Origin of the sequence: Streptococcus sp. 29887 (genome assembly GCF_032595075.1) — a bacterium.
Classification (GTDB): Bacteria; Bacillota; Bacilli; order Lactobacillales; family Streptococcaceae; genus Streptococcus; species Streptococcus iners.
Genome location: NZ_CP118735.1, coordinates 1,128,087 through 1,358,772, shown reverse-complemented (window position 1 = coordinate 1,358,772; position 230,686 = coordinate 1,128,087). Strand labels below are relative to the sequence as shown.

General features: G+C 41.6%; 215 protein-coding genes, 3 tRNA genes, 1 pseudogene, 1 riboswitch and 1 other annotated feature (2 of these 221 only partly in view). Of the genes and pseudogenes, 144 read left to right on the top strand and 75 right to left on the bottom strand.

Translation table 11 applies throughout. The features are described 5' to 3' along the window. The 36 genes from PW252_RS06715 to PW252_RS06540 all read left to right on the top strand — a co-directional run. Positions 1–438 carry the 3' portion of a sirohydrochlorin cobaltochelatase gene (locus PW252_RS06715; RefSeq protein WP_248050897.1) on the top strand. The gene continues 330 nt to the left of window position 1, outside the view, so only the last 438 of its 768 coding nucleotides appear in the window; the start codon falls outside the window, past its left edge; it ends in the stop codon at positions 436–438. Positions 439–447: 9 nt separating this feature from the next. Further along, positions 448–1,143, top strand: a complete 696-nt coding sequence (locus tag PW252_RS06710; RefSeq protein ID WP_172023160.1) for a cobalt-factor II C(20)-methyltransferase — start codon at positions 448–450, stop codon at positions 1,141–1,143. A gap of 19 nt (positions 1,144–1,162) precedes the next feature. Next, the gene (locus tag PW252_RS06705; RefSeq protein ID WP_172023159.1) at positions 1,163–1,885 is read left to right on the top strand and encodes an energy-coupling factor ABC transporter permease; all 723 of its coding nucleotides are present in this window, start codon (positions 1,163–1,165) and stop codon (positions 1,883–1,885) included. Between the two features lies 1 nt (position 1,886). Continuing rightward, positions 1,887–2,168 (top strand): energy-coupling factor ABC transporter substrate-binding protein, encoded by a 282-nt coding sequence (locus tag PW252_RS06700; protein ID WP_024380914.1) that lies wholly within the window; start codon positions 1,887–1,889, stop codon positions 2,166–2,168. After that, positions 2,155–2,820, top strand: coding sequence for a cobalt ECF transporter T component CbiQ (gene cbiQ, locus PW252_RS06695; protein WP_172042370.1), 666 nt, complete (start codon positions 2,155–2,157; stop codon positions 2,818–2,820). The genes PW252_RS06700 and cbiQ overlap by 14 nt, the downstream gene beginning before the upstream one ends. A gap of 9 nt (positions 2,821–2,829) precedes the next feature. After that, complete coding sequence (locus PW252_RS06690; protein WP_050573088.1) at positions 2,830–3,678, top strand: energy-coupling factor ABC transporter ATP-binding protein; 849 nt, start codon at positions 2,830–2,832, stop codon at positions 3,676–3,678. Next, positions 3,632–5,119 carry a cobyric acid synthase gene (locus tag PW252_RS06685; RefSeq protein ID WP_248050894.1) on the top strand — a complete coding sequence of 496 codons (1,488 nt, stop codon included), beginning with the start codon at positions 3,632–3,634 and terminating at the stop codon, positions 5,117–5,119. The genes PW252_RS06690 and PW252_RS06685 overlap by 47 nt, the downstream gene beginning before the upstream one ends. Positions 5,120–5,139: 20 nt before the next feature. Further along, positions 5,140–5,724: a cob(I)yrinic acid a,c-diamide adenosyltransferase gene (locus PW252_RS06680; RefSeq protein ID WP_248050891.1), complete on the top strand. Its 585-nt coding sequence runs from the start codon at positions 5,140–5,142 to the stop codon at positions 5,722–5,724. Positions 5,725–5,726: 2 nt separating this feature from the next. Next, entirely contained in the window at positions 5,727–6,161 is a 435-nt protein-coding gene (locus tag PW252_RS06675; RefSeq protein ID WP_316716861.1) for a precorrin-2 dehydrogenase/sirohydrochlorin ferrochelatase family protein, read from the top strand. 16 nt (positions 6,162–6,177) lie between these two features. Further along, complete coding sequence (gene hemA, locus PW252_RS06670) at positions 6,178–7,437, top strand: glutamyl-tRNA reductase (RefSeq protein ID WP_248050884.1); 1,260 nt, start codon at positions 6,178–6,180, stop codon at positions 7,435–7,437. Then, positions 7,424–8,332, top strand: coding sequence for a hydroxymethylbilane synthase (hemC, locus tag PW252_RS06665; protein ID WP_248050882.1), 909 nt, complete (start codon positions 7,424–7,426; stop codon positions 8,330–8,332). Before hemA ends, hemC begins: the two co-directional genes overlap by 14 nt. Beyond that, positions 8,329–9,051 carry a uroporphyrinogen-III synthase gene (locus PW252_RS06660; RefSeq protein WP_248050879.1) on the top strand — a complete coding sequence of 241 codons (723 nt, stop codon included), beginning with the start codon at positions 8,329–8,331 and terminating at the stop codon, positions 9,049–9,051. Before hemC ends, PW252_RS06660 begins: the two co-directional genes overlap by 4 nt. After that, positions 9,038–10,012 carry a porphobilinogen synthase gene (gene hemB, locus PW252_RS06655; RefSeq protein WP_248050877.1) on the top strand — a complete coding sequence of 325 codons (975 nt, stop codon included), beginning with the start codon at positions 9,038–9,040 and terminating at the stop codon, positions 10,010–10,012. Before PW252_RS06660 ends, hemB begins: the two co-directional genes overlap by 14 nt. A gap of 4 nt (positions 10,013–10,016) precedes the next feature. After that, positions 10,017–11,303, top strand: a complete 1,287-nt coding sequence (gene hemL / locus PW252_RS06650) for a glutamate-1-semialdehyde 2,1-aminomutase (RefSeq protein ID WP_248050955.1) — start codon at positions 10,017–10,019, stop codon at positions 11,301–11,303. Continuing rightward, a complete protein-coding gene (cobU, locus tag PW252_RS06645) occupies positions 11,296–11,880 on the top strand; it encodes a bifunctional adenosylcobinamide kinase/adenosylcobinamide-phosphate guanylyltransferase (RefSeq protein ID WP_248050875.1) in 585 nt (194 codons plus the stop codon). The genes hemL and cobU overlap by 8 nt, the downstream gene beginning before the upstream one ends. After that, entirely contained in the window at positions 11,877–12,599 is a 723-nt protein-coding gene (cobS, locus tag PW252_RS06640; protein WP_248050873.1) for an adenosylcobinamide-GDP ribazoletransferase, read from the top strand. Before cobU ends, cobS begins: the two co-directional genes overlap by 4 nt. Continuing rightward, positions 12,596–13,201 carry a histidine phosphatase family protein gene (locus PW252_RS06635; protein WP_248050870.1) on the top strand — a complete coding sequence of 202 codons (606 nt, stop codon included), beginning with the start codon at positions 12,596–12,598 and terminating at the stop codon, positions 13,199–13,201. The genes cobS and PW252_RS06635 overlap by 4 nt, the downstream gene beginning before the upstream one ends. Beyond that, positions 13,182–14,282, top strand: a complete 1,101-nt coding sequence (locus tag PW252_RS06630) for an NADH-dependent flavin oxidoreductase (protein ID WP_248050867.1) — start codon at positions 13,182–13,184, stop codon at positions 14,280–14,282. Before PW252_RS06635 ends, PW252_RS06630 begins: the two co-directional genes overlap by 20 nt. 79 nt (positions 14,283–14,361) lie before the next feature. Further along, positions 14,362–14,943: a flavin reductase family protein gene (locus tag PW252_RS06625; protein WP_105209130.1), complete on the top strand. Its 582-nt coding sequence runs from the start codon at positions 14,362–14,364 to the stop codon at positions 14,941–14,943. A 222-nt stretch (positions 14,944–15,165) separates the two neighbouring features. Continuing rightward, positions 15,166–15,310: riboswitch (adenosylcobalamin (AdoCbl) riboswitch) on the bottom strand. Between the two features lie 459 nt (positions 15,311–15,769). Beyond that, positions 15,770–16,906 carry a 1-propanol dehydrogenase PduQ gene (locus PW252_RS06620; RefSeq protein ID WP_248050864.1) on the top strand — a complete coding sequence of 379 codons (1,137 nt, stop codon included), beginning with the start codon at positions 15,770–15,772 and terminating at the stop codon, positions 16,904–16,906. Between the two features lie 87 nt (positions 16,907–16,993). Continuing rightward, entirely contained in the window at positions 16,994–17,338 is a 345-nt protein-coding gene (gene eutS, locus PW252_RS06615) for an ethanolamine utilization microcompartment protein EutS (RefSeq protein ID WP_024380898.1), read from the top strand. 19 nt (positions 17,339–17,357) lie between these two features. After that, positions 17,358–17,933 (top strand): ANTAR domain-containing response regulator, encoded by a 576-nt coding sequence (locus tag PW252_RS06610; protein ID WP_248050862.1) that lies wholly within the window; start codon positions 17,358–17,360, stop codon positions 17,931–17,933. Between the two features lie 175 nt (positions 17,934–18,108). Beyond that, positions 18,109–19,542 (top strand): ethanolamine ammonia-lyase reactivating factor EutA, encoded by a 1,434-nt coding sequence (gene eutA / locus PW252_RS06605; protein ID WP_248050859.1) that lies wholly within the window; start codon positions 18,109–18,111, stop codon positions 19,540–19,542. A gap of 30 nt (positions 19,543–19,572) precedes the next feature. Continuing rightward, positions 19,573–20,946 (top strand): ethanolamine ammonia-lyase subunit EutB, encoded by a 1,374-nt coding sequence (locus PW252_RS06600; protein ID WP_024380895.1) that lies wholly within the window; start codon positions 19,573–19,575, stop codon positions 20,944–20,946. A gap of 12 nt (positions 20,947–20,958) precedes the next feature. Continuing rightward, positions 20,959–21,852: an ethanolamine ammonia-lyase subunit EutC gene (eutC, locus tag PW252_RS06595; RefSeq protein WP_248050856.1), complete on the top strand. Its 894-nt coding sequence runs from the start codon at positions 20,959–20,961 to the stop codon at positions 21,850–21,852. Between the two features lie 15 nt (positions 21,853–21,867). Beyond that, positions 21,868–22,521, top strand: coding sequence for an ethanolamine utilization microcompartment protein EutL (eutL, locus tag PW252_RS06590; protein ID WP_024380893.1), 654 nt, complete (start codon positions 21,868–21,870; stop codon positions 22,519–22,521). Positions 22,522–22,532: 11 nt separating this feature from the next. After that, positions 22,533–23,195, top strand: coding sequence for a BMC domain-containing protein (locus PW252_RS06585; RefSeq protein ID WP_316716646.1), 663 nt, complete (start codon positions 22,533–22,535; stop codon positions 23,193–23,195). 6 nt (positions 23,196–23,201) lie between these two features. After that, complete coding sequence (locus tag PW252_RS06580; protein WP_248050854.1) at positions 23,202–24,707, top strand: acetaldehyde dehydrogenase (acetylating); 1,506 nt, start codon at positions 23,202–23,204, stop codon at positions 24,705–24,707. A 25-nt stretch (positions 24,708–24,732) separates the two neighbouring features. Then, positions 24,733–25,026, top strand: a complete 294-nt coding sequence (gene eutM / locus PW252_RS06575) for an ethanolamine utilization microcompartment protein EutM (RefSeq protein WP_024380890.1) — start codon at positions 24,733–24,735, stop codon at positions 25,024–25,026. A gap of 19 nt (positions 25,027–25,045) precedes the next feature. Then, complete coding sequence (gene pduA, locus PW252_RS06570) at positions 25,046–25,321, top strand: propanediol utilization microcompartment protein PduA (RefSeq protein ID WP_105209125.1); 276 nt, start codon at positions 25,046–25,048, stop codon at positions 25,319–25,321. Between the two features lie 81 nt (positions 25,322–25,402). After that, entirely contained in the window at positions 25,403–26,047 is a 645-nt protein-coding gene (locus PW252_RS06565) for a hypothetical protein (RefSeq protein ID WP_248050853.1), read from the top strand. Positions 26,048–26,066: 19 nt separating this feature from the next. Then, the gene (eutD, locus tag PW252_RS06560; RefSeq protein WP_248050852.1) at positions 26,067–26,696 is read left to right on the top strand and encodes an ethanolamine utilization phosphate acetyltransferase EutD; all 630 of its coding nucleotides are present in this window, start codon (positions 26,067–26,069) and stop codon (positions 26,694–26,696) included. A 23-nt stretch (positions 26,697–26,719) separates the two neighbouring features. Then, positions 26,720–27,337: an ethanolamine utilization protein gene (locus PW252_RS06555; protein ID WP_248050850.1), complete on the top strand. Its 618-nt coding sequence runs from the start codon at positions 26,720–26,722 to the stop codon at positions 27,335–27,337. A gap of 13 nt (positions 27,338–27,350) precedes the next feature. Next, entirely contained in the window at positions 27,351–27,629 is a 279-nt protein-coding gene (locus tag PW252_RS06550; protein WP_024380885.1) for a EutN/CcmL family microcompartment protein, read from the top strand. Positions 27,630–27,656: 27 nt separating this feature from the next. After that, positions 27,657–28,754 carry an ethanolamine utilization protein EutH gene (locus tag PW252_RS06545; RefSeq protein ID WP_248050849.1) on the top strand — a complete coding sequence of 366 codons (1,098 nt, stop codon included), beginning with the start codon at positions 27,657–27,659 and terminating at the stop codon, positions 28,752–28,754. Positions 28,755–28,765: 11 nt separating this feature from the next. Next, positions 28,766–29,218 (top strand): cupin domain-containing protein, encoded by a 453-nt coding sequence (locus PW252_RS06540; RefSeq protein WP_172082457.1) that lies wholly within the window; start codon positions 28,766–28,768, stop codon positions 29,216–29,218. 40 nt (positions 29,219–29,258) lie between these two features. Here PW252_RS06540 and PW252_RS06535 read toward each other — a convergent pair whose 3' ends face one another. Further along, positions 29,259–30,515, bottom strand: a complete 1,257-nt coding sequence (locus PW252_RS06535; protein WP_316716633.1) for an ISL3 family transposase — start codon at positions 30,513–30,515, stop codon at positions 29,259–29,261. 200 nt (positions 30,516–30,715) lie between these two features. On the opposite strand from PW252_RS06535, the gene pduB reads away from it, so the two are divergent. The 10 genes from pduB (at position 30,716) to PW252_RS06485 (ending at position 40,093) form a co-directional block, all read left to right on the top strand. Then, the gene (pduB, locus tag PW252_RS06530; RefSeq protein WP_248049912.1) at positions 30,716–31,417 is read left to right on the top strand and encodes a propanediol utilization microcompartment protein PduB; all 702 of its coding nucleotides are present in this window, start codon (positions 30,716–30,718) and stop codon (positions 31,415–31,417) included. A gap of 19 nt (positions 31,418–31,436) precedes the next feature. Continuing rightward, complete coding sequence (locus tag PW252_RS06525; protein ID WP_024380881.1) at positions 31,437–33,098, top strand: propanediol/glycerol family dehydratase large subunit; 1,662 nt, start codon at positions 31,437–31,439, stop codon at positions 33,096–33,098. A gap of 12 nt (positions 33,099–33,110) precedes the next feature. Continuing rightward, positions 33,111–33,776, top strand: a complete 666-nt coding sequence (locus tag PW252_RS06520) for a propanediol/glycerol family dehydratase medium subunit (protein ID WP_248049917.1) — start codon at positions 33,111–33,113, stop codon at positions 33,774–33,776. Positions 33,777–33,845: 69 nt separating this feature from the next. Beyond that, positions 33,846–34,307, top strand: a complete 462-nt coding sequence (locus PW252_RS06515) for a diol dehydratase small subunit (protein WP_392339006.1) — start codon at positions 33,846–33,848, stop codon at positions 34,305–34,307. Positions 34,308–34,334: 27 nt separating this feature from the next. Then, entirely contained in the window at positions 34,335–36,188 is a 1,854-nt protein-coding gene (locus PW252_RS06510) for a diol dehydratase reactivase subunit alpha (RefSeq protein WP_024380878.1), read from the top strand. Further along, positions 36,169–36,549 carry a glycerol dehydratase reactivase beta/small subunit family protein gene (locus tag PW252_RS06505; RefSeq protein WP_248049919.1) on the top strand — a complete coding sequence of 127 codons (381 nt, stop codon included), beginning with the start codon at positions 36,169–36,171 and terminating at the stop codon, positions 36,547–36,549. The genes PW252_RS06510 and PW252_RS06505 overlap by 20 nt, the downstream gene beginning before the upstream one ends. A 23-nt stretch (positions 36,550–36,572) precedes the next feature. Further along, a complete protein-coding gene (locus PW252_RS06500) occupies positions 36,573–37,067 on the top strand; it encodes a GlcG/HbpS family heme-binding protein (RefSeq protein ID WP_248049921.1) in 495 nt (164 codons plus the stop codon). Between the two features lie 21 nt (positions 37,068–37,088). After that, on the top strand, positions 37,089–37,811 hold the full coding sequence (locus tag PW252_RS06495) for an MIP/aquaporin family protein (RefSeq protein WP_024380875.1): 723 nt from the start codon (positions 37,089–37,091) through the stop codon (positions 37,809–37,811). Positions 37,812–37,853: 42 nt separating this feature from the next. Next, positions 37,854–39,044, top strand: coding sequence for an acetate/propionate family kinase (locus tag PW252_RS06490; protein WP_248049922.1), 1,191 nt, complete (start codon positions 37,854–37,856; stop codon positions 39,042–39,044). Between the two features lie 239 nt (positions 39,045–39,283). Beyond that, positions 39,284–40,093 carry a transporter substrate-binding domain-containing protein gene (locus tag PW252_RS06485; protein ID WP_248049923.1) on the top strand — a complete coding sequence of 270 codons (810 nt, stop codon included), beginning with the start codon at positions 39,284–39,286 and terminating at the stop codon, positions 40,091–40,093. Positions 40,094–40,175: 82 nt separating this feature from the next. Here PW252_RS06485 and glgB read toward each other — a convergent pair whose 3' ends face one another. The 5 genes from glgB to PW252_RS06460 form a co-directional block, all read right to left on the bottom strand. Then, positions 40,176–42,014, bottom strand: a complete 1,839-nt coding sequence (gene glgB, locus PW252_RS06480) for a 1,4-alpha-glucan branching protein GlgB (RefSeq protein WP_248049924.1) — start codon at positions 42,012–42,014, stop codon at positions 40,176–40,178. Between the two features lie 68 nt (positions 42,015–42,082). Next, positions 42,083–43,528 (bottom strand): glycogen synthase, encoded by a 1,446-nt coding sequence (locus PW252_RS06475; RefSeq protein WP_248049926.1) that lies wholly within the window; start codon positions 43,526–43,528, stop codon positions 42,083–42,085. 8 nt (positions 43,529–43,536) lie between these two features. Further along, the gene (gene glgD, locus PW252_RS06470; RefSeq protein WP_248044572.1) at positions 43,537–44,652 is read right to left on the bottom strand and encodes a glucose-1-phosphate adenylyltransferase subunit GlgD; all 1,116 of its coding nucleotides are present in this window, start codon (positions 44,650–44,652) and stop codon (positions 43,537–43,539) included. A gap of 12 nt (positions 44,653–44,664) precedes the next feature. After that, positions 44,665–45,792, bottom strand: coding sequence for a glucose-1-phosphate adenylyltransferase (locus tag PW252_RS06465; RefSeq protein WP_248044571.1), 1,128 nt, complete (start codon positions 45,790–45,792; stop codon positions 44,665–44,667). Positions 45,793–45,955: 163 nt separating this feature from the next. Next, positions 45,956–46,867: a LysR family transcriptional regulator gene (locus PW252_RS06460; protein WP_248049930.1), complete on the bottom strand. Its 912-nt coding sequence runs from the start codon at positions 46,865–46,867 to the stop codon at positions 45,956–45,958. A 208-nt stretch (positions 46,868–47,075) separates the two neighbouring features. Between PW252_RS06460 and PW252_RS06455 the strand changes: the two genes are divergently transcribed. The 12 genes from PW252_RS06455 (at position 47,076) to PW252_RS06400 (ending at position 58,973) form a co-directional block, all read left to right on the top strand. Next, positions 47,076–47,849 (top strand): dihydroorotate dehydrogenase electron transfer subunit, encoded by a 774-nt coding sequence (locus PW252_RS06455; RefSeq protein ID WP_248049932.1) that lies wholly within the window; start codon positions 47,076–47,078, stop codon positions 47,847–47,849. 9 nt (positions 47,850–47,858) lie between these two features. Further along, positions 47,859–48,800, top strand: coding sequence for a dihydroorotate dehydrogenase (locus PW252_RS06450; RefSeq protein WP_248049934.1), 942 nt, complete (start codon positions 47,859–47,861; stop codon positions 48,798–48,800). 383 nt (positions 48,801–49,183) lie between these two features. Further along, positions 49,184–49,879 (top strand): orotidine-5'-phosphate decarboxylase, encoded by a 696-nt coding sequence (gene pyrF / locus PW252_RS06445; protein WP_248049936.1) that lies wholly within the window; start codon positions 49,184–49,186, stop codon positions 49,877–49,879. Next, on the top strand, positions 49,872–50,198 hold the full coding sequence (locus PW252_RS06440) for an inorganic diphosphatase (RefSeq protein WP_172049986.1): 327 nt from the start codon (positions 49,872–49,874) through the stop codon (positions 50,196–50,198). Before pyrF ends, PW252_RS06440 begins: the two co-directional genes overlap by 8 nt. Positions 50,199–50,297: 99 nt before the next feature. Beyond that, entirely contained in the window at positions 50,298–50,930 is a 633-nt protein-coding gene (pyrE, locus tag PW252_RS06435; protein ID WP_248049938.1) for an orotate phosphoribosyltransferase, read from the top strand. Positions 50,931–51,037: 107 nt separating this feature from the next. Further along, positions 51,038–51,964 (top strand): glycosyltransferase family 2 protein, encoded by a 927-nt coding sequence (locus PW252_RS06430; protein WP_248049940.1) that lies wholly within the window; start codon positions 51,038–51,040, stop codon positions 51,962–51,964. A 9-nt stretch (positions 51,965–51,973) separates the two neighbouring features. Continuing rightward, positions 51,974–52,627: a uracil-DNA glycosylase gene (locus PW252_RS06425; protein WP_248049942.1), complete on the top strand. Its 654-nt coding sequence runs from the start codon at positions 51,974–51,976 to the stop codon at positions 52,625–52,627. Positions 52,628–52,655: 28 nt separating this feature from the next. Then, positions 52,656–53,924, top strand: a complete 1,269-nt coding sequence (locus PW252_RS06420) for a dihydroorotase (RefSeq protein WP_248049944.1) — start codon at positions 52,656–52,658, stop codon at positions 53,922–53,924. Positions 53,925–54,054: 130 nt separating this feature from the next. Continuing rightward, the gene (gene nt5e / locus PW252_RS06415) at positions 54,055–56,262 is read left to right on the top strand and encodes a cell surface ecto-5'-nucleotidase Nt5e (RefSeq protein ID WP_248049946.1); all 2,208 of its coding nucleotides are present in this window, start codon (positions 54,055–54,057) and stop codon (positions 56,260–56,262) included. A 50-nt stretch (positions 56,263–56,312) separates the two neighbouring features. After that, positions 56,313–56,960, top strand: coding sequence for a Maf family protein (locus PW252_RS06410; RefSeq protein ID WP_248049948.1), 648 nt, complete (start codon positions 56,313–56,315; stop codon positions 56,958–56,960). Positions 56,961–57,011: 51 nt separating this feature from the next. Beyond that, positions 57,012–57,500 (top strand): YkgJ family cysteine cluster protein, encoded by a 489-nt coding sequence (locus tag PW252_RS06405; protein ID WP_105124893.1) that lies wholly within the window; start codon positions 57,012–57,014, stop codon positions 57,498–57,500. A gap of 192 nt (positions 57,501–57,692) precedes the next feature. Then, positions 57,693–58,973 (top strand): O-acetylhomoserine aminocarboxypropyltransferase/cysteine synthase family protein, encoded by a 1,281-nt coding sequence (locus PW252_RS06400; RefSeq protein WP_248049950.1) that lies wholly within the window; start codon positions 57,693–57,695, stop codon positions 58,971–58,973. Positions 58,974–59,053: 80 nt separating this feature from the next. On the opposite strand, the gene PW252_RS06395 is transcribed toward PW252_RS06400, so the two are convergent. Next, complete coding sequence (locus tag PW252_RS06395) at positions 59,054–60,586, bottom strand: ATP-binding cassette domain-containing protein (protein ID WP_248049952.1); 1,533 nt, start codon at positions 60,584–60,586, stop codon at positions 59,054–59,056. 390 nt (positions 60,587–60,976) lie between these two features. Here PW252_RS06395 and PW252_RS06390 point away from each other — a divergent pair, with 390 nt between their 5' ends. Both PW252_RS06390 and PW252_RS06385 read left to right on the top strand, forming a co-directional pair. Beyond that, positions 60,977–62,548 (top strand): L-lactate permease, encoded by a 1,572-nt coding sequence (locus PW252_RS06390; RefSeq protein WP_248049954.1) that lies wholly within the window; start codon positions 60,977–60,979, stop codon positions 62,546–62,548. 274 nt (positions 62,549–62,822) lie between these two features. Further along, on the top strand, positions 62,823–63,314 hold the full coding sequence (locus PW252_RS06385) for a GNAT family N-acetyltransferase (RefSeq protein ID WP_248049956.1): 492 nt from the start codon (positions 62,823–62,825) through the stop codon (positions 63,312–63,314). A gap of 56 nt (positions 63,315–63,370) precedes the next feature. Here the strand turns inward: PW252_RS06385 and PW252_RS06380 are convergent, their stop codons facing one another. After that, positions 63,371–64,111, bottom strand: coding sequence for an amino acid ABC transporter ATP-binding protein (locus PW252_RS06380; RefSeq protein ID WP_172029687.1), 741 nt, complete (start codon positions 64,109–64,111; stop codon positions 63,371–63,373). Next, entirely contained in the window at positions 64,111–66,309 is a 2,199-nt protein-coding gene (locus tag PW252_RS06375) for an ABC transporter substrate-binding protein/permease (RefSeq protein ID WP_248049959.1), read from the bottom strand. Before PW252_RS06375 ends, PW252_RS06380 begins: the two co-directional genes overlap by 1 nt. Before the next feature lie 185 nt (positions 66,310–66,494). Here PW252_RS06375 and uvrC point away from each other — a divergent pair, with 185 nt between their 5' ends. From uvrC to addA, 8 genes are all read left to right on the top strand, one after another. Further along, positions 66,495–68,279: an excinuclease ABC subunit UvrC gene (gene uvrC / locus PW252_RS06370; protein ID WP_248049962.1), complete on the top strand. Its 1,785-nt coding sequence runs from the start codon at positions 66,495–66,497 to the stop codon at positions 68,277–68,279. A gap of 55 nt (positions 68,280–68,334) precedes the next feature. Beyond that, entirely contained in the window at positions 68,335–68,463 is a 129-nt protein-coding gene (locus tag PW252_RS06365; RefSeq protein WP_044759484.1) for a DUF4044 domain-containing protein, read from the top strand. Positions 68,464–68,661: 198 nt separating this feature from the next. Then, positions 68,662–69,975, top strand: a complete 1,314-nt coding sequence (obgE, locus tag PW252_RS06360; protein WP_105117800.1) for a GTPase ObgE — start codon at positions 68,662–68,664, stop codon at positions 69,973–69,975. A 546-nt stretch (positions 69,976–70,521) separates the two neighbouring features. Next, positions 70,522–70,686: a hypothetical protein gene (locus tag PW252_RS06355; protein ID WP_105117801.1), complete on the top strand. Its 165-nt coding sequence runs from the start codon at positions 70,522–70,524 to the stop codon at positions 70,684–70,686. 154 nt (positions 70,687–70,840) lie between these two features. Next, positions 70,841–71,773 carry an Rpn family recombination-promoting nuclease/putative transposase gene (locus tag PW252_RS06350; RefSeq protein WP_248049964.1) on the top strand — a complete coding sequence of 311 codons (933 nt, stop codon included), beginning with the start codon at positions 70,841–70,843 and terminating at the stop codon, positions 71,771–71,773. Between the two features lie 1,287 nt (positions 71,774–73,060). After that, positions 73,061–81,187, top strand: coding sequence for a MucBP domain-containing protein (locus PW252_RS06345; protein WP_316716643.1), 8,127 nt, complete (start codon positions 73,061–73,063; stop codon positions 81,185–81,187). Positions 81,188–81,347: 160 nt separating this feature from the next. Then, on the top strand, positions 81,348–84,617 hold the full coding sequence (rexB, locus tag PW252_RS06340) for an ATP-dependent nuclease subunit B (protein WP_248049967.1): 3,270 nt from the start codon (positions 81,348–81,350) through the stop codon (positions 84,615–84,617). Then, positions 84,617–88,435, top strand: coding sequence for a helicase-exonuclease AddAB subunit AddA (gene addA, locus PW252_RS06335; RefSeq protein WP_248049968.1), 3,819 nt, complete (start codon positions 84,617–84,619; stop codon positions 88,433–88,435). Before rexB ends, addA begins: the two co-directional genes overlap by 1 nt. A gap of 286 nt (positions 88,436–88,721) precedes the next feature. Here the strand turns inward: addA and plsY are convergent, their stop codons facing one another. Continuing rightward, positions 88,722–89,366, bottom strand: a complete 645-nt coding sequence (gene plsY / locus PW252_RS06330) for a glycerol-3-phosphate 1-O-acyltransferase PlsY (RefSeq protein WP_248049969.1) — start codon at positions 89,364–89,366, stop codon at positions 88,722–88,724. Positions 89,367–89,508: 142 nt separating this feature from the next. Here plsY and parE point away from each other — a divergent pair, with 142 nt between their 5' ends. The 11 genes from parE (at position 89,509) to PW252_RS06275 (ending at position 102,132) form a co-directional block, all read left to right on the top strand. Then, on the top strand, positions 89,509–91,458 hold the full coding sequence (gene parE, locus PW252_RS06325; protein ID WP_029178094.1) for a DNA topoisomerase IV subunit B: 1,950 nt from the start codon (positions 89,509–89,511) through the stop codon (positions 91,456–91,458). Positions 91,459–91,482: 24 nt separating this feature from the next. Beyond that, positions 91,483–92,085 carry a protein adenylyltransferase Fic gene (gene fic / locus PW252_RS06320; RefSeq protein WP_248049971.1) on the top strand — a complete coding sequence of 201 codons (603 nt, stop codon included), beginning with the start codon at positions 91,483–91,485 and terminating at the stop codon, positions 92,083–92,085. Between the two features lie 32 nt (positions 92,086–92,117). After that, entirely contained in the window at positions 92,118–92,621 is a 504-nt protein-coding gene (locus tag PW252_RS06315) for a YkvA family protein (protein WP_248049973.1), read from the top strand. A gap of 27 nt (positions 92,622–92,648) precedes the next feature. Next, on the top strand, positions 92,649–93,209 hold the full coding sequence (locus tag PW252_RS06310; protein WP_248049975.1) for a nucleotidyltransferase family protein: 561 nt from the start codon (positions 92,649–92,651) through the stop codon (positions 93,207–93,209). Positions 93,210–93,212: 3 nt separating this feature from the next. Next, complete coding sequence (locus PW252_RS06305) at positions 93,213–95,237, top strand: HsdM family class I SAM-dependent methyltransferase (protein WP_248049976.1); 2,025 nt, start codon at positions 93,213–93,215, stop codon at positions 95,235–95,237. After that, entirely contained in the window at positions 95,180–95,863 is a 684-nt protein-coding gene (locus PW252_RS06300) for a restriction endonuclease subunit S (RefSeq protein ID WP_248049977.1), read from the top strand. Before PW252_RS06305 ends, PW252_RS06300 begins: the two co-directional genes overlap by 58 nt. Before the next feature lie 5 nt (positions 95,864–95,868). Continuing rightward, a complete protein-coding gene (locus PW252_RS06295; protein WP_316716642.1) occupies positions 95,869–96,396 on the top strand; it encodes a restriction endonuclease subunit S in 528 nt (175 codons plus the stop codon). 353 nt (positions 96,397–96,749) lie between these two features. Next, positions 96,750–99,203, top strand: coding sequence for a DNA topoisomerase IV subunit A (parC, locus tag PW252_RS06290; protein WP_248049979.1), 2,454 nt, complete (start codon positions 96,750–96,752; stop codon positions 99,201–99,203). Positions 99,204–99,442: 239 nt separating this feature from the next. Beyond that, positions 99,443–100,465, top strand: coding sequence for a branched-chain amino acid aminotransferase (locus PW252_RS06285; protein WP_248049980.1), 1,023 nt, complete (start codon positions 99,443–99,445; stop codon positions 100,463–100,465). Positions 100,466–100,629: 164 nt separating this feature from the next. Beyond that, positions 100,630–101,367 carry a YveK family protein gene (locus tag PW252_RS06280; protein WP_248049982.1) on the top strand — a complete coding sequence of 246 codons (738 nt, stop codon included), beginning with the start codon at positions 100,630–100,632 and terminating at the stop codon, positions 101,365–101,367. 21 nt (positions 101,368–101,388) lie between these two features. After that, on the top strand, positions 101,389–102,132 hold the full coding sequence (locus PW252_RS06275) for a CpsD/CapB family tyrosine-protein kinase (RefSeq protein ID WP_248049983.1): 744 nt from the start codon (positions 101,389–101,391) through the stop codon (positions 102,130–102,132). Between the two features lie 56 nt (positions 102,133–102,188). On the opposite strand, the gene PW252_RS06270 is transcribed toward PW252_RS06275, so the two are convergent. Further along, a complete protein-coding gene (locus PW252_RS06270) occupies positions 102,189–103,127 on the bottom strand; it encodes a glycosyltransferase family 2 protein (RefSeq protein WP_316716640.1) in 939 nt (312 codons plus the stop codon). A gap of 233 nt (positions 103,128–103,360) precedes the next feature. On the opposite strand from PW252_RS06270, the gene PW252_RS06265 reads away from it, so the two are divergent. Beyond that, positions 103,361–104,554 (top strand): hypothetical protein, encoded by a 1,194-nt coding sequence (locus PW252_RS06265; protein ID WP_316716639.1) that lies wholly within the window; start codon positions 103,361–103,363, stop codon positions 104,552–104,554. A gap of 57 nt (positions 104,555–104,611) precedes the next feature. Here PW252_RS06265 and PW252_RS06260 read toward each other — a convergent pair whose 3' ends face one another. Beyond that, the gene (locus PW252_RS06260; protein ID WP_248049991.1) at positions 104,612–106,087 is read right to left on the bottom strand and encodes a lipopolysaccharide biosynthesis protein; all 1,476 of its coding nucleotides are present in this window, start codon (positions 106,085–106,087) and stop codon (positions 104,612–104,614) included. Between the two features lie 107 nt (positions 106,088–106,194). After that, entirely contained in the window at positions 106,195–107,097 is a 903-nt protein-coding gene (locus PW252_RS06255; RefSeq protein ID WP_248049994.1) for a glycosyltransferase family 2 protein, read from the bottom strand. A 159-nt stretch (positions 107,098–107,256) separates the two neighbouring features. On the opposite strand from PW252_RS06255, the gene PW252_RS06250 reads away from it, so the two are divergent. The 9 genes and pseudogenes from PW252_RS06250 to PW252_RS06210 all read left to right on the top strand — a co-directional run bounded on the left by PW252_RS06250 (position 107,257) and on the right by PW252_RS06210 (position 112,644). Then, on the top strand, positions 107,257–108,030 hold the full coding sequence (locus tag PW252_RS06250; protein ID WP_248049996.1) for a glycosyltransferase family 2 protein: 774 nt from the start codon (positions 107,257–107,259) through the stop codon (positions 108,028–108,030). Positions 108,031–108,039: 9 nt separating this feature from the next. Then, positions 108,040–108,828: a glycosyltransferase gene (locus tag PW252_RS06245; protein ID WP_248049999.1), complete on the top strand. Its 789-nt coding sequence runs from the start codon at positions 108,040–108,042 to the stop codon at positions 108,826–108,828. A 95-nt stretch (positions 108,829–108,923) separates the two neighbouring features. After that, positions 108,924–109,193, top strand: a pseudogene (locus PW252_RS06240) (sugar transferase); the annotation flags it as partial. A 65-nt stretch (positions 109,194–109,258) separates the two neighbouring features. Beyond that, positions 109,259–110,545: a nucleotide sugar dehydrogenase gene (locus PW252_RS06235; protein ID WP_316716638.1), complete on the top strand. Its 1,287-nt coding sequence runs from the start codon at positions 109,259–109,261 to the stop codon at positions 110,543–110,545. A gap of 84 nt (positions 110,546–110,629) precedes the next feature. Then, positions 110,630–110,863 carry a DUF2969 domain-containing protein gene (locus PW252_RS06230; RefSeq protein ID WP_248046131.1) on the top strand — a complete coding sequence of 78 codons (234 nt, stop codon included), beginning with the start codon at positions 110,630–110,632 and terminating at the stop codon, positions 110,861–110,863. A gap of 52 nt (positions 110,864–110,915) precedes the next feature. Further along, a tRNA-Tyr gene (locus PW252_RS06225) sits at positions 110,916–110,996 on the top strand. A gap of 138 nt (positions 110,997–111,134) precedes the next feature. Then, positions 111,135–111,206 (top strand) — tRNA-Gln (locus PW252_RS06220). Positions 111,207–111,329: 123 nt separating this feature from the next. Then, entirely contained in the window at positions 111,330–112,535 is a 1,206-nt protein-coding gene (gene rpsA, locus PW252_RS06215) for a 30S ribosomal protein S1 (RefSeq protein WP_172050303.1), read from the top strand. A gap of 37 nt (positions 112,536–112,572) precedes the next feature. Then, positions 112,573–112,644, top strand: a tRNA-Arg gene (locus PW252_RS06210). Between the two features lie 565 nt (positions 112,645–113,209). Here PW252_RS06210 and PW252_RS06205 read toward each other — a convergent pair. The 4 genes from PW252_RS06205 to PW252_RS06190 form a co-directional block, all read right to left on the bottom strand. Beyond that, positions 113,210–113,554: a type II toxin-antitoxin system PemK/MazF family toxin gene (locus tag PW252_RS06205; RefSeq protein WP_398582941.1), complete on the bottom strand. Its 345-nt coding sequence runs from the start codon at positions 113,552–113,554 to the stop codon at positions 113,210–113,212. Further along, on the bottom strand, positions 113,544–113,759 hold the full coding sequence (mazE, locus tag PW252_RS06200; protein WP_172091700.1) for a type II toxin-antitoxin system PemI/MazE family antitoxin: 216 nt from the start codon (positions 113,757–113,759) through the stop codon (positions 113,544–113,546). Before mazE ends, PW252_RS06205 begins: the two co-directional genes overlap by 11 nt. 880 nt (positions 113,760–114,639) lie before the next feature. Continuing rightward, a complete protein-coding gene (locus PW252_RS06195) occupies positions 114,640–115,035 on the bottom strand; it encodes a hypothetical protein (RefSeq protein WP_248050002.1) in 396 nt (131 codons plus the stop codon). 65 nt (positions 115,036–115,100) lie between these two features. Continuing rightward, entirely contained in the window at positions 115,101–115,508 is a 408-nt protein-coding gene (locus PW252_RS06190) for a DUF6556 family protein (RefSeq protein WP_248050004.1), read from the bottom strand. Between the two features lie 112 nt (positions 115,509–115,620). Between PW252_RS06190 and PW252_RS06185 the strand changes: the two genes are divergently transcribed. The 44 genes from PW252_RS06185 to PW252_RS05970 all read left to right on the top strand — a co-directional run bounded on the left by PW252_RS06185 (position 115,621) and on the right by PW252_RS05970 (position 152,165). Continuing rightward, the gene (locus PW252_RS06185; protein WP_248050006.1) at positions 115,621–116,763 is read left to right on the top strand and encodes a cysteine desulfurase family protein; all 1,143 of its coding nucleotides are present in this window, start codon (positions 115,621–115,623) and stop codon (positions 116,761–116,763) included. A gap of 1 nt (position 116,764) precedes the next feature. Further along, positions 116,765–117,982, top strand: a complete 1,218-nt coding sequence (gene thiI / locus PW252_RS06180) for a tRNA uracil 4-sulfurtransferase ThiI (protein WP_248050008.1) — start codon at positions 116,765–116,767, stop codon at positions 117,980–117,982. Between the two features lie 133 nt (positions 117,983–118,115). Beyond that, positions 118,116–119,441 (top strand): branched-chain amino acid transport system II carrier protein, encoded by a 1,326-nt coding sequence (brnQ, locus tag PW252_RS06175; RefSeq protein ID WP_248050010.1) that lies wholly within the window; start codon positions 118,116–118,118, stop codon positions 119,439–119,441. 64 nt (positions 119,442–119,505) lie between these two features. Continuing rightward, positions 119,506–119,576, top strand: a sequence feature (ribosomal protein L21 leader region). Positions 119,577–119,611: 35 nt separating this feature from the next. Further along, positions 119,612–119,926 carry a 50S ribosomal protein L21 gene (gene rplU, locus PW252_RS06170; RefSeq protein WP_002941330.1) on the top strand — a complete coding sequence of 105 codons (315 nt, stop codon included), beginning with the start codon at positions 119,612–119,614 and terminating at the stop codon, positions 119,924–119,926. A gap of 45 nt (positions 119,927–119,971) precedes the next feature. Continuing rightward, positions 119,972–120,265, top strand: coding sequence for a 50S ribosomal protein L27 (rpmA, locus tag PW252_RS06165; RefSeq protein WP_009909754.1), 294 nt, complete (start codon positions 119,972–119,974; stop codon positions 120,263–120,265). Positions 120,266–120,514: 249 nt separating this feature from the next. Beyond that, positions 120,515–121,420, top strand: coding sequence for a LysR family transcriptional regulator (locus PW252_RS06160; RefSeq protein ID WP_248050012.1), 906 nt, complete (start codon positions 120,515–120,517; stop codon positions 121,418–121,420). A 1-nt stretch (position 121,421) separates the two neighbouring features. Beyond that, positions 121,422–121,886 carry a signal peptidase II gene (gene lspA, locus PW252_RS06155; RefSeq protein WP_248050013.1) on the top strand — a complete coding sequence of 155 codons (465 nt, stop codon included), beginning with the start codon at positions 121,422–121,424 and terminating at the stop codon, positions 121,884–121,886. After that, positions 121,870–122,766: an RluA family pseudouridine synthase gene (locus tag PW252_RS06150; RefSeq protein WP_248050015.1), complete on the top strand. Its 897-nt coding sequence runs from the start codon at positions 121,870–121,872 to the stop codon at positions 122,764–122,766. The genes lspA and PW252_RS06150 overlap by 17 nt, the downstream gene beginning before the upstream one ends. A gap of 80 nt (positions 122,767–122,846) precedes the next feature. Continuing rightward, the gene (locus PW252_RS06145) at positions 122,847–123,185 is read left to right on the top strand and encodes a zinc ribbon domain-containing protein YjdM (protein WP_012775074.1); all 339 of its coding nucleotides are present in this window, start codon (positions 122,847–122,849) and stop codon (positions 123,183–123,185) included. A 48-nt stretch (positions 123,186–123,233) separates the two neighbouring features. Continuing rightward, entirely contained in the window at positions 123,234–123,869 is a 636-nt protein-coding gene (locus tag PW252_RS06140; RefSeq protein ID WP_248050017.1) for a Pr6Pr family membrane protein, read from the top strand. Between the two features lie 216 nt (positions 123,870–124,085). Further along, positions 124,086–124,607 (top strand): bifunctional pyr operon transcriptional regulator/uracil phosphoribosyltransferase PyrR, encoded by a 522-nt coding sequence (gene pyrR / locus PW252_RS06135; RefSeq protein WP_105117833.1) that lies wholly within the window; start codon positions 124,086–124,088, stop codon positions 124,605–124,607. Between the two features lie 55 nt (positions 124,608–124,662). After that, entirely contained in the window at positions 124,663–125,586 is a 924-nt protein-coding gene (locus PW252_RS06130; RefSeq protein ID WP_248050019.1) for an aspartate carbamoyltransferase catalytic subunit, read from the top strand. Positions 125,587–126,223: 637 nt separating this feature from the next. Further along, complete coding sequence (locus PW252_RS06125) at positions 126,224–127,303, top strand: carbamoyl phosphate synthase small subunit (RefSeq protein WP_248050021.1); 1,080 nt, start codon at positions 126,224–126,226, stop codon at positions 127,301–127,303. A 667-nt stretch (positions 127,304–127,970) separates the two neighbouring features. After that, positions 127,971–131,150, top strand: a complete 3,180-nt coding sequence (carB, locus tag PW252_RS06120) for a carbamoyl-phosphate synthase large subunit (RefSeq protein ID WP_248050024.1) — start codon at positions 127,971–127,973, stop codon at positions 131,148–131,150. A gap of 108 nt (positions 131,151–131,258) precedes the next feature. Next, entirely contained in the window at positions 131,259–131,708 is a 450-nt protein-coding gene (locus PW252_RS06115) for a hypothetical protein (RefSeq protein ID WP_248050027.1), read from the top strand. Next, positions 131,705–132,019: a hypothetical protein gene (locus tag PW252_RS06110; protein ID WP_248050030.1), complete on the top strand. Its 315-nt coding sequence runs from the start codon at positions 131,705–131,707 to the stop codon at positions 132,017–132,019. Before PW252_RS06115 ends, PW252_RS06110 begins: the two co-directional genes overlap by 4 nt. Before the next feature lie 81 nt (positions 132,020–132,100). Further along, complete coding sequence (locus tag PW252_RS06105) at positions 132,101–132,874, top strand: hypothetical protein (RefSeq protein ID WP_248050034.1); 774 nt, start codon at positions 132,101–132,103, stop codon at positions 132,872–132,874. Positions 132,875–132,903: 29 nt separating this feature from the next. Further along, positions 132,904–133,647, top strand: a complete 744-nt coding sequence (locus tag PW252_RS06100) for a DUF6572 domain-containing protein (protein ID WP_248050037.1) — start codon at positions 132,904–132,906, stop codon at positions 133,645–133,647. A gap of 226 nt (positions 133,648–133,873) precedes the next feature. Then, a complete protein-coding gene (locus PW252_RS06095; RefSeq protein ID WP_105208996.1) occupies positions 133,874–134,059 on the top strand; it encodes a hypothetical protein in 186 nt (61 codons plus the stop codon). 168 nt (positions 134,060–134,227) lie between these two features. Then, on the top strand, positions 134,228–134,710 hold the full coding sequence (locus tag PW252_RS06090; RefSeq protein WP_248050038.1) for a hypothetical protein: 483 nt from the start codon (positions 134,228–134,230) through the stop codon (positions 134,708–134,710). Between the two features lie 22 nt (positions 134,711–134,732). Continuing rightward, positions 134,733–135,032 carry an ABC transporter gene (locus PW252_RS06085; protein ID WP_105208997.1) on the top strand — a complete coding sequence of 100 codons (300 nt, stop codon included), beginning with the start codon at positions 134,733–134,735 and terminating at the stop codon, positions 135,030–135,032. A 98-nt stretch (positions 135,033–135,130) separates the two neighbouring features. Next, positions 135,131–135,370 (top strand): hypothetical protein, encoded by a 240-nt coding sequence (locus tag PW252_RS06080; RefSeq protein WP_238138933.1) that lies wholly within the window; start codon positions 135,131–135,133, stop codon positions 135,368–135,370. A 2-nt stretch (positions 135,371–135,372) separates the two neighbouring features. Beyond that, positions 135,373–135,939, top strand: a complete 567-nt coding sequence (locus PW252_RS06075; protein ID WP_248032690.1) for a DUF6572 domain-containing protein — start codon at positions 135,373–135,375, stop codon at positions 135,937–135,939. A gap of 125 nt (positions 135,940–136,064) precedes the next feature. Continuing rightward, on the top strand, positions 136,065–136,436 hold the full coding sequence (locus PW252_RS06070; protein ID WP_172050448.1) for a hypothetical protein: 372 nt from the start codon (positions 136,065–136,067) through the stop codon (positions 136,434–136,436). Further along, positions 136,436–137,305 carry an NAD glycohydrolase toxin immunity factor gene (ifs, locus tag PW252_RS06065; RefSeq protein ID WP_248050039.1) on the top strand — a complete coding sequence of 290 codons (870 nt, stop codon included), beginning with the start codon at positions 136,436–136,438 and terminating at the stop codon, positions 137,303–137,305. Before PW252_RS06070 ends, ifs begins: the two co-directional genes overlap by 1 nt. Positions 137,306–137,360: 55 nt before the next feature. Continuing rightward, the gene (locus tag PW252_RS06060; RefSeq protein ID WP_248050040.1) at positions 137,361–138,149 is read left to right on the top strand and encodes a class I SAM-dependent methyltransferase; all 789 of its coding nucleotides are present in this window, start codon (positions 137,361–137,363) and stop codon (positions 138,147–138,149) included. Continuing rightward, positions 138,124–138,771, top strand: a complete 648-nt coding sequence (gene pcp, locus PW252_RS06055; protein ID WP_248050041.1) for a pyroglutamyl-peptidase I — start codon at positions 138,124–138,126, stop codon at positions 138,769–138,771. Before PW252_RS06060 ends, pcp begins: the two co-directional genes overlap by 26 nt. Continuing rightward, on the top strand, positions 138,771–139,079 hold the full coding sequence (locus tag PW252_RS06050; protein ID WP_248050042.1) for a DUF4298 domain-containing protein: 309 nt from the start codon (positions 138,771–138,773) through the stop codon (positions 139,077–139,079). Before pcp ends, PW252_RS06050 begins: the two co-directional genes overlap by 1 nt. Before the next feature lie 12 nt (positions 139,080–139,091). After that, positions 139,092–139,463 carry a YybH family protein gene (locus PW252_RS06045; protein WP_248050043.1) on the top strand — a complete coding sequence of 124 codons (372 nt, stop codon included), beginning with the start codon at positions 139,092–139,094 and terminating at the stop codon, positions 139,461–139,463. A 188-nt stretch (positions 139,464–139,651) separates the two neighbouring features. Beyond that, positions 139,652–140,986 carry a methylenetetrahydrofolate--tRNA-(uracil(54)-C(5))-methyltransferase (FADH(2)-oxidizing) TrmFO gene (gene trmFO, locus PW252_RS06040; RefSeq protein WP_105158363.1) on the top strand — a complete coding sequence of 445 codons (1,335 nt, stop codon included), beginning with the start codon at positions 139,652–139,654 and terminating at the stop codon, positions 140,984–140,986. A gap of 182 nt (positions 140,987–141,168) precedes the next feature. After that, positions 141,169–141,993 carry an alpha/beta hydrolase gene (locus PW252_RS06035; RefSeq protein ID WP_248050044.1) on the top strand — a complete coding sequence of 275 codons (825 nt, stop codon included), beginning with the start codon at positions 141,169–141,171 and terminating at the stop codon, positions 141,991–141,993. Between the two features lie 27 nt (positions 141,994–142,020). Then, positions 142,021–142,767 carry an esterase family protein gene (locus PW252_RS06030; RefSeq protein ID WP_105144605.1) on the top strand — a complete coding sequence of 249 codons (747 nt, stop codon included), beginning with the start codon at positions 142,021–142,023 and terminating at the stop codon, positions 142,765–142,767. A gap of 17 nt (positions 142,768–142,784) precedes the next feature. After that, positions 142,785–143,951 (top strand): ATP-grasp domain-containing protein, encoded by a 1,167-nt coding sequence (locus PW252_RS06025; RefSeq protein WP_248050046.1) that lies wholly within the window; start codon positions 142,785–142,787, stop codon positions 143,949–143,951. 139 nt (positions 143,952–144,090) lie between these two features. Beyond that, positions 144,091–144,228 (top strand): hypothetical protein, encoded by a 138-nt coding sequence (locus tag PW252_RS06020; protein ID WP_248050049.1) that lies wholly within the window; start codon positions 144,091–144,093, stop codon positions 144,226–144,228. 12 nt (positions 144,229–144,240) lie between these two features. Next, positions 144,241–144,975 carry a TraX family protein gene (locus PW252_RS06015; protein WP_248050052.1) on the top strand — a complete coding sequence of 245 codons (735 nt, stop codon included), beginning with the start codon at positions 144,241–144,243 and terminating at the stop codon, positions 144,973–144,975. 98 nt (positions 144,976–145,073) lie between these two features. Beyond that, positions 145,074–145,214 carry a hypothetical protein gene (locus PW252_RS06010; protein ID WP_044688597.1) on the top strand — a complete coding sequence of 47 codons (141 nt, stop codon included), beginning with the start codon at positions 145,074–145,076 and terminating at the stop codon, positions 145,212–145,214. 12 nt (positions 145,215–145,226) lie between these two features. Continuing rightward, positions 145,227–145,616 carry a NisI/SpaI family lantibiotic immunity lipoprotein gene (locus PW252_RS06005; protein ID WP_248050055.1) on the top strand — a complete coding sequence of 130 codons (390 nt, stop codon included), beginning with the start codon at positions 145,227–145,229 and terminating at the stop codon, positions 145,614–145,616. Positions 145,617–145,624: 8 nt separating this feature from the next. Then, on the top strand, positions 145,625–146,377 hold the full coding sequence (locus PW252_RS06000; protein WP_248050057.1) for an ABC transporter ATP-binding protein: 753 nt from the start codon (positions 145,625–145,627) through the stop codon (positions 146,375–146,377). Next, complete coding sequence (locus tag PW252_RS05995) at positions 146,378–148,348, top strand: ABC transporter permease (RefSeq protein WP_248050059.1); 1,971 nt, start codon at positions 146,378–146,380, stop codon at positions 148,346–148,348. It abuts the gene before it with no gap. A 92-nt stretch (positions 148,349–148,440) separates the two neighbouring features. After that, entirely contained in the window at positions 148,441–148,680 is a 240-nt protein-coding gene (gene relB, locus PW252_RS05990; RefSeq protein ID WP_015646833.1) for a type II toxin-antitoxin system RelB family antitoxin, read from the top strand. Then, positions 148,670–148,936 (top strand): type II toxin-antitoxin system RelE family toxin, encoded by a 267-nt coding sequence (locus tag PW252_RS05985; RefSeq protein ID WP_024418294.1) that lies wholly within the window; start codon positions 148,670–148,672, stop codon positions 148,934–148,936. The genes relB and PW252_RS05985 overlap by 11 nt, the downstream gene beginning before the upstream one ends. A gap of 41 nt (positions 148,937–148,977) precedes the next feature. Next, a complete protein-coding gene (locus PW252_RS05980; protein ID WP_248050062.1) occupies positions 148,978–149,643 on the top strand; it encodes a response regulator transcription factor in 666 nt (221 codons plus the stop codon). Next, positions 149,640–150,581, top strand: a complete 942-nt coding sequence (locus PW252_RS05975; protein ID WP_248050064.1) for a sensor histidine kinase — start codon at positions 149,640–149,642, stop codon at positions 150,579–150,581. The genes PW252_RS05980 and PW252_RS05975 overlap by 4 nt, the downstream gene beginning before the upstream one ends. 75 nt (positions 150,582–150,656) lie before the next feature. Beyond that, entirely contained in the window at positions 150,657–152,165 is a 1,509-nt protein-coding gene (locus tag PW252_RS05970; RefSeq protein WP_248050066.1) for a phosphohexomutase domain-containing protein, read from the top strand. Positions 152,166–152,227: 62 nt separating this feature from the next. Here the strand turns inward: PW252_RS05970 and xerS are convergent, their stop codons facing one another. From xerS to PW252_RS05955, 3 genes are all read right to left on the bottom strand, one after another. Further along, complete coding sequence (xerS, locus tag PW252_RS05965; protein WP_248050068.1) at positions 152,228–153,298, bottom strand: tyrosine recombinase XerS; 1,071 nt, start codon at positions 153,296–153,298, stop codon at positions 152,228–152,230. Between the two features lie 600 nt (positions 153,299–153,898). Next, on the bottom strand, positions 153,899–154,117 hold the full coding sequence (locus tag PW252_RS05960) for a hypothetical protein (RefSeq protein WP_248050070.1): 219 nt from the start codon (positions 154,115–154,117) through the stop codon (positions 153,899–153,901). Beyond that, positions 154,114–155,154, bottom strand: coding sequence for a hypothetical protein (locus PW252_RS05955; protein ID WP_248050072.1), 1,041 nt, complete (start codon positions 155,152–155,154; stop codon positions 154,114–154,116). The genes PW252_RS05960 and PW252_RS05955 overlap by 4 nt, the downstream gene beginning before the upstream one ends. 581 nt (positions 155,155–155,735) lie before the next feature. On the opposite strand from PW252_RS05955, the gene PW252_RS05950 reads away from it, so the two are divergent. Next, positions 155,736–156,170: a GNAT family N-acetyltransferase gene (locus PW252_RS05950; protein ID WP_248050073.1), complete on the top strand. Its 435-nt coding sequence runs from the start codon at positions 155,736–155,738 to the stop codon at positions 156,168–156,170. A gap of 34 nt (positions 156,171–156,204) precedes the next feature. Here the strand turns inward: PW252_RS05950 and PW252_RS05945 are convergent, their stop codons facing one another. The 4 genes from PW252_RS05945 to PW252_RS05930 form a co-directional block, all read right to left on the bottom strand. Further along, entirely contained in the window at positions 156,205–156,870 is a 666-nt protein-coding gene (locus PW252_RS05945) for a SatD family protein (RefSeq protein ID WP_248050074.1), read from the bottom strand. 194 nt (positions 156,871–157,064) lie between these two features. Continuing rightward, on the bottom strand, positions 157,065–158,639 hold the full coding sequence (gene ffh, locus PW252_RS05940) for a signal recognition particle protein (RefSeq protein WP_248050075.1): 1,575 nt from the start codon (positions 158,637–158,639) through the stop codon (positions 157,065–157,067). A 12-nt stretch (positions 158,640–158,651) separates the two neighbouring features. Then, a complete protein-coding gene (locus tag PW252_RS05935; RefSeq protein ID WP_024378637.1) occupies positions 158,652–158,984 on the bottom strand; it encodes a putative DNA-binding protein in 333 nt (110 codons plus the stop codon). A gap of 117 nt (positions 158,985–159,101) precedes the next feature. Then, positions 159,102–159,800 (bottom strand): GntR family transcriptional regulator, encoded by a 699-nt coding sequence (locus PW252_RS05930; RefSeq protein WP_105114737.1) that lies wholly within the window; start codon positions 159,798–159,800, stop codon positions 159,102–159,104. Between the two features lie 273 nt (positions 159,801–160,073). On the opposite strand from PW252_RS05930, the gene guaA reads away from it, so the two are divergent. The 5 genes from guaA (at position 160,074) to PW252_RS05905 (ending at position 165,783) form a co-directional block, all read left to right on the top strand. Next, positions 160,074–161,624, top strand: coding sequence for a glutamine-hydrolyzing GMP synthase (guaA, locus tag PW252_RS05925; protein ID WP_248050076.1), 1,551 nt, complete (start codon positions 160,074–160,076; stop codon positions 161,622–161,624). A 289-nt stretch (positions 161,625–161,913) separates the two neighbouring features. Further along, on the top strand, positions 161,914–162,687 hold the full coding sequence (locus tag PW252_RS05920; RefSeq protein ID WP_248050077.1) for a hypothetical protein: 774 nt from the start codon (positions 161,914–161,916) through the stop codon (positions 162,685–162,687). A 63-nt stretch (positions 162,688–162,750) separates the two neighbouring features. Next, positions 162,751–163,980 (top strand): MFS transporter, encoded by a 1,230-nt coding sequence (locus PW252_RS05915; RefSeq protein WP_248050079.1) that lies wholly within the window; start codon positions 162,751–162,753, stop codon positions 163,978–163,980. Between the two features lie 6 nt (positions 163,981–163,986). After that, positions 163,987–164,814 (top strand): glycerophosphodiester phosphodiesterase family protein, encoded by an 828-nt coding sequence (locus tag PW252_RS05910; protein WP_248050081.1) that lies wholly within the window; start codon positions 163,987–163,989, stop codon positions 164,812–164,814. 111 nt (positions 164,815–164,925) lie between these two features. Beyond that, complete coding sequence (locus tag PW252_RS05905; protein ID WP_248050083.1) at positions 164,926–165,783, top strand: hypothetical protein; 858 nt, start codon at positions 164,926–164,928, stop codon at positions 165,781–165,783. Between the two features lie 50 nt (positions 165,784–165,833). On the opposite strand, the gene PW252_RS05900 is transcribed toward PW252_RS05905, so the two are convergent. The 11 genes from PW252_RS05900 to PW252_RS05850 form a co-directional block, all read right to left on the bottom strand. Then, positions 165,834–166,604 carry a DUF6287 domain-containing protein gene (locus PW252_RS05900; RefSeq protein WP_248050085.1) on the bottom strand — a complete coding sequence of 257 codons (771 nt, stop codon included), beginning with the start codon at positions 166,602–166,604 and terminating at the stop codon, positions 165,834–165,836. Between the two features lie 9 nt (positions 166,605–166,613). Continuing rightward, on the bottom strand, positions 166,614–167,369 hold the full coding sequence (locus PW252_RS05895; protein WP_398582922.1) for an SDR family NAD(P)-dependent oxidoreductase: 756 nt from the start codon (positions 167,367–167,369) through the stop codon (positions 166,614–166,616). 85 nt (positions 167,370–167,454) lie between these two features. Further along, positions 167,455–168,054, bottom strand: coding sequence for a lysozyme family protein (locus PW252_RS05890; protein ID WP_105117040.1), 600 nt, complete (start codon positions 168,052–168,054; stop codon positions 167,455–167,457). Next, positions 168,055–169,029: a nucleoid-associated protein gene (locus PW252_RS05885; RefSeq protein WP_172081037.1), complete on the bottom strand. Its 975-nt coding sequence runs from the start codon at positions 169,027–169,029 to the stop codon at positions 168,055–168,057. Further along, positions 169,029–170,288: a serine hydroxymethyltransferase gene (glyA, locus tag PW252_RS05880; RefSeq protein ID WP_248050089.1), complete on the bottom strand. Its 1,260-nt coding sequence runs from the start codon at positions 170,286–170,288 to the stop codon at positions 169,029–169,031. The genes PW252_RS05885 and glyA overlap by 1 nt, the downstream gene beginning before the upstream one ends. Positions 170,289–170,311: 23 nt before the next feature. Next, entirely contained in the window at positions 170,312–170,743 is a 432-nt protein-coding gene (locus PW252_RS05875; protein WP_248050092.1) for a GNAT family N-acetyltransferase, read from the bottom strand. Then, positions 170,740–171,348, bottom strand: coding sequence for an L-threonylcarbamoyladenylate synthase (locus PW252_RS05870; RefSeq protein WP_248050095.1), 609 nt, complete (start codon positions 171,346–171,348; stop codon positions 170,740–170,742). The genes PW252_RS05875 and PW252_RS05870 overlap by 4 nt, the downstream gene beginning before the upstream one ends. Then, positions 171,335–172,168 (bottom strand): peptide chain release factor N(5)-glutamine methyltransferase, encoded by an 834-nt coding sequence (gene prmC, locus PW252_RS05865; protein WP_248050097.1) that lies wholly within the window; start codon positions 172,166–172,168, stop codon positions 171,335–171,337. Before prmC ends, PW252_RS05870 begins: the two co-directional genes overlap by 14 nt. Then, positions 172,168–173,247 carry a peptide chain release factor 1 gene (gene prfA, locus PW252_RS05860; protein ID WP_029998270.1) on the bottom strand — a complete coding sequence of 360 codons (1,080 nt, stop codon included), beginning with the start codon at positions 173,245–173,247 and terminating at the stop codon, positions 172,168–172,170. The genes prmC and prfA overlap by 1 nt, the downstream gene beginning before the upstream one ends. A 428-nt stretch (positions 173,248–173,675) precedes the next feature. Continuing rightward, on the bottom strand, positions 173,676–174,251 hold the full coding sequence (locus tag PW252_RS05855; RefSeq protein WP_248050099.1) for a thymidine kinase: 576 nt from the start codon (positions 174,249–174,251) through the stop codon (positions 173,676–173,678). Between the two features lie 98 nt (positions 174,252–174,349). Then, positions 174,350–174,574, bottom strand: coding sequence for a hypothetical protein (locus tag PW252_RS05850; RefSeq protein WP_248050101.1), 225 nt, complete (start codon positions 174,572–174,574; stop codon positions 174,350–174,352). A gap of 122 nt (positions 174,575–174,696) precedes the next feature. Between PW252_RS05850 and PW252_RS05845 the strand changes: the two genes are divergently transcribed. Next, on the top strand, positions 174,697–174,879 hold the full coding sequence (locus PW252_RS05845) for a 4-oxalocrotonate tautomerase (RefSeq protein WP_024413156.1): 183 nt from the start codon (positions 174,697–174,699) through the stop codon (positions 174,877–174,879). An 87-nt stretch (positions 174,880–174,966) separates the two neighbouring features. Here the strand turns inward: PW252_RS05845 and PW252_RS11320 are convergent, their stop codons facing one another. From PW252_RS11320 to PW252_RS05800, 10 genes are all read right to left on the bottom strand, one after another. Then, positions 174,967–175,110, bottom strand: a complete 144-nt coding sequence (locus tag PW252_RS11320; protein WP_330847369.1) for an IS3 family transposase — start codon at positions 175,108–175,110, stop codon at positions 174,967–174,969. 185 nt (positions 175,111–175,295) lie between these two features. Then, a complete protein-coding gene (locus tag PW252_RS05840) occupies positions 175,296–175,580 on the bottom strand; it encodes a hypothetical protein (RefSeq protein ID WP_105124579.1) in 285 nt (94 codons plus the stop codon). 53 nt (positions 175,581–175,633) lie between these two features. Further along, positions 175,634–177,466 (bottom strand): translation elongation factor 4, encoded by a 1,833-nt coding sequence (gene lepA / locus PW252_RS05835; protein ID WP_105117046.1) that lies wholly within the window; start codon positions 177,464–177,466, stop codon positions 175,634–175,636. A 94-nt stretch (positions 177,467–177,560) separates the two neighbouring features. Further along, positions 177,561–177,974 (bottom strand): nucleoside-diphosphate kinase, encoded by a 414-nt coding sequence (gene ndk, locus PW252_RS05830; protein WP_100881362.1) that lies wholly within the window; start codon positions 177,972–177,974, stop codon positions 177,561–177,563. 9 nt (positions 177,975–177,983) lie between these two features. Beyond that, positions 177,984–178,571 carry a ribosome biogenesis GTP-binding protein YihA/YsxC gene (gene yihA / locus PW252_RS05825; RefSeq protein ID WP_100881361.1) on the bottom strand — a complete coding sequence of 196 codons (588 nt, stop codon included), beginning with the start codon at positions 178,569–178,571 and terminating at the stop codon, positions 177,984–177,986. Positions 178,572–178,632: 61 nt separating this feature from the next. After that, positions 178,633–179,859, bottom strand: a complete 1,227-nt coding sequence (clpX, locus tag PW252_RS05820; protein ID WP_248050103.1) for an ATP-dependent Clp protease ATP-binding subunit ClpX — start codon at positions 179,857–179,859, stop codon at positions 178,633–178,635. 197 nt (positions 179,860–180,056) lie between these two features. Beyond that, positions 180,057–180,569 (bottom strand): dihydrofolate reductase, encoded by a 513-nt coding sequence (locus tag PW252_RS05815; protein ID WP_248050106.1) that lies wholly within the window; start codon positions 180,567–180,569, stop codon positions 180,057–180,059. A 284-nt stretch (positions 180,570–180,853) separates the two neighbouring features. Continuing rightward, positions 180,854–181,693, bottom strand: a complete 840-nt coding sequence (locus PW252_RS05810) for a thymidylate synthase (protein WP_248050108.1) — start codon at positions 181,691–181,693, stop codon at positions 180,854–180,856. A gap of 52 nt (positions 181,694–181,745) precedes the next feature. Beyond that, the gene (locus tag PW252_RS05805; protein ID WP_248050110.1) at positions 181,746–182,048 is read right to left on the bottom strand and encodes a hypothetical protein; all 303 of its coding nucleotides are present in this window, start codon (positions 182,046–182,048) and stop codon (positions 181,746–181,748) included. 12 nt (positions 182,049–182,060) lie between these two features. Further along, entirely contained in the window at positions 182,061–182,339 is a 279-nt protein-coding gene (locus PW252_RS05800) for a hypothetical protein (RefSeq protein WP_172073537.1), read from the bottom strand. 245 nt (positions 182,340–182,584) lie between these two features. On the opposite strand from PW252_RS05800, the gene PW252_RS05795 reads away from it, so the two are divergent. Next, entirely contained in the window at positions 182,585–183,841 is a 1,257-nt protein-coding gene (locus tag PW252_RS05795; RefSeq protein ID WP_316716633.1) for an ISL3 family transposase, read from the top strand. 46 nt (positions 183,842–183,887) lie between these two features. Here the strand turns inward: PW252_RS05795 and PW252_RS05790 are convergent, their stop codons facing one another. The 10 genes from PW252_RS05790 to PW252_RS05745 all read right to left on the bottom strand — a co-directional run bounded on the left by PW252_RS05790 (position 183,888) and on the right by PW252_RS05745 (position 202,778). Continuing rightward, a complete protein-coding gene (locus tag PW252_RS05790; protein ID WP_248051580.1) occupies positions 183,888–185,276 on the bottom strand; it encodes a glycosyltransferase in 1,389 nt (462 codons plus the stop codon). A gap of 23 nt (positions 185,277–185,299) precedes the next feature. Beyond that, entirely contained in the window at positions 185,300–189,238 is a 3,939-nt protein-coding gene (locus tag PW252_RS05785; protein WP_248051579.1) for a MucBP domain-containing protein, read from the bottom strand. A 234-nt stretch (positions 189,239–189,472) separates the two neighbouring features. Continuing rightward, the gene (locus PW252_RS05780; protein WP_248051577.1) at positions 189,473–190,432 is read right to left on the bottom strand and encodes an ROK family glucokinase; all 960 of its coding nucleotides are present in this window, start codon (positions 190,430–190,432) and stop codon (positions 189,473–189,475) included. Between the two features lie 95 nt (positions 190,433–190,527). After that, positions 190,528–190,863, bottom strand: coding sequence for a hypothetical protein (locus tag PW252_RS05775; protein ID WP_248051575.1), 336 nt, complete (start codon positions 190,861–190,863; stop codon positions 190,528–190,530). Continuing rightward, a complete protein-coding gene (locus PW252_RS05770; protein ID WP_248051573.1) occupies positions 190,864–192,732 on the bottom strand; it encodes an ABC-F family ATP-binding cassette domain-containing protein in 1,869 nt (622 codons plus the stop codon). Next, complete coding sequence (locus PW252_RS05765; protein WP_248051570.1) at positions 192,725–193,936, bottom strand: CCA tRNA nucleotidyltransferase; 1,212 nt, start codon at positions 193,934–193,936, stop codon at positions 192,725–192,727. Before PW252_RS05765 ends, PW252_RS05770 begins: the two co-directional genes overlap by 8 nt. Continuing rightward, entirely contained in the window at positions 193,933–194,700 is a 768-nt protein-coding gene (gene dapB / locus PW252_RS05760) for a 4-hydroxy-tetrahydrodipicolinate reductase (protein WP_248051567.1), read from the bottom strand. The genes PW252_RS05765 and dapB overlap by 4 nt, the downstream gene beginning before the upstream one ends. 8 nt (positions 194,701–194,708) lie before the next feature. Next, positions 194,709–195,551 (bottom strand): DegV family protein, encoded by an 843-nt coding sequence (locus PW252_RS05755; RefSeq protein ID WP_248051565.1) that lies wholly within the window; start codon positions 195,549–195,551, stop codon positions 194,709–194,711. 1 nt (position 195,552) lies between these two features. Beyond that, entirely contained in the window at positions 195,553–195,927 is a 375-nt protein-coding gene (locus tag PW252_RS05750; protein WP_105117059.1) for a DUF1149 family protein, read from the bottom strand. Between the two features lie 134 nt (positions 195,928–196,061). Next, the gene (locus PW252_RS05745) at positions 196,062–202,778 is read right to left on the bottom strand and encodes a ZmpA/ZmpB/ZmpC family metallo-endopeptidase (protein WP_248051563.1); all 6,717 of its coding nucleotides are present in this window, start codon (positions 202,776–202,778) and stop codon (positions 196,062–196,064) included. A 310-nt stretch (positions 202,779–203,088) separates the two neighbouring features. On the opposite strand from PW252_RS05745, the gene PW252_RS05740 reads away from it, so the two are divergent. Beyond that, positions 203,089–204,345: an ISL3 family transposase gene (locus tag PW252_RS05740; protein ID WP_316716633.1), complete on the top strand. Its 1,257-nt coding sequence runs from the start codon at positions 203,089–203,091 to the stop codon at positions 204,343–204,345. 42 nt (positions 204,346–204,387) lie between these two features. On the opposite strand, the gene PW252_RS05735 is transcribed toward PW252_RS05740, so the two are convergent. The 10 genes from PW252_RS05735 to nth form a co-directional block, all read right to left on the bottom strand. Further along, positions 204,388–206,343 carry a PTS fructose transporter subunit IIABC gene (locus PW252_RS05735; RefSeq protein ID WP_248050267.1) on the bottom strand — a complete coding sequence of 652 codons (1,956 nt, stop codon included), beginning with the start codon at positions 206,341–206,343 and terminating at the stop codon, positions 204,388–204,390. Further along, on the bottom strand, positions 206,340–207,251 hold the full coding sequence (gene pfkB, locus PW252_RS05730; protein WP_105124562.1) for a 1-phosphofructokinase: 912 nt from the start codon (positions 207,249–207,251) through the stop codon (positions 206,340–206,342). Before pfkB ends, PW252_RS05735 begins: the two co-directional genes overlap by 4 nt. Then, a complete protein-coding gene (locus tag PW252_RS05725) occupies positions 207,248–207,997 on the bottom strand; it encodes a DeoR/GlpR family DNA-binding transcription regulator (protein WP_248050269.1) in 750 nt (249 codons plus the stop codon). The genes pfkB and PW252_RS05725 overlap by 4 nt, the downstream gene beginning before the upstream one ends. 113 nt (positions 207,998–208,110) lie before the next feature. After that, positions 208,111–209,178, bottom strand: coding sequence for a pyridoxal phosphate-dependent aminotransferase (locus PW252_RS05720; protein ID WP_248050271.1), 1,068 nt, complete (start codon positions 209,176–209,178; stop codon positions 208,111–208,113). A gap of 30 nt (positions 209,179–209,208) precedes the next feature. Beyond that, complete coding sequence (gene trmD, locus PW252_RS05715) at positions 209,209–209,934, bottom strand: tRNA (guanosine(37)-N1)-methyltransferase TrmD (RefSeq protein ID WP_024390342.1); 726 nt, start codon at positions 209,932–209,934, stop codon at positions 209,209–209,211. Beyond that, entirely contained in the window at positions 209,924–210,442 is a 519-nt protein-coding gene (rimM, locus tag PW252_RS05710; RefSeq protein WP_023370422.1) for a ribosome maturation factor RimM, read from the bottom strand. Before rimM ends, trmD begins: the two co-directional genes overlap by 11 nt. Positions 210,443–210,533: 91 nt before the next feature. Further along, on the bottom strand, positions 210,534–210,899 hold the full coding sequence (locus PW252_RS05705) for a DUF5301 domain-containing protein (RefSeq protein ID WP_316716858.1): 366 nt from the start codon (positions 210,897–210,899) through the stop codon (positions 210,534–210,536). 84 nt (positions 210,900–210,983) lie between these two features. Further along, the gene (locus PW252_RS05700) at positions 210,984–212,321 is read right to left on the bottom strand and encodes an MATE family efflux transporter (RefSeq protein WP_248050276.1); all 1,338 of its coding nucleotides are present in this window, start codon (positions 212,319–212,321) and stop codon (positions 210,984–210,986) included. A gap of 69 nt (positions 212,322–212,390) precedes the next feature. Then, positions 212,391–213,374, bottom strand: a complete 984-nt coding sequence (guaC, locus tag PW252_RS05695; RefSeq protein ID WP_105124557.1) for a GMP reductase — start codon at positions 213,372–213,374, stop codon at positions 212,391–212,393. Between the two features lie 292 nt (positions 213,375–213,666). After that, on the bottom strand, positions 213,667–214,290 hold the full coding sequence (nth, locus tag PW252_RS05690; RefSeq protein ID WP_105114782.1) for an endonuclease III: 624 nt from the start codon (positions 214,288–214,290) through the stop codon (positions 213,667–213,669). Positions 214,291–214,390: 100 nt separating this feature from the next. On the opposite strand from nth, the gene PW252_RS05685 reads away from it, so the two are divergent. Then, on the top strand, positions 214,391–215,233 hold the full coding sequence (locus PW252_RS05685; protein WP_248050279.1) for an NAD(P)H-hydrate dehydratase: 843 nt from the start codon (positions 214,391–214,393) through the stop codon (positions 215,231–215,233). 36 nt (positions 215,234–215,269) lie between these two features. On the opposite strand, the gene PW252_RS05680 is transcribed toward PW252_RS05685, so the two are convergent. The 8 genes from PW252_RS05680 to PW252_RS05645 all read right to left on the bottom strand — a co-directional run bounded on the left by PW252_RS05680 (position 215,270) and on the right by PW252_RS05645 (position 227,380). Next, a complete protein-coding gene (locus PW252_RS05680) occupies positions 215,270–220,216 on the bottom strand; it encodes a S8 family serine peptidase (RefSeq protein ID WP_248050281.1) in 4,947 nt (1,648 codons plus the stop codon). A gap of 162 nt (positions 220,217–220,378) precedes the next feature. After that, positions 220,379–221,449: an ABC transporter substrate-binding protein gene (locus tag PW252_RS05675; RefSeq protein ID WP_172091387.1), complete on the bottom strand. Its 1,071-nt coding sequence runs from the start codon at positions 221,447–221,449 to the stop codon at positions 220,379–220,381. Further along, the gene (locus PW252_RS05670) at positions 221,449–222,219 is read right to left on the bottom strand and encodes an ABC transporter permease (protein ID WP_172097613.1); all 771 of its coding nucleotides are present in this window, start codon (positions 222,217–222,219) and stop codon (positions 221,449–221,451) included. The genes PW252_RS05675 and PW252_RS05670 overlap by 1 nt, the downstream gene beginning before the upstream one ends. Beyond that, a complete protein-coding gene (locus tag PW252_RS05665) occupies positions 222,219–223,019 on the bottom strand; it encodes an ABC transporter permease (RefSeq protein WP_105124552.1) in 801 nt (266 codons plus the stop codon). Before PW252_RS05665 ends, PW252_RS05670 begins: the two co-directional genes overlap by 1 nt. Then, the gene (locus PW252_RS05660; protein WP_248050282.1) at positions 223,003–224,157 is read right to left on the bottom strand and encodes an ABC transporter ATP-binding protein; all 1,155 of its coding nucleotides are present in this window, start codon (positions 224,155–224,157) and stop codon (positions 223,003–223,005) included. The genes PW252_RS05665 and PW252_RS05660 overlap by 17 nt, the downstream gene beginning before the upstream one ends. Before the next feature lie 37 nt (positions 224,158–224,194). Then, the gene (gene murB / locus PW252_RS05655) at positions 224,195–225,103 is read right to left on the bottom strand and encodes a UDP-N-acetylmuramate dehydrogenase (RefSeq protein WP_172050018.1); all 909 of its coding nucleotides are present in this window, start codon (positions 225,101–225,103) and stop codon (positions 224,195–224,197) included. 126 nt (positions 225,104–225,229) lie between these two features. Next, positions 225,230–226,090, bottom strand: a complete 861-nt coding sequence (gene thrB / locus PW252_RS05650; protein ID WP_248050284.1) for a homoserine kinase — start codon at positions 226,088–226,090, stop codon at positions 225,230–225,232. A gap of 3 nt (positions 226,091–226,093) precedes the next feature. Beyond that, complete coding sequence (locus tag PW252_RS05645; RefSeq protein ID WP_248050286.1) at positions 226,094–227,380, bottom strand: homoserine dehydrogenase; 1,287 nt, start codon at positions 227,378–227,380, stop codon at positions 226,094–226,096. Between the two features lie 105 nt (positions 227,381–227,485). Here PW252_RS05645 and PW252_RS05640 point away from each other — a divergent pair, with 105 nt between their 5' ends. Beyond that, positions 227,486–228,424, top strand: a complete 939-nt coding sequence (locus tag PW252_RS05640; protein ID WP_248050288.1) for a polysaccharide deacetylase family protein — start codon at positions 227,486–227,488, stop codon at positions 228,422–228,424. Positions 228,425–228,640: 216 nt separating this feature from the next. On the opposite strand, the gene PW252_RS05635 is transcribed toward PW252_RS05640, so the two are convergent. Next, on the bottom strand, positions 228,641–230,449 hold the full coding sequence (locus PW252_RS05635) for an ABC transporter ATP-binding protein (protein WP_248050290.1): 1,809 nt from the start codon (positions 230,447–230,449) through the stop codon (positions 228,641–228,643). 8 nt (positions 230,450–230,457) lie between these two features. Further along, positions 230,458–230,686 carry the end of an ABC transporter ATP-binding protein gene (locus PW252_RS05630; RefSeq protein ID WP_248050292.1) on the bottom strand. 1,508 nt of this gene lie beyond the right edge of the window, so only the last 229 of its 1,737 coding nucleotides appear in the window; its start codon lies beyond the right edge, outside the window; the stop codon is at positions 230,458–230,460.

Sequence of the window (230,686 nt, the reverse complement as noted above, 5' to 3'; positions counted from 1 at the left end):
CAGCCCTTGCTCCACAGTGAAGATGACTATCAGCAAGTCAAGCAAGTTCTGATGGACCAGTACGGCCATTTTGGTGAAAAAGCAGCTACTGTTTTAATGGGCCATGGAAGCCAACACAATGCCTTTGTGGCCTATGCGGCATTAGATCATATGTTGACTGGTAGTCAGGTGCACATTGGTTGTGTGGAAAGCTATCCTCCTATTGAGCAGATTGAGGAGAAATTAAAATCTAAGGGAATCAAAGAAGTTCATTTGGCACCCTTCATGCTGGTAGCTGGTGAACATGCGACCAATGATATGGTGTCAGATGATGAAGATTCTTGGAATACCTATTTCAATCAACGGGGTTATCAAGTGATTCCACATTTGATTGGTCTAGGAGAGTATCCAGCCATTCAAGATATGTATATCCAACATCTACACAAAATCATTGACTAGGAGTAGCTTATGGCACGATTTTATGGAATTGGGATTGGTCCTGGTGATAGTGAGTTGGTAACAGTAAAAGCTAGTCGTATTCTTGGTGAGCTTGATATTCTCTATACTCCAGAAGCCAAAAAAGGAGCGAAAAGTTTAGCGCTTGAGATTGCTGGACCCTATCTAAGTGAAGAATTGATGATCAAGCAACGGCATTTTCCAATGGTAAGGGATAAGTCGCATAAAGAAGGGCAATGGCTGGATATCGCTGAAGAAATTGTTGCAGATGTCCAAGCAGGTAAGAATGTTGGTTTCATCACTCTTGGGGATCCAATGGTATTCAGTACCTATAGCTATCTATTAGACATTATCGGGCATCGTATTGAAACCAAGACCATACCGGGGATAACGTCATATAACAGTATTGCAGCTGAAGTCGGTTTACCCCTGGTCATGGATGAGGAATCATTTGCAGTTGTTCCAGCAACTGCGGGTGTCCAGCACTTGGAGGCTGTATTAAGGACACATGAAACTGTTGTTATTATGAAGGTGGCTAATCATCTTGCTGAAGTACTTCCCTTGTTAAAGCAGTTTGATTTGCTTGATAAAACGGTTCTTGTTAGTCGTTCTAGTACCGATCAACAAGAGATTCGACATGGGGTAGCAGATCTCTCTCCTGAAGAAAAGCTATCTTATTTCTCAACTATGTTAGTCAAAAAACATTAAAAAAATAAAGGAGAATAACATGAAAAAGTTATTGAATCTTTTAGCACTTGTTGCTTTGCTGACCCTAGTTACAGCTACACCAGTAGCAGCCATGCACATTATGGAAGGCTATTTACCTCCTGCTCATGCCCTGCTCTGGTTTGGAATATTTGCACCATTTTTCCTGTATGGTTTGTTCCAATTGAAAAAGTCGATCCAGAAAAATCCTGAAAGCAAGGTGGGATTGGCTCTATCAGGTGCCTTTGTCTTTATCCTTTCAGCCCTAAAAATTCCATCTGTAACAGGTTCAACATCTCATCCAACAGGTGTCGGCTTTGGTACAGCTATGTTTGGTCCGAGTGTCATGGTTGTTTTAGGAACGATCTGTTTGCTCTTCCAAGCTCTCTTCTTGGCCCATGGTGGTTTGACAACCTTGGGAGCAAATGGATTTTCAATGGCAGTCGTAGGCCCATTTGTTGGTTACTTTGTTTATAAATTAGCTCTTTCTATGAAAGTCAATCAGCGCGTGGCTATTTTCCTCTGTGCTTTTATAGCTGATTTAGCAACTTATTTAACTACTTCGCTACAATTATCATTGGCCTTTCCAGATGCACAAGCAGGTGTCTTTGGTGCTGCAATGAAATTTATGGGGGTCTTCATGGTTACACAAATCCCAATTGCCATCATTGAAGGTCTTTTGTCAGTAGTCCTGTATAACTTAGTTGTAGCCAATGCTAAAAAAGAAGAAGTGGGAGTGTTCTAAGATGAAAAAGCAAAATATTCTCTTATTGTTGACTTGTGTTCTGATTGCTGTTGGTGCCTTCTTCTTAGCGCCTAAAGACGCCGAGTTTGGGGGTTCGGATGGCGGTGCTGAAGTAGCCATTACAGAGGTTAATCCAGATTATGAACCATGGTTCGCTTCAATTTATGAACCAGCTAGTGGTGAGATTGAGAGCTTACTCTTCACTCTCCAAGGCAGCATTGGTGTGGGTATTATTACCTATGTATTGGGTTATCACAAGGGAAAGAAATATGTTAATCATTGATCAGTACGCCTACCAGAATCGATTGGTAGGGCTATCTCCCAAAGTAAAATTAGGGATTTACCTATTGTTGCTAGGAATTTCTTTTACAGGAATTCCTAGCCTGCAATGGGCTATTATAGTGGCCTTATTCCCAGTGACTTGTTACCTAGCAAAGTTACATTGGAAAACATATGCAAAATGGCTATTGTTAACCCTGCCTTTTGTTTTTATCAGTTTAGTAACCATGGCCGTGAGTTTTCAAGAATCTCCATCAAAGAATCTTATTCTAGCCTTACCTTTGTGGAAGGGCTATGCAGTTATCACTCGTGCTAGTCTAGATCAAACCATTGCTGTGTTTGTGAGAAGTTATGCTTGTTTGATGTCTACCTACTTTTTTGTTCTCACTGTACCATTTAGACAGTTGATTGACTTGTTAAGAAGTTTTCGCATTCCAAATGAATTATTAGAAGTTATTGTCTTTATGTATCGCTTTATCTTCATGTTTTTGGAAGAATTTCTTGTCATGCGAGATACACTTGATTTGAAATTTGGTTTTGGAACAGTCAAGCAGAGCTATCAAACTATGGGTTTGTTGGCTAGTCAATTATTTACTAGATTGATGAGAGCAAATCGACAGATCAATGATATGTTAGAATTTCGCTTTGATCCTTAGGAGGTTATCATGCTAAGTGTGGAGAATATCAGTTACACCTATAATCTAGACTTTGGAAAGGTCCTCGAAGATGTAACTATGGACTTTGATAAGGGGCAAATCGTCGGTGTTTTAGGAGCAAATGGCTCTGGTAAGTCTACCTTGATGAAGGTCATCATGGGCCTCTACCAACCACAAGATGGAAGGGTGTATTACCAACAGAAATCGCTTGTCTATTCTAAAAAAGCACTGTATGCCTATCGCCAAGAGGTCGGAATTGTTTTTCAAGACCCTGAACAACAGTTGTTTTACTCAGTGGTGGAAGATGATGTGGCCCTGGCCCTTCGTAACCTCTCCTATCCAGAGCCAGAAATAAAGGAGCGTGTGGATAAGGCGTTAAAAGATATGCATATCGAACATTTGCGAAATCGCCCTGTTCACTATTTGAGTTTTGGTCAGAAGAAAAAGGTGGCGATTGCAGGTGTTTTAGCCTTACAACCTAAGTATTTACTTCTGGATGAACCGACTGCAGGTTTAGATCCGCGTGGTCGGAATCATATGATGTTTCTGATGAAAAAATTGGCCAAGCAAGGAACAAAAATTATCTTGACCAGTCATGATATGGATTTGATGTATGATTGCTGCGACTACGTTTACCTACTTGATAAGGGGAAATTAGTCTTGGAAGGCGAAGTAGGCAGTGTCTTTTTAGAAGAGGAAATCTTAGAGAAGGCACGCTTATCTTTACCTTGGCTAGTAAAATTACATCTAGCAATGGGGCTCCCATTGGCAGAAAATGAACAGGAATTTTTTGAAAGGTTAGGAAAAGACTATGGCAAAATCATTGATGATTCAAGGAACAGCTTCGGATGCCGGTAAGAGTATTATCGTAGCAGGTTTGTGTCGTATTTTTAAGCAGGATGGCCTGCGGGTTGTGCCCTTCAAATCACAGAATATGGCCCTTAATTCTTATATCACCAAAACAGGTCAAGAAATGGGACGGGCCCAGGTCTTTCAAGCGGAGGCTGCTCAGGTTGAACCAGATGTTCGGATGAACCCTGTTCTTCTCAAACCGACCTCAGACCGAAAATCTCAGGTTGTTTTCATGGGCCAGGTCCTAACGGATATGGATGCGGTCGAGTACCACGAATTTAAGCAGGAGCTACTTCCCAAGATCAAAGAAGTTTATGAGGAACTGAGTGCTGAAAATGATATAATATTGCTTGAGGGGGCAGGTAGCCCAGCTGAAATCAATTTGAACGACCGAGATATTGTTAATATGGGTATGGCTAGATTGGTTGATGCACCGGTTATCTTGGTAGCGGATATTGATAAGGGTGGTGTCTTTGCTTCGATTTATGGGACAATCATGCTCATGCCAGAAGAAGATCGCCAACGAATCAAGGGAGTAATTATCAATAAATTCCGAGGTGACGTTGCCCTGCTTCAGTCAGGAATCGACATGATTGAGGACTTGACTAAGGTTCCTGTTTTGGGTGTGGTCCCCTATGCCCAGATCAACATTGATAGTGAAGATAGTGTTGCCCTAGTTCAAAAAAGCCGGAAATATAATCCTCAAAAAGACTTGGATATTGCCATTATCAATCTGAATAGGATGTCCAATTTTACAGATTTTAATAGTCTAGAAATGCAGCCTGACGTGTCTGTTCGCTATGTCAGACCAGGTGATGAGCTTGGTCACCCAGATCTCGTGATTTTACCAGGAAGTAAGAATACCATTGAAGATATGGTCTATTTGGTCGAGTCGGGCTTGGATAAAGAAATTCATCGTTGTTTCCAAGAAGGAAGTGCTATTTTTGGTATTTGTGGTGGCTACCAGTTACTTGGTCAACACTTGTCGGATCCCTTAGGGGTTGAGTCCAGCATTCAGGACATACCTGCTCTTGGGCTTTTAGACACAACCACTATCTTCCAAGCCAATAAGTGTACCACTCAGGTCCAAGCTCGACAAGGTGACTACTGCTTAGAAGGTTATGAAATCCATATGGGAGAAACCTGTTTGGCTGATGGTGTTCAAGCATTTTCAACTATTGTTTTGCAAAATGGAGAGGCGATGGAGCGTCAGGATGGAGCCATTGGACATGATGGTCAGGTTCAAGGGACCTATCTACATGGTATTTTCGACAATCTGGCATGGACCCGTGATTACCTAAATCAATTAAGAATTAGAAAAGGCTTGCCAGCTCTTGACCAGCAAGTAGAAGCCATTCAGACCATAAAGGATAGAGAGTACGATAAGTTAGCAACTATTTTGAGAGAATCCTTGGACATGGCAGCTATCTATGACATCTTAGCTTGACCGTTAGGAAGGGAAAATGTATGCGAATTTATACAGGATATGGAGATAGTGGGAAAACCCGCCTTTATGGTGGTGACCGAGTTTCCAAGACCCATGAGCGCGTGGAAGCTTACGGGACTATGGATGAGCTGTGTTCACTGCTAGGAAGAATAGTTGCGGAGATGAGGGAATACCCAGAATTGGACGATCTTCGACTGGAGTGCGAGCAAATCCAGCAGCAGCTCTTTGATTGTGGCAGTGACCTAGCTACACCAAGGGAATTGCGGCCCTACAAGCAGGAAGAAGCTACTGTAAATTGGCTGGAAGAACGTATGGATGCCTATATGCACCAGCCACCGCAGTTGGAAAAGTTCATCATACCAGGTGGGCATTTGATTGCTAGTTCTCTCCACATGGCAAGAACACTTACCAGAAGGCTTGAACGCCGCATGGTAGCTTTAATAGAAATCGAAGAGAAGGTGAATTCAGTCGGTATGGTCTATATCAACCGTTTATCAGACTACTTTTTTGTCCTAGCTCGCCTGGTTAATTTTAGACTAGGGGTAGCTGATACGGTCTATGAACGCAGCTCTAAGATTTTTCGAAGTCGGAAAAAGGAGGCATGACCATGTACCCAGTTATGATTAACATAAAGGGAAAAAAGGTAGTTGTGGTAGGCGGAGGCAAGGTTGCTTCCAGAAAAATCAAGGGCTTGCTAGATGAGGGTGCTTTGGTGACTGTTATCAGCCCAGACCTGCATTCAAGTATTGATGCTACACAAGTGACCTGGCTTGCTAGACCCTATCAAAAAGGAGATTTAGAGGGTGCAACATTAGCCTTTGCCTGTACCAGCCAAGCCAGTGTCAATCTGCAAGTGATGGAGGATGCCGATCCTAGTCAGCTGGTCAACAATACTGGTGACAAGAACTATTCAGATTTTTATAATGTAGCAATGGCCAAGGGAAAAAATTTTTCTGTCATGATTTCAACAAATGGTGCTTCTGCTGCCTATTCAAAAGCCATACGTCAGAAAATTGAAGCACTGTTAGAAGAGTTAGAATGAAAAAGGTTAGTATGTTATGGACCTATTATATGTTGGATTGACCCATCAAAATACACCGTTTAGTTTGTTGGAGAGGGCACACTTTTCCGACGAGGAAGTGGACCAGGCCTTACGGGCCCTCAACCAAGAGAAAAGTATTTTTGAAACGGTCATTGTATCGACCTGTAATCGAACAGAGCTGTATCTAGTGGTGGACCAGCTCCATACAGGACGCTATTATGCCAAACGATTTTTACTGAACTGGTTTCAGCTGGAAGCGAAAGAAGTAGAGCCCTGTCTGATTTTCAAAGAAGCCGATCAGGTATTGGAACACCTACTGAGAGTGTCCATTGGCCTGGAATCGAAGATTTTAGGAGAAACTCAAATTCTAGGTCAGTTGAAACGGGCCTTTGCCAGAGCTCAGACAGTTGGGACGACTGGAGTTATCTTAAACCAAGTCTTCAAGCAGGTCATGACCTTTGCCAAACGAATGCATGAAGAATACCGCATCAATGCTCGACCGATTTCCATAGGCTTAACAGCGGTGCAAATGCTAGAGCAGACGGATTTTGACTATTCTGGAAAAACGGTAGCGGTTATCGGCCTGGGTGAAATCGGCCAACTGGTGACCAAATACTTGCTGAAAAAACCTTTTGAACAAATCCGCTTGGTCAATCGGACAGTTTCAAAGGCCCAGTATTTTCTACAGGACCAACGTGTGCAGGCTTTTAGCTGGGACCAGCTAGAAGCAGCGGTTGCGGATGCGGATGTTGTATTCTCGGCTGTAAAAGTAGGTGGCTACATTCTCTTTCCAACTATGCTAAAAGAAAGTGTTATCGCCTTTGACCTTTGTCTACCTAGGACCGTTCATCCCACTGAACAGATGACCCTCTATACCATCGAGAATCTCAGCAATCAACTGGAAGTCTATCATGAAGAAAGAAGAGAAATTGCCAATCAGATTGTTTTGGAAATAGAGGATGAGTTGGTCAAATACCAAGAGTGGCAAGCTCAGCTGGGGATTGTTCCTCTCATTCGTGAATTGAGGGAAAAAGCCTTGCAGATTCATGCAACATCTTTAGAAAGTATCAATCGAAAGATACCTGATTTGACCGAAAGGGAACAGAAACAAATTTCCAAACACATGAAGGGAATTGTCAATCAGTTGATTCGAGAGCCCATTTTACAACTCAAGGAGATGTCTGTCGGGGAAAGGTCTGACTACGATATTGCCTTGGTCTGTAAACTTTTTGGCTTACAAGCAGACAGATTAGGAGAAGATTATGACAATAATTAGAGTGGGAACTCGGCAAAGTCAGCTAGCACTTACTCAGACCAATATGGTTGTAGATGCCCTTAAGACCTTACACCCCGATGTTGAGTTTGAACTGGTTCCTTATAAGACGACAGGTGACAAGCTGGTCCATGTCAGTCTTCAGAAAATCGGTGGAAAAGGTGTTTTTGTTAAAGATATTGAGAAGGCACTGGTGGAAAAAGAGATTGATATTGCAGTCCATAGCTTGAAAGATGTACCTGGACTACTAGCTGAGGGATGTGTGATTGGTGCCAGTCCTGAGCGTGAGGATGTGCGTGATTGTTTAATTTTCAAAGAAGCTGGTATGACCTTGGCTAGCTTGCCAGCTGGATCAGTAGTAGGAACTAGCAGTCTCCGCCGTCAAGTTCAGCTTGAGGCTGTTCGACCTGACCTGGTCTACAAGTCCTTGCGTGGAAATATCGATAGCCGTATCCAAAAGGTCCGAGACGGGCAGTACGATGCCATTGTCTTAGCAGTCGCGGGGATCAATCGGCTCGGCTGGACCAGCCAGGCTGACTTGGATATTGAATATTTGGACGAATCCATTTGTCTTCCTGCCATTGCTCAGGCAGCTCTGGGAATCGAATGCCGGGCGGATGACCAGCAAGTATTGGATATCTTATCTGGCATAAACCATCCTGAAACAGCCATCTGTGCAGGCATTGAGCGGGAATTTTTACGAGGAATGGGTGCCGATTGCACCTTCCCAATTGCTGCCTTGGCCAAGCAGGTTGGAGCTGACTATCAGTTAGAAGTCATGCTGGCAGACCGTGAGAAAAACTGCCACCGCATCAGACTCTCTGGTCCAGACGGTTTCCAGTTGGCCAAAGAGGCCGTGGAGGAACTCAATCAACTAGGGGTTGAGCCAGCAAGATGACAGCGACGATTGTAGTAACAAGAGATGGGGCTATAGATGTGGACCTGCAAGCAGTTTTGGAAAATGCTGGCTTCCAGCTAGTAATTGTTCCCCTGATAGCTTTTCAGGCCCATCCCCTACCTCAACAAGTCCAGCAGGAGTTGGAAAAGGCTGATTGGCTGTTCTGCACTAGTGCGACAGCTTTTGAGTACTTCCTGCCCTATCTTCCAACTTCCCTACAGATTGCCAGTATTGGCGAGCAGACCAGTCGTTCCATCAGGGAAGCAGGACGGTCAGTGACTTTTGAGTCCACTAGTCAGTATGGAAAAGATTTTGTAGAGGAGTGGCTGGCCCTTGGCTTAGAAAGGCAAACGATCTTGCTGCCTCAGAGTCATTTGGCCAATCCTCGCATCGCCGAGCGTTTGAGGCAAGAAGGGCATTCTGTGCTGGCTTGGGAGATGTATGACACGGTTGCCCATCAGGCAGGTCAGGCTCAGCTGGCTACTTATCTGAACATAGATAGGGTTATCTGGACCTTTGCTAGTCCATCTGCCTGGCACAGTTTTACAGAGGTAGTAAAAAGCCTGCCTACCAGCCATAAGATTGCAGTCATTGGAAGGACAACAGCTCAGGCAGTGATGGACTCTGGTTATGAGGTAGACCTAATGCCAGACAGGCCTTCTATCACTGCCATGCTAGAAACCATAATGGATAAGGAGAAACGATATGGTATTTTTTAGACACAGACGTCTGAGAAGGACAGAAGGGATTCGCGATTTAGTCAGGGAAACCCAACTACTGACCTCAGACTTGATTTATCCTATTTTTGTGAAAGAAGGTCTTGAAGACAAGCAGGAAGTAGCTTCCATGCCAGGAGTCTATCAATTCCCCTTGCATCAGTTAGTAGACGAAGTAGCAGAAGTAGAAAAATTAGGGCTAAAGAGTATCATTCTATTTGGCATTCCTAAGGAAAAAGATGAGATTGGTAGCCAGGCCTCTTATGAAACAGGCATTGTTCAGGAAGCGATTCGCCTAATCAAAGAACACTTCCCTCAGCTTGTCGTGATCGCAGATACCTGCTTGTGTGAATTTACCAGTCATGGACATTGTGGTTTGTTAAAAGGTCAGGAGGTTGACAATGATACTTCCTTGACACGCTTGGCAGAAGTTGCTATTAGTCAAGCCAGAGCTGGTGTGGATATCATTGCTCCCTCCAACGCCATGGATGGCTATGTTGAGGCTATTCGTCATGGACTGGATCAGGCAGGTTTTGAAGATATTCCCATCATGTCCTACGCCATTAAGTTTGCCTCTAGCTTTTACGGACCGTTTCGCGATGCTGGTGAGAGTGCTCCAAAGTTCGGCAATCGGAAGACCTACCAAATGGATCCAGCCAATCGTTTAGAAGCATTGAGAGAGGCACTGAGCGATGAGAAAGAAGGTGCTGACTTTCTCATGGTCAAGCCAGGCCTAGCCTTCTTGGATATTCTGCGGGAGTTACGGCAGGAAACAAAACTTCCCTTAGTTGCCTATAATGTCAGCGGAGAATATGCCATGATTAAAGCTGCAGCTCAAAATGGCTGGATTGATGAGAAGGCGGTTGTTCTTGAAACCTTGACAGGATTTAAGCGGGCAGGTGCAGACTTGATTATCACCTACTTTGCCAAAGACGTAGCCTACTATTTGAAAGAGGAAGGATAAGATGATGCAGACTCAACAATCTAAGTTCGAATTCGAACAAGCCCAAGCCGTTTTTCCAGGCGGAGTCAATAGTCCTGTCAGAGCCTTTAAGGCAGTTGAAGGAAATCCAGTATTTATCGATAGGGCCAAGGGTGCCTATCTCTATGATGTGGATGGCAATCGCTATATCGACTATGTCCTGTCCTGGGGACCAATGATTCTCGGTCATGCAGAAGATAGGGTTATTGAAGCGGTCAAGTCAGCCGTGGAATGCGGCACCAGTTTTGGAGCACCAAGTCCCTTGGAAACTCGTTTGGGCCAGCACCTGCAGGAGCGAATTCCTTATTTGGAACGGCTGAGAATGGTCAGTTCGGGGACGGAAGCTACCATGAGTGCTATTCGCTTGGCACGGGGAGTAACACAGAGGGATAAAATCGTTAAATTTGTTGGCTGTTACCATGGTCACAGTGATTCCTTCCTCGTTCAAGCCGGGTCTGGGGTTGCCACCTTTGGCTTGCCAAATTCCCCTGGCGTGACAGAAGCAACTGCTCAAGATACTATTACGCTACCTTATAATGATAAGGCCAGCCTTCAGGCCTGTTTTGAAGAAATGGGTTCAGACATCGCCTGTGTCATTATCGAAGCTGTGGCGGGAAATATGGGGCTGATTCAGGCGGACCATGACTTTATCCATGTTATTCGAGAGCTCACCAGTCAATACGGTGCCTTGTTTATCATCGACGAAGTGATGACAGGTTTTAGGGCTAGTTATACTGGAGCTACGGGCTTGTACGGTGTGGAGCCAGACTTGTTGTGCTTTGGTAAGGTTGTTGGTGGAGGTTTCCCAATGGCACTCTTTGGAGGTAAGAAGAAGTACATGGACTATATCGCTCCCATGGGAGCAGTCTATCAGGCAGGTACCTTGTCAGGAAATCCCATCGCTATGACAGCTGGCTATGAAACCTTGGTGTCCTTGACACCAGAAATCTTCAAGGACATGGAAGAACGAACTAGTCAGCTTTGCCAAGGCTTGAAAGAGTTAGCTGTCAAGTATCAGATTCCCTTACAGGTCGTACAAGTTGGTACCATGTTTGGATTTTTCTTTAACGAGCGACCTGTTCGGAATTTTGAAGATTCCAAAGCCAGCGACCAGGAAGTCTTTGCTCGTGTCCATGCAGGCTTACTCAAACAGGGGATTTACCTAGCACCTTCCCAGTATGAATCAAATTTCATGTCCGCAGCTCATACCAAGGAAGATATTGATCAGACCTTGCAGGCCTTTGATACTGTTTTTGGAGAAATATATGGGTAAAATTGTCTTGGTAACTGGAGGAGCTCGAAGTGGCAAATCGCAGTTCACTGAAGAGCAAATCTGGGAGAAAGAACGTGTTTGTTATATAGCGACAGGAATGAGTTCAGGCACCGACAGTGAATGGCAGGAGCGAGTCCGACTTCACCAAGAACGCCGGCCAGCCTCTTGGACAACCCATGAGCAGTTTGCTGATCTTGGATCCTGGTTGAAAGACCAAAACTACGATTATTACTTGCTGGACTGTGCCACCATGTTGACCACCAATCTCCTCTTTCAGCTGGTTGAAACCTATTTCCCTGAGAAAATAGCCCTAGAGGGTGATAACTTTCTCAGTAAGGAAGAACAGGCTTTTATCAGCCAACAAATCCATGCTCAATGGCAGGACATCATAAGTGCTCAGCGGTTGACAGATGGTCAGCTCTATATTGTTACCAACGAAATTGGACTGGGCATCGTTCCAGATACCAAGTTGGGACGGTATTTCCGCGATCTGCTTGGACAGGTAAATCAGTTTTTAGCGAAGGAGGCGAGTGAGGTTTATCTGGTGATTTGTGGCCTTGCTCAACGCTTAAAATGATAGATGCACTGATTATTTACACACAATTTTTTAGTCGGATTCCCATCAACAAGGAAGTGGACATTGCCCATATCCAGAAAGGAGTTCCCTACCTGACCCTATTTGGTCTCTTGCTAGGGAGTATTACAGGACTGTTTTATTTTCTAGCTCAGCTAGTTTTACCAGGGATAGTCGCGTGGTGCCTCAGTTTTCTCTTTGATGTCTTACTGACAGGTGGGTTTCACTTAGATGGCTTGGCAGATACTGCAGATGGACTTTTTTCCTCACGAAAAAAGGAGAGAATGCTGGAAATCATGAAGGATAGTCGTATCGGTAGCAATGGTGTCCTGGCCTTGATTCTTTACTATGCTCTGATGCTGGTGGCCTATCCTTATCTTCCTGAGCCGACCTGGTTTATAGTGGCAGCCTTGGCGATGATTGGGAAGGTTGGACTAGCTCTGCAACTTTACCACATGCGCTATGCACGGGCTGAAGGTGGTACGGGCAATTTTTTCTCAGGCACGACAAGTGGTCAAATTTTCCTCTCTCAGCTCTTGCCACTAGCCAGCTTGGTTTATGTCTTTAGTTATAAAGGTTTGCTTGCCTACGGCCTTGTCTTGCTCGGTTCACAGGTCTATCGGCGGTTTGTCTACCAAAAAATTGACGGCCATACAGGTGACACCTTAGGAGCCTTTGTCGAAGTGGCTCAACTCCTATTTATTATTGGGTTAATCATATGAAAATCTACCTCATGCGTCACGGTGAAACCGATTTGAATAAAAAACGATGTTTTTATGGAAGCTTGGATGTTTCCATCAATCAAAGAGGAAAAGAACAGGCTCTAGTCTTGGAAAATCAGATGCGAGATATTCCTATTGACAGGGTCTATGTCAGCTCTTTAAGACGTAGCCAGGAAACAGCCCAGCTTGTCTTTCCTATACATCATCCAATCCCCTTAAAGAACATGGATGAAAAAGGTTTTGGACTGTGGGAAGGCCTGACTGCCGATCAGATTCAGGAACAATTTCCGCTGGAATGGGAGGCCTGGTTAGCAGCACCATTTACCTACAGACCACCGGAAGCGGAAGCCTTTAGAGACTTTCAAGACCGGGTTTGGACTGAAACGGACAGATTGGTCAAAGTACATCCAGGTCAATCACTGGCCCTTGTTGCTCACTTGGGTGTTTTAAGGTTGATTTATCAACGTTTGGTAGATCCATCGGCCCTATTTTGGGATATTGATTTCCCCCAAGGAACTATGACAGTGGTAGAAAAAGAAGGAACAGATGTTACTGCATATCTTTTAGGAAAAGAGGTTGTAGATGATAAAAACAATTCATGATTCTGTACAGCTGACGGATCAGCTGTACACTAGAAATCGAGTGGTGTTGGCTCCCATGACTCTGAGTGTTTGTCAACCGGGAGGCTATGTATCGCAAGATGATATTGACTTTTATTCTCGTCGTGCTGGCCAAGTGGGCATGGTCATTACTGGCAGTGCCTATGTGCATACGCAAGGGCAGGCATTCAGAGATAGTTTCAGCGTAGCAGAAGATGACAAAATAGAAGGTCTGGCTCGCCTGGCTCAAGCCATCAAGGACCAAGGGGCTTTAGCAGTCTTACAAATCTATCATGGAGGCCGCATGGTTCCCCCAGTTTTGATTGAAGGAAAACCAGTAGCTCCTAGTGCTATTATTGGCTCTCATGGTAATGTGGTAGAACCTCGTTCGCTTAAGCATTTGGAAGTAGATGAGATATTACAGGCTTTTCTTGATGCAACTCGAAGGGCCATAAAAGCAGGTTTTGATGGAGTGGAGTTACATGGGGCCAATACTTACTTAATCCAGCAATTCCTTTCTCCCCATTCCAATCGACGACAGGATAAGTGGGGAGGCAGTCTGAATAACCGTATGCGGTTTGCCAAGACCTTGGTTAAGCAGGTGAAAAAACTAGTCAAGGAAGAAGCAGATAGACCATTTTTGGTTGGATACCGTTTTTCCCCAGAAGAGATTGAAGACCCAGGGATTGAATTATGGGATAGTTTACAGCTGATAGAGCAGCTGATTGCAATGGGGGTAGACTATCTTCATCTCTCATTAAGTCATGTTTTCCGACCTTCCCTACGAAATCCTGATGCACCAGAACCGATCATTCACTCCGTCATAAAAAAAATCAATGGACGAGTGCCCCTGATTGCAGTTGGTGGGATTCAGACCTGTCAAGATGTGGAAGAGATTCTAGCAGAAGACATCCCACTCTTCTCTGTTGGTAAGGCCATGTTACTAGATCCCGACTGGCCAATCAAGGTTTCTCAAGGACGGGAGTATGACATCATTACCCGCTATCGAGATGAACTGCAAGAAGAGTTGAAACTCCCGACAGCATTTGTCAATTCCTTGCGGGATTATTTAGAGGGAAAATAGTGATGTTTAAGAATGAGGTATCATGTGTGATGGAAATGCTGAACAGTAGATACCTATTCTTACAATAAAGGAGTAAAAGGTGAAAAAAACATTTGAGACACGTAAGCTATATTTTGGCTTTCCGGTATTCTTTTTGGGTTACAAAGATGATATTCATGGATACAATATAACAACCTCAAGTTCTGCTTATTCTTTGGGCAGTATGATGGTGATTGGCATGAGGACAAAGGGAAATGCAGTGACTGAAATCAGCAAACATGGTCACTTTACTGTCAATATTCCAAGAGAAGAGCTGATTGAGGAAGTGGAACTTGCTGGTTTTAATAGCCGTAAAGATAAATTTTCCTTAACTGGTTTGACTTACACAGTTGGTGAAACAGTCGATGCTCCTTTGGTAAATGAATGCCCAATTTCTATTGAGTGCGAAGTTGTTGAACTGGTAGAATGTGGTAAGTTGACCAACATTATCGGAAAAGTAACGCGCAGAGTAGTAGAAGAAGACTTGCTTGATGAACATGGTGATTTTAAGGGCAGTGAATTTTCACCTATCAGCTATATCGGTGATGGTTCAGGTCGACACTATCGTTACTATAATGAAAAATCCTTACGAATGGGAACTCTGATCAAAAAACGAAGAGAAGCGGAAGGGAAGTCGGATTAGAAAAAATAAACCACCTTTGAAAAATCAAGGGTGGTTTGTAGTTTATGTTAAGAAAGCATTTATACATCTTTGTATAGTCTGTTAAGCATCATTGATTAACTGTGGCTTTCCCGATTATCGGCCCTGCTCCGTTGCAGTAAGGTAGTTTTTCTACCTTTAGAAAATGAAAGGTACTTCACGTAGAGCCAATAATGGAAAATACCGCAGTAGATGCGCTATCCAAACTGACATCACACCTTACATCGAGGCGTGAGATCTACTAAAATTTGAAACCAAAGACCTGACTTAAAGCAAAGCTTATCACAGTGGCGGGACCGCGTTGGATTTGCACCAAACTTCCATGTTTTCAAAAGTACTAAAATCAATTCCTAGCATCATCATTATAACCTATCTTCGCCAGTTTGACAACTAATTTGTATCAAAATGATGGAAATTGAGAAGCTCTCTCCATCCATAACTCGCTTTGCTATAGGAGAGCATTTTGTCATTCATCAAGGCAGATTTTGATGGAAATATAAAAAAGAAGATGAATGCTGGGTAGCTTGAAAACTAGTCATAGATAGAAGTACTGAACGAGGGGCACAGGTTCATAGGTAGTCATTTAGGTAAGGGTGCAAGGAGCAAAAAAAGTTAATAAAAATATCAAGAAAAATCATTATTTCTGTTGATATGTTAATGGCTTTATGTTATAATTTTTTCGTGGTACAAAGGCGTACTAATCAATAAGCAATGTAGCTATATGAAACGACTATGACTTAATGGAGAGTTCTAGTCTGGTTTTCATATGGCTTATTTTTATGGAAAAGTTACATAGAAAGGAGAAGAAATGTACAAGATTTTCTATAAAACAGAATTGTGCATAGGTGAGGGTGCTCTAGAACAGCTAAGAAGTTATAAGAATGAGCACATCTTGGTTGTTGCAGATCCCTTCCTAAAACAAACTGGTCAGTTGGACAGTGTATTAAGTTATCTGGATTCAAGCAATCAGTGTCATGTTTTTGATGATATTGTACCAGATCCACCGATTGAAACCATAATTGCTGGTATTCAGTCCGTGGGTGGTCAACAAATCAGTATCATCCTTGCGATTGGCGGTGGTTCAGCTCTTGATGCAGCCAAGGCAATTTACTACTTTGGTAAAAAAATGGCTGTGTTTACAGATGTGACTTTAATTGCTATCCCAACAACCAGCGGTACTGGTTCGGAAGTGACGGAATTTGCCGTCATTACTGACAGGCAAAAAGAAATCAAGTATCCTTTGGTTTCAAGAGAAATACTACCCGATGTAGCCATTTTAGATTCCTGTTTAGTATCATCTCTACCAGGAAACATTACAGCAGATACGGGGATGGATGTCCTGACCCATGCTATTGAAGCCTATGTTTCGACCAAGGCAACAGATTTTTCAGATGCTCTAGCAGAAAAAGCCATTAAATTAGTTTTCGAATACCTACCTAAAGCCTACAAAAACGGAAACGATTCAGTGGCTCGTGAAAAAATGCATGTTGCGTCAACTCTGGCAGGCATGGCCTTCAATACAGCATCCTTGGGGATCAACCATGGCTTAGCCCATGCTACAGGAGCAAAATTCCATATCCCTCATGGACGAGTAAACAGTATTCTAATGCCATATGTCATCCAGTATAATGCCAATATCAGTGCTCGTGGCCTAGGTGACGGTGATAGAGCAACAGCTATCCGATACCAAGAAATTGCAAAACTGATTGGTTGCAGTGCTACAAGTCCTGTTTTGGGTGTTCGACAGCTGATTGACGCTGTGAAAAAATTGCAACGAAAACTGGATTTGCCGATGACCTTACGGGAGTATGGTGTGTCTGTTAGTGATTTTAATCAGTACAAGGAAGAAATTGCAGCAGCAGCGGTAGTAGACAAGTGTACGGCGACAAATCCACGACAACCGAGCACGGAAGAAGCTTTGGTAGTTTTGGAAAATGCTTTCTAGATTTATGTTGATAATTACCCTACTTCGTGTTATAATATACTAACTAGGACGTTATCGGAACTTCTACTTTGAAAGAAGGTGGACGAACTGGAAGAAAAACAGAGAATGATACAAGAGTATGTTCCAGGGAAGCAGATAACCTTGGCCCATCTCATTGCGAATCCTGATGAAGTCATCTATGAAAAACTAGGATTGCTAGTCGATAAAAAAGGAGCCATTGGCATACTGACAATTACTCCGAGCGAAGCTTCTATCATTGCAGTGGATCTTGCGACCAAAGCAGCGGATGTACAGATAGGTTTTGTCGATCGATTTAGTGGCTCTGTTGTTATGACAGGAGATGTTTCTTCTGTGGAGGCAGCCCTAGTAGCTGTGTTACAAGGCTTGGAGGAGATTCTTCATTTTTCAAGTACAGTTGTAACACGGACATAAGTTGTCAGAAGAGGTGGGTATGAAAGGTAGAATACTAATAGCAGACAATGATCCAATGGTTAGACGTGATGTCAGACAAATATTGGAAAAGGCTGATTTTGAAGTTGTTGCAGAGGCTAGCGACGGTTTCGAGGCAATTGAATTAAGTCAAAAATACCGTTCGGATTTAGTTGTGATGTCTATCCAGCTACCTCTATTAGATGGTTTGACAGCCTGTAAAAAAATATTGGATGATAATCTGGCCTATAGTGTTCTCTTGTTAACTACCCAAAGTGATGAACAGTATATCGAGAAAGCCAAAAGATATGGTGTTAGTGGTTACTTAGTAAAACCTCTTGATGCTAAATCATTGATTCCTATGGTGGAAGTATGTATTGCAAGAGGTAGACAATTTCAGCACTTGACCAGTGAAATGGCTAAATTGACGAAGAAAATCAATGACCGTATCATCATTGAAAAAGCAAAAGGCTTATTGATGTCCCGTGATCATCTATCAGAATCAGCAGCCTTTAAGCATATTCGAACCATCAGTATGCAAAAGCGAGTTCCCATGGTGGAAATTGCTAAATTGTTGGTTATGCATGATGAGTTTTAATAATAGATATACAATACAGTGAACCAAGTCCTGTGATAGTAAGCAGTATTACAGGATGCTAATCGAATAGAAGAGGCTGACAATGATGTAAGCCTAAAAGCAATGACGCTTGAAGAGTGATAATAGACGAGTTCTATTAGCATTTCTTTAAGTGTCTTTTTTTGGAGGTAAGGTGATGTCCGATAAGATTTTAAGTGTTGGCATTGATATTGGTACTGCTACTACCCAACTGGTGTTATCTGAATTGACTGTGGAGAATATTGCCTCCGTTTTCACTATTCCACGTGTCTATATAACAGATAAGAAGGTTCTATATAGGAGTGAAATTATCTTTACTCCCATCTTTGAAAATCTTTTGATAGATGTTGAGTCTATAAAAGAATTTGTCCGCTTGGAATACCAAAAAGCAGGTATTTCTAAAGATATGATTCAGATGGGGGCTGTCATCATAACGGGTGAAACAGCTAGAAAGGATAATGCTAGTCAAGTCTTAGAGGCTTTGAGTGGCTATGCTGGTGATTTTGTTGTTGCTACTGCCGGTCCAGACTTAGAGAGTATTATCTCTGGAAAGGGAGCTGGTAGCTATCAGTACTCTCAGGAACATCACACTTCTGTAGCAAATATTGATATTGGTGGTGGAACATCCAATATCTCTGTTTACCGAGAGGGTGATTTGATTGATACAGCGTGCTTTGATATTGGTGGCAGGCTTGTAAAAATTGAACCTAATAGTCACAAAATTACCTATATTGCTCCAAAACTTCAAGAAATTATTAGCCAAGAAAAATTACAATTGGCAGTAGGGGCTCAACTTAATGGTCCAGATTTAAAACGCTTAATAGATATTTTGGCATCTGTACTGGAGCAAAGTTTGGGTCTAGATACAAATAGTCCATACTATGAGTTACTTCAGACTAATCATGGTTTGAAACTAGATTATCCTGTCAAGTGTGTTTCGTTCTCGGGAGGAGTAGCTGATGCTATTTTCCAAGCAGATCCTTCTGTTAGTGATTTTCACTATGGTGATATAGGGATACTACTTGGAAAAGCGCTAGCACAATCGAAAATATTTTCAGACAAGCAGGTAATTGAGTCAGTTGAAACCATTAGGGCTACAGTAGTTGGTGCTGGTAGTCATACGACAGAGGTAAGTGGGAGCACGATTACCTACATTTCGAAAATTTTGCCAATCAAGAATATCCCAGTTTTAAAATTATCTAGTCAAGATGAGATGGGGTCAAAGCAAATGCTGGCAGAGGCCATTAAGGAAAAAAGCCGATGGTTCATGCTTGAAAATGAAGTTCAGGAATTAGCGCTGGCCTTAGATGGTATCAAAAGCCCAAGTTTTGTCAGGGTACAAGAATATGCTCAGGCTATTCTGGAAGGGATGAAAGATAGTATTGACCGAGGAATTCCTTTGTTGGTTGTTGTCAAGGAAGACATGGCAAAGGTACTTGGTCAAAGCTTGTTTGCATTGTTGCCTAAAGATTATCCCTTTGTTTGTATCGATTCAGTTGATGTGCAAAATGGAGATTACATTGATATTGGCAATCCGCTAATCGAAGGGTCGGTTTTACCAGTCGTTGTAAAAACCCTTGTATTTAGTTAAGTAGTCAATATCAAAAGGAGGATAAATTTAATGATATTAAAAACGAAGTTATTTGGTCGAGTCTATGAATTTCATTCTGTTAAAGAAGTCTTGGCCAAGGCTAATGAATTCAAATCAGGAGATCATTTGGCTGGCGTTGCTGCAGAGTCTGCAGAAGAACGTGTAGCAGCTAAGGTTGTTTTGGCTCAGCTCAAACTTTCTGATTTGTTTAATAACCCAGTTGTTCCTTATGAAGAGGATGAAGTAACGCGCATTATCATTGACGATGTTAATCTTCGGACCTATGAAAAAATCAAAAACTGGACGGTTGAAGAACTGCGTGAGTGGATTCTTGATAATAAAACAACAAATATTGATATTCAATGGTTGTCACGTGGTTTAACTTCAGAAATGGTTGCTGCAGTAGCTAAGCTCATGACCAACTTAGACTTGATTGTAGCAGCGCAAAAGATTGTCATTACTAAGACTGCAAATACTACCATTGGTGTTCCAGGTACCTTCTCATCTCGCTTGCAGCCTAACCACACGACGGATGATCCTGATGGAATCATGGCTTCAACCATGGAAGGCTTTGCTTATGGATGTGGAGATGCCTTGCTTGGTTTGAACCCAGTTGATGATTCAGTAGAAAGTACCAAACGGATTTTGCATAAGTTCAATGACTTTATTGAAGAATATAAAATTCCAACTCAGCATTGCGTGCTGGCCCATGTAACGACACAGATTGAGGCCATGAATCAGGGAGCTCCGACAGGATTGGTCTTCCAGTCTATTGCTGGATCTGAGAAAGGAAATACAGCATTTGGTTTTGATGCTAAAATCATCCAAGAGGCTCGTGACACAGCCTTGAAAGTAGGTACAGCAGCAGGTCCAAACGTTATGTACTTTGAAACAGGTCAGGGATCAGAATTGTCCTCAGATGCCCATCATGGAGCTGACCAAGTAACTATGGAAGCACGTTGTTATGGTTTTGCAAAACGTTTCGATCCATTCCTTGTTAATACTGTAGTTGGTTTCATTGGTCCAGAGTACCTCTACGATTCCAAACAAGTTATCCGTGCAGGTTTGGAAGACCACTTCATGGGTAAATTGACAGGTATTTCAATGGGATGTGATATCTGTTACACCAACCACATGAAAGCTGATCAAAACGATGCTGAAAACCTACTTGTTCTCCTCGGTGCTGCAGGTGTCAACTATATCATGGCTATTCCACATGGTGATGACATCATGTTGAACTACCAAACAACTGGCTATCATGAAACCGCTACCATGCGTGACTTGTTAGGCAAGCGTCCAATCAAAGAATTTGAAATTTGGATGGAAAATATGGGCTTGATGAAAGATGGTCATCTGACTGAAATTGGTGGTGATGGCTCTGTCTTTATGAAGTCAAAAATATAGGAGGAAGTTACTGTGAATGAACTAGAATTAAAAGAAATGATTCGTTCCATTTTGAATGAAATAACTGAAACGCCAGTTGTACCAGAAAAAATGGACACGCCTTCCTCTTCACATCAACCGAAGCAAGAAGATAGCCAAATTGAAGATGGAATCATTCCTGATATTACCGAGGTGGATATTCAGAAACAATTCCTTATTCCAAACGCGATCAATGAAGAGGCTTATCGCAAGATTAAACAATTTACGCCAGCTCGTTTAGGTTTGTGGAGAGCAGGAAATCGCTATAAAACACAAACAATTCTGCGCTTTAGAGCAGACCATGCTGCAGCTCAAGATGCAGTATTCTCCTATGTATCAGAAGATTTTGTCAAAGAGATGGGCTTTATTCCTGTCCATACCAAGGCTTCTTCTAAGGACGAATACCTAACTCGACCTGATTTGGGAAGAATTTTCCCAGAAGATCAGCAGGAAATTATCAAAAACAGCTGTAAGAAGAATGCCAAAGTTCAAATTGTTGTCGGTGATGGATTGAGCTCGTCAGCCATTGAAGCAAACGTAAGAGATTTCCTTCCAGCTTTGAAGCAAGGTTTGAAAATGTTTGGTCTAGAATTCGACGAAGTACTCTTTATCAAACACTCTCGTGTTGGAGCTATGGATCACATTGCAGAATTGACAGGTGCAGAAGTTGTTTGTATCTTGATTGGCGAACGTCCAGGATTGGTAACAGCAGAATCTATGAGTGCCTACTTGGCCTATAGACCAACGATGGGGATGCCCGAATCACGTCGGACTGTTGTATCCAATATTCACAAAGGTGGAACTCCTGCGGTAGAGGCAGGGGCATATGTTGCGGAAATCATTAAAAAGATTTTGGACAATAAAAAATCAGGTGTTGATTTGAAATAAAAAGGAGGTCCTATTGTGATAAACGAACGTTTGGGAGCATCTGTTCTTAGTGCTCTACTTATTTCCAATGTTGATGCCAGTCTGGCTGCTTCTTTGGAGTTAAAACCTCATCATCGAAGTTTGGGAATTATTACTTCAGATTGTGATGATGTAACCTATGTTGCACTGGATGAAGCAACCAAGTCTGCAGATGTTGAAGTGGTTTACGCTAGAAGTATGTACGCGGGTGCTGGGAATGCATCAACTAAATTGGCTGGTGAAGTCATTGGTATCTTAGCAGGTCCAACTCCCGAAGAAGTTCGGAGTGGCTTGGATGTTGCCATTTATGAAATTGAAAATGGCGCAAGCTTCTATAGTGCTAATGATGACAATACTATCCCATATTTTGCCCATTGTGTTTCCCGTGCAGGTTCTTATCTTTCCCAAGGTGCAAATGCAGATGAAGGAACCGCCATTGCCTACTTGATTGCACCGCCAGCCGAAGCCATGGTTGGTCTAGATGCGGCTCTAAAAGCTTCCGATGTAACCATTGGTGCCTTCTATGGTCCACCAAGTGAAACAAACTTTGCTGGAGGTCTTCTCGTAGGTTCGCAATCAGCTTGTAGAGCTGCCTGTGATGCCTTTGCTAGAACAGTCATCTCTATTGCAAGCAACCCGAAGAATTATTAAAGGGGGATTAGATGGCTAAAAGAGCACTAGGACTAATTGAAGTAAAAGGGTATCTAGGTGCTGTTGTAGCTGCCGACCTAGCTGTAAAAGCAGCCAATGTCTCCATTATCAATATTGAGAAAATCAAATCTGGTTTGAATACCGTACATATTACAGGAGATGTTGGCGCTGTAAAAGCAGCAGTAGCTGCTGCAGTCGCAGAACTCGAAAATAAATCTTTTTATCGTGGTAGCCATGTCATTGCTAGCATGGATGAGCAGACTGAAAAATTGATTAGGGCTGAGAAGAAACTCAAAAAAGAAGAGCCTCTTCCAGTCGAAGAGCGAGCTATTGCCGTAGAGCAAGCTGTGCCTCTCGCACAATCGAAGGAAGAGGTTGCTGTTTCTGCAAATCTTGTAGCTAGCCCTGAGCCATCAGAAAGGACAGAGCTAGTTAATGAAGAAGCTACTGAAACAACGGAAGTAGCGGAAATGCCTACAAGCATAGAAGAGGAAGCGGTCGAAACACCTTTTGTTCCTAAGTTTTCACAAACAGAGCTGGAAAAATTAAAAGTTGTCAAACTCAGAAGCATTGCCTACCGTGAAAAAGATATTCAATTAAGCAAAAAAGAAATAAAATTTGCTAACAAGCGTCAGCTTGTCCAAGCCTTGATGGAACTCTCTAGAAAGGAGTAATACTGAATGTACTTAGAAGATAAGGATTTAGTATCAATACAGGAAGTTCGCAACCTTGTTCGCCAAGCAAAAAATGCTCAACGTGAACTAGCGCAGATGTCCCAAGAACAGATTGATACGATTGTCAAAGTCGTTGCAAAAGCTTGTTACGATGAGCGTGAACGACTGGCTAAGATGGCTGTTGAAGAAACTGGATTTGGTCGCTGGCAGGATAAAGTTATCAAAAATACAGTGGCTTCAAAGGTGCTTCTGGAGCATATCAAGAATATGAGGACTGTAGGTATCTTGCGCGAAGATACAGAGAAAAAGATTATCGAAGTTGGTGTACCAGTTGGTGTGATTGCTGGTCTGATTCCTTCGACAAACCCGACCTCTACTGTCATGTATAAAGCCCTCATCTCCTTGAAGGCTGGAAACAGTATTGTATTTTCTCCACACCCAAGCGCCTTGAAGTGTATTGTTGAAACAGTGGAAATTATTAAACGCGCTGCTAAAACAGCTGGCTGTCCAGATGGAGCCATCAGTGTTATCGAAAAGACTTCCATTGCAGCAACTAATGAGCTCATGCGCCACAAAGATACAAATCTTATTTTGGCAACGGGTGGTACAGCTATGGTAAAAGCAGCTTATTCATCTGGAACTCCTGCGATTGGTGTAGGACCTGGTAATGGACCAGCCTTTATCGAACGGAGTGCGGATATTCCAACAGCTGTTCGTCATATTATTGAGTCTAAAACCTTTGATAATGGTGTGATTTGTGCCTCTGAGCAATCTGTCATTGTTGAAGAGGACATGAAAGATATTGTTATCGCAGAATTTAAAAAGCAAGGTGCTTACTTCTTACCACCTGCTGATGCTAAAAAATTGGGAGAGTTTATCATTCTTCCAAGCGGTGCAATGAACCCGAAAATGGTTGGTAAGACACCACAAATCGTTGCTGAACGAGCAGGTATCTCGGTACCAGCAGACGCAAGGGTCTTGATTGCAGAAGAAACACGAGTTGGAAAAGATGCACCATATTCAATGGAAAAACTAGCTCCAATTCTTGGTTTCTATACTGTTAAAACCTGGGAAGAGGCTTGTGATTTAAGTATTAAAATTCTGCATCATGAAGGGGTTGGACATACCCTGTCCATCCACTCTAAGAATGATGAGATTATTCGTGAGTTCGCCCTGAAAAAACCAGTTTCCCGTCTATTAGTCAACACCCCTGCAGCTCTTGGTGGTGTTGGTGGCACAACAGGTTTGTTCCCAGCCTTCACCTTAGGATGTGGAGCAGTCGGAGGAAGTGCAACATCTGATAACGTTAGTCCACACAACCTTTACAATATCCGTCGAGTTGCTTACGGAACATCTGAATACACAGATTTCTTAAAAGCAGAAAATTTGATGGATAGTTATAAGGGAACAGTTGCGGAAGCAACAAGGGAAACGCTCTCATCTTCAAGTCTTAAAGAAGATGAACTGGTTGAACTACTTGTAAAACAAGTATTAGCTAAATTAAGTCAATAAAAAATAATTTTTGGAGGTCATAACAATGGCAAGTGCAAACGCATTAGGAATGGTAGAAACACGCGGCTTGGTTGGTGCAATCGAGGCAGCAGATGCAATGGTCAAAGCAGCAAACGTTACCCTTGTTGGTAAAGAACAAGTTGGTGGCGGCTTGGTGACTGTATTGGTACGTGGAGATGTTGGCGCTGTTAAAGCTGCAACAGATGCAGGTGCAGCGGCAGCAGAAAATGTAGGTGAGTTGGTATCTGTACACGTCATCCCACGTCCACATTCAGAAGTAGAAGTTATTTTACCACAAGCTAAAAAAGAAGAAGAATAAAAAATCGGAGGACATAACAATGGCAAGTGCAAACGCATTAGGAATGGTAGAAACACGCGGCTTGGTTGGCGCAATCGAGGCAGCAGATGCAATGGTCAAAGCAGCAAACGTTACCCTTGTTGGTAAAGAACAAGTTGGTGGCGGCTTGGTGACTGTATTGGTACGTGGAGATGTTGGCGCTGTTAAAGCTGCAACAGATGCAGGTGCAGCGGCAGCAGAAAACGTAGGCGAATTAGTATCTGTACACGTCATCCCACGTCCACATTCAGAAGTAGAAGTCATTTTACCAAAATAGCGAGTAAGTGTACTGGCTACCTAGATGTGTAAAAGGATTTGGGTAGCCAGTTGATTAAAAATCGTTAAAGGATGTGAGTGTATGTCGGTTTTTACAGAAGTAAAGATTAGAAAGCTACTCAAGGAGCTTTCTATTGCTGACGGAGGAGTTTTCCAGTTAGGTGAACATGAAAAACTGACTCCATCAGCAAGAAGTTACTTGAATGACCATCATATTCGAGTGGTCCAAACGCGTTCCAATAATCAGCAACTTACGACATCTCCACAAGCGATACATCAAAAAGTAACTACTTTAGAAGATTCAGCAATCTATCCACTATTATTTCGTCTAACGACACTGTATCCACATTTTCTTAAAAGTAAACGTGAACTCTATCTTTCATTCGAACAATCAAAATTTGAGAAAGTCAGCAAAGTATTGACAACGATTGAAAGTATGGTATCTGGTCAGATACTGGATGAACTTCACGATTATGATGACCTACTACCGTCGGTGACAGAACTGGATGAATATAGTCAGCAAAGGGAACTGGATTTTAAAAAGCTTTCCTTAACCTGTGCTGTAACGAACTGGAAACTAGCTCTGTACGAAACTTACATAGCCTTAGCTACGCTTGAACAGGAGCTATCGCTGATAGGTTCTCGAGAAAATGATGTATATTTGGCTAAGCTAACTCATTTATTGCATTCTACTCAGATTTTCCTATGGATGACAATGGATGAGTGAAAGGTAAGGTGTGATTAGAATGGAAATAAAAGAGCTAATTGATAAGATTGCTACAAGAGTTCAGGATGAATTAGAAGGAAGTTTTGAAATTGAGGCGAGTGGACGCCATATCCACCTTTCTCAAGAAGATTTAGAAACCTTATTTGGAAAAGATTATTCTCTAACCAAAGCCAAAGATTTATCCCAACCTGGACAATTTGCTTGTAAAGAACGTTTGACAATTTTAGGTCCAAAAGGTTCCTTCCAAAATGTGGTGATACTCGGTCCTGTTCGTGGTGCGACACAAGTTGAAGTATCGTTGACAGATTGCTTGAAGCTAGGTGTCAATGCTCCTATTCGTGAGAGCGGACAGATTGAGGATACTCCAGGGATTGTCTTGATAAATGGAAGTAAGGTAGTATCTCTGGATAAGGGATTGATTGTTGCTAAACGTCATATTCATATGACACCAGAAGATGCCGCGAAAGCAAATGTAGTGAATAAGGAAATTGTGCAAGTAAAAGTAGGTGGAGAACGAGGACTAATTTTTGATGATGTAGTCATTCGAGTTCACCCTAAGTTTGCGACCTTTATGCACATTGACTATGATGAAGCCAATGCTTGCGGATTTAAAAAAGGAATGCGTGGTCGCATTATAAAAAAAGGATAGAGATGGGGTAGAAAGGGTTAAAAATGGATAATTTAGAATTTTTAGTTCAAGAGATTACCAATCGCCTTCTAGACCGCCTTAATGGTAGTTCCCATCACATCAAACTGTATCTTATTGGCGATAAGACAGTGAGCGGGTTTTCAGAAGAATACCGTATTGTGCAGGGTATTGATGAGGCAGAGCATATTATTGCAAATGGTTTGCCCTTAGATTCCCTCTTGCGAATTGCTCAGCTTTGTCCCAATAGTTCAGAAGAAACGGAAGTTGTTAATAGTCTATTAGCTGGTAGAAAGGTTCTGGTTTCAAATGAATCTTTTGACCTAGAGTGCTACAGACAGTCAGCCAAGAAGTTGCTTTACCAAGAACTACTTCAGAGAAAATTGAAACTGGAGCAATATGGTGTGCAGTTTTACTCACAGAAAGACTTGCCAGCCTTATTGAAACAAGAACATATTGAGGTTCAATCCACTCATCACACTACTGAGAATAAAGGTTCTAAAAAACCAAAACTCATCACAGAATCTAGGCTGCGTGCCTTAGATTTGGAAGATGATGGAATGTTTCATATTGAAAAGGGAACCATTATAACAGCCTTGGCGCGCGACTATCTAAATCGTCGTAGAATAACAATCATAGAATAAAAGGAGAGAGAGTATGTTTGTTGGAACAGTAAAAGGGAGTCTTTGGGCTACTAGAAAAGATGAGAACTTAAATGGATTGAAGTTTTTAGTGGTCGAGCGCCAACTAAATGAACAACAAACAGATCCATCTTTGGTTGTTGTCGCAGATTGCATCGGTGCTGGGGAAGGTGATCAGGTAATGGTGACTACAGGCAGTGCAGCTAGAGTTAGCTTGAATAGAGAAAATGTTCCTGTTGATATGGTCGTTGTCGCAATTATCGACAAAGTTGAGTACACAGCTGATGCAGAATAAATTCACTAGAAAGTGAGAAGGGGAATTATGAGTATAAATGAAATCATCATCTACATCATGGTCCTATTTATGTTGGTCGGTGCAGTTGATAAATGTATCGGAGGGAAATTAGGACTTAGTGAAAAATTTGAGGAAGGTATCATGGCCATGGGGGCTTTGGCACTTTCGATGGCCGGTATTATGGTTGTTGCACCATTATTAGCGGATATTCTCAAACCAATTATTGTCCCACTATATGGCATGGTTGGAGCAGACCCATCTATTTTTGCTACAACATTCATTGCTAACGATATGGGCGGAGCACCATTAGCTCTTAGTCTAGCTGATGATCCTGTAGTTGGAAACTTTGCTGCCTATGTATTAGGTTCTATGATGGGGCCAACTATCGTATTTACTATCCCAGTTGCCTTGGGAATCATCGAGAAAGATGATCGTCCACTATTGGCTAGAGGTATTTTATACGGCTTAGTGACAGTTCCGGTGGGTTGTTTAGTTGGAGGATTCTTGGTTCCAGGCTTATCTGCAGGAACATTGATGATTAACCTCATTCCAATAGTGATTGTTTCTGCATTGATTTTTGTTGGTCTATTATTAGCACCAAATGGAATGATAAAAGGATTTGAGATTTTTGGTCATATCATTGTAGTGATTGCAACTCTCGGTTTGGCCTTTGGTGCAGCACAGCTATTGACAGGTAATGAATGGTTAAATAGCCTCTATCCGAGTGGAGCTGAAACTCTTATGGAAGCCTTTGGTGTAGTTGGTTCCATTGCAGTGACCTTAGCAGGAGCCTTTGGTTTAGTAGCTATCTTTACAAAGGTTGCCAACAAACCACTCTCAGCAATTGGTAAATCTCTTGGTATGAATGAAGTCGGTGCAGCAGGCCTAGTTGCATCTTTGGCCAACAATATTGCCATGTTCCAAATGATGAAAGACATGGACAAACGAGGTAAGATTATTAACGTTGCCTTTGCTGTATCAGCATCATTTGTTATCGGCGATCACTTGGGCTTCACTGCTGGTCAAAATCCAGATATGATTCTTCCGATGATGGTCGGAAAATTGGTTGGTGGTGTAACAGCAGTCCTACTTGCTTTTGTGCTCACTAAAAAAGAAGCTGAGTAGAGGAGGACTTTATGAGTGACATCAATCGTAGCCAGATAGAAGAACTGGTTAGAAAAATTTTATTAGAAAGTTTTGTAGCTGGAGATGCCTTTAAAAAGTCTAGTTCGACAGGTATCATTTCACTAAGCCTGCCTCATATTGAGGTTAGACCTGAGGATCGTTTAGACACAGGCAATAGCAAGGATGTAGTCTATACCCGTGACCTCCTAACTTTGGAAGAAAGTCCTCGTCTGGGACTTGGCTTAATGACAATGGAAAAAACAACCTTCCCATGGCATCTTGACTATGATGAAGTGGATTATGTCATTGAAGGACAATTGGATATTATCACTGGCAATGAGGTGATGACCGCTGGTCCTGGTGAAATTCTCTTTATTCCTAAGGGAAGTGATATTCAATTTTCTGTCAAAGATAAGGCAAGGTTTATCTATGTAACCTATCCTGCGGATTGGCAAAATCAATAAAAATTTGGCTCTTTGTCAACTGTAGTGGGTAGATGAAAAGCTAACACCTAGAGAGGACGAAGTTCGTTCTCTCTTTCTTTATGTTCAAAGCAATCAAAATACGTTTTTTAAAATTTTCAAAGTTCCTGAAACCAAAGGCATTTCTTTTAATGACTTTGATGAGATTGTTGGTAGCTTCCAGTTTGGCGTTCGAATAAGGCAATTCCATGGCGTTTAAAACCTTTTCTTTATCCTTTAGAAATGTCTTAAATACCGTCTGGAAAATAGGATTAACATTGGCTATTTCCTGTTCGATAAGGTCAAAGAAATGATCTGAGTTTTTCTCTTGGAAATGGAACAAGAGAAGCTGATAGAGTTCATAGTGCTGTCGTAGTTCCTCTGAAAAAGACAGTAGTTTTTCTAGGATTTCCTTGTTAGTCAAGTGCATGCGAAACATAGGGCGATAAAATCGTTTATCGCTGAGTTTACGGCTATCTTGTTGTATCAATTTCCAGTAGCGTTTCAAGGACCGGTATTCCTGCGATTTTCTGTCGAATTGATTCATAATTAGAATACGAACGCGGTTCATAGCACGGCTAAGGTGCTGCACAATGTGAAAGCGGTCCAGAACAATCTTGGTGTTTGGAAATAGCTGTCTAGCCAATTTGTAGTAAGGACTAAACATATCCATGGTAATGACTTTGACTTGATTTCTAACCTTTCTAGGATAGCGTAGAAAGTGGTTTCGGATGGTTGCTTGTGTTCTTCCGTCTAGAATAGTTATGACATTTAGGGAGTTGAAATCTTGAGCGATAAAGCTCATTTTCCCCTTTTTGAAGGCATACTCATCCCAGCTCATCACCTCAGGTAAGGTATTCCAATCTGTTTCAAACTTGAACTCATTAAGCTTTCTCATAACTGATGAGGTTGAGATAGATAGCCTGTGTGCAATATGTGTCATTGCTTGATTTTCGATGAGTAATTGAGCAATCTTCTGGTTAACAGCGACGGAGATTTGGTGGTTCTTCTTGACAAGAGGAGTTTCAGCGACCGCTATTTTTCTGCAATCTTTACACTTGAAGCGACGCTTTCTAAGTCGGATAAGCAAGGGATAACCAGCAGTTTCTAGGTAGGGAATTTTGGAGGGTTTTTGGAAGTCGTATTTTGCCATTTGTCCCTTGCAGGAGGGACATTTAGGGGCTGTATAATCCAAATGACCATGAAGTTCTAAGTGAGTTCCCATATCATATTCATTAGAGATAGTGATATTTTTGTCTTTAATTCTGAGAAGATTTGTGATAAGATTTAGTTGTTCCATATGAGTCTTTCTAATGTGAGTTTGGTTGCTTTTCATTATAGGCCATATGGGACTTTTTTTCTACAATCAAAAAGACTCCATAATATCCATAGAGGATTTACCCACTACAGATATTATAGAGCCAAAAATTTTTAAAACAAAATGTAAGCGTTATCGCAAAAAGCGATATGATTGAAAACAAAAAATAGAGGAAGATTATTATGACAAACAAATGTAATGTTACCGAATTTATTGGTTCAAACCCTATTGGTGATACTATTGGATTGGTGATTGCAAATGTCGATCAACAGGTACTTAGTGCGATGAAGTTGGAAAAATCTTACCGCTCACTTGGTGTGGTAGGTGCTCGTACTGGTGCTGGTCCTCACATTATGGCGGCAGATGAAGCAGTAAAAGCAACCAACACAGAAATTGTAAAAATTGAATTACCTCGTGATACCAAAGGTGGTGCTGGTCATGGTAGCTTGATCATCTTTGGTGGTGACGATGTTTCAGACGTGAAACGGGCAGTAGAAGTAACCCTTGGAGATATCGCCCGTACCTTCGGTGATGTCTATGCCAATGAAGCAGGGCATATCGAATTGCAATATACTGCTCGTGCTAGCCATGCTTGTCAAGCGGCTTTCGGTGCAGAAGTTGGTCGTGCCTTTGGTCTCATTGTAGGTGCACCAGCAGCAATTGGTGTTGTAATGGCTGATACAGCTGTAAAAGCTGCAGATGTTGATGTAATCGGATATGCTTCTCCAGGAAATGGAACAAGTAATTCAAACGAAACCATTCTCTTCATCAGTGGTGATTCTGGTGCTGTTCGTCAAGCTGTGATTTCTGCACGTGAAATCGGTAAAGAATTATTAGGTACGCTTGGTGATACTCCAGTTAACTCTCAACCTTCATACATCTGATAGATAGGGAGAAAGAAATATGAAATCAAAACGTTTTGAGGCATTAAGTAACCGCCCAATCAACCAAGACGGATTTGTAACAGAGTGGGTTGAAGAAGGTCTTATTGCAATGGAAAGCCCCAACGATCCAAAACCAAGTATCAAAATTGTCAATGGTAAAGTGGTTGAATTGGATGGCAAACCAAAAGAAGAATTTGACCTGATTGACCAGTTTATTGCAAACTACGGTATTGATTTGGCCCATGCAGAAGAAGTCGTGAAGATGGACTCGAAAGAAATTGCTAATATGATTTTGACTCCTTCTGTACCTCGTTCTGAAATTGTTAAATTGACCAAGGCTATGACTCCAGCTAAAATTGTTGAAGTCGTGAGCCACATGAACGTAGTTGAAATTATGATGGCTGTTCAAAAAATGCGTACCCGCAAACAAACAGCTACTCAATCACACGTTACCAACGTAAATGATAACCCTGTTCAAATTGCAGCGGATGCGGCAGAAGGTGCCCTTCGTGGATTTGCAGAGCAAGAAACAACAGTTGCGGTTGCTCGCTACGCCCCATTCAACGCCCTAGGGATTATGATTGGTTCTCAAGTTGGTCGTCCAGGCGTATTGACCCAATGTGCCTTGGAAGAAGCAACCGAGCTGGACCTTGGTATGAGAGGATTCACAGCTTACGCTGAAACCATTTCTGTTTATGGTACTGAAGATGTCTTTACAGATGGTGATGATACCCCTTGGTCTAAAGCCTTCTTGGCATCTGCCTATGCTTCTCGTGGTCTGAAGATGCGTTTCACATCAGGTACTGGTGCAGAAGTGCAGATGGGACAAGCAGAAGGCAAATCCATGCTCTATCTTGAAGCTCGTTGCTTGTATATCACAAAAGCAGCTGGTGTACAAGGTACCCAAAACGGTTCTGTATCTTGTATCGGTATTCCTGCGGCCGTTCCAAGTGGTATCCGTGCAGTCATTGCTGAAAACTTGATTGCTACCATGCTTGACTTGGAATGTGCTTCTTCAAATGACCAAACCTTTACTCACTCAGACCTTCGTCGCTCTGTCCGCACCTTGATGCAATTGGCACCAGGTACAGACTTTATTAACTCAGGTTACTCTTCTACACCAAACTACGACAACATGTTTGCTGGCTCTAACTGGGATGCAGAAGACTACGATGATTATAATATCTTGCAACGTGACTTGCGTGTTGATGGTGGTTTGCGTCCAGCTCGCGAAGAGGAAGTTGTTCAAGTTCGCCGTAAAGCAGCCAAAGTTATGCAAGCCCTCTTCAAAGGTCTTGGTTTGCCAGCTATTACAGATGAGGAAGTTGAAGCAGCTACCTACGCCCATGGTTCAAAAGATATGCCAGAGCGTGACAAGGTTGAAGACATCAAGGCAGCTGTTAATCTCTTAGAACGCGGTGTACAAGGCGTAGACCTCATTAAAGCCCTTGCCAATAATGGTTTCCCAGATGTTGCCAATGAGCTTGTAAATCTCTTCAAACAACGTGTTGCTGGAGATTTCTTGCAAACATCTGCTATCTTTGACCGCAATTGGAATGTTATCTCTGCAATCAACTCACCAAATGACTATGTCGGTGTCGGCACAGGTCACCGTCTGGTTGGAGAAGAGTGGGAAAAAGTGAAGAACATTCCAAATGCCATTGATCCACGTGATATTTAGGAGGTAATCATTATGACAACCATCAATGAGGACGTACTACGTTCCATTATTGCAGAAGTAATCAAGGAAGTTGGCCTGACAAATCCTACTCCTGCAACTCAAACTACTACAACTACCAAGAAAGAAGTCCTGCCAGAAAAGGCTGTTGTTCGCACCATTGGCGTTGCCAAACCAAGCCAATCTGTTGATGAAGTGGTTATTGCAGTTGGTCCTGCTTTTGGCACACAACAAACCAAGACCATGGTTGATATCCCTCATACCGAAGTGTTACGACAAGTGATTGCAGGTATTGAAGAAGAAGGCTTGAAAGCGCGTGTTGTCAAGGTTTATCGTTCATCAGACGTTGCCTTTGTGGCAGTAGAAGGCGATCACCTATCTGGTTCAGGTATTTCAATCGGTATTCAGTCTAAAGGAACAACTGTTATTCACCAAAGAGCTTTACCACCATTGAGTAACTTAGAACTCTTCCCACAAGCACCACTGCTGACAGCAGATACCTATCGTTTAATTGGTAAAAATGCTGCTAAATATGCCAAAGGTGAAACACCAAACCCTGTTCCAACCTTGAATGACCAAATGGCTCGTCCTAAGTACCAAGCCTATTCAGCCTTGCTTCATATCAAAGAAACCAAGCTTGTTGAAAAAGGTCGTCCAGCTGATGAAATTGAATTGATTTAAGAAAATCTTCAAGGAGAAATCGAAATGAGTGAATCAGTAGAACTATTAGTAAGAAAAATCTTAGAAGAGATGAATGGACACGACAAACCTGTAACCAGTGGTCTACCAAAAGGTACAGAAGCTACTGCAGCAGACTATCCGATTGCCCAAAAACACCCAGACTGGATTGTTGTTGGTGATAACAAGAAATTTGAAGACATTACTTTGGAAAATATTGTCAATGGTAGTATCACTTCAAAAGACTTGCGGATTAAGCCAGAAATCCTCTTAAAACAAGGTGAAATCGCGCGTAATGCTGGTCGTGAAGCTATCGAATACAATTTCTCACGCGCGGCAGAATTGACCAAGGTACCAGATGAACGTGTATTGGAAATCTATAATGCCCTTCGTCCTTACCGTTCTTCTAAGCAAGAACTATTGGACATCGCAAATGAACTTGAAAATGTTTATGGAGCGAAAATCTGTTCAGGATTTGTCCGTGAAGCAGCAGAACACTATGAACGCCGTAAGAAACTAAAAGGTGATAACTAATCTGAAAATCGAAAGGAGGAAGAAGGAATGAAGTATATTATCGGTATTGACATTGGAAATTCATCAACTGAGTCTGCCTTAGCTCAGCTATACGATAATGGAACCGTCCAGTTTCTGTCCTCTGCGATTGCAGATACAACTGGTATCAAGGGAACAAAAGAAAATGTTCATGGCATATATCAGTCCCTGAAATTACTCTTAGAACCAACCAATCTTAGTATCAAAGATATTTCTTTGATCCGTATCAATGAAGCAACTCCCGTAATTGGAGATGTTGCTATGGAAACCATTACGGAAACTGTCATTACAGAATCTACCATGATTGGCCACAACCCAAGGACACCAGGTGGACTTGGGTTGGGGGTTGGTTATACCGTTGACATCTTGGACTTGATCAATAAGCCAATGACAGATAGCTATATCGTTGTGGCTTCTAAGCAAGTCGATTTCGATGCGGTGGCCCAACTTATCAATGCCTATGTTTCAAGAGGATATAAGATTGTCGGTGCAGTCTTGCAGGCTGATGACGGTGTCTTAGTTAATAATCGCTTAGAGAAAAAGATACCGATTGTAGATGAAATTTCCTATATAGATAAGGTGCCTTTAGGAATGTTGGCGGCGGTTGAGGTTGCAGAAGTTGGTAAAGTCATTTCCCAACTCTCCAATCCTTATGGTATTGCGACGGTCTTTCAGCTTGATGCACAAGATACCAAGCAGGTCGTTCCGATTGCCCGTGCCCTGATTGGAAATCGTTCAGCCGTTGTTATAAAAACACCAAAAGGAGATGTTCAAGCAAGGACAATTCCAGCAGGAACTATCAAGATTATTGGTCAGCAACAGAACACCAGCGTTGATATTTCAAAAGGTGCAGAAGCCATTATGGACCATGTTTCCCGTATTCAACATATCGAAAATGTTCTGGGGGAAGCGGGAACCAATGTGGGTGGTATGCTTGAGAAAGTCCGGCTTACCATGGCAAATTTAACTGAGAAACAACTGGATCAGATTAAGATTCAGGATATTCTGGCAGTGGATACTTTTGCTCCTATCACCGTAAAAGGTGGTCTTGCCGGAGAATTTTCAATGGAGCAGGCCGTTGGAATTGCCTCCATGGTTAACTCTGACAGATTACAGATGTCCCTTATTGCTCAGGAAGTTGAAAAGGAATTGGGTGTACCTGTTGAAATCGGGGGAGCTGAGGCCCACTCAGCTATTCTTGGAGCTTTAACAACACCAGGTACTAGTCAACCAATGGCTATTCTAGACCTTGGGGCTGGTTCCACAGATGCCTCCATTATTAACCAAAAAGGGGACATCCAAGCTGTTCACCTAGCTGGTGCTGGTGATATGGTCACCATGCTCATCAATACGGAGTTAGGTCTTGAAGATAGGCATTTGGCAGAGGATATTAAGAAATACCCCCTTGCCAAGGTAGAAAGTATTTTCCATATTCGCCATGAGGATGGCAGTGTCCAATTCTTTGACAAGCCTCTGAGCGGAGATTTATTTGCCCGAGTAGTCATCGTCAAAGACACTGGAGAATTAGTACCGCTTGACACAGACTATTCTATCGAAAAAATCAAGATTGTTCGCCAGACAGCCAAAGAAAGAGTCTTTGTGACCAACGCCATTCGGGCCTTAAAGACAGTCAGTCCGACGCAGGACATCAGGGACATTCCATTTGTGGTTATAGTAGGTGGTTCAGCCTTAGACTTTGAAGTACCGCAGTTGATAACCGATGCCCTATCTCAGAGCAATATCGTGGCAGGTCGAGGAAATATCCGAGGAACTTCTGGACCAAGAAATGCAGTAGCAACAGGTTTGGTACTTTCATACTGTAAAGAAGAGTGGGGTGATGCTTATGTTCTATCAAGCAACTAAGCCAGTTATTCTAATTTACAAGTTGGGAAAGGTACCTGAAGAAAAGTTGACTCAGTTAGAGCTTGGTATGGAGGAAGAAGGAATTCCATTTTTAAAAGAAACTATAGAGCTTTCTTCGGAAAGTATCGTTTCTCTGGCCCATCAAGCTGCTCAGTCCTCACCACTCTCGGTTGGTTTAGCTATCAATGAAAGAGAAATTGTTCTCCATTATCGAAATTTACAAACGGAACAGTTTTTCTATCGTTTAAGTAACTATCCAAACCAGTCTAATCGTGTCTTAAGGATTTTAGGGACTAATGCAGCTAAACTTGTTAAAGGAACTCCATTGATACAGGATTCTGCCTTGGAAACATCCTTTTAGAAATAGGTAATCGGAGAGAAAAGATGACACAAAATCAAATCGATGAAATCCTGATTCAAAGAATCATTCAAAAATGTCAAGAGCTCTTAGAAAAAAAAGATGATTTACACAGCATAAATCTCTATGACCTAGCTTTTGATATTGTAAATCGTGCCAGAGAAAAAGCACAGGAATTGAAAGTACCTGTTGTGATTACCCTGGTGGATGCAGGTGCTCATGTAATCCTATCCTATCGCATGGAAGATTCCCTTTTGGTTAGCTACGATATGGCCTATAAAAAAGCCTACACAGCTGTTGGCATGAAAATGCAGTCAAAAGACCTAGCTCTATTAACAAAACCCAACCATTGGCTCTTTCAACTAGAAACAATGTCAGAAGGTCAGATTGTTAGTTTAGCAGGTGGAATTCCTATTTATTCCAAGGGACGGATTATCGGAGCAATTGGTATCAGTGGCGGCAACGCTATAGAAGATCAAACAATTGCCGAGTATGCAATTGAAGAAATAAATCTAAAATAATATTAGAAGGAGATTCTCACGATGGAGAAATACATTGGTGAATTTTTAGGCACAATGGTTCTGATAGCCTTTGGTACAGGCTTCGGATCCTCAATTAGTTTAAAACACGCCCTATCCAAAAATATGTCCCCTAGTTTTCTAACTGTAATCTTTGCCTGGGGCTTTGCCGTAATGTGCGGTGTTTATGTTGCTGGTTTCTTTGAAACAGGTGGGCACCTAAATCCCGCAGTCACAATCGCTTTTGCCTTAGGCGGCTTGTTTGATTGGAGTATGGTGGCAGGTTACATCATTGCACAAATTCTCGGCGCCTTTACTGGTGCAGCAATCGTTGTTTTGCATTACTATCCACATTTCCAAGCAACAACAGCTGAGGAAGGGAATTCAGTCGGTATTTTTGCCACTGGTCCAGCTATTCCCAACACAACCTTTAACTTCTTGAGTGAAGTAATCGCGACCTTCTTCTTCATTTTCGTTTTGTTATTGATGAATACTGCAGGTTTTGCAGTAGGTCTTGCTCCTGTTGTAGTTGCTTTCCTAGTTATGGCCATCGGCTTGTCATTCGGTTCAACAACGGGTTATGCCATCAACCCTGCGCGTGATTTCGGTCCTCGTTTGGCCTATGCCCTCTTACCTATTCCAAATAAGGGCGGAGCGAATTGGGGCTATGCTTGGATTCCAATTGTTGCACCAACTGTTGGTGCAACTCTAGCTGTATTCGTATTTAAAGCCTTGGGAATGGGCTAATCCCTCTCTCATTGCAGAATGTGTTTGAAGAAAGGACGAGTAATGAGGAAAATTTTTGCAATCAATGCTGGTAGTTCATCTTTAAAATTTCAATTATTAGCCATGCCTGATGAGGAAATCATCGCTAAAGGTATATTTGAAAGAATTGGAGAACCGGAATCGGCATTTACTTTGGTTTACAAAGGACAAAAGGAGACAGAAAAACTAGTTCTTTCAAGTTATAAAGAGGCAGTAAACTATCTACTAAAAAGATTAGATGAAAAAGGGATTATACAATCCTTAGCAGATATTGCTGGAATTGGGCATCGTGTGGCCCATGGTGGTGATTATTTTAAGGCATCGGCTTTGGTTGACGAAAGTGTCTTGACAAAGATTGATGAATTGTCCTTCTTAGCTCCAAGTCATAATCCAGCAAACTTAGAGGTTATTAAAGCCTTCAAGGAGCTTTTGCCAAATACTCCAAATGTGGCAGTTTTTGATACAGCCTTTCATCAAACCTTAAGCGAGGAATACTACCTTTACCCTCTACCTAGAAAGTATTATGACAAATACCGTTTACGCAAATACGGTTTCCATGGCACCAGCCATAAATACATTTCTTTAATTACCAAGGAAGTATATAGACAGCAAGCTCTTGATACGGATCAGTTGAAGGTCATCAGTTGTCATCTTGGCAATGGAGCAAGTATCTGTGCCATTAAGGGGCAACAATCCATCAATACTTCCATGGGCTTCACTCCTTTAGCAGGGCTGATGATGGGATCCAGAAGTGGTGATATTGACCCAGCCATTCTTCCTTTCCTAATGGAAGAAGAAGGCTTGACCCCTAGTCAAATCACAGCCATTCTGAATAAAGAGTCTGGCCTATTAGCTGTTTCCGAAATTAGTAATGATTTGCGTGATATTGAAGAAGCCTATCATAAAGGCTATTCTCAAGCCATCACAGCAATTGAAATGTTTACCAATCGAATTGCTCATACCATTGCGACCTATATGGTAGATTTAGGTGGAGCAGATGCCATTGTTTTCACAGCAGGAATAGGTGAAAATTCCAGATTGATACGTGAGAAAGTCGCAGAAAAACTTTCTGTTTTCGGTGTGAAACTTGATCATGAAGCAAATGAAAGTAGTAAAAAACTGATTAGTAAAGATGATTCCAGTATCAAGTTATTTGTGCTTCCAACCAATGAAGAACTAATGATTGCAAGAGATACAATGGAATTGATCTCATAAAATTACATATTTCCTCCATTCTAGCCCTAATGAAAGGGCTAGAATTTTTTTGTTTGAATAAAAAATAAAAAAATCGCATAAAAATACAAAATAATTGTTGACAAGTGTATAAAATTACTATATACTAGACATATCTTTTGAAAAGAGGAAGAAAATATGGAGAAAATTACTTTCAAGGTCCGATGATTCATTAGGAAAAATGACATCGTTTCAATAAAGAAGGAAAAAGAGGGTAAAAAATGAAAAAACTATTTACTTTAGCAGCTACCTTGTTAGCTGGATTTACACTAGCAGCTTGTTCTTCAACTAGCTCATCTTCAAGCCAATCAACACTCGAGAAAATTAAAGAAAAAGGAACCTTGGTTGTAGCGACAAGTCCTGACTATGCACCATTTGAATTCCAAACGCTTGTTGATGGCAAAAACGAAGTTGTTGGAGCAGATATTATGCTGGCACAAAAAATTGCGGATGAGCTCGGTGTGAAGTTGGAAGTATCAGCCATGAGCTTTGACAACGTTTTGAACAGTGTCCAATCTGGCAAGGCTGACATTGCAATCGCTGGTCTATCTTACTCTGAAGAACGTGCAAAAGTTTTTGACTTCTCAGAAAGCTATTACCAAATCGCTGACGTTCTACTTGTTAAGAAAGAAAATGCTGAAACCATCTCAAGTGTTGATGCACTTGCAGGAAAATCCTTGGCTGTTCAAAAAGGTTCAACTCAGGAAACATATGCAAAAGAAAATATGGCAGATGCCAAAATTGTTTCATTGACACAAATGGGTGAAGCGGTAAATGAATTGAAAACTGGCAAGGTAGAAGCAGTCTTGATGGATTCTCCAGTTGCGGCAGGTTATGTTTCACAAAATAGTGATCTTGCTATTGCATCAGCACAGTTTCCCACCATTGATGAGAACTCAAAAGTTATCGCCCTTCCAAAAGGAAGCACAGACCTAAAAACTGAGATTGACAAGGTCATCGCAGAAGTGAAAGCAAGTGGCGAATTTGATACCTTCCTTGAAAAAGCAGCAACTTATACAGCTGTTGAATAAGTCAGACAAACAATCATCGGAAACGGTGGTTGTTTTTGCATACAAAAAAGAATGAAGTTTTGAACTCCATTCTTACATGCTCTTATTTTACCCGCTCTAGATAGAAACTTGTCAAGCGTGGAACAGTAATTGTCGCGCCATTTTCATCTGGATAGAGGCTAAATGTTTCCATTGGAATAGCATTAGAAGAGAAGACCAGTTTGTACTCGCTGTCAGCTGGCAAATCCAAGTGGACGTCAAACAATTCTTGATCGTTAAAATTATGAATGGTCAAGATTTCTTGGTCATCACTCATTCGCGTAAAGGCATATAGACTAGCTTCGCTATCAATTTTCACCCACTTAAATCCTTTATCGTAGGCCTGGTAATCATATTTCCAAAATGCATCGTGCTCACGATAGAAAGTAGACAGGGTCTTCATCATTTGGTAGAAAGAATCATGGATTGGATATAGTTTAAGTCCCCAGTCCATTTCAGTGTATTCATGCCATTCACGGATGTGGCCCCATTCATTGCCCATAAAGAGTAATTTCTTACCTGGATGAGCAAAATAGAAGCTGTAGTAAACACGTGCCAAATGAAACTTGTCTTCGTAATCTCCATTCATTTTATCAATGATAGATAGTTTTCCATGAACCACTTCATCATGGGACAATGGCAAGAGAAATTGTTCATTCTGGTTGTAGTACATGCCGAAAGTGATTTCATTTGAATGGTATTTACGATAGACGGACGGACGTTCAACAAATTTCAAGGTATCATTCATCCAGCCCAAATCCCATTTCATATCAAAACCGATACCACCGTCTTCGAGAGGATGGGTTACCTTAGGGAAACTTGAAGAATCTTCTGCAATCATCATAACACCCTTATAGTCGGTGTGAACCATGGCGTTGACACGTTTGATAAAATCAATCGCTCCATGGTTAATCTTGTCATCTTCCGTTTCCCCACGCCAGTAGAGCAGGTAGGACAGGGCATCCACCCGGATTCCGTCAAAATGGAAGTTTTCCAACCAGTATTTGAGATTAGACAGAAGGAAAGAACGCGTCAAGCCCTTACCTAAATCAAAGTTAGCTGTTCCCCACTGGTGATTTTCGCGGTCTTGTTCGTGCGGGTATTCGTAGAGCCAACTACCGTCAAATTGATAGAGGCCATGGGCATCCTTACAAAAATGAAGTGGAACCCAATCCAGAATGACCCCAATTCCAGCCTGGTGACATTGATCAACCAAATACTTGAGTTCATCTGGCTTGCCATAGCGACTGGTAGGGCTGTAATAACCTGTAACCTGGTAGCCCCAAGATGCATCTAGAGGATGCTCAGTGATTGGCAAAAGTTCAATGTGAGTGTAGTTATTTTCCTTGACGTGTTCAATGAGAAGCGGAGCAATTTCCTTATAGTTATAAAAGGCTTCTAGTGGTGCACCACCCTCATTTTTGTTGGCAAACTTCTGTTTCCAGGAACCCAGGTGAACTTCGTAGATAGAAACAGGTTGATCCTTGAAATCGTAATTGACGCGATGGTACATCCAAAGATCGTCTTTAAATTTGTATCGCGGATTGTAGGTTGTAGAAGCAGTGTTGGGACGTTCTTGGCTGAAAAAGGCATAAGGGTCAGCCTTGTAAATTTCCCGACCATCGTGGGTGATAATCACATACTTGTAGTCCTCGAAAGATTTCAAACCTTCAACATAAAGCTGATATACACCGTCAATTTCATGCTGTAAGGGATGGGTTCGTTGCCAGTCATTAAAGTTTCCAACCAAGAAAACTTCTCTAGCATTTGGAGCATAGACACGGAATTGAGTGCCAAGGATTTTATTGCGCTCCTTCACCAAATGAGCACCCATTTTTTCATAAAGAGTGGTATGCTCACCGGAATTCATATAGTATAAATCCAAATCAGTAAATTCTGTCATAGCAATCTCCCTTGTGGAAAAGGAGTGGACGTTGGTCACACTCCTTTCCAGTTTGTTACAAATCTTATCTAGCCACTGATTTCACGGTAGAGCCAGATGTATTTCTCAGCAGAAGCAGTCCAACTGAAATCACGTTCCATAGCCTGTTTGACCATAGCGTACCAGTCTTCTGGACGGTCATAGTAGGTCTGAAGTGCCAAATCATATACTTGACGCATATTGTAGGCATCACGACCACCAAATGTAAAGCCAGTACCTTCTTTGCTGTCAATATGATACGGTGTAACTGTATCGACTAAGCCACCTGTTTCACGCACCAATGGAAGTGTTCCATAGTGCATAGAGATCAACTGGCTGATACCACATGGTTCAAACATAGATGGCATGAGGAAGAGGTCACTTGCTGCATAAATTTGGTGGGCAAGCGGTTCATTGTAGCCACGGTAGAAGGCAAATTTTTCAGGATAGGCATGTTTGAAATGGTTAAAGGCATTTTCAACATCCGCTTCACCATTCCCCAAGATAACAAATTGGACATGGGCTTGAAGAAGATGGCTGAGCACCTCAGTTAAGAGATAGAATCCTTTTTGCCAGGTCAAACGAGAAACGATACCAATCATCAGGACATGTTCATCCTGTGGGAGGCCAAACTGCGCTTGTAAAGCCAATTTATTGGCTTTCTTATCAGCGATCGTTTCTAGTCCATAGTTTTTCACAAGATAGTGGTCTGTTTGACTGTCCCAGCTATCGTAATCGATACCATTGACAATACCGACCAAGTCATGCTTGCGAAGTTCGAGGACGTGTTGCATATTTTCACCGAATTCTTCGGTCAAAATTTCACGCGCATAGGTATCTGAAACGGTTGTTACCTTGTCAGCATACAAGATACCCAATTTCATAAAGGAAATGCACTCGTCATGGAAACGAGCAATTCCATCTAAGTAGTAGCTATAGTCCATGCCAAGAGCAGACCAAAGGGCTTGCTTATGGAAAATGCCTTGGAAAGCTAGATTATGGATGGTGAAGACATGCTTGATAGCACGGAATTCCTCACGGTAGCTGTAGAAAGTACGGCAGAGGAATGGAAGTGCAGCAGTATGCCAGTCATGTGTGTGAATGACGTCTGGGAAGTAGTTGAGTGCCTCTAATAGACGACAGGTAGCGTGTTGGAAATAACCAAAGCGCATAGCATCATCGTCATAGCCATACAGTTCATCACGTTCAAAGAAGTCACGGTGTTCAATGAAATAGAAGGTAACACCATCGATTACTTGACTGTAAACATTAGCCATGGACTGAATGTCGCCTGCACGAACATCAAAACTAGACACATAGTCAAAATCAGCATGGTTATTGATAGCAATTTTCTTATAGAGTGGTAGAACCACACGGACATCCAACCCCTGTTTTACCAATTCTTTTGGCAAGGATCCGATAACATCGGCCAAACCACCAGTCTTGATGAATGGAAGTCCTTCAGATGCAACAAAGAGAACAGATTTTCTTGTCATGATTTCTCCTAGATGATTTGATGTGCTTTGATGTAGGCTGGATTTGCTTCACTGCCCTTAATATCTGTAGAATGAACAATCTTTGTCGACTTGTCAATGATGGCATTTTCAATGGTAGTACCGTTCTTGATAGTTACACCATTGAGAATGATAGAGTTTTTAACGACAACTCCTTCTTCAATAATCACATCACGGTCAATGACGGAGTTTTCTACCTGACCATTGATGTTGGCACCATTGGCAATTAAACTACGTTTGACTTCTGCCAGTGGACCATAGAGAGTAGGTGAAGAATCGCTTGTTTGCGTATGAATTGGCCAATCATTCTTGAAAAGAAGTTTACGAGTATCACGGTCAATCAAATCAATCTGTGTCTTAAAGAAAGATTCCACATTGTTGATACAAGCTACAAAGTCACGGTGTGCATAGCCCATGATTTTGTATTGATCCACTGTATCACGAAGAATGTCTTTCAACCAATAGAGTGATGAAACCTTGTTGGCACGTTTGATCAACTCGATAAAAGTTGTGCGTTTCATGATGTAAGCTTCTAATGAAACAGGACGGTTTTTATACTTGCCGTGGTTTTCTTCAAAAGCAACGACACGTTTGTTATCGTCAAACTTCAGGGTTTGGCAACCGATGAAGTTTTCTTTTGCATCGGTGATATTCTTGTAGAGAACTGTAATATCCGCCCCTGTTTTCTCATGCTCTTCCATGACGTTGGTAAAATCTTGGCTGTAGATGAAGTAAGAAGGTGCAATCAACACATATTCTTTGGTTGAATTTTCAATGAAATGAAGGTTGTCAGAAAAGGCATTGATATCATGTTGATAAACAGAGTTTGGATCGGTCACGCTGTTGAGCAAACGAAGAGAGCCACGTTTACTGTTGATGTTGTAGTGTTTACCTGTACCAACGTGCTGGATAGTTGAGCGCATACGAACAGGCATATAAACTTGGAACTCTGTAATACCTGAGTTTGACATATTTGATAGAACGAAGTCAATTAGTCGATAGCGTCCCAAAAAACCAAAGGCTTGTACGCCACGATGTTCCATTACGTCACCAAAGTGTACATTGTTTCCTTCAATATTTACAATTCCTAGAGTATTTCTTAACATAGCAATCCTTTCTTACTTGGTTACATTCTTATCAATCAAGAGGATATTATCAGCGTCACCAGAGAGTTTGGTTCCATCCGCAATCTTAATGTTTTCAGCAACGATGACATAGTCTAGCTCAACTCCCTCACCGATGACAGCACCAGGAAGAAGGACGGAATTTTTAACGACAGCTTCTTTGCTTACTTGAACATCAGTCGAAATGACAGAGTGCTCTACATAACCATCGATGACAGCACCTTTATCAATGTAGGCTGACTTAACAGTTGCGGTAGCACCGATTACTTGAGCTGGAGAGCCCTTGTCTTCTGAGTAAATTCTCCATGAACGGTCTGAAAGATCCAAGTCACCTGCGTGGTCAATCAAGTCCATATTTGATTCCCAAAGGCTGTTCACAGTACCAACGTCCTTCCAGTAGCCACGGAATGGATGGGCGATAAGGGTACGACCGTCTTCCAAGTATTTAGGGATGATGTCATGACCAAAGTCGTGTGAAGATGTTTCAGATTTATCATCCTCTTGGAGATACTTTTTCAAGGTCTTCCAAGTGAAGATATAGATACCCATGGATGCCAAGTTGCTCTTAGGATTTGCAGGTTTTTCTTCGAATTCTTCGATACGATAGTCTTCGTCGGTGTTCATGATACCAAAGCGAGAAGCCTCTTTGATTGGCACTTCGATAACAGCGATGGTTGCATCTGCTTTTTTCTGAATGTGGGTATCAAGGAGCTTGTCGTAGTTCATCTTGTAGATGTGGTCACCTGACAAGATCAAGACATATTCAGGATCGTTCAAATCAATGAAATCGATGTTTTGGGTAATTGCATCCGCAGTACCTTTGTACAAACCAAAGCCTTCAATCTTCTCACTTGGAGGAAGGACAAAGACACCAGAACCTTGCACATCCAAGCCCCAACGTTGTGATTGAGCAACGTAAGAGTTCAAGAGGACAGGTTCGTACTGGGTTAAAACTCCGACAATATCGATACCTGAGTTGGCACAGTTACTGAGAGGGAAATCGATAATACGATATTTTCCTCCAAATGCGACCGCTGGTTTAGCGACTTTCTTGGTCAAACCTTCTAGACGTGTTCCACGTCCACCAGCAAGAATCATAGCTAACATTTTATTTTGAGCCATCTAACCACTCCTTAATATATATTATAAGCAAATTATAACATAGATATAAAAAAAATGAAAGCGTTTCCTTAAAGAAAAGAGAAAAACTTTCAAATTTCTTTCTGGATACTTTCATAAGATTATTATAACATATTGTTTTTTGTATGTCTATATATGATTGTAATTATTTTTTATCAAATTTTACTTCTTCCAGAAGGTGGTTGATAAATTTTTCGCCCATGTCTGATAGCATAGCTTTTTCATGCTGGATATAGACCAATTCGATTTCATCATCAAATTCTAAAGGAATTGAAACAATGTTATCTCCATTGAGATTAGAATTGAGGATACCGGTTGCAATGGTATAGCCATCTAGACCAATCAGTAGATTAAAAAGGGTAGCACGGTCAGAAACGACAATCGATTTCTTGTGGTGCTCTTGTGCTAATATTTCTTCAGCAAAATAGAAGGAGTTGTGGATACCTTGCTCGTAGCTAAGATAAGGGAAATCAGATAATTCGTCCAAAGTTATCGATTTCTTCTGTGCCAGTGGATTTGTCTTGCTGACAAAAACGTGGGGCTTGGCAGTAAAAAGATGGGTATAGGATAAGCGATTGTCGTCCAAGAGTTTTAGCAAAACATCTCGGTTGAAATGGTTGAGGAAAAGCACGCCTATCTCTGAACGGAAGTTTTTGACGTCATCGATGATTTCCCAGGTCCGCGTTTCCCTTAGAAAGAGTTCATAATCTTCCAAGTCCGTATCTTTTAAGAGGGAAACGAAAGCATTGACAACAAAAGCATAGTGTTGGGAAGATACGCTGAAGAGTTGGCGTTTAGCATTTGGATTTTTGTAACGATCCTCAAGGAGTTCAGTCTGTTCAACGATCTGGCGGGCGTAGGAAAGAAATTCAATACCATCCTTGGTCAAGGTAATCCCCTTGGAATTGCGGAAGAAAATCTTGATGCTAAGTTCCTTTTCCAAGTCGCGTACGGCATTGGAAAGACTGGGCTGGGTGATGAAGAGTTGTTTGGCAGCCTCATTCATACTGCCGGTTTCTGCGATTTTGATAATATAGTATAATTGTTGAATTCTCATACCTCTATTGTATCATGATTTGACAAATAATTCTAAAAAATGTATAATGCTGAAAATATATCCTTTAACTGAGTCCAGAGAGGCGAAGAAGGGAACGTGATAAATAGGGCAGATACTGCCTTCTTTTCGTGTAACCTTGCTAGCCAGCAAGGTTTTTCTCTTATATCGACTTTCTTGTTTTCTGCATTTGCATAGAATAGGAGAAAAGATGATTTTAAAAGAACAAATGTTGCTTGTTGAACAAGTCCAACTTGCCCCACGTATTTTTGCTATGACCTTACAGGGTGAGATGGTTCAGGATATGAAGATGGGGCAATTTATCCATATTCGTGTTCCTGATGATTCCATGCTTTTGAGAAGACCAATTTCTATTTCCGAGATTGATAAGGTCAACTCTCAATGCAGGCTCATTTATCGAGTGGAAGGTCAAGGGACGGAAGTCTTTTCTAAGATGACTGTCGGACAACATTTAGATGTCATGGGACCGCTTGGGAAAGGGTTTGAAGTGGACTTTCTTACAGCAGGTGACAATATTCTCATTATTGGAGGGGGCATCGGTGTTCCTCCCTTGGTCGAGGTGGCCAAACAGGCTGCGCTCCGTGGTGTTAATGTCACGTCAGTCATTGGCTTTGCCACACAAGAGGCAGTCATTTTGGAAGAAGAATTGGCGTCTTATGGACAGGTCTTCGTCACAACGGATGATGGTTCCTACGGGCGTAAGGGGAATGTCGCAACAGTTGTCGAACAGCTGACAAACGACTTTGCAGCCATTTATTCCTGTGGAGCACCTGCTATGATGAACTATGTTGATCAACGCTTTCAGGATCATCCTCATGCCTACATCTCCCTTGAGGCGCGCATGGCTTGCGGAATGGGGGCTTGCTATGCCTGTGTTGTCAAACCAAAGCAGGGACAAGAATATGAGAATAAGCGTGTCTGCAAAGAAGGTCCTGTCTTTGCAACTGGCAGTCTGATGTTATAGGAGGGTAAGATGAAAGAACGATTAGCCATATCCTTGCCAGGCTTGGACTTGAAAAATCCCATCATTCCAGCCTCAGGTTGTTTCGGTTTTGGTCAGGAGTATGCGGGCTACTATGACCTCAACCAGCTTGGCTCCATTATGATTAAGGCTACTACTCGGTATCCTCGTTATGGCAATGCGACTCCCCGTGTGGCCGAGACACCGGCAGGTATGCTCAATGCCATTGGACTTCAAAATCCAGGTGTTGAGGCGGTCTTATCCGAAAAATTACCTTGGCTAGCGCAGCATTTTCCAGACTTGCCAATTATTGCCAATGTGGCAGGTTTTTCCAATGAAGAATATGCCTATGTGTCAGGGAACATTTCAAAAGCTCCAAATGTAAAAGCCATCGAACTCAATATTTCCTGTCCCAACGTGGATCATGGCAACAATGGATTGCTGATTGGTCAGGTGCCAGAATTGGCCTACGATGCTGTAAAGGCTGCGGTAGAAGCTTCCTCTGTGCCTGTCTATGTCAAATTAACACCGAGCGTGGCGGATATTACCCTCTTGGCTAAGGCTGCTGAGGATGCTGGAGCCAGCGGTTTGACCATGATTAACACCTTGGTTGGTATGCGTTTCAATCTTAAAAATCGCCAGCCAATCTTGGCAAATGGGACAGGAGGTATGTCAGGTCCAGCGGTCTTTCCAGTAGCCCTAAAGCTTATTCGTCAGGTGGCACAGATGACCAAGCTTCCAATCATTGGCATGGGGGGTGTGGATTCAGCAGATAAAGCACTTGAAATGATGATTGCCGGTGCTTCAGCCATTGGGGTTGGAACAGCCAACTTTACAGACCCATTTGCCTGTCCAACCATTATCAAGGATTTACCAAAACGTATGGATGTTTATGGGATTGACACCTTAGAAAATTTACGCCAAGAAGTTAGAGAAAGCTTGGGTAAGCGTTGACAAAAATAAAATAAAAGAGTATGATTATACTCAATAAAAATCAAAAATCAGACTAGCTCCAACAGTCTGGGAATAGACTGTTGGAGGTCGGAAATTAGACGAACTTGGTTCGTGACCGTAAGATGCAGATAGAACACTGTTCCTTATTATATTTCAAGGGAACAGGCTGAAAAGATCCACTGGACCTTTTCACTCATCAAATCAAGTCAACAACGTCTGAGTTTGATTTTTGACGAGTATAAGAAGTAACATCGTCCTTTAACCACGTCCAGAGAGGCTGAAAAGGTAGCATAATATAGCTTGAAAGTTGATTTTCAGGCTGATTTCGTCTACCTCCCTGTCCAGTCTGGCAGGGTTTTTGTGTCGATTTGGAAAGGAATTATATGAAAGAGAAACGTCCAATTATCGCCTTAGACTTTGCGAGTAAAGGGGAAGTTCAGTCCTTCCTGGAACAATTCCCAGCCCATGAAAAACTGTATGTGAAAGTGGGAATGGAACTCTACTATGCGGAAGGTCCGAGTATTATTTCTTATTTAAAAGACTGCGGTCACAGCATTTTCCTTGACCTAAAATTGCACGACATTCCCAATACAGTCGAATCTGCCATGCGGGTTCTGGCAAACCTAGGTGTGGATATGACTAACGTCCATGCGGCTGGTGGAGTTGAGATGATGAAGGCTGCCCGCAGAGGATTGGGGGCGGATGCTGTCTTAATCGCAGTCACTCAGCTGACTTCTACTTCCGAAGAGCAAATGCGAAGCGACCAGAATATCCAGACTAGTTTGCAGGATGCGGTTGTTCACTATGCTCAAAAGGCGACACAAGCTGGTCTTGACGGAGTCGTTTGTTCTGCCCATGAAGTGGCGTTGATTAAAGGGGCGACCAGTTCTGACTTTGTTTGTCTGACACCCGGAATTCGTCCAGCAGGTGGTGAGGTCGGCGATCAAAAACGAGTTATGACACCGGTTGAGGCAGCCAGAATTGGAAGTGACTATATCGTGGTTGGTCGTCCCATTACAAGAGCCGACCATCCTTACCAGGCCTACTTGGCTATAAAAGAGGAGTGGAATCGTGGATAAGGTTTATCAGGTTCTAATCGATAGACCTATCGGGTATATTGATAAATTTGGCAACCAGTATCCAATCAATTACGGCTATGTTCCAAATCTATTGGCTGGAGATGGTGAAGAGCAAGATGTTTACATCATTTCCAAAGTTGTTCGGCAGCCCTTGACATCTTTCGAGGGGAAATTGGTCGCGATTATACATCGCAGAGATGATGTTGAGGATAAATGGGTTCTGACAGGTCTTGATGAAAAACTTACCGTGACAGAAATAAAAGAGAAAACCAATTTCATTGAACAGTATTTTGATTCATGGATTGAAATGGTGGACTAGAGGTTTTGAATTTTAAAGCAACATTTTAGGAATAGCTTGACTATCCGGCGGGATGGTCTTGCTCATCAGTACGCGTTTAAACATATTAGGAGGTCTATTATGACACTAGCAACAGAAATCGCATCACACTTGTTGGACATTAAGGCAGTTCACCTGCGTCCAGAAAAGCCATTTACATGGGCATCAGGTATTAAATCTCCGATTTATACAGACAACCGCATTACCCTGTCTTATCCTGAAACACGGAACTTGATTGAAGATGGCTTTGTTCAGCGTATCGAAGAAGAATTTCCAGAAGTCGAAGTTATTGCAGGTACTGCGACAGCAGGTATCCCACACGGAGCTATCATTGCTGACCGTATGAATTTGCCCTTTGCCTATATTCGTAGCAAACCAAAAGAACATGGGGTTGGTAATCAGTTGGAAGGTCGCATTTTCAAGGGACAAAAAATGGTGGTCATCGAAGATTTGATTTCAACAGGTGGTTCTGTATTGGATGCTGTTGCAGCGGCAGAGCGTGAAGGTGCAGACGTTATCGGTGTGGTGGCCATTTTCACTTACGAATTGCCAAAAGCAGAGCGTAATTTTGACAATGCTGGCGTCAAATTGGTAACGCTCAGCAATTATTCAGAACTCATCAAGGTCGCAAAAGTACAGGGCTATATCAATGCTGATGGCTTGACCTTGCTCAAGAAGTTTCGCCAAAACCAAGAAACGTGGTTAGAAGATTAAGTAGTCATGTTCAAACGCACGATTTCTGGGAACTTATCTTCTAAAATGGTATAATGGAACCTACAGTATGTTTGACATACAATTTTTGACCGTATGAGGAGAAATACATGATTTCAGTTATCGTGCCTTGTTTTAATGAAGAAGAGGCAATTCCCTATTTTTACGAGGCTATGGAAAAGGTTTGTAAGGAAATGGGGGAAAATTTTGAATATATTTTTGTTAATGATGGTTCCAAGGATGGCACCTTAAAAGTCTTGCGTCACTTGTCTGGTCGAGATCAAACTGTTCGCTACCTTTCGTTTTCAAGAAATTTTGGTAAAGAAGCAGCCCTTTATGCTGGCTTGCAGGCAGCTCAAGGTGACTTGGTTACTGTTATGGATGTCGATTTACAGGATCCACCTGAGATGTTGATAGAAATGAAGGCTATGCTTGAAGCCAATGCAGATTTAGACTGTGTAGGAACCCGTCGTGTTAGTCGTGAGGGTGAACCTCCTATTCGTAGTTTTTTTGCTAAATTATTCTATAAATTGATGAATAAGATTAGCCAAGTTGAAGTAGTTGACGGTGCGCGTGATTTCCGACTTATGCGTCGTCACATGGTCGATGCCATTCTCTCTGTGTCTGAATACAATCGTTTTTCAAAAGGTATTTTTGCCTGGGTTGGTTTTGAAACGGAATATCTGCCCTACAAAAATGTTGAGCGAGTGGCTGGTGAAACCAGTTGGTCATTCTGGAAGTTGCTTTCCTACTCGATTGAAGGGATAATCAACTTTTCAGATACACCGCTTAATATTGCTTCCTATACAGGATTTTTCACCTTCTTGTTGTCCTTGGTCTTGATGGTGATTGTAGTGGTTAAAACCTTGGTATTTGGTGATCCAACAATCGGTTGGCCATCAACTATCTGTATCATCCTATTTTTAGGTGGTTTGCAGTTGATGACTATCGGTATTCTTGGTAAATATTTGGCCAAAGTCTTCTTAGAAACCAAGAAACGCCCTGTTTATATTGTCAAAGAAAAAAGTTCAAACTAGGAGTTGTGTATGGAACATTCAGCCTGGCATGAATTGATTAAGGAACAGTTGCCCGAACATTATTTCGGTAAAATCAATCAATTTTTGGACCAAGTTTATACAAGTGGGACCGTTTACCCGCCTCGTGAGAAGGTATTTGCAGCCATTCAGACGACGGCATTAGAAAAGGTCAAGGTGGTTATTTTGGGACAGGATCCTTATCATGGACCTGGTCAGGCTCAAGGCTTGTCCTTCTCTGTACCCAATTCGGTACCAGCTCCGCCATCGCTCCAAAATATCCTAAAGGAATTGGCAGATGATATCGGGGTCAAGCAGGAACATGATTTGACAGGTTGGGCGGAAGAGGGTGTTCTCTTGCTAAATGCTTGTTTGACTGTGCCAGCTGGTCAGGCCAATGGGCATGCAGGGCAAATCTGGGAGCCTTTTACAGATGCTGTTATTAAGGTGGTCAATGGCTTAGACCAGCCTGTCGTCTACATTCTTTGGGGAGCTTATGCTCGCAAAAAAAAGGCACTGATTACCAATCCCAACCATTTGATTGTCGAATCAGCTCACCCAAGCCCTCTATCAGCCTACCGAGGATTTTTCGGAAGTAAGCCATTTTCAAAAGCAAATGCCTTTTTACATTCAAAAGGAAGTTCAGAAATTGACTGGCTGCGTTAAAAGCAGTTGGCAACCAAAGGAGATGTGAATGTTATTAGTAAAAAATGGTCGTGTAATTGATCCTCAATCGGGATTAGACAAAATTTGTGATATCTTAATTGACGGAAAGAAAATCGTCAAGATTGCTGAATCGATTTCGGAAGATGTGGAGCAGGTTATTGATGCGACAGGTTTGGTGGTTGCACCAGGCTTGGTCGATGTTCATGTGCATTTTCGTGAGCCAGGTCAGACCCACAAGGAAGATATTCATACCGGGGCTCTTTCTGCGGCTGCAGGCGGCTTTACCTCTGTGGTCATGATGGCCAACACCAGTCCGACGATTTCGACTGTCGAAACACTGAAGGAAGTATTAGAATCTGCCAAAAAAGAAGCTATTCACATTTACAGTGTAGCAACCATCACCAATCAATTTGATGGGCAAAACCTGACAGATTTTCCTGCCTTACTAGAGGCTGGTGCGGTAGCCTTCTCGGATGATGGTATTCCTTTGACAAATGCTGGCGTGGTGAGAAAGGCTATGAAATTAGCCAAAGCTCACGACTGCCTCATCAGTCTGCATGAAGAAGATCCTGATTTGAATGGTATTTTGGGGCTTAACGAGCAAGTGGCTGAAAAGCATTTCCATGTCTGTGGAGCAACTGGCGTGGCAGAATACAGTATGGTTGCGCGTGATGTCATGATTGCCTATGAAACAGGTGCCCGTGTCCATATCCAGCACTTGTCTAAAGCGGAGTCAGTCAAGGTTGTCGAATTTGTTCAAGGCCTAGGAGCTAAGGTAACAGCAGAAGTAGCACCCCAGCATTTTTCACGGACTGAGGACTTACTTTTGACAAAAGGTGCCAACGCTAAGATGAACCCGCCGTTACGCTTGGAGAGCGATCGGTTGGCAGTGATTGAAGGATTGAAATCTGGTGTTATCTCTGTTATTGCAACGGATCATGCTCCTCATCACGCGGATGAAAAAAATGTAGAGGATGTTACCCAAGCTCCGTCAGGAATGACAGGTTTAGAAACTTCACTGTCACTTGGTCTAACTCATTTGGTAGAAGATGGACACCTCACTCTCTTGCAATTGCTGGAGAAGATGACTATTAACCCAGCTAAACTCTATGGCCTTGATGCTGGTTATCTTGCTGCACATGGTCCGGCAGACCTCGTTATATTTGATCCGCATACAGACCGTTTGGTCACAGCAGATTTTGCTTCTAAGTCAGCCAATTCTCCATTTGTTGGAGATAGCTTGAAGGGCGAGGTTCGTTTTACAATATCGGATGGTAAAATTGTGTTTGAGAAATAAGAAGTAAGCGGATTGGGCAACTAATTCGCTTTTCTCGAACATTTTTTCTATAAAAACGATTTCAATGTTTCTATTTATGTTGAAAAAGTGTATAATAGTCTTGTGAATTATGCACAAGAAAGGTTTGTTTATGAAAAAGAAAGATTTCTTATTACCAGTCATGTCCACTCTCTTGTTGGCTCCATTCGTCTTGGCTCAACAAGTGCAAGCAGCTGAAACGACTTCATCAGCTACCACGACAAGTTCTACAGCAAGTAGTCAAGAGGTAGCTCCAAGTACTCAAGCGACTGCAGAACCAGCTAGCACAGCTACTACAGAGGCTGTAGAAACAGTTACAAGCAACGAAATTGCTGATACAACAACAGTAACTGAACCAACTGAAACTGTTGAAGCGGTCATTATTCATACTAATGATGTTCATGGTCGTATTCTTGAAGATACCCGTTCTGGTGTTATCGGTGATGCCAAGGCTGCAGCTGTCATTGAAGAAGAGCGTGCAAAAGTTGAAAATACCATCGTTGTAGACGCTGGCGATGCCTTCCAAGGTTTGCCAATTTCTAACTCGACCAAGGGTGAAGATCGTGCCAATATCATGAATGAGGTTGGATACGATGCTATGGCTGTTGGTAACCATGAATTTGACTTTGGTATGGAACAGGCTATCAAGTACAAAGAAACCTTGAATTTCCCACTCCTTAGTGCCAATACCTATGTTGATGGCGCGCGTGTCTTTGAAGCTTCAACCATTGTTGATAAAACTCCAACAGTTGTTGGTGATGAGTTTGTTGTGATTGGTGTGACAACGCCTGAAACAGCGACTAAAACCCATCCTAAAAACGTTGAAGGCGTTATTTTTGCGGACCCAATCACTGAAGTCAACAAAGTTGTTGACGAAGTAGAAGCGCGTGCCTTAGCTGATAACAGAGTTTATAACAACTACATCATCCTAGCTCACTTGGGTGTTGATACAACAACTCCTGTTGAGTGGAGAGGTTCTACCTTGGCACAGGCTCTTTCTGAAAACAGCAAGTTGGCTGGCAAACGTGTCATTGTGATTGACGGACATTCTCATACAGTCGAATCAACAACCTATGGCAACAACGTAACCTACAACCAAACAGGTTCATACTTGAACAACATCGGTAAGGTAACCTTGAAATCTAACCAATTGCTAGCTGAAGCAGGTCTGATTTCTGCAGCCGATGCTAAGAATGTGACACCAAATGCCAAAATTGAGGCGCTTGTGGCTGAAATCAAAGCTAAGTACGAAGCTGAAAATGCTCAAGTTGTTATTGCCAACAATCCAGTGGAATTGAATGGTGAACGTTCAAACGTCCGTGTCCGTGAAACAAACTTGGGGAATGCGGTGACAGATGCCATTTACGCTTATGGTCAAACAGGTTTCTCTAATAAAACTAGCCTTGCTGTGACAAACGGCGGTGGTCTTCGTGCAACTATTGCTAAAGATCAACCTGTCACAAAAGGTGATATTATTGCTGTCTTGCCATTTGGTAATATCGTTTCTCAAATCACTGTAACTGGTCAGCAAATTGCCGATATGTTTGCCAAGTCTTTGTCTGCAACCTTGCAGGCTGATAAGGAAACTGGTGCTCCTGTATTGGATGAAAATGGTCTTCCACTTTTGGAAGCTAGCGGTGGTTTCTTGCACATTTCAGGTGCCCAAGTATTCTACGATACAACCCTACCAGCTGACCAACGCGTTCTCTTGATTGGTATCCTCAATCCTGAAACAGGCCTCTACGAAGAATTAGATCTAGCAAAAACATACTACTTAGCAACCAATGACTTCTTGGCAGCTGGTGGTGATGGCTACACTATGCTTGGTGGCGCTCGTGAAGAAGGTCCTTCAATGGACAGTGTCTTCGCTGAGTATTTGAAATCCGCTGACTTAACCGTCTATGAAGTTGTTAATCCAAACTCTCGTCTAGTTTCAGTTAACTCGACTTTGGATACAGATGGTGATAATTTCCCTGACTACATTGAAGTATTGGCAGAAACTGACCCAACTGATGCTAATTCAAATCCAGAAACACTTGTTAAACCAGTGGAAAAACCAACGGCTCCATCTACACAAAAAGATGCACAAACTGGTGGTCAAACACAGACACCTGTGACAGAAGGACAGCAAGCATCTGTTGCTAAAACAGCTGTTAAACCAGCCTTGGCTGCTAGTACTCCAGTTGCTACTTCTAAAACAGCTACTAGCTCAGCAGCTAGCCTGCCAAATACCGGTGACCAATCAAGCCTAGCACTTAGTCTATTTGGCCTTGGTCTTGCTGGACTTGCAGTGTCTGTTCGTCGCCGTAAAACAAACTAATAGAATGGCAGAAACAGGGTCTTAGGGCTCTGTTTTTGACTGGAGGAAATATGCAAACTGTATTTGACTATCAAAAAGAAGGAAGTCTACCAATCCTTACTTCCTATGTTTTGCTCAGTAATTCGCCTAGACGCAAGCAATTATTGGAGTTTCTAGCCCCTCATATCCAATCCGTTGAAGTCGATGAACGGGGGATTGAAGAGCGCTTTATGAAAGAATTTGCATCCGATGATTTTTTAACTCGAGCTGCAAAAACCTGTTGTGAGATTTCCAAGGCTAAGTCGGATATTGAATTATTGCCTGGTCATATCTATATTTCTGCAGATACCATTGTCGTGTCAGATGGACAGATTTTTAACAAGCCTCAAGATTTGATGGAAGCTGAAACCATGCTACGTTCCTATTTTGGTAAGAGCCATCAGGTTGTGACCTCTGTCTGCCTGCGCACAGATCATTCACTGGATGTGTTTTACACATTGGCACAGATTGATTTTGTGGACCACTATCCAGCACTAGAGGAGGTCATTCAGTCCTACATTCACGAAAAACAGCCACTTGACAAGGCAGGTGCTTACGGTATTCAAGAGCTAGATCCGCGCTTTGTGGCTGGCATTTCAGGGGATATTCACACCATCATCGGCCTGCCCGTAGCCGAAGTTTCCCGCAGGATTTTCGCCCATCAGTCTTTTGAAAAATAGCAGAGCTGAAAAGTTTGTTTGTGGTATAATAGAGGTCGAAAAGGAGAGTTTATGACAGTAGATATCGAAAAATACAAGCAACTCGCCCAGCAGAAACAGGGAGAACATCGAAAATTTCTAGCTAACCTCAAGAAGAAAGCACCCAAAAATCTGGACAGAATTGTTCAAGATATCCATGCGGAAGTTTTTTCGGAAATTGACTGCACAGAGTGTGCCAATTGCTGCAAGACCTTGGGCCCGCTTTTTACAGAAGCTGACATTACTCGAATTGCCAAGCATTTGCGCATGAAATTACCTGTTTTTGAGGATATGTATTTGCGCGTGGATGAGGATGGCGATAAGGTTTTTCAATCCATGCCCTGTCCCTTCCTTGGAGGTGATAATCTCTGTAGCATCTATGATGCTCGTCCTAAAGCCTGCCGAGAATTTCCACATACTGATCGGAAGAAAATATACCAAATTAACAATCTAACCATAAAAAATACTCTTATCTGCCCAGCAGCCTACCTCTTTGTTGAAAAGTTGCGCGAACGAATGTAAGTTTTATAGCGGTTGGTATCATCTTAAAGCAGTTGGTGGTAATATAGAGTGTTATTTCTGTTTATCAGACGAAAGTTATTCATAAGTGGTAACAGATATAGCTAATAACTATATCTTTTTGCATAGAAAAAGTATTAGTCAAGATGGAAAAAATAGTGTAGAATACAGAAAAAGTCCAAAGGAGCTATCACTATGACTAGAGAATTTTCATTTGAAACCCTTCAATTGCATGCAGGACAAGAGGTTGATCCTGCTTCAAAATCACGTGCTGTACCAATTTACCAAACTACTTCTTATGTTTTTGATGATGCACAAGAAGCAGAGGACTTATTTGCTTTACGTAAACTAGGAAATATCTATACTCGTATCACCAACCCTACAGTTGCTACTTTTGAGAATCGTGTAGCAGCTTTAGAAGGAGGAATCGGTGCTTTAGCGACTTCTTCAGGGATGGCAGCTATCACCTATACTATTCTAGCGCTGGCACATGCTGGAGATCATATTGTGGCGGCAACGACACTCTATGGTGGAACTTTTAACCTATTCAAAGAAACTCTTCCACGTTATGGAATAACAACAAGTTTTGTCGATATTGATGATTTTGAAGCAGTAGAAGCTGCCATTCAAGACAATACAAAGCTTGTATTTATTGAAACCCTTGGGAATCCTGTTATCAATATTCCTGATCTTGAAAAATTGGCAGAAATTGCACACAATCACCACATCCCGCTTGTTTCAGATAATACCTTTGCAACTCCATATTTGATTAATGTATTTTCTCATGGTGTTGATATCGCAGTTCATTCTGCAACCAAGTTTATTGGTGGACATGGTACGACCATTGGTGGTGTGATTGTCGATGGCGGCAAGTTTGACTGGGCGGCATCTGGTAAGTTTCCTCAATTTGTTGAAGAAGATCCAAGCTATCACAACATTAGTTACACTCGTGATATTGGTGAAGCAGCATTTATTGTAGCAGTTCGTGTACAATTACTTCGTGATACAGGTGCAGCCCTTGCTCCATTTAATGCCTTCTTACTTTTACAAGGATTGGAGACCTTGTCTCTCCGTGTAGAGCGTCATGTATCAAATGCTGAAAAGATTGTTGATTTTTTGTTGAATCACCCTAATGTTGAGTCGGTCAATTATCCATCGCTTCCAGATAGCCCTTATAAGGCTTTGGCGGATAAATACCTGCCAAAAGGTGTAGGCTCTATCTTCTCTTTCCAAGTAAAAGGCGGAGCAGAAGAAGCTCGTAAGGTTATTGATAGTTTGGAAATATTTTCTAATTTAGCAAACGTTGCTGATGCTAAATCATTGGTAGTTCATCCAGCTACAACCACGCACGCTCAGTTAGCTCCAAAAGATTTGCTTGCTGCTGGTGTCACACCAAATCAAATTCGCCTATCCATCGGACTTGAAAACGTCGATGATTTGATTGTAGATTTGCAACTTGCACTTGATAAATTATAAGCTATGTGTTAATTTGCTTGACTTCATTCTTTATGAATAAATAATAAAAGGAAATATGGCGTGTGAACCATTTTCCTTTTTTATATTTGTTCTAGTTCTTCCAGTCCACTATCAGTTAGTCGGTAGATTCTTTGACAAACTTCTTTCAAGAAACGTCTGTCGTGTGATACGCATACCAAGCCACCTGGATAATCGGCGAATAGTTGACGAATATATGGCTGAGAAGTAGGAGAGAAGTTTCGACTGGGTTCATCTAATAAGAGAAAATTGGCTTGATCAAGAACCATTTTTAACAAGAGTAACTTGGCTTTTTGTCCCCCTGAAAGTTCACAGATCCTGTGATGAACTTCTTGTCGTGTAAACTGCAGACTGGCTAGATGTGTCAAGATAAGTTGTTCCTGCTCACGATTGCCATTTTCTAATAAAAAATCAAGTGGAGTTTTAGACTCATCAAGGACTTCTGAATAGTGCTGAGGCATGTAGCCCAATTTTATATCTGCTCGTTGCCTGAGTTCTTGATAGATTATCTTTAGAAAACTAGATTTACCAATTCCATTCAGGCCAATGATACCAATCTTATCTTGCCCATTTATGTTGAAATGGATGTTTTGAACGAGTAGTTGCTCGTCAATCTTTAATTGAAAGTTTTCTAAGTGGAGTACTTGTTTTCTAGCTGGTAATGGTGAAATGTCTGAGAAGAAGAGGGAAATGGCATCTTCATGAAAAGGAACTTGTGTGAGATTTTCCTTCATTCTTTCATAGCGTTTTTCACGCGATAAGACATTCTTCATTTTCTTGGCAATGAGGCGTCCCATAGTAGCATCATGTGTATTGAGCAAGGTATTGCGCACCTGTGATTTTTGTCGTAGGTGCTTATTCATGGCCTTGTCAAATTCTTTTTTGTTATTCCGTGCCTGTTGGACTTGTTTCTGATAGGCTTGTTGGCGTCTCAATGCGTAATCCTGGTAATCTAGTTCTTCAACCTTGGTCTGAGCAAGTGTTTTCTTTTTAACCGATTCTAGGTGAATGATTTTTGTGGCTGTTTTGCTGAGGAAGTCTTCATCGTGAGAAACAAATAGGATGGTCTTTGGGCTCGTGATGATATAGTTTTCAAGCCAAAGTAAGGTATCTAAATCCAAGTCATTGGACGGCTCATCCAGAAAAATAATATCAGATGGAGTTGCTAGAGATTTGATCAACTGAATTTTTAATTTTTCTCCGCCAGACAGGCTTCCAATCAATTGCTGGCTGGAAAACCGTACGCTGTCAAACTGGAGCTGGTCAGCATAGAGGTAGAGTAGACCGTAATCAATATCACTGTCCATATCTCCAAAGAAGTAGTCGTTCAAGGTTAGCTCTGCTATTTCCAGTGGAAGACTTTGGGGAATATAGACTGGCGAGTGAAAATATCGGTGAATATTGCCTGATAGGAGTAGGTAGTCTGTGACAAGAGCTGCATCCATTAAGGTTAGTAGTAGACTGGATTTGCCATTTCCTTCTTCGCCGATGATGGCTATTTTATCGCCAGGGTTGACAATGAGGTTTAGGTCCTGAGCCAAGGTTCTTAAATCTTTTTGATGGTCGAGAGATAAATGTTGAGTGCTTAGTAGCATAAGGCCTCCTTTACAAGAAAAAAACACACTACCTATTTAGTAGTGTGTCGAAATCTGCTCAAAAAGACCCTATTCAAGGAATAGAGGGAACAGAAAAATGGACGCAAGAAAACTACTAAATAAGTATAGAACTTAAATTGAGTTTACTTGTTATTGTCCATTTCTCCCTACCTCGCTTGCTACATTTGTTTTAGTATAGCATATCGATAAAAACTTGTCAATATACTGTTTTTGTACAGAAATCTTGTCGAAGAATGAAGAAAAAATGAATTTTCTTTCATCAGGAGAGTAAACAAACGTATTTTTCGCTAGGCTTAGGTTATAATAAGAGAAGCTGTGTTTAGACAGGACTCTAAAGCAATAGCTAAAAAATAAGGAAATGAAAATGTTATGGATATTTTATTAAGTGTTTTTCCAATTATTCTCTTGATATTTTTGATGATCAAGATGCGTTTGGCAGCCAGTTATGCCTTGCCAGCGATTGCAGGCTTGGTTTATTTGATTTTGTTGGTGTATTTTAAGACGGATTTTGCCTTGTTAAATTCAGGCTTGGTCACAGGTTTTTGGGCTACCCTAACGCCGATAACAGTGATTATGGGAGCGGTGCTATTTAATAATTTTCAACGAAAAACAGGAAACCAAGCTATCATCAACAGATGGATGTCTAGTTTGACACCCAATCCTGTTGCTCAGATGATGATTATCGGTTATGCTTTCGCCTTCATGATTGAAGGGGCATCTGGTTTTGGAACTCCCGCAGCAATTGCAGCCCCCATCTTAATTGCTTTGGGATTTGAACCCATCAAGGTTGTGCTAGCAGTATTGATTTTTAATTCGATTCCTGTATCTTTTGGTGCTGTCGGAACGCCGACTTGGTTTGGATTTGGTTCTTTAGGTTTGACCAGTCAGCAGATTGGAGAGCTGGGCTTAAAGGCAGCTCTAATTCATTTAACCGCAGGCTTGCTCATTCCCTTGATTGCCCTTCGTTATGTCTTTTCTTGGTCACAAATCAAGGCCAATCTCCTCTATATTTATTTGACTGTCTTTGCTTGTGCCCTGCCCATGACCCTTTTGGCCACTATCAACTATGAATTCCCATCTCTTTTGGGAGGAGCAATCGGTTTTCTTATTTCAATCTGGTTAGCCAAAAAACAGATTGGCTTGAATTCGGTCGAAAACAAGAAAAATTTTGTGGAACAAGTTACAGCAAAAGAACTCTTTATGGCTACTCTTCCCTTGATTTGCTTGGTTTTGATACTGGTGATAACCCGTGTTCCTCAGCTAGGGATTAAAGGCCTGATGAGAACGGATGCCCTGCTTTTAAGTACAGATATTGGCTTTGCTAAGCTAGAAATTACAAAGGCTCTGAAATTCACATTAGCCAATGTATTTGGTACTAGCTCGACAGAGTCTTATGAATTGCTTTACGCACCAGCATTCATTCCTTTCTTCCTCATTGTGTTGACCCTATCGAGCCTCTATCCGAGTATGAAAGGTCAAGCATGGAAGATGATTGGACAAACCGCCAAACAGGTGTCGGAACCCTTCTTTGCCCTTCTAGGTGGTGTGACTATGGTAAAATTCATGCTACTTAATGGTGAACAGTCTATGGTATCCATTATCGGGATGTCCTTGGCAGCAGCAACTGGTCCATATTGGGGTCTCTTCGCCTCCTATCTAGGTGCCATTGGAGCCTTTTTCTCAGGTTCTGCGACAATTTCCAATCTCATTTTTGGAGGCGTTCAACAATCCATCGCCACGCAAACAGGTCTGAACATGACCAGCATTTTGGCCATGCAGTCTGTCGGAGGAGCAATGGGGAATATGACCTGTGTCAACAATATCATTGCGGCCTCATCCGTTTCCGGAGTGCGTCGTCAAGAAGGATTTATCATGCAGAAAACAGCCGTGCCTATGTTTATCTACGGAATCATTACGGCTTTAGTTGGATTGTTTTTATAAAACAGGGAGCGGGAAAGAACTCGACTGGTCAAAAAAAGAGTTCGTCTTCCCGCCCCCGCACAGTTGATTAGGTCAGATTTGGAGTGTAAAACACGAACAAATCTGCCAATCAACCACTGCGCTGAGATGTTTACACGAACCCTGAGAAGCGAGGTTGGGCTTGAGCCCAGCCTTTTTGATGTTTGCCTTACTAGATGAATAGGAATGGCTATTCTCATCTATTCAGATTTGTGATAAAATTGACCTACCGAGATGAACTAGTAAGGAGATATTCATGGCGATCGAAGGAGTAGAGCAGGCGGCAGTATTAGAAATTGACAATCAGATTCGGCTTCGTAGATATGATGGAATTCATGATTTTGCTTTGATATGGCATCAAGATTTGGAATTGGTCTGGCTGATTGATGGTGATCAAGAACGCTATAGTCAGGACTTGCTCGATCGTATGTATGATTATTTGTCTAAAAATGGCGAATGTTACTTTATTGAAATTTTTGAAGACGATCAGTTTATCCCAATTGGTGATGTGACGCTGTTTGCAGATGATTTTGCCATTGCCATTGGAGATAAGCGGTATTGGAAAAAGGGAATAGGAACCAAGGTATTGCAGCGAATGATTGATCGAGCAAGGGAGCTGGGCTTTGTGGAAATACTTGTCGAAGAAATTTATGATTGGAATACGGGCTCCCGTAAACTATTTGAGAAATGTGGCTTTGAAGCTGTTGAAAAGACAAAGAAAGGTTGGTCCTATAAAAAGAATTTATAAATCATTGTGAGATGCAAAAAAAGCCTTGACTGTTAGTCAAAGGCTTTTTGTTTAGCTTAGACGTTCAAGACCTTATCAAGGAAGTCTTTCAAACGTGGGTGTTGTGGGTTATCAAAGATTTGTTCTGGAGTACCATCTTCAAGGAACTCACCGCCATCTGTAAAGATAACGCGGTTGGCAACCTTGCGGGCGAAGCCCATCTCGTGGGTTACAATCAACATGGTCATACCTTGTTCTGCCAAGTCCTTCATAACATTTAGTACATCACCAACCATCTCAGGGTCAAGGGCAGAAGTAGGTTCATCAAAGAGCATGATGTCTGGGTTCATAGCCAAGGCACGAGCGATGGCGACACGTTGTTTTTGACCACCAGATAGGCTATCAGGCATGGCGTCACGCTTGTCTGCCAAACCAACTTTTTCCAGCAATTCCATACCAACTTTTTCAGCTTCTGCCCTATCCATCAACTTATGTTCGATAGGTGCAAAAGTAATATTATCAAGGACAGTCATGTGTGGGAAGAGGTTGAAGTGCTGGAATACCATGCCGACATTGGCACGGAAGGCATCAACATCTGTCTTAGGATCTGTCAAATCATATCCATCCACTGTCACCTGACCACTTGTGATGGTTTCAAGCAAGTTCATGGTACGAAGGAAGGTTGATTTACCAGAACCAGAAGGACCGATGATACAAACGACATCGCCTTCATAGAACTTAGCAGTAATACCTTTCAATACTTCGTTTTTTCCATAATACTTGTGCAAGTCATGGACGTTAATTTTCAATTGAGCCATTATTTGCCTCCTTTTTCAAGATTACGAGCCAAGCGCGTCAAGAGAGTGATAACTACCAAGTAGATAATGGCAAGGATTGCGTACATACGGAAGGACTGATAGTTACGAGCGATAATAATTTTACCTGCTTGGAAGAGCTCCACCAAACCAATCGCAGAGATGATAGTTGTATCTTTCAACGTGATAACGAATTGGTTAATGAAGTTTGGCAACATGATTTTACCAGCCTGTGGCAAGATAATCTTACGCATGGTTGTTCCGTAGGAAATACCCAAACTGCGTGAGGCTTCCATTTGACCAGCAGGAACGGCTTGAATACCACCGCGAACAATCTCAGCGATATAAGCACCAGAGTTGAGGGACAGGGCAATGGTACCAGCGACGAAGTCGTTGATTGGAGATTGCTGACCTGTGATAGATTCGATTAAGTTAGGAATACCCCAGAAGATGAAGGCAGCTACAATCATCAAAGGAATTCCACGAACCACATCAACAAACACAGATGCAGTTACACGGAGGGCTTTGATTGGACTAACCGCGAACATACCGAAGATAATACCAATAACAATAGCGATAGCAAATGAGAGTAGTGCAAGACCAATTGTGATACCAAGACCAGAGAGTAACTGACCGTAGTTGTTTTTCAAAAGACCCGCAATGGTTGTTTCATCAACAGTAGATGTAGTAGAGCTTGTTTCCTCAGTAGAATTGAAGTACTTGTTCAAAATTTCATCGTACTTACCAGATTGGACGAGAGCAGCCATACCGTTGTTGAACATTTCAATCAACTCTGGGTTTGTCCCTTTTTTAACAGCGAAACCGTACTCGCCAGATTTTTCACCAGGGATTGGAGTTGCAAAGTCGCGACCTTGTTGGATGGCGTAGAGAAGCACAGCTTCGTCATCCATTAGGGCATCAATAGAACCAGAATTCAAGCTGTCATACATACCAGAAGCTTCATCAAAGGCTTTGAGAGTGTAACCGTACTTGTCTTTGTTGCTCTCTAAGAATGTGTATGAAGCAGTACCGTTTTTAGCACCGACAGTTTTGCCTTTCAAGCCTTCGTAGGAAGTAATATCGCTGCCATTTTTAACAGCAAGAAGAATATTTGATGAATAATAGGCATCTGAGAAATCAAAAATCTCTTTACGAGCATCAGTGATAGACATACCAGCGATAACCGCATCAGCTTGTCCAGCTTGAACAGCGTTCAAGGCAGCATCGAAGCCAGGGTTTTGGATGGTAATGGTAAAGCCTTGGTTTTCTGCAATAGCCTTAATCAATTCCATATCAATACCGACATATTTACCAGTTTCATCTTGGTATTCAAATGGGGCAAATGAGGAATCCGCTACAATGGTGTAGCTTGCTTTTACAGGCGTTGCTTTTGCAGTGGCACTACCAGTCAAGCTAAGGCGTGAAGAGTAGTCAGTTGTTTCAGCAGAAGCAGTTGTTGTTCCCAACCACTTGTTCATGATTGTTTCATATGTGCCATCTTCTTTCATGGCTGCAAGTGCCTTGTTAAAATCTTCTACAAGGTACTCATATTGGCTGCCTTTTTTAACAGAGAAACCAAAGGAACCAATGGCTTCACCAGCGATGTCGATGCTCAGGTCTTGACCTTGTTGGATAGCATATTGGATAACTGCTTCATCGTCCATAACTGCATCAACAGCACCAGCTGAAAGGCTGTTGTACATCAAATCGCCTGTATCAAAGGTTTTAAGAGTATAGCCGTACTTTTCCTTGTTTTCCTCCAGAAAGGCTTGGGCAGCGGTACCGTTTTTTACACCGACAGTTTTACCTTTGAGGTCTTCGTATTTAGAAATCGTGTTTGACTTGGTTGTAGCAATAACGATTTTTGTATCGAAGTAGGGATCTGAGAAAGTAAAGACTTTCTTGCGAGCCTCTGTAATGGTTGTACCTGCCATAAGGGCATCGGCAGAACCGGCTTGAACAGCGTTAACGGCAGCATCGAAGCCTGGGAAAGATTGGTTAACTTTCCAGCCAGAGCGCTTGATAACTTCGTTGATGATATCAACATCTAATCCTTTGTAAACTTGGTCTGAGTCTTTAAACTCGAATGGTGCGTAGGCATTATCGAAAACAATATCAATAGTATCGTCAGCCTTAACGCCTGTAAAAATAAAGAATATCGGCAGTATGCTTGCCAATAACATGAATAGTTTTTTCTTCATTTTCATACTCCTTCTATATAAAATAACTGTCCTAGTATACCATATTCTGAAAATTTTTGCAAAATCTATCAATTCCTTATGTTAGAAAATATAACATTCCAAGTCATTAAATTGTGAGAAAATTTAATGTTTTTTTGAGAAGATGTCTAGTGTTCCATTGATTAAACTTGTGTTACAATAGTTTTATGAACGATTTAATCAAGCACAAGTTGGAGTTACTGCCGGACAGTCCGGGTTGTTACCTCCACAAAAACAAGTACGGTAAGATTATCTATGTGGGCAAGGCCAAAAACCTGCGAAATCGGGTTCGGTCTTATTTTCGTGGTGCCCATGATACCAAGACAGAGGCCTTAGTATCTGAAATTGCCGATTTTGAATTTATCGTGACAGATTCCAATATCGAGGCTCTCTTGTTGGAAATCAATCTCATTCAGGAAAACAAACCACGCTACAATATCATGCTCAAGGACGACAAGTCCTATCCTTTCATCAAGATTACAAAGGAACGTCATCCAAGGCTAATCATTACACGGCAGATTAAGAAGGATGGCGGGCAGTATTTTGGTCCCTATCCCGATGTGGGTGCGGCCAATCAAACCCTCAAACTGCTAGAACGGCTCTATCCTTTCCGTAAGTGTAAAATCCCTGAGAACAAGTACTGTCTTTATTATCATTTGGGGCAATGTTTGGCTCATGGGGAAAACCTGCCTAGCCTGTCTGACTATGATAAGATGGCCAAAGAAGTTGCTCAATTCCTGACTGGTCATGATGATAAGATTGTCAAGGAAGTCCAGGACAAGATGAAAGTAGCAGCTGGCAATCTGGAATTTGAAAAGGCTGCGGAATACCGAGATGTCCTCCAATCCATTTCAACCCTGCGGACCAAGCAGCGTGTGATGGCCCATGACTTGCAGAATCGAGATGTCTTTGGCTACTATGTAGATAAGGGCTGGATGTGTGTGCAGGTTTTCTTTGTTCGTCAGGGAAAACTAATTGAGCGGAATGTCAATCTCTTTCCCTACTATAATGATGCGGACGAAGACTTTTTGACCTACATCGGTCAGTTTTACAGGGACCAGCAGCATTTAATTCCATCTGAAGTGTTGATACCGCAGGATATTGACCAAGAAGCCGTAGAAGCTCTGGTGGCGACCAAGGTGCTTAAACCCCAGCGTGGTGAGAAGAAGCAACTCATAGCTCTGGCCACCAAGAATGCCCGTGTCAGTCTGGAGCAGAAGTTTAATCTCCTGGAGAAAAATCTGAAGAAGACCTATGGTGCAGTCGAGAATATCGGTCAGCTTTTGGGAATTCCGACGCCTGTGCGGATTGAGGCCTTTGACAACTCCAACATCATGGGGACCAGTCCTGTGTCGGCCATGGTGGTTTTTGAAAATGGGGTACCTAATAAAAAAGAATACCGCAAGTACAAGATTAAGACGGTTGAGGGGCCGGATGATTACGCCTCTATGCGTGAAGTGTTGCAACGCCGTTATAGTCGGGTCTTGCGAGATGGTTTGACAGCACCTGATTTGATTATCATTGACGGTGGTCAAGGTCAGGTAAATGTCGCCAAACAGGTCATCGAGCAGGAGCTAGGCATGTCCATTCCTATTGCAGGTTTGCAGAAGAATGACAAGCACCAGACCCACGAGTTGCTTTTTGGAAATCCCTTAGAGGTGGTTGAACTGCCCCGTAATTCTCAGGAATTTTTCCTTCTTCATCGAATTCAAGATGAAGTGCACCGCTTTGCCATTGAGTTTCATCGTCAGGTTCGGTCAAAAAATTCCTTCTCATCTAAATTGGATAGCATAGAGGGTCTGGGACCAAAACGCAAACAGGCTTTGATGAAGCATTTCAAGTCCATTGGCAATATCCAGTCAGCCAGTCTGCAGGAAATCGCAGAAGCTGGTCTACCTTATAAGGTGGCGGAGAAGGTGAAGGAAACTTTATCAGATAGAGATGAGAATTGAAAAAATGGTTCAATTATGGTAAAATAAAACGATATTGCAAAATAAGGAGAAAGCCATGGCTTTTGGAGAAGTAAAACATAAGAAAACATTTTTTGAAAAGGTGACAATTATCATCGTTATTGTGATGGTGCTAGTAACCTTGGCTGGTTTGATTTTACCAGCTATCAATGCATTGATGAATTAAGAACCTGTACACACTTCAGCACTTCTATAGTAAGGTTAGCTTTCAGTTCCTCATTGTTAGTTTTTTTCAAAATACAACTGTATTTCCCTAAAAACTGCTTTGTTTAACTTGAAAAGAATTCTTATATTTGAATTTTGCTTGTGATACAGATTATAAAACGCTTCTAAGCGTTTTTTTCTAGGAAAGAATAGGTAAATTATGAGTATGTTTTTAGATACAGCCAAGATTACGGTCAAGGCTGGTAAGGGTGGCGATGGCATGGTGGCCTTCCGCCGTGAGAAGTATGTACCCAATGGCGGTCCTTGGGGTGGTGACGGTGGTCGTGGTGGTAATGTGGTCTTTGTCGTGGATGAGGGCTTGCGCACCTTGATGGACTTCCGTTACAACCGTCGTTTTAAGGCTGACGATGGCGAAAAAGGCATGACCAAGGGAATGCATGGGCGTGGCGCAGAAGATATGTTGGTCCGTGTTCCTCAGGGAACTACTGTACGCGATGCGGAAACTGGTAAGGTTATTACTGACTTGGTGGAGCATGGCCAAGAATTTATCATTGCCCATGGCGGACGTGGTGGTCGTGGAAATATCCGTTTTGCGACACCTAAAAATCCTGCACCAGAAATTTCTGAAAATGGGGAGCCAGGTGAAGAACGCCAATTGGAATTAGAATTGAAAGTTCTTGCTGATGTTGGGCTTGTTGGTTTTCCATCGGTTGGTAAATCAACCCTGCTCAGCGTGATTACGGCAGCCAAGCCAAAAATTGGTGCCTATCACTTTACAACTATTGTTCCAAACTTGGGAATGGTTCGGACTAAATCTGGAGAATCTTTTGCAGTTGCAGACTTGCCAGGTTTGATTGAAGGAGCTAGCCAAGGTGTTGGACTTGGAACCCAATTCCTTCGTCACATCGAGCGGACACGGGTTATCTTGCATGTCTTAGATATGTCAGCAAGTGAAGGGCGCGATCCTTATGAGGATTATGTAGCCATTAACAATGAATTGGAAACCTATAATCTTCGACTAATGGAACGTCCGCAGATTATCGTTGCTAACAAGATGGATATGCCAGAAGCAGCTGAAAATCTGAAGGAATTCAAGAAAAAATTAGCAGCTAACTATGATGAATTTGATGAACTGCCACAGATTTTCCCAATTTCTGGTATTGCCCACCAAGGTTTGGAAAATCTCTTAGAAGCGACAGCCGAATTGCTTGAGAAAACACCAGAATTCTTGCTCTATGATGAATCTGATTTCCAAGAAGAAGAGGCTTACTATGGCTTCAACCCAGATGAACCAGAATTTGATATCAGCCGTTCAGATGATGCCAGCTGGATTCTATCTGGTGATAAGCTAGAAAAACTCTTTACTATGACCAACTTTGACCGTGACGAATCAGTTATGAAATTTGCCCGCCAGTTGCGTGGCATGGGTGTCGATGAAGCCCTCCGCGCACGTGGAGCAAAAGACGGCGACACCGTTCGCATCGGCAAGTTCGAATTCGAGTTTGTGGATTAGTGAAAAAGTCCAGTGGACTTTTTCAGCTGGTCGCCTTGAAATACGAAAGCGACCATGTCCGGGGGATAGTTTTAACCCGAGCCAAGAAATTCAAAAGCGAGGTAACCAACCTTACTAATTCCGTACAGGCAGTAACATCGACTGCCTGTACTCCATGTCGTAACGTTGGAACTACCTCTAAGTTCTAAAGGACTTGATGTAGTACGGTAGCCGCTATGGCGGTCTACTTACCAACCTTACTAATTCCGTTCAGGGAGTAATAACGACTGCCTGTACTCCATGTCGTAACGTTGGAACTACCTCTAAGTCCTAAAGGACTTGATGTAGTACGGTAGCCGCTATGGCGGACTACCTACCAACCTTACTAATTCCGTACAGGCAGTAGTATCGACTGCCTGTACTCCATGTCGTAACACTTCCGATAAGTTGGCATGGATTTAACTGGGGAACTCGAAGGCGAGGTAGTCTTGGAATAGGGTGTTTCAGCTGCTTGCTTTAAACTTGGACGAGTAAAAAATAAGTAATGATAGAAATTTGGAGGTGTCTATGGGTGATAAACCGATATCCTTCAAGGATAAGGATGGAAATTTCGTTTCTGCAGCAGATGTTTGGAATGCTGAGAAATTGGAAGAACTTTTTAACACGCTCAATCCCAATCGTAAATTGCGCTTGGAAAGAGAGCGTATAGCTAAAGAGAAAGAAAATGAGTAAACTTGACCTGTTAGTTTTCAAATAACTAGCAGGTTTTTGGTATTGAATTTTAAAAATGTTAGTGAATGTGCTATAATATAATTAGGGAAAATGCTCTGTTTTTCGAATATATCATACGAGGTTATATCTCAATCAATAGAATATGGAGAAAAATATGAGCAAAAAAAGACATCCTATCAACCCAATGATGGACATTGCAGCTAAAAAAGTGTTTAGCGATCCAGAGGTAACCACAGATTTCATTGAGGCATTTCTAGGTTTCAGACCAAAAGAGGTCAAAATTATGAATGGAACCCTAGCTGATTTGAAGAAAGAGCAAGATGGCTACTTCACTACGACCGTTGATGTGCTTGCTTCCTTAGAAGATGATACTCAAGTGGTGATTGAAATCCAAGTCGCCTACCAAAGAGGCTTTTTGAAACGATTGTGGACCTATATTTGCCAACACCTGGTCGCAAACCTGCCCAATGTTCGACAAAAAGTTGCCAAAACCCATAAGATGTATGATAAAATTCAACCTGTCTATGCTATCGCCGTAGTTGCAACCAACTACTTTAAAGATGAAAAACCAGTCCGTTCATTTATTATTACGGATTCAGAAACAGGTCAGGTCTTGCAGTTTCCATTTGGTAAACAAGAACAAGCGAGAAAGCCCTTCGAGATGGTCATTGTAGAACTGAAGAAACTAAAATTAGGAGAAATGGATAGGAAACAACAGCTTTGGATGGAATTCTTCTCTAACAAAGAATTTAGCTTAAAACAAACCAGTGCTATCCAAAGGGCAGAGTATCTTTTGGATGTGAATAATTGGACACAGGAGGAAAGAACAATGATTGACACATGGAACCGAAATGCCGCTAGTTATTACGAAACTATGCAGGAACGCTTTGAAGAAGGCTATGAGGAGGGTGTTGAAGATGGTTTTGAGAAAGGTGCGGAGCAAAAAACGCAAGAAGTTTTGACTTCTCTTTTTCAAGTTGGCATGTCTGATGATGATATTTCCCTAGTTCTGAAAATCCCTATTGAGCAAGTGAGGCTGTTGCGGAAAGATATTGTCACAGAAGAAGGTCCTGAACAAGGCAACTAATCTTGAAATACTCCACATGCATCACGCCGCTAGTTATTACGAAACCATGTAGGAACGCTTTGAAGAAGGCTATGAGGGGGTGTTGAAGATGGTTTTGAGAAAGGAATAGAGAAAGGCATAGATACCGAAAAAACTAGACACCATCAAACGGATGTAAAAAGCAAATATGTCTGATGACATGATTGCTATTGCAACGGAGTTTACAGTTGAGCAGGTAGCAACTTACCGCAGTCAATTCTAATTAGAGGAAAGTCCTGAACAAAGCTCTAATCTGAATTGATAACCTTAAATAGATAGAGAAATATATGCAACAAAACTTTTTAAGGTATGTACTGACCTTAAAAAGTTAGAAAACAGTATTCGTGAAAGGATTTAGTTGGCTACTGAACGGGAGTAAGAAAGAACTCTATATTTCAAAGATGAGTTCGTCAACAAGTCCTTATTTCCAGTTGTTGAGCTGAAACAGTCTATCCCCAGACTATTTCACTCCACTGGACTGTTAAAGCCAATCAACCACTGCGCTGAGATGTTGACACGAACTCTGAGAAGCGAGGTTGGTCTTGAGCCCAGCCTCTTTTTTTGATGAAAATTGAGTTGCCTTTTGATGCACATGCCGATTGAGAATATCAGGGGATTACGAGAAAATGTAATTTTAGAAGAGGGGACGGAGTAGCATAATCGATTTTCACTGGATTGTAAACGGTTAGGCAAGCATTCAGATCTTGTTGCAGGCTTTTGAGGACAGCATTATACTATATAGTAGAACTCTGTAGATAACAGGGTTCTTATTTTTTCTCCCAAGCATTTAGGTGAAAAATATCAAAAGCATGATAAGAATTTGTGAACAATAGCCCCCATAGTAAGACAAATTCTACCCTTCTTTCCAGTTTCTTACTGTTGATAACCTAGACAATCACTTATCAATTTTTCTCCAAATCATTCAACTACTCTAGCAGTTGGATATGCTCATCCCGTGGAAATGAGCAATTATCTTCATATATAAATGCCACATTCGGGCGCGCCATTTTCCCCTCTTCAGACTTTACACAAAAACATATCAAACAAGCCTGCTAGATGTAATTCTAAATTTCAAATAATTTGGTAACGTTAACAAATTTATTGATGAAAAAAATGTTGAAAAAATTTTATATTTCAAAACTTTTTTCTTGATTTAAAGCAGTTATTATTGTAAAATACAAAAGTTGTTACCGAAGTTTCCATGTTTTCTTACAGAAAATTTGAAAACTTAAGTAATCAATATAATAAAAAAGGGGGAAGTTTTTTCGAATGCAAAAAGCAAAGAAAAAATCATTTGATTGGTACGGAATGAAACAACACTTTTCAATCCGTAAATATCATTTTGGTGCGGCCAGCGTATTGCTTGGTATGTCACTAGCAATGGGTGCTGGTGCGCAAACCGCTAAAGCAGAAACAACCGCTGCATCATCAGAAACGACGACAGCGACTACAACGCTTGTTTCTTCAACAGAAGCAAGTGCAGAAGTAGCACCGTCAACTACAACTGAAACGTCAGCGACAGTTGCGTCAACAGAAGCATCAGCAACGGTAGCTTCAACTGCCACTGAAACATCAGCGACAGAAGCTGCAACGACAACAGAACCATCTACAGAAGTAGCGACAGCAACTGAGCGTACAGCTACTATCAATTACATCGTTAAGTATGTTCTTGAAGATGGCACACTTGTAAATGCAGTAGTGAAATCAACTACAGTTACAACAACAGATGCAAGTGCAAAAACGACTGTTGAAGTAGTAGCAGAATTGCCAGCAGGTTACGAATTGGCGAATGGTCAAGCATCTACAGTATCACAAGAAGTGACTGAAGGGGCTGAAAACCTTGTAGCAGTGAAAGTTGTTAAGAAAGCAACTGCAACAACTTCAACAACGCAAGCACCAGCAACAACTTCAACAACTACTAAAACTGCAGCAGCGCAAACACCTGTTGCTGAAGCTAAAGTAGTTCTTGAGCAAAACATCTCAGAAGCTGAAGTTTTGTCTGATGAAGCTGACCGCCTTGTTGCTACATCTGATAGCGATAATACTGCATTGAAAACAGCGGCTAACGCAACAAAATTAGCAGCGAGTGAAGCAACTAAAGTCTTGAAAGACTCAGTAACAACTCTTGAAAATGTTAATGAACAAATCAATGCAGTTCGTACTAATGTTGAAGCCTTGGCTTTGGAATTGCGTAAATTCTTGGGAACTGAAGATATCCAAGTATCACTTGAAGTTGCAGCAGGTGCATCTATTGGTTCAGGAACAGGGGTATTAGTAGAAGCACAATCAACTAAACCTTCTATGGATGATCCAAACGGAGCAAGTGTTGCCTCAAAAACAGATGGCACAATGACAGGAACGAAGGTTGCAAATTACTACACATTCCACTATGCAGCCCTATCAAGCTGGTATGATGCAGTGCGCCCAGGATTTTATCCATATGGCTTTACACCAGATAAAAAGCCGACACCAGATGAAACTAAGGCAAATCCTTTAAAATATGGTAGGACTGACAGTGCCTATTTCCGTGCTTCAGCAACTGCTGATCCAGCTACCTCACCAATCTTGGTAGAATTAGTTACTAAAGACGGAACGGTCCTAGAATCTAATTATTTGAATGTTGGAGAGTCTGCAAACTTTACGACTTTCCAAGCAACTTCTGGTGTTGATTTGCCTATTGTTGTAAGTTTTGTAGGAGAAACGAAAACGGACTCGACAGCTGGTACTCTATCCTTCCAGTTTGACAATAACACTGTTCAATCAAACGTTCTTGTACCTAGGTTAGTAGAACATCCTACATACTATAGCGTAAAAGATTCTGGCAAGGATCTGGCGACTTATACAATGGTTTCACAGCCTGGACTTGTAAATACTCCATCTGGTGTACGTGAGATTCCAGGTTACAAATTTGTCGAAACGACGACAACAACAAAATCTTATCCAAAATATGCTGCAACAAGTTATGTTGACCAGACGCGTGAGCCATTTGGTTCACCAATTGGTTCGAAGCTAGTTGCCACTCCTGTAGATAAAGATGGTACAGTTACAAAAGACCTTTACTTAATCGATCCAACGTCAACTGCTACTCCAAGTTATACTTTGTTAAGCTCAGATGGTTTCATGAAGTTGATGGAATCTTCAGTCATAGCTCCAGGTGCTACCAATACAAACTTAGTTTTGAATCCAGAGCTTTTGACTAAGTTCAAGGTAATGCAGATTCCAGCTAATACAATTGGTAATCTTGCAGATGATGCAGTTAATACGGGCACAGTCGTAACAGATCCTGCACAGTTTACGCTAGCAAACGGGAACATCTTTGAAATTTTGATGAATCCAAATGCAAAAGAAGGCGAATTGTATGTCTTCCGTGTTCGTGCGTTAGATGCAGCTGGAAGTAGACTTCAAACTCACTGGATTAGAAAGGCTAATTCAGGAGAAAGAGTAGTTGTTCCTCAAAAATTGGAAGAAATAAAAATAAAAGATTGGGATAGGGTGTTACAAGGTCAAGCAGGTGATGCAAATGTAACTCCTTATACTGCAGCAGACGGTAAGACTTACTATCCTATTCTTGATGAATTTGGAAATCCACAAGGTATTCAATTGACCTATGCCGGCTACTTCCAGAACTACACATTAGGTAACTCGCCTGGTACAGTTACTGATACCATTACAACTCATTGGTACACACCAGTTCCACAAGAAGCTATCATCCGCTACCAAGTTCAAGGTGCGACAGACTTCTTGGAAGATTCAGGTACCTTGACAGGTAACCCAGGTACAGATATCACTTACTCAACTGAAGATACCATTAACAAGTATAAGAAATTGGGTTATGACCTTGTATCTGACAACTTCACTACTAAAGCTGGTCAAGATTATGACTACGATGAAACTGTGAAGCAAGAATTCCTTGTTGTCATCAAACCTCGTATCGTTGATATTCCTAAGACTGCTGTACCAGGTGAGCCAGTAGATCCAACAGATCCAAACTCACCAGTATGGCCAGACACTCTTAAAAACTTGGAAGCAACTCAAGAAGTTACTCGTACAGTTGAGTACAAGTATGAAGATGGTACACCAGTTCTTGTAGATGCTGCAGGTAATGTATTGCCAAAAGGTTCAACAGAAGGTACACCACTTGTTAAGACTGAAACTGTAACCTTCACTCGTCCAGCTCAAGTAAACCTTGTAACTGGTGAGATTACTTACGGTGACTGGGTAGCAGATACAACAGATACACTTAAAGGAAATGTTCTTCCAGAAGTTTCAGGCTATACAGCAAGCCGTACAACTCTTGAAGGTGCTGATGCGCCAATGACAGAAACAGTCAAGGATAAGACTGTAACTGCAACTGACGCAGACATCAACGAAGTAGTTTACTACAAAGAAAATCCTAAGTATGGCGATGTTGTTGTGAACTATGTAAACACAGACGGTAAAGTGATTGCCTCTCCTGTTGTTGATACAAACGATGCTCTTGTAGGTACAGAGTACTCTACTGCTGACCGTGTACCAGAGAAAATCGTTGAAGATGGTACTGGCGATGTTTACTACTACAAGGAAATCAAGCCAGAAGATGCAGCTAAAGAAACCGGCACAGTCGTAGAAGGTACTACAGAAGTAACTTACGTCTACGAAAAAGCAGGTAATGTTGTCGTGAACTATACACTTGCTGACGGTACAGTTATTAAGGCACCAGTTAACGATGAAACAAATCAAAAACCAGGTAGTCCATACGATACAAAAGATAACAAACCAGAAACGATTACTACTACAGATGGCAAAGTTTACAAACTTGTTCCAACTGCGACTAAAGGTAACGAAACGGGTGATGTTGAAGCTGGTAAGACACTTGAAGTAACCTACATCTACGAAGAAGTTAAGTCTGACGTCGTTGTAGAATACTACAACACAGCTGGTGAAGTGATTGCAGCAACTGTTGTCGATGAAGATGACAAGTCTGTTGGTACTGTCTACAACACAGATGAAGACAACCGTCCAGAAACTATCACAACAGCAGATGGCACAGTTTACTACTACAAAGAAGTGAAAGACACTTCTGCACCAACAACTGGTAAAGTAGCAGAAACAACAACAACTGTTCAATACGTTTTTGAACAAGCTGGTAACGTTGTTGTTAACTACAAACTCGAAGACGGTACAGTTATCAAGGCACCAGTGAATGATGAAACAAACGCTAAGCCAGGTACTGAGTACAACACAACTGATAACAAACCAACTACTATCACAACAGAAGACGGTAAGACTTATGAGTTGATCCCAACTGCAACAATCGGTAACGAAACTGGTAACGTTGAAGCTGGTAAGACAACAGAAGTAACGTACGTCTACAAAGAAGTGAAAGGTAACGTTATTGTTAACTATGTGGATGAAAATGGTAACCCAATTTCAGGTGTAACTGATGCTGGCAAAGAAACAGCAAGCACAGTAGAAGACACTCCAGAAACATCTACAGGTACTAAGTACGATACAACTGACCTCCGTCCAAACACAATCACTACTGCAGACGGTAAAATCTACAAACTTGTTCCATCTGCAATTCCTTCAAATGAAACAGGTACTGTTACACCAGGTACAACAGAAGTGACCTATGTATACGAATTGGTACAAGGTGATGTCATCGTTCATTACGAAGATAAAGAAGGCAACAAGATTGCGGCGGACGTGACAGATACTCAGATTTCTGATACAGGTACACCATACGACACAACAGATAACAAACCAGAGAAAATCGTCAACGCTACAACTGGTGAAGTTTACTACATCTTGCCTAAGGATGAAGTAAAAGCTGGTTCAGCATCTGAAACTGGTAAGGTTGTAGAAGGTACGACTGAAGTTACTTACGTTTACGAGCCAGCAGGTTCAGTAACCGTTAACTATGTCACAACTGATGGTACAGTGATCAAGTCTCCAGTTAAGGATGAAGAAAACGCTGAACCAGGTAAGACATACTCAACAGAAGACAACAAGCCAGAAACTATTACAACAGAAGATGGTAAGACATACAAACTTGTTCCAAACGCAACTAAAGGCGAAGAGAACGGTACAGTAACTTCTGGTGAAGATAAGCAAGTCACTTACGTTTACGAAGAAGTGAAAGGTAACGTTGTTGTTGAGTACTACAACACTGCAGGTGAGAAGATTGCCGAAGATGTTGAAGATACTCCTGCATCATCAACAGGTACAGCCTACACAACTCTTGATAACAAACCAGCTAAGATCACAGCAGCTGACGGTACAGTTTACTACTACAAAGAAGTGAAAGCTGACTCAGCAGCTGAAACTGGTGACGTTGTTGAAGGTACGACAACAGTTAAGTATGTTTACGAGCCAGCAGGTTCTGTAACAGTTAACTATGTAACAACTGACGGTACAGTAATCAAATCTCCAGTTAAGGATGAAGAGAACGCTGAACCAGGTAAGACATACTCAACTGAAGACAACAAACCTGAAACAATCACAACAGAAGATGGTAAGACATACAAGCTTGTTCCAAACGCAACTACAGGCGAAGAAAACGGAACAATCACTTCTGGTGAAGATAAGCAAGTCACTTACGTTTACGAAGAAGTGAAAGGTTCAGTTGTTGTTAACTACATCGATACAGAAGGTAACGTTATCAAAGCACCTGTAACAGATACTCCATCTAGCTCAACAGGTACAGCTTACGATACAACTGATAACAAACCAACTACTATCACTACAGAAGATGGTACTACTTACGAGCTTGTTCCAGTTCTTACAAAAGGTTCAGAAACAGGTAAGGTTGTAGAAGGTGAAACGGTTGTAACTTATGTTTACCGTAAGGTTGTTGCTCCAACTCCAGACGTGAAGACAGGTTCAGTTGTTATCCGTTATGTTGAAGCAGGTAACGAATCAAACGTTCTGAAAGACCCAGTTCTTGACGAGAACGCAGTTGTAACAGGTACTAAGTACGATACGACTGACGAAGGCGACAAGCCAGCTGAAATCGTGAAAGACGGCGTTCGTTATGTATTGGTTCCATCTAAGACAACTGCTGTAGATCCAAATGGTAACCCAGTTACTGAAACAGGTGAAGTTGCTGAAGGTACAACTGTAGTAACCTACAAGTACCAGAAAGTCGCTAACTGGATCCCACAAATTCCTGCAACACCAGAGAATCCAACTCCAGTTAACCCAGTAATCCCTTATCCATTCGATCCAACTAACCCAGATAAGCCAATTGATCCAACAAGACCTTACCCAGGTGGTGAAGTTCCATCAATTCCACATGTTCCAGGCTTCACACCAGTAGATCCTAAGACAAACGAGCCATTGAAACCGGTTGATCCAACAGATCCAAGCAAGGGTTATGTGCCACCAACTCCAGACGAGTCAGGTATCGACACACCAATCCCTTACGTTCAAAATGGTAACGTTGTGGTGAACTATGTGACAGAAGATGGTACAGTCATTAAGGCACCAGTTCAAGACGAAACAAACGCTCCAGCAGGCAAGTCTTATGACACAACTGATAACAAGCCAACTGAGATTGTTACAGAAGATGGTTCACGTTATGTCTTGATCCCATCTAAGACAGTTGGTTCTGAAACAGGTACAGTTGAAGGTGGTAAGACAACTGAGATCACTTATGTGTATAAGAAAGTCGCTAACTGGATCCCACAAATTCCTGCAACACCAGAGAATCCAACTCCAGTTAACCCAGTAATCCCTTACCCATTCGATCCAACTAACCCAGATAAGCCAATTGATCCAACAACACCTTACCCAGATGGTGAAGTTCCATCAATTCCACATGTTCCAGGCTTCACACCAGTAGATCCTAAGACCAACGAGCCATTGAAACCGGTTGATCCAACAGATCCAAGCAAGGGTTATGTGCCACCAACTCCAGACGAGTCAGGTATCGACACACCAATCCCTTACGTTCAAAATGGTAACGTTGTGGTGAACTATGTGACTGAAGATGGTACAGTCATTAAGGCACCTGTTCAAGATGAAACAAACGCTCCAGCAGGTAAGTCTTATGACACAACTGACAACAAGCCAAACACTATCACTACAGAAGATGGTACAACTTATGAGCTTGTTCGTGTGGAAGGTTCAGAAACTGGTACTGTTGAAGGTGGTAAGACTACTGAAGTAACTTATGTTTACCGTAAAGTAGAAACACCTGCTAAGAAGGTTGTAACAAACCACGTTGACGAAGACGGTAACCCAATTGCACCGCAAGAAGAGGGTACAACACCTAACAAGTCAATCCCAGGATACGAGTTCACAGGTAAGACTGTAACAGATCCAGATGGTAACACAACACACATCTACCGCAAAGTAGAAACACCTGCTAAGAAGGTTGTAACAAACCACGTTGACGAAGACGGTAACCCAATTGCACCGCAAGAAGAAGGTACAACACCTAACAAGTCAATCCCAGGATATGAGTTCACAGGTAAGACTGTAACAGATCCAGACGGTAACACAACTCACATCTACCGTAAAGTAGAAACACCTGCTAAGAAGGTTGTAACAAACCACGTTGACGAAGATGGTAACCCAATTGCACCGCAAGAAGAAGGTACAACACCTAACAAGTCAATCCCAGGATACGAGTTCACAGGTAAGACTGTAACAGATCCAGACGGTAACACAACTCACATCTACCGTAAAGTAGAAACACCTGCTAAGAAGGTTGTAACAAACCACGTTGACGAAGATGGTAACCCAATTGCACCGCAAGAAGAAGGTACAACACCTAACAAGTCAATCCCAGGATACGAGTTCACAGGTAAGACTGTAACAGATCCAGACGGTAACACAACTCATATCTACCGTAAGGTAACTAAGGTTGTGACAAACCACGTTGACGAAGACGGTAACCCAATTGCACCGCAAGAAGAAGGTACAACACCTAACAAGTCAATCCCAGGATACGAGTTCACAGGTAAGACTGTAACGGATGCCGACGGTAACACAACTCATATCTACCGTAAGGTAACTAAGGTTGTGACAAACCACGTTGACGAAGACGGTAACCCAATTGCACCGCAAGAAGAAGGTACAACACCTAACAAGTCAATCCCAGGATACGAGTTCACAGGTAAGACATATACTGATGGTGATGGTAATACATATCATGTTTACCGTAAGGTAAGCAACCCTGTTGCACCAAAACCAGAAACTCCTGCAAGTCCAGCGCCTCAAGCGCCTGCGACACCAAAACCACAGGCTCCTGCAGCTCCAGCTACACCATCAGCTCCAGCAACAACTGCTAAAGCTGGTGCGGCTCAATTGCCAAACACTGGTGAAGCTTCATCATCAGCAGCAGTACTTGGTGCAGGTATGCTTATCGCAGCTCTTGCTCTTGCAGGTAAACGTCGTCGCAACGAAGACTAATAGTTTTAGTAGTAGAAGGATTCCCCCTTTACTATATAAAATGAAGAAATAAGAAAAGTTTGGCTTTTCGGAAAAATGGTCCTTTGGACCATTTTTTTTTTTATTATCCTAAATTTTGCTATACTAGACATAGAATATTTTAAGAAAGTGTGGTGGCCGAATGAAATTAGTCTATACAGATATTCGTAATCCTCTGACACAGTATCTGACAGAGCAGGCGGCAGTATTTGCCAAACAAGGGAAGCGTGTTTTTTATATTGCTCCTAACTCCCTATCATTTGAAATGGAACGCAAGGTTTTGGAATACTTGCCAGAGCAAGCTACTTTTGACATTATCGTGACACGTTTCGGTCAATTAGGACGCTATTTGTTGATTGATAAGGTAGAGAAAGGGCTGTCGCTTGATGATGTAGGCTTGGCCATGGTTTTTTTCCGTGTCTTATCACAGTTTAAAGATGGTGATTTGAAAGTTTACGGGCGTCTAAAGACAGATTTTGGTTTTATCAATCAACTAGTAGCACTATATAAAGAGTTGCAAGGGGCCAATATGTCTGTCTTAGACTTGGAAGCCATGGGTTCTCCAGACAAACAGGCTGATTTGACCAAGATAATTCTGGCAGTAACTGATGTTTTGGTCAAAGAAGGCTTTGAGCACCGGTCCAAGTTAGCACAGCTGATTAGTATGATTGAAACAGGTCAGTTAGATCAGCAGTTAAAAGATATAGTCCTTGTTATAGATGGCTTTTCTCGTTTCTCAGCAGAAGAGGAGGCCTTGGTAAGCGCCTTAAATGAACGGGTATCGGAGATTTTGATAGGTGTTTATGCTAGTAAAAAGGCTGTAAAGGCTGCTTATATTGAAGGAAATGTTTACCAGGCCAATGTTGATTTTTTGCGTCACTTATCCGCCCAGTTTAGCAGCAAAATTGACTACATTGGTCAGGAGCCTGTTTTGGATAGTCTAGGTAAAATTTCCAAGAATATGGAATGTCATTACGATTATAGTGGTTCTCAGCTTGCCCTAACGGAGGCAGATCAAAGTAAGCTTGAGATTTGGAAAGCTATCAATCAAAAAGCTGAAGTGGAGCAGGTTGCAATCGCCATTCGTCAGCTACTTAGCCAGGGTGTTCGTTACAAGGATATTCTTTTGTTGGTTGGCGATGTTGATAGCTATCATTTACAAATTGGCAAGGTGTTTGATAGATTTGACATCCCCTACTATTTGGGGAAGGCAGAAGAGATGAGTCACCATCCCCTCGTGCATTTTGTTGAATCACTCCAACGCTTGCGTCGCAATCGTTTCAGACCAGAGGACCTGCTCAACCTTCTCAAATCAGGCTTGTACGCCAGTATTTCTCCAAAGGAACTGGATCTTTTTGAATCTTATGTGCAATTTGCAGATATGAAGGGCCAGGCTGCTTTTTCACGGTCCTTTTCGGTCAATAGCAGAGCAGACTATGATGAGGAGGTAGTTAAGGAGAAGGGGCTTATCTATGATTTGAATGTCTTAGAACCTCTGCGGGCCAGGATTATGGAGCCTTTGCTGACCTTGTTTAAGGCTGGTCCGCAAAAGGCTAGTAGTCTACTAGAGAAATTTATGGTCTTTTTAGAGGCTGTTCAGCTAACTCAAAATATGGAAGTGCTCACTAAAGAGCTAGGTGAAGCAGAGCAGGATAAGGCGGAACAAGTCTGGAATAGCTTTATCCATACTCTTCATTCTCTTCGTCAGATTTTTGGTCATGAAAAGATGAAGTTGGATGATTTTCTGGCTATTTTACAAGCTGGAATGCAGGCCAGTCAGTATAGGACTGTTCCAGCAACAGTCGATGTGGTCAATGTAAAATCCTATGATTTGATTATGCCTCATACTGCCAAGTACGTTTTTGCTATCGGTATGGGCCAGGCTAATTTCCCAAAAGTTGCTAAGAATACCAGTCTTTTGACCGAAGAAGAGATGGCCAAGGTCAATCTGGTATCAGCTAGCTCCTCTCGTTTTGACTTGGTCAGTCGTGACAATATTAAGAAAAACCACGCTACCATGATATCCTTACTAAATGCGGCTACGGAACACTTGGTTCTTTCTGCACCTCAGATATACAATGAAGGTGAAGATCCTCAATCCCCTTATATAGGCCTTCTCGTCGAGCTGATGAAGTTTCAAGTGATACCGCATGGTCGAACACTCAGGCCAAATCTTCAAGATGTCGGCTACTATAAAGGCTTGCTCTCTCAGTTAAAAGAGCCAGCCCTCTCAAGCCTTGAACAAGACTGGCAAGGTCAATCAGCTTTTTGGACTAGTCTGGTGTCCGAACTAAAAGAAAAATTTGCAGCAAAAGATCTTTCTATTCCTGAAATCAAGGATGATATCAGTCCAATCGCCTTAAGTGAAGATACTCGAGCAGTTCTCTATCCAGCAGATAAGCCTTTAAAACTATCGGCCTCTAGTTTGACCAATTTTTACAATAACCAGTATCTCTACTTTATTCGCAACGTCCTACGCTTGCGGGAGCAGGAAACCATTCATCCGACAGTGACCCAGCACGGGCTATTTCTGCATCGTGTCATGGAACGCTTTGCTATGGACAAATCTAGTGATAGTTTTGAGCAGAAGTTGGATAAGGCTATTTCTGACACTCAAAATGAAGCGGAGTTTAAGATGTTTTATAGTCAGGATGCCGAAGCGGAGTTCACGGGGCAAGTTTTAGATACGATTGCTCGCTCTACAGCGACTGTTCTAAGGGATAATGATTTGGTCGCTATTGATGGTCAGGAAAAGAGTTTCCGTGAGGAACAAGCTATTAAAATCCTAGATACTCAGGGCAATCGGCCAATTCATATCAATGGTACTATTGACCGCTTGGATACTTTATTGATAAATAATGCTGTAGGTATCGTAGATTACAAGTCCAGTGATCAGACCTTCTCATTGGCTGATTTTTACAATGGTTTGAAACCACAATTGGTCACTTATTTGGAAGCTGTGCGCCATCTGAAAGAAACAAAAGAAAAGGCTGCTTTTGGAGCTATGTATCTACATTTACAAAATCCTCTTATCCGATTAAAGGATACGAAGAATATGGAAGACCTAGAGCAGCTTGCCAATACCAGTTTAGTCTACAAGGGTTTATTTATTAAAGGGGAAAGTCAAGGTCTTTCATCCCTTTATAAGACAGAGAAGCAGACCTATGAGAAAGAGGAATGTGATATTCTACTGGAGCATAATCGACATCTCTATCAGAAGGCTGCTGAGGAAATTCTCAATGGTCGCTTTGCTATTAACCCTTATACAAAAGATGGACGTTCGGTTGCTGGTGAGCAACTTAAGGCCATCACTGGTTTTGAGGCCGATCGACATATGGGAATGGCTCGTCGTTTAGTCAAGGAAACAAAACGAGAGAATTGGCTAGAGAGAATGAAAGGAGAAGAGGACTAATGGCTTTTGAACCATTTTTAAGTGCAGAAGAAATTCGTGCTATTCAGTTGGAGGAGGCTGCTTCTGCAAAGAAGCCCAAGCGGACACCTGAGCAGATTGAAGCTATTTATAGTCATAGTCAGAACATACTTGTTTCAGCGTCAGCTGGTTCTGGCAAGACCTTTGTCATGGTGGAGAGGATACTGGACAAGCTACAACGTGGTGTGGGGATTGAAGAGCTTTTTATCTCTACTTTTACAGTTAAGGCAGCAGGTCAGCTAAAGGACCGGATTGAGGACAATCTTAATAAAACCATTGCTGCGACTAGCGATATGGACTTGAGGCGGCACCTATCAGCTCAGTTGGCTGATTTGACCAAGGCTGATATCGGGACCATGGACTCTTTCACGCAGAAATTAGTCACGACCTATGGCTATAGTCTGGGTATTTCGCCTCAGTTTCGTATCCTACAAGATGAGGTTGAGAAATCTAGTTTCAAAAAAGAAATTTTTAGTCAGATTTTTGCAAACTATTTAGAAAATGACAAATCAGGGGACTTTCGTAAACTGGTCGGCAATTTTTCAGGTAGTCGGAAAGACAATAGCGGTTTTCGTGCAGTCGTCTACCAGATTTACGATTTTAGCCAATCAACTAGCAATCCGACCCAATGGCTAAAAGAAAAGGCTGTTCAGTCAGAACTTTATAGCCAGGAAAAAATTGACCAGATGCTTGAGCAAGACTATAAGCAAACTGTTTTGGACCAGCTTTATGATGCTGCAGATTTTTTCCATTACCATGTGGAGTGGGGGAAAAAAGATTTTGGCTCTGCTCCATATTTTGCTAATGTTGAAGAGGTTGTGGGTCTTTTGACAGATTTAGATGGCTTGGGTCTAAAGGACTTGATGGAACGGGTTGAAAAAATTCTACTCATCAATAAACAATCAAATGGCAGGGGGTTGACAAATGCTAAGCGTCCTAAGGATGAGCATTTACTAGCTTTTAAGGAAGAATATAATGCTGGTAAAAAACAAATTATTGAAGGCTTGCGGGAGTTAGGGCAGGAAGTCTATGAATTGAACTTGCTTAAAGACTACCAGCTTCAAGCTCTGCCTTTGTTGGAGCTTCTGCGTGATTTTGTTTTGGATTTTTCACAAGCCTATTTGGAGTTGAAAATCAGGGAAGCTGCCTTTGAATTTTCGGATATTGGGCATTTTGCCATTCGGATTTTAGAGGAAAACGAGGACATTCGCCAGTATTTCCAAGACAAGTACCATGAGGTAATGGTGGACGAGTACCAAGACAATAACCACAGTCAAGAGCGAATGTTGGATTTGCTGTCTAATGGGCACAATCGCTTCATGGTAGGGGATATCAAACAATCAATCTATCGCTTCCGTCAGGCTGATCCGATGATTTTCCAAGAGAAATTTGAACTTTATCAGTCTAATCCAGAGGCAGGAAAATTGATATTACTCAAGGAGAATTTCCGCAGCAGTATCGAGGTTGTAGAAGCTACTAATGCGATTTTTACTCGCCTTATGGATAAACAGGTGGGTGAAATTAACTATGATGGCAGCCACCGCCTAGTCTTTGGTAATAGTGAAAACCCTACTTATAAGCCAGAAAATCAGATGGAGTACTGGCTCTATAGTCAGAAGGAAGATAAGACTGATACAGAGGATAGGGAAGAGGAGGTGGCCATATCAGCTGGCGAAGTTGAAATGGTGGCTAAGGAAATCTTACGTCTGCATAAGGAGAAGGACGTAAAATTTGAAGACATTACGCTATTAGTCCAAAAACGAACTCACAATCATCTGATTACAAGCATTTTTGACCGGTATGGTATTCCCTTAGTGGCTGATGGTGGGTTAACATCCTATCTGAAATCCTTGGAAGTCATGGTCATGCTAGATACCTTGCGGGTAATTAACAATCCGCTCAATGATTATGCCCTAGTAGCCCTTCTCAAATCTCCTATGTTTCGATTTGATGAGGATGAATTGACCCGCATTTCCCTACAGGCTAATACAGGATTTTTCTATCAAAAGATGGAAGAAGCAAAACAAATAGAAGGTATCAAAGATGATACGGACCAAGAGAATTGTGCTAGGAAAAACTTGATTACAAAAGGTTTGCAAACTAAGATTAGTCATTTCTTGTCAGTATTGGATAGCTGGCGTTCTTTTGCCAAGCTACATTCTATCCATGATTTGATTTGGAAGATTTTCAATGAAAAATTCTACTACGACTATGTGGGGACTTTGCCAAATGCCAGCAAGCGACAGGCTAATCTTTACGCCCTGGGTTTGCGTGCTCATCAATTTGAAAAGACTGGTTACAAGGGATTATCTCGCTTTATTGCCATGATTGATCGTGCCTTGGCCAACGACAAAGACCTGGCAGATGTTCAAGAATTTGTTCCGGAAAACGCAGTGCAACTCATGACTATTCATAAGTCAAAGGGGTTGGAGTTCAAGTATGTATTTCTTATGAATATTGATAAGAAATTTAACTTAGAGGACCATTACCAGTCTGTTATTATCAGTCGAAAAAATGGACTTGGGGTTCAGTATCTGGCAGATATGAAAAATCGGGTAAGGAGTTCATTACCCCAGGTGCGCGTGCTGATGAATACTCTTCCCTATCGTCGTAATTTGCAAGAGCTGAAAATTGCCAATCTATCTGAACAAATGCGCTTGCTCTATGTAGCCCTGACCCGAGCCGAGATAAAACTCTACTTGGTTGGAAAAGGGGACAAAGAAAAACTAGCAGATCGGTACGACGGCAAACAAGAAAATGGTGTCTTGTCTAAATCAACAAGAGAAAATATGGTCAGCTTTCAAGATTGGATACTAGCTATTGACGCTGCCTTTGCTGGTCAAGACCTTCACTTCAAGAAAAGATTTGTGACGGATGAGGACATGGAAGAAGACAGTGAACAAGGGGGAGGCCACCAAGAACAGACAGAGCAAGAAACTGTGGAAGAAGGTGCAAAAGAAGCAACTGAAACCGTAGAGGTTACTGTGTCTGAACAGTTACTACTAGAGCAAGCTGACCAAACTGATCAAGCCAAAGAGGTGAAGTCGGATCAAATAGAAAAAATCCAGTTAAAAGACATTGAGATTGGTTTGAAATTATTGTCTTCTGTCCAAGAACTGAATGCCAAATACAAGTCAGCTATAGAATTACCAAGTTTACGCACTCCAAGTCAAATCAAGAAACTCTATGAGCCTATTTTGGAACAAGAAGGAATGGAAATCATGGATAAGTCCGATACAAGGCAGGACTTGGCAAAATCCAAAACAAAACGGACCTTCAACTTGCCAGATTTCTCCAAGAAACCAAAAATAACTGGTGCCCAAGTCGGTTCAGCAGTCCATGAACTTATGCAACGCTTGGACTTGTCTTGGTTGGTAACAGAAGATACGGTAAGAGAAGCTCTAGAAGCTGTTCATGCAGATCAGGCTGTTAAGGACAAGATTGATATTCAAAAGATCTTGGATTTCTTTGATACAGATTTGGGTCAGGAAATTCTAGCCAATACCGACAAACTACACCGAGAAGCTCCATTTGCAAGTTTGCAGATAGATCCTGTATCACAGGAAGATTTTGTCCTTCGCGGGATTATCGATGGCTACCTACTCTATGATGATCACATTGTCCTCTTTGATTACAAGACAGACAAGTATGACCAACCAAGCCAACTCAGCCAACGTTACCAAGCTCAAATGCAACTCTACGCAGAAGCATTGAAAAAAGCCTACAAGATAAATCGTGTAGACTGCCATTTGATTTTGCTTGGTGGGGAGAGGATTGAAGTGGTTGAAGTTAAAATATAGTCATTTAGTTTTTCTTTTATTACTTCGACGCAAGAGGAAACTCCGTTTCCTTATTTCCAACTTCAAACATTCCACTGGATTGTTTGAACTCGCTTTGCAGTACTCTGCAGGGGTAACTTGCTCCGCAAGTGCTATCTCCAACCTTGCACAGTCACTCGACTGTATAAGCTGTCTGCAGCTATTGAGGCGAACTTTGTTCGCTATATCTCCAACCTCCAAAGGTTCCCCGAACCTTTGGAGCGAGTACTAAAAGTAAACTAAAAGACTATAAACTAAAAGCGAGTGATTAAACTCGCTTTTTCTGTTTGGTTAGATTGAGGCCGAATGGGACAAGATTTTCTTCTTTTTTCAAAATCCGCTGGATATTTTCCTTGTGTCGAACGATGACAAAGAGCCCCAAAAAGACGATGATAATGGTAAAGAGCCAGTCGTAGCTAGGTAGGATAAATTTTAGTGCTGGAAATAGCAGAGCTCCTAAGATTGCTAAAGCGGCAGCCAATACGCTGGAGAAGGAAACCATGGATGTCAAATATAGTGAGCTGGCAAAGATTAGAATGAGATAAAGACAGAAAGCAGGTGCGATGCCCAGAAGCATACCAGCAGATGTTGCAACCGCCTTACCACCTTTGAATTGGGCAAAGATAGGGAAAGTATGTCCTAAGACAGCCATCAATCCAAAGACAATCGGAGAAATTCCTTGGGCATGAAAGATGACGGGAAGCAAGGCTGCCAAGGTTCCCTTGAGGAAATCAATGACAAATACAATGGTCCCGGCCTTCGGACCTAAAATACGGAATGTGTTGGTTGTTCCAGTATTTCCCGAACCATGTTCACGAATGTTGATATTGAAAAAAGTTTGACCTATCCAAAGTCCTGACGGGATAGATCCCAATAAATATGCAATAAATAGTAAAATAAGATTGACTAACATGTTTTCATTATAGCATATTTTCATCTGATTTAGTCCAAAATCTTATTTTGTAAGCTGTCTCAGCCGATAGGAAACAGAAAAATTTTGCAAAAATGCCCAAAAACTTGTAATATAGAAAGGATGATAAGTATGGAGGTCAGTTTTGGCTAAGAAAGAGATTAACATAAATAATTATAATGACGATGCCATTCAGGTACTGGAAGGGCTAGATGCCGTCCGCAAACGCCCTGGCATGTACATCGGCTCGACAGATGGGAATGGGCTTCACCACATGGTCTGGGAGATTGTCGATAACGCTGTCGATGAGGCTCTCTCCGGTTTCGGTGACCGAATTGACGTGACCATTAACAAGGACGGTAGCCTGTCCGTTTCCGACCGTGGACGCGGAATGCCTGTCGGTATGCACGCTACAGGTAAGCCAACCGTTGAAGTTATCTTCACCGTTCTCCACGCAGGTGGTAAGTTCGGTCAAGGTGGCTACAAGACCTCTGGTGGTCTGCACGGGGTTGGTTCTTCGGTGGTCAATGCCCTGTCCAGCTGGTTGGAAGTTGAGATTACCCGTGACGGTGCTGTTTACAAGCAACGGTTTGAGCAGGGCGGCAAACCAGTCACGACTTTGGAGAAGATTGGTACCGCTCCAAAATCAAAAACAGGTACAAAGGTTACCTTTATGCCTGATGATACCATCTTCTCAACGACGGATTTCAAGTTCAACACTATTGCCGAACGCTTGAAAGAATCAGCCTTCTTGCTCAAACAAGTCACCATGACCCTGACAGATGAGCGGACGGGTGAGCAGGAGGAGTACCACTACGAAAATGGTGTCCAGGACTTTGTATCCTACCTCAACGAAGACAAGGAAACCCTGACTCCAGTCCTCTATTTTGAAGGAGAAGATGCAGGATTCCAGGTCCAAGTGGCCATGCAGTACAACGATGGTTATTCAGATAACATCCTGTCCTTCGTTAACAACGTTCGGACCAAGGACGGCGGTACCCACGAAACAGGTCTTAAACTAGCCATTACCAAGGCCATGAACGACTATGCTCGTAAGACCAACTTGCTCAAGGAAAAGGACAAGAACTTGGAAGGCTCTGACTACCGTGAAGGTTTGTCTGCGGTCCTTTCTATCCTTGTGCCAGAAGAGCATTTGCAGTTTGAAGGACAGACCAAGGACAAGCTGGGCAGCCCGCTTGCTCGTCCTGTGGTGGACGGCATTGTATCGGACAAGCTAACCTTCTTCCTTTTGGAAAATGGGGAATTAGCTTCAAATCTAGTCCGCAAGGCCATTAAGGCGCGTGACGCCCGCGAGGCCGCTCGTAAGGCGCGTGACGAATCCCGAAACGGTAAGAAAAACAAGAAGGACAAGGGGCTTTTATCAGGAAAATTAACCCCAGCCCAGTCCAAAAATCCAGCCAAAAACGAACTCTATCTGGTCGAGGGAGATTCGGCCGGAGGCTCTGCCAAACAAGGCCGTGACCGCAAGTTCCAAGCCATTCTACCTTTGCGTGGTAAGGTTATCAACACTGCCAAGGCTAAAATGGCGGACATCCTCAAAAACGAAGAAATCAACACCATGATTTACACCATTGGTGCAGGTGTTGGTTCAGACTTTACGCTGGAAGATGTCAACTATGACAAGATAATTATCATGACCGATGCGGATACGGACGGTGCCCACATTCAGACTCTCTTGCTGACCTTCTTCTATCGCTATATGCGACCGCTAGTAGAAGCTGGTCGGGTTTACATCGCCCTTCCACCCCTCTACAAGATGTCCAAAGGCAAGGGTAAGACTGAGAAGATTGCTTATGCTTGGTCTGATGGGGAATTAGAAGATCTCCGCAAGGATTTTGGCAAGGGCTTCATCCTCCAACGCTACAAGGGTCTTGGTGAGATGAATGCCGATCAGCTCTGGGAAACAACCATGAACCCTGAAACCCGTACCCTTATCCGTGTCACCATTGAAGACCTAGCCCGTGCTGAACGCCGTGTATCCGTCCTCATGGGTGACAAGGTTGAGCCACGCCGTAAGTGGATTGAAGACAATGTGAAGTTTACCTTGGAGGAAGCGACAGCTTTTACCAAATAATCTCAGGGAAATTTGAGGTGCAGTATGGTTTTAGAAAATAAATTGGGGATTGAAAATTCGGCTGAATTAGCTCGGCTTGAAGAACAAATCAGCAAGAAAAAAGCAGCTCAACTGTTCGAAACTGGCCAACTGTTCCAGATAGAAGTTGGGACTTTTGCAGGTTTGGCACACATTCATCAGGCTTTATTTGAGGATATTTATGATTTTGCAGGTAAAATTCGTGATGTCAACATTGCCAAGGATAATTTTCAATTCGCTCCACGAATCTTTCTTGAGCAGTCTTTGGCCTATATTGACAAGCTACCTCATACAACCTTTGACGAAATCGTTGAAAAATATGCGGATATGAACATTGCACATCCATTCCGTGAAGGAAATGGTCGCAGTATGCGTATCTGGTTGGATTGTATGCTCCGAGTTAGTCTAGGTAAGGTAGTTGATTGGAATAGCATTGATAAAGATGAGTATTTTAATGCCATGGTTAGAAGTCATGTATCAACAGGAGAGCTTAAATATCTGTTATTGCAAGCCTTAACGGAAGATCTTGGTCAGGCTACTTATTTCAAGGGTATTGACCATTCTTATTACTATGAAGGATACAATCTTTATCGCACTGCGGATTTGTAATTCTAGCACAAGCAAACTATGTGAGGTCTTTTATGCCACAAAGAGTAAAATTAACTGACCGTTTTCAAAAACGGTTGTCTGAATGGGCTCAAAAGCGTAAGCCATTTAAAAACAAACAGGAATTAGAAGATAAATTTGACCAGGCGCTTGAAACTTGGAAATCGTCCAAGACTAGAGAACGTGCAGAGGCCTTGTTGTCTGATCAAGGGAAATTGGAACATTTTCTACAAGATACCGAGAAGAAATTGGCGCGACTTCCATTTGGCGGGGACAAGTTTTCAGCCATTCCAGGAATGATTTCCATGGTTAGAAGCTATGTTAAGCGAGAATATACGACCTTACCAAAAGGAGCTATTTTAGCTACAATCGGTGCCTTAATCTACTTTTTCAGCCCTTTGGATGCCCTGCCTGATTTCCTATTCGGACCAGGTTTGCTGGATGATGCCTTTGTACTTAATGCCTGCCTCAAATTAGTTAAGTCAGATGTGGATGATTTCAGAAACTGGCAAGCAAGTCAGCGGAAGGTGGAAGAGTAGCTCTGCTATTTTACGAGGAGAAAGAAGATGTTAGAGAAAGTTGAACGATTAATAAGTGAAATTAACCGTATTCATCTTGAGTATTCACAGGATTATTTTGAAACAGGAAAAGTTGAGAAAATCAATCTCAAGCATACATTTGCCAAGGTGCCTACCCAGCCTATTCTGACCTATCGGCTTAACTTACACGAGGCTATCAATGACTATTTGATGCGTGCTGATGTCAAGGATATTGCTTATTTTTATCGTGTCAAAACATCGGAATCCATTTTGGATAAGATTGAGCGTTTTAAGGAGAGAAATGAGGGATATCCTGTCAACTCCATTCTCAATGATATTTTCGGTGCTCGTATGATTTTGACTTCTGAGGAAATCGCGGAGGTCATGGAGCGTCTGGATGACTGGCAGGAAAAATATGGACTGAAAAACTGGTACCTGCGAGATAAGGACGACTATGTCGGTATTCATATCTATTTCAAAAATAAGAGTAATTTCTACTACCCATGGGAATTGCAACTCTGGGATGAGAAGGATGTAGAAGGCAATATTGCCAGTCATATCAAGTATAAAAGGAAGTTTGTGGGGTAAAAAATGGAGTGGAAATTAGAGTCAGATGTTAATGACTGGGTAAAAGGTCAGTTAGACCGTATTGGTTTACGAAAGTTGCAAGACTACAATGAAGAATCAGGTATGAGCTCCTATATGAAAGAGGCTCTGAGAGGGTCTGCGAAAACGGAGTCTAAAGCTAATTTTGGTAAACCAGACTTTCATGTAGAAAAATATAGTCGCCCTGTTATCTTTGAAAATAAATTCTCAGCAAAAAAATTACTTGCTGAAAATAAAGAGGGTGTTAAATACGATGACAAGTCAATTGGCACTTATGCAGTTAATGGTGCTCTGTATTATGCCCGAAATATGATTGCTTCTGGTAAATACAGCGAGGTCTTTGCGATTGGTGTGGCTGGTGACAACGAAGAAAATGTTTCTCTCAAAGTTTACTATGTCTTCGGTTCTGCTCTGAATGCCTATAAAGAATTAACAACCGTTCAAACTCTTGATTTTCTTGAAAATGAGAAGAGTTTTGAAACGTTCTACAAGAACGCTGTTCTGACAGAAGAAGAAAAACACCAGATTTTAATTGATAGTCAAGCGGCCTTGCAAAGTTATGCCAAGAAACTCAATCGCCTGATGCACAATCATAATATCACTGCTCCACAGAGAGTTCTCTATGTATCTGGTATGCTTTTGGCCATGCAAGATATTGAAATGCTTACTCCAAATGGTGACAAAATTAAGTTAGACGACGGTCTACTTCCTGACAATTTATTAGGGAAACAAGTCAAAGATAAGCATGATGGCGAATTGATTGTAACGCATATTTCAAATTTTCTAGAAAACAGAGGGATTGAGAAAACCAAGCGTGACTTGATGATTTCTTCTTTCAAGGAAATCTCAAAAGATGCTCAGCGTGACGAAAAGACAGACCTTGATAAAGAAGTTGCCAAGTTGATTGATGGTCAGGCAAGTGTGACCAAACAAATTTTCACCTTTATCTATGAATACATTTTCAAAGCTATTGACGGTTTAGGTGGCCATATTGACATTATGGGGGAAATGTATTCTGAGTTTCTCAAGTATGCCCTTGGAGATGGTAAGGAAATTGGCATTGTCTTAACGCCGCCTTATGTGACCAAGATGATGTCACAGATTTTAGCGATTAAAAAAGATAACAAAGTCATGGACTTGGCGACAGGTTCAGCAGGGTTCTTGATTTCTGCAATGGAATTGATGATAGAAGATGCCAATGCTATCTTTGGTAAGGCGACCACGGCCGCAAATGAAGCTATTGACGCACTTAAGAAAAACAATCTTCTCGGTGTTGAGCTAAACGCAGAGATGTTTACCTTGGCGGCGACCAATATGATTTTACGTGGTGATGGTTCAAGTCGTATTGAGAAAGGTTCAGCCTTTAACCGCCCAGAAAGTCTCTTTGAAAACTTCAAGGCTGACCGTCTGTTGTTAAACCCACCTTTTTCTTATGATGAAAATGGACTGCCTTTCTTAGAACATGGTCTTGATAAGATGGAAAAAGGAGGCTTAGGTGCGATTATCATCCAAGATTCAGCAGGTTCTGGTAAAGCTACCAAGACAGCCCAATCTATTCTTAAAAAGCATACCATGCTTGCCTCAATCAAGATGCCGGTTGACCTTTTCGTGCCAATGGCAGGGGTGCAGACGTCAATTTATATTTTTGAAGCTAAGACCCCTCACGATGTAGAACGCCCTGTCAAATTCATTGACTTCCGAAATGATGGCTACAAGCGAGCCAAACGTGGGATTTCAGAAGTGGATAGCCCTGTTCAACGTTATCAAGACATCATCAAGATTTACAAGGCAGGCAGTCGAGCTAAAGTAGAGGCAGATTGGGATTTGGATGCTGTCCATATAGAGGATTTTATCAGTCTGAATGGTAATGATTGGAATTTTGAGCAACACCAAGTCATTGATACTAAGCCAACCTTAGAGGATTTCAAAAAGACCGTTGCTGATTACCTTTCTTGGGAAGTGACCCAACTCCTCCAGCAAAAAGGAGAAGACGTCACAAAAAAGCCCTAAGCCCTCGCCTAGCCAAACTAGACAAAGAGTTTGAAGAGGCAGGGGGAGAATGGCGGGAGTATCCTGTTTCTAAGTTGTTTAAAATTAAAAGTACCCTTAGTTTTAATAAAGATATGCTTACAGTAGGTGACGGATATGATTATGTTACAAGAACTTCTCAAAATCAAGGTATTTTACAGTCAACAGGATTTGTCAATCAAGAAAATGTTAATGATGCAGGTGTATGGAGCTTAGGTTTGTTACAAATGGATTTTTTCTATCGCAATAAACCTTGGTATGCAGGCCAGTTTGTTCGGAAGGTAATCCCTTTGATATCCATGACAAGACATTATGTTCTTTACTTCCAAACTTTACTAAATAAATTAAAACCAAAATTGTTATCAGGGCTTGTACGAGATGTTGATGAAACCTTTTTATCATCGCACTTCATACTACCAATGAAAAATGGTGAAATTGATTTTCTGTATATTGAAAATTACATAAAGACGCTCGAGGCTGAACGCATCGAGACGCTCGAGGCTTACCTAACAGTAACTGGACTTAAAGATTATCATCTTACAAAAAATGATGAGAAAATACTTGACACATTTACAAGACTGACCGATACTGAGAGTAGAGTAGAGTAGAGTATTTGGGTATATTGTCGTTATCTCCAGTTTCAATGAGAGAACTTTTTCCGTCAATCCATCAAGGGCGACGCTTAAAGAAAGATGATCAAATTCGAGGTGATTTACCATTTGTTATGGCTGGTACAACCAATACAGGCATAGTTGGTAAGATTGGCAATGATGTAAGAAAGTTTCCAAAATATTCAATTACAATTGATATTTTTGGAAATACATTTTATCGTGGGTATGAATTTGGAGCTGGTGACGATACTGGTGTATTTTGGAACACAGAAAATACTAAACCGAAATCTTTATTGTATTTGAAAACAATTATTGAAAAACAGTTGCTTGGTAAGTATGATTTTGGACATAAACTTAGGGCATCGCAAACATACGATATGGAATTTCAAATTCCTACCCAAAACAATCAATCTGATTATACCTTCATGTCCGATTTCATTAAAGTTATCGAAAAATTGGTGATTAAAGACTTGGTTGAATGGACAGACAAGAAAATCCAAGCAACGAAAGAGGTTGTTGCTCAGCATTAACAATTTGCTATGGCAGACAGGCGAGCGTGAGCGAGCCCAAAATGGATAATCGCCGCCGTAGTGAAAGAAGCTAATAACCTTGTTATTAGCTTCAGGGAAGTTGGAAGACTTTGGCGTCCAACTTAGGAATGGAACTCCAAAGGAGGTCGCTTCCGTCCCCACTACCTAAGGCGATTATCAAAAAAAATAAAAAAATTTTTTCGACAAGAAACAAAGAAAGGAATGTTTGGTTGCTAGAAACAACTGAACACGCCCTAAAGACTGTGTCAAAAAGATAAATCGTCTAGAAAATCAGGATTTTCTGCCGATTTCCTATTTTGACTTTGTCTTTTACGGGCTTTGTATCTTAATTTATGTCTAACATTCAAAACATGTCCCTTGAGGACATCATGGGGGAGCGTTTTGGTCGCTACTCCAAATACATTATTCAGGAGCGGGCCTTGCCGGACATTCGTGACGGTCTCAAGCCCGTACAACGTCGGATTCTTTATTCTATGAATAAGGACGGTAACACCTTTGACAAGGGCTACCGCAAGTCCGCCAAGTCAGTCGGGAATATCATGGGGAATTTCCACCCGCACGGTGATTCCTCTATTTATGATGCTATGGTCCGCATGAGTCAGGACTGGAAGAACCGTGAGATTTTGGTGGAGATGCACGGGAACAACGGTTCCATGGACGGCGATCCGCCAGCGGCTATGCGTTACACTGAGGCTCGCCTATCGGAAATGGCTGGCTATCTGTTGGCCGACATCGAGAAAAAGACCGTGCCTTTTGCCTGGAACTTTGACGATACGGAAAAAGAACCTACGGTGCTACCAGCTGCCTTCCCTAATCTCTTGGTCAATGGAGCGACAGGAATTTCAGCAGGGTATGCGACTGACATCCCGCCGCATAATCTGGCGGAGGTCATCGATGCTGTTGTTTACATGATTGATCATCCGACAGCTAAATTAGAAAAGTTGATGGAGTTCTTGCCTGGACCAGACTTCCCAACAGGTGCCATTATCCAAGGGGCTGACGAAATCAAGAAGGCCTATGAAACAGGTAAGGGCCGTGTCGTAGTCCGTAGCCGTTGTGAAATCGAGCAACTTAAGGCTGGTAAGAAACAGATTGTCATTACTGAAATTCCTTACGAGGTCAACAAGGCTGTTCTGGTTAAGAAGATTGATGATGTCCGTGTCAATAACAAGGTGCCAGGTATTGCCGAGGTGCGTGATGAGTCAGACCGTACAGGTCTGCGGATTGCCATTGAGCTGAAAAAAGACAGCGATGAGCAAACCATTCTCAACTATCTTTACAAGTACACCGACCTGCAAATCAATTACAACTTTAACATGGTGGCGATTGACAATTTCACACCGCGTCAGGTCGGATTGCAGAAGATTCTGTCCAGCTACATAGCCCACCGCCGTGAGATTATCATTGCCCGGTCTAAGTTTGACAAGGAAAAGGCAGAGAAACGCCTCCATATCGTAGAAGGCTTGATCCGTGTTATTTCTATTTTGGACGAGGTCATTGCCCTTATCCGTGCCTCTGAAAACAAGGCGGATGCTAAGGAAAACTTGAAAGTCAGCTATGAGTTTAGCGAGGAACAGGCAGAAGCAATCGTGACCTTGCAACTCTACCGCTTGACCAATACCGACATTGTGACCTTGGAAAATGAAGAAGCAGCCCTACGCGAGCAGATTCAGACCTTGGCAGCCATTATCGGTGATGAGCGGACCATGTTCAATCTCATGAAGAAGGAACTGCGTGAGGTTAAGAAGCAGTTTGGCAATCCTCGTTTGAGTGAATTGCAGGATCAGGCAGAAACGATTGAGATTGACACCGCCAGCTTGATTGTCGAAGAAGAAACCTTTGTCAGCGTGACCAAGGCAGGTTATATCAAACGGACAAGTCCTCGTTCATTCAATGCCTCAACCCTTGAAGAAATGGGCAAGCGAGAGGATGATCAGCTGATATTCTTGCAAAATGCTAAGACAACTCAGCACCTCTTGCTCTTTACCAATCTTGGAAATGTCATTTACCGACCTGTCCATGAACTGACAGATATTCGTTGGAAGGACATCGGTGAACACCTGAGCCAGACCCTGATGAACTTTGATACCAATGAAGAGATTATCTTCGCTGAACTGGTTGAGAATTTTGAAGAGGGAACTTATTTTGCGGTGACCAAATACGGTCAAATCAAGCGTGTAGAGCGGAAGGAGTTCACGCCATGGCGGACTTACAAGTCTAAGTCAACCAAGTATGCCAAACTCAAAGATGCCGAAGATGTGGTTATTACTGTATCGCCTGTGGTCTTGGACGACATCATGCTCATGACAGAAAAGGGCTACGCTCTACGATTTAACATCGAAGAAGTGCCGATCATCGGTGCCAAGGCGGCCGGTGTCAAGGCGGTCAACCTCAAGGACGAGGATGTGGTGGCTGCGGCCTTTATCAGCAATACAAGCTCCGTCTATCTCCTTACTCAGCGGGGTAGTTTGAAGCGGATGGCGACGGAGGAAATCCCTGTGACCAGTCGTGCCAAGCGTGGTCTGCAGGTCCTTCGTGAACTCAAGGCTAAGCCTCACCGTGTCTTTGCGGCGGGTCCAGTCTTGACGGACCAGGGGGATTTTGACCTCTTTAGCACGGCAAATGAAGATGAAACGACTAGTCAAGTTCTTCATGTCCAGTCTAAAACTGGCAAACTTTATGAAGTCGATGTGACCCAGCTCAGCCTGTCTGAGCGCACTAGCAACGGCAGTTTTATTTCAGACACCATTTCTGATGAGGAAGTGCTTAAGGCTTGGATTGATTAAGTATTTAGAATGAAAAAGAAATTCCTTATTTTGTTCACTATCTTAGTACTGATAGTCCTTGCCATGAAAGTCTTTCCTACCTTTGAGGAAGGGCTTCACCAGCTGATTGGTTGGTACTAATGGATATAGAACGAACCCGCTCCGGCGGGTTTTTCTAATGTTGCAAAATATTCTGAATTTTTCTTGTAAATCACTTTCAAAAGTAGTAAAATAATAAAAAATACCTTTGGAGAAACTATATGACAGTAAACATCGACTGGGAAAACCTTGGTTTTGCCTATATGAAGCTACCTTACCGCTTCATCGCTCATTTCAAAAACGGCCAGTGGTCTGAGGGGCAGCTGACTGAAGATGCAGAACTTCACATTTCAGAAAGCTCACCAGCTCTTCACTACGGCCAGCAGGCCTTTGAAGGCCTCAAGGCCTATCGCACCAAGGAGGGAAAACTCCAGCTCTTCCGTCCAGACCAGAATGCCGAGCGCCTACAACGCACAGCTGACCGCTTGCTCATGGAGCCTGTTCCGACAGAGCTCTTCATCAAGGCTTGTAAAGAAGTGGTCAAAGCCAATGCAGACTACGTCCCTCCCTATGGAACTGGTGGCACCCTCTATCTTCGCCCTCTCCTCATCGGTGTCGGAGACATCATCGGTGTGAAACCTGCGGAAGAGTACATTTTCACTGTTTTTGCTATGCCCGTTGGTAACTACTTCAAGGGTGGTCTGGCTCCGACCAACTTCCTCATTCAAGACAAGTACGACCGTGCAGCACCTAACGGAACAGGGGCAGCCAAGGTTGGCGGTAACTATGCAGCATCGCTCTTACCGGGCCAATATGCCAAAAAGCAGGGCTTCTCAGACGTGATTTACCTGGACCCAGCTACCCACACCAAGATTGAAGAAGTCGGCTCAGCAAACTTTTTTGGGATTACAGCTGATAACGAGTTTGTCACACCGATTTCACCGTCAATCTTGCCGTCTATTACCAAGTATTCTCTCTTGTATCTAGCAGAGCATCGTCTGGGGATGGAGGCAGTGGAGCGAGAAGTGCTTGTCGAAGAATTAGACCAGTTTGTCGAAGCAGGAGCCTGTGGAACGGCAGCTGTTATTTCACCAATTGGTGGTGTCCAAATTGCAGACAAACTCCATGTTTTCCATAGCGAAACAGAAGTAGGTCCAGTGACCCGTAAACTCTATGAAGAATTAACAGGCATCCAGTTTGGTGATATTGAAGCACCAGCAGGATGGATTGTCGAAGTGGAATAAAATTTTCTCCTATTCAGTTAGAGCTGGGTAGGAGTATTTTTATGCAATGCATCACAAGGAATAATTTTTAGATCTACTACTCTTTTGCACACTTTTTAGCAATAAATTTGTTATAATGGTAGGGATTAAGATATATTCCTTACACTTAGAAAGGTAAAAGATGTATGAATAAGAAATCAGATGACATTATGAATATTTTTGATTTGATCAAGCTATTTAAAAAGAATGCACTTATGATTGTCATTTGTGCCCTATTTGGTGGTCTTCTTATGGGCTTGTATGCAAATTTTGCAGTGAAACCTCAGTATGATTCAAGTGCTCAACTCTTAGTTGCCCAGGATCCGATTGATATTGGTAGTGGTAATACTTATGTACAGGCAGCCAACTCTATCCGAACAAATTTGGAAATGATTCCCACCTATCGTGATATTCTCTATGGAGTGCCAGTCCTTGGAAAGGTATCGGAAACGTTTGATGGTAAATATTCGGCAGCAGAATTGAAAGAGCGTTTAAGCTTTACTCAATCAGAAAACTCCCAGGCTTTTGTTGTTAAGCTCAGGATGGATGACGCAAAGGAAGCGCAAGCTGTTCTTGAAGAAATTACAACAGTTTTCAGTCAAACCTTGCAGGAAATCTATAGCAAAGGATTCGGTAAAGTGGTAGTCCTCTCACCTGCTTCTTATAATGGTAATAAGGTATCTCCGAATATCGTTAAAAATATCATTTCAGGTGTGCTAGCAGGTGTTTTTCTCTCATTTGGATTCATTCTTACTAGAAATCTTTTTGACCGAACTGTAAAAAATGATGCCTTGTTACAAAATCGTAACCTGACACTCTTGACTGAATTATACGATATGACTTCAAAAGAGATTAGTGACGCAAATTACAAATCAAATTTATAATACTAGAAAGTGATTCTACAAATGTTTTTCGGAAGAAGAAAGAAACAAAAAGAATTTAATAAGCAGCAATTGCAAGGGGCTCCGCTTTATTCAGCGACCCAGCCAACCAGTTTGAATGCAGAGCAGATTCGAGTTCTTCGGACTAACTTAGAGTATGCACAGTTGGATGGTAAAATCAAATCAATCGGTATTACCTCTTCTATACCGGGTGAAGGAAAATCTACTGTTTCAGCTAACTTAGCGCATAGTCTTGCTGCCACAGGTAAAAGAGTTTTGATAGTAGATGCTGATTTGCGAAAACCAACTGTTCATCGAACTTTTAAGGTTACTAATCAACGAGGTTTGACGGATATTGTTATCGGAAGAGAAGAGCTGTATACTCAAAATTTGCATTACCTTACAGATTTAGACTTGTATGTGCTACCTTCAGGCCCTATTCCACCAAATCCATCCGAACTCTTGCAATCTGAAAATATGAGCAAATTGATGACAGATTTGGCCAACTACTTTGATTTTGTTATCTATGATTTACCCCCTGTAAATAGTGTGACGGATGCACAAATCATTTCTAGAAAAGTAGATGGCATGATTTTAGTAGTTCGTCAAGGCTATGTCTTAAAGACTGAGCTTGAAAAAAGTTTACGGAATTTGAATAATGTTGAAGCAAAACTGATTGGTTATGTCATGAATGATGTTGCAAAAGAACAGAAGGATTCTTACTATGCCTATTATGGAAATGATGATGTCTTAGGTGATTCGAAATAAATGTTCGGTAGTCATAATAAAAAGAGTTGAGTGTGAAACTCAGCTCTTTTGACTAGTTATTTAGTTAAAATAGTGGTTAGAAAGCGTCCAATGGAATAGCTTGTTGGCAATACATAGACTTTAATAAAATAGCGGTGAAGAGGCAGTTCTGATTTGTAAAAAGTTGATAAATAAGGATTTTTAATGTACTCAAGCTTAGCTAGTTCCTGTCTAGCCTCTTGATAGGCATTCTTATCTTCAGCTTTCACCGCATTAGCAACCATTTGGAGTAAATCTTCAATCATTTTGAAGGTAAAATAGTCCTTATAGTCTGGATTTCTTTCCCCCATAATGCGATTGTTTTCCATAGATTTCCAATTGTTTTGAGGATTTGGAGTAGTGCTAAGCGAACCCTCTCTAGATCGATAGATATACAGTTTTTCCGGAACAGTAGTGATGTGGCGGGCGTGAACCATCAGTTCAAAATAAATACCTTCTCCCATTCCTTTTAAAAATCGGAACTGAATTCTATCTATCAATTCTCTTGAAACAATCCGTGCAGTTGGTTGGGTATTATGAAAGATGTCCTTGAGTTCTGCTTTGCCATAAATGGCCTTATGCCAAACAGACTTTGTCTTACCGTCAGAGGAAAAGGTGCCAGTATCGCAAAGAATTAGATCTGCCTGGTCCTTGATTGCCTGTAGATAGAGTTTTTCAAACATATCCTCCTTGACAAAGTCGTCCGAGTCAACAAATGCTATATATTCTCCTGTGGCTAGATCGATTCCTTTATTCCTTGCTTCACCAACCCCAGTATTTACAGCTGACTCAACAAGGGTAATACGTTGGTCTTTATCAGCATAGTTTTTTAGTATTGCCAATGATTGGTCGGTAGAGCAATCATCAATCAAAATCAATTCGATATCGCTTAAGGTTTGTTTTAGAATGGATTCAATACATTGACCAATGTATTGTTCGGTATTATAAACCGGGATAATAATAGATACTTTTGGCAAAACATTCTTCCTTTCTTTGTTTTTCATTATACCATATCGCGAAAAATAGTTTTATTTTTTAATGGACTGTTTCCAATATTTTCATTTTTTTAAACGAGATGGTATAATACTGTGTTAGAAATTTTTAGCCGAAAAGCAAGTGCGTAGTATTGTAGTTTTTTCCAGAAAGGATAGCGATGAAATGAAAAAGTTTTTTAGATATCACTCAAGAATGTTAGGGACGGTAGGTTTGTATGGACAACACACTATTTAATAAATGGGGAATATATTTTTTCTATTTTTCGATAGCTATTTATCCCCTCAGTATGATGATGAATATCGTTTTTCAACAGATAAACATTGACTTCCTAACAGGAAGAAGTATTTATATCGGATACGGTCTAGTCTATCTCTTTGCAATTATCGTACTTGTTAAATTTGGTTTTTCACTGAAAAGATTAGTGGCACTGTATTGCATATATATTTTATATTTCATTTTGTATTTGACCAGTCCTCAATCAGTTAAGTCGGTGTATACTAGCACAGTCATGATGATGATTTACGTCTATTACCTACCCTATTCAGTGCTTATTTTAACTAGAATAGGTGACTTTAGTCAGCTATTCTCTAGTAAATTGATTGAATACACGAATTATGTTATTATAGTCAGCTCATTTATTGCCAAGTATTTCTTTCAGAATCAGACCAATTATATGACCTTTTCTTATCAGCTGTTACCAATTTGGATGCTATTTACCTTTAGTTTCATTCGCCGACCGACACTGCTTAAGGCGGGAGTTGCCCTAGTTATGTTGCTAGAGGGAGTTATATATGGTGCTCGCGGCCCATTGATCTGGTTGGTTATCGGAGCAGTGGTCTATTTCATCTTTCTGGCGTTTGAAAACAAGTTCATCAGCAACCTATCCTTGAAGAAAATATCGCAAATCGTTCTATGGCTGGGGCTTTTCATAGGAATTTTCTCAGTTGCAAGAAAATCATTGCCTGCACTCAACATTGAAAATTCTTATATTTTAAATCGTTTGGAACAAGGGAACATCGGAGTGAGTACAGGTAGAAATGAGATGATTGACATAGCCATCAACTATTTAAAACAGATGGGCGGTGAAATCAATGGTTTGTTTTTCGACCGTACCCTCATGCCGGATAATATTTACGTTCATAATTTTATATTAGAAACCTATCTATCGTTTGGTTGGTTTATAGGTACACTAATTTTGATTTCATTAGTTTATTTTATTGGAAAAACCTTCCTTTACGCTAACAAAAGAAATAAAATGGTTCTGATTTTTGCCGTTCCAGCCTTCTTCTTAAAATATTTTTTAACCGGAAGTATGTATGAAGGAGATAGTTTTATCATTATGATGGCCCTTGTTTGTGCTATCTATAGTCATGCAAAACAAGAAAGAAAAATGTCTGATATTGACTAATCAAAAAAACTCTATTGTCCCATGCTATTGGTAGCTACGGAGCAATAGAGTTTTTGATTACTTGATCATTGAGAGAATATTTTTTTGAAGTATAAAGCGATTGAGGAGATAAGAAATTCCACTAGTAAGGATGACACTACATAGACCAAATAGTCCCCAGCTCATAAAATTAGTAATCCATTTTGTCAATGGAAGGAAAATCAGACAGGAAGTAGATACAGTTAGCATATCAACCAATAGTTGCCATTTTAGATGGTGTAACTGTGCCTGTAGGATATGCCGATAGCAGTACCAAATATAGTAAAAGAGGCTAAATAATAGTGATATACTTGTTCCGATAGCTACCCCAATGAGCTGCCAATGAAAGACTAGGCCAATAGAGATGGCTAGATTAAGGAAGGCTTCCGAATAGGTTCCAACTTGTGTCTCCTTAAAACTTCCTGCTGAAAAAACCAGTGTACGATAGGGCAAGCGCAGGGCGTAGATAAAGATAGCCAAGGTCATCAGATAACCAAACAAGGGCTGGTTATAATTCGTATCCGTTATGCGTCGGGTATATAGGATGACAAATGGCGTAATCAATTGGAAGGTAGTGCTTAACAAAATTGTGGCAGCGGTATGGATGGTCCATTCAATTTTCTTAAACTGTTCATGTAAAATGCTTGTATCTCCTAGATGGAGTGCTCGTCCCAAGAATGGTCGTAAACCGCTAGTTGCCGCGTTCAGAAAGGTCTTTATCCCCTGGAAAACCGTATTGTAGACAGCATAGACAGAAACCTGAGAAAGACTAGCAAAGAGTGATAGGATGACCACATCTGTACTTTCTTGAATGGTATAGGCGATATGCTGACCAATACCGTACCACTGTTGTTTGATTTTGTAGTTTTTGTCAATATGCTTTTTTGAGATTTTGTAGTGCTTATGGACGTAGTAACTAATGCAGATGGGTGGAAGTATGAACACGAGGGACGAAACAAATTTCACTAGGTAGATACTGTGACCACTGTTAATTAAGAAAATAGAAAGGGCTAAGTTAATGATATTAGCAGTTCCTTGCAATACTTCCTTGATATAAGCTCGTTGGTCGGAACCTAAAATAATTTGACTGGTAATACCTACAAAGAATTGCAGCAAGTGGGAGAGGGATAGTATCAAAGTTAACCCTATAATTTGAATATTGGAAACATTGCCAGTTAAGGTTTGAGGTAGGATTAAGCACAAGCAACCAATATAGACCAACAAGGCCAGACCAATCCGGCTGAAAAAAACTTTAGATTTATAGTAAATGGTTGATAATTGGTTAAAGTCCCCATCTAAAATTGGTTTATATAAACTCGCTTGAATAACGGTAGCCATTCCAAGATCGAGGAGACTGATTAAGTTGAGGTATTGGGAAATACTTGACATCAATCCGTTAATTTCTGAACCATAGGCAGTGATAAATAATCTTGGTAATATTAGACTGCAAATGATGGAGATACATTTATTGAGTAAGGAAATTAGTCCATTGAGTTTTAGTGATTTTGTATTCATAGAGCTTGCAACTTTCTAACAAAGGACAAATATTGTAATTACGTTTTTTTGATAAAGAGAACGAAATTTGATAAAATAGTAACAAATAATATCTTTGAATAGTAATATTATCTAGAAATAAGATTTTGTTTCACTTGTAATAGTTTTTTTAGTGCAGAATAGCCGAATAGGGAGCAGGTCCAATATAGAAATGGAACAAATCTAGGTTTGATTTGAATCGATTTCCATAATTGTTGACGAGTTTCTTTTACCTGGCCTAGTTTGAAGTAGCGCATAGCAAGATAATACTCCTGATAGGCCAGTAAGTCCTTTTCTGGAAGCGCCTGTAATGTTTGGTTGATGGCGCGTGCTTTTTTAGATACAATTTGGTAACCCTGAATGACCTTGGTAGAGTTTTTGGAAATACTGTCTTCTTGCACCTCATAGGCAACTAAATCTTCTGCCAGTTTGTAGCCCTGACTGACTTGGAGGAGTTTTAGAAACAAGTCCCAGTCCTGACAGCTGAGTAGATTACTATCTAATCCACCGACCTGTTGAAATAGCTCCTTCCTTACCATTAGGGTAGAGAATCCACCTAGGTTATTTTGCTTAATTGTTTCTTTTAGTGGAATAATTCCTTCTGGAAGGGTGTGGACCGCTTTTGCGCCGAAACCAGTCACAACAAAACCAACTTCCGGTCGGTCTTGTAAAATACGAACTTGTTTTTCAAGTTTTGTTGGTAGAAAATAATCATCAGAATCGAGGAAGGCGAGGTATTCTCCTTTAGCCTGTTCTACCCCTAAACTTCGACAAGCATTGGCACCACTATTTTCTTTTACAACAAAGAGTGAAAGATTGTCCTGTTGCTTTTGTAAGTCTTGAATGATCGAAACAGATTGGTCAGTTGATTGATCGTCAACAACGATGATTTCTACATGTGAATAATGTTGTTGATTGACGCTTTCAATAGCTCTTTGGATTAAATGTTGGCGATTAAAGTTCGGAATAATGACTGAGATAAGTGGTTTCATGAAAATATCCTTCTACGTTTCTACATTTAATATTACAACAGGATAGACTTTTTTTCAAATCTCGTCAATTGGTTTGAGTGATTTTCAGGACGCGCGTGAATGTTTTAAAATACTAGATTGAAATGTGAATTTAAAAGATTGATAAAGGATACATGATATATGACGAACCAAGCATATGACACTCCACTGGTTAGTGTCGTTATTCCAGTTTATAATGCCTCGCAGTTTATTGAAGAAACCATTCAGTCTGTCCTTAAACAGACTTATCAGCATTTTGAAATCATCCTTGTAGATGATGTTTCAACGGACGCATCGGTATCTATCATTAGAAAAATGATGGTGACAGATAAGCGCATTTCCTTGCTTGAGAACGATGTCAATACCGGCGTTGCTATTGCACGAAATAGGGGTGTTGCGGCTTCGACAGGTCGATTTATTTGTTTCTTAGATGCCGATGATTTTTGGACTCCGACGAAACTGGAAAAGCAGGTGGCCTTTGCCTTGAACAATGGCTATGCATTCACTTTTACTTCTTATCAATTTGCTGATGAGAGCGGGATAGCCCTAAAGGCACCACTCCATGTACCAGGCAAGATTTCTTATCAACAAGCGCTTGGTAATCATACGATTTTTACATCGACGGTCATGCTAGATCTCAATCAGCTTACCAAGAAAGATATTGAAATGCCGGATGTTCGTAGGGGGCAGGATATGGCTACTTGGTGGAAGATTCTCAAAATGACCGACTATGCTTATAGTATCGACGAGCCTCTCTCAATATATAGAAGAACATCGACATCACTGTCAGCTAATAAGTTTGTCGCTATAAGACGTACCTGGCATTTATTTAGAAATGTTGAAGGTCTGTCTTTGTGGCAAACTATTCCATTCTTTTTTAGCTATGCCATTAATGCTGTCAGAAGAAGATTATAAGGAGAAACGATGGTTGTACTAGTAGCAACATTAAATACGGAGAATGTACCTAAACTGATTGAAGAAATGAATTTAAAAGCAGTAGATACTATCGTGATCAACCAATCTAGTACTGGTAGAGAAAGGATCAACATTGACCAGTGTCAACAAGCAACCATTGTTTATAGTGAGCGACTTGGTTTGAGTGCTAGTCGTAATGAAGCTATATCTTATGCTCAGAGTGAGGATATCTGTCAGATTGCTGATGATGATATGATTTTTGTTGACAATTATAAGGAAATTGTTTGGGATGCGTATCAGGAATTTCCAGATGCAGATGTTATCGTTTTTTATGTCGATTTTGAAAACCATGCCGTCGCAAGAAGTAATATTCCCAAAGGTAGAATGTATTATCTTGATGCCATGCGCACCTCATCCGTCCAAATCAGTTTTAAAAAGTCTAGCTTAGAGAGTGTAGGTCTCAAATTTGATGAACGGTTTGGTATTGGGGCAACATATGGTTCGGGTGAAGAGAATATTCTCTTATTTGACGCGTTGAGAAAAGGATTAAAACTTTATAGCTATCCCATAAAGATAGCTTCCTTACGAGAAAGAGATTCTCACTGGGACAGGTCTCACACACCTGAAAATTGTCGAAAACGAGGTGCTATTTATAGGCGGATGACAAACTATTGGTACTGGATATTGATTGTCCAGTTTGCTATCCGAAAACGAAAGCAAATGTTACCAGAAATTTCCTTATTTGACAATATGTGCTATATGTTCCAAGGAGCTAGAGAGTTTGCTAAGTCAGAATAACAATTTATGAGAAAATTGCTTTCATAAACCTTATTTTTAAAATTTTGGATAAATCACCAAAATAAGTGGAACTTTTGTTGAGTTGTTTACCTACAGAAAATGGTTATTATTCACTTCGCCACAATGTGCGTGCAGGCATCACTGGTTACGCGCAAGTATATGGAAAATACACATCTGATTTCCAGAGTAAATTGAAATTTGATTTGCTATACATCAAGCAATATTCTATCCTGCTAGATGTTAAGTTATTACTAAAAACCTTTGTCATACTTCTCGATAAGACAAGTTCTCGCGGGAAATCACAGGAAGATGATAATGAAATAAATCTGGAGAAACTTGCTAAAACTATTAAAATCCTGACCTAGTTTTCAAAATTTGTAACTGCAGGTATTAGAGAATGCTCTATTGATTGAGAAATGAGGAAGTGTTTATGAACAAAGCATTAGAACAAAATAATGACAGTAGAAATCAGATAACTGATATAGCAAAGCCTGCAAATACCATCGCAGTTGTTGGTTTGGGCTATGTAGGAATGTCCATTGCAGTTCTGTTAGCGCAAAATAATAAGGTTTACGCTGTTGATATCCAAGAAGAACGAGTTGAGCAGGTTCGGTCTAAAAAATCTCCAATCCAGGATGATTATATCGAACGATTTTTAAAAGAGGAAAACTTATTCTTAGAAGCTACAACAGATGCTGAATCAGCCTATAAAGTAGCTGATTTTGTGGTGATTGCTACTCCGACCAATTATGACGATAAGACAAATTACTTTGATACAAGCTATGTTGAAAGTGTTATAAAAGAAGTCTTGGCAGTGAATCCTGATGCCCTCATGATTGTGAAGTCAACAGTTCCAGTAGGTTTTACATTGAGTGTGCGTCAAAAATACCAAACCGAGAACATTGTCTTTAGCCCAGAATTTCTTAGAGAATCGAAAGCACTCTACGATAATCTCTTTCCATCTCGTATCATCGTTTCCACAGAAATGACAGACTCTCCTAAGACGAAAATGGCTGCTCAATTATTTGGTGATTTACTGGCACAGGCTGCCCAGAAAACTGATATCCCAATATTGATAATGGGTGCCACGGAAGCAGAGGCCGTTAAGCTTTTTTCCAATACCTATTTAGCCTTACGAGTTTCTTACTTCAATGAATTGGATACTTATGCAGAACTGAATAATTTACGGGCAGAAGACATTATTAAGGGTGTTGGTTTAGATACGCGAATTGGTCAGCACTATAACAACCCTTCGTTTGGTTATGGCGGCTATTGTTTGCCTAAGGATACCAAACAATTACTTGCCAATTATCAGCAAGTTCCACAAAACATGATTTCAGCTATTGTTGAAGCCAATAGGACCCGAAAAGATTTTATTGCGGAACAAGTGATTAAATTTGCTGAGAAAAATCATGCTACTGCCAGTGATAAACCAGTAACTGTGGGTGTTTACCGTCTGACGATGAAAACAAACTCGGATAATTTTAGGCAAAGTTCCATTCAGGGCGTGATGAAACGTCTTCAGAAAAAGGGAGTAGATTTAATTATCTATGAACCAACTCTTCCCGATAACTCATTTTTTGAAGGGTGGAAAGTGGTGAATGACATCAAGCGTTTTAAGCAACAATCAACGGTCATAATTGCCAATCGCTTTGAAGAATGTTTGCAGGATGTTGAAAATAAAGTCTATTCTAGAGATATTTTCAGAAGAGATTGATGTGTATCATTTCAATCTACATGAAGGGCTAGCACTTGCAAGCTCTTCTATTTTTTTGTAGAATAGTAAAAGTGAGGTTTGAAAATGAGTAAAAAAGATAAAAAAATTGAAATTCAAATTGAAGATAGTAAAGTCTTGGTCAACAAGGAAGAATTTGCTGGTTACCGCCTTGTAATTGGAAAAAAGGTTATCGGTGAAATTGCGGAATTGGAAGAAAATAATTTTGCTGTTGTAAAAAATGGCAATACTGAAAGCTTTTATAAAAAACTAGAAAAAGCAGTCGGAAATATTATTGAAAATTATAATTTAAGTCACTAAAGGGCTTGAAATAGTCACTATTTTATGATAGAATAGTGACTGTTGGTGCTATGGAAAGATAGCGAAGAGGCTAAACGCGGCGGACTGTAAATCCGCTCCTTCGGGTTCGGGGGTTCGAATCCCTCTCTTTCCATGTCTAAGATACTAAGGGCGTCAAACGCACAGTAAAAATAGGAAGTTGACAGCAAATCCTGATTTGCTAGGCGACTTATCTTTTTTACACAGCGTTTAGCCCGAGTTCATTTCAGAATACTATCTTAGAAAAATATTTTGGGGTATCGCCAAGCGGTAAGGCAAGGGACTTTGACTCCCTCATGCGTTGGTTCGAATCCAGCTACCCCAGTCAAGGTACTAGATTTAATCTAGTTCGTCAAAGATGTCTAATTGTTGTTGTCCTTGCGTGTGCCTTAAATAAAATATATTTTATGTTGGGTCGAGAGACCTGATTGTCGGAGGTTTTTTTATAATGAACGAATTTGAAGATTTGTTGAACAGTGTAAGTGAAGTTACACCTGGTGATGTGGTAACTGCAGAAGTATTGACAGTTGATGCTGGTCAAGCGAATGTAGCTATTTCAGGTACTGGTGTAGAAGGCGTATTAACTCTTCGTGAGTTGACAAACGACCGTGATGCTGACATCAACGACCTTGTTAAAGTTGGTGAAACACTTGAGTTGCTTGTACTTCGCCAAGTTGTTGGTAAAGATACAGACACTGTTACATATCTCGTATCTAAAAAACGTTTGGAAGCACGTAAGGCATGGGACAAACTTGTTGGTCGTGAAGAAGAAGTTGTTACAGTTAAAGTAACTCGCGCTGTTAAAGGCGGTCTTGCAGTTGAATTTGAAGGTCTTCGTGGTTTCATCCCAGCTTCAATGATCGACAGCCGTTTCACTCGCAACACTGAGCGTTTCGTTGGTCAAGAATTCGATGCGAAAATCAAAGAAGTTGATCCAGCTGAGAACCGTTTCATCTTGTCACGTCGTGAAGTTGTTGAAGCAGAAGCTGCAGCAGCACGTGCTGAAGTATTCGGTAAATTGGCAGTTGGTGAAGTTGTAACTGGTAAAGTTGCACGTATCACTAGCTTCGGTGCCTTCATCGACCTCGGTGGTGTAGATGGTTTGGTACACTTGACTGAATTGTCACATGAGCGTAACGTATCTCCTAAGTCAGCTGTAACAGTTGGTGAAGAAGTTGAAGTTAAAGTTCTTGCAATCGACGAAGTAGAAGGTCGCGTATCATTGTCATTGAAAGCTACACAGCCTGGTCCATGGGATGGCGTTGAGCAAAAATTGGCAGCTGGCGATGTCATCGAAGGTAAAGTGAAACGTTTGACTGACTTCGGTGCTTTCGTTGAAGTATTGCCAGGTATTGATGGTTTGGTACACATCTCACAAATTTCACACAAACGTGTTGAAAATCCAAAAGATGCTTTGTCAGTAGGTCAAGAAGTAACTGTTAAAGTTCTTGAAGTAAACGCTGCTGATGAGCGTGTATCACTTTCTATCAAAGCTTTGGAAGAGCGTCCAGCAGCTGCTGAAGGCGAAGAAAAAGCTGAAAAACGTGCTCCACGTCCACGTCGTCAAAAACGTGAAGAAAAACGTGATTACGAATTGCCAGAAACTCAATCTGGTTTCTCAATGGCTGACCTTTTTGGTGACATTGAATTGTAATTCCAATAAAAACTTGCCTTGCGCAAGTTTTTCCTTTCCACCCTTAGTGTAATGGATATCACGTAAGATTCCGGTTCTTGAGATGGGGGTTCGATTCCCTCAGGGTGGATAAAAATACGCTTAAAACCCTTGATACACAAGGGTTTTTGTTATGTTTGCCCCAAATCTGCCCCAAATTTTTCAAAAAGATTTAGAATAGTTGCCTGATTTTCTCAAAGTCATTTTTTTCTGTTCTTGGAAAAGGTGAGTACAGGTCTTATCTTTATGTCCGGTCAGTTTAGAGAAGGTCATGATGTCAATTGCTTTTTGTTTTAGATAGCCGATATAGGTATGTCTGATGCTATTTGGAGTTGCTAGTTGATTGTGGCTATCTTCCTAATACCCTTCTTACTGGTTATATCTGAGGCTCTGATGAACAGTCTTTTCCTTAGATTGCCTCCGTAGCCTGTATTGAGATATCTTGGGTATGCTTTCCAGACATCACAATCATTTGGAAGGAAATTTGATTTATCTTAAAACAATAGCACGAATTTGAAATTATTATAAACATAGTGAAGAAGGAAAAGTCTATTCAGAGTTTATGCGATACTTGGAAAAAGTGTGAAAGATTAAGGGGCCTGTGATGATTATCATGATTTGTGAACGTGGAGCGATAAAAAAAGAGCCGTTTGGCTCTAGTCGAAAATGTAGTTATAAAGTTGGACGACTTTTTGAAAAGTCCATGTGTCTAGTTGGCTGATTTTGCTGGCGTTTCGTGCCCTAAAATCAAAGGTGTAAAGTTGCATTGGATTGACCGCCCCGTCTACCTTATCAGAAAGGATAGGGACAGCCAAGCCACGGCTTTCTAGTGCTTTTGCACCGTGAGTGATAGGGCAGACGGCAACAAATCCTGTCATCTGGCTGTACTTGTGACTAGAAACGACAAGTGCTGGTCTGCGCTTTTGGATTTCTTTTCCAAGTGATGGGTCAAAGTCAATCCAGATGATGTCTTGTTTTTGAGGTATATAATTATCCTTCATTGTCAAGTAATACCACACCTTCAAAGTTGTTGTCCATGACGAACGGTTCCATGTCATCAAATGGATTTGGGATTTTAGGTGCAAGTACGATGACACCATCAATGCCCTTATAGACGATAAATTCTTTGCCTTCATCTACATTTAATTCTTTTGGAATGGTGATTGCAAGTGAGTTACCAACTTTACGCGTTTTAACAGTATTCATAATATATCCTCCTATTTGTATATACTAAGTATATACAAAATAAAGAGGGAAGTCAAATGGAAAGAGGCATAAAATGACCGAAAAACTAGACAGCTACTAGTCGATGTAGCAGAAATGAGATATTTGGATGTCACAGATGATGACTGCCAGTTTTAGGAGAGAATCAGACCGAACACAAGAAAGGCCTTAGCTTTGGTTAAGTAGAGTTGATTGGGGCACCCAAGGTTTTTTTTGAGAAAAATAGGAGGGAGTATGTATCAACTAAGAAAATTAAAAAAATGGTTTGTCAGGACTTTTATATGTGTTCGTGATTGGTTGTTTAAAGATTTAGGACATTATAAAGTTGATTTTTATTGTAAAAAGTGTGATAAGGTCACTAAGAGATTATAAATTTTAGAAAGGCGGTGGCTATGAATAAGCGTATCAAGAAAGAATTACAAGAAAAACATATTAGAAAACTAAAAAGAGGCTGGTATAAAAAACTCAACCACGCTTCTTAGGGTTCGTGTCAACATCTCAGCGCAGTGGTTGATTGGCAGATTTGTTCGTGTTTTACACTCCAAATCTGACCATTACGACTGTTGCGAACAAAGTTCGCTCTATTTCCAACCTCAAAAGGTTCACTGAACCTTTTGAGCTGTGCGGGGGCGGGAGTGAAACAGTCTGGGGATAGACTGTTTCAGCTCAACAACATGAAATAATGACTTGTTGACGAACTCTTTTTTTGACCAGTCGAGTTCTTTCCCGCTCCCACTAGTTTTTTCTAAATAGTTAAACTTGATGCAGTGGTTGAGTGAGCTCTAATTCGCTGATGTTATCAGCTTTTATAGCCCTACTCAACTGTGCGGAGCTGGGCTAACGGCTCATCGAACCCTTCGGGTTACCGATTTTTGTCCCGCTCTCTTTTCGTCTGTAAATAGTGGTAGCGATAGACGGTATAGCGTTCAATAAGGCGGTAGCCTATTCCACCTAAAATAGCTTTGATGATAAAGACAAGGTGTTTTGATAGGGGTGCCTGGACAGTCAATCCGAAAAGGATACCCAAGATAATCCAAGCAAGTACCGCCCACCATAACTCTTTGAATGGAGTGTATTGTCCATCTCTTTCTTTGACTTCATTCGATACTCTAACTGCACAGCTAGATAAGATAACTATGGGAAGAAGAGAATTGGTGTTAAACGGTTCTGGTAAAAATGATGCTAGCAGGAAGATTTCAATGAATGAAAATAACAATAACCAAACTAAAATAGGTATTCTAAGAATAAAATACTTCATACAGCACCTCCTAGATTTAGTATATCAAACCAAGAGCAGTTGTGCAAATATTTATCTGGTTATTCTTAGGAAGAACTTGTGGATGCTTCAGTAGAGCTCTCTGTTCTACTCGTTGTTTCTGTCGTACTTGTTTGGATTTCTTGACTAGATGAAGTTTCTGTAGTTGTTGACGAACTGCTGTAATCTACTGTAGAGCTAGTTTCGGTTTGGTTAGGAGCTGTCGTTTCAGTACTAGAACTTGTTGGTGCTTGTATATTGATGGTTGGGCTAACTGCTGAAGATGTATTAGTGTTAGTAGAACTGGATGAGCTTATCGAACTACTAGGGTTAGTATGGGCAACAGTTGATTTTGCAGTGAAGGTATAAATGGTAATACAAGCAGTAATAATTCCTAAAATCGAACCGATGAAGGTTAAAAACTTTTGTAGTTTTGTTAAGGCAGAACCATGTTCTTTTCTATTTGTTGATTTCATGTGCTATCCTCCAAGTCCATCATAAAAAACCAAGTTTAAAACTATCTTAAAGATTGGCGAAAGGCATGAAAACGTGATAAAATAGGACTATTGCAAAAAAAGGAATGAAGACATGATTTATTTTGACAACGCAGCAACCACCCAGGTCTATCCAGAAGTTCTCAAGACCTATACGGAAGTGGCAACCAAAATCTGGGGCAACCCCTCCAGCCTCCACAACCTGGGTAGCCAGGCGACACGGATTTTAGAGGCATCTCGCAAGCAAATAGGAGAGCTTCTCGGCAAGGACAGCAAGGAAATCTTTTTCACCTCAGGTGGTACGGAAGGTGACAACTGGGTCATCAAGGGCGTGGCTTTTGAAAAGGCACATCTGGGCAAGCACATCATCGTGTCAGCTATTGAGCATCCAGCGGTAAAAGAGTCAGCTCTATGGCTCAAAACCCAAGGTTTTGAGGTGGATTTGGCTCCGGTCAATGTCCAAGGTTTTGTGGATGTTTCAGCCTTAGAAAGCTTGATTCGTCCAGATACTACGCTGGTTTCTGTCATGGCCGTCAACAATGAAATTGGTGCTATTCAGCCCATTCAGGAAATCTCCCAACTCTTAGCTGATAAGCCGACTATCTCCTTCCACGTGGATGCGGTGCAGGCCATCGGCAAGGTGCCAATAGAACAGTATCTGACAGACCGAGTTGATTTTGCTAGTTTTTCAGGTCACAAATTCCACTCTGTCAGAGGAGTAGGATTCGTCTATGTCAAAGCTGGCAAGAAAATCGCTCCGCTATTGACAGGAGGGGGACAGGAAAGCGACAAACGCTCAACCACGGAAAATGTGGCTGGTATCGCAGCTACAGCTAAGGCGCTCCGCTTGACATTAGACAAGGCAGCAGACAGCCAGAAACGCCTGGCAGCCACGAAGCAAATTCTGGTGGATGAATTGGGCAAGTATGCTGATGTAACAGTCTTTTCTGGGCTAGAGGACTTCGTGCCCAACATTGTGACTTTCGGGATTAAGAACATTCGTGGCGAAGTCATCGTCCATGCTTTTGAAGAACACCAGATTTACATTTCGACCACTTCAGCCTGCTCGTCTAAGGCAGGTAAACCTGCAGGTACTCTGATTGCCATGGGAGTACCGCAGAAGTTGGCTCAAACTGCCGTCCGTATCAGCTTAGACGATGATAACGACATGGGGCAAATCGAGCAATTTCTCACTATTTTCAAACAAATTTATCACAATACACAGAAAGTAAGGTAGTATGAACTATTCAGAAATTATGATTCGCTATGGCGAATTGTCAACTAAAGGGAAAAACAAGATGCGGTTTGTCAACAAACTCCGCAATAATATCAAGCACGTCCTTTCAGTCTATCCAGAAGTGACCGTTTATTTTGACCGTGACCGTGGTCATGTCTATTTGAATGGGGCGGATTATCAGGAAGTTTCAGCTTCTTTGAAGAAGATTTTTGGGATCCAAAATTTCGCACCATCTTATAAGATCGAAAAATCGGTTCCAGCTTTGAAAGAAGCGGTTGTGGAGATTATGCAGTCCATTTACAAGGAAGGGATGACCTTCAAGATTGCTGCGCGTCGTAGTGACCACAATTTTGAATTGGACAGCCGTGACCTTAACCAAGTCCTTGGAGATGCGGTTTTTACAGCCATTCCAAATGTACAGGTGCAGATGAAGTCGCCAGATATTACGCTGCGAGTGGAAATTCGTCCTGATGCAGCCTATATTTCCCATGAAGAAATCAAGGGGGCAGGCGGTCTTCCAGTTGGTACATCTGGCAAGGGTACGCTGATGTTATCAGGTGGTATTGATTCGCCTGTTGCGGGCTATTTAGCACTGAAACGTGGGGTTGAAATTGAAGCCCTGCACTTTGCAAGTCCGCCTTATACTAGCCCGGGTGCACTAAAAAAAGCCCATGATTTGACTCGTAAATTGACTGCCTTTGGTGGTAATATCACCTTTATCGAAGTACCGTTTACAGAAATTCAGGAAGAAATCAAGGAAAAAGCGCCTGAAGCTTATTTGATGACCTTGACACGTCGCTTCATGATGCGGATTACAGACCGAGTACGGGAAGAGCGTGGTGCCATGGTTATTATCAATGGTGAAAGTCTAGGACAAGTGGCAAGTCAGACCTTGGAATCCATGCAGGCTATCAATGCGGTGACAAATACACCTGTTATCCGTCCAGTCGTTACCATGGACAAGTTGGAAATCATTGATATTGCTCAAGAAATCGATACCTTTGATATTTCCATCCAGCCATTTGAGGATTGCTGTACCATCTTTGCACCAGACCGTCCAAAGACTAATCCTAAGATTAAAAATGTGGAGCAATACGAAGCCCGCATGGATGTAGAAGGTTTGGTAGAACGAGCTGTGGCAGGGATTATTGTAACTGAAATCACACCGAAAGAAGAAGTGCAGGATGAAGTGGATGGTTTGATTGCTGATTTATTGTAAGTAAACCAAAATATTTTTCAGAAATATAATGAAAATCTAGCGAAAGCTAGATTTTTTGCAACTTGCTCGGAAAAGCAAGATTTGTATGGTATAATAGTTTTTCACAAATATTTTTTCTAACAAAGGAGGAGTTATGAAAAAAGGAGCCTTAACAGGTCTACTCCTGTTTGGTATGTTTTTTGGTGCAGGAAACTTGATTTTTCCGCCTGCACTTGGTGTCTTATCTGGTGAGAATTTCTGGCCAGCTATTTTAGGATTTGTTGTATCGGGTGTCGGTATTGCCGTCATTGCCTTGATTGTCGGAACATTGAACCCCAAAGGCTATGCACATGAGATTTCACGCAAGATTTCGCCTGCCTTTGCAACGGTTTATCTTGTTGCCTTGTATTTGTCCATCGGTCCTTTCTTTGCCATTCCGCGTACGGCTACAACGTCCTTTGAAATTGGTATTGCGCCATTGTTGGGCGAAGCAAACCTTGGAATTTGGTTATTTGGTTTTACGGCTCTCTACTTTGTGGCAGCCTACCTGATTGCCCTCAATCCATCTCAGATTTTGAATAGTATTGGACGGATTTTAACTCCAGTATTCGCTATTTTGATTGTTATTTTGGTTGTTCTAGGAGCTATCAAGTATGGTTCGACCAGTCCTCTGCCAGCAGCAGAAGCTTACTCAGCTGGACAGGCTTTTGGTACAGGATTTATTGAAGGATATAACACTTTGGATGCTCTTGCGGCGGTTGCCTTTAGTGTGGTAGCTGTCAATACCTTGAAACAACTTGGTTTTTCAAGTAAAAAGGAATACATATCTACCATTTGGTCAGTAGGCCTTATTGTAGCCTTGGCTTTCTCAGCGCTTTATGTTGGTTTGGCCTTCCTTGGAAATCACTTCCCAGTCCCAGCAGATGTTTTGGCATCAGATACGAACAAGGGTGTCTATGTTTTATCTCAAGCAACTCAAGCTATTTTTGGACCAAGTGCTCAAATTTTCTTAGCCGCTATGGTTATCGTAACCTGCTTCACTACAACAGCTGGTTTGATTGTGTCTTCTGGTGAATTTTTCGCTGAGCGTTTTCCACGTTTTAGCTACAAAGTATATGCGACTGCCTTTACCTTGATTGGTTTTGGGATTGCCAATCTTGGTTTGAGTAAGATTATTGCCTTCTCTATTCCAGTTCTTTTGATTCTCTATCCAATTACCATCTGTATCGTTTTAATTACCATTGTCAACAAATTTGTACCGCTTTCAAAATATGGTATGCAGTTGACAGTTGGCCTAGTAACAGCTTTGTCATTGGTAGAAGTTTTGGCAGGTCAATTTGGTTGGACAGCTGTTTCAACAATCATTTCAGCTCTACCATTAGCCGGACAATCACTAGCATGGTTATTGCCTGCTCTTGTCGGAATCGTTCTTTCACTTTTCTTGCCAAACAAGCAGGAGAGCGAAGTTTTCGAAATGTAAAAAAATGATACAAAACACTTGCATTTGCAGGTGTTTTTGTTATAATAGGAGTGTTGACTATGCACACCCTGTGCAACCGCACGACTACCGTTTAAGTGGTTCGTCCCACGGTACTAGGCGAGTCTTCACATAAAATTCGGGCAAGGCCCAAAAATCATAGGAGGTGCATAATGAGCACATACGCAATCATTAAAACTGGCGGCAAACAAGTTAAAGTTGAAGTCGGTCAAGCTATCTACGTTGAAAAATTGAACGTTGAAGCAGGTCAAGAAGTTACTTTCGAAGAAGTAGTTCTTGTTGGTGGTGAGAAAACTGTTGTGGGTACTCCACTTGTAGCAGGCGCTACTGTTGTTGGTACTGTTGAAAAACAAGGTAAACAGAAAAAAGTTGTTACCTTCAAGTACAAACCTAAAAAAGGTAGCCACCGCAAACAAGGTCACCGTCAACCTTACACAAAAGTTGTTATCAACGCTATCAACGCTTAAGGCGTAGCTTGAAGCAATCATTACAGAAATTCGGAGGAATAACATATGTTAAACTTGAATCTTGCTAACTTGCAATTTATGGCCCACAAAAAAGGTGGAGGTTCAACGTCAAACGGTCGTGATTCACAAGCGAAACGCCTTGGTGCGAAAGCTGCTGACGGCCAAACTGTATCAGGTGGTTCAATCCTTTACCGCCAACGTGGTACAAAAATCTATCCAGGAGCTAACGTAGGTCGTGGTGGAGATGACACTCTTTACGCTAAAGTAGAAGGCGTTGTACGCTTCGAACGTAAAGGTCGCGATAAGAAACAAGTATCTGTTTACCCAATCGCAAAGTAAAAAGGTTCGGGGAACCTTTTTAGCAACTCTCCTTGAAATAAAAGAGAGAGTTGAGCTAGAAATAGCAAACAATAGGCTTTCCGAGATTTCGGAAGGCCTGTTTTTTTGTTTTGGTACCTAAGAACATTATAGTAGACGTATTGACCAGTAAATTGACCTTAGGAACGGTGAGACTAATGGAATTTACTCATCGTGTTGCATCTAATCTGTGTTATAATAGAAAGATAAGAATTGAGAAAGGACATGACAATGAATATTCAACAATTACGGTACGTTGTTGCCATTGCCAACAGTGGTACATTTCGAGAGGCAGCAGAGAAAATGTATGTGTCCCAGCCTAGTCTGTCCATTTCCATTCGTGACTTGGAAAAAGAGATTGGTTTTCAAATTTTTAACCGAACAAGTTCGGGAACCTTTCTGACCAAAGAGGGCATGGATTTTTACGAAAAAGCTCAAGCTTTGGTTAAGGGCTTTGACCACTTTGAAAATCGTTATTTGCAACCTGAAGAAGGGGAAAAGATTTTTTCCATTTCCAGTCAGCACTATGACTTTTTACCACCGTTGATAACAGAATTCTCAAAGGAACATCCTCAGTACAAAAATCTCCGAATTTTTGAATCAACAACAGTTCAAATTTTAGATGAAGTGGCCCAAGGATATAGCGAACTAGGGATTATTTATCTGAATGGTCGCAATACAAAAGGCATTATGCAGAAATTGGAAAAGCTCAAGTTAGAAGTGGAGGACCTGATTGCCTTTCAGACCCATATCTATGTCCGTAAAGACCATCCTTTGACAAGCAAGTCTGAGGTTGAGTTAAATGATTTAGTTGGTCTTCCGACAGTGCGATTTACTCAGGAAAAAGAAGCCTATCTTTATTACTCTGAAAATCTAATTGATACGTCAGACTCGTCTGTTACTTTTGATGTAACTGACCGAGCAACTTTGAATGGCATTTTGGAGCGGACCGATGCCTATGCGACAGGCTCTGGTTTCCTAGATAGTGAAAGTGTGAACGGGATTACGGTCATTCCAATTAAAGATCAAATTGATAATCGTATGGTCTATGTCAAACGAGCTGATGGGGACTTGAGCCAATGTGCTTTAGATTTTATTGAAATGATGCATCGATATTTTGATGCGAAGAAAGGTTAGTATGAGAAAGTTTGGATTTCCAATTCTGGCAGTTGTTTTGATATGTCTTGATCAGATTGTCAAGGCTTGGACAGTTGCCAATATTGAATTAGATACGGTTGAGCCATTTCTTCCAGGATTTATGAGTTTAGCCTATTTACGCAATTATGGAGCGGCTTGGTCCATCTTACAAAATCAGCAGTGGTTTTTCACGATTGTAACAATTGCAGCTGTGATCGGTTTGATTTGGTATTATGTGAAGCAAATTAAGGGTAGCTTGTGGACCTTGTTTAGCCTGGCTTTGATGATTGCTGGGGCCTTGGGGAATTTTATTGATCGAATTCGTCTTGGTTATGTAGTGGATATGTTCCACTTGGACTTTATCAGTTTCCCAGTATTTAATGTGGCGGACATGTGTCTGTCTATTGGTGTTGGAATTTTGTTTATTTGTATCATGAAAGAAGAGAGTAATGGAAGTAAGAGTTGAGATTGGTGGCATTCGTTTGGACAAGGCCTTGGCGGATTTGACAGATTTGTCCCGTTCAGTTGCCAATGAACAGATTAAAAATGGTCAGGTTTTGGTTAATGGCCAGCCTAAAAAAGCAAAATACAGTGTGCAAGCTGGTGACATCCTAACCTATCAGATGCCAGAAGTTGAAGAAATTGACTATGTAGCGGAAGATATTCCTCTGGAAATTGTCTATCAGGATGCGGATGTAGCAGTGGTCAATAAACCTCAAGGGATGGTGGTTCACCCATCTGCGGGGCACACATCTGGTACACTGGTCAATGCGCTTTTGTATCATGTCAAGGATTTGTCAGGTATCAATGGTGTTCTTAGACCTGGAATTGTCCATCGGATTGACAAGGATACATCTGGCTTGCTCATGATTGCAAAAAATGATGAGGCTCATACCAAGCTGGCTGCTGAATTAAAAGACAAAAAGTCGCTTCGTAAATACTGGGCGATTGTTCATGGGAACCTGCCAAATGATCGTGGAATGATTGAGGCACCGATTGGGCGTTCTGAGAAAGACCGCAAGAAACAGGCTGTGACAGCCAAAGGGAAAGAAGCTGTGACACGTTTTCAGGTTTTGGAACGTTTCGGAGATTATACCTTGCTAGAATTGACCTTGGAAACCGGTCGGACACATCAAATCCGTGTTCACATGGCTTATATCGGTCATCCTGTGGCTGGTGATGAGGCCTACGGCCCTAAAAAGACACTCAAGGGACATGGTCAATTTCTTCATGCCAGAACGCTTGGATTTACCCATCCGAGAACTGGGGAAGTAGTGGAGTTTACGGCAGAAGCGCCAGCTATTTTCCAAGAAACGCTTGAAAAACTGCGTCAGTCAAATGGCTGATGAAAACCTGTTCATCTTGCCCATTTTCCCAACAAATGCTATACTAGTAGACGATAAAAATGTAAGGAGTATGAAAAAATATGGAAACTTTACCAAATTGTCCAAAATGTAATTCTGAGTATGTCTATGAAGACGGCGCCCTTTTGGTTTGCCCTGAGTGTGCTTATGAGTGGAACCCAGCTGATGTGGCTGAGGAAGAAAGTGGACCTGTTGCAATTGATGCGAACGGTAATCGTTTGGCAGATGGAGATACGGTAACTCTGATTAAGGATTTGAAAGTCAAGGGTGCGCCTAAGGATTTGAAACAAGGTACACGAGTTAAAGGGATCCGTATCGTTGAGGGTGACCACAATATCGACTGTAAAATCGATGGTTTTGGTGCCATGAAGTTAAAATCAGAATTTGTGAAAAAAATCTAAGAGAAAGGACTGGTCAATCCAGTCTTTTGTCGTCTTTGAAAGGATAATATGAAGAATCAAACTATTTTATTCTATAGTCGGTGCTTGTTGGCAGTTTTGGCTATTACAGGAACGGTCTTGGAGATTTTAAAGTACGGTATCGGTATGCTTATGTACTATACGGTGCTTTCAAACCTCTTGGTATCTGTCTTTGCGGTTTATATGGTGCTTGCCATGAAGAAGGGTGAGGATTTACAGGCTCCTCGTTTTCTTCGTATAAAGGCTGCGGTAACCATGTCCATCATGATTACCTGTGTAGTCTATCACTTGATGTTGGCACCTCTCGCAGATGATTTTTGGCGAGTGGAAAACATGCTCTGCCACTATATTGTTCCGATTTATTTCTTGTTAGATACCCTACTTGTCGACCGTCAGCAACAGTACAAGTGGTTTGACCCGATTTGGTGGACACTTTTGCCAGTTCTCTACATGATTTTTGGGCTTGTTAATGGTCTTTTTATTAAAATTCCTATCCCTGATGCTAAGGACAGTCCCTTTGCCTATTTCTTCCTCAATGTTCCCAAATATGGCTGGCCTTATGTACTGACCTATGCAGGTACGATTTTCGTGGCCTATCTGGTTTTTGGCTTTGTTTTGACTGGTGTAAAATCCCTAAATGTCCGTCGCAGTCTGCTAAACAGGTAAGATTCTCAACAAAATCCGAAGATTTTTGGATTTTTTGCAGTAAGCATTTGTCCACGTAGGAAATTTGTGCTATACTTCTCTTAATCAATCCTTTAAAACCTGTCCAGAGAGGCAGACAAGGAGCAATGTGTTAAGAAGGTTAGTCTGTATGCTAGCCCATATTTTCATGGTCTCCTTGTATAAAGGGGACTTTTTCTATATTTTTTGGAGGTCTTTATGAAGACAAAGGAAATCGTTGACGATATGACCATGAAGCGGGCCATCACCCGTATCACTTATGAAATTATCGAGCGGAACAAAAATTTGGATAATATTGTTCTGGCAGGTATAAAAACCCGCGGGGTGTTCATTGCTAAACGCATTCAGGAAAGGCTGAAACAGTTAGAGGGGATTGATGTTCCACTGGGGGAACTGGATACCAAGCCTTTCCGTGATGATGTAAAAGTCGAAGAAGATACGACAAACATGACTGCTGATGTGAATGATCGTGATGTTATTTTGGTAGATGATGTGCTTTATACTGGGCGAACCATTCGTGCGGCTATTGACAACGTAGTTTCCTTGGGGCGACCAGCTCGTGTTAGTCTGGCTGTTCTAGTTGACCGTGGTCACAGAGAACTACCTATTCGAGCGGACTATGTTGGAAAGAACATTCCGACTAGCCGTTCGGAAGAAATCATCGTTCACATGGCTGAAATCGATGGCCAGGATTCTGTCCTCCTAGTCGAGGGAGCTTAGTCGTTTATTTTTCAACTCAATATTCTACATCTATATCATAAAGGCAGGTATCGTCATGACAATTACAAATGGTAAAGTTTCACTCAAACACTTGGTTACTATGGAAACTCTTTCAAATGAGGAAGTGCTCGGGCTTATTCAGAGAGGAATTACTTTCAAAAATGGGGAGCGGGTAGAGTTGGATAGGAAGTATTATGCTTCCAATCTATTCTTTGAGGATTCGACTAGGACCCATAAGTCTTTTGAAATGGCAGAGCTTCGTTTGGATATGGGCATGATTGACTTTGATGCGCGTACCAGTTCGGTCAATAAGGGTGAAACCTTGTATGATACGATTTTGACTATGTCAGCCTTGGGGGTCGACATCTGTGTCATTCGTCACTCTGAAGTAGATTACTACAAGCAGTTGATTGATAGCCCTACCATTCAGACTTCTATTGTCAATGGTGGTGACGGTTCTGGGCAACACCCAAGCCAGTCCTTGCTAGATTTGATGACCATTTATGAGGAATTTGGAACCTTTGAAGGTTTGAAGATTGCCATTGCTGGTGATATTACGCATTCACGAGTGGCTAAGTCAAATATGCAAATCTTGAAGCGTTTGGGTGCGGAAATTTACTTTGCTGGACCAGAAGAGTGGTATGCAGAGGAATTTGATGTTTATGGTCAACATTTGAATATTGATGATATTGTTGAGAAAGTAGATGTCTTGATGTTGCTCCGTGTGCAACACGAGCGCCATGATGGTGATGGTGGCTTTTCAAAAGAAACCTATAATCGCTTGCATGGCTTGACTGAGGAACGCTACAAGCGCTTAAAAGACAGGGCTATTGTCATGCATCCAGCTCCTGTCAATCGTGATGTAGAAATCGATGACCACTTGGTAGAGGCGCCAAAATCACGCATTGTCCGCCAAATGCAAAATGGTGTCTTTGTTCGGATGGCGATTTTGGAAGCCATTGTTAATGGCAAGGCTTAAGCTTTAACTGTTTAGGAATTTGTTAGACTTATCTTATTTAATGTCAACCTGTGAGTTGACGAATAGAAAGGCAAGTGCCAGGTCAATGGTTGCAAGCAACTCATTTCCCTACGCCTGGGAGTGGGAAAGAACTCGAAAATAAAAAAGAGTTCGTCAACAAGTCTTTAATTTAAGTTGTTGAGCTGAAACAGTCTATTCCCAGACTGTTTCACTCCCACCTCCGCATAGTTCCAACTGTCTGGGAGACAGTTGGGAGTTGGAAATAGAGCGAACACAGTTCGCATCAGTCGTAGAGGTTAAATTTGGAGTATAGAATACGAACAAATTTATCATTCAACCACTGCGCTGAGATGTTGACACCTGCTCTTAGAAATGGTGATATACTTTAATGCTATCCCTTGCACTAGTTTGTACAGTCAATTATGATCGAATTGATTGTACAAACGTCGGACTATTATTTAATTCTATCCGGAGAGATAGGAAATAGAAAGGAGAAGGGGTGTTTTTTGCTCGGATTTTGTAATTGAATTCGGGCTACGGACTGGGTCAAAAAGATAGTTTTTCCTCGAACGCAAGCGTTCTTGGTCAAACTCCTATTTTGCCTGTGTCCGCTTAACGCCCTTAATATCTTATTATTATGTCAAAAAGACGTTTAATTTTGGAAGATGGCACTATTTTTGAAGGGGAGGCCTTCGGTGCTGATATGGATGTGACTGGTGAGTTGGTGTTCTCAACGGGGATGACTGGTTATCAGGAATCTATCACAGACCAGTCTTATAATGGTCAGATTTTAACCTTTACCTATCCCTTGGTGGGAAATTACGGGATTAACCGTGATGATTACGAGTCGATCAAGCCGACTTGTAAGGGTATTGTGGTTAGCGAGTGGTCTCGTCGAGCAAGCAACTGGCGTAATCAGATGACCTTGGATGAATTTTTGAAGGCTAAGAAAATCCCAGCTATCTCTGGCATTGATACGCGCGCTTTAACAAAAATTATTCGACAACATGGTACCATGAAGGCGACTCTTGCAAATGTCGGTGATTCTGTGGAGCATTTGACAGACCAGTTGAGAGCGACTGTTTTGCCAACCAATAACATCCAGCAAGTATCTACTAAAACAGCTTATCCTGCGCCTGGAGTTGGGCGTAGTGTCGTTCTGGTTGATTTTGGCTTGAAGCATTCTATTCTTAGAGAGTTAGCCAAGCGTGATTGCAATGTGACAGTTGTCCCTTATGATACGACTGCTGAAGAAATTCTTGCCCTCCATCCTGATGGTGTTATGTTGTCAAATGGTCCTGGTAACCCAGATGATGTTCCAGAAGCTTTGGACATGATTCGGGGCATTCTTGGAAAAATTCCAATTTTTGGTATCTGTATGGGGCACCAACTCTTCGCCAAGGCCAATGGTGCTACAACTTACAAGATGAAGTTCGGACATCGTGGTTTTAACCATGCTGTTCGTGAAATTGCGACTGGTCGAGTGGATTTTACCAGTCAGAACCACGGTTACGCTGTGGCTCGTGAAGATTTGCCAGATTGTTTGATGATTACCCATGAGGAAATCAACGACAAATCAGTTGAGGGAGTGCGCCACAAGTACCATCCAGGTTTCTCTGTTCAATTCCACCCAGATGCAGCACCTGGTCCACACGATGCTAGCTATCTCTTTGATGAATTTATGGATTTGATGGATGGCTTCCAGAAGCGGCTGTAAATCGGTTGTTCATGATTGAGAAAATACATTATTGCCGAATGTCAGTTCGCCCATAGAGGCAACGAATAGAAAGGCGAGGGACAGGTCAATGGTTGCACGCAACTCATTTCCCTACGCCTGCCTCTATGTAGGTAAGGCTATCCCTTGCACTAGCAGTGAGGTTTAACTAATATCGAGCTAAACCTTACTGCGTCGGACTTATCTTATTTAATGTCGCCCATAGAGGCAACGAATAGAAAGGCAAGGGACAGGTCAATGGTTGCACGCAACCCATTTCCCTATGCCTGCCTCTATGTAGGTCAGGCAATTCCTTGCACTAGCTCGAAAATGGATTAATGTCGAATCCATTTTCTCACGTCGGTCAGAGCAAGTCGGACTACATGCAAGGCATGTGTCCTTCTACGCAAAGTCAAATGGGACCTTTGCTAACTCTGACACTAGCAGTAAGGTTTAACTAATATCGAGCTAAACCTTACTGTGTCGGACTATTATTTAATTCTATCCGGAGAGATAGAAAATAGAAAGGAGAGATACAGGTTCGAGTTTCCTATTCGAACACGCCCTAAGGACTGTGCGAAAAAGATAAACGTCGTCTTGATGCTTGAAGTATCAGCGTCGCGTTTCCTATTTTCGCTTTGTCCTCTTAGCGGGCTTTGTATCATACATTATGCCAAAACGTACGGATATTAAGAAAATTATGGTGATTGGGTCTGGTCCGATTATTATCGGTCAGGCTGCGGAGTTTGATTATGCTGGAACTCAGGCTTGTTTGGCCTTGAAGGAGGAAGGTTATAGCGTTGTCCTGGTCAATTCAAACCCTGCGACCATCATGACAGACAAGGAAATTGCGGATAAGGTTTATATTGAGCCAATCACGCTTGAATTTGTCACACGGATTTTACGGAAGGAGCGTCCAGATGCTCTATTGCCAACACTTGGCGGTCAGACAGGTCTTAATATGGCCATGGAATTGTCCAAGGCTGGTATTTTAGATGAACTTGGGGTTGAGTTGTTGGGAACTAAACTGTCTGCAATTGATCAGGCAGAGGACCGCGACCTCTTTAAACAACTCATGGAAGACCTCAAACAACCAATTCCTGAATCAACCATTGTGACGACAGTTGAAGAAGCTTTGGAATTTGCTACTGAAATTGGCTATCCTGTCATCGTTCGTCCAGCCTTCACGCTGGGTGGTACTGGCGGTGGTATGTGTGCCAATGAAGAAGAACTGCGTGAAATTGCGGAAAATGGTCTGAAATTATCACCAGTGACCCAGTGTTTGATTGAGCGTTCGATTGCGGGCTTCAAGGAAATCGAATACGAAGTCATGCGTGATGCGGCTGACAATGCCTTGGTCGTATGTAACATGGAAAACTTTGATCCTGTGGGAATTCATACAGGGGATTCTATCGTATTTGCCCCAACACAAACACTTTCTGATATCGAAAACCAGATGTTGCGCGATGCCAGCCTGAGCATTATCCGTGCCCTCAAAATCGAAGGTGGCTGTAATGTGCAGTTGGCGCTGGATCCACATAGTTTCAAATACTATGTCATTGAAGTAAACCCACGTGTGTCCCGTTCGTCTGCCTTGGCATCAAAAGCAACGGGCTATCCTATCGCCAAATTAGCCGCAAAAATTGCGGTTGGCTTGACCTTAGATGAAATGGTCAACCCTGTTACTGGAACAACCTATGCCATGTTTGAACCTGCACTTGACTACGTTGTGGCAAAAATTCCACGTTTCCCATTTGACAAGTTTGAAAAAGGGGAGCGTCGCCTCGGCACACAGATGAAGGCAACTGGCGAGGTCATGGCCATCGGTCGTAACATTGAAGAAAGCCTACTCAAGGCCTGCCGTTCTTTGGAAATCGGGGTTTATCACAATGAAATGTCTGAACTCAGCCAAGTGACAGATGACCAATTGGTTGAAAAGATTGTCAAGGCTCAAGATGACCGACTCTTCTATCTTTCAGAAGCCCTTCGCCGTGGCTATACAGTAGAAGAATTGGCTCAGTTGACCAAGATTGATGTCTTCTTCCTTGATAAGCTGCTCCATATCTTAGAAATCGAGCAGGAATTGGCAATCAATCACGATAATATCAACTTATTGAAAAAAGCCAAGAAATACGGTTTTGCAGACCGCAAGATTGCAGAACTCTGGGGCAGAACTGAATCTTACATCCGTCAACTGAGAACAGACCACAAGATTGTACCCGTTTACAAGATGGTGGACACTTGTGCGGCTGAGTTCGAAAGTTCAACGCCATATTTCTATTCAACTTATGAGTGGGAAAATGAGTCCATCCGTTCGGAGAAAGAATCTGTTTTGGTGCTTGGTTCTGGCCCAATTCGTATCGGTCAGGGTGTGGAGTTTGACTATGCGACGGTGCATTCGGTCAAGGCTATTCAGGCCGCTGGCTACGAAGCTATCATTATGAACTCAAACCCTGAAACGGTGTCAACAGACTTCTCGGTTTCGGACAAGCTATACTTCGAGCCGTTAACCTTGGAAGATGTTTTGAATGTGATTGACCTTGAGAAACCAAAAGGGGTTATCGTTCAGTTCGGTGGCCAGACGGCCATCAATTTGGCAGAGCCATTGGCCAAAGCAGGCATTCCAATCTTAGGGACACAAGTGGAAGACTTGGACCGAGCAGAAGACAGAGATTTGTTTGAAAAAGCCCTGAAAGACCTAGGGATTCCACAGCCACCAGGCCAAACCGCAACCAATGAAGAGGAAGCTCTAGAAGCGGCCCGCAAAATTGGGTTCCCGGTGCTTGTTCGTCCCTCTTATGTCTTGGGCGGTCGTGCTATGGAAATTGTCGAAAATGAAGCAGACTTACGTTCCTATATGAGGACGGCAGTTAAGGCTTCGCCAGAACATCCTGTCTTGGTGGATTCTTACATCGTCGGTCGTGAGTGTGAGGTTGATGCTATTTCAGATGGTAAGGATGTCTTGATTCCAGGGATTATGGAGCATATCGAGCGCGCTGGGGTTCACTCAGGTGACTCTATGGCAGTTTATCCCCCACAAACATTGTCTAAAGAGGTACAGGCGACCATTGCAGACTACACCAAACGCTTGGCAATCGGTCTTAACTGCATCGGTATGATGAATATCCAGTTTGTTATTAAGGATGAAACGGTCTATGTCATTGAGGTCAATCCTCGTGCCAGTCGTACGGTGCCATTCTTGTCCAAAGTCACAGACATTCCAATGGCTCAGGTTGCAACCAAATTGATTTTGGGACAAAGCCTTGCGGAACTTGGCTACCAAGACGGTCTTTATCCTGAGAGCAAGCAAGTGCACGTTAAAGCACCAGTATTCTCATTTACAAAATTGGCTAAAGTTGATAGTTTGTTAGGACCAGAGATGAAGTCAACCGGTGAGATTATGGGGTCAGACTTGACGTTGGAAAAAGCACTGTATAAGGCTTTTGAAGCAAGCTATCAACACCTGTCTGAGTTTGGTAATGTAGTCTTTACCATTGCGGATGAAGACAAGGAAGAAGCTCTTGGACTTGCCCAACGCTTCCATGAACTAGGCTATGGTCTGCTGGCTACGGCAGGTACAGCTACCTATCTGGCTGATAATGGACTATCCGTGACAACTGTTGGCAAATTGGGCGATGCTGCTTATCAAGATATTCCAAGTCTTGTTCGAGCAGGTAAGGTTCAGGCGATTATCAATACGGTTGGTAAAAAACGTGTAGCTGATGGCGACGGTCAGGTCATTCGAAGCTCTGCTATTGAAGGTGGAATCCCACTCTTTACAGCCCTTGATACAGCAGAAGCTATGATCAAGGTGTTGGAAAGCCGTAGCTTTATGACACAGGCAATATAGTATAATTAGAAAATAGCAATATAGACGACTTCGCAAGAGGCCGTCTTTTTGATATAATAGAGTTGTAATTATAACTAGTAGGATCGGCAAGGTAAATAAGGGAATAAAATGAAAATAGAAAAAATGACAGTAGAAGAGTTTTTACAACTGAAGAAGGATGCTCAGGTATCCTTGCTTCTATTTATTGTTTTTGGAGTTTTCTTGTTTTCAAGTATGTTTTATATTACAGCGATTGGGGCGAGAACACAAATGTACAATTCACTTGTGACGATGGTGTTTCTATCTGTATTGATGAGTGTAGTCAGACCCTATGTTTTTTCCAAAAATATATTAGAGAAAAAACAACCTGAGCTGAAGCAGTATTCGACAGAGGGCTACTCAGTTTCTAGTGCCTTTCTAAAAAGGGTTTTTCTAGTTTATTCGGTTGCGATAATTGTGGCTATTTTCGGTTTTGCCTCTGCCTACGCAACTCGGGTTGAGACCATCCTTCCCGATGATACTTTACCAAGTCTGGAACAGAAGTCTATTATTGAATTAGAGCTTGAGGAAGATCAATGACAAAGCAAGAATTACTGAATTTTGTGGAAGCTCACCAATCTGAAATAGGGGCATTTACAATTATGCCAGGAAGAAAATTTGGTGGGCAATTTACTCTCGGCTATTATTTTGATGAGGAGTCACAAAAGTATAAATTTTATGAAGTAAGTGAGCGTCAAGATTTTAAAATAAGGGCTGAATTTAATACGGAATCTGAAGCAATAGATAGACTATATCGAAAAATAGTTTTTCGTTTTAATTTAACTGCTCCATCTATTTATATTAACATGGAATCTATCGACTCTATCGAAATTATAGAGGCCTCTGTTTAGGGACTTCAAAGCCAACTTTCTCACATTGAAGTCTCAAGCCCAAGCCAAATTCAGCTCAACGCCCGTCAGGGTCAGGACTTTGTGGACTTGCAAACGGTCGAGTTTGGTAAAATCGCCAGCAAGGTCGAGAATAACATTACTATCAAGATGACGGTTGATGGTGTTGAGCAGAAGATACGAGTTGATGCGATTGGCTTTGATGAGGCAGGCAACATCCGCATCCAGGAATATACAACTGCCCAGAATGGTTTGAAAATCAGTCGTCAGAACCTCTTGGAAGACCTGTCCAAGTACGGCGGCACCATTGTCGGCGCAGGCAAGGGCGACTTTGTCGGCGGTGTTGAGATACCCAAGGGCACCCGGATTGATGTCGTGTCGCAGAAGACGGGGAATGTGACGATTGGTCCCGCACAAGTATCAGATATATACCTACCAACAGATTCTCGCTATGACCAACAGTTAATTGTGGACTATACAGAAACAATGGGAACAACATATACACAGACAGACATTAATAAATTAACAGAGCTAACAACCCATAATGCTGATTCCGATATAGCATTATTAGGATATTTTGAATTTGAAAGTGTTACCTCTTATGAGCAAATTGCACACGCAAACGGATATACCTATTTTGATGCCGGTAATCAAGGATGGGAGGCGATTACAAAGGTAGACCCTGAATTACCTTATAAGGTTAATGATGAGTTTCTTCTGAAACAGATTCAGGAAGGTAAAGATTTTGTGTTGACTTCTGATCCGTTTCTCGCAAGAGAATTGGCAGATACAAAGAAAATTGGAATTTCTTATGCAAATGAAATAGAGTTACTTGACAGACACGGTTATAAAATTTAGAAGTTCGGAAATTTTTGGAGGGCATATAAATGAGTGAAGACTATTTACCAATTAAAGAGAGTTTGGGTTACCAAAATGTTAAAAAAGCACTATGGAATGTATTTGCGGCAGATTTAGATGATATGTCCATTGATGAAAAGCCATTTGAAAGTTTTAGTTTCCTATTTCATTACAAAGATTATGAGATGACTATGCTTATTTCTGATACTGAGAAACATGTTCAATTTCAAGCAGGAGAAGGAGGGCTTTTTAGTATATCACTTCCCAATCCTAGATATCCAACAGCTTCATTTCAAAAAAAAGTTTCATTATCTTATCTGATTTCTGATAAACATATTAGTGATAAGTTAAGATGGTGTCTTGGTCAGGATAAGGAAGCCGTTGAGTATGCTATGAAAGTTCTTAAAGACTATCTAGATTCCAATGACACAAAGATTCTATTGGAGAGTCAAGAATTTTATTTGAATACAGCAACCATCGACTCTATCGGCATCGTAGACGGTCACCTAGAACTGTTATTGGCAGATGGAAACGCATGGCTTCCTGACACCGAACAAGACCACCTTCTCAAACTCCAAGAAAAGTTGAATAACTACATCCACTTTATTGAAAGCAAGCAGTATGTGGACAGCTACGGGGATGACTTTACAGAAAAGGTTATCAACCTGACTTTTCAGTATGCCCCATCAGACAATGGCCTTGCTTTCCTTGTGCAAGTTCAAAAAGTTCTACAGCCGACAGATATTCGTTTGAAGGTTGTTGTGCCAGAGTAGAGTTTTAAGTCCAGACAGGATTACCTTGTCTGGATTTTTTGGTATAATGGGAGGGTAGAAATATTCTTCATTGATACATAAGAAGCTAGGCTAGACTTGGTTTAAAGCGGAGCCTAGGAGTGGGAATGAAATTGGAGTTGTTATCTCTCACATCCATTTTGAAACAAGTTGAGCCGCTCTGCTATTACCACAAATTCAGCTCAACGCTCGTCAGGGTCAGGACTTTGTGGACTTACAAACGGTTGAGTTTGGTAAAATCGCCAGCAAGGTCGAGAATAACATCACGATCAAGATGACGGTTGATGGCGTTGAGCAGAAAATCCGAGTGGATGCGATTGGTTTTGACGAGGCAGGTGACATCCGCATTCAGGAATACACAACTGCCCAGAATGGTTTGAAAATCAGTCGTTAGAACCTCTTGGAGGACCTGTCCAAGTACGGCGGCACCATTGTCGGCTCAGGCAAGGGCGACTTTGTCGGCAGTGTTGAGATACCCAAGGGCACACGGATTGATGTCGTGTCGCAGAAGACGGGGATACAAACTCTAAAGGTTGCATCGGTTGCAGATGAATTGACTGTAATGGATATGGTATCAAAGTATGATGATATATACACTTACGAATTTAATGGGACAACAAATCCAGGGCCACTAACGGAACTTAGTTCAAGACCAAATCGTAATTTTTATGGTGGACGTTACAACACCATAGAGTTAGATGATGATATAGTGTTGTATAGAGCTGGTAGGGGGGATAATCCTATGGGGCAGTGGTTTGCAGCTGAACCACCATTTTCAAGGGCACAAGTTAGAATCGATACTGCTGTTAAAGATATTTGGACTACTCCAGATGGCGTGTATACAGGACAATCACCTATTGATAAAGTATACAAAATTAAAATACCTAAGGGTACTACAATATATGATGGACCAGTAGCTAGTCAAGGGGGGATTTATCAAGGAGGTCTTGATAAAATTCAAATTTTATTGACTCGCCATGGAATATTGAAGGGGTTGAAGTTTTGGATTCATTGTATATCAATCAATAGTATTCTCAAGGTTTAATGTATTAAGAGGTACAAATTTTATGATAGAAGAAGTAATTGATGCAATTAATGGACTTATTTATTTAATTGAAAAGTTTAAAATAAATGGTTTACAAGTTCAAGTAGATTATTTAAAACATCTAGAGCAGGAATTAATAGAAAATTCTGTTCCTAACCTGACTAAAAGACAAAGAATGACTATCTATAATCAATTGTTTCCGCCAAGAGGAGGTCTTTCTGATATAAATTATTGGACAAATGATTTTGAGTCAAGAAAACAGATTAATGAACAACTTAATACTTTGAAAACGGTGATTTCGGACTATCTACTATTGGATTAGTATCAAATAATAACTTGGGGCTGGATGTCGCAAAAGATATTGCTAAAAGTCGAGGTGGTGTTACACTGGAGTCAACAATTAAAGATACCAGTATTATTATGAAAGATTGGAATATAGAAGATACATCTACCATTGATGCTTGGGAAAGAGCATCAGATGTTTATGCAGAGCAAGTAACTGGGGAAGTTAGAGCCGTTGTGGGTAGTGAGTTACGAGAAGGAAATATTTGGGAAAATATTGAGTTGCCACGATTAAAAAACAATCCAAAGGTAACTAAAATTACAACAATTGATCCTAAGACTGGTTTAGAAACAGTAATATTTGAAAGAGGTCAATAAAAATGGAAATTACAGGAACAAATTCAAAAATTAAATTTGTATTAGATGATGGGATGATAGTTACTGCTGATGGAGAATTATTAACAGGTAGGAAATTCTATGTTTATACCTCTACAATGGTTTATGAGAGTAATAATCAAAAACTCACCAATGTTGAGAAAAGAAAGATTATTGTCGAAGCCCAACAAAGAACGTCGGAATCAGCTATGACGCTTGTGTTTGATGAAATCACACCCGAAAAAAATAATTTCTATGATTTGGATACAACAACCATCGACTCTCTCGGCGTTGTAGACGGTCATCTTGAATTATTACTAGCAGATGGGAACGAATGGCTTCCTGACACTGAACAAGACCACCTCCTCAAACTCCAGAAGAAGCTGAACAACTACATTCACTTTATCGAAAGCAAGCAGTATGTGGAAGGTTACGGTGATGACTTTACAGAAAAAGTTATCAATCTTACTTTCCAGTATGCTCCGTCGGATAACGGTCTTGCTTTCCTTGTGCAAGTTCAAAAAGTTCTACAGCCAACAGATATTCATTTGAAGGTTGTTGTGCCAGAGTAGAGTTTTAAGTCCAGACAGGGTCACTTTGTCTGGATTTTTTGGTATAATAGGAGGGTAGAAATATTCTTCATTGATACATAAGAAGCTGGGCTAGGATTGGTTTAAAGCGGAGCCTAGGAGTGGGAATGAGATTGGAGTTGTTTTCTCTCGCATCCATTTTGAAACAAGTTAAATATACACCCGAATGGGTTCAAAATGTTATAGATAACGACTTGGTATCATTTGTCAATGGTGATACACCAGGTTCGAATCCACTTAATATTCCAGGGGCTAAAACTTGGTCAGGGGCTGATATGACAAATTCTGAGAGTGAGCTACTTATGCCTACTATTGATATGCGAGGGCATTCATATGAAGACTTCCAAGCTTCAATTGCAGAAAAGGGATATTATGAAATAAAAAATCCTAATGTTTTTATTCCTAATGTTACTACAAGTCAGACTTATCCAACAGAGGGGATTGTCCGGATAAACCAATGGGTAGGAGGTAATAATTAATGAAAGACTATCAGCCAGTTAAAACAGGTTGGGAACTTGAGAAATATAAGCAAGCCATAAAAGAAGGTAAAGAGGATGAAGTGTTTCTTGGTGATGGCGAATTTATGATTCGTCATCGAGAATCTTTCTTTGAAGGTATTACAGATATGGAGGTTTTGATAAGATACTGTTTGTTTCCTTTGTATGAAGAGGGAGATAGAGATATCGTTCGTCGCACAGAAAATATTCTAAAAGATTTTGTAGCAAGTGGTGAGATAAATAAATTGTATCAGGTCTCTCAATATTTTAAAATTCAGAAATGGTTATTAAGTAGCTACAATAACCTTCCTTTTATTATTGAACTTGAACAATTTGTTCCGATTTTTTTTGAAAAAGTTGTCAAGATGCCTTTGGAAACAGAATCGGTTCGATATGGAGCGGTTTGTGCTTGGATGAGTGAAACACCAGAATTTCTTGAGTATGACAAAACAACAATTGATAGGATTATGAATAAGCTTAAGGAATTAGCCAACAAACCCCAAGTAGTCCCATCTCTTGAAGAAATTTTTCCGATTGAACTTGATCCAACCAAAATTGATTCTATAGGAGTTATAGAAAATCATTTGGAAATGTTATTGCTAGATAGCAACAAATGGCGAAAACCACTAGAAAAACAACACCTCCTCAAACTCCAAGAAAAGCTGAACAACTACATTCACTTTATCGAAAGCAAGCAATATGTGGAAAGTTACGGGGATGACTTTACAGAAAAAGTTATCAACCTGACTTTTCAGTATGCCCCATCAGACAATGGTCTTGCTTTCCTTGTGCAAGTTCAAAAAGTACTGCAACCGACAGATATTCGTTTGAAGGTTGTAGTGCCAGAGTAGAGTTATTTCTACAAAATGAAGACTACATTTTCAGTATTTCTGGTACAATAGACTTATGAAAATAATCGTCACAACCAGTCTTCGTATGAACCAAAACCTGATTTTACAGGCTCGGGAAATAGCAGCGCAGCTCAATCTAGACTATCAAGACCGTCGTAAGAGGTCAGTCCAGTCCATTCTAGCAGAAACAGAAGCTGACGCGGTGCTTGTGGTCTATCAGGACCAGCTAGTTTTGGAAGAAAAAAATGGACAACGCTTCTTTTTCCACCCTGACACAGCTATCTTGCGTATCAAGTCTGGAAGGGATCCGCTTTTGGAATTGCTAGGACCTGATAAACATACCGTCCTTGACTGTACCATGGGGCTGGCTTCTGATAGTATTGTCCTAGCTAGTGCGGGACATCAGGTGACAGCCTTGGAAAGTTCACAGCTTATTCATTTTATGGTGAGCCGCGGCCTGAAAGAGTTTGATAGTGGCAATGAAGCGGTTAATCAAGCCATGCGCTCTATTCAGACGATTTGGACGGACAGTCTGACTTACTTACTGACACAAGCAGACCAGTCAGTCGATGTGATTTATGTTGATCCCATGTTTTCGCAGGAGATAAAGGAATCGGATAATCTTGATGGTCTGAAACCATTTGCCAATTATTCGGCCCTGTCTGAAGATTTTTTGAAAGAATGCAGGCGTGTGGCCAGAAGAAAAATCATTATCAAGGCTCATTTTAGAGATGAAGTTTTTGAAGAATTCGGCTTTGAACGTCATGTCAGACCAAATCAAAAATTTCATTATGGAGAAATCATTTTGGAGGAAATTGATGAAAATTTTAGTAACAGGTTTTGATCCCTTTGGTGGTGAGTCTATCAATCCAGCTTTAGAAACCATCAAGTCCTTACCCCCTACCATAGCAGGTGCAGAGATTATAATTGTCGAAGTTCCGACTGTTTTTGATAAGGCTGCTCGTGTTCTGGAAGAAAAAATGGCAGAATTTCAACCTGATGTAGTGCTTTGCATTGGACAAGCAGGGGGACGTGTAGATTTGACACCCGAGCGCGTGGCCATTAACCAGGATGACGCTCGCATTCCAGACAATGAGGGACAGCAGCCAATTGACAGAACCATCCGTCCAGATGGCCCAGCAGCATATTTTTCAACCCTGCCAATCAAGGCCATGGTCGAAGCCATTCGTTCTGCTGGCATTCCAGCTTCTGTTTCCAATACTGCCGGCACTTTTGTTTGCAACCATCTCATGTATCAGGCCCTATATCTGGCTGAAAAATCTTTTCCTAATACTAAGGCAGGCTTCCTCCATATTCCCTATCTTCCTGAACAGGTATTGGACAAGCCAGGTGTTCCGTCCATGTCCCTTGAGGTGATTGTCAAAGGGATAGAAGCGGCCATTTCAGCCATTGTAGCCTATGCGGACAAGGAAGACATCAAAACTGTTGGAGGGGCGACGCATTGATGGATGTAAAATGGCAGAGCAGGCAACGTGTTGAGCAGATGGAAAGCATATTTCATTCCCAATTCCAGCTCGTTTCAGCATTGCAATCCCTTCTAGAACAGGTCGAAACAAGCCAGCAAGCATATCTGAAATTACTGGACTATTACCAAAGTCCGACCTTCCTAGAAGATATGGACTTGGCTGATAGAGGGGAATTTAAACATCTTACCTGCGGTGTCTTGAGTGAAGATGGTGTCTATAATCTGCTTATAGATAGAAAAGAATTAGCAGCCAAGCTAAGAGAATGTGCAAATTTTCTGGATGCGTAAGATTGGAGAGAAATGGTAAATAGGATTGAGAAAGTATTGGAATTATATAAGCAAGCTGTCTTGGAAAAGGATTTGGATCTCATGTTGTCCCTGTATTGTGACGATGTTTTGATTTACGATGTGGCTAGGCAGTGGTCTTTGTCTGGTAAGAAGGACTTGGCAGATATGGTGACTTCTTGGTTTCAAGAAATTGCGACGGATAGGGTAGAAGTGAGCTATTCAAATCTGGAAATTCAGTCTTCCCAGACCTGTGCCTTTGCCTATTTTGATACCAGCTTTTCAAAAATTGGAAAAGAGCAGTCTGTCACAGACCGTTTCACACTAGGCTTTATTTATGACCAAGGTTGGAAAATCAAGCACCAACACGCTAGTCACCCTTTATAAACCAAATAGCATTTGTTTGCATAAAAAACATTATGTAAACTCCATCAAACTACTTTCATACTATGAGAGTAGTTTTTGTCTTTTCTAGCCATTTTCTGATATACTGGATAGGTATTAAAATTTAGAAAGGTTCTGTTTTGGGTCATTCCCAAACGGTAGCCAGTCTTCTGGCTAGAGGTATTAGTTTCATGTCTCAAACCCACATTAACGTTATCGGAGCTGGTTTGGCCGGCTCAGAAGCTGCTTATCAGATTGCCAAGCGTGGCATTCCTGTCAAACTCTACGAGATGCGAGGTGTCAAGCCGACGCCCCAGCACAAGACCGACAAGTTTGCCGAGCTTGTTTGTTCCAACTCCTTCCGCGGTGATAGTTTGACCAATGCTGTCGGTCTTCTCAAGGAAGAAATGCGTCGCTTGGATTCCATCATCATGCGTGCTGGAGAGGCTCACCGTGTTCCTGCCGGTGGTGCTATGGCCATGGACCGTGAGAATTTCTCCCAAGCGGTCACAGATGAGATTCACAATCATCCATTGATTGAGGTCATTCGCGGTGAGATTACAGAAATCCCTGAAGATGCTATCACAGTCATCGCGACGGGACCTTTGACATCTGACGCCTTGGCGGAGAAGATTCACGCGCTCAATGGTGGCGACGGTTTTTACTTCTACGATGCGGCAGCACCAATTGTGGATAGCTCGACCATTAACATGGATTTGGTTTATCTCAAGTCCCGGTATGACAAGGGAGAGGCTGCCTATCTCAATGCTCCGATGAACAAGGAGCAATTCACCGCTTTCTATGAGGCCTTGATTTCTGCAGAGGAAGCACCGCTCAACTCCTTTGAAAAAGAAAAATACTTTGAGGGCTGTATGCCTATTGAGGTCATGGCCAAACGTGGTATCAAAACCATGTTGTATGGTCCGATGAAGCCAGTTGGTTTGGAATATCCAGAAGACTACAAGGGACCTCGTGATGGCGAATACAAGACACCTTACGCCGTTGTTCAACTCCGTCAGGACAACGCAGCTGGCAGCCTCTACAATATCGTAGGCTTCCAAACCCATCTCAAATGGGGTGAGCAGAAGCGGGTCTTCCAGATGATTCCAGGACTTGAAAATGCTGAATTTGTCCGTTATGGTGTTATGCACCGCAATTCCTACATGGATTCACCAAATCTATTGGAACAGACCTTTGCCACCAAGAAAAATCCAAATCTTTTCTTTGCAGGTCAAATGACAGGAGTAGAAGGCTATGTCGAGTCTGCCGCTTCTGGCTTAGTGGCCGGTATCAATGCTGTTCGTCGCTTCCGTGGCGAAGAACCCGTCATCTTCCCACAGACCACAGCTATCGGAGCTCTGCCATTCTACATCACCCACACGGAAAGCAAGCACTTCCAGCCTATGAATGTCAACTTTGGCATCATCAAGGAGCTGGACGGTCCGCGGATCCGCGATAAGAAGGAGCGTTATGAGGCAATAGCAGAGCGTTCTCTCAAGGACTTGGAAGAGTTTTTGACTTACTAAGATAATCAGCTATCCCCAGACACCTCCGGGTGTCTTTTTCCTATGTTAAAATCAAAAAATACTCAAACAAAAAACGAGTTTGTTCGGAAAATCCGAAAAATGACGTAATATAACTAAATTTTCTGAATATTTCAGAAAATCTATGGTATAATACTAAAAACACTGTTTAGAAAGAGATATCAATGAATAAGTCCTACTTTTATTTGGATATGAAAACGCATGAATTGGAAGTGCCATTTACTACTAGAAAACGCCGTGTCCGTGTTTTATTGCCAAAAGGATATGAGGAAGATACGGATAAAACCTACCCTGTTGTCTATTTCCATGACGGGCAAAATGTCCTGTACAGTAAAGAAGCCTTTTCAGGACATTCTTGGAAAGTCATTCCGACCATCAAGCGAAATCCTGATATTGCAAAAATGATTATCGTGGCCATTGACAATGATGGTGCCGAACGTATGCACGAATACGCTGCCTGGAAGTTTAGCGAGATGGGTATTCCAGGTGTCCAGTTTGGTGGCAAGGGTACTTTATATGCCGAATTTGTTATGGATGTGGTCAAACCTTTTATTGACCAAACCTATCGCACCAAGTCTGACAAGAGCCACACAGCCATGATTGGCTCATCACTTGGTGGCAACATCACTCAATTTATGGGACTGGCCTACCAGGACCAAATCGGTTGTCTGGGAGTATTTTCATCAGCTAACTGGCTCCATCAAGAAGCTTTTGACCGTTACATTGAGCGACAAGCACTGGATAAGGACCAACGAGTTTATATCTACGTCGGAACAGAAGAAGCGGATGATACAGATAAAACCCTGATGGCAGGTAATATCAAGCAATCTTATATCAATTCCTCGCTAACTTACTACCGTCAATTGATAGCAGGTGGAATTGATTTGGATAATATCGCCTTGGAAGTTGTTTCCGGTGCCGTCCACAACGAAGAAGCTTGGGCAGCTTATCTGCCAGATTGCTTGCGCTTTTTAAGCGAAAAGTGGTAATGTAACGAAATAGTTAGGAGAATGAATATGCATGTAGAATTTTTAAGTCATTGGTCAGGAAACCTTGGTCGTGAAATGAACGTCAATCGTTATGGTCACGCAGGTATTCCTGTGGTAGTGTTTGCTTCTTCAGGTGGTTCTTACAATGAGTATGCGGATTTTGGGATGATTGAAGCTTGTCGTGGCTCTATCGAGGCAGGTCATGTTCAATTTTTCACCCTAACCAGTTATGATAAGGAAAGCTGGTTGGCGGACTGGAAATCCATTCATGATAAGGCAGAGGCTCACCGTGCTTATGAGCGCTATGTGATTGAAGAAGCTATTCCATTTATCAAACATAAAACTGGTTGGTTCGACGGTATGATGACGACTGGTTGCTCTATGGGTGCCTACCACGCGCTGAATTTCTTCCTCCAGCATCCAGATGTTTTCACAAAAGTCATCGCGCTTTCAGGTGTCTATGATGCTCGTTTCTTCAACAACAATCAAGACTATGGCAATGACGATGCTGTTTATCAAAACTCACCATCTGACTATATCTGGAACCAAAACGACGGCTGGTTTATTGATAAGTACCGTCAGGCTGATATCATCGTCTGCACAGGTTTGGGCGATTGGGAACAAGACGGCTTGGACTCATTCTATAACCTCAAACGTGCCTTTGAAGAGAAGAATATCCCAGCTTGGTTCGATACCTGGGGCACGGATGTGGCGCACGACTGGGTTTGGTGGAGAAAACAAATGCCATTCTTCCTCCACTCAATCGGACTATAAGCTAGAAAGGACTACCTATGAATTATCTCGTTATTTCCCCTTTTTATCCAGAAAATTTTCAACCTTTCACCATTGAATTGGCTAAAAAAGAAGGCGTTACAGTTCTAGGTATCGGGCAAGAACCCTACGACCAACTGCCTGAGGAGCTCCGCCATGCCCTTACAGAATACTTCCGTGTGGAAGATTTGGAAAATATTGATGAAGTCAAGCGTGCAGCTGCCTTCTTGATATACAAGCATGGTCCGATTGACCGTGTGGAATCCCACAACGAGCATTGGTTGGAAATCGATGCGGCTCTCCGTGAACAATTTAATATCTTTGGAGCTAAGCCAAAACACCTGAAAAAGACTAAATTTAAGTCTGAGATGAAAAAATATTTCAAAAAAGCAGGTGTTCCAGTCGTTCCTGGTGTTGTTGTCAAAACAGAACGTGATTTTGGTAGAGCCTTGAAGAATGTTGGATTCCCCATGATTGCTAAGCCAGATAACGGTGTTGGTGCATCTGGTACCTTCAAAATCGAAAATAAAGAAGATTTTGATCGATTTATTGAAAACTGGGATAGAACCACTGTCTATTTCTTTGAAAAATTCGTCAATTCAAGTATTATCACTACTTATGATGGTTTGTTAGACCATGACGGCAATGTTATTTTTGAAACAGGCTTGACCTATACTCACACACCGTTTGAATTGATGCAAACCAAGAAGGACAATGCCTACTTTATCGAGAAGGAATTAGATCCAAAGTTGGTGGAATATGGCAGATCTATTATCAAGGCATTTGGTATGAGAGAACGTTTCTTCCATATTGAATTTTTCAAGGATGGGGACGACTACATTGCCATTGAATACAATAACCGTATGGCGGGTGGTTTCACAGTTGAAGCTTACAACTATGCCCATTCTATCGACCTTTTCCGTGATTACGCAAACATTGTAACAGGTGGTGATGTTGAAGAAAGACGATTCGATTCACAATACTGCTTGGTGGCAACTCGTCGTGATACAACAGATTATGTCCACTCAGCAGATGATATTCATCAGAAATTTGCTGATAAGATTAAGACTGTTAAACGCATGCCAGACGCCTTTGCGGAATTGCAAGGAAATGATGCCTACCTCCTTGTGACAGAGAGCAAGGAAGTGTTGGATGACATGATTGCCTATATTGGTTTAACAAAATAGAATGAATTGAAAGATGCCTAAAATGGTGTCTTTTTTTCTTTCCTTACAAAGCTGTAAGTTTACATGTCAGAACTGTAAGTGAGTACAGAAAGAATATTTTCTATAATAGACTTATAAGAAACAGAAAGAAGGAAATCTCATGTCATTCAAATTTTTACAAGCCAAACATATTTTTGGTAAAACACGAGAGAGCAAACGACTAGAAAAACAGGAAAAACAAGCTGAATTTCTATTCGAATTAGAACACGAACTCTTTCAACGCAACTGGATGTACTAGGAGGTTTAGGTGGTGAAATCGTATAATGCATATCAACTGAAACTCGCTATGGCTTGCTTAATGGTTTTGGATCATCTAAAAATCATACCAGATTTTATCCCAGACCAACTTAGCATGGTCTTTCACATGGTCACTCGATGTGTTGCAGTCTTTTTTGCCTACATGTTGGTGGAAGGGTTTCTTCATACGAGAAATATCAAAGCCTATCTTTTGCGACTATATGGTGCAGCAGGACTGATGGCCGCTGGAAATACTTTGATAAACAGTCTTTACCAATCAAAAGATATTTACATCGGTAACAATATCTTTCTAACATTGGCTGTTGGATTAACCATGCTTATTTGTTTGAAGGAGTTTAAAAATAATAGTAGACCTCGACAAGTGATTCAAGTTGTCCTAGCTGGTTTGTGCTTGATAGTCGGGGCAGCATTCACAGAAGGAGGGGCAGTTGTCTTACCATTTATTCTCATCACTTACTTAGGTCGTAAGACGCCGTTCAAAAGAAATCTCGCCTACATATTGTTTGCCTTTCTCTTGCTAGTATCTTCCTATCATCCCTATGAAACCATTGAAATGACCGTACAAATGATGCTCTACAATGCAGACTGGCTGTTTATTTTGGTCCTACCAATTCTTGGTCTATATAATGGACAAGCAGGGCCCCGCACAGCGTTTTCACGTTATTTCTTTTACATCTTCTATCCGCTTCATTTGTGGCTACTGGCAACGATCGCCTATTTTCTATAAACTTACAATCTTGTAAGTTTTAACGTCAGAACTGTAAGAGAATAGGTTGACTAAATCATCTATAATAAACTCATTAGAAACAGAAAGAAGGAAATTATATGTCATTCAAATTTTTACAAGCAAAGAGAATAGAAGAAAAGGTATTCTCTGAAAAAGAGAAGATTGAACTCATGGAACAAGCTGCATTCTTGGAAGAGCTTGCCCATGATTTGCAAAGTATGCGATTTATGGCATACTAGAGGGAGGAAACGATGAAAAAGAAAGTATTTAGCTTGCTGGCTTTGGGCAGTATAATGCTAACCGCTTGTTCTTCCTCTTCAGCAAGCCTTAGCTTTGATGAGGGTTATCAAACCTTTCATTACAAGAGAAAAGACTATGCCGTTAGCAAACAGGAAGTTGCCGAAGATAGTATTCAAGGAACAGAAGTTCAGTTTATGGAATGGCCCGTTGTCAAAGAAGAAGGGGCAGTGAAAAAGACAGTATCCTTGAATAATCTCTATGTAACCACTAGCAATGACTGGGCCATCGGTGTCCAGGATGGTTATTATAAGGTGGATTTAGAAGATAATATTGCTGAATCAGACCGAATCGACTATCAAGCATTACTTGATACAGTTGATTTATCCAAAGAAAACAATTAGGAGTTTATATGTTATTAGAAATCAATCATTTAGAAAAAGTTTACCGCACGCGCTTTTCAAAAGAGGAAACTCGTGCCTTGCAAGATGTGGATTTTAAGGTAGAAGAGGGCGAGTTTATCGCTATTATGGGGGAAAGTGGTTCTGGTAAGACGACTTTGCTCAACATTCTAGCAACCCTGGACAAGCCGACGAGGGGCTCTGTTATCTTAAGCAATCAAGACATCACCAAAATCAAGGAAAGCAAGCTGGCAGATTTCCGTTTGCGTAACCTAGGCTTTGTCTTCCAAGATTTTAATCTCTTGGACACCCTGTCCATCCAAGACAATATCTTTTTACCTCTGGTATTGGCCCGTACCAGCCATGAGGAAATGGAAAAACGTTTGAAAGTTTTGGCGCCAAAACTGCGGATTCAAGATTTGCTGAAAAAACGTCCTTTTGAACTATCTGGTGGACAGAAGCAGCGCGTGGCCATTGCCCGTAGTTTGATTACCCAGCCACAGATTGTCCTAGCAGACGAACCGACGGCGGCTCTAGATTATCGCAATTCAGAGGACTTGCTGAATTTGTTTGAAGAGATTAACCGTGACGGCCAAACCATTCTCATGGTGACCCACTCAGCCAACGCAGCCAGTCATGCCAAACGGGTTCTCTTTATCAAGGACGGTCGCATTTTCCATCAACTATACAAGGCAGGCAAGAGCAATCAAGACTTTGCCAAGGAAATTTCGCTCAATATGTCTGCACTTTTAGGGGGTGAGTAGATGTTTTACCTCAAACTTGCTGGGCAAAATATCCGAAAATCCATGGGTGTGTTTGCTCCTTTTGTTTTAGCCAGTCTGGTCCTCTTTACCTTGATTTGTTCTATGTTCTTACTCATGCTCAGTCCAGTAATGAAGACCATGGGCTCAGGTGCCATTTCTATCGGTCTTGGCGTGATTGTTCTGACCATTTTCTCGGTCATTATGGAAATATATAGCTTTAATTTCCTCATGCAGCAACGGACTAGGGAGTTCGGGCTTTACAATATGCTGGGGATGAACAAGAAAAAAGTAGCCTTGATAGCCAGCCTAGAATTGATGATGATATTCTTACTGGTTGTGGTTCTTGGTTCTGTCTTAGCTGGTGTGTTTGCAAATGTTCTCTACTTGATTTTTGTCAATATAACACATTATAGTGATTTGCATTTTGGAATAGCCCCTTTGGCCTTTGTCATGACCGCCTTTCTCTTTGCTGGTATCTTCTTTCTCTTGGAATTGCTAGCCATTCGGACCATTGGTAAGACCAGTCCGCTGATTTTGTTCCGAGCTAGTGAGAAAGGGGAGAAGGAGCCAAAAGGCAATGTCCTTCTAGCTGCTCTTGGTGTAGTGGGACTGGGTATTGGATACTACCTATCACTTTCATCTAAAGCAGAAGGTGTAGCTCTTATCTTTCGGTTCTTTATCGCTGTGCTCTTTGTTATTGCGGGGACCTATCTGTTCTACATCAGCTTTATGACTTGGTATTTGAAGGCTCGTCGAAAAAACAAGCGGTATTTCTATACGCCAGAGCATTTCATTACGACTTCGCAGATGATTTTTCGGATGAAGCAGCACGCAACGGGTTTGGCCAATATTACGTTACTTGTAGTCATGGCCTTTGTGACCATTGCAACAACGACTTCACTTTATACTGGCATGTCAAGCATGACAAGTGGTCTTTATCCAAAGGAAACATCTATTACCTACAAAGTTGCGGATAGAAGTCAGGGTGAAAGTGCCTATCAGCAATCGGTGCTCAGCCATTTTCCAGAAAAAGCGGAAGATAGTCTGTCCTACCTGACCTACCAAGCTGGTCTGGTCTATGACGGTGGGAAGGAGATTGTCATTAGTCCAGAAACCATTGCCAATCCAGACTTTAGCAAAATAGCCTTTACCTACTTCGTCACCCAAGATGATTTCCGGAAGTTGGGCAATGACCTGCCAGAGCTGGCTGCCAATCAAGTTGCCTTTATGCGTCCGAGCGAAAAACCATCGCTGAAGAAGCTTGTTTTGGGCGATCAAACCTTTGAGAATGTAGCCAATCTTGACCAGGCTATTTTCCCAGACATCACCAATACGCTAAATGCCGCCGTTATGGTAGTCAGTGATGACACTGTATTGAATACTGTTCGTGAGTATTATGAGTCCAATAATCCGCAAGGCTATCAGGTTAGTCTGGACTACCGTGTCTTTACTGATATGACCAATGAGGAAGTGGCCACTCTTGGTGAGCAGGCAGGCGATGCCTATAATATCAGTGATGCTAATGGAGAATCTTTAGGATACGTCATGCAGAAAACAGATTTCAATAATATGCTCATGGGCCTCAGAGGCGGTTTCCTCTTCACAGGCTTCTTGTTGGGTATTAGTTTCTTGCTAGGTGCTGCCTTGATTATTTACTACAAGCAGTACTCGGAAGGGCATGAAGACAAGAAATCCTACAAGATTCTACAAGAAGTGGGCATGAGTGCAGCAGCGGTCAAAAAGACCATTAACTCGCAAACACTTACGGTCTTCTTTATGCCACTAGCTATGGCGACCTTGCATTTCGTGATTTCTCTTGTTATGCTTAAGCAAATGCTATTGACCCTTGGTGTCACCTCTTCGCTTATGATTTATACCGTCAGCGGAATTACCCTACTGGCAGTCGCTCCGATTTACTTTGTCATTTACAAGTGGACCAGTCGCACCTATTACCGCATTATTGAACGGTAGAAGAAGTCTCGCCTTGTGCGAGATTTCTTGCATTTTCAGGGAAATGGTGTTACAATGGTAATACCAAAGGAATACTATAAGAGGTAAGAAAAATGGCAGCTATCACATTGAAAGTTTCTGAGCAGGACAAGCTCTTTATGCAGGCTATGGCAAAGTTTGAAGGTGTCAGCTTGTCAGAACTCATTCGGACTAAAACCCTTGAAGCCCTTGAAGATGAGTACGACGCCCGTGTGGCAGATATTGCTTGGGCAGAATACCAAGAAGACTTGGCGAATGGAATTGAGCCGATAACATTAGAACAAATGGCTGAGGAGTTGGGCATTGAGTTATAAGGTTATTTTGTCTGCTAAGGCCCAAAAGCAAATTCGAAAGTTGGATAAAACTGCTGCAAGTTTGATTTTGCGGTATCTTTATAAGCATATTGACGGGTGTGACAACCCCAGACAATACGGAAAAGCCTTGACGGCCAATCGTTCTGGCCAATGGCGGTACCGTATTGGCAATTATCGGGTCATCGTCAGCATTGAGGATGATAAATTGATCGTAACAGCCCTTGAAGTCGGGCATCGAAAAGAAGTATATAAATAAAAAGCCAAGACCTGTGTCCTGGCTTTTGCAGAATGAAGAAGATGAAAAAAGAGAAGATTTATATTGTTGAAGATGATGAGATGATTGTCCAGCTCTTGAAGCAGCATCTGGGCAAATCTTATCAGGTAGAAAGCGTGCAGAATTTCCGAGCTGTCAGTCAGGAAGTGACTGAAATCAAGCCTGATTTAGTCTTGATGGACATTAGTCTACCCTATTACAACGGCTTTTACTGGACGACAGAAATCCGTAAAACCATGACCATACCCATTATCTTTATCTCCTCTAGCGATGATGAGATGAATGCGGTCATGGCCATGAACATGGGTGGGGATGATTTTGTGTCCAAGCCTTTTTCACTAGGGATTTTGGATGCCAAAATCGGTGCCTTCTTGCGTAAGGTCAATCAATTCAGCAAATCAACTGACTTGTCTATCGACCAATTCCAGCTTAGTTTGGACGGGCGTTTTTCAAGCGAATCGGAACAGGTTCAGCTTTCGCCTACAGAAACCAAGATTTTATCCACCTTACTAGAAAGACAAGGGCAGATTGTCAGCAAGGAAGAACTCTTGGAAAAACTCTGGGAAAATGAAGAATTTATCGACCAGAATACCCTCAATGTCAACATGACTCGTCTGCGAAAGAAGGTGAGTGAAGTGGGATTTGACCGTATTCATACTGTTCGTGGCGTGGGGTACCTGGTCAAATGATAGCAAAATTTATCCGAGAATACCGTAGTTTTTACTTCACCTATCTGGTCTTGGCTGGTAGTTTTATCTTGCTCTTTTATCTTTACAAACTGCCCTCCGAATTTCTGCAAAAAGCTCTGCTATTGTCCCTAACCCTCTTGATCCTTCTGACTGCAGGGCTTTTCTGGAAGTTTCGCAACCGCATGAGAGCCTTGGAAGACTATGTTCATGAAGAAGCTCTGCCCCTGCTGAATAAGCCTGTGGACCTTGCCTATCTCAACTTGATTGAAGCGGAGAAGGAGGCGACGCGGGAGCAGCTTTTGGTCTATAAGTCACGAGAAGAAGACCTGCAAGCTATGGTTAAAATGTGGTCTCACCAAATGAAAGTGCCTCTGGCTGCCCTGTCTTTGATGAGCCAGACTGACAATCTCAACCAGCAGGATGTCGATCACCAGCTCTTACGCTTGGATAATTACATGGCAAATCTCCTCAACTACCTCAAACTGACCAACCATGCCAGTGATTTTCGCTTTGAGCAGGTAGAGGTGAGAGAAGTAGTTGTGGACTTGGTCAAAAAATACCGTAATCAGTTCTTGCAAAAAGACATTTCAGTGACCATCGATGGAAATTGGTTACTGAAAACCGACAGAAAGTGGCTCAGTTTTGCCCTATCACAGATCATCGACAACGCCCTCAAGTACAATAAGACAGGTGGTAAGGTAGCCATTGAACTGAATGAGGGAATTTCTATTTCCGATACGGGAATTGGGATTCTAGCCGAAGACATTCCACGCCTGTTTGACGAGGGATTTACAGGTTTTAATGGCCGTGAACACCAAAAAGCGACAGGTTTTGGGCTTTATTTGACAAAGCGTGTTTTAAGTCAATTAGATTTAGGCATTACAGTGGAAAGCCGAGTAGACGTCGGCACCACTGTAACCATCACCAAAGTACAGTAGGAGCTGTACTTTTTCCTTTTGAAAGCGTTTTGATTTTGTGATATACTGAAACTACTAGAAAATCAGGAGGTTACTATGTCACACCATCATGTTTTGCAAAACGGATCGGATATTCGTGGAATTGCTATCGCTACAGACGAATATGCTGTCAATCTCACTCCACAGGCCACCAAGGAAGTGGTTCGCGGACTTATTCATTGGCTGACCCAGAAGCCTGAACTTGCTCAAGCCTATCAAAAAGGACAACTCAAGATCGGTATCGGTCGAGATAGCCGCCTCAGCGGTCCAGACCTGGTTGCCGCCTTCACAGAAGAAGCGGTGCGTTTGGGCGTTCAGCTGTTCGACTTCGGTATGGCCACTACGCCAGCCCTCTTCATGAGCACCCAGTATCCGCAGTTCAAGTGCCACGCTGGTGTCATGATCACTGCCAGCCACCTGCCTTATTACTTCAACGGCATTAAGATTTTTTCGGAAAATGGCGGAGCAGAGCATGAAGATATTGACTTCATCCTCTCACATAGTGAAGACTTGCCGGCTTCTGACCTTGGAAGTGTGACCCAAGCAGACTTGATTACGCCTTATGCCCAAGACTTAGTTGGCAAAATTCGTACCGCTTGTGGCGGACAAGAAAAACCACTTGCCAATCTCAACATTATCGTCGACGCTGGAAATGGTGCAGGCGGATTTTTTGCTGAGAAAGTGTTGGCAGAGCTAGGGGCAGATACCACAGGTTCACAATTCCTAGACCCAGACGGAGCCTTCCCAAATCACGTTCCAAACCCTGATAACAAGGAAGCTATGGAAAGTATTCGTCAGGCTGTCTTGAAGCAAGGTGCAGATCTTGGTATTATCTTTGATACCGACGTTGACCGTGCAGCACTAGTGACCAAGTCAGGTCAAATTCTCAACAGAAATAACCTGATTGCTGTGCTTAGCCAGATTATCCTAGCTGAACATCCAGGTACCAGCATTGTGACCAATTCTCCAACCTCTGAACACCTTAAAGTCTTTATCGAAAGCCTGGGCGGCAAACAAATTCGCTATATTTCAGGCTACCGTAATGTCATCAACCGTGCTATTTTAGTCAATCAAGAAGGAGTTGATTGCCAGTTGGCTATCGAAACCTCTGGACATGCTGCCTTTAAGGAAAATTACTTCCTCGATGACGGGACCTATGTGGCGGCTAAGATTCTCATGCTCTTACCAAAACTGCAAGCGGAAGGCAAGTCCTTGGACGACTTGATCGCCCAGCTTAAACAACCGCTGGAAACCCAAGAAGTGCGGTTCAAGCTGGACGCCACAGACTATCGAGCACTGGGTGAACAGGTAATTGCTGATCTCAGAAATACCAACCTCGAAGGCTTTGCTTTTAACCCAGAAAACGAAGAAGGAGTGCGATTTGACCTGACTGAGCCTTATGGTGACGGCTGGCTCTTGCTCCGTATGAGCCTCCACGAGCCACTTTTAGTCTTGCAGGTTGAAAACGACCAGACTGGCTATATTCCTGCCGTTTTACGAACACTCTCAACCTTTTTGGACCAGTACCCAGCAGTTAATCAGGAAAAATTGAAAGAATTGCTATAATTGGAAACACGAGTAAGTTTGAGCTTACTCGTGTTGTTTTACATAATTTATATTACATAAAGTTATAATTTATCCAGAGCATTTTTTTGCTCATCGTTGACGATATGGGTATAGAGGTCGGTGACCTGGGTATTGGCATGGCCCAGTTGGTGACTGACCAGAACTTGCGACTTGGTGGCGTCGTAGAGGCGAGTTGCCAATGTATGACGGAGTTTGTGGGGGGTTACGCGTATCTTGAAGTCCGCAGAATACTTAGCCACCATTTTCTCAATGGAAGAAGCGTCGATGCGGTTAGGTAGACCACGGTACTCAGACAGGAAAAAAGCCGTATCCGTTTTTTCAGCCTTGTAGCGTTGCTGGCGAATGCCCATGTAGGCTTCTAAGTAAGGCTTAGCAAATCCTGCCACATTGACCGAGTCCCGCTTGCCACCTTTACGCGTTACCTCAATCATCATCATCTTGAGGTTGACATCACGGAGGTCCAAATTGACTGCCTCAGACAGACGAACGCCAGATGCCAAGAGAAGTGCCAAGATCGCCAAATCCCGCTCCTTATTTTTCTGGAAGGATGATAGGGCACGTTTGGACAGCTTAACCTGGTATTCCTTGTCCACATAGTCCAAAAACTCCGTGGTTTCATCGCCCAAAAAGAGCTTCTGCTTGATGTTCTCCGCCCGCGCCGCCAAGGTTTCCTTCTTCTTCTTGGTGGACACCTTCTTCATGACATTGCGGTAGAAGTAGGGCTCGCCTTGTTCGTTTTCCACTTCTTCGGTTAAATACTTGAAGAGACTAGAAAGTGCCGATAGGGTACGGTTAATGGTGGTCTGCGACACCCCATTCTGCGTGGTATTGGCGTTCAGCAGGGGACGCTCCCGCAGATAAAGAATAAAGGCTTCCATATCTTTTTTGGTCAAATGTTCCAGAATATCCAAGGGAATGTCAGCAATCCGTTCCACAGATACCAAATCCGAATCCTGTAACCATTCAAAAAAACGACGGTATTCTTTCAAGTATTCATACAAGGTTGTAAAACTGTAAGGCACAGATAACTTTGATTGGTAATATTCCAAGACATACCAAGGCATGATTTCTTTTAGCTGTTCAATTTTTTCCAGTAATAACTCACGACGCATGTATTTCTCCTGATTTTAGTTATATGAGTAGTATAGCATAACCTTATATAAGTTTCAAGAAAATTATAGTTTTTCGGAAAGATGTATGGGAGTATAGTTCGGGTCATAACCAAAAAAAATTTTTTAGGAAAAATCAGCTAAAAATGTACTTAATTCAAGGCTAAACTGGAAATTATAGATACCCTCATTTTTCCATAAAAATGTACTTTATTAACTAGAAAACTGGAAATTTTTTCAAAAGTACATTTTTCTAGTTAATTTGATACCTAAAACTATGTTTTCGGACATTGAGATACCCCCCAATTTTTATATAAATTTAAAACAGATCTATACTTTAGACCTGTTTTATTATTTCTTAAATTGAACAAAATGAGCTCGTTTTCCCCAAATTTCAAGTTGAAATTAGCCACCCATAGGAAATTCACTCGATACCCTCCCATTATACCAAACCAATCCAGACAAGGTAATCTTGTCTGGATTGGTTTATGGCAACATCTGATAGGATGAGCTCTTAGTTATATCTCTTTTTCTTAATTCCTTTCCGTTCACCAGACTTTCCTCGATGGAATTGGCAATCGACTGGTCTGCTTGACGAAAGGCTTATGCCACCGTGTTCAAGTAGTTATCCAGCTGCTCAACTGTCGAAACAATCTCTTGACTCACTGACTTAAGCTGACTAGTAGTGGAAGCTACCTTTTCTTTCGAAGCATCATCAGAGTCGAAAAAGTCTGCGCTATCTGCGATCATCCCAGACATATCCACATAGCTGGCTTCGATGCTTGTAAGCTGTTCGGGGTTAATTCTCTTTTGACTACTCATTCTGAAACCTCCTCAGTTTGTTTGAAATAGCGAAGAAAGTCTTCACGACTATTGACTTCATGTGCTTGACCGTCAATGGAGTACTCTACAGGAATAGTCACCCCTTGATAAAGATCTTCTGGCTGGGGATAAAAGAGTTCCAAATTATCCAAAATGGTCGCAATAGACTCGGAATCCTCCAATAGATAGATAGACTCTTTCTCGAGCAGGGCTTGATAGATTTCTGACTCCGTCTGTGCCAAGACCGACCGATCTATGGTACTTGTCTCCGGAATCACAATCTCACCCTCTTCATTGGTAGTCAAGCTAATAGTATTGTCCAGACCGTAAATTGCAATACCTTGGGAATTCAAATTAGTTTCTAGAACAGTGCTTAAGCCCCAGATATCAACAGGAAATTCTGTTGGTTCTTCCACATTCTCAAAAACCTCCCCTGTTTTAATATCTAAATAAACTGATCGTTTGGATTCACGGCCTTCCCCCACCTTACGGATAACTAGTCGGAGAACTATCTGAATGCCTAGCTGAGATATTTTTCGCCCTCTACTATCATAAATATAGTCTTTATCAAAGTTCTGGATCGCTTGATGGATATCAATCTCTTTTTGACGAATATCACCCTCTTCAGAAGTGTATACGATAAGTTTAAGATACTCTCCATCCTCCAGTTGATGCCTATCAAACGCTACTTCTCCCAAAAATCCTTGTTTCACAGAGCTCGATTCAGGAATCTCTTTCAAGCGAAAAGAAAGATAGGTGATATAGCCATTCAATGATTCAGGCCATTCTTCTTGATTGACATAGGGAGAGTATGCCAGACGTTTGTCAACTTCTTCCTTGGGAGTAGCTTCCCAGGTGATGAGGGCTGATGAACGCCCTTTCAAAAACTGGTAATCCTCTATGTAACTATCCCAGCTGGTATAGTCATAGTCCTTATTTATCTTACTGTCCTTGTAGAAATAGTAGCCCAGTCCAGAGACTAGGATAAAAACAGCACCCATGACGAGTAGAATAAGTTGTCGCTTACTAATTCTCATCCTACTGACCTCCTTCCTCCTCAAGAATATCGTACTTATTCTCAAGATAGTCCAATATTTATTATCCTTATTTCTATAAAATTATACCATTTGTTAATAACAAAATACAATATATGATAAAAATTTGTGTAGAGAATTTACCAATTAGAGGAAACATCAAAATATATTGGAGATTTTAATAAATAATAACTGAGGGTGGATGAAATACCACTTATTTCACGCTATGTTGGTATGTCTTCAAATACCTACTATCTCATAGAAAAAAATAGCATTACCCCAAAAAAATCCTTTATAATAATATAATGCGACCGAAAAAAATGTACTTTTGAAAGTGCAGAACTTTATCAAATTGTGGATGATAAATGTACTTTTCAAAAGAGATATCAAGAATAAGATAAACTAATCATTATGTACAATAAATAACCCTATTCAAAAGTACAAAATAAAAATAAAGTACATTTTTCAATCAATGTACTTTATGCTTCTATCCCAGTATTATCAAGGGTTTAGACCATGTAAGGTCAATTGTTCATAAATTTTTAGTTTTTGCTATAATACAAACAAATACGAAAGTATGTTTTATGCTTGATTTTGTTCCTATTAACCCTGATAATTGGCGAGTTCCGTTATCTGTTTCTCTTGACCAAGCGGAGTTTGTCGCCGATAAGGTAACGACCTTGGCACGTGCCTTTGCTTATCGAATGTTTGATAGTCAGGCTTATTTGATTTACCAGCAAGATTGTCCTGTTGGCCTGATTTTATATCATGATTTTCCTGAACGACAAGCCTATCTCATCTCTGAATTCTTTATTGATTCCAATTATCAGCGACAAGGTTTGGGTCGTCAGGCTATGACACAGTTGCTGGAAAAATTCCGCTCAGAAAGAAAATTTTCAGCTATTCAGCTCTGCATTTTATCCCAAAACACCCCAGCCAAAGCCTTGTATCAATCGCTTGGCTTTGTTGAAACTGGCGAATACGATGAAGACGAGATTGTATTGCGACTAGAATTCTAAAAAAATTTACACAATATAAATTATGTAAACATTATTAACTTCTGTGACTGAGTTGCAGGATTAAATCCATAGCTGTTTTTCGATTTCGGAAATAAAGTTTTATTCCACTGGACTTCAAGCGTTTGGTAAAGGCACTTTGGCTCAGTTTCATCTTCTCGGCAATTGGCTTTTGCTTAAATTCTTCCTGATAGACTTTATTGCTGATTAAGAATTCAAACAAGTCTGTTTGTGAACTATTCCAAGTAGCTTTGATAAAATCACTTGAAGTAAGTAAAGGATTGATAACACGGTCGATTTGCTTGTATTCAGAAGAAAAAGCAACTAGGCTACTACCATAATCATCCTTATCTTGAATGACCTTTATCGCTTTCTGTGCTTCCCAATAAGCAGGTCCATCCACTCCAATGCTTTGTTTTGGGTCGATGACTGTCAAAATTTTCCCCAGACCAATTCCAAATTTAATTTCTAGCTGATCACGAAAAGCCAGTTGAATTTGGTCAATCATTAAAAATATATGAGGGTTAGGCTTGCATAGGGCTTGAAATTCATCTCCCTTTGTAAGGGTAAATGGCGATGCCAAGTTCTGAGCGAAGGAATAGTTGATACTATTCATCTGCTGTTTTAGACCTTCTATAGTGTTCGAACGCTGGGAAACCTGTTTTGAATGGATAATATTTCCTATTATTGCGATATAATTCATGACTTGTCCTTTGTTTATCGTTATTTTTCTATTGTAACGGACATCACGAAAAATGTCGAGTATGAAGGACTTTTTTAAAACTTTCCTTTATAACGGAAATTATGAATGCGAAATAGCGCTCTTTTCTACCATCCTACTCCTATTTTCTATTGCTAAAACTTAACCACTTTGAACAAAAAAGTAAAAAGAAGAGATTATTTTCTCTTCTTTTTGGCTTTCTTGATTTTATTGGCTTGGCGTTTCATAGCTTGTTTCATTGCAAATTCACCGATTTTACCTTTCAAACCGCCTCCAAACATTTGGGACATATCTGGCATGCCAGCTCCTCCCATTAGTTGGCTCATATCAGGCATTCCTGCACCGCCCATCATATCTTCAAGAGCAGACATATCCATACCGTTCATATTTGGCATATTTTTAGGAAGATTATTTGGATTGATGCCCATTTGCTTCATCATTTTGCTCATATCGCCAGACATGACACCCTGCATCATGGTTTTAGCCTGATTGAAATCCTTGATAAATTTATTGACTTCGACAAAGCTATTTCCAGAACCGTTAGCAATACGACGGCGACGACTAGGCGTCAACAAATCTGGATTTTCTCGTTCGGCTGGTGTCATAGAGGATACGATAGCTCGTTTTCGTGCAATTTCACGCTCATCAACTTTCAAGTTGGCAAGGGCCGGGTTACCAGCCATACCTGGAATCATCTTCAACAAGTCTTCCATTGGTCCCATGTTTTGAACCTGGTCCAGCTGATCGATGAAATCGTTGAAATCAAAGGTATTTTCACGCATTTTTTCAGCGAGTTCTAATGATTTCTTCTCATCGTATTCTTTGCTGGCTTTTTCAATCAAGGTCAGCATGTCACCCATGCCCAGAATACGTGAGGACATACGGTCTGGGTGGAAGGTTTCGATGTCGGTGATTTTTTCACCAGTACCGGTAAATTTGATTGGCTGACCAGTAATGTGACGGACAGACAAGGCTGCACCACCACGTGTATCACCGTCAATCTTGGTCAAAATCACACCAGTAATAGCCAGCTGATCATTGAATTCACGCGCAACGTTGGCAGCTTCCTGACCAATCATGGCATCGACGACCAAGAGGATTTCATTTGGCTGAGCAAACTCTTTGATTTCTCTCAATTCGGCCATAAGGGCTTGGTCAATCTGCAAACGACCGGCCGTATCAATCAAGACATAGTCATTATGATTAGCTTTGGCTTGTTCTAAACCTTGACGTACAATCTCCAGGGCAGGGACTTGATTACCCAACTCGAATACAGGTACATCAATTTGTTGACCAAGGGTCTTTAACTGGTCAATGGCAGCTGGACGATAAATATCGGCCGCAATCAAGAGAGGACGAGCATTCTCTTCCTGCTTGAGTTTGTTGGCCAACTTACCTGTAAAGGTTGTTTTACCCGCACCCTGCAAACCAGCCATCATGATAATGGTAGGAATTTTTGGTGACTTGATAATGTCAGACGTTTCAGACCCCAATACAGCCGTCAATTCTTCATCAACGATTTTAATGATCTGTTGAGCGGGGTTCAGGGTTTCAATGACTTCGTGACCAATGGCACGTTCACGCACCTTCTTGATAAAATCTTTTACAACAGGAAGAGCAACGTCGGCTTCTAGTAAGGCCAGACGGATTTCCTTGGTTGCTTCTTGGATATCACTTTCAGAAATTTTCCCCTTACGACGTAGGTTTTTAAAAACACTCTGCAAACGTTCTGTTAAGCTTTCAAAAGCCATATACTTCCCCTCTTACTCTCTATTATCAATGCTGGTTAAAATGGCGATTTTCTCCTTCAAATAAGCATCTTCTGGATACTTAGTGAGTATTTCGTCGAAAATCTGACTACGCACCACATAGTCAGAATACATATGCAGCTTCATCTCATAATCTTCCAGCAATTTTTCTGTTCGTTTAATGTTATCATAGACCGCTTGACGGCTAACTTGAAATTCCTCAGCAATCTCAGCCAAGCTATAATCATCTGCATAATATAGCTCAATGTAGTTCATTTGCTTATCTGTCAGCAAGGCTGCATAGAATTCAAACAAGGCGTTCATTCGGTTGGTTTTTTCAATTTCCATAAGCTTTATTATATCAAAAATTCCGTCTTAAATAAATAGAAACATCTGCTTCCGTACCTAGAAAACAGATGTTGTTTACATAATTTATGTTATGTTGCAAAAATAGGAAAACATATACTAATTATTCTCCAGATAAAACTCGAATCGTTCACCAACATACTGGCTATTGACATACTCAAAGGCTTGACCGTCTTCCAGATAAGAAACCTGTCTTAAAGCTAGAATAGCTTGATTTTTCGAAATCTCTAAATATTTGGCAACCTTTTCATTAGCCAGTCGGGCAAAAATGGTTTGTTTACTTGTTCCGATCCGATAGCCATTATCAATAAGGGTTTTGAAGAAATGGTTAGTCACATCTTCCTTGGGAACGTTCTTAATCAAGCGTTCGGGAATGCTGGCTACCTCATAGACCACAGGGACATTATCAGCATAGCGAACCCGCTCCATCCGAATAACGTATTCTCCCTTGCCTAAAGCAAGTTGCTCAACTTCTTTCTCATTTGGTTTGGTACGAGTATAAGACAACAACTGACTGCTCGGCATTTTCCCTTGGAGTTGTACCAATTCAGTAAAAGAGGTTGTTCCACGCATCTTTTCTTGGACCCGTGTGCTGGCTACATAGGTGCCAGACCCCACCTTACGTTGAAGAACCCCTTCTTCGACCAGCAGGGTAATGCCCTGGCGCAAGGTCATCCGTGAAACGCCAAACTCGTCAGCCAAATCGCGCTCGCTTGGCAAACGCTGTCCAACCGCCCAAACTCCCTTGTCAATCTGTTCTTTTAATTTATCATGAATGGTAATGTATGCTGCTTTCATCTGTCTAGCCTTTCTTGCTTCTAGTTTACCAAAATATCAAGATTTTGACCAATATAGACCGATTTTTATCTGTAAAAATCTCGCAGACAAACAATCAAGCCCCTTTCCCTATAACAAAATCAGTAAAATCCATAAAAAAACGAACGCTTGTTTTCGAAAAATCTTCCATAGTTTGCAAAACAGATATTTAACAATTATAGTTTGGAAAATGTTCGTTTTTATGATAAAATAAGGAACAGTATTTGAATTATTTTCAAAATGAAAGGGAAAAACATGACAAAACAAGATGTCCAAAAAATTATTGTATTGGATTATGGAAGTCAATACAATCAGCTCATCTCACGTCGCATTCGTGAATTTGGTGTCTTTTCTGAATTGAAAAATCACAAGATTACTGCTGAAGAAGTTCGTACTATCAATCCGATTGGTATCGTTCTTTCAGGTGGTCCAAACTCTGTCTACGCTGAAAATGCCTTTGATATTGATCCAGAAATCTTTGAATTAGGAATTCCTGTCTTGGGGATTTGCTACGGTATGCAGTTGATCACGCATAAATTAGGTGGTAAGGTACTACCTGCTGGCGAGGCTGGAAACCGTGAATATGGTCAATCAAACTTGCAATTGAAAGCTGAATCAGCCTTATTTGCAAACACACCTGAAGAGCAATTGGTTCTTATGAGCCATGGTGATGCCGTAACGGAAATTCCTGAAGGTTTCCACTTGGTTGGTCTATCTGCTGATTGTCCTTTTGCAGCTATTGAAAACACTGAACGCCGTATCTACGGTATCCAATTCCACCCAGAAGTTCGTCATTCGGTATATGGCAATGACATTTTGAAAAACTTTGCTTTTGGTATCTGTGGAGCCAAGGGTGACTGGACCATGGAAAACTTCATTGAAACTGAGATCGAAAAAATCCGCCAGACTGTTGGGGACAAGAAAGTTCTACTTGGTCTTTCAGGCGGTGTTGACTCATCTGTTGTCGGTGTCCTTCTTCAACGCGCTATCGGTGACCAATTGACCTGTATTTTCGTTGACCACGGTCTTCTTCGTAAAAACGAAGGCGATCAGGTAATGGAGATGTTGGGTGGCAAGTTCGGTCTCAATATCATTCGCGTTGATGCTGCCAAACGTTTCCTAGACCTTCTTGCTGGCGTATCTGACCCTGAAAAGAAACGTAAAATCATCGGTAATGAATTCGTTTACGTATTTGACGACGAAGCAAGCAAGTTGACGGATGTTGAGTTCTTGGCGCAAGGTACTCTTTATACTGATATCATCGAGTCTGGTACCGATACGGCTGAAACAATCAAATCTCACCACAACGTTGGCGGTCTTCCTGAAGATATGCAGTTTAAGTTGATTGAACCGCTCAACACTCTCTTCAAAGATGAGGTACGCGCTCTTGGTACTGCTCTTGGGATGCCTGAGGAAGTTGTATGGCGTCAGCCATTCCCAGGACCAGGTCTTGCCATTCGTGTCATGGGTGAAATTACCGAAGAAAAACTTCAAACTGTTCGTGAATCAGACGCTATCTTGCGCGAGGAAATCGCCAAAGCAGGTCTTGACCGCGATGTGTGGCAATATTTCACAGTCAATACTGGCGTTCGCTCCGTAGGTGTCATGGGTGATGGTCGTACATATGACTACACCATCGCCATCCGCGCTATCACTTCTGTTGATGGAATGACTGCTGATTTCGCAAAACTACCATGGGAAGTCCTTCAAAAAATCTCTGTCCGCATCGTAAACGAAGTTGACCACGTCAACCGTATCGTCTACGATATCACAAGCAAACCACCAGCAACAGTTGAGTGGGAGTAAAACAGTCTGAGTATAGACTGTTTTACCCGTCGCCTAAAAATAAAAGAGCGTCGCTAGTCCAGTGGACTAATTTACCCGATGCCTAAAAACGAAAGAGCATCGTTGCCTGGGGATAGGCTCTATCAGCCAGTCCATCAAGACTAATTTACCCGACGCTATAGAAGAAAGAATAACTACAACCCGTAGAAAGCTAATTTCTACGGGTTTCTTGTAACTAAATTTTCCCTATTTCTACTTGCTTCCATTGTTTTTAAATGATACTATATAGACATAGAAAGGAGAGCTTTTTATGCAGAAAAAATGGAAATTTCTAGTTATTGGATTCTTTTTCATTATAGGAGTAACTGGTCTTGGTCTTCACTGGTTTGGTCAGGAGCAACAGCGCTTGCTAAATGAGCAGTTTAAGCCCTTGAATTTGCAAATCAATGCTGATACTGGAACCAAGATTGATGCTATTGGTGGTCCGCAAAAACCGAGGATTATTGGATTTTTTCAGAAAGACCAGACCACTGCTATCAGCCAGCGGATTACAGCTACTTCTGAAGAGGTAGCGAAAACAGCCAGTCCAGATGGTTTGACCCAGAAAGAATGGATTGTTCTCTATCCTCAAACTCGTACCAGTCCTTTTACGAATGCATCTGCCTACGCTCTTATGAAAACCACTATTACGGCAGATTGGTTACAAGTTCGGACTAGCCAGGAGGAAGAACTGGAAGTCTTTTATGAAAAAAACAATGAGAGTCTACTTACCTTACAAGATTTGATTGCGGATAAAGAAAAGTTTCGTGAACAGCTAGAGCAGGTCTTGGCTAGCTCTCCTGCACAAACGGAAGATGCCAAAAAAGTCCATGAAGAACTCCTCAAAACATTTGCTGTAGAAGATTGGTCGGATATTTCATTTGCCTACGAGCAGGAGAGTTTGGTATTGCCACAAGCCATCATTTCCATGTCTGTCTTTGTGGAGAGTTTGAACGACACCTACTTTTCAGACCAGACCTTGACAGCATTTCGAGCTCAAGTACAAGCGGATACCTCTTCTGCTACCACAATCTATTATCCCTGATTTGTCCCCCCTAGCCCAGCCTTCCAGTCCTTAGTCGGTTGGGCTTTTTAGAAAGGAACTGACATGAAGCTTGACTACAAACGTACCATTTATATCGGTATGGCATTTTTGGGTATTTCTGCTTTTTGGCAGCTATATGATGTGATTATCCCCTTGATTTTGGAAAACCAGTTCGCTCTGGATAAGACCTGGACGGGTCTGGTCATGTCCCTGGACAATATCCTCTCCCTCTTTCTCCTTCCCTTCTTTGGAGCCATTTCAGATCGGCTGAATTGTAAGTACGGTCGTCGGCTTCCCTTTGTCTTTGTTGGGACTGTCTTGTCCGTCATCGGTCTGCTACTGCTACCCTATGCAACTAATCAGCACTCCTTCTGGCTCTTTAATCTGGGCTTGGGAATTGTCTTGCTGGCCATGTCCATTTCCCGCGCACCTGCTGTGGCCCTCATGCCTGACCTAACACCAAAAGAATTGCGGAGCAAGGCCAATGCTGTTATCAATCTCATGGGGGCGGTCGGGGCCATTTTTGCCCTCTTGGCTATTCGCTTTCTGGTCGGCAAGTCTGACCAACCTGACTATACTGCTGTTTTCTTGGCTGTCGCATGCATCTTGTTGGTCAGCTTTGCTATTTTAGGTTGGAAAATCAATGAAAGGACCATGAGTGTGGATGAGATTTCTGAGACAATAGCAGAGCAGGCTAGTCAGAAACTTCCAAGGGAAGTCAAACGATCCTTTCTCTTCTTGCTGACCTCTATTTTCCTCTGGTTTATGGCCTATAATGGCATTACAACAGCCTTCTCTCGTTATGCTATCGCGGTCTGGGATATGTCTGCTGGTGAGGTAGCCACTTCGCTAATTGTCGCTACCATTGTTGCCATTGTCAGCTACATTCCATCAGGTTTTGTAGGAACTGCTTTGGGAAGAAAAAAGGCTATTCTGATTGGCATTTGTTTGGTTACTACAACCTATGGACTGGGGATTGTCTTTACCAGTTTTTCCCCTCTTGTCTATCTGTCCTTTGCTATTATGGGTATGGGCTGGGCTTTTATCAATGTTAATTCATTACCCATGCTGGTGGAGATGAGCCATCACTCGGATGTTGGCAAATACACTGGCATGTATTACACTGCTTCTATGGCTGCTCAGATTGTGACACCTATTTTGTCTGGTTTTCTTATGCAGTCACTTGGTTTTAAGATACTCTTTCCCTATGCTCTTATCTTCTCTCTTCTTTCCTTCGGAACAATGACTGTAGTTCGGCATGGTGATAGCAAGCTTGAAAAAGAAAGGCTGTAATGGATTATGATGTATTGGTTACTGAGCATTCTTGTATTTTTGCTTGGTTTGTTCTTCTACCTACTAGCTCCACGGAGGAAGGTGGTGGATTTTGAGCCTTTTCTAAACTGGGATTATGCCCACCGTGGTTTTCATGACAATGCAGGATCAGCACCTGAAAACAGCCTGCTGGCTATTCAGTTAGCGGTCGAGAAGGGCTACGGGATTGAGTTTGATATTCGACTGACCAAAGACGGTCAACTGGTCGTCTTTCATGATGAAACCCTCAAGCGAACCTCTGGGATTGACCAAAACATCGAGGAATTGACCTATGAGGAGCTACTATCTTTCAGCTTGTTCGCCAGTAAGGAGAGAATACCCTTGCTATCGCAAATCCTGTCGACAGTGGCTGGGCGCGTGCCTTTGATTGTGGAGCTCAAGTCGGAGTCCATGGAGGTGGCGGATTTGTGTCGGCGGACCATAGCAGAGCTGGATACTTATGAGGGATTGTTTATGGTAGAGTCCTTTAATCCCTTGGTGGTGGCCTATTTCAGAAAGCACCGTCCCAACTACTTCCGCGGACAACTATCAGGTAATCTCGAAGGCAAAAAAGGTGTTTCTTATACAGTCGTACGGCATTTGCTGTCCAATGTAATAGCTAGACCAGACTTTGTCTCCTATGATCATCTTTACCAAAATAATCTTAGTCTGCGACTAATGAAGGTTATTTTCGGTATTCCTTTGATTTGTTACACAGTCAAAAATCCACAAGAGTATGAAAAGAACAGATCCATGTTTGACCTGCAAATCTTTGAAGGTTTTGATCCAAGGCAACTTAATAAAAAACAGGAATAATATACAAGTCATCCCCTATTGTTCTTTAAACAGGGGATATCTTCTATATAACTGTTTAACAAATTAAACTTTTGTCTGGATTTGAAATATATTTTTTGCTATACTAATCATATGAAAACTATGACACTTGGAAAATTACTGGCATTACCCCATTTTCATCATTTTTATAACCTGCCTATTAGTGAAAATTGGGAAGGACTCGAAAATTATATAGTTGTTTTTGAACAGAATGGTCAAGCTGTATTTGTTGATTTGAATAGTGAAGTTGGTCACACTTACGAGGCACGTTTTGCTAGTCATTTTCATAAAGACAATCTTTTAGTTGGTTTGGGGGCTGTTCCTGTCAGCACCTGGCCTACTTGCCAAATCCTTACCATAGAGAAAAATAGCAATCAGAGGGGGATTGCCCTTGCTAACTTAGTTGAACATTACGGACACCTATCTGTTTTTAAGGAAATAGCAGAGCAGTATCGACTACGTGAACGTTCAACGATTTATGACCCCTACCGCTATTCCTATACCATTGATGAGAAGAAAATTGACAAGACCAGTCAATTAAATCTGGTACCCCGTAAAGAATACGAAAAAATTAGAGATTTTCATCCATTTTTACAGACAAATAGGGGAAATGTTTATGCTGTACCTTGTTACTACAAGGACAATAAAAGAAATCGAGAAACAAAAATCTATATCATGGGCTGGTATTTTTACGAGAAACAGTTAAAAATATCCTGGAAACCATCTCATTCCAGAAAAAGTCGATGGCGTTCCTCGATAGTTTCGGTAGATAAGCTGTCTGAACGCTACTTTTTCCAGGGAGAACTTTATAAGAAAGGCTCCTTTCCCATTTTCTTGGATAATCTCATCATACAAAATAAAACCTACCAAAAGCGGTTAGACACAGAATTCGCCGCCTTCATCAGTATCATTGAAAAACAAAAGCAAGCAGCCAAATTGCGCATAAAATAAGGCTGAGCTTAATGAGCCCAGCCTTATGATGCCAAGATGTGTATCTATCCCTAGGGTTGATAGACAATCTGATAATTTGCATTAAGAATCACACCGTTTTGATAGACAGAATAGTGAGTGTTGTCATTGCCTTCTAAGACATTATATGGAATGGTTTCCGTCCGTGTATAATTCCCCTCGATTACTCGCCAATTATTCTCGCCAAGAATAGAATTAGCATATTCGATGGTCTTTGGACCACTTTCTAGTTGAATACCAGTTTCTGTATTCTTGAGAGGATCTATACCCTCGCTAGACGGATTGCTGACACGGTAAAAGGCATCTACATCCAGTTCTGCCTCTCCAACCTTAGTCAAAATACGATCCCGTGTTGTATCGGTTGGATCAGCCCCAGCTGAATAAAGGGACTGGCTAAGAATAGTATCCTTAGGGATCATCATTAGACTAACTTCACCGATATTATTATCAATGTAGCCCGTTTCAAAAATTCCCTCAGTGATTTTTCCACGTCCTAATAAATTTTGACTGTCTGCAACCAAGCCCTTGATATTGAATATCAAGCTTTCTCCACGACTATTCTGCCATTTTCCAATGATACTATCATAGTTCCCTTGCATAAGTGAATCAATGTCCATGGAAAGAATGGTGGCAACTTCTGCCGAGCTTGAAGGAGCGGTCACACTACTGCTCGAAGAACTGGATACACTTGTCGTTGAACTGGTAGAAGAACTAGAACTTGCTTGATTTTTATTAGGACTACATGCAAAAAGAGTTGACAAAGTCAAAATACTTACTAAAATTAGGCTATAATTCTTTTTCATGTTGTTCTCCTATTCTCTATGAATGGTAAAACCAGTGGCCTGTTTAGTAGCCATAATGGTCATATCTGAGATTTGTACATGCTGAGGCTGATTGGCTACAAATAGGGTACAATTTGCAATATCTTCAGCCTGTAAAGCATCAATCCCTTGATAAACTCCTGCTGCCCTTCCCTTGTCACCATGGAAACGAACCTGACTAAAGTCAGTTTCAACAATACCAGGTTGCAGGGTTGTGACCTTAATATTTTTATCGATTGTATCAATCCTAATACCATCAGATAGGACCTTAACCGCTGATTTTGTAGCAGCATAGACCGCTGCGCCAGCATAGGCATAAATCCCAGCAGTAGAGCCAATATTGATAATATGCCCTTCGTTGTGTGCAACCATCTGGGGCAATATCTGACGTGTAACAGTTAACAAGCCCTTTATATTGGTATCGATCATGGTCATCATATCGGTTAAGTCATAGTCTTGAAATTTATCCAAGCCCAAGGCTAGACCTGCATTGTTCACCAAGATATGAACTTGTCCCACTTCTTGCAGTATCTGTTGGCAAGAATCAATAACTTGCTCACTATTTGTCACATCAAATGAATAGATGTAAACCTGAACATCATAATTATTCTCAAGATCACATTTTATTTCATTTAATTTATCTTTTCTGCGGCCAGTAATAATGACATTATCACCGTTCTTAGCGAAAGCGTAGGCGATGGCTTTCCCAATACCACTGGTTGCACCAGTAACCATACAATTTCTCATATTGATCATTCCTCATTCTGTCTATACAATCATTATATCATTTTTTAGCAGGAAAATAAAAACAACCAAGAAATTTTCTCGATTGTTAAAAGATGTTCATCAAACGCATCAGGTGCATATTAAAACGAACCTGTCTGGCGTAGTAAATATTTCCACCATTTACATAGAGTTTGCCACCGTGGAGGAGGGCAATTGGATGATAATAGGTATAGGTTTCTCCACTTGTATTTCCAAGACTAGGAGCTACTACTGTTTTTGAATACTCTTCAGCTAGAGCTAGGGTATGCTCGCCGCCGTTTTCAGCCACAAAATCAATATAAGCAGGTCCGAAATTGTAGGCTTGGACAGCAGTCCAGACCTCAACTCCTTTTTCCTCTGCTAAGCGTAAATTTTCTGATAAATAGACTATTCCTTGGCGGATACTTTCCTTACTATCTGTAATGGTATTTGTATAGCCTGTTGCAGATTCACTGGACTGCATAACATCTGCTTCTCTCCCCTTGGTTTCTGTGTAAATCATTGCCAAGACAAGTTCTTCATTGGCCCTGGTATCGTTCTCTGCTAGAACTTCTTGAACCATAGCCTGATAGGTCATTACTTGCTTGACATCCTGATAGGTCTGGAAGGTTTTTACTAGTAGAAAAGCAAGGGCGATAAGGCTAATCGCTCTTATTAGTTTTTTCATTTATTTGCTCTTTATGTCTTCGATATTTTTGATTAGAATGGAATAAGTTCCATTATCATTTTGGATAAACTCTACAGATTCAGCATCTTGATAGACGGCATTTGGAACAATCAACTCAATGCCATTTGAGAGCGAAAGTTTCTGGTTCTCAAACTTTTTCAGTTGACGACTGTTGTCAATCTCATCGAAGGAAATCTTATCTGGAATGACTTCTTTTAATTGATCAACAAAATTCAAACGAGCAGTCAAATTGTTATCAAAAAGCTGATCTGCCAATTTTTCAGGAGAAAGTTCATTATCTTCTTCTAAATTGTTGAAAATAGCAGACTTGACCTTGGACTGAAATTGGAAATCTCCTTGGTGAAAATTGTCCGCAATCTTTTGTGCGGTCTGTTCAACTGCTTTGATGGATTTCTTGGCAGAAATGGCTGGCGTGACCTGCAAGAGATTATCTGAAAAGTAATGAAGAAAGGCACCGTTGTGCTTAATCCTCTTTTCAATCAAATAATACTTACGTGTCTGTAGATTGATGATTAAGGCTTCATCTGGCGTAGAACCTGCTCCTGGTAGATTGTTTTGAGTGATTTTTAGCGGGCTATCACTTTCTGAACCAACGTGGGCCAGGTTTTCACGCAGGGCAATTCTTAGAAAGGCGAAATGCTCCACACCATTTCTCTCAAACTCAATGAAGATTAAATCATTGGTCTTGAGATTTTCTGAAATGGAAAATTCTTCTTTCCAGAGGCCAGCAATCTTGACAGAATTGGTCAGTAAATCCTCTTTTAAGTAATCAAGAAAAGGACTATCTGGCTCAAACTGTCCGGTTTTGGCTTCATCAGAAAACACACGCTCGATTTTCTTGCGCAAGTATTCTTCAATTTTGGGACTGACAGTCAAAAGCTGGTCGGCAAGGACCAGCTCTGTGTCATCAGGACTAAATTGATGTATAATCGCTTTTTTTACAAATATATCCATTATAAACCTTCGTAAAGTGGGAATTGTTCTGTCAAAGCACGGACTTCTTGACGAACTTCTTCAAGAACTGCTTCGTTTTCAGCATTTTCAAGTGCTTTGATTGTTAACTCAGCAACCTTGCGAGCTTCTTCTACTCCAAAACCACGGGCAGTAATGGCTGCAGAACCGATACGGATACCGCTGGTCTTAAATGGTGAGAGTTTTTCGTAAGGGATTGAGTTTTTATTTAGGGTGATATTTACTTCATCTAGGAGATGTTGAGCAACCTTTCCGTTTTCAACGACTTTGGTCACATCAACCAAGAAGAGATGGTTATCTGTTCCACCTGTGATGACCTTGAAATTAGGGTTGGCAAGGAAGACTTCTGCCATTGCCTTGCTGTTATCAATAATTTTCTGAGCGTAATCTTTAAAGGCTGGGTCTAAGACTTCTTTGAAGGACACAGCTTTCGCAGCGATAACATGCTCAAGCGGACCACCTTGGATACCAGGGAAGATGGCTGAGTTAATTTTCTTAATGAGCGCTTCATCGTTGGTCAAAATCAAACCACCACGAGGTCCACGGAGGGTTTTGTGGGTTGTAGTCGTTGTGATATGAGCATGAGGAACTGGGTTTGGATGGAGGCCAGCTGCTACAAGACCAGCGATATGGGCCATATCCACCATCAATTTAGCACCAACTGCGTCTGCGATTTCACGGAATTTTGCAAAATCAATGGTACGGGCATAGGCTGAAGCACCTGCTACAATCAGTTTAGGCTGCACTTCTTTTGCCTGCTCTAAAATAGCATCATAGTCAAGCAAACCAGTTTCTTCGTCAACGTTGTAAGCCACAAAGTTATAGGTTTGTCCTGAGAAGCTTACTGCAGCACCGTGGGTTAAGTGACCACCGGCTGACAGGTCCATACCCATGACAGTGTCACCTGGCTCGATTAAGGCCATGTAAGCCGCGCAGTTGGCTTGGCTACCTGAGTGTGGCTGAACGTTAGCATATTGAGCACCGAAGATTTCTTTTGCACGTTCAATAGCAAGACTTTCGATGACGTCAACGCACTCTGTACCGCCATAGTAGCGACGACCTGGGTAACCTTCTGCGTATTTATTGGTCAAAATAGAACCTTGAGCTGCCATAACAGCTTTAGAAACAACGTTTTCAGACGCAATCAATTCGATATTGTTTTGCTGACGTGCTTCTTCTGCTTTAATAGCCTCCCAAACTTCTGTATCAAATTCTTTGTAGTCTACTTTGTCAAAAATCATTTACGGTACTCCTTTGTATTGGGCTAAATGTGCTTGATAAAACGCTTCTGCATTTTATCGGAGTGATAGCCATTCTTTTCGTAGAAAAGATGGGCTTGGAGACGACTTTCAGCAGAATTGAGGCGAATAAAATGGTAGCCCTCTTTCTGTGCAATTTGCTCAACGGCTTTCAGCAGACTTGCTCCAATTCCTTGTCCTTGATGAATAGGCAAAACAGCTAGTCCGAGAATATTGAGGCCTGTATCCGAATAGAGACTTTCATAGACTTGTGCGTGAATGTAACTTTGCACTGCGCCACTTATGTCATCTATATAGACCAACAAGATATGCCCCAATGTGCTCGTGCATCTTAAAAACTGTCGCTCAGTTTGTTCCAATGAACAATCATACCCTAAGGATTGAGCATTGATTTCTCGGATGACTACCAAGTCACCTTTCTCAATGGGACGAATCATGAAACTACCTCAAATTCTATTTCGGGAATGGCTTTCTGAATCTCTTCGCGACTGATAGCACCTTGGCGCAAAATCCGCGCTTTCTGTCCAGAAAGGTCCAAAATCGTTGAATCAATGCCTGTCAGAGCTTGGTCATCCTCAATGCCAGGCAAATCAACTGAAAATTGTGCCTGGATGTCCGAAAACTTCTTGCCACTTTCGTTTCCTGAAAAATTGGCGGACGGTCCAATGAGTGGGCCAGTCTCTGAAATCAAACGTAAGGTTTGTTCGTGATTGGGAAGACGAAATCCAACAGTATCCAGTCCAGAATTAACCCAAAAAGGAACATTTTTGTTCGCTTTTAGGATAATTGTTAGGGGGCCTGGCATGAATCTATTATACAGTTTTTCCAGAAAATAGGGTGGATTTTGACTGAAAAAATAAATATCGTTCAGGTTTGATACATTTAAGTTCATGGCCTTATCTCTCGGACGCTGTTTCAACTGATAGACACGATTGACTGCATCTTCATTCAAGGCTTGCGCAAAGAGACCATAGACCGTTTCAGTCGGCAAAACAACAGCCCCACCACTTTCGAGGATTGTTCGGAGTTTATCCAATGTCATCTGCCACAACCTTTCTATCCTGACCGAATTGGTCTTTTATAACGCGAACACGCTTTTCGGGAAAATGCAGGGCCAGTAAGTCTGTTAAAGCCTGCCCTTGCTTGTAGCCAATTTCAAAGTAGAGTTTTCCATTTCCCTTCAAAAATGTCCCTGCCTGCTCCGCAATTTGTCGATAGATGGCCAGCCCATCTTCTTCTGCGAACAGGGCTAAATGTGGTTCCGATGTTAAAACATTGGCTCCAACTTCGTCCTTGTCGTCTGGTGAGATATAAGGTGGATTGGAAACAATGATATCAAATTGACCTGTCACAGCTTGCAAGACATCCGACTGTATGAATTGAACAGAAACCTGATTGCTTCTTGCATTTTCCTGAGCCACTGCCAAGGCATCTTCTGAGATATCTACTGCTACCACTTCCCAATCAGGTCTAGCTTTTGCAAGGGAAATAGCTATGGCACCGCTTCCTGTACCGATATCTAAGATACGCAAACCTGCTCTGCTATTTTCCTGCAAAATCAAATCGACCAATTCTTCCGTTTCAGGTCTTGGAATCAAGACTCGCTCATCCACCGCAAACTCTAAGCCATGAAAATCAGCCTTGCCGATAATGTACTGGGCAGGTCGGTGTTGGGAAAGTTGCTGAAAAATATGGTTCAGTAGCTCTTGGTCAGCTGTACTAACTTCCTGTCGGAGCAAGAGGAGAAATTCCGTAAAATTCAGTCCTTTTAAGCCTCGAAAGGTGAAGGACAGGGACTCTGCCTCTTCACCTATTGCTACTAATTCTTCTTCGTATGCTGCAAATAATTGAGCGTAATTCATTATTTATTAAGCTCTTCCAGTTTTTGTGTTTGGTCGTAGAGTACAAGGGCATCAACAACTTCGTCCATCTTACCAGACAAGATGGTATCGAGCTTCTGCAAAGTCAAGCCAATACGGTGGTCTGTCACACGGTTTTGTGGGAAGTTGTAAGTACGGATACGCTCTGAACGGTCACCAGTACCGATGGTAGATTTACGCTCTGCATCCTGCTCATCTTGGGCAATTTGTGCAAAGTGGTCAGCTACACGGGCACGGATAATCTTCATAGCTTTTTCACGGTTTTTCTGCTGGGTCCGTTCTTCCTGCATTTCCACCTTGATGTTGGTTGGCAAGTGAACGATACGTACGGCAGTCGCAACCTTGTTGACGTTCTGTCCACCAGCACCAGACGCGTGGTAGATATCAACACGGAGGTCTTTTGGATCGATGTCATACTCCACTTCTTCGACTTCTGGCATGATGAGGACAGTCGCTGTTGAGGTGTGGACCCGACCTTGGCTTTCTGTCACAGGGACACGTTGGACACGGTGAGCTCCTGACTCATACTTGAGTTTTGAATAAACGGATTGGCCAGATACCATGGCAACCACTTCCTTGATACCACCGACACCATTGTAAGAAGCCTCCATGACTTCAAAACGCCAACCTTGGCCTTCTGCATATTTTTGGTACATGGTCAAAAGGTCACCAGCAAAAAGGGCAGCCTCATCTCCACCTGCAGCACCACGGATTTCCAAGATGATGTTTTTGTCATCGTTAGGGTCTTTGGGCAAGAGAAGGATTTTCAACTTTTCTTCGTAAGCCTCTTTATCAGCTTTTGCTTGTTTAAGCTCTTCCTTAGCCATTTCTTCCAAGTCAGCGTCACCAGAAGATTCCTTGATCATTTCCTCGGCATCAATGATATTTTGAAGAACCACTTTGTATTCACGGTAGGCTGTTACTGTATCACGAGTCGCCGCTTCTTCTTTGGACAACTCCATAAAACGCTTGGTATCGCTGACCACATCAGGGTCAGACAACAATTCACCAAGTTCCTCGTAGCGGTCTTCCACCGCCTGTAATTGATCGTAGATGTTCATAAGATTAAGATACAAAGCCCGTTAAACAAGCACAGTCAAAATAGGAATTTTGACCAAGTGTTACAAACACTTGGAGAAATTATCTTTTTGACACAGCTTGTAGGGCGTGTTCAATTCCTTTCTATAATATATAGGTCATGAAATAGGCACAGTTCGTAGCCCGAATTCAGTTCCTTTCTAAAAATTTGGAAAGAACACACTTCTAGTTAGCTTGTAGGGCGTGTTCAATTCCATTAAGATATTAACGCCGTTAAGCGACTCAAAGGAAATTAGGAATTCTGACGTGGAAACTTCGGTTTCTAGGAAGAGTTATCTATTTCCACAGAGTCGTAGGCGTATTCAGTTCTGTTCGTATTGTCACAGGACTCAGCTAGAATAGGCACAGTTTCTAGCATGTGTTCATTCTTTCGATAGATGGTTTACTTGCGCTACATCTCAATTTCCGGCGAAAAATAATGTTTGCGGCAAACTGGGATGTAGGTTTCATTTCCACCGATTTGAATTTGAGCGCCTTCATAGGTTGGCTTACCATCTTGCGTTCGCAAAACCATAGTGGCTTTCTTGGAACAATATTGGCAGATTGTTTTAATCTCATCCAATTTATCGGCCAACAGCAACAAGTGTTTGGAGCCTTCAAAGAGCTCATTGCGGAAATCATTTTTTAGACCAAAGGCCATAACTGGAACATCCAATTCATCTACCACTCGTGCCAAGTCATAGACATGGTGGCGACGAAGGAATTGGGCTTCATCAATCAAAACACAGTAAGGACGAGGTTCCATTTTCTGAATGAAACCAAAGATGTCCATCTCATCATCAATTGCTACTGCTTCACGTCGCATACCAATACGACTTGAAACAACACCAAAGGCATCGCGGGTATCCAAGGCAGAAGTCATAATGACGACAGGCTTACCCTGCTCTTCATAGTTATGGGCAACTTTAAGAATTTCAATGGTTTTGCCAGAATTCATCGTCCCATATTTATAGTATAATTGAGCCACTTTTCTCTTTCCAATCTTAAAATTTCACTCTTTCCATTTTATCATAAATTGACCATTTAGGAAATAGAAAAACAAGCCCGATTTGAGCTTGTTTGTTATTAGAACCAAGGTAATGATAAGAAATTTCCGACACACTCAAAAATAATTTTAGCAGCTTTTGGTTTCCACTTGTACAACATGACACATCCATAGATTAAGCTGAAGAAGGAGAATGTGATCAATAATGGGCCTTGCCATATACTTTTGGCAAAAACAGTTGCCACTAGATACAAAAACAGACCGGCAAGCATGAATGAAATCATCATACGATAAACATAGTTCATAAGCCAACACCTCCTATGTACGTGTAGAATAGCACAAAATGTAAGCGTTGTCAATTATTTGCTTATAGAAAGCAAGTGAAATTTATGCTATACTGAAACTAGCAAAATAAAGGAGAAACCATATGCCATTTGTACGTATTGATTTGTTTGAAGGACGCACAGAGGAACAAAAAATCGCTCTTGCCCGTGAAGTAACTGAGGTGGTATCACGCAATACCAATGCACCAAAAGAAGCCATTCATGTCTTTATCAACGATATGAAAGAAGGAACTTACTTCCCACACGGCGAAATGAAACGAAAATAAGCAGAAACCCACTCTTGCACAGTGATATACTCTCCCTATAGTGGACATTGAAATAATAAAAGATTAAACAATGGCCTTGTCCCTCGTTCAAAGAGGGGCAAGGCCATTGTTGTGTTCTTGAAAATGTTCATTATTGTAAAAATAGATGTAGCCATCAATATCTGAAACCAACTCCTCAAAGGTCCCTTTATAGTTTCTAGTGAAAATTTTTGTTTTTTCACTGTCCACTATAAGGGGAGTATATCAGGATAGTCGAGAGGTTTTTTGCATAAAAATAATGTTCATTTTCGAAAACTTTTTATATAGAATAGACAAATAACAGAAGACTAAAAAGAGTGGAAAGATTTTGCAAATCAAAAAAGGAAGCTCGTCCAAAATCAGTCGGTTGGAAGTGAGCGCTCCCTTCTCAAAACAGTTTATCTTTTCTTTAGCCGTCCAAATGCCAATTCATAGCTCAAATTTGATTTAGCTTCTTGATAAAGAAAGAGAAAACACGCTTCCTCACTATCAAAAGAACTAGTATGAGGATAACTGCTACGTTCTATGGTCTCATCAACTTTCCATACGCCTTCGTCTTGGTAAACACCCTTCATAAAATATCCGCAATCTCCACCTAATGGAGTTTGATGAATACTAAATCCTGGGCCCTCATATCGACGAAAACACTTCTCATAAATCCACCAAAACTCGTCTGCTTTCATTAGTTTCTACCTCCTAAGTGCAAGCTCATGATAAAAAGGTACACTGGACCTTTTTATTTCTTATCATCTTCATCCATGCTGAGTACGCTGAGGAAGGCTTCCTGAGGGACTTCGACGGATCCAATGGCTTTCATCCGTTTTTTACCGGCTTTTTGTTTTTCTAAGAGTTTGCGTTTACGGGAAACGTCACCGCCATAACACTTGGCCAAAACGTTCTTGCGAAGAGCCTTGATGTCGCTCCGAGCCACGATTTTTTGACCGATAGCTGCCTGGATTGGCACTTCAAACTGCTGACGAGGGATAATTTTCTTGAGCTTATCCACGATAATTTTCCCACGTTCATAGGCAAATTCCTTGTGGACGATAAAGCTGAGGGCATCGACCTTGTCACCATTAAGGAGAATGTCCATTTTCACCAACTTGGATGAACGGTATTCAGAAATCTCATAGTCAAAGCTTGCGTAGCCACGAGTTGAGGACTTGAGTTTGTCAAAGAAATCAAAGACAATCTCAGCCAGCGGAATTTGGTAGATGACATTGACACGATTATCATCGATATAATCCATGGTTACAAAGTCACCACGCTTGCGTTGAGCCAATTCCATAACTGCACCGACATATTCCTGTGGTACCATGATTTGTGCTTTAACGTAAGGTTCTTCAATATTGGCAATCTTGGTTGGGTCTGGGAACTCTGACGGGTTGGCTACATCAATCATTTCTCCGTCTGTCATATTTACATGGTAAACTACCGACGGAGCTGTCATGATCAGGTCAATGTTAAACTCACGCTCAATTCGTTCTTGGATAACATCCATGTGCAAGAGCCCCAAGAAGCCACAACGGAAACCAAATCCTAGTGCTTGCGATGTTTCAGGTTCGAACTGCAAGCTGGCATCGTTAAGCTGGAGCTTTTCTAAAGCTTCACGCAAGTCATTATACTTATTGGAATCAATCGGATAGATACCGGCAAAGACCATTGGGTTCATCTGCTTGTAGCCCGCTAGTGGCTCACTGGCAGGATTTTCAGCCAAGGTCACCGTATCACCGACACGGGTATCTGCAACTGTCTTGATAGAGGCTGCAATGTAACCAACATCACCAGTCGCCAAGTAATCACGACCAATTGCTTTGGGTGTGAAAATCCCCACTTCCGTCACATCGAAAGTCTTACCATTGCTCATCATCTGAATGGTATCACCAGGTTTTACCACACCATTGACGATACGAACTTGCAAGATAACGCCACGGTAAGGATCATAAACCGAGTCAAAAATCAAGGCTTGAAGCGGTGCAGCGACATCACCAGTCGGTGCTGGAACTTTCTCTACGATTTGCTCCAAGATTTCCTCGATACCAATACCTGCCTTAGCCGATGTTGGTACAGCTTCTGAGGCATCCAAACCAATCACATCTTCAATTTCCTGACGGACACGTTCTGGGTCTGCTGCTGGCAGGTCAATCTTGTTGATGATTGGTAGGATTTCCAAGTCATTATCCAAGGCCAGATAAACGTTAGCCAAGGTCTGTGCTTCAATCCCTTGAGCTGCATCCACCACCAAGATTGCTCCTTCACAAGCTGCAAGAGAACGAGATACTTCATAGGTAAAGTCCACGTGTCCCGGCGTGTCAATCAAGTGGAAAATGTAGGTTTCCCCATCTTTAGCCTTGTAATTAAGCTGAACAGCGTTCAATTTGATGGTAATCCCTCGCTCACGCTCCAAGTCCATACTGTCGAGCAACTGGGCCTGCATTTCTCGGCTAGATACTGTTTCTGTTTTTTCAAGAATGCGGTCAGCCAAGGTTGATTTTCCATGGTCAATATGGGCAATAATGGAGAAATTACGGATTTTCTCCTGTCGTTTTTTCAATTCTTCTAAATTCATGTTTCTTCCTCTACAAGAGTATTACTCCTCATTATATCAGATTTAGTGATAATTTTCCATAAGAAAAACACCTAGAAACTAGGTGTCTGCTCTGCTATTTCCCCAACCATAAGGCGATTTCACGGTGAGCGGCTTCTATGCTGTCAGATCCGTGAACAACATTTGCCACAATACCATCAATTGGTGCAGTGGCGAAATCTCCTCGAATGGTTCCAGGCAAGGCATTGACTGGATTGGTAGCCCCCATCATATCTCGCCAAGATTTGACGACTTCAGGTCCTTCTAAAATCCCAGCAATGACTGGTCCGCTGGTCATGTAGTCAACCAAGAGCGGAAAGAAAGGTTTGTCTGTTAAATGCTCATAATGTTGAGCGACCAAGTCCTCCGTCGCTGTCATCATATTTAGGTCACGAATGACAAATCCACGACGTTCCACTCTGCTGAGAATTTGCCCAACCAGCCCACGTTTGATAGCGTCAGGTTTGATAATGAAAAATGTTTGTTCCATAAAAACCTCCTAAATCTCACTCAGGATAGCATCCCAAGCCTGGTCATAACCATGGCGGGTTTCGGATGAAAAGACGACAAATTGGTCATTTTTATCGAAATCCAATTTCTTTTTGATAATGGATTCATGCTTGTTCCATTTACCACGTGGAATTTTATCTGCCTTGGTCGCAACGATGATGACTGGAATTTCATAGTATTTTAAAAACTCATACATTTGGACATCGTCAGCCGATGGCTCATGGCGCATATCAACCAAGCTAACTACCACACGCAAATTATCGCGACTGGTCAAGTATTCTTCAATCATTTTGCCCCATTTTGCTCGCTCAGCCTTAGAAACCTTGGCATAACCATAGCCTGGCACATCGACGAAACGAATTTTGTCATCGATATTGTAAAAGTTTAACTGTTGGGTCTTACCTGGTTTTCCTGAAGTGCGGGCCAGATTTTTTCTTCCGAGCAAGGTATTGATGAAGGAAGATTTTCCGACATTTGATCGGCCAGCCAGGGCGATTTCAGGAATATCGTCATCAGGGTATTGGGCCTTTGAAACTGCACTAAGCAGAATTTCAGCATTGTGTGTATTGATTTCCATTCTTTACCTCTCATAAATAAGGGGGAGAAAGCCAGTTGCTTATCACCCCTAATGATCATTTTTAGGCAGTTTCTAGCAATGGTTTTTCCTTGCCATCTACTGCTGCTTTTGTAACACGAACACGTTTGACGTCATCTTGACTTGGAACTTCAAACATGACATCCAACATGGTTTCTTCGATAATAGAACGAAGTCCACGCGCTCCTGTTTTCCGCTCAATCGCCTTCTCAGCAATGGCCAACAAGGCATCCTCATCAAAATCCAACTCTACATCATCGTAAGACAAGAGGGTTTGGTATTGTTTAACCAGAGCATTCTTAGGTTCCGTCAAAATACGCACCAAGTCCTCGGTTGTTAACTGGTCTAAAGCCGCAAATACAGGCAAGCGACCAATCAATTCTGGAATGATACCAAACTTTTGAATATCATCAGCAATGATGTGTTGCATGTAAGAATCTTTTTCATCAATAGCACGATTGTTTTGACCGAAACCGATGATTTTCTCACCTAGACGTTGCTTGACAATTTCCTCAATCCCGTCAAAAGCACCACCTACGATGAATAGAATGTTTTTTGTATCCACATGGATCATTTCTTGGTTAGGATGCTTGCGTCCGCCTTGTGGTGGCACGCTGGCAACTGTTCCCTCAATGATTTTCAAGAGAGCCTGTTGGACACCTTCACCCGAAACATCGCGGGTAATGGACACATTTTCACCTTTTTTGGCAATTTTATCAATTTCATCCACATAGATAATCCCTCGTTCTGCGCGGTCAATGTTAAAATCTGCCGCCTGCAAGAGTTTAAGAAGGATATTTTCCACGTCTTCACCAACATAACCCGCCTCAGTAAGAGCGGTCGCATCAGCAATAGCAAACGGGACATTCAAACTTTTAGCCAAGGTCTGAGCTAGGAAGGTTTTTCCTGAACCAGTCGGACCAATCATCAGGATGTTTGATTTTTGCAGATCAACATCATTCTCATCACGGCTATCCTGGAAATTTATCCGCTTGTAGTGGTTGTAGACTGCTACTGCCAAGGCGCGTTTAGCACGGTCCTGTCCGATAACATAATTGTTTAAAATATTGAGTAATTCCTGTGGCTTTGGAGTGTCAGCCAGGTCAGTCAATACTTCTTCTGCCAATTCTTCGCGAATAATTTCCTGAGCCAGCTCCACACATTCATTACAGATGAACACATTGTTTCCAGCGATAATTTTTTTTACTTCTTCTTGATTTTTTCCGCAAAATGAGCAATAAATTAACTCATGGTTATGCTTAACAGCCATTTATCTCCTCTTTCATATCTCTTATCTAAACAAAAATCCATATACAGCATGGATGCTATTGACTAAATTGGTAAAAGCGTTCAATAGAAACAAAATCGCTAAACCAAATCTTTTCTTTTTAAAGGCTTGAATTGCACAAAGAACACAGATTCCACATAGAAATGCTGTAAACAAACCGAATAAACTTCTCTCCATGCCTATTTCTCTCTTCTTTTATAGTTTTTAATGATGAAATCAACTGGATTGGCTTCATCTTTTGGACGAAATTGTTCACTTTGTAACTGGAAATCTTCCATTGGAAAAACTTCTGGAAAGAAAATATCACCGTCAAATTGCCCGTGAATATGTGTTACAATCAATTCTTCGATGTAGGGTGCAAAAGCAGTGAAAATTTGACCACCACCAATTACAAATAGAGTTCCTTCTTGTTGATGGTACCAGTCTAGAACAGCTTCTACATTGTGCAAGACTGTGACTCGGTCATTCTCAACTTGATAGGTTTCATCACTTGTCAGTACTAAGGAATGACGATTTGGAAGAGCACGTTTTCCCATACCATCAAAAGTCACACGCCCCATCACCATTGCATGACCAGTAGTCGTTTCTTTAAAATGTTCTAGGTCAGCTGGCAAAGACCAGGGCAATTTATCCCCTTTTCCAATCAAACCATTTTCATCTTGAGCCCAAATTGCCACAATCTTTTTTGTCATTTTCTCTCACTTTCCGTCCTATCATTCTATCAAAAATTCATAAAAAATGCACTTACCAAGTAGGCCAAGCGCAAATTTTATAACTAGAACCAATCCCTCAATTTTAGACAGTGTAGATAGACGAAACTCTACTGATTGCTGTCCCACATCTTAAATTGCTAAATCGAATGTAAGTTGTTCAAACTGTCTGAGTGAGTGAAACAGTCTGGGAATTGACTGTTTCAGCCCGAGCCTAAAAATAAAGAAGCGAGGTAAAAGAACGAAGTTCTTCACTGCTAATCCAGTTAAATCGCCAAGTCAAATTTAAGTTGCGGTTTAACTGGATTGTAGTCCACCAACTCAAAATCTTCTGCCTTAATATCAAAGAAATTGGTGCCATCTGGGACGTTGAGAACTAAACGCGGTTCGACTTCCGACGGGGTACGTCGGAGCAATTCCTCTGCCTGTTCAAACTGGTTGTCGTAGATGTGAAGGTTGTTGATAAAATAGAAAAATTTTCCAACTTTCCAACCAAAATGCTTGGCAATCATCATCTGAAGGGCTACATACTGCATAGCGTTGATATGATGGGCTACCAACATATCATTTGAGCGCTGGGTCAAGGTTGCATCCAGATATATACCCCCATCCACTCGTCGAACATCAAACATGGTCTGAAAGGCACATGGCAAGAGACCTGCAGATTGGTCAAAGGCTTCATAATCCCAGAGGGAAATCACATTGCGACGGTTCCAAGGATTTTCCTCCAGCTGTTTGAGGATTTTTGAAATGATGTCATGCTTTTTCACGATAGCCCCATAGCGTTCGCCAATGGTTCCAGTTCCATCCACTTCCCAGTCATTCCAATACTGGACACCGTATTTTTCCTGCAAGACAGATAAATCATTGGTCTGGTCTTGGTAAATCCAGAGAATTTCTTTTATAGCTGACTTGATTGGGATAGGTCTTAATGTAGTAATAGGGAACTCGCCCTTTGCCAAGTCATACTCTGCAAAGGCACCTGTAATGTACTTGGAATTGGCAATATTTCCATCCTTGTACCGTGGGCGAGCATTTTCTGAAAAAACGCCCTCTTCCATAATCTTACGAATGTTTTCTTTAAAAATACTATCTGCTTTTGTCATGGTTTTAGTATAGCAAATTCTAGCAAAAAACTCCAGTTTTGAACTGGAGTTCTCATTTATAGAGCAAGGGGTAAAGGTTGAGCTGGAATAAACCAGCTAGGGCAGTTACTAGGCTAAACAGTATAAAATACAAAGCAACCAAGACAATACTCAACAATATCTGACGAATATTTTTCATATAAATAGCCGTTGGTAAGCTAGCTAGACCGAAAAAGGGAATGATGAAAAAAGCTAGTTTGAAATTCGCATTTACAAGATTGAACCATTGCCCTATTGGTAAAAATAGCATGATTACGAGAAAAGCAGCAATACTATAGAGGACAATATTTAGCCGTCTTAATAGGGTCATATTCATAAATAACTCCTTCTATGGACCGAAGAGAACATAGCCCAAGCCAAAGAACAAGGGGAAAGAAATGATCAATAGAATACTGATGATACCCGTCCACAATTTTTTATAGTAAATCGACAACATGAGAATGAGTGCCCCAAATATTGGCAAAATCATCATGGTCGCTACGTTGCCCCAACTCGATGGGAAAAACCAGTCACGAATCCAATTATCAAGGAAAAAGGCAGACAGTAAAATCAAAAGCCCGACTATAGTTAGATAGTCAATTAATTTAGATATGTTTACTTGTTTCATACACCAACACTCCTTTCTCTTTTCACTATTATTGTACCCTTTTATTAACCAACTTTCAATATATGTATATAAAGAAAGTGTGACAGCGGAATTGAAAAAGCAGGGGGATGCCCTGCTTTTTTGGCTCTATAATATCTGTAGTGGGTAAATCCTCTATGGATATTATGGAGTCTTTTTGATTGTAGAAAAAAAGTCCCATATGGCCTATAATGAAAAGCAACCAAACTCACATTAGAAAGACTCATATGGAACAACTAAATCTTATCACAAATCTTCTCAGAATTAAAGACAAAAATATCACTATCTCTAATGAATATGATATGGGAACTCACTTAGAACTTCATGGTCATTTGGATTATACAGCCCCTAAATGTCCCTCCTGCAAGGGACAAATGGCAAAATACGACTTCCAAAAACCCTCCAAAATTCCCTACCTAGAAACTGCTGGTTATCCCTTGCTTATCCGACTTAGAAAGCGTCGCTTCAAGTGTAAAGATTGCAGAAAAATAGCGGTCGCTGAAACTCCTCTTGTCAAGAAGAACCACCAAATCTCCGTCGCTGTTAACCAGAAGATTGCTCAATTACTCATCGAAAATCAAGCAATGACACATATTGCACACAGGCTATCTATCTCAACCTCATCAGTTATGAGAAAGCTTAATGAGTTCAAGTTTGAAACAGATTGGAATACCTTACCTGAGGTGATGAGCTGGGATGAGTATGCCTTCAAAAAGGGGAAAATGAGCTTTATCGCTCAAGATTTCAACTCCCTAAATGTCATAACTATTCTAGACGGAAGAACACAAGCAACCATCCGAAACCACTTTCTACGCTATCCTAGAAAGGTTAGAAATCAAGTCAAAGTCATTACCATGGATATGTTTAGTCCTTACTACAAATTGGCTAGACAGCTATTTCCAAACACCAAGATTGTTCTGGACCGCTTTCACATTGTGCAGCACCTTAGCCGTGCTATGAACCGCGTTCGTATTCTAATTATGAATCAATTCGACAGAAAATCGCAGGAATACCGGTCCTTGAAACGCTACTGGAAATTGATACAACAAGATAGCCGTAAACTCAGCGATAAACGATTTTATCGCCCTATGTTTCGCATGCACTTGACTAACAAGGAAATCCTAGAAAAACTACTGTCTTTTTCAGAGGAACTACGACAGCACTATGAACTCTATCAGCTTCTCTTGTTCCATTTCCAAGAGAAAAACTCAGATCATTTCTTTGACCTTATCGAACAGGAAATAGCCAATGTTAATCCTATTTTCCAGACGGTATTTAAGACATTTCTAAAGGATAAAGAAAAGGTTTTAAACGCCATGGAATTGCCTTATTCGAACGCCAAACTGGAAGCTACCAACAATCTCATCAAAGTCATTAAAAGAAATGCCTTTGGTTTCAGGAACTTTGAAAATTTTAAAAAACGTATTTTGATTGCTTTGAACATAAAGAAAGAGAGAACGAACTTCGTCCTCTCTAGGTGTTAGCTTTTCATCTACCCACTACAGTTGACAAAGAGCCGCTTTTTTCAATTTAGTTATAACCTAAAGCAAGCTTATACTGCTTTTGTGCTTCGGCATAACTGAATTTTTGTGAATAATGTAAGATTTTGTTTGATAACTGCTGCCGGTCTTCAATAGGTAAACTTGCTAGATTTTTCAAGACTTTCACAAGATCTTCAACACTATCAAAACCACATTGTTGGTAAATATCCAATTCTTCTAAAACTTGATTATGTCCAAAATCAACCCTGGAAAGTATAGGTATCAAGCCAAGTCCAAGACATTCTACCATTGCGTTAGCAAACATTTCACTAAGAGAACAGGATAGATAAGCACAATATTCTGACCGTGGTATTTGACTACTAGGGACAAAGCCTTTGAAAATCACGTTGTCTGGAATCGTGTGCTGTTCTTTTAATGCTTGAATTGCTTCAACCCGACCTCCATAAATATGAAGCTCTAAGTCAGGAACTTCTCTCATAGCCTGGATTGCCATAGCCACTCGTTTGTGATCATAAATATTACCAACCAGAAGTAGCTTATTGCTCTTCAAGCCTCTAGGCGGCTGCTGAGCTACTTGAATGGCAATTGGAGGCAGGAACTCTGCTTGAATGCCATCTTTAGCCAGTGGCTCAATAATGTAGGGACTTGCAACAAAAATTTCTTTCCCAAGTTTAACATTGTAGTCTTCGACATTTTTTTGTGAAAAGTAATGGTTGTAATGAAGGATAAAGCGATAGGTAATGCCTTGATCTTGACAAAATGTTTCTAGCGTCTGGCTAATAAACTGGTCATTTAAGACTATATCTTGATCAGGAACTATTCTGTCTGACAGAAAGTTCACAAATAGATCGATCATGGTCCATTTTTGACCTTGGTAAAAATAGTAACACTCCTTATCTTCAATTCTCCCTTGTAGGACAATATTGCCATTTCTATCATAATAACAGAAGCTGTCATCCGAAAAATTGGTAAAAAACGGCTTTTCAAAAACTGAAGTTACTGCTTTTAATTCTAAATTTTTACTCCGTTCGATGATGGATAAAATATTTCCTTCAGCTGTTAAGTTCAGGTCAAAGTAACCCTCGTCAGTTGTGTACATAGCTGTCGTTGGAGAGAAAATTTGCTTATCCTTCCATATGATGTGCTTTTTTGTTAAATCAGCTTCAAAGTCATCTAATTGATAGGTGCGCAGGCAAGTGTCAATATCCGAATAAAGGTGAGGTAAGATAATGACATGATCCAGTTTATAGCCTTGTGCTTGAAGCTGTTCCTTCCAAAATGGTGTTGAATAAGGAGTTCCGAGCAAAAGGTAGTTGGCAATACCCAAGTCATTTAATACGTTTTGTCGAAAAACTTGTGTGGTTTCATAGCCAAACGTTTTGTCCGACATCCAACTTCTCAAGGTATATAGTGTCACATGTGTTCTCCCTTTTGGATATTCTAAGCTTTCACGGTTGTATGTGAAAAGTAGATATTTATCGAATTTGACCGCGGAGCTACAGAGAGACTAACTCGTTTGTAATAGTAAGTTACTACAGTTACGCCTTCCGCAACTGTACCAGTTTCAGCTGTATCAACCCTGGTGAATTCATACGGTACAGGGTTTTCTTCAAGATCAACTGGTTTGGTATAAACATAGTGCTGGACATAATAGACTTGACCATTAGCAATCTCTAGCTCAGGAGTAACAACACCTTCTTGGGTCACTATGTTAGGGATAAGAAGGGCTTTTTGCGCAGTTGAGCTTAAATCCATTGTGACAGCTTCGGATTCAACTAGTTGAGCAGTTGAACTATCAAAGCCTCTCTCACTTGCATAGCGGTCGCTTAGGAATTTACCATCCAACTGAGAACCGGTCAGCGGAATATACACATCTAAGGTTTCTGCCGCAACTGTTGCTTTTCCGTTTTCAATCGGACTTGTTAGGCCTGTCAGGGTGTTAAGAGCTTCTAGTGGCGCAACCCTCATAGTGGCTATCCGTGCATTGTTTAAAACCTTATCAGCAGTAGTATCGTATTGAAGATTCGTAGACTCTGTAGTCACCTGTGTATCTATTACATTGCCTTTGTAGTCCTTGGTTGTGGTGGTTGTTTCGATTGCTACAACCCCTTCAGCAACAGTTGAACCTGTCAAAATTTCTTGACCAGTACTTTCATCTACATAGCGTGTTATGACTTTACCAGTAATCTCTCGCTTGCTCTCTTCTACGGTATTGGCAGGTTTGACGGATTCTACTGGTAGTACTTCTGGTTCAATTTTTTGGATAATTGGTTTAACTTCTACAACTTTTGGCCTGTAATAATAGGTGATGGTCTGTACTTCTTGATTACTAGATCCCACTTCTTCTCCAACCACACGACTGAATTCATATTCAGCTTCAGGTACGATAGCTCTAGATGGTCTTGTATAGGAATATCTATAATCTGTATAATCCCTCGTACCATATATGGTAGTATTATTACCTCTTCCAATTTCTTCAATATTTTGAGAAGATTCATCAAATCCTTCCTTGCGAACGTGATCCAGTGTTTCAGCAATATTGTCAGGATCCCCTGGATTGCTTGGAGAATAGATACGAACACGGCTAGTCACACTATCTAATAAACCTTGAGCTGCATTATTTTCAACAAGGCCAGTTTGCATGTTCTCAGGGTCAGGGTTAATCCAATGTGTTGCAACAGTCCGCTTCTTAGCAATCTCTACCTCTTTGACAATCTTATCTGCTTCAGTACTGTAGTCAAAGCTAGCAGGAGTACTCGAAATTTGGGTGTCTACAGTATTGCCCAAGGCATCCTTAGTTACCGTCGTCTTCTCAAGGGCAATAACCCCTTCTTTTACAATGGTTTCAGGAAGAATTTCTTGACCTGTCACTTCATCGATATAGCGAGTAATAACTTTACCCTTGATTTCTCGTGTTGTTACTACAGTCGTATTCGGTACTTTGCGATAGATGTACGTTACATGGTTTTCACCCGGTAAGACCTTACCAGATACCGCTCCATTGACAGAAGTATATTCGTATAATGCACCTTCAAACTCGATACGATCTGGTCTTAGATTGCTTGCATCGTAGCTTGCATTGGTTTCACGCTTGGTTTCTTCAATATTTGAGATTCCATCAGTAATTGTTTCGGTCCGTTCAGTGAAGCTTACAATCGTGTTTACTAGAACTTTTGATGGTGCCAGAACCTTACCTTCCTCATCAGAAAAGTGTACATTTACTGTACCAGTTTCAAGAAGGGGCTCGAGTTCTTTACGGGTTACAACAGGTTGACTCACTTTGCGGTAAACATAGGTAACCACCGTTTCACCTGCCACAACTTTGCCTGTTTCGGTACCTTGAACAGCCACATATTCATAGGTTTCACCATTGTATTCCAAGCTAGTTGCCTTAACTGAGGCTGCGTTGTACGTAGCATCGCTAGCTACTGTATTTTCTTTAATTTCTTCAACACCGTCAGTGGTTACCTTGGTACGGAAGGTTGTTGAAATGATGGCATTTACCAATTCTTTCGAATCTGCAAGCTTATTGCCAGCCTCATCGACATAATGAACTGTTACCTTACCAGTTTCTTGGATTGGATCAAGCTCTTCACGCGTTACAACAGGTTGAGCCACTTTACGGTAAACATAGGTTACATTTGTTTCTCCAGCAACGACTTTACCAGTTTCATTTCCTTCAACTGACACAAACTCATAGGTTTCACCATTGAACTCCAAAACAGCTGCCTTTACTGCTACCGCATTGTAAGTTGCATCACTGACTACCTTATTTTCTACAATTTCTTCGACACCATCAGTGGTTACCTTGGTACGGAAGGTTGTAGAAAGAACAGCATTTACCAATTCTTTCGAATCTGCAAGTTTATTGCCAGCCTCATCAACATAATGAACTGTTACCTTCCCAATTTCTTGGATTGGATCAAGCTCTTCACGAGTTACGACAGGTTGAGTTACTTTACGGTAAACATAGGTAACTTCTGTTTCACCTGCCACTACTTTGCCTGTTTCACTACCTTGAACAGTCACAAACTCGTAGGTTTCATCATTAAACAAAATAATATCGACTTTAAGTGCAGTAGTATCATAGTCAACCTCAGTAGGTACAGTGTTTTCTATGACTTTCTCTACACCATTGATTGTCACTTTAGTACGATAAGTGGTGGAAACAACTGAATTTACTAGCTCTTTGGAATCAGCTATTGTGTTTCCGTTTTCGTCAACATAGTAAACTGTTACCTTCCCTTTGTTCTCCTGTGACTCAGCTTTCAAATCTGCTGAGGTTAGAGTATTTGGACTTGTAGGTGTTTCTGCAGGTACAGATGCGATTTCTGGGTAGTATCCAACATATTCCCAACAAGTATCTGTTGCTGGTTTATAAGTGAAGCGAGAATTAAGTTGAAGGGTTACATTTTCAACCAAGTCAAGGAAGGTAGTTGAATTGGCAAGAACCGGACTAGAAACTCCTACACCTCCTGCAACTAATAGTGCAATCGCAACATGTTTACCTGTTTTACGGTTCTTAAACAATAAGTATCCGCCTAATGTTAACAATCCTAATCCAGCAATGGCAATAGTTTTCGAGCCTACAGAACCTGTCTTTGGCAAAATAGACTGAACAGATTTTGCAGGAATTCCAGTTATCTTCGATACTGTTTGCGCAACAGTTGACGGTGTTTGAGGTTTTGGTGTGACCGTTACCTTTGGAGGAACTGGAACTTGGGTTTCAACTTGAGGTGTGATTGGAACACTCGGAACTTGTGGCTCAACTTGTGGTGTGATTGGAACACTCGGAACTTGTGGCTCAACTTGTGGTGTGTTTGGAACACTCGGAACTTGTGGCTCAACTTGTGGTGTATTTGGAACACTTGGGATTTGTGGCTCAACTTGTGGTGTATTTGGAACACTTGGGATTTGTGGCTCAACTTGTGGTGTGATTGGAACACTTGGGATTTGTGGACTAGGTGTCGGAGTATTAGGGCTAGGAAGATTAGGAACTAAGGATGGTGAAGTTGGAATAAGCGGTTGTTCCGGCTCTGGATCTACAGGAACAACTTGGCAACTACCAGAATGTTTATATACAGCAACAAAACCTGTGATCCATTCAAAGTTTCCTGTATCAGGATTGATCCAAGAAACTTGTTCATCAATCTTTCCTGATTTAATTCGCGCTTTTTGTTCTGCTGTTAAATCATTGTAATCCACTCGGCTAATCGTGGCATCTACTGTACGATTGGTTTGAACCGCTTCAGAAATACTGGTTTCGTTTGCAGAGATCAATGATGATCCAGCAAGTACACCAACTGTACCCAATAGAGCAACACCTAGACCTTTGACGGCCTTGTGTTTACGAAAACCGTACCTATGTTTCTTTTCCATGATTCTTCCTCCTATTAAGGTTTGAAATACTGATACCGTTTACATCGCCATTATATCACTTAATAATAATATATACAAATAATATTAGAATAATCTATTAAAAAAAACCTATCCTCTATATCTGTATGTTCTTGATAGTATCACTGTATTTTCAAACCGATAAGTTCGATATTATTGTTCTGGAAACGAAAAATAGCAAGGACAAAAAAAGCAGGGAATCCCTGCTTTTAACGATTATTTCAGTACTAGTGATGCGGCACCAAGGACACCAGCATCATTGCCACGTGTTGCCAAGACAATCTGCGTGCTTTCCTTGATTTGTGGGAAGCTATTTTCAGCAAAGACCTTGCGAACACCGTCTAACAAGAAGTCACCTGCTGCAGATACACCACCACCCAGGACAATGTAGGCTGGATTGAGCACAGCCGCAATATTGGCACAAGCCACACCTAAATACTCAGAGAAATGGCGGTAGACAATCAAAGCCAAATCATCGCCTTCTTTCGCCAAGTCAAAGACATCTTTAGCCGTCACATCCTGACCGTCATCAATCATCTGTTTGAGTTTTGCCTCACCGGCGTATTGGTCTGCATAGCGACGGCTGAGGTTGACAATACCTGTCGCCGAAGCAACGGTTTCCAAACAACCTTTTTTACCACAGGTACATGCAAATGGAGCTTCAAAGTCAACTGTGATGTGTCCTAACTCACCTCCTGCTCCCTTTACGCCACGAATGAGGTTTCCAGCTGCAATGACACCACCACCAACACCAGTTCCAAGGGTCATAAAGACAACGTTGGGATTGTTGTTCCCAGCACCAACCCACTGCTCACCGAGGGCTGCTACGTTGGCATCATTGTCGATAAAGAATGGCAAACCAAGGGCAGTTTCAAACTGTTCTTTGACCAGCTGCAAGGTCTTCCAGTTGAGGTTATAGGCACCGATAACAGTACCAGCTTCACTATCCACTACACCAGGTGAGCCCATGCCAATTCCTAGGAAATCGTCCTTGGTTAAACCATGAGTTTCAAACCGCTGCTTGATACTGTCAATAATATCAGGAACAATGTGACTTCCCTCATCCAAAATATTTGTCTTGATAGACCATTTTTCTTGAATTTCTCCCTCAGTAGTCAAAATGGCCAATTTAACAGAAGTCCCACCAAGGTCAATACCGATAATTTTTTTAGACATAATCATCACCTCAAATGTATTTTCTTTATTATAACACAATGCAAAGGTTTGCGTAAAGCCTTTTCATGAACTTGTACGAACAAAAAAATTTTGCCCTATCTGAACAGATAGAGCAAAATCAAAAATTGAATATGTAAAATAAAACGACCAATGGAAAAGAGCATAACTGTCGTAAAATTGCTACCTTCCTTGGTTCCATTATAGAGAAAAAGAGTGGAGATGAAGGTAAAGCCCGTAGCAAAGCCCACCATTTGTACATCGTGATAGGCCTGACTGTAAAAATAGAGTGAAACAGCTAGCAAGAGCATGGATAAAACCGTCAAGATTAAGCGCAAAGCATTCATTTTTTTGGTCATAAAATAGCTATAGAGGGCTGCACCCAAGGTCACCAAGAGATAGATGACCATATAAGACATGACAAGAACTTTCATCTAGCCCTCCAGTTCGCTCAGATACTCATACCGCTCATATTTTTCCAAGAGCAGGTCGTTCTTCTCATCCAATTCCTTCTGCAAATCGGACAATTTTGTAAAGTCACTGCCACAGGTCAACATTTCCGCCTCGATTTCCGCAATCCGCTCCTCCAAGCCAGCAATATCCTCTTCGATGGTCGCCCATTCCTGCTTCTCAAAGTAAGACATCCGCTTCTTGGTTTCTTTTACTTTCTCGGATTTCTCCTTTGGTTTTTCCAAGGAAATGGCAGAGCTGGAAGTCAGAAAGGCCTTCTCATCCAGATAGTCTGTGTAGTTGCCAAAGAAGGTCTGAATGCCGTCGTCTTCAAAAGCCAAGATTTTGTTAGCCACCTTGTCCAAGAAATAACGGTCGTGACTGACGGTAATGACCGGACCAGCAAAGCCCTGTAAGAAATGTTCCAAGACTGTCAATGTCGCTATGTCCAAGTCGTTAGTCGGTTCGTCCAGCAAGAGAACATTGGGCCTTTGTAAAAGAATTTTCAGCAAGTAAAGTCGCTTCTTCTCCCCGCCTGATAACTTTTCAATCAAGGTCCCGTGGGTATTGCGAGGAAAGAGGAATTGCTCCAAGAGTTCTGCGATAGAAACCATACCAGAAGTCGTTTTTGCTTCTTCTGCCACTTCCTGCAAGAAATTGATGACCCGCTTGCTTTCATCTAAACCTTTAATGGTCTGAGAAAAATAACCGATACGGATGGTTTCCCCAATATCTACCTTACCGCTGTCTGCCTGTAAGTCGCCTGCAATCAGATTGAGTAAGGTTGATTTTCCTTTTCCGTTATCACCAACAATGCCAATACGATCCTTGTTTTGAATGAGCAGGTTAAAGTCTTTTAAAATGGGCTTGTCAGGATAGGAAAAGCTGACATTTTCAAAGTTAATGACTTTTTTACCGATACGAGAGGTTTCAAAATTGATTTCCAGTTCGCTATCGTCTATCTTGTTGGCTAAATCACCTTTGAGGTCATGGAAACGATTGATACGAGCCTGTTGCTTGGTAGCACGGGCTTGAGGTTGTCTACGCATCCAAGCCAACTCTTGTTTGTATAGTTGTTCCTTCTTATGTCGAAGGGCGGCATCTCGCTCGTCCTGCTCTGCCTTTAAGCGAACGTAGTCCTGATAATTTCCCTGATACTCAGTTAAGCTGGCGCGGTCTAGTTCGAAAATCCGTGTTGCCACATTATCCAAAAAATAGCGATCGTGGGTGATAAAGAGGACAGATTTCTTGGTATTTTTCAAGAAAGTGGTCAACCACTCAATAGTATCAATATCCAGGTGGTTTGTCGGTTCATCCAGCAAGAGCAAATCCGCATTGCCAAGGAGGACTTGAGCCAATTGCACTCGTCTGCGCAGACCGCCTGACAATTCGGCAACGGTCTTGTTAAGCTCTGTTAAGCCAAGTTTGGACAGAACGGTCTTGACCTGGCTTTCAATCTCCCAAGCGTTGAGAGCATCCATTTCTGCCATAACCTTTTCTAGTCTGGCTTGACTGCTTTCATCATAGTTTGACAAGAGCCGTTCATACTCACGGATTAACTGGGTTTCCCGTAAATCCGAAGACAGAACAGTATCTAAGACAGTTTGGCTTTCATCAAAATCAGGCTCTTGGGTTAGGTAAGAAATTTTATAGGCATTCTTAGTCTGGAAAGGGGACACATCGCCATCAAAACCAATGCGGCCTGACAAAACATCCAGAAGAGTAGTCTTTCCAGTACCATTGACACCAATAATTCCGATACGGTCGCCTTGGTGAATGATAAACGAAAGGTCTGCAAAAACCGTCTTATCTCCAACAGACTTGGTCAGGTGTTCAACGATAAAATCACTCATTATCTAATCTCCCTTTTACAAATGCCATAATGGCTTCGACTTCATTTGGTAATATTCCTTCTACGATTTCGTACTCGACCTCTTTGAGCAAATTTCCCAAGACAGGACCAGGTTTGAGGTCAAATGCCTTCATCAGATGACCACCATTGACAACAATTTCATGCTTGTCGTGGATGGTCAATGCTTGATCAATTTGGTCAATTGCTTCAAAATCAGTAACAAAACCTTGTGCCTGACGGAGTTCCTCTACCAAGTACAAGAAGTCTTTGCCATACTTGAAACAGATTTGTTTAGTGACAGGTCCTGCTTGGCGGAGCTGGTAAATCTCTACCAGCTTGACCACTGTACGTTGGAAATCATTGCTGGTTTTCCATTTTTTCAGGAAGGACTTGATGTTCTCGATACCTAGGCAGACAAAGAGCAGGGCCCAGGCTTGTTCAGAAGTTGAAAATTGGAAATCTTCTGCCAGACTGGTCAACATGCTTTCAAGCTTTTCTCCCTTGTCTGCTAGGTCAGGCAAGAAATTGTAGGCCTTGGAATCAATCAGAGCACGCAAGCCTTTTCGCCAATAATCTGACATCAAAAGCTTGTCAAACTCGATAAAACTTCGCTCCACGGAGATTTTTTCCAAGAGCGGTGCGGTTTCCACCATAGCTGTAAATGTCGTCGGCTCAATCTCAAAGTCCAAGGTCGCTGCAAAGCGAAATCCACGCATGATACGGAGAGCATCTTCGTTAAAACGCTCAGCCGGGATGCCTACAGCCCGTAGGGTGCGGTTTTCTAAGTCAGTCATCCCATCAAAGAGATCAACGATTTGGGCTTCTTCATCAAGAGCAAAGGCATTAACAGTAAAGTCTCGGCGTTTGAGGTCCTCTTCCAAGGAACGCACAAAAGAAACCTGACTGGGACGACGATAGTCCACATACTCTTCCTCTGTCCGAAAAGTCGTGATTTCATACTCTTTTCCGCCTTCCAAGACTAGGACAGTTCCATGCTCAATCCCCACATCAATAGTCCGCGGGAAGATTTGCTTGGTTTCTTGCGGATAGCTGGAAGTGGCAATATCAACATCATGAATAGGTCTGCCGAGAATGGCATCACGAACGGAACCACCAACAAAGTAGGCCTCAAAGCCAGCTGCTTTAATTTTCTCTAAAATCGGCAAAGCCTCCTGAAATTCAGAAGGCAGATTGGTTAATTTCATAGTAAATGTTCCAAACCATATACAAGTTGTGAGCGTTTAACCACCTCTTTAATGCCGAGGTTGACACCGCCCATAAAGGAAATACGATCATAAGAGTCATGACGGACGGTCAAGCCTTCACCCTGTGCCCCAAAAATCACTTCTTGGTGGGCAACAAGGCCTGGCAAGCGTACTGAGTGGATACGGAAGCCGTCAAATTCTGCACCGCGCGCACCGGCAATCAGTTCTTCTTCATCTGCTGCACCTTGTGCTTGTGACTGACGGACTTGGGAAATGAGTTCGGCCGTTTTGACAGCTGTTCCGCTCGGCGCATCCTTCTTCTTGTCATGGTGTAATTCGATGATTTCAAGATTTGGGAAATACTTAGCTGCCTGAGCTGCAAATTGCATAAGCAAGATTGCTCCAATCGCAAAGTTAGGAGCAATCAAGCCCCCCAAGCCTTTCTCAGCAGACAAGGCAGTCAATTCTTCAATTTCATCTTGGGTAAATCCCGTTGTTCCAACCACAGGAGCAAAGCCGTTTTCCAAGGCAAAACGAGTGTTTTCATAGGCAAATTTTGGCGTTGTAAAATCCACCCAGACATGAGCGTCTAGGCCAACCACTTCTTCTTTTTTCTTGAAAACAGGAACACCATCCACTTCTGTTTCTGTCGCAAATGGGTCTACCAAGGCAGCCAGAGTCAGTTCTGCATCACCCTTGACCATCTCAACAGCGGTTGAGCCCATTTTCCCTTTAAATCCTGCGATAATTACCTTAATTGTCATGCAAACTCCTATTCAATGATGGGAGAAATACCAAAGGCCACTGCCCCTTCTCCCAAATGCGTACCAATGACTGAACCAAATGATACGATTGGCAAATCACTACCCACTCCTGCTTCTTCCAATTGCTGTTTAAAGTTTTCAGCCTTTTCAGGTGCGTTGGCATGAATGATAGCAATCTGAAATTGTCCATCTTTAGTTTGTTCTTGGAGAATTTCGATTAAACGCTTAATGGCTTTCTTCTCCGTCCGAACTTTTTCATAGACTTCAATCTTACCCTCACCTGTAAAATACAGAATAGGCTTGATGCTCAAGAGATTGCCCAGCAAGGCTACGCCATTGGACAGGCGGCCACCTTTCACCAGGTGATTGAGGTCATCAACCATGATAAAGGCAGTTGTCTTGCCAATTTCTTGGTTCAATTTGCCAATAATTTCTTCAAAGCTCTGACCTTCATCGGCCCATTTGAGTACATTTTCAACCATCATACCTAAAGGTGCTGAAGTTATTTTTGTATCTGGGAAGGCAACCGTCAGGCCTTCATATTCTTCTGCCAGATACTGGATATTTTGATAAAAACCTGAAATGCCTGATGATAAAAACAAACCTAGCGCATGCGTATAGCCTTTTTCTTTCAAACTTGTCAAAATGTCGTCCAACTCCATCAAACTTGGTTGGCTGGTCTTTGGCAAATCCTTTGATGAGGCCATTTTTTGATAAAATTCCTCAACGGTCAAATTTTGCCCTTCGATATAATTGACGCCATCAATGTTGACTGGAATATTTAAGACAAACAAGTCCTCGCGTTCTATCCCTAAAACAGCCGATGAGTCCGTAATAACTGCTAATTTCATATTAAAACTCCAAATTTACACCTGGTGCATCAAAAGCAATTTCTGTAACATCATAGGTCATGCGTTTCAACATATCCAATAGTGGCTCAACTAATGTCCGTTTTTCTTCCTCTGTAAATTCTGTCGGTTCATTGACGTAACGACCTTGTAGATGAACCGCCTGGCTCATAGCACCAGAAATAACAAAATGGTTCAAAACAATGATGAAACGCAAAATAGTAATCATTGATGTTTTATTTTCTTCTTCATTGCGTTCAAGTAGTTGGAAATCAACATTTAATTTCGTTTCTGGAACCCCATTTTCCTTTTCCCAAGCATGATTGCGGGCATCAAAGTGATACTGATTGACAAATTCTTTTTCGCGAATGATTTCCATGTCTAATTTCTCCTATAAACAATACTATGCTTATTATATCACAGTTCAAGGGAGAATTGGGAAAAAATAAAAGGAAGAAGGCGAAAATACTATCTTTCAACTTCTTCCCAAAAGGTAATGAAAATTGACCTCGGTCAATCTGTAAATATGGAGGAGGTAAAACTATCCGTTAATCCGACATAGGCTTTCAAAATAGCATCTTTCAAACCTTGGCGATTAAATCCTGCTTGCTTATTCTTAGCGGCCTGATAATCTTTATCAACTGCCTCCGCCATCAGCCTACTCAGCGTTTCAATATTATCTATTGTTTCAGTCTGACCATTGAAGCTAATCGTGATGGCTTTCAGTCTATCCTTCTTATCCCAGCGTTCTTTATACATAGCTTTTTTGAAGCTTGCATAATCCGTAAATTGTCCAGCAAATATTTTTTCAAAAATAAACTGATCAGATAGTAGACGACCTGCCGCCTCTGCTTCCGCTTTTAGCTTGTCTGTTGCATAAGGAATAAAGCCTTCTTCCCAACCTTTTGCTGCTAATAGCTCCAAGGCCGTTTTACGGAATTGTAAACCACCAACAGTACCACTATTATTTTGCAAGCCTGCATAAATCGGATAATAGAGCGGTACGAAATAATAGTTCTTCAAATTTTCACGCAAATAGTCTTGTTCCAGCAAAAGTGAGGATTTGGCAACTAGTGCATGGTCAATCGCATCGTTGATAGTGGTAATGTTCAAGTTAGCCAGTTCCTCATTACTCAATTTCCTAATACGATCATGGGTGTTTTGGTAGTTTAAAGACTGGCTGACAGTTGCTTCATTGGCTGGGACCAACTCTATCTTGTTAAAGAAGTAAGGATAAGCCTCTTTCCCCTTAGTGGCAATGGCTTGGATTTCAACTGCATCCAAGAGGTAGGTCACATCAAAGACTCCTTTTAGATAGGTTTGTAAATCCTCTTTTGTTTTGAAGCGACTACTTGAAACATTGTGTGGGGTATTTGGACTATGTTCATTCATGAAATTAAAGCCATAGTAATAAATACCTCCACCAGCTGATGACTGCAACAAGCCCATAGCATAGGATTCTGCATCTTGACCAGGACGACGCTTATGACCATCCAACATGATGGTTTCATCATAGTTATGGACCAATTCATGACTCATAGTTGAATCCCCTAGATCAGATAACATGTCCCGATTTGAAAATTTCACAAAGGTTTCTGTATCTGAAAAGGCACTATCTCTTGATTGTCTATGCCATTCATTCAAGGCACCTGCCAACTCCTGAACATAGCGGTATTCCTGATCATATTTACCAGCCCACCGCCGTTTATCAGCATGGTCTTCAAATGCATTTGAATCCTTGATCCAGTAACCATCCCAAATTTCAGTTGAGCGTTGGATAAACTTATCTCTCAGATTAGAATCTGCCATTTGATACCACATATCCAAAAAGTCACCTAATCGTTTCCCGTGTTTCGGTATCAGACTTGTCTGTACTGTCTTAACTGCTTGGTAATATTGTTCTGGATTGGTCTTTTTCAAAGCCGTATCCACATATCTTCCGTAACCACCGAAGGCTACTGTTGCCATTGAGCTCATTACGAAAATATCATCCTTCTCCTTGATATTAAGCAATGGCAAGTAGTATTTTTCATAACGTGGAATACGTCCCAAATGACTATATAGACTGGTGTCAATGCTAGAGTTTGCATTGGATGGAATTTCATAAACAAAGGCATTGGTCGCTTCTTTAAACCACTTCCTTGAATCAGTTTCTCCCAAGAACAATTTCTTATTGTATTCCAAGAAATCACGAACTGTTCCAAGTTGACTAGAGAGTGCTCCAAAACGTTCCTTATGAATAGCTGCATTATTGGCAAGTGTTAATCTGTCAAAATACATATCTTCGTAGCCATTTTGCGAAACATAGAACTGATCATCATGCTTGGTGAGTTTATCCGTAAATGACCTCAACCAGCCTAGAGTATCTAATTGACGCTTATAGAAATCCGCATGATGGAGCACAATATTCTTGATATTGGTATCTCCATATTTAATGCCATATAGCCTATTGAGGTAGGCAAGAGCGAACATAATTTTTTCTTTATCTGCCAAGAATTCTTTTTTAATGACATCCCTGACAGCCTTGCTTGTGGTATCAACTACCTGTCTATTGGCCAGCAAACCTTTGATATGGACTTCGAGATTGTCTTTAACTTCTGCAAAGGATTCATCTAAATACAAGTCTTTTAGTTTAGCGGTCTTGTCTGCAGTTTGGATATGTAAGATGTCAGCCATCTCTTGGCTGTCAAGATCAACCTGAGAAAATGCTGTCACTAGTTCATCAATGAAACTGGTTTCCAGAGATAGTAATTGTTCTGGTGTATAGAGGAGTTGTTCACCTAAGCGGTATTCAACAACTTTGGTATTGCCGTACTCTCCCTTAAATACCAAAGGTAGAGTTTCTGAAGTTCCATCTTCATAATGGATCAGTAATTTGGTCAAGGAAGCGTGTTGGTCATAGATATTTGTTGCTACTCCATCCTCATTCAAGGTCAGAACTGACTGGATAGGCTTGCTATAGAGATTACTTGCTTCATCAATCAAGTTACCATATTTAACAATCGTATTCCGGTCATAGAATGGCAACAACTTAGACGTGTTTTCATAGGCAGTTCTTCGTTTAGCCTGAGCATTTTGAACCTGGTTATAATCGATGGTCTGCACTGAATTCGACTGACTGTCGCTATTTTCCTGTCCTGTTGTGGTTGGTGTTGTTGGAATTCCCCATGCCTTGATTTTCTCTAGCACGGCTTCTTGAGAAAGGCTTGTAGACTGAATGGTAGGATTTGGTTGGCCTGTTGCATGACCTTCAACACTATAGAGATTGCTTATGGTGGACCATACTGTAGCAGATTGAGTTTGACCCGAAGCGATGATGCCGCCATTTGTGACAGATACACCTGTCGCTATATTATTCAAGAAAGACATTCTAGCTAAGCCAACCACACCACCTGTGTCAGCAGTTTCTGTCGCATGGATATTTCCAGTGACATAGGAATTTTTTATCACAGCACCTTGCGCGTTTGCTACAATTCCTCCAATTCCTTGTCCACGTCCACTTGCAGTTTTAGCACCAATCGCAACAGTAGCCCGCACCTTATCAATGGTTGAACTATTTAAAATCCCTGTAACACCACCCATATGATAAGTTTCGTGACTTGCTGTATTGCTCAGGTTGACATTAACAATGGAATTACTAATAGTCGTGCCGTTTGTGGCGTTATAGACAATGCCAGCAATATTTTGTTTGGCAGTAATATTTCCCGAAATAGAAACCTTATCGATTGTCGACTTGTCTGATTTCTTAGCTAGAGCAGCTACTTCCGTTCGCTCATTTGAAATCGCCACATCTTTTAAAGAGATATTTTCTACCCTTGCATTCTTGAGCGTGCTGAAAAGCGGTCTATCCAACTGCAAAATAGAATAAGTCTTATGGTCACCTAGACTCTTCAGACTACCAGTAAATTCTTTGGTAATGTAGGTGTCAGTTGAAACCGACTTATCAACTACCATATCCGCTGCTAAATAGTAGGTTCCGCTAGGATTAGTATTGATGGCTTCTACTAATTCACTAAATTTACTGTAGGCACCCTCTTGTAAAACGAGCCTATCAACTGTAAAGGTATGGTGTTCATCGAAACTATGATTATTCTGATTGAATTTCACTAATTTTGGATGAATAATGCTCACCTTAATGCCATTGACATCATTCTCAAAGTTATCGACGGGGAGGTAGATATCTTTATTGTTTTCAGTAGCAATTTTAACAAGATAATTTTCTGTAGAAGTTGGAAGATTGCTCAAGGCTGTAACTCTTGTTTTTTCTCCACTTTCATCCACCTGATATAGCTCAATACTCTTGTAAGATCGAAATTCCAGCAACTTATTCTCTAGTTCAAATTTTTCTGTTCTGAGCTCTTCTTCCACATCATCACTACCTAAATTATAGGTAAATCGTGTTTTTACTTCATAGTCAGTGTTCAGCAGCAAGTCGGCAAATGGAACCTTGTATAGCTCTTCTTGTGTTAGAATTTCTTTTTCTGTGACTAATTCATCCCCTTTGTATAGAGATACCATAGCCTTGACAAATGTAGAATCATTGTCTATCAAAGTATAGCTTACTTCTACACTCCTATCATCTACATTTTCTTTAAGAATTGATAAAACTAACTCCGGTTTGGTTTTAATAGGTTCTTCTGGTTCTTCCGTAACTGGAGAACTTGGGACTACAGGCTCTGTTGGTTCCTCGGGTAGAACTTCGGATTCTGTTGATGGTGGGACGGGAGCTTCTGGCTGTTCAGTAACTGGAGTTACTGGAGCAACTGGAGCAACTGGGACTACAGGCTCTGTTGGGTCCTCGGGTAGAACTTCGGATTCTGTTGATGGTGGAACGGGAGTTTCTGGTTCTTCTGGCTGTTCAGTAACTGGGTCACTCGGAGCAACTGGGACTACAGGCTCTGCTGGTTCCTCGGGTAGAACTTCGGATTCTGTTGATGGTGGAACGGGAGTTTCTGGTTCTTCCGTTACTGGGGCACTTGGAGCGACGGGATCCGTTGGAGTTTCTGGTTCTTCCGTTACTGGAAAACTTGGGACAACTGGATCTGTTGGGTCCTCGGGTAGAACCTCGTCCTCTGTTGATGGTGGAACGGGAGCTTCTGGCTGTTCAGTAACTGGGGCAATTGGGACAACGGGATCTGTAGCTTCCTCGGGTAGAACTTCGCCCTCTGTTGATGATGGCGCCGGAGTGACGGGAGCTTCTGGATCTTCAGTAACTGGGTCACTTGGAGCGACGGGATCTGCTGGTTCCTCGGGTAGAACTTCGGATTCTATTGATGGTGGAACGGGAGCTTCTGGCTGTTCAGTAACTGGAGTAACTGGGACTACAGGCTCGGTTGGTTCCTCGGGTAGAACTTCGGATTCTGTTGATGGTGGAACGGGAGCTTCTGGATCTTCAGTAACTGGGGCAATTGGGACAACGGGATCTGTAGCTTCCTCAGGTAGAACCTCGTCCTCTGTTGATGGTGGAACGGGAGCGACGGGATCTGTTGGTTCCTCAGGTAGAACTTCGGATTCTGTTGATGGTGGAACGGGAGCTTCTGGATCTTCAGTAACTGGGGCAATTGGGACTACGGGCGCTGTTGGTTCCTCAGGTAGAACTTCGGCTTCTGTTGAAGGTGGAACGGGAGCTTCTGGATCTTCAGTAACTGGAGCAACTGGGACTACAGGCTCTGTTGGTTCCTCGGGTAGAACTTCGTCCTCTGTTGATGGTGGGACGGGAGCTTCTGGCTGTTCAGTAACTGGATAACTTGGGACAACGGGCTCTGTTGGTGCCTCAGGTAGAACTTCATCTTCTGTTGATGGTGGAACGGGAGCTTCTGGATCTTCAGTAACTGGATAACTTGGGACAACGGGCTCTGTTGATTCCTCAGGTAGAACTTCGGATTCTGTTGATGGTGGAACGGGAGCAACTGGGACTACAGGCTCTGTTGGTTCCTCGGGTAGAACTTCGGATTCTGTTGATGGTGGAACGGGAGTTTCTGGTTCTTCCGTTACTGGGTCACTTGGAGCGACGGGATCTGTTGGGGATTCTGGAAGAACTTCGCCCTCTGTTGATGGTGGGACGGGAGCTTCTGGATCTTCAGTAACTGGAGTTACTGGAGCAACTGGGACTACAGGCTCTGTTGGTGCCTCAGGTAGAACTTCATCTTCTGTTGATGGTGGAACGGGAGCTTCTGGCTGTTCAGTAACTGGGGCAATTGGGACTACGGGATCTGTAGCTTCCTCAGGTAGAACCTCGTCCTCTGTAACTGGTGGTGCCGGAGTGACGGGAGCTTCTGGCTCGTCCGTAACTGGGGCAATTGGGACAACTGGATCTGTTGGTTCCTCAGGTAGAACTTCGGCTTCTGTTGATGGTGGAACGGGAGTTTCTGGCTGTTCAGTAACTGGAGCAACTGGGACTACAGGCTCTGTTGGTTCCTCAGGTAGAACTTCATCTTCTGTTGATGGTGGGACGGGAGCTTCTGGCTCTTCCGTAACTGGGGCAATTGGGACTACGGGCGCTGTTGGTTCCTCAGGTAGAACGTCGTCTTTTGTTGATGGTGGAACAGGAGCTTCTGAATGCTTAGATATTCCCTCAACCAATGTATTTGGCAATATCAATTCGCTTGACGACTTCTGTTCACCAACATTTGCTTCTGTTACTGTGATTGTCTCAGAATTTACATCCCCTTCTAAAATAAAACCTACAAATTCATGCTGATCTATAGAAATCACTGCTTGTGGCAAAGCTTCACCTATAGCAAGGGTAAATTGTTTATCAAAACCTGAGAGGCTACCTGTAGAAATTGCAGCCACTGAAAGACTACCTGTAGCAGTTAAAATAATCAGACTTCTAACAATTCGTTTTTTCCTATCTTTTGTAAGAGATAGACCGATAATCAATAGTCCTAAACCAACCAGACTACTTGTAAAAGTCGGGATATCTCCTGTTTGAGGCAAATTTGTCTTTGGACGATAGACCATATAGTAAGTATGGGTATCCCCAACCTGCCTTGCTGGAATGGTCGCTTGAATTCGTGCCTTCTCATCTGATGTCAGTTCCGAATAAAGGACATACTTATAGGAAATCTGTTCTCTTGCTACATTTGTATGGGCAAGAGCAGTCAATTCTGCTTTCATAGCCAAATTTGGTACAAAAAATAAGGCGGCAGTCATACCAATAATGACTGATGCAACGCCTCTATTAAATGTACGAATAGAAAACTTATTTTGCTTTTCCTTCCAAAACATATGAAGCTCCTTCGTTTGTTTCTTCTTACTTAAAAGTATAGCATATTTTTCTAATAATATACTGTTGAAAAACGAATAAAATATTTCAATATACTATATGCGACGTTCTTTACATAATTATTTATATTTTAATCTAAATACAGCATTTTCCAGATAAAAAACCTTGCCCGAAGACAAGGTTTTAATCGGCTCTATAATATCTGTAGTGGGTAAATCCTCTATGGATATTATGGAGTCTTTTTGATTGTAGAAAAAAAGTCCCATATGGCCTATAATGAAAAGCAACCAAACTCACATTAGAAAGACTCATATGGAACAACTAAATCTTATCACAAATCTTCTCAGAATTAAAGACAAAAATATCACTATCTCTAATGAATATGATATGGGAACTCACTTAGAACTTCATGGTCATTTGGATTATACAGCCCCTAAATGTCCCTCCTGCAAGGGACAAATGGCAAAATACGACTTCCAAAAACCCTCCAAAATTCCCTACCTAGAAACTGCTGGTTATCCCTTGCTTATCCGACTTAGAAAGCGTCGCTTCAAGTGTAAAGATTGCAGAAAAATAGCGGTCGCTGAAACTCCTCTTGTCAAGAAGAACCACCAAATCTCCGTCGCTGTTAACCAGAAGATTGCTCAATTACTCATCGAAAATCAAGCAATGACACATATTGCACACAGGCTATCTATCTCAACCTCATCAGTTATGAGAAAGCTTAATGAGTTCAAGTTTGAAACAGATTGGAATACCTTACCTGAGGTGATGAGCTGGGATGAGTATGCCTTCAAAAAGGGGAAAATGAGCTTTATCGCTCAAGATTTCAACTCCCTAAATGTCATAACTATTCTAGACGGAAGAACACAAGCAACCATCCGAAACCACTTTCTACGCTATCCTAGAAAGGTTAGAAATCAAGTCAAAGTCATTACCATGGATATGTTTAGTCCTTACTACAAATTGGCTAGACAGCTATTTCCAAACACCAAGATTGTTCTGGACCGCTTTCACATTGTGCAGCACCTTAGCCGTGCTATGAACCGCGTTCGTATTCTAATTATGAATCAATTCGACAGAAAATCGCAGGAATACCGGTCCTTGAAACGCTACTGGAAATTGATACAACAAGATAGCCGTAAACTCAGCGATAAACGATTTTATCGCCCTATGTTTCGCATGCACTTGACTAACAAGGAAATCCTAGAAAAACTACTGTCTTTTTCAGAGGAACTACGACAGCACTATGAACTCTATCAGCTTCTCTTGTTCCATTTCCAAGAGAAAAACTCAGATCATTTCTTTGACCTTATCGAACAGGAAATAGCCAATGTTAATCCTATTTTCCAGACGGTATTTAAGACATTTCTAAAGGATAAAGAAAAGGTTTTAAACGCCATGGAATTGCCTTATTCGAACGCCAAACTGGAAGCTACCAACAATCTCATCAAAGTCATTAAAAGAAATGCCTTTGGTTTCAGGAACTTTGAAAATTTTAAAAAACGTATTTTGATTGCTTTGAACATAAAGAAAGAGAGAACGAACTTCGTCCTCTCTAGGTGTTAGCTTTTCATCTACCCACTACAGTTGACAAAGAGCCTTTTAATCTTATTTAGCTTGACGAAGAGCTCCGTAGAGAATACCTGAAACTACTGCACCAATCAATACATAAAGGATGTAAAGCAATGGATTTGAAGTCAAAGCGATAACGAAGATTCCACCGTGTGGAGCCATCAATTGGATACCTGACAAACCTACCAAGGCACCTGCAAGGGCAGAACCTGCGATAAAGCTTGGGATTGCACGAGCTGGGTCAGCAGCACCAAATGGAATGGCACCTTCAGTGATGAATGACAGACCCATAACAATGTTTGTCAAACCTGAGTTACGCTCTTCTTGCGTGAACTTGTTCTTGAACAAGAGAGTTGCGACAAAGACTGCCAATGGTGGAACCATACCACCTGCCATAACTGCCGCCATCGCTACAGAACCACCGTCTGCAACAGTTGCTGCAAGCGTACCTGTACCGAAGACATAAGCCGCCTTGTTGACTGGACCACCCATATCGACTGCCATCATTCCACCGAGGACAAGTCCAAGGAGAATAGCAGAGCTACCTTCAAGACCAGCAAGGAAGTTGTTCATACCAGTGTTGATTGCAGCCATTGGGATATTGACGAAGAACATCAAGAAACCAGTAATAGCTGTTCCCAAAAGTGGCAAGAGCAAGATGGCATTCAAACCTTGAAGTGATTTTGGCATGTTACGCAAAGCGTTGCGAAGAACAAGCACCACACCACCTGCAAGGAAACCACCAACAAGGGCACCCAAGAAACCAGATGATACACCAGCAAGAGCAAGGGTTTCTTCACCACCAGCTGCGTAAGGGATTTTACCGAAAGCAAGACCGCTGCTAGCGATTGCACCAGCTACGAAACCTGCAACCAAACCTGGTTTTTCAGCGATTGAGTAAGCAATGTAACCTGCAAGTAGTGGCAACATGAAGCCAAAGGCTGCACCACCGATCTTCATGAACATAGCTGCGATTTCGTTGTATGAACCAAGATTTCCGAGTTGATCACTTGGAACACCTAGTAAATTATCAAATAAGAAGGCAAGGGCAATCAAGATACCGCCACCGATAACGAATGGCAACATTTGAGAAACACCGCTCATCAAGTGTTTATAGAATGCTTTACCAAGGCTAAGTTTTTCTGAAGATTCCACAGTAGCTGCTCCTTCTGTCGCTGTGTAGGCTGATGCTTTACCATCCAAGATGATGTTAATCAATTCTTCTGCTTGTTTGATACCAGCAGCAACTGGACGAGATACCAATGGTTTACCATTGAAACGAGGCATGTCAACAGCCTTATCTGCTGCGATGATTACACCTGCCGCATTCTTAATGTCTTCAGCAGTTAGTTTGTTACCAACCCCAGACGCACCGTTTGTTTCAACCTTGATATCAACACCCATCTCAGCAGCCTGCTTCTTAAGAGCTTCTTCTGCCATGTAGGTGTGGGCAATACCAGTTGTACATGCTGTAACAGCAACGATAAATGGACGGTCGCCACTTGGAGCTGTAGCAACTTCTTCAGTCGCCTTGTCAGCGGCTTCAGCTGTATCGAAGGCTGCAATCACTTCTTCAGGATTTGTTGCCGCACGAAGTCTATCAGCAAATCCAGCTTTCATCAAGTATTTAGACAATTCCGCAAGGGCTGCCAAGTGCGTGTCGTTGGCACCTTCTGGAGCCGCAATCATGAAGAACAAGTCAGTTGGTTGACCATCAAGACTTGCATAGTCAACACCCTTGTTTGATTTTGCAAAGAGAACAGTTGCTTCTTTGACAGCAGCATTCTTAGCATGGGGCATTGCAATTCCATCGCCAAGACCTGTAGTAGTTTGTGCTTCACGGTTCATGATACCTGTTTTGAACACATCAAAATCAGTTACATATCCTTTTTCTACCAAACTAGCAATCATTTCATCAATAACTGCTTCCTTGCTTGTTGCTTGCAAATCAAGCAACATGACATCTTTTCTCAAAACATCTTGAATTTTCATAGTGTTTCTACCTCAACTTTTTCATAAGTTTCCTTAATAAACTCGATACTTGCCAAATCGTCTGAAAAGGCTGTTGCCGTACCGCAAGCAACTCCCCATTTGAGAGCTTCAATCGGGTCCTGTGAGCGAACGTATTCGCCAGTAAATCCTGCCACCATGGAATCTCCAGCACCGACAGAATTTTTCACCGTTCCCTTGATTGGTTTGGCAAAGTAGGTTGCCGTCGGAGTAACCAACAAAGCCCCATCCCCTGCCATAGAAATGATAACGTTCTGAGCTCCCATATCTAAGATTTTCTTAGCGTAGGTTTCGATGTCAGCTATCCCCTTCAATTCAACATTGAAAATAGCTTCCAACTCGTGGTTATTTGGTTTAACCAAAAGCGGTTGGTAAGCAAGTGAATCCAGAAGAGTTTGCCCTTCAAAGTCACAAACTACTTGAGCCCCTGCTTTTTTAGCCACTGGAATTAGCTTATTATACACTTCATTTCCAAGGCTAGCTGGTGCTGAACCGGCAAAGACAACTGTGTCATCTTTAGTCAAGCCAGCCAAAACCATTTCTAGTTCTGCCAACTGTGTATCTGTCACAATCGGACCTAAACCGTTGATTTCTGTTTCTTGGTCGGCTTTGATTTTCACGTTAATCCGCGTATCTTGGTCCACCTGAACAAAATCGGTATCAATGCCTTCAGCAACCAATCCATCCTTGATGAACTGACCGGTAAAACCGCCAAGGAAACCCGTTGCTGTATTCGGATAGCCCAATCGCTTCAAAACACGACTAACGTTAATTCCCTTACCGCCGGCATACTTATCGTCACTCTCCATACGATTGACACTGCCTGTTTCAACTCTATCAAGTCGAACAATGTAGTCAATGGCTGGATTGAGCGTAACAGTATAAATCATACCTCGATTACCCTCGTTTTCTCTTTTATGATGTCCAACAAACTGCTCTCCGAAGATTGACAGATAATATTGGCTTTTTCGATGGCTGCAACCTTGGCAAAGGAGAATTGACCAATTTTTGACGCATCAGCTAAAACATAGCTTTCTTTTGCATTGTCTATGATGGTACGTTTGATGGTCGCTTCCTCAATATCTGGCGTTGTAAAATAGTTTTTATCAATACCATTCATTCCCAGAAATGCCTTATCAAAATTGAGCTGTCGAATTTGCTCCAAAGCCATGGCACCTACTGAAGCATCGGTTGATTGCTTAACAAAACCACCTATAATAATGGTCTTTATCTTGCGTTCAACCAACTTGACAGCATGGTGAATGGAATTGGTCACGACTGTTAGATTTTCCTGTTGGAGATAGTCAATCAAGACACCGGTTGTCGTTCCTGCATCTACGAAAATCACATCGCCGTCCATGACTAACTGTGCTGCTCTTTCAGCAATCATCCGTTTTTCTTGAACGTTTTTGAAAGATTTTTCCAGAATGGATTCTTCCAGTTGCAATTTAGCTGGTGCTTCTGCACCACCATGTACTCTTCGAAGTTTCCCTTCATTCTCTAACTCGTCCAAATCCCTACGAACAGTGGATTCGGATGTTGCTAGAATGTCAACCAATTCTTCCAATCGGACAAATTGTTGTGCTTGAATGCGTTCTAGTATGACTTGCTTGCGTTCTGATTTGAGAATGTCCAACACCTCCTGCAATCGTTTACAAAAACCATTATACACTAAAAACTATCATTGTCAATCATTTTCTAGCAAAATCTTTCAAAAAATGTCAATTTTCTTCAAAAAAGAACAATCTCTTACGAAATTGCCCCCCCTTCTATCATTGATGTGACCATCTCTTTAAGCATAGCCATCTCTTCTGGCCGGCCAATGGACAGTCGAATGTAACCTGCTAATTTCCCTGTTGGATAGTACTTGAAATTCCAATCTTTTGCCAAAGCTTGCCGGTGAAACACTTCTGCCCACGGTGCCTTAAAGGTCACAAAACTGGTCTGACTTGGCAGGACATGACAATCTTCTAATTGTTCTAAAAAAGCAATCATTTCTTGACGCAGTTTGACAATTGTTTCAACCGTTTCTGTTACTTTATCTTTGTAATCCAAGGCAACTGTAGCCATATGAGCCGTTAAATTGGATAGACTAAAAGGTGGAATGACCTTGTCCAATTCATAAATAAGCTCTTCACTTCCAACCGCAAAACCAACTCGCAAACCTGCTAGACCAAAGGCCTTGGAAAGTGTACGCAAGACCAAAACATTCTCATATCCTTCAAGGCGACTGAGAAAGCTCTCAACTTCTGCAAATTCAATATAGGCCTCGTCAATAACCAGCAATCCCTTGAAAGAAGTCGCTAACCTTTCCAAATCTTCCATGGAATAGGCAACCGATGATGGATTGTTTGGGTTGGAAAGCATGAGAATTTTCGCATTGGTTTCTTGAGCACGCGCCAACAAGTTCTCAACTGGCAAAACCAAGGTCCCATCTTTCTCTTCTAAGTCAATAGCTTCAAACCGACTACCATGCATCTGGTTATAGGTTTCATACATGAAGAAATCAGGATTGACCGTTAAGAATGTATCATCCTTATCCATAAAGGTGGAAACAATCATATGAATGAGGTGGTCAGAGCCAACTCCCACCGTCACCTGTCTGGGATTTACTCCAAGATAGGTCGCATATTTCTCAATCAGATTTGAGTATGTATTGTCACCGTAAAAGCTCAATTGACCAACTTCTAAGCTCTCTAAGGTCTTTTGCGGTAAAAAGGACCAATCAATAATGCGATTTTCATTATTTCCCAAGTCAAATCTAGCCTTATGTTTTATTTTATAAGGTTGGTAGTTTTCAAATACCTGACGTTTCATAATTTTCTCCTTTGAACATGAAAACACAGTCTAATCAACTGTGTCTTCTGCTTTGATTTTTTCAAAAATAGTTAACTCTTCAGCTGTAAAGTTATAATTTTCCAACAAGTCTGGACGACGTTGATAGGTTTTTCGTAGGCTTTCTTCCAGACGCCATTTTCGAATATTTTCATGGTGGCCACTCATGAGAACATCTGGCACTACCATCCCTCGATATTCGTAGGGACGAGTGTACTGAGGATATTCCAATAAACCTGAAGAAAAACTATCATCCGTATGGCTGACTTCCTTGCCAATGACCTCTGGAATTAAACGAACAGTAGCATCAATCATAGTCATGGCTGCTAATTCGCCCCCAGTCAGAACATAATCTCCAAGAGAAATCTCGTCTGTCACCAGGGTCTTAATCCGCTCATCATAACCTTCGTAATGTCCACAGATAAAAATCAACTGCTCTTCCTGTGCCAATTCTTCTGCATAGGCCTGATTGAAAGTCCGACCAGCAGGATCCAACAAGATAACACGGGGCTTGGTTTGTTCAATGCTATCCATGGTGTCAAAAATCGGTTGAGCTCGGAGTAACATCCCTTGACCTCCGCCGTAAGGCTCATCATCCACATGGCGAGCCTTTTCAGCTTTCTCACGAAAATTATGGTAGTTGATTTCCAGCAAGCCCTTGTCACGCGCCTTGCCCACAATAGAATGTTCCAGCGGAGCAAACATTTCTGGGAAGAGGGTCAAAATATCAATTCTCATCGTCCAAGCCCTCAAGCAATTCCACATCTACGCGATTGTTTGGAATATCAATGTTCAAGACAACAGGCGGGATGTAAGGCAAGAGCAGGTCTTTCTTCCCTTTGCGTTTGACCACCCAGACATCATTGGCACCAGGTTGCAAGATTTCCTTGATTTGTCCAATCAGCTGGTCATTTTCATAAACATCCAAACCGATAATTTCATGGTAATAAAACTCACCGTCTTCAAGGTCGGACAAATTTTCTTCCGCAATTTTCAAACTAAAGCCCTTGTACTTCTCGATATCATTGATGTGGTACATACCCTTGAACTTGATAATATCAAAGTTTTTAGCCTTGCGGTGACTGGCAATTTCAACTTCCATGACAAACTGGTCCTTGTCATTAAACAAGGCTAGCTTTGCCCCTTTTTTAAACCGTTCTTCTGCAAAATCCGTTACAGATAAAACACGCATTTCTCCTTGCAAGCCTTGGGTGTTAACAATCTTTCCTACGTTAAAATAATTCATAATTTCTCCATCTGATTTTCTATCCTTTTATTTTAACATGACGAGGCTATTTTCTCAAGCAAAGAAAAAAGCCGGATTGCTCCGACTTCTTCTAGTCTATTAACTCAGACAAGGACTTTTTGGTCCTGACTGTCAACTCGTAAGGAAACTCCAGATAGGTTTTGCCATTTTTCTCATAGAGATAGGCAATTTTATTATTAGGTTGAAAGGTTAGTTGGTAATATTCTTCTACCCCAACTGGCTGGTCATGGTTGCTAGCATTTTTGAAAAGATAAGGATGGATTTGGGTAAGCTCCGATAGAAAATCGCTCATTTTACTACCTTCCAGAGTTCTTAGCTCTCCACCATCCTGATTACTAATTACAATCTGGTCAGCTTGAGGTAAACTAATTTCAGTTTTCTTCACAACTTGATAGCCAAACAAGATGCAGATACAAGATAAAACAACAAAAATCAATCATCTCTTTTTCATATTAGCACCCAACCTTTTTTAGTAAATTATATCAAGCTCAGAAAATCTGTCAAGCGAAAACATAGAAATCTATTGAAGGCTAGCAATTTTCTTCAAACGCAATCTTAGGGCAATCCCGCAAACAAAAATACCTGAAATTAGACCAAGCCAATAGGCTTCTGGTCCCAGCTGGAAAAATCTTTCCAGGAAAAAGGCAACCGGAAAAGTCATGGACCAATAAGCAACCAAACCAAGTACAAATGGAACAGTTGTATCCTTGTAACCACGCAAAATTCCTTGAATTGGTGCTGTATAGGCATCTGCTAATTGGAACATGAGGGCAAAGCTTAGAAAATGTGAGGTCAGTCGGACAAAGTCTGCATCATTTCCGTAGAGATAGGCAACTTTGGAACGGAAAAAATAAAGGAAGGTTAAGGTCAAACCTGCAAAGCCTAGCGCTGCTAAGCGTCCCAAACGGCTGTAGGCTTTTACATCTATAGGTCGTTTTGCACCCACTTCATAGGCAACCACAATAGCCAAGGCTGAAGATACAGAAGACGGGAAGGCATAAAGAAGAGTAGCAAAGTTCATGGCCGCCTGATGAGCCGCGATAATCTGAGCAGAAAATTTTGCCATGTAAAGGCCAACAACTGCAAAAATAGCCACTTCTGCAAAGACTTGCAAACCAATCGGCAAACCAATTTTCAAGCCTTCCTTCAATAAAGAAAGGTCAATCGGACTCCACCGCCAAATCTGATAAGAAGAAATGGTCTTATTTTTGCACATGACAAGGACAATGACTAGCAACACAGCCCAGTAAGCTAAAGCAGTGCCCAATCCAGCACCTGCTCCGCCCAGGGCTGGTAGGCCCATTTTCCCATAAATTAAGAGATAGTTAAAGAGGCTGTTAAAGGGAACCAGAAGCAACATGAGGTACATAGATAGGCGGGTCAAGCCCAAGGCGTCGAAAAAGGATCGGCAGACGCTGAACAATAAGAGGGGCAAGATGCCGATGGAGATATAGTAGAGGTACTGCCGACCGACCTGAAAGACAGCTTTGTCCAAGTCGAAACGAGACAGAGCCGGAACGGCAAAAAGATAGACCAAGAGTAAGAGGATTGCCGTCAGTCCAAGGGCCAAATAGACAAACTGATGAAACTCTTGCCGAATCTTTGACTTCTCTCCTTGTCCTAGATATTGAGCAATGATTGGAACAAGCGCAGATACAATCCCCGTCAAAAATGAGAACAAAGGATTCCAAAGGCTGGTTGCCATGGAAACACCAGCTAAATCCATGGTACTGTACTGGCCAGTCATCATGGTATCAATAAAAGATGCCGAGTAATTAGCAAATTGATAAATTAAAATAGGCAAAAATATTTTGATAAATAGCCAGAGTTTCTCTTTGTTATTTCTTGTTTGGTACATACTTATTCTCTTTCAATTTTATATAAATATTGTAACAAGAAAAGGACCTGCATTGCAAGTCCTCTTTAACTAGATAGAATCCCCATTCCATATTGAATTTTTCACAATCACATAATCCACGTGCTTCAAGCTGGTAATGTCACGACCGCCAGCATAGGAAATGGATGATTGCAAATCTTGCTCCATTTCAATCAGCGTATCTTTCAAATGACCTTTAGCTGGCAGGAGAATTTTTTTGCCTTCCACGTTCTTATAGGCTCCTTTTTGGTATTCAGATGCAGAGCCATAATATTCTTTAAATTGTTTACCGTCTACTTCTACTGTCTTTCCTGGGCTTTCGATGTGACCAGCAAAGAGGGAACCAATCATAACCATGCTAGCACCGAAACGGATGGATTTGGCAATATCTCCGTGGGTACGGATACCACCGTCCGCAATAATCGGCTTACGAGCAGCTTTTGAACACCAACGAAGGGCAGCCAGCTGCCACCCCCCTGTACCAAAACCAGTTTTGACCTTGGTGATGCAGACCTTACCTGGACCAATGCCAACTTTTGTTGCATCCGCACCGGCATTTTCCAATTCTCGAACAGCTTCAGGAGTGCCAACATTACCTGCAATGACAAAGGTATCAGGCAATTCTTTCTTGATATGCTTGATCATTTTAATCACGCTATCCGCATGACCATGCGCAATATCAATGGTAATAAACTCAGGCGCGTCAGCTTTTAAACTAGAAACAAAGTCATATTCATAGTCTTTCACACCAACCGAGATAGAAGCAATCAAGCCTTGGTCATGCATGCGCTTCACGAAGGGAATTCGCCCCTCTTCGTCGAAACGGTGCATGATGTAAAAATAACCATCTTTGGCCAACATTTCTGCCACATCTTCATCCAAGATCGTCTGCATATTGGCAGGAACCACTGGCAGTTTAAAAGTGTATTTTCCGAGTGTTACCGATGTATCTGCCTCCGAACGGCTATTGATGATACATTTGTTTGGAATGAGCTGAATATCTTCGTAGTCAAAAACTGGTGTTTCATTAAACATGAGTTTCTCCTCTGTTCGTTTTTAAATGATTTTTATATTAGGAAATACTAGTTTGTTCGTTTTTCCTTTGTTTACAATTATTATTTTAGAACATTGTTTGTTTTTTGTCAATATACTTTGTGCATCATGTGTAAACGTTCGTTTATTATCGCTTTATGGAAGTGAAACAGGATTGAATATTCGTCAAATTCCGTTTTAGAAGACATTCTATTGAATATTTCTAAAAACGTTCTGATTTTACTGGAAATTTTTGACAAGAATACGAAAAAAATCTTCAAAAACTGAAGATTTTTTACTCAAATTCATATAATTGTGGAAATTTATCACATTCAGGATTTTTGGGATGGCAGACTTCTCGTCCAAAATAAATCATGGCCTGGTGGGCTGGCAGCCAGAGTTCTGGTGGTAAGACCTCCATGACCCGCTTTTCCGTTTCCAGTGGGGTCGCTGATTTTTTGACAATATCGTGGTGTTTGCAGATCCGACCCACATGGGTATCGACTGCGAATGCAGGAATGCCAAAACCGACACTCAACACCACATTGGCCGTTTTTCTTCCCACACCGGCTAAGGCTTCTAATTCCTCCCGTGTCTGTGGGACAATGCCATCATGTCGGTCCAACAACTGCTGGGCGCATTCTTTCAAAAACTTGGCCTTATTACGGTACAAGCCCAAGCGAGAAATGTAGGGCTCGATGTCCTTCACCTCTGCTGCTGCCATAGCTTGAGGCGTTGGGAAAGCCTCGAATAAACCTGGGGTTGCCTTGTTAACAGCAGCATCCGTTGTCTGAGCTGACAAAAGTACTGCGCAGACCAATTCAAAATGGTTGCGGAAATCCAAACTAGGTTGAGCATCAGGGTAAAGGGCGATGATTTCTTCAATAACTTTTCTTGCACGTTTCTTTGATAATACCATGTCACCATTATAGCATGAAAAAGAAGAATTTTCTAAAAAGTAACTTGCGAATGTGTCCCGTTCTCATGCTATAATAATCTATAGAAAGGAGTTGACTATCATGGATTTACAAGAACTTTGTAGGCAGGTCATTCAGGAACGACCTAGGAACAGCCACAAGGGAACCTTCGGCCGTGCCTTACTGATTGGTGGACTTTACCCTTACGGTGGCGCCATCATCATGACTGCCCTAGCCACTGTCAATAGCGGAGCTGGCTTGGTTACTGTCGCTACTGAAAAAGAAAATATTCCAGCACTGCATAGTCACCTACCTGAAGCCATGGCCTTTTCAGTTGATGACAAAGACTTACTCCTAGCAAATATAAAACATGCTGACCTGGTATTGATTGGGCCTGGTTTGGGGGACAATAGCCGAGCAGAAAACCTAGTTGACCTTGTACTTGAAAATGTGTCAGAAAAACAAATTCTTGTCCTAGATGGCTCTGCCTTGACCTTGATAGCCAAACAGAACAGGAAAATTTTTCCCTGCAAACAGGTCATCCTAACACCTCACCAAAAAGAATGGGAAAGATTGTCTGCTATCCCCATTGACCGACAAACAAGCCAGACCAACCTAACCGCCTTAAGAGAGTTTCAAGAACGTACCATTTTAGTCGCCAAGAGTTCATCTAGCCATGTCCTGCAAGCCAATCCTGAGCAAATCACACCAATAACTGCAGGCGGTCCCTACCAAGCAACAGGTGGAATGGGCGATACCCTTGCTGGTATGGTAGCAGGATTTGCCCTGCAATTTCCACATGCTCCCCTATACGATAAAGTCGTTGCAGCCACCTACCTTCATTCCTATATCGCTGACCAATTGGCCCAGCAATTCTATCTTGTAAAACCTACAGATATTTCGAAAGACATTCAAAAAACCATGCATTACTTTCAAATGAAATAAGCACCTAATCGTCGGACTAGGTGCTTTTTGGTTGCTTTAGACGCTTTCGTATTTTTTCTTTTGAACGAGAAAAACAGTAGTAACTAGAGCGATTCCTAGGAAAAGATAAGCATTCTGGTCTTTTGAACCTGTGTTCGGTAATTGTCTACCGGAATAAGCAACTGCGGCACTCTCTCTTATTTCCTTGTTCTGAATTGGTGCTTTTTCCTGACTAACAGCAGATTGATATACAGGATAGTTTTCTCGTGCTACTAGAACAAAGGAGGACCTTTGCTTCTTATCCGTACTCAATTGAGGACGAGGATCTGGGAAGTTGATAGAGCTCGCATTTGCGACTGTTATGTTAATAGTATTTGTCTTTTCTTCCACTACCTTCTCTTCCTCTGATACAGGCAACAGCGGCTGTTCAGGCTTACCTGCTTTTTCTTCTGATGGAAGGACAGGTTCTACAGGTGGTGGAGTAGCTTTCTCATCTGGTTTAATGCTTGATTCGGCATTCTCAGAAGGCGGGTTTTCGCTAGTTGGAGCTGCTACACCATCTAATGCAGCTTGAGCAGCCTGAAGCTCTGCCAATACTTGATCAACACTAGCTTGGCTAGCATGTTCATCAGCAAGGACTGCTTTAGCTTTTGAAAGAGCTTGGTCATATGTCTGTTTTACCATCTCAGAAGCATTGAGATATTTTACATCCGTTGTTCTGAGAACAGTAGAAAGTGATACGGCATTTCTTAGTGCAATGATATCTGTAGACTGACCATCTAAGTCAGATTTGCTAGCTTGCAAGTTTGATACCGCTTGATTGATTTCTTGCTGAGTCACTTTATCTTTGAGAAGGGTCATTTTGGCCAAGCGGATAGCTGTATCATAGGCGATTTGAGCTGGAGATGACGCATTATAATAAACAGCTTCTTCTGTCACTTTAGAATAAGTTTCTAGCTCTTTCACCAAGGCGCTGGTGTCTGTTTCCTGACCGTTTAGAGCTGACTTAGCTTTGGTCAAATCTTCTATCACTTGGTCAACATCATTTTGAAGGTGTTTATTCGCTAAAATCAACTTCGCCTCTTCTAAAACTTTATTAAATTCAACTTGAAGCGAACTGTCAGCATTGTAATAAGTAGCTGTTTCCTCAATTTTAGCTAGTTCAGTCAATAAATTGGACAGAGCTCGTTTATCAATCAGAGTCAATTTCTTACGATTGACTTGGTCGACTAATACTTCTAGGTTCAAATCTTCATAAAACTCATAACCTTCAGGTAGGTTGGTCGCAATCGTATATTGCCCAACAGGAACAAACTTGCCATAGTCTGTTTTTGAATACTTGGCATTTGGCAAAGCAAGACTTAGGCCATCTGCCGTTACCAGTGTTACATTTGTACCAACAGGCAAGAGTTTATCGACATCGACCAACAAACTTGCTTTTTCCTTAGAAAGAACATAGAAATCAATCTGACCAATACTATTTTCTTCACTAATTGTTACATTTAACGTTCTTTCGCTCGCTAGGTTCGCCCACTCTGTATCATATAGGAATAGTTCAAAACTATAGGTACCAAATGGTAATTTAACAATACTGTTATTCTCTGCATAGCGAGGTAGTTCTGTGACAACTTGACCATTCTGATCTCTCACAATGTATGAAAAATCAATTTGTGCATCTTGCTTGGTTGCCTGATCAAGCAAATTAACCGTCACCAAGCCGTTACCATTTCCAATTCCAACTAAGTTCTCAACTTTTTCAGAACTTACGTTTCCAGCAAAATCTTCCACCAGATAGTAAAATTTAGAAATATCAGCCAAATCAAGTGGCAAAGTGAAACTGCCGTCCTCGTTTTGTGCAACAAAAACCTTATTATCAGTCACTGTGACATGACCTTTTTCGTCAGTAGCTGTCAAGGTTGTCAATCCATTCTCACCACTTACTAAATAGAATACTCGTTCGCGGAATATTCCTGCAGGTCCTTTTTCACTGGCTGGACGTGGATCAAATTTGTAACTGCTCGCATCATAAGTAGCCGTTGTGATGTTTGGTGCTTGGCGGTCAACGATCACATCAAATTCCAATTTTTGCAGGTCTGCTCCAGGAACCTCTGGAAGATAGGTCAAGACATACTTATAGTTTCCGTCTGCTAACGGATTGCCATTGCTATCTAAACCAGACCATTCCGTTGGATAAACAACTGTTGATTTTGGATTGAGTTCATTTCCACTGTAATAATTTTTTTCACCAGTTTCAGCCTTGCTTGTCCATAAAGCTTGAGTCCGCTCTGTATCTTCTGCTGCATAAACAGAGGCAACAAGATTTGTGTAATTGCGCAGGAAAACGCCTTTAAATAAGACTGATTCTTGAATATTATCACCATTTGGAGAAATAGCTAGTTTCAATTGCCCCGTTTCATCCATGGAGAGAACGAATTGATCCTTATCATTCTTAAAGGCTCCAAGAACTTTCATCTCCTCTTCAGTCATGCGGTCCGTAGAATACACTTTTTCAGAGTAATTTGTCAACAAACCTGTAAAATCTTGGTCTTGTTTTACTTCCAGTATTTCCTCCATATTAGGTGTGAAATAAAATCCAACTTGACCTTCTGGTAAGAGTTGATAAATCGGTGTTTCAACCACTGGCAAATTTTGGAATTCTCCTCTATAAGCAACATACGGAATACTGATTACCTCACCAGCGTCCACAGGGTCGGTAAAACGTACAAAACCTTCTAAAAAGTAACCATTAGGCATTTCTTGGAGTAGGTTTTCTGAAAACTCAGAAGCATCTACTTTGATGGTGACTTGCTGACTACTATTAGCCTTCACTGTAATTTCTTGACCTGGAATAGCCATCAATTCGCGTGATACTAAGACTGCTAGACCTTCATAGGTCTGGTCTGTATTGACATGAGTAGTATAATTCAATACCTTATCTTCTGAACTAATATTGTGCACTTCTACCGTGAATTCAAATTGGTCACCAACATTTCCTAAAGTCAAGCTAGGGTAGCTATCCAGACCTGTAACGAATAGGTCTTTTGATACAGCAGCTGCCACATCAAGCATACCCGCTCCTTGTTGACGTGGAGAAGTATAGGCTTGGTTTAGCGTATCAAAATGGGTTTTTGCCGTTGACATGAGCAACTGTTTGACCAACGTTTCCAGTTCAGCAGCTGATTTATTAGGAAACTTATCTTTCAAATATTGTTTCACCAAGACGGCAGCTCCTGCCACGTGAGGCGCAGCCATACTAGTACCACTTTGGGAAGCGTATTGGTTGTCATTGATAGCTGAATAGATAGAACCACCCGGCGCTGCTATATCTGGTTTTAATTCTCCATCAGCAGATAGACCCCAACTGGAGAATGCCGACATCATGCCCGCTTCTGGATTAGCAACAGCCTCAGATTCGTTGTTAAACTGGATTTTATACGAATGAACCGCGAGGGCCTCACCAAACTCTGCAGGAATAAAAACAGATGGTATGGCAATAGCTGTTTCATCCAAGGCCATTCCGATATTTTCTTCGCCTACTACATTGTTGAAGATAACAACACCTTCTGCACCAGCCTTTGTAGCATTGGAAATTTTGCTAGAGAAATTGATGCTTCCACGCTTAATAAGCGCTAGCTTACCAGTCAGGTCAAGATTTGTAAAATCTTCTTCTTTCCCCAAGCCCACGTAAACATAATCATAGGCCTTTCCAATTTCAAATTTCTTCTCACTTCTATCAGGATTATCGTAAGAACTACGGCCAAAATTCAGATCAGCATTGTCTTCAAGACCGACAATATTCAAAACACGCTGATTGATGACACTATTATTAAACGAGGCAACAGAAATAGCATCTTTGGCTGTCGAAGGATCTGCAACCAAACCATAGTCGAGATTTGTACTCCATGGAATTGAGTGCCCCGCACCAAAAGCACCGTCATTGCCAGCTGCAATAACCACTGAAACACCCGCTTTACGCGCCAATTCAATAGCTGCAAGGACAGTATTGTCCATATTGACAAGAGAGCCATTAGCGCCACCTAAACTCAAGTTAATGCTATCTGCCCCTAGTTTTACGGCGTCTTCAATAGCTCTCACATACAAGGCTGCACCGGTTGTGCTACTAACATCAGAGAAGACCCTCATAAACATGACCTGTGATTCTGGGGCAACCCCCTGAATATAGCGACCACCGTCCATGGTTGATGGATTTCCTGCAGCAATCCCGGTAACATGCATACCGTGTGACTGACTAGCCTCTTCTTTTAGCACATCATTTCCATCGGCATAGTTGTAGCCAAACACAACCTTATCACTGAACCATTTTCCGTAAGAAATACCTGCTGCAGCTTTTGCTACTTCTAATTCTTGAGCAGATTGGTACTTAGCCTTACTTGTATCTGATATTTTTAATACATCATGCTCAACGTCCAATCCAGAGTCAATAATGGCTACAATGCTTCCCTCTCCCTTGTAGCCAGTTTCCCAAACGGTTGGCGCAGAAATCATAGAATTACTATCTGCATCTAAGGTCGTAGCCAAGCTTCTTAGGGCAGGACTTACCTGGCTATTCACCTTCTGCTGATCTGTCAGCTCTATGTTTGTTTCCAACGATGGTTCGCTTGCACTTGCCTCACTTGTCGGAGCTTCCATAATTTCTTCTGTTTTGACATTACTTTCACTTGACACTATTTCATCAGTTGTAGGATTTATGGCAGAAACTTCTTGGCTCTGATTCTCACTTACCTCATTGCTTTCTACAATCTCCACAGGTAAAATCTCTTCTGATTGAGGCTTGACTTCCTCTTGCTGAAGTTGAGAATTAACTTGAACTTCAAAGGTATCCTCAACGGGTGCAACTTGCTCCACCGTCTGATCGACAGCAGCATTCTCCAACACTTGTTCTGCAAAAACCTGAGAAGTTCCTGCAAAAGAAATAATGGAACCAACTAAAACTGAAACTAACCCAAGTTTACATTTTCTGAGTGAAAATCGTTGTCTTTTCATACTATTCTCCTATATTTTTAAATGTATTGTACTATTTAATCATAATTCAGTCTAGATTTCAAGTAGATATTGGGAATTTATGCAAAATGTTAGTATTTTATACAAAAACTACCCTGAACATTCGTTCAGAGTAGCTACTTTAGTGTACTATAAAATGATTTTCTATTTCCGATACATCTTGAACTGGAGATAAAGGTCATTGTACATTCCCAGCATCTCTTGTCCGAGGTTATCATAGACTTCCATCTTCTTCATGGTCTCTTCTGAAGGATAGAAGGATTCGTCGTTCTGAGTTTCTTCATCCAGCATGGCTTTTGCTGCAGGAATTGGGGTTGAATAACCAACATATTCAGCATTGCGAAGCGCATTTTCAGGTCGGAGCATGAAACTCATAAAGGCATAGGCACCGTCCAAATTCTTGGCGGTTTTAGGAATGACCATGTTATCAAACCATAGGTTAGAACCTTTTGACGGTACAACATAGCGGAGATTTTCATTACCATCCAACATTTCACTGGCTTCACCAGAGAAGGAAACTGCAATGGCTGCTGCATCTTGAATCATATAGCCCTTGATTTCATCAGCAACGATGGCCTTGACATTTGGAGTTAGATTATAGAGATGTTCAGCAGCTTTTTCAATTTCAGCTGGATTTTTAGAGTTTAGGCTATGCCCCAGCGATTGCAAGCCAAATCCCATGACCTCACGGACACCATCAATCAACATGATATTGTCACGGTATTCTTCAGACCACAAATCTTCCCATTCTTGAGGAGGATTTTCGACCATTGTTTCATTATAAACAATGCCCAAGGTACCCCAGAAATAGGGGATGGAATAATCATTGTTCTTATCAAAACTTAATCCCATGAATTGCGGATCGATATTTTCCAAACCTTCGATTTTCGACTTATCCAATTTGATAAGCATATTCTCTTCGGTCATCTTGGAAATCATATACTCAGATGGAATGGTCAAATCATAGGTTGTACCACCCTGCTTTATCTTGGTATACATGGATTCATTGGAATCAAAAGTTTGGTAATCCACCTGAATACCTGTTTCAGCAGTAAACTCTTCCAGTAATTCTGGGTCAATATAATCTCCCCAGTTATAGATAACCAACTTATCCGTCGTTCCTTGAGTTGAATCAGCTTCTAATTTGCTAGAAATTCCCCAGAGAATGAGAATAATGGCAATAATTCCTAGGAAAAATGAATATAAACGTTTCATTAGTTGGCCTCCTTTTCACGTGAGATGAAATAATAACCCACTACCAATAAGATTGAGAAAAGGAAGACAAGGGTTGATAGGGCATTGATTTCCAAAGAAATCCCTTGACGAGCCCGTGAGTAAATCTCTACAGATAGGTTTGAGTAACCATTTCCCGTAACAAAGAATGTCACGGCAAAGTCATCCAAGGAATAGGTAAAAGCCATGAAATAACCTGCAATAATGGCTGGTGTCAAGTATGGCAACATGATTTCTTTTAGCATTTGCGGCTGAGTTGCACCCAAATCATAGGCTGCTGAAATCATATCGGCATTCATTTCCTTCAAGCGTGGCAAGACCATCAAGACCACGATAGGAATGGAAAAGGCAATGTGACTGAGCAATACTGAAACAAAGCCAAGCTGGAAACCAATCATGGTAAAGAGAATCAGGAAGCTCGCCCCAATCATGACATCTGGTGCCACCATCAAGATATTATTGACAGACAAGAGCGCGTTTTGAAAACGAGGTGTTGCCTGATAAATGTAGATAGCTCCAAAAGTTCCGATAAGGGTCGCAATCAAAGAACTCAAGAAAGCCAAGAAAAATGTTTGCGCCAAAATCAGCATCAGACGGCTGTCGCCCAACATGGACGAAAAATGCTCCAAGGTAAAGCCTGTAAAGCCGTTCATATCTCCACCTTCATTGAAAGCGTAGAAAATCAGATAGAAAATCGGCAAATAAAGAAGAAGAAAGGCAACCGTTAAGTATATGTTTGCAAATTTTTTCATTATTTCTTCCTCTCTTTCGTCATCCACATAATCAAGAGCATGGCTAAAATCAAGACCACACCAATTGTTGAACCCATTCCCCAGTTTTGTGTAGTAAGGAAATGTTGCTCGATGGCTGTACCCAAGGTAATCACTCGGTTACCGCCAATCAAACGGGTCAACATAAAGAGGCTCAAACTCGGAATGAAGACGGCCTGAACACCAGAGCGCACACCATTCATAGAAAGAGGAAAAATAACTTTTGTAAAGGTCTGCCAAGATGTAGCCCCTAAATCACGACTGGCATTGATTAAGTTCTTATCCAAATCATCCAGGGCATTAAAAATTGGCAAAATCATAAACGGAATTTCAATATAGGCTGCAACAGCAATAAAAGAGAAATCCGTGAAAAGAATTTGCTGGGCACCTAAGCCAATAAACTCTAAGAACTGGTTGATGGAACCATGCTGTCCAAAAATACCGATAAAGGCATAGGCTTTCAACAAGAGATTGACCCAGGTTGGCAAGATAATCAACATGAGCCAGAGCTGTCTATGCTTGAGCTTGGTCAAGAAATAGGCCGTTGGATAAGACACCAACAAAGTGACCAGAGTAATAATACCTGCGTAAAAAATGGAGTTAAAACTCATACGCAGATAGGTCATATTTGGCGAATGAAAATAAGTTTGATAATTGGCCAGAGTGAAATTACCATGAATATCAAAGAAGGATTTGAAGATAATCAAGGCAACTGGAGCAAGTACAAAGAGAAAGACCCATAGGGCATAGGGAATTGCAAAGAGCCTAGAGGTTTTCTTCATTGCGTTCCTCCTCGATGGCGTTAATCAAGCCATCTTCCACTTCTTCCACTTCCACATACTCTTCAATACGGGCATCAAATTCCTCTTCCGTTTCATTGAGGCGCATGATATGGATGTCTTCTGGCTCAAAGTCCAGACCGATGACCTCTCCCACAATAGCCTTACGAGTTGAGTGAATCATCCATTCATTGCCCAAATCATCGTAGGCAATGATTTCATAGTGAACGCCACGGAAGAGTTGGGTATCTACTTTTACCTGCAATTTGCCTTCTTCTGGAAGTGTAATCTGCAAGTCTTCTGGACGGATAACGATTTGAACTTCTTCATTTGGACGCATACCACCATCCACAGCTTCGAAGCGTTTGCCGTTAAATTCAACTAGGTAGTCTTTAATCATGCGACCAGACAGGATATTGGACTCGCCAATAAAGGTAGCAACAAAATGGTTGATTGGCTCATCATAAATATCCACTGGTGTCCCTGACTGAACAATTTCACCTTCATTCATGACAAAAATCCAATCACTCATGGCCAGTGCTTCTTCTTGGTCATGGGTAACAAAGACAAAGGTAATCCCTAGGCGTTGTTGCAATTCACGCAGTTCATACTGCATTTCTGTCCGCAGTTTCAAGTCTAGGGCTGATAAAGGCTCGTCTAGTAAGACAACGCGGGGCTGGTTGATGATGGCGCGAGCAATAGCGACACGTTGCCGTTGACCACCTGACAATTTCTGAATGGAGCGTTTCTCGTAACCAGAAAGTCGGACCATTTGAAGAGCCTCTGTCACACGGCGTTCGATTTCAGCCTTGTCAACCTTACGCAATTTAAGAGGAAAAGCCACATTCTCAAAGACAGTCATGTGTGGGAATAGGGCGTAGGATTGGAAAACGGTATGGACATCCCGCTTGTTGGTCGGAACATCGTTAATCCGTTGACCATCCAGATAAATATCACCTGAACTTGCATCCAATAAACCAGCGATAATGTTCAAAATCGTTGATTTACCTGAACCAGAAGCTCCTAATAGGGTATAAAATTTACCCTCTTCCAATTCAAAACTAATATCCTTTAATACAATTGTTCCACTGTCTTCAAAAACTTTTGAAACGTGTTTAAATTCAATAATTGGCTTTTTCAATTCTCATAAATTCCTTCTTTTTAACAGAGCCAGATGGCTAGAGTTTATCAGCTGGGTCGCCGATAATACGCACTTCTCTCTCCAGCGTAACGCCTGAAGATTTTTCAACAACTTCAATCACATGGGCAATCAAATGTTCATAGTCCATCGCTGTACCATTAGCAACATTGACCATAAAACCAGCATGTTTTTCAGATACTTCAACACCGCCAATACGGTAGCCTTTCAAGCCAGCCTCCATGATTAACTGACCTGCAAAATGACCAGGAGGGCGTTTAAAGACTGAGCCACATGATGGGTATTCCAATGGCTGTTTCAACTCACGCAAATGGGTCAAACGAGCCATTTCATTTTGAATTACAGGGTGATTACCAGGTTTTAGGGCAAATTTAGCAGATAAAACAATGGCTCCATTCTCTTGTAAAATTGACGAGCGATAGCCAAAACGCAACTCACGGTTATCCAAGGTTTCTACATAACCTGCAGGTGTCAAAATCTGAGCAGAAACCAGAATATGAGCAATTTCTCCACCGTAGGCACCAGCGTTCATATAAACTGCTCCACCTACACTACCAGGAATACCACAGGCAAATTCAAATCCTGTCAAGGAATGGAAGAGGGCAACCTTAGTCGTTTCAATCAAATTAGCCCCTGCTTCTGCTTCAATCGTGTAGCCTGAAACAGTGACAGAATTGAGTTTATCCATACGGATTACAAACCCACGAATACCACCATCACGAACGATGATATTACTTGAATTGCCCAGTACCTGCCAGGGAATATTTTCTCGCTTGGCAAACTCGACAATACGGACAATTTCATAGCGGTTACGAGGAAATGCTAGGTAATCAACAGCCCCCCCAACTTTTGTGTAGGTATATTCTTTTAATGGTTCATCGAAGCGGATGTCAATTCCATCCAACTCAAGCCTAATTTTATCTTTCATCATCTTCTCATTTCAATTTAAAATATACAGGTCATATTATACCAAAAAACAGCTCAAAAAACGAATATAAATCCAGTTTCTGGTCAGAATTTTTTACAAAAAAATCAGCTCTCTTGGAGCTGAATATTATATCACTTGAATACCCTTTGTATCCACCTGAAGCGGATGAACCGTTCCATCCAAGTCTAATTGCTCAAGGGCTGTTACAAGGGCAGCTTCCTTATCCTTTGAAGTCAAAACCATGACAGTTGGTCCTGCACCTGATAGATAGGTTGCGTAGGCTCCCAGTTCTTGTGCTGTTTGCTTGATTGGACAAAATTCTTTGACCAACAATTGACGGAAGGGTTCGTGGAACATATCTGACTGAATGGCCTTACCAGCCTTCTCCAAATCACCAGCCATCAAACTAGCAACAGCCACATTAGAAATGGCGCTAGCAGCAACAGCTTTTTTGTAGCCCATTTGCGAAGGTAGAACCCCACGACTTTCAACTGTGCGCAATGGGTAGTTTGGAATGAAGGCAACAAAACTTGCCTCCGGAAACTCTGTTACTACAGCCTGGACCTTCTTATTGACATAACTAGCAATAACCAGATTACCGTAAATCGCAGGAGCCACATTATCAGGATGCCCTTCAATTTCAGTTGCCTTAAGCAATTTTTCATCTGCAGTCATGTTCAAACCAGCCAGTTGGTTGCCCAACTCAATACCTGCTACAATAACTGAACTCGAAGAGCCCAACCCACGCGCTAAAGGAATATCACTAAACATTTTAATCCGATGAGGCTGGAGGTTTTTAGCTACCTTCAAAGCAGTTTTGATAAGGAGATTGTTCTTATCTGACGGCACATGGTCTAGATTGTGCTCAATAACCCACTCATCCGTCTGCTCTAAAACTTCAATAGTCAAGTATTTTGAAAGGGCAACACCAACTGAATCAAATCCTGGTCCGATATTGGCAGATGTTGCAGGGATAATAATTTTCATACCTTATTCTCCCAACACCTTAAATGTATTTAAGACTGTAAAGTCTGATTCTTGAGCCAATTTAGCAGTCACATTTTCTAATTGTGTCTTGCTCATTTCATGAGTTACAATGACCAAGCGAGCAGTTTCACCATTGGCAGCTTGTTGCAGAATTTGCTTAAAGGAAATCTCCTCAGAATTGAAAATCTCTGCCAAACGAAGCATTTTTCCATTCTTATCTGGTGCAACAATTGAGAAATAGTACTCACTTTTAACATCGCTTGGAGCAGCTAATTGAAGCGGACGGCTGTATTCGTTAAAGGCTTTGCCGATAGTTTTGTCTTTCAAACGACGAACGATACGAATAATATCTGCTGTAACACTTGTTGCAGTCGGCTTTTGACCTGCACCTGGTCCATAGTACATAGATTGGCCGATACCGATTGATTCCACAAAAACAGCGTTCATCACACCATTTACGCTAGCCAGTGGATGATTTTTCGGTAGGAATGTTGGGGATACCTCGGCAGAAATACCTGTGGTGGTTTCTTGAATATCTCCCACTAGTTTGATGACATAGCCCAATTCTTGCGCCACTGCCACATCTTCTGGCGTAATGTTGGAAATCCCTTTGTGAGCTACATGGTCAAAATCAACTGTCATACCAAAGGCAAATTGACTGAGGATAACTGCCTTGTAGGCTGCATCAATTCCCTCAACGTCATTGGTTGGGTCTGATTCTGCATAACCAAGTTCCTGAGCTGTTTGAAGAGCTTTTTCGTAGGTCCAACCTTCATCCACCATCTTGGTCAACATGAAGTTTGATGTACCATTCAATACACCGAGGATACGAGTGACCTTGTCAGCAGCCAATGAGTTAACCAAGGTACGCAAGATTGGAATACCGCCCGCTACAGCAGCCTCATAATAAAGTGCCAACCCCTTTTCTTCAGCCAAGGCACGTAATTCGCTACCATGAACCGCCAACAAATCCTTGTTCGCTGTAACAATATGTTTACCTGCTTCCAAGGCGCGTGTGATAAAGGTTTTGGCTGGTTCGATACGTCCCATCAATTCAACGACGATGGCAATGTCTTCATCAGCTAAAATCTCGTCAATATTTGTCACAAAATTATAGTTATGTCCCGCAGCCAACAAGCGTTCTTTCTCTGCATCATCTTTGACAAGAACTTTTGCAACCTCGATACTGTCCTGCGCTGCCTTTTCAATCTTTTCTGTATTCTCAGCTAATAAAAACGGCACGCCACTTGCAACTGTACCAAAACCTAATAATCCAATCTTAACTACCATGTGATCTCCTTTAGAAAGTATTTCTCCCATTATATCAAATTGGCTAACCATTTGGCAAAAAATTTGATATAATTGTTATATACATATTTATAGGGAGAATTTCTCATGAAACATTCCAGACTGAATACTCTGAATAGAAAACAAAAGCGAAAAAGAAGGACTAGAATTGAGCATTTCTTAGACCTACTCCCCCTAATTGTTTTGTTTACCATACTTGGCTTCCTCATCTTTCAAGTCACACAACAAATGACTGTAAAACAAGCTAGTACTTATTCCTCTAGCACGCAGATAAAAGAAACTACAGCTACTACAACATCCAACACTTCTAGCTCAACTGCTATTACTTGGGAAGTTCAGTCTGAACCTGTCAAACTGCCTATTCTCATGTACCATGCCATTCATGTCATGGCGCCTGAGGAAGAAGCCAATGCAAATTTGATAGTAGATCCAGTAACATTTGAAAGTCACCTCAAAGCCTTACAAGAGGCAGGTTATTACACACTTTCACCTGAAGAGGCCTATAAGGTGCTCACTGAAAACGTCCTACCAGCTGGGAAAAAAGTGGTCTGGCTGACCTTTGATGATAGCCTATGGGATTTTTATAGCCATGCCTACCCTCTGCTCAAGCAGTATCAAATGAAAGCAACCAACAATGTCATTACAGGTTTTACGGAATATGAACAGGCTGGACACCTAACCATTGAACAAATCAAGGAAATGCAGGCTGCTGGTCTGTCCTTCCAAGGCCACACAGTCAACCATCCTGACCTGGAATACAGTACAATTGAAACGCAAACAGAAGAACTAACTGCATCCAAGGCCTATCTAGATAGCCAATTAAATCAAGAAACCATCGCCATTGCCTATCCAGGTGGTCGCTACTCAGCAGATACCGTTGCCTTGACGGAGCAGGCCGGCTATAAACTTGGCGTGACAACTAACAATGGCTTAGCTTCAGCAAGTGATGGGCTACTGACCCTCAATCGTGTTCGAATTCTACCAACTACTACAGCAGAAAATCTACTAGCTGAAATCGCCTATTAAGTTCAAAACTCCCCTGTCTTCACTGACAAGGGAGTTCATTTTATGTATACTCAATGAAAATCAAAATCAGGCTAGCTCCAAAGGTTTGGGGAGCCTTTGGAGGTTGGAAATAGAGCGAACAAAGTTCGCTTCTCCAAGAGCAGATAGTCCCCCTACTACTTTCGCGTCTTCAGGTAGTAGGCTGAAAAAATCCACAGGATCTTTTCACTCATCAAATCAAATCAAGTCAACAACGTCTGCTTTTGATTTTCGAAGAGTATTAGATTGACTAAACTGACTTTGGTATAGATTATAATAGAACCCCTTGTCCGCCAAAAGGCTGTCATGATTACCTTGTTCGGTGATCTGTCCATCTTTCAAGACCAAAATCTTATCAGCTTCTTGAATAGTTGATAGACGGTGGGCAATGACAAAACTTGTCCGCCCCTTCATCAATCGTTTCATGGCCTTTTGAATCAAAAGTTCCAAACGGGTATCGACTGAAGAAGTCGCTTCGTCAAGGATCAGAATAGCAGGATCCGCCAACAAGGCACGCGCAATGGTCAAAAGCTGTTTCTGACCTTGGGAGATATTGCTGGATTCCTGGTTCATTTCCATATTATAACCGCCAGGCAGGGTACGGATAAAGTGGTCAACGTTGGCAGCTTTGGCAGCTTCCACAATTTCCTCATCTGTCGCATCCAGACGTCCAAAACGCAGGTTTTCCTTGATGGTTCCTTCATAGAGCCAAGCATCTTGTAAGACCATACCAAATTGACTACGGTAGGATTGACGCGAAATATTTCGAATGTCCTGACCATCCACTTTGATAGAACCTGATGTCACATCGTAGAAACGCATGAGAAGATTGATAAGGGTTGTCTTACCAGCCCCTGTTGGTCCAACGATGGCCACCATTTCACCTGGTTGAACATCAAGATTAAAGTTACGGATGAGTGGCTTGTCTTCTGAATAGCCAAATTCGACCTGTTCAAAGCTGACTTGTCCAGTCAGACTTTCTGTCAACTCTAGCGCATTGGCGTCTTCTTCATCAAGCTCATCTAGGACTGAAAAGATGCGTTCAAGGGAGGATTTGGCAGACTGCAACTGGGGTGCCAACTGGGTCAAGGTTTGGACGGGCTGAGAAATCTGCCAGACGTATTGGACGAAGGCCTGCATATTACCAACAGTCAATGTACCTGCAAGTACTTTCAGACCAGAAAGCAGGGCAACGACGACATAGGCGATATTTGACAAGCCATGAACCAGAGGCATGAGCAAGCCAGACATGAAACTAGCCTTGAAACCAACTTCCTGCAAATCTGCGGTAATCTGGCGAAACTCTTCTGTAGAAATTTCTTCACGACCGTAAAGTTTGAGAACGTTAAAACCAGTCAGATTTTCTTGGACAAAGCCGTTCAAACGACCGAGGGCATCCGCCTGCTGTTTGAAATAAGGCTGGGATTTGCCCATGACAAACTTAGAACCAAAATAGGTCACTGGAACCAAGGTTACGACTACAAGTGCTAGGGATACATCCAACCAGAAACACATGAAAATGGCTAGAGAGAGGGTCAATACAGCATTAACCAACTGAAGAAAACTTTGCTGTAAGGCATTCGAAACAGTTTCCACATCGCTGGTAAATCGCCCCAGCAAGTCACCATACTGGTGCTTATCAAAGTAAGAAACAGGAATTTTGTTAATCTTGTGGCTTAAATCCTGACGCAATTCCTTTGTCGCACCCTGCACTGCTTTTGTCATAAAATAGTTGGAACCATAGGCGCCGATTTCATACATGAGGGCACGGAGTGCGTACAGACCAAGCATGATGGCGATATAGGAAACATTTATTTCCGCCCCTTCTACTCCATTAGCAATATCCAGCAAATTCTTGGTCAATTCTGTAATGATGAGCCCCAGTACAAAGGGTTCTAAGGCATTCATAACTGCACTGATGGTCTTTAGAAAAACGGCTAAAAATACAGAAGATTGGTAACGACGCAAATAGTCCCAAACACGAGTAAATACTGATTTATTCTTCATAATCCCTCCTATTCTTCTGTCAGAGATTGACGGTTAAGCTGAGAATTAGCAATTTCACGATAAATCTCATTGCTTTCCATCAATTCATTGTGGGTACCGCGACCAACGATTTCACCTTCGTTCAGCACGATAATCTGGTTCGCATCCATAATGGTTCCGACCCGTTGGGCCACAATTAGCACCGTCGCATTCTCCGTCACTTCTTTCAAACGACTACGCAAAATGGCATCCGTCCTG

What these genes read in the sequence shown, in the direction of transcription:
- PW252_RS06635 (WP_248050870.1), top strand. Translation starts at nt 12,596, where the DNA reads ATGAAAATCTACCTCATGCGTCACGGTGAAACCGATTTGAATAAAAAA.
- PW252_RS06580 (WP_248050854.1), top strand. Translation starts at nt 23,202, where the DNA reads ATGTACTTAGAAGATAAGGATTTAGTATCAATACAGGAAGTTCGCAAC.
- PW252_RS06565 (WP_248050853.1), top strand. Translation starts at nt 25,403, where the DNA reads ATGTCGGTTTTTACAGAAGTAAAGATTAGAAAGCTACTCAAGGAGCTT.
- PW252_RS06600 (WP_024380895.1), top strand. Translation starts at nt 19,573, where the DNA reads ATGATATTAAAAACGAAGTTATTTGGTCGAGTCTATGAATTTCATTCT.
- thrB (WP_248050284.1), bottom strand. Translation starts at nt 226,090, where the DNA reads ATGAAAATTATTATCCCTGCAACATCTGCCAATATCGGACCAGGATTT.
- ffh (WP_248050075.1), bottom strand. Translation starts at nt 158,639, where the DNA reads ATGGCTTTTGAAAGCTTAACAGAACGTTTGCAGAGTGTTTTTAAAAAC.
- PW252_RS06010 (WP_044688597.1), top strand. Translation starts at nt 145,074, where the DNA reads ATGTCATTCAAATTTTTACAAGCAAAGAGAATAGAAGAAAAGGTATTC.
- brnQ (WP_248050010.1), top strand. Translation starts at nt 118,116, where the DNA reads ATGAAAAAAGGAGCCTTAACAGGTCTACTCCTGTTTGGTATGTTTTTT.
- PW252_RS06375 (WP_248049959.1), bottom strand. Translation starts at nt 66,309, where the DNA reads ATGAAGAAAAAACTATTCATGTTATTGGCAAGCATACTGCCGATATTC.
- PW252_RS05750 (WP_105117059.1), bottom strand. Translation starts at nt 195,927, where the DNA reads ATGGAAATCATTCGCGAAAAAGAATTTGTCAATCAGTATCACTTTGAT.
- PW252_RS05980 (WP_248050062.1), top strand. Translation starts at nt 148,978, where the DNA reads ATGAAAAAAGAGAAGATTTATATTGTTGAAGATGATGAGATGATTGTC.
- glyA (WP_248050089.1), bottom strand. Translation starts at nt 170,288, where the DNA reads ATGATTTTTGACAAAGTAGACTACAAAGAATTTGATACAGAAGTTTGG.
- PW252_RS06250 (WP_248049996.1), top strand. Translation starts at nt 107,257, where the DNA reads ATGACGAACCAAGCATATGACACTCCACTGGTTAGTGTCGTTATTCCA.
- nth (WP_105114782.1), bottom strand. Translation starts at nt 214,290, where the DNA reads ATGGTATTATCAAAGAAACGTGCAAGAAAAGTTATTGAAGAAATCATC.
- carB (WP_248050024.1), top strand. Translation starts at nt 127,971, where the DNA reads ATGCCAAAACGTACGGATATTAAGAAAATTATGGTGATTGGGTCTGGT.
- PW252_RS06500 (WP_248049921.1), top strand. Translation starts at nt 36,573, where the DNA reads ATGACACAAAATCAAATCGATGAAATCCTGATTCAAAGAATCATTCAA.
- PW252_RS06355 (WP_105117801.1), top strand. Translation starts at nt 70,522, where the DNA reads ATGGGTGATAAACCGATATCCTTCAAGGATAAGGATGGAAATTTCGTT.
- PW252_RS06030 (WP_105144605.1), top strand. Translation starts at nt 142,021, where the DNA reads ATGCATGTAGAATTTTTAAGTCATTGGTCAGGAAACCTTGGTCGTGAA.
- PW252_RS06490 (WP_248049922.1), top strand. Translation starts at nt 37,854, where the DNA reads ATGAGGAAAATTTTTGCAATCAATGCTGGTAGTTCATCTTTAAAATTT.
- yihA (WP_100881361.1), bottom strand. Translation starts at nt 178,571, where the DNA reads ATGGAAATCAATACACACAATGCTGAAATTCTGCTTAGTGCAGTTTCA.
- PW252_RS05810 (WP_248050108.1), bottom strand. Translation starts at nt 181,693, where the DNA reads ATGACAAAAGCAGATAGTATTTTTAAAGAAAACATTCGTAAGATTATG.
- PW252_RS06610 (WP_248050862.1), top strand. Translation starts at nt 17,358, where the DNA reads ATGAAAGGTAGAATACTAATAGCAGACAATGATCCAATGGTTAGACGT.
- PW252_RS05665 (WP_105124552.1), bottom strand. Translation starts at nt 223,019, where the DNA reads ATGAAGAAAACCTCTAGGCTCTTTGCAATTCCCTATGCCCTATGGGTC.
- PW252_RS06035 (WP_248050044.1), top strand. Translation starts at nt 141,169, where the DNA reads ATGAATAAGTCCTACTTTTATTTGGATATGAAAACGCATGAATTGGAA.
- PW252_RS06195 (WP_248050002.1), bottom strand. Translation starts at nt 115,035, where the DNA reads ATGAAGTATTTTATTCTTAGAATACCTATTTTAGTTTGGTTATTGTTA.
- uvrC (WP_248049962.1), top strand. Translation starts at nt 66,495, where the DNA reads ATGAACGATTTAATCAAGCACAAGTTGGAGTTACTGCCGGACAGTCCG.
- PW252_RS06555 (WP_248050850.1), top strand. Translation starts at nt 26,720, where the DNA reads ATGGATAATTTAGAATTTTTAGTTCAAGAGATTACCAATCGCCTTCTA.
- PW252_RS05870 (WP_248050095.1), bottom strand. Translation starts at nt 171,348, where the DNA reads ATGACATTGGATAAACTCCGAACAATCCTCGAAAGTGGTGGGGCTGTT.
- PW252_RS06045 (WP_248050043.1), top strand. Translation starts at nt 139,092, where the DNA reads ATGGTAAATAGGATTGAGAAAGTATTGGAATTATATAAGCAAGCTGTC.
- prmC (WP_248050097.1), bottom strand. Translation starts at nt 172,168, where the DNA reads ATGAATTACGCTCAATTATTTGCAGCATACGAAGAAGAATTAGTAGCA.
- PW252_RS05645 (WP_248050286.1), bottom strand. Translation starts at nt 227,380, where the DNA reads ATGGTAGTTAAGATTGGATTATTAGGTTTTGGTACAGTTGCAAGTGGC.
- PW252_RS06085 (WP_105208997.1), top strand. Translation starts at nt 134,733, where the DNA reads ATGATAGAAGAAGTAATTGATGCAATTAATGGACTTATTTATTTAATT.
- trmFO (WP_105158363.1), top strand. Translation starts at nt 139,652, where the DNA reads ATGTCTCAAACCCACATTAACGTTATCGGAGCTGGTTTGGCCGGCTCA.
- PW252_RS05945 (WP_248050074.1), bottom strand. Translation starts at nt 156,870, where the DNA reads ATGAATTATATCGCAATAATAGGAAATATTATCCATTCAAAACAGGTT.
- thiI (WP_248050008.1), top strand. Translation starts at nt 116,765, where the DNA reads ATGAACTATTCAGAAATTATGATTCGCTATGGCGAATTGTCAACTAAA.
- PW252_RS05745 (WP_248051563.1), bottom strand. Translation starts at nt 202,778, where the DNA reads ATGTTTTGGAAGGAAAAGCAAAATAAGTTTTCTATTCGTACATTTAAT.
- PW252_RS06550 (WP_024380885.1), top strand. Translation starts at nt 27,351, where the DNA reads ATGTTTGTTGGAACAGTAAAAGGGAGTCTTTGGGCTACTAGAAAAGAT.
- PW252_RS05960 (WP_248050070.1), bottom strand. Translation starts at nt 154,117, where the DNA reads ATGAGTAGTCAAAAGAGAATTAACCCCGAACAGCTTACAAGCATCGAA.
- PW252_RS05795 (WP_316716633.1), top strand. Translation starts at nt 182,585, where the DNA reads ATGGAACAACTAAATCTTATCACAAATCTTCTCAGAATTAAAGACAAA.
- PW252_RS06410 (WP_248049948.1), top strand. Translation starts at nt 56,313, where the DNA reads ATGCAAACTGTATTTGACTATCAAAAAGAAGGAAGTCTACCAATCCTT.
- pyrF (WP_248049936.1), top strand. Translation starts at nt 49,184, where the DNA reads ATGAAAGAGAAACGTCCAATTATCGCCTTAGACTTTGCGAGTAAAGGG.
- glgB (WP_248049924.1), bottom strand. Translation starts at nt 42,014, where the DNA reads ATGACAGAATTTACTGATTTGGATTTATACTATATGAATTCCGGTGAG.
- PW252_RS06080 (WP_238138933.1), top strand. Translation starts at nt 135,131, where the DNA reads ATGAAAGATTGGAATATAGAAGATACATCTACCATTGATGCTTGGGAA.
- pduA (WP_105209125.1), top strand. Translation starts at nt 25,046, where the DNA reads ATGGCAAGTGCAAACGCATTAGGAATGGTAGAAACACGCGGCTTGGTT.
- PW252_RS06395 (WP_248049952.1), bottom strand. Translation starts at nt 60,586, where the DNA reads ATGCTACTAAGCACTCAACATTTATCTCTCGACCATCAAAAAGATTTA.
- eutM (WP_024380890.1), top strand. Translation starts at nt 24,733, where the DNA reads ATGGCAAGTGCAAACGCATTAGGAATGGTAGAAACACGCGGCTTGGTT.
- pcp (WP_248050041.1), top strand. Translation starts at nt 138,124, where the DNA reads ATGAAAATTTTAGTAACAGGTTTTGATCCCTTTGGTGGTGAGTCTATC.
- PW252_RS06585 (WP_316716646.1), top strand. Translation starts at nt 22,533, where the DNA reads ATGGCTAAAAGAGCACTAGGACTAATTGAAGTAAAAGGGTATCTAGGT.
- PW252_RS06130 (WP_248050019.1), top strand. Translation starts at nt 124,663, where the DNA reads ATGACAATTACAAATGGTAAAGTTTCACTCAAACACTTGGTTACTATG.
- PW252_RS06110 (WP_248050030.1), top strand. Translation starts at nt 131,705, where the DNA reads ATGACAAAGCAAGAATTACTGAATTTTGTGGAAGCTCACCAATCTGAA.
- PW252_RS06305 (WP_248049976.1), top strand. Translation starts at nt 93,213, where the DNA reads ATGGAGTGGAAATTAGAGTCAGATGTTAATGACTGGGTAAAAGGTCAG.
- PW252_RS06205 (WP_398582941.1), bottom strand. Translation starts at nt 113,554, where the DNA reads ATGAAGGATAATTATATACCTCAAAAACAAGACATCATCTGGATTGAC.
- PW252_RS06285 (WP_248049980.1), top strand. Translation starts at nt 99,443, where the DNA reads ATGACAGTAAACATCGACTGGGAAAACCTTGGTTTTGCCTATATGAAG.
- glgD (WP_248044572.1), bottom strand. Translation starts at nt 44,652, where the DNA reads ATGTTAAGAAATACTCTAGGAATTGTAAATATTGAAGGAAACAATGTA.
- PW252_RS06660 (WP_248050879.1), top strand. Translation starts at nt 8,329, where the DNA reads ATGACAGCGACGATTGTAGTAACAAGAGATGGGGCTATAGATGTGGAC.
- PW252_RS05815 (WP_248050106.1), bottom strand. Translation starts at nt 180,569, where the DNA reads ATGACAAAAAAGATTGTGGCAATTTGGGCTCAAGATGAAAATGGTTTG.
- addA (WP_248049968.1), top strand. Translation starts at nt 84,617, where the DNA reads ATGGCTTTTGAACCATTTTTAAGTGCAGAAGAAATTCGTGCTATTCAG.
- PW252_RS06075 (WP_248032690.1), top strand. Translation starts at nt 135,373, where the DNA reads ATGGAAATTACAGGAACAAATTCAAAAATTAAATTTGTATTAGATGAT.
- PW252_RS05970 (WP_248050066.1), top strand. Translation starts at nt 150,657, where the DNA reads ATGTCACACCATCATGTTTTGCAAAACGGATCGGATATTCGTGGAATT.
- PW252_RS06380 (WP_172029687.1), bottom strand. Translation starts at nt 64,111, where the DNA reads ATGGCTCAATTGAAAATTAACGTCCATGACTTGCACAAGTATTATGGA.
- PW252_RS05840 (WP_105124579.1), bottom strand. Translation starts at nt 175,580, where the DNA reads ATGAAAGCAGACGAGTTTTGGTGGATTTATGAGAAGTGTTTTCGTCGA.
- PW252_RS05890 (WP_105117040.1), bottom strand. Translation starts at nt 168,054, where the DNA reads ATGAAAAAACTAATAAGAGCGATTAGCCTTATCGCCCTTGCTTTTCTA.
- PW252_RS06115 (WP_248050027.1), top strand. Translation starts at nt 131,259, where the DNA reads ATGAAAATAGAAAAAATGACAGTAGAAGAGTTTTTACAACTGAAGAAG.
- rpmA (WP_009909754.1), top strand. Translation starts at nt 119,972, where the DNA reads ATGTTAAACTTGAATCTTGCTAACTTGCAATTTATGGCCCACAAAAAA.
- eutA (WP_248050859.1), top strand. Translation starts at nt 18,109, where the DNA reads ATGTCCGATAAGATTTTAAGTGTTGGCATTGATATTGGTACTGCTACT.
- PW252_RS06515 (WP_392339006.1), top strand. Translation starts at nt 33,846, where the DNA reads ATGAATGGACACGACAAACCTGTAACCAGTGGTCTACCAAAAGGTACA.
- hemL (WP_248050955.1), top strand. Translation starts at nt 10,017, where the DNA reads ATGCAGACTCAACAATCTAAGTTCGAATTCGAACAAGCCCAAGCCGTT.
- PW252_RS05765 (WP_248051570.1), bottom strand. Translation starts at nt 193,936, where the DNA reads ATGAAATTAACCAATCTGCCTTCTGAATTTCAGGAGGCTTTGCCGATT.
- PW252_RS05675 (WP_172091387.1), bottom strand. Translation starts at nt 221,449, where the DNA reads ATGAAACGTTTATATTCATTTTTCCTAGGAATTATTGCCATTATTCTC.
- PW252_RS06255 (WP_248049994.1), bottom strand. Translation starts at nt 107,097, where the DNA reads ATGAAACCACTTATCTCAGTCATTATTCCGAACTTTAATCGCCAACAT.
- PW252_RS06000 (WP_248050057.1), top strand. Translation starts at nt 145,625, where the DNA reads ATGTTATTAGAAATCAATCATTTAGAAAAAGTTTACCGCACGCGCTTT.
- PW252_RS06090 (WP_248050038.1), top strand. Translation starts at nt 134,228, where the DNA reads ATGGATATGGTATCAAAGTATGATGATATATACACTTACGAATTTAAT.
- pyrE (WP_248049938.1), top strand. Translation starts at nt 50,298, where the DNA reads ATGACACTAGCAACAGAAATCGCATCACACTTGTTGGACATTAAGGCA.
- PW252_RS06450 (WP_248049934.1), top strand. Translation starts at nt 47,859, where the DNA reads ATGAAAGAACGATTAGCCATATCCTTGCCAGGCTTGGACTTGAAAAAT.
- PW252_RS05680 (WP_248050281.1), bottom strand. Translation starts at nt 220,216, where the DNA reads ATGAAAAGACAACGATTTTCACTCAGAAAATGTAAACTTGGGTTAGTT.
- PW252_RS05955 (WP_248050072.1), bottom strand. Translation starts at nt 155,154, where the DNA reads ATGAGAATTAGTAAGCGACAACTTATTCTACTCGTCATGGGTGCTGTT.
- PW252_RS05915 (WP_248050079.1), top strand. Translation starts at nt 162,751, where the DNA reads ATGAAGCTTGACTACAAACGTACCATTTATATCGGTATGGCATTTTTG.
- PW252_RS06525 (WP_024380881.1), top strand. Translation starts at nt 31,437, where the DNA reads ATGAAATCAAAACGTTTTGAGGCATTAAGTAACCGCCCAATCAACCAA.
- guaA (WP_248050076.1), top strand. Translation starts at nt 160,074, where the DNA reads ATGACAAAACAAGATGTCCAAAAAATTATTGTATTGGATTATGGAAGT.
- nt5e (WP_248049946.1), top strand. Translation starts at nt 54,055, where the DNA reads ATGAAAAAGAAAGATTTCTTATTACCAGTCATGTCCACTCTCTTGTTG.
- PW252_RS05775 (WP_248051575.1), bottom strand. Translation starts at nt 190,863, where the DNA reads ATGAAAGTTCTTGTCATGTCTTATATGGTCATCTATCTCTTGGTGACC.
- PW252_RS06265 (WP_316716639.1), top strand. Translation starts at nt 103,361, where the DNA reads ATGGACAACACACTATTTAATAAATGGGGAATATATTTTTTCTATTTT.
- PW252_RS06455 (WP_248049932.1), top strand. Translation starts at nt 47,076, where the DNA reads ATGATTTTAAAAGAACAAATGTTGCTTGTTGAACAAGTCCAACTTGCC.
- PW252_RS05770 (WP_248051573.1), bottom strand. Translation starts at nt 192,732, where the DNA reads ATGAGTGATTTTATCGTTGAACACCTGACCAAGTCTGTTGGAGATAAG.
- PW252_RS06125 (WP_248050021.1), top strand. Translation starts at nt 126,224, where the DNA reads ATGTCAAAAAGACGTTTAATTTTGGAAGATGGCACTATTTTTGAAGGG.
- PW252_RS05780 (WP_248051577.1), bottom strand. Translation starts at nt 190,432, where the DNA reads ATGTCTAAAAAAATTATCGGTATTGACCTTGGTGGGACTTCTGTTAAA.
- PW252_RS05785 (WP_248051579.1), bottom strand. Translation starts at nt 189,238, where the DNA reads ATGGAAAAGAAACATAGGTACGGTTTTCGTAAACACAAGGCCGTCAAA.
- PW252_RS06495 (WP_024380875.1), top strand. Translation starts at nt 37,089, where the DNA reads ATGGAGAAATACATTGGTGAATTTTTAGGCACAATGGTTCTGATAGCC.
- PW252_RS06060 (WP_248050040.1), top strand. Translation starts at nt 137,361, where the DNA reads ATGAAAATAATCGTCACAACCAGTCTTCGTATGAACCAAAACCTGATT.
- PW252_RS05670 (WP_172097613.1), bottom strand. Translation starts at nt 222,219, where the DNA reads ATGAAAAAATTTGCAAACATATACTTAACGGTTGCCTTTCTTCTTCTT.
- PW252_RS06475 (WP_248049926.1), bottom strand. Translation starts at nt 43,528, where the DNA reads ATGACAAGAAAATCTGTTCTCTTTGTTGCATCTGAAGGACTTCCATTC.
- eutD (WP_248050852.1), top strand. Translation starts at nt 26,067, where the DNA reads ATGGAAATAAAAGAGCTAATTGATAAGATTGCTACAAGAGTTCAGGAT.
- PW252_RS05800 (WP_172073537.1), bottom strand. Translation starts at nt 182,339, where the DNA reads ATGAAACAAGTAAACATATCTAAATTAATTGACTATCTAACTATAGTC.
- PW252_RS05640 (WP_248050288.1), top strand. Translation starts at nt 227,486, where the DNA reads ATGAAACATTCCAGACTGAATACTCTGAATAGAAAACAAAAGCGAAAA.
- PW252_RS06230 (WP_248046131.1), top strand. Translation starts at nt 110,630, where the DNA reads ATGAGTAAAAAAGATAAAAAAATTGAAATTCAAATTGAAGATAGTAAA.
- trmD (WP_024390342.1), bottom strand. Translation starts at nt 209,934, where the DNA reads ATGAGAATTGATATTTTGACCCTCTTCCCAGAAATGTTTGCTCCGCTG.
- PW252_RS05685 (WP_248050279.1), top strand. Translation starts at nt 214,391, where the DNA reads ATGGATTTACAAGAACTTTGTAGGCAGGTCATTCAGGAACGACCTAGG.
- PW252_RS05700 (WP_248050276.1), bottom strand. Translation starts at nt 212,321, where the DNA reads ATGTACCAAACAAGAAATAACAAAGAGAAACTCTGGCTATTTATCAAA.
- plsY (WP_248049969.1), bottom strand. Translation starts at nt 89,366, where the DNA reads ATGTTAGTCAATCTTATTTTACTATTTATTGCATATTTATTGGGATCT.
- PW252_RS06350 (WP_248049964.1), top strand. Translation starts at nt 70,841, where the DNA reads ATGAGCAAAAAAAGACATCCTATCAACCCAATGATGGACATTGCAGCT.
- rimM (WP_023370422.1), bottom strand. Translation starts at nt 210,442, where the DNA reads ATGAATTATTTTAACGTAGGAAAGATTGTTAACACCCAAGGCTTGCAA.
- rexB (WP_248049967.1), top strand. Translation starts at nt 81,348, where the DNA reads ATGAAATTAGTCTATACAGATATTCGTAATCCTCTGACACAGTATCTG.
- clpX (WP_248050103.1), bottom strand. Translation starts at nt 179,859, where the DNA reads ATGGCTGTTAAGCATAACCATGAGTTAATTTATTGCTCATTTTGCGGA.
- PW252_RS06365 (WP_044759484.1), top strand. Translation starts at nt 68,335, where the DNA reads ATGGCTTTTGGAGAAGTAAAACATAAGAAAACATTTTTTGAAAAGGTG.
- PW252_RS06260 (WP_248049991.1), bottom strand. Translation starts at nt 106,087, where the DNA reads ATGAATACAAAATCACTAAAACTCAATGGACTAATTTCCTTACTCAAT.
- PW252_RS06245 (WP_248049999.1), top strand. Translation starts at nt 108,040, where the DNA reads ATGGTTGTACTAGTAGCAACATTAAATACGGAGAATGTACCTAAACTG.
- PW252_RS05805 (WP_248050110.1), bottom strand. Translation starts at nt 182,048, where the DNA reads ATGAATATGACCCTATTAAGACGGCTAAATATTGTCCTCTATAGTATT.
- PW252_RS06520 (WP_248049917.1), top strand. Translation starts at nt 33,111, where the DNA reads ATGACAACCATCAATGAGGACGTACTACGTTCCATTATTGCAGAAGTA.
- PW252_RS06020 (WP_248050049.1), top strand. Translation starts at nt 144,091, where the DNA reads ATGTCATTCAAATTTTTACAAGCCAAACATATTTTTGGTAAAACACGA.
- PW252_RS05920 (WP_248050077.1), top strand. Translation starts at nt 161,914, where the DNA reads ATGCAGAAAAAATGGAAATTTCTAGTTATTGGATTCTTTTTCATTATA.
- PW252_RS05720 (WP_248050271.1), bottom strand. Translation starts at nt 209,178, where the DNA reads ATGAAACGTCAGGTATTTGAAAACTACCAACCTTATAAAATAAAACAT.
- PW252_RS06005 (WP_248050055.1), top strand. Translation starts at nt 145,227, where the DNA reads ATGAAAAAGAAAGTATTTAGCTTGCTGGCTTTGGGCAGTATAATGCTA.
- hemA (WP_248050884.1), top strand. Translation starts at nt 6,178, where the DNA reads ATGGACCTATTATATGTTGGATTGACCCATCAAAATACACCGTTTAGT.
- PW252_RS06710 (WP_172023160.1), top strand. Translation starts at nt 448, where the DNA reads ATGGCACGATTTTATGGAATTGGGATTGGTCCTGGTGATAGTGAGTTG.
- PW252_RS06160 (WP_248050012.1), top strand. Translation starts at nt 120,515, where the DNA reads ATGAATATTCAACAATTACGGTACGTTGTTGCCATTGCCAACAGTGGT.
- PW252_RS06465 (WP_248044571.1), bottom strand. Translation starts at nt 45,792, where the DNA reads ATGGCTCAAAATAAAATGTTAGCTATGATTCTTGCTGGTGGACGTGGA.
- PW252_RS06420 (WP_248049944.1), top strand. Translation starts at nt 52,656, where the DNA reads ATGTTATTAGTAAAAAATGGTCGTGTAATTGATCCTCAATCGGGATTA.
- parC (WP_248049979.1), top strand. Translation starts at nt 96,750, where the DNA reads ATGTCTAACATTCAAAACATGTCCCTTGAGGACATCATGGGGGAGCGT.
- PW252_RS06275 (WP_248049983.1), top strand. Translation starts at nt 101,389, where the DNA reads ATGTTTTTCGGAAGAAGAAAGAAACAAAAAGAATTTAATAAGCAGCAA.
- PW252_RS06425 (WP_248049942.1), top strand. Translation starts at nt 51,974, where the DNA reads ATGGAACATTCAGCCTGGCATGAATTGATTAAGGAACAGTTGCCCGAA.
- PW252_RS06315 (WP_248049973.1), top strand. Translation starts at nt 92,118, where the DNA reads ATGCCACAAAGAGTAAAATTAACTGACCGTTTTCAAAAACGGTTGTCT.
- PW252_RS06280 (WP_248049982.1), top strand. Translation starts at nt 100,630, where the DNA reads ATGAATAAGAAATCAGATGACATTATGAATATTTTTGATTTGATCAAG.
- PW252_RS05910 (WP_248050081.1), top strand. Translation starts at nt 163,987, where the DNA reads ATGATGTATTGGTTACTGAGCATTCTTGTATTTTTGCTTGGTTTGTTC.
- PW252_RS06510 (WP_024380878.1), top strand. Translation starts at nt 34,335, where the DNA reads ATGAAGTATATTATCGGTATTGACATTGGAAATTCATCAACTGAGTCT.
- PW252_RS05900 (WP_248050085.1), bottom strand. Translation starts at nt 166,604, where the DNA reads ATGAAAAAGAATTATAGCCTAATTTTAGTAAGTATTTTGACTTTGTCA.
- PW252_RS05895 (WP_398582922.1), bottom strand. Translation starts at nt 167,369, where the DNA reads ATGAGAAATTGTATGGTTACTGGTGCAACCAGTGGTATTGGGAAAGCC.
- PW252_RS06700 (WP_024380914.1), top strand. Translation starts at nt 1,887, where the DNA reads ATGAAAAAGCAAAATATTCTCTTATTGTTGACTTGTGTTCTGATTGCT.
- pduB (WP_248049912.1), top strand. Translation starts at nt 30,716, where the DNA reads ATGACAAACAAATGTAATGTTACCGAATTTATTGGTTCAAACCCTATT.
- PW252_RS05635 (WP_248050290.1), bottom strand. Translation starts at nt 230,449, where the DNA reads ATGAAGAATAAATCAGTATTTACTCGTGTTTGGGACTATTTGCGTCGT.
- ifs (WP_248050039.1), top strand. Translation starts at nt 136,436, where the DNA reads ATGAAAGACTATCAGCCAGTTAAAACAGGTTGGGAACTTGAGAAATAT.
- PW252_RS06390 (WP_248049954.1), top strand. Translation starts at nt 60,977, where the DNA reads ATGGATATTTTATTAAGTGTTTTTCCAATTATTCTCTTGATATTTTTG.
- PW252_RS05930 (WP_105114737.1), bottom strand. Translation starts at nt 159,800, where the DNA reads ATGAAAGCAGCATACATTACCATTCATGATAAATTAAAAGAACAGATT.
- murB (WP_172050018.1), bottom strand. Translation starts at nt 225,103, where the DNA reads ATGAAAGATAAAATTAGGCTTGAGTTGGATGGAATTGACATCCGCTTC.
- cobU (WP_248050875.1), top strand. Translation starts at nt 11,296, where the DNA reads ATGGGTAAAATTGTCTTGGTAACTGGAGGAGCTCGAAGTGGCAAATCG.
- pyrR (WP_105117833.1), top strand. Translation starts at nt 124,086, where the DNA reads ATGAAGACAAAGGAAATCGTTGACGATATGACCATGAAGCGGGCCATC.
- PW252_RS06050 (WP_248050042.1), top strand. Translation starts at nt 138,771, where the DNA reads ATGGATGTAAAATGGCAGAGCAGGCAACGTGTTGAGCAGATGGAAAGC.
- relB (WP_015646833.1), top strand. Translation starts at nt 148,441, where the DNA reads ATGGCAGCTATCACATTGAAAGTTTCTGAGCAGGACAAGCTCTTTATG.
- rpsA (WP_172050303.1), top strand. Translation starts at nt 111,330, where the DNA reads ATGAACGAATTTGAAGATTTGTTGAACAGTGTAAGTGAAGTTACACCT.
- PW252_RS05935 (WP_024378637.1), bottom strand. Translation starts at nt 158,984, where the DNA reads ATGGAAATTGAAAAAACCAACCGAATGAACGCCTTGTTTGAATTCTAT.
- PW252_RS05755 (WP_248051565.1), bottom strand. Translation starts at nt 195,551, where the DNA reads ATGAAATTAGCAGTTATTACGGACTCATCGGCTGTTTTAGGGATAGAA.
- PW252_RS06705 (WP_172023159.1), top strand. Translation starts at nt 1,163, where the DNA reads ATGAAAAAGTTATTGAATCTTTTAGCACTTGTTGCTTTGCTGACCCTA.
- PW252_RS05850 (WP_248050101.1), bottom strand. Translation starts at nt 174,574, where the DNA reads ATGAACTATGTTTATCGTATGATGATTTCATTCATGCTTGCCGGTCTG.
- PW252_RS05885 (WP_172081037.1), bottom strand. Translation starts at nt 169,029, where the DNA reads ATGGATATATTTGTAAAAAAAGCGATTATACATCAATTTAGTCCTGAT.
- PW252_RS06310 (WP_248049975.1), top strand. Translation starts at nt 92,649, where the DNA reads ATGTTAGAGAAAGTTGAACGATTAATAAGTGAAATTAACCGTATTCAT.
- PW252_RS06145 (WP_012775074.1), top strand. Translation starts at nt 122,847, where the DNA reads ATGGAAACTTTACCAAATTGTCCAAAATGTAATTCTGAGTATGTCTAT.
- PW252_RS05740 (WP_316716633.1), top strand. Translation starts at nt 203,089, where the DNA reads ATGGAACAACTAAATCTTATCACAAATCTTCTCAGAATTAAAGACAAA.
- ndk (WP_100881362.1), bottom strand. Translation starts at nt 177,974, where the DNA reads ATGGAACAAACATTTTTCATTATCAAACCTGACGCTATCAAACGTGGG.
- cbiQ (WP_172042370.1), top strand. Translation starts at nt 2,155, where the DNA reads ATGTTAATCATTGATCAGTACGCCTACCAGAATCGATTGGTAGGGCTA.
- PW252_RS06675 (WP_316716861.1), top strand. Translation starts at nt 5,727, where the DNA reads ATGTACCCAGTTATGATTAACATAAAGGGAAAAAAGGTAGTTGTGGTA.
- prfA (WP_029998270.1), bottom strand. Translation starts at nt 173,247, where the DNA reads ATGAACATCTACGATCAATTACAGGCGGTGGAAGACCGCTACGAGGAA.
- PW252_RS06485 (WP_248049923.1), top strand. Translation starts at nt 39,284, where the DNA reads ATGAAAAAACTATTTACTTTAGCAGCTACCTTGTTAGCTGGATTTACA.
- hemB (WP_248050877.1), top strand. Translation starts at nt 9,038, where the DNA reads ATGGTATTTTTTAGACACAGACGTCTGAGAAGGACAGAAGGGATTCGC.
- PW252_RS06630 (WP_248050867.1), top strand. Translation starts at nt 13,182, where the DNA reads ATGATAAAAACAATTCATGATTCTGTACAGCTGACGGATCAGCTGTAC.
- cobS (WP_248050873.1), top strand. Translation starts at nt 11,877, where the DNA reads ATGATAGATGCACTGATTATTTACACACAATTTTTTAGTCGGATTCCC.
- fic (WP_248049971.1), top strand. Translation starts at nt 91,483, where the DNA reads ATGGTTTTAGAAAATAAATTGGGGATTGAAAATTCGGCTGAATTAGCT.
- PW252_RS05975 (WP_248050064.1), top strand. Translation starts at nt 149,640, where the DNA reads ATGATAGCAAAATTTATCCGAGAATACCGTAGTTTTTACTTCACCTAT.
- PW252_RS06685 (WP_248050894.1), top strand. Translation starts at nt 3,632, where the DNA reads ATGGCAAAATCATTGATGATTCAAGGAACAGCTTCGGATGCCGGTAAG.
- PW252_RS06400 (WP_248049950.1), top strand. Translation starts at nt 57,693, where the DNA reads ATGACTAGAGAATTTTCATTTGAAACCCTTCAATTGCATGCAGGACAA.
- PW252_RS06235 (WP_316716638.1), top strand. Translation starts at nt 109,259, where the DNA reads ATGAACAAAGCATTAGAACAAAATAATGACAGTAGAAATCAGATAACT.
- PW252_RS06505 (WP_248049919.1), top strand. Translation starts at nt 36,169, where the DNA reads ATGTTCTATCAAGCAACTAAGCCAGTTATTCTAATTTACAAGTTGGGA.
- hemC (WP_248050882.1), top strand. Translation starts at nt 7,424, where the DNA reads ATGACAATAATTAGAGTGGGAACTCGGCAAAGTCAGCTAGCACTTACT.
- PW252_RS06385 (WP_248049956.1), top strand. Translation starts at nt 62,823, where the DNA reads ATGGCGATCGAAGGAGTAGAGCAGGCGGCAGTATTAGAAATTGACAAT.
- rplU (WP_002941330.1), top strand. Translation starts at nt 119,612, where the DNA reads ATGAGCACATACGCAATCATTAAAACTGGCGGCAAACAAGTTAAAGTT.
- pfkB (WP_105124562.1), bottom strand. Translation starts at nt 207,251, where the DNA reads ATGATTTATACTGTTACGCTCAATCCAGCCATTGACTACATTGTTCGA.
- PW252_RS06545 (WP_248050849.1), top strand. Translation starts at nt 27,657, where the DNA reads ATGAGTATAAATGAAATCATCATCTACATCATGGTCCTATTTATGTTG.
- PW252_RS06150 (WP_248050015.1), top strand. Translation starts at nt 121,870, where the DNA reads ATGGAAGTAAGAGTTGAGATTGGTGGCATTCGTTTGGACAAGGCCTTG.
- PW252_RS05875 (WP_248050092.1), bottom strand. Translation starts at nt 170,743, where the DNA reads ATGATTCGTCCCATTGAGAAAGGTGACTTGGTAGTCATCCGAGAAATC.
- PW252_RS05995 (WP_248050059.1), top strand. Translation starts at nt 146,378, where the DNA reads ATGTTTTACCTCAAACTTGCTGGGCAAAATATCCGAAAATCCATGGGT.
- PW252_RS05735 (WP_248050267.1), bottom strand. Translation starts at nt 206,343, where the DNA reads ATGAAAATTCAAGATGTTTTGAGAAAAGATGTCATGTTGCTTGATTTG.
- PW252_RS06680 (WP_248050891.1), top strand. Translation starts at nt 5,140, where the DNA reads ATGCGAATTTATACAGGATATGGAGATAGTGGGAAAACCCGCCTTTAT.
- PW252_RS05950 (WP_248050073.1), top strand. Translation starts at nt 155,736, where the DNA reads ATGCTTGATTTTGTTCCTATTAACCCTGATAATTGGCGAGTTCCGTTA.
- PW252_RS06185 (WP_248050006.1), top strand. Translation starts at nt 115,621, where the DNA reads ATGATTTATTTTGACAACGCAGCAACCACCCAGGTCTATCCAGAAGTT.
- obgE (WP_105117800.1), top strand. Translation starts at nt 68,662, where the DNA reads ATGAGTATGTTTTTAGATACAGCCAAGATTACGGTCAAGGCTGGTAAG.
- PW252_RS06430 (WP_248049940.1), top strand. Translation starts at nt 51,038, where the DNA reads ATGATTTCAGTTATCGTGCCTTGTTTTAATGAAGAAGAGGCAATTCCC.
- PW252_RS05905 (WP_248050083.1), top strand. Translation starts at nt 164,926, where the DNA reads ATGAAAACTATGACACTTGGAAAATTACTGGCATTACCCCATTTTCAT.
- PW252_RS05845 (WP_024413156.1), top strand. Translation starts at nt 174,697, where the DNA reads ATGCCATTTGTACGTATTGATTTGTTTGAAGGACGCACAGAGGAACAA.
- PW252_RS06070 (WP_172050448.1), top strand. Translation starts at nt 136,065, where the DNA reads ATGAGATTGGAGTTGTTTTCTCTCGCATCCATTTTGAAACAAGTTAAA.
- mazE (WP_172091700.1), bottom strand. Translation starts at nt 113,759, where the DNA reads ATGAATACTGTTAAAACGCGTAAAGTTGGTAACTCACTTGCAATCACC.
- PW252_RS06190 (WP_248050004.1), bottom strand. Translation starts at nt 115,508, where the DNA reads ATGAAATCAACAAATAGAAAAGAACATGGTTCTGCCTTAACAAAACTA.
- PW252_RS06460 (WP_248049930.1), bottom strand. Translation starts at nt 46,867, where the DNA reads ATGAGAATTCAACAATTATACTATATTATCAAAATCGCAGAAACCGGC.
- lspA (WP_248050013.1), top strand. Translation starts at nt 121,422, where the DNA reads ATGAGAAAGTTTGGATTTCCAATTCTGGCAGTTGTTTTGATATGTCTT.
- xerS (WP_248050068.1), bottom strand. Translation starts at nt 153,298, where the DNA reads ATGCGTCGTGAGTTATTACTGGAAAAAATTGAACAGCTAAAAGAAATC.
- PW252_RS06405 (WP_105124893.1), top strand. Translation starts at nt 57,012, where the DNA reads ATGACAGTAGATATCGAAAAATACAAGCAACTCGCCCAGCAGAAACAG.
- lepA (WP_105117046.1), bottom strand. Translation starts at nt 177,466, where the DNA reads ATGAATTTAGAAGAATTGAAAAAACGACAGGAGAAAATCCGTAATTTC.
- PW252_RS06535 (WP_316716633.1), bottom strand. Translation starts at nt 30,515, where the DNA reads ATGGAACAACTAAATCTTATCACAAATCTTCTCAGAATTAAAGACAAA.
- PW252_RS06345 (WP_316716643.1), top strand. Translation starts at nt 73,061, where the DNA reads ATGCAAAAAGCAAAGAAAAAATCATTTGATTGGTACGGAATGAAACAA.
- PW252_RS06690 (WP_050573088.1), top strand. Translation starts at nt 2,830, where the DNA reads ATGCTAAGTGTGGAGAATATCAGTTACACCTATAATCTAGACTTTGGA.
- dapB (WP_248051567.1), bottom strand. Translation starts at nt 194,700, where the DNA reads ATGACAATTAAGGTAATTATCGCAGGATTTAAAGGGAAAATGGGCTCA.
- PW252_RS06100 (WP_248050037.1), top strand. Translation starts at nt 132,904, where the DNA reads ATGAGTGAAGACTATTTACCAATTAAAGAGAGTTTGGGTTACCAAAAT.
- PW252_RS06140 (WP_248050017.1), top strand. Translation starts at nt 123,234, where the DNA reads ATGAAGAATCAAACTATTTTATTCTATAGTCGGTGCTTGTTGGCAGTT.
- PW252_RS06025 (WP_248050046.1), top strand. Translation starts at nt 142,785, where the DNA reads ATGAATTATCTCGTTATTTCCCCTTTTTATCCAGAAAATTTTCAACCT.
- PW252_RS06540 (WP_172082457.1), top strand. Translation starts at nt 28,766, where the DNA reads ATGAGTGACATCAATCGTAGCCAGATAGAAGAACTGGTTAGAAAAATT.
- PW252_RS06620 (WP_248050864.1), top strand. Translation starts at nt 15,770, where the DNA reads ATGTACAAGATTTTCTATAAAACAGAATTGTGCATAGGTGAGGGTGCT.
- guaC (WP_105124557.1), bottom strand. Translation starts at nt 213,374, where the DNA reads ATGTTTAATGAAACACCAGTTTTTGACTACGAAGATATTCAGCTCATT.